Source organism: Enterococcus casseliflavus (genome assembly GCF_029215545.1).
GTDB lineage: Bacteria > Bacillota > Bacilli > Lactobacillales > Enterococcaceae > Enterococcus_D > Enterococcus_D casseliflavus.
In genome coordinates this window covers 3,240,858-3,471,543 of the sequence record NZ_CP119393.1, presented here as the reverse complement: position 1 = coordinate 3,471,543, position 230,686 = coordinate 3,240,858, and the positions used below count along the sequence as shown (strand labels likewise).

The 230,686-nt window shown below is 44.1% G+C and carries 224 protein-coding genes, 1 riboswitch and 1 other annotated feature (1 of these 226 running past the window's edge); of the genes, 190 read left to right on the top strand and 34 right to left on the bottom strand.

All coding sequences use genetic code 11. The features are described from left to right. From budA to P0G38_RS16315, 3 genes are all read left to right on the top strand, one after another. A protein-coding gene (gene budA / locus P0G38_RS16325; RefSeq protein WP_074536621.1) for an acetolactate decarboxylase crosses the window boundary here: on the top strand, positions 1-604 show its 3' portion. Its footprint begins 113 nt before the window's first position; 604 of the gene's 717 nt are visible here — the last part of the coding sequence; its start codon lies off the left edge, out of view; its stop codon occupies positions 602-604. A 302-nt stretch (positions 605-906) separates the two neighbouring features. Then, positions 907-2,337 (top strand): catalase, encoded by a 1,431-nt coding sequence (locus P0G38_RS16320; protein ID WP_074536622.1) that lies wholly within the window; start codon positions 907-909, stop codon positions 2,335-2,337. A gap of 16 nt (positions 2,338-2,353) precedes the next feature. Continuing rightward, the gene (locus tag P0G38_RS16315; RefSeq protein WP_194193598.1) at positions 2,354-2,617 is read left to right on the top strand and encodes a hypothetical protein; all 264 of its coding nucleotides are present in this window, start codon (positions 2,354-2,356) and stop codon (positions 2,615-2,617) included. 183 nt (positions 2,618-2,800) lie between these two features. Here the strand turns inward: P0G38_RS16315 and P0G38_RS16310 are convergent, their stop codons facing one another. Beyond that, a complete protein-coding gene (locus P0G38_RS16310; protein ID WP_275853255.1) occupies positions 2,801-4,294 on the bottom strand; it encodes an AcpB/EbpR/MafR family transcriptional regulator in 1,494 nt (497 codons plus the stop codon). 211 nt (positions 4,295-4,505) lie between these two features. On the opposite strand from P0G38_RS16310, the gene P0G38_RS16305 reads away from it, so the two are divergent. The 9 genes from P0G38_RS16305 to P0G38_RS16265 all read left to right on the top strand — a co-directional run bounded on the left by P0G38_RS16305 (position 4,506) and on the right by P0G38_RS16265 (position 16,926). Then, the gene (locus P0G38_RS16305; RefSeq protein WP_275853252.1) at positions 4,506-4,934 is read left to right on the top strand and encodes a hypothetical protein; all 429 of its coding nucleotides are present in this window, start codon (positions 4,506-4,508) and stop codon (positions 4,932-4,934) included. Next, positions 4,912-6,351 carry a helix-turn-helix domain-containing protein gene (locus P0G38_RS16300; protein ID WP_275853249.1) on the top strand — a complete coding sequence of 480 codons (1,440 nt, stop codon included), beginning with the start codon at positions 4,912-4,914 and terminating at the stop codon, positions 6,349-6,351. The genes P0G38_RS16305 and P0G38_RS16300 overlap by 23 nt, the downstream gene beginning before the upstream one ends. A 368-nt stretch (positions 6,352-6,719) precedes the next feature. Next, positions 6,720-8,231 (top strand): peptidoglycan DD-metalloendopeptidase family protein, encoded by a 1,512-nt coding sequence (locus tag P0G38_RS16295; RefSeq protein ID WP_275853245.1) that lies wholly within the window; start codon positions 6,720-6,722, stop codon positions 8,229-8,231. Between the two features lie 272 nt (positions 8,232-8,503). Continuing rightward, on the top strand, positions 8,504-13,144 hold the full coding sequence (locus P0G38_RS16290) for a hypothetical protein (protein WP_081343901.1): 4,641 nt from the start codon (positions 8,504-8,506) through the stop codon (positions 13,142-13,144). Between the two features lie 18 nt (positions 13,145-13,162). Then, the gene (locus P0G38_RS16285) at positions 13,163-13,669 is read left to right on the top strand and encodes a hypothetical protein (protein WP_275853242.1); all 507 of its coding nucleotides are present in this window, start codon (positions 13,163-13,165) and stop codon (positions 13,667-13,669) included. A 24-nt stretch (positions 13,670-13,693) separates the two neighbouring features. Continuing rightward, the gene (locus P0G38_RS16280; RefSeq protein WP_074536630.1) at positions 13,694-14,248 is read left to right on the top strand and encodes a hypothetical protein; all 555 of its coding nucleotides are present in this window, start codon (positions 13,694-13,696) and stop codon (positions 14,246-14,248) included. Positions 14,249-14,277: 29 nt separating this feature from the next. Continuing rightward, complete coding sequence (locus P0G38_RS16275; protein ID WP_074536631.1) at positions 14,278-14,625, top strand: LPXTG cell wall anchor domain-containing protein; 348 nt, start codon at positions 14,278-14,280, stop codon at positions 14,623-14,625. A gap of 124 nt (positions 14,626-14,749) precedes the next feature. Further along, positions 14,750-15,154 carry a hypothetical protein gene (locus P0G38_RS16270; RefSeq protein WP_074536632.1) on the top strand — a complete coding sequence of 135 codons (405 nt, stop codon included), beginning with the start codon at positions 14,750-14,752 and terminating at the stop codon, positions 15,152-15,154. A 278-nt stretch (positions 15,155-15,432) separates the two neighbouring features. Next, a complete protein-coding gene (locus P0G38_RS16265) occupies positions 15,433-16,926 on the top strand; it encodes an AcpB/EbpR/MafR family transcriptional regulator (protein ID WP_275853235.1) in 1,494 nt (497 codons plus the stop codon). A 232-nt stretch (positions 16,927-17,158) separates the two neighbouring features. Here P0G38_RS16265 and P0G38_RS16260 read toward each other — a convergent pair whose 3' ends face one another. Further along, a complete protein-coding gene (locus P0G38_RS16260; protein WP_034868894.1) occupies positions 17,159-17,536 on the bottom strand; it encodes a DUF7006 family protein in 378 nt (125 codons plus the stop codon). Between the two features lie 553 nt (positions 17,537-18,089). Here P0G38_RS16260 and P0G38_RS16255 point away from each other — a divergent pair. The 27 genes from P0G38_RS16255 (at position 18,090) to P0G38_RS16125 (ending at position 44,781) form a co-directional block, all read left to right on the top strand. Then, positions 18,090-19,577, top strand: coding sequence for a phytoene desaturase family protein (locus tag P0G38_RS16255; RefSeq protein ID WP_128432072.1), 1,488 nt, complete (start codon positions 18,090-18,092; stop codon positions 19,575-19,577). 11 nt (positions 19,578-19,588) lie between these two features. Then, positions 19,589-20,695, top strand: a complete 1,107-nt coding sequence (locus P0G38_RS16250) for a glycosyltransferase family 2 protein (RefSeq protein ID WP_338070809.1) — start codon at positions 19,589-19,591, stop codon at positions 20,693-20,695. A 12-nt stretch (positions 20,696-20,707) separates the two neighbouring features. After that, a complete protein-coding gene (locus P0G38_RS16245; RefSeq protein WP_275853227.1) occupies positions 20,708-21,220 on the top strand; it encodes a glycosyl-4,4'-diaponeurosporenoate acyltransferase CrtO family protein in 513 nt (170 codons plus the stop codon). 295 nt (positions 21,221-21,515) lie between these two features. After that, positions 21,516-22,580 carry a bifunctional transcriptional activator/DNA repair enzyme AdaA gene (locus tag P0G38_RS16240; RefSeq protein ID WP_121262270.1) on the top strand — a complete coding sequence of 355 codons (1,065 nt, stop codon included), beginning with the start codon at positions 21,516-21,518 and terminating at the stop codon, positions 22,578-22,580. Between the two features lie 301 nt (positions 22,581-22,881). Continuing rightward, positions 22,882-23,310 (top strand): MarR family winged helix-turn-helix transcriptional regulator, encoded by a 429-nt coding sequence (locus P0G38_RS16235; RefSeq protein ID WP_010748593.1) that lies wholly within the window; start codon positions 22,882-22,884, stop codon positions 23,308-23,310. 10 nt (positions 23,311-23,320) lie between these two features. Continuing rightward, the gene (locus P0G38_RS16230; RefSeq protein WP_270287872.1) at positions 23,321-24,283 is read left to right on the top strand and encodes a ring-cleaving dioxygenase; all 963 of its coding nucleotides are present in this window, start codon (positions 23,321-23,323) and stop codon (positions 24,281-24,283) included. 13 nt (positions 24,284-24,296) lie between these two features. Continuing rightward, a complete protein-coding gene (locus P0G38_RS16225) occupies positions 24,297-25,190 on the top strand; it encodes a VOC family protein (RefSeq protein ID WP_275853219.1) in 894 nt (297 codons plus the stop codon). 15 nt (positions 25,191-25,205) lie between these two features. Next, positions 25,206-25,814, top strand: coding sequence for a flavin reductase family protein (locus tag P0G38_RS16220; RefSeq protein WP_275853217.1), 609 nt, complete (start codon positions 25,206-25,208; stop codon positions 25,812-25,814). Positions 25,815-25,827: 13 nt separating this feature from the next. Further along, positions 25,828-26,424 carry an alpha/beta hydrolase gene (locus tag P0G38_RS16215; RefSeq protein ID WP_275853214.1) on the top strand — a complete coding sequence of 199 codons (597 nt, stop codon included), beginning with the start codon at positions 25,828-25,830 and terminating at the stop codon, positions 26,422-26,424. A 420-nt stretch (positions 26,425-26,844) separates the two neighbouring features. Then, a complete protein-coding gene (locus P0G38_RS16210; protein ID WP_275853211.1) occupies positions 26,845-27,789 on the top strand; it encodes a sugar phosphate isomerase/epimerase family protein in 945 nt (314 codons plus the stop codon). Between the two features lie 14 nt (positions 27,790-27,803). Further along, positions 27,804-29,177, top strand: a complete 1,374-nt coding sequence (locus P0G38_RS16205; protein WP_016609112.1) for a PTS transporter subunit EIIC — start codon at positions 27,804-27,806, stop codon at positions 29,175-29,177. 14 nt (positions 29,178-29,191) lie between these two features. Then, positions 29,192-29,656: a PTS sugar transporter subunit IIA gene (locus P0G38_RS16200; RefSeq protein ID WP_271771437.1), complete on the top strand. Its 465-nt coding sequence runs from the start codon at positions 29,192-29,194 to the stop codon at positions 29,654-29,656. Between the two features lie 54 nt (positions 29,657-29,710). Next, on the top strand, positions 29,711-30,346 hold the full coding sequence (locus P0G38_RS16195) for a ribulose-phosphate 3-epimerase (RefSeq protein WP_275855275.1): 636 nt from the start codon (positions 29,711-29,713) through the stop codon (positions 30,344-30,346). Continuing rightward, positions 30,343-30,783, top strand: coding sequence for a ribose 5-phosphate isomerase B (rpiB, locus tag P0G38_RS16190; RefSeq protein ID WP_128432057.1), 441 nt, complete (start codon positions 30,343-30,345; stop codon positions 30,781-30,783). The genes P0G38_RS16195 and rpiB overlap by 4 nt, the downstream gene beginning before the upstream one ends. Positions 30,784-30,942: 159 nt before the next feature. Then, a complete protein-coding gene (locus P0G38_RS16185) occupies positions 30,943-31,695 on the top strand; it encodes a DeoR/GlpR family DNA-binding transcription regulator (protein WP_005226765.1) in 753 nt (250 codons plus the stop codon). A 456-nt stretch (positions 31,696-32,151) separates the two neighbouring features. Further along, entirely contained in the window at positions 32,152-32,583 is a 432-nt protein-coding gene (locus tag P0G38_RS16180; protein WP_008376461.1) for a PTS sugar transporter subunit IIA, read from the top strand. Between the two features lie 2 nt (positions 32,584-32,585). After that, entirely contained in the window at positions 32,586-32,861 is a 276-nt protein-coding gene (yajC, locus tag P0G38_RS16175) for a preprotein translocase subunit YajC (RefSeq protein ID WP_244732883.1), read from the top strand. Positions 32,862-32,880: 19 nt separating this feature from the next. Further along, positions 32,881-33,363: a PTS N-acetylgalactosamine transporter subunit IIB gene (agaV, locus tag P0G38_RS16170; RefSeq protein ID WP_005232625.1), complete on the top strand. Its 483-nt coding sequence runs from the start codon at positions 32,881-32,883 to the stop codon at positions 33,361-33,363. A gap of 26 nt (positions 33,364-33,389) precedes the next feature. Beyond that, positions 33,390-34,196 (top strand): PTS mannose/fructose/sorbose/N-acetylgalactosamine transporter subunit IIC, encoded by an 807-nt coding sequence (locus P0G38_RS16165; RefSeq protein ID WP_005232623.1) that lies wholly within the window; start codon positions 33,390-33,392, stop codon positions 34,194-34,196. Continuing rightward, positions 34,186-35,214, top strand: coding sequence for a PTS system mannose/fructose/sorbose family transporter subunit IID (locus P0G38_RS16160; protein WP_008376454.1), 1,029 nt, complete (start codon positions 34,186-34,188; stop codon positions 35,212-35,214). The genes P0G38_RS16165 and P0G38_RS16160 overlap by 11 nt, the downstream gene beginning before the upstream one ends. A gap of 214 nt (positions 35,215-35,428) precedes the next feature. Then, a complete protein-coding gene (locus P0G38_RS16155; RefSeq protein ID WP_005232618.1) occupies positions 35,429-36,163 on the top strand; it encodes a GntR family transcriptional regulator in 735 nt (244 codons plus the stop codon). A 178-nt stretch (positions 36,164-36,341) separates the two neighbouring features. After that, complete coding sequence (locus P0G38_RS16150; RefSeq protein WP_275853189.1) at positions 36,342-37,511, top strand: SIS domain-containing protein; 1,170 nt, start codon at positions 36,342-36,344, stop codon at positions 37,509-37,511. A 185-nt stretch (positions 37,512-37,696) separates the two neighbouring features. Next, positions 37,697-38,692 (top strand): tagatose-bisphosphate aldolase, encoded by a 996-nt coding sequence (gene lacD, locus P0G38_RS16145; protein ID WP_338070808.1) that lies wholly within the window; start codon positions 37,697-37,699, stop codon positions 38,690-38,692. Between the two features lie 417 nt (positions 38,693-39,109). Continuing rightward, the gene (locus tag P0G38_RS16140) at positions 39,110-40,876 is read left to right on the top strand and encodes a DUF2264 domain-containing protein (RefSeq protein WP_275853185.1); all 1,767 of its coding nucleotides are present in this window, start codon (positions 39,110-39,112) and stop codon (positions 40,874-40,876) included. Beyond that, positions 40,851-41,678 carry a DUF7402 domain-containing protein gene (locus P0G38_RS16135; protein ID WP_008376442.1) on the top strand — a complete coding sequence of 276 codons (828 nt, stop codon included), beginning with the start codon at positions 40,851-40,853 and terminating at the stop codon, positions 41,676-41,678. Before P0G38_RS16140 ends, P0G38_RS16135 begins: the two co-directional genes overlap by 26 nt. A 150-nt stretch (positions 41,679-41,828) precedes the next feature. Continuing rightward, positions 41,829-42,992 carry a glycoside hydrolase family 88 protein gene (locus P0G38_RS16130; RefSeq protein ID WP_275853184.1) on the top strand — a complete coding sequence of 388 codons (1,164 nt, stop codon included), beginning with the start codon at positions 41,829-41,831 and terminating at the stop codon, positions 42,990-42,992. Positions 42,993-43,005: 13 nt separating this feature from the next. Then, complete coding sequence (locus P0G38_RS16125; protein ID WP_275853183.1) at positions 43,006-44,781, top strand: glycoside hydrolase family 35 protein; 1,776 nt, start codon at positions 43,006-43,008, stop codon at positions 44,779-44,781. A gap of 24 nt (positions 44,782-44,805) precedes the next feature. Here P0G38_RS16125 and P0G38_RS16120 read toward each other — a convergent pair whose 3' ends face one another. Continuing rightward, on the bottom strand, positions 44,806-45,513 hold the full coding sequence (locus tag P0G38_RS16120; protein ID WP_060791605.1) for a GntR family transcriptional regulator: 708 nt from the start codon (positions 45,511-45,513) through the stop codon (positions 44,806-44,808). 229 nt (positions 45,514-45,742) lie between these two features. Here P0G38_RS16120 and P0G38_RS16115 point away from each other — a divergent pair, with 229 nt between their 5' ends. The 4 genes from P0G38_RS16115 (at position 45,743) to P0G38_RS16100 (ending at position 51,610) form a co-directional block, all read left to right on the top strand. Then, entirely contained in the window at positions 45,743-46,666 is a 924-nt protein-coding gene (locus P0G38_RS16115) for a PTS sugar transporter subunit IIAB (protein ID WP_476728974.1), read from the top strand. Between the two features lie 140 nt (positions 46,667-46,806). After that, positions 46,807-47,595: a PTS mannose/fructose/sorbose/N-acetylgalactosamine transporter subunit IIC gene (locus P0G38_RS16110; protein WP_005226797.1), complete on the top strand. Its 789-nt coding sequence runs from the start codon at positions 46,807-46,809 to the stop codon at positions 47,593-47,595. Then, positions 47,579-48,388 carry a PTS system mannose/fructose/sorbose family transporter subunit IID gene (locus tag P0G38_RS16105; RefSeq protein ID WP_005226799.1) on the top strand — a complete coding sequence of 270 codons (810 nt, stop codon included), beginning with the start codon at positions 47,579-47,581 and terminating at the stop codon, positions 48,386-48,388. The genes P0G38_RS16110 and P0G38_RS16105 overlap by 17 nt, the downstream gene beginning before the upstream one ends. 204 nt (positions 48,389-48,592) lie before the next feature. Continuing rightward, positions 48,593-51,610: a hyaluronate lyase HylB gene (locus P0G38_RS16100; RefSeq protein WP_275853173.1), complete on the top strand. Its 3,018-nt coding sequence runs from the start codon at positions 48,593-48,595 to the stop codon at positions 51,608-51,610. A gap of 211 nt (positions 51,611-51,821) precedes the next feature. Here the strand turns inward: P0G38_RS16100 and P0G38_RS16095 are convergent, their stop codons facing one another. The 4 genes from P0G38_RS16095 to coaA all read right to left on the bottom strand — a co-directional run bounded on the left by P0G38_RS16095 (position 51,822) and on the right by coaA (position 57,788). After that, on the bottom strand, positions 51,822-53,129 hold the full coding sequence (locus P0G38_RS16095; RefSeq protein ID WP_275853170.1) for a TerB N-terminal domain-containing protein: 1,308 nt from the start codon (positions 53,127-53,129) through the stop codon (positions 51,822-51,824). Between the two features lie 134 nt (positions 53,130-53,263). Next, positions 53,264-54,115 carry an Rgg/GadR/MutR family transcriptional regulator gene (locus P0G38_RS16090; RefSeq protein WP_275853167.1) on the bottom strand — a complete coding sequence of 284 codons (852 nt, stop codon included), beginning with the start codon at positions 54,113-54,115 and terminating at the stop codon, positions 53,264-53,266. 1,103 nt (positions 54,116-55,218) lie between these two features. Beyond that, a complete protein-coding gene (gene guaA, locus P0G38_RS16085; protein ID WP_016611511.1) occupies positions 55,219-56,784 on the bottom strand; it encodes a glutamine-hydrolyzing GMP synthase in 1,566 nt (521 codons plus the stop codon). 80 nt (positions 56,785-56,864) lie between these two features. Further along, the gene (coaA, locus tag P0G38_RS16080) at positions 56,865-57,788 is read right to left on the bottom strand and encodes a type I pantothenate kinase (RefSeq protein WP_005226828.1); all 924 of its coding nucleotides are present in this window, start codon (positions 57,786-57,788) and stop codon (positions 56,865-56,867) included. Between the two features lie 336 nt (positions 57,789-58,124). Here coaA and P0G38_RS16075 point away from each other — a divergent pair, with 336 nt between their 5' ends. The 13 genes from P0G38_RS16075 (at position 58,125) to P0G38_RS16015 (ending at position 71,888) form a co-directional block, all read left to right on the top strand. After that, on the top strand, positions 58,125-58,730 hold the full coding sequence (locus P0G38_RS16075) for a class I SAM-dependent methyltransferase (protein WP_060791602.1): 606 nt from the start codon (positions 58,125-58,127) through the stop codon (positions 58,728-58,730). 251 nt (positions 58,731-58,981) lie between these two features. Continuing rightward, entirely contained in the window at positions 58,982-60,001 is a 1,020-nt protein-coding gene (locus tag P0G38_RS16070) for a LacI family DNA-binding transcriptional regulator (RefSeq protein WP_005226832.1), read from the top strand. Positions 60,002-60,124: 123 nt separating this feature from the next. After that, a complete protein-coding gene (locus P0G38_RS16065) occupies positions 60,125-61,426 on the top strand; it encodes a pyrimidine-nucleoside phosphorylase (RefSeq protein ID WP_121260287.1) in 1,302 nt (433 codons plus the stop codon). Between the two features lie 13 nt (positions 61,427-61,439). After that, positions 61,440-62,102 (top strand): deoxyribose-phosphate aldolase, encoded by a 663-nt coding sequence (deoC, locus tag P0G38_RS16060; RefSeq protein ID WP_008376411.1) that lies wholly within the window; start codon positions 61,440-61,442, stop codon positions 62,100-62,102. 54 nt (positions 62,103-62,156) lie between these two features. Then, a complete protein-coding gene (locus P0G38_RS16055) occupies positions 62,157-62,555 on the top strand; it encodes a cytidine deaminase (protein ID WP_008376409.1) in 399 nt (132 codons plus the stop codon). A 63-nt stretch (positions 62,556-62,618) separates the two neighbouring features. After that, entirely contained in the window at positions 62,619-63,737 is a 1,119-nt protein-coding gene (locus P0G38_RS16050) for a BMP family lipoprotein (protein WP_121260285.1), read from the top strand. A gap of 206 nt (positions 63,738-63,943) precedes the next feature. Continuing rightward, on the top strand, positions 63,944-65,485 hold the full coding sequence (locus tag P0G38_RS16045) for an ABC transporter ATP-binding protein (protein WP_369907731.1): 1,542 nt from the start codon (positions 63,944-63,946) through the stop codon (positions 65,483-65,485). Further along, complete coding sequence (locus tag P0G38_RS16040) at positions 65,478-66,629, top strand: ABC transporter permease (protein ID WP_005226844.1); 1,152 nt, start codon at positions 65,478-65,480, stop codon at positions 66,627-66,629. The genes P0G38_RS16045 and P0G38_RS16040 overlap by 8 nt, the downstream gene beginning before the upstream one ends. After that, positions 66,629-67,582 (top strand): ABC transporter permease, encoded by a 954-nt coding sequence (locus tag P0G38_RS16035; RefSeq protein WP_005232556.1) that lies wholly within the window; start codon positions 66,629-66,631, stop codon positions 67,580-67,582. The genes P0G38_RS16040 and P0G38_RS16035 overlap by 1 nt, the downstream gene beginning before the upstream one ends. A 194-nt stretch (positions 67,583-67,776) precedes the next feature. Further along, a complete protein-coding gene (gene deoB / locus P0G38_RS16030) occupies positions 67,777-68,943 on the top strand; it encodes a phosphopentomutase (protein ID WP_142967950.1) in 1,167 nt (388 codons plus the stop codon). A gap of 10 nt (positions 68,944-68,953) precedes the next feature. Beyond that, positions 68,954-69,772 carry a purine-nucleoside phosphorylase gene (locus P0G38_RS16025; protein WP_005226849.1) on the top strand — a complete coding sequence of 273 codons (819 nt, stop codon included), beginning with the start codon at positions 68,954-68,956 and terminating at the stop codon, positions 69,770-69,772. A 25-nt stretch (positions 69,773-69,797) separates the two neighbouring features. Beyond that, positions 69,798-70,502, top strand: a complete 705-nt coding sequence (deoD, locus tag P0G38_RS16020; protein ID WP_005226852.1) for a purine-nucleoside phosphorylase — start codon at positions 69,798-69,800, stop codon at positions 70,500-70,502. 198 nt (positions 70,503-70,700) lie between these two features. Then, positions 70,701-71,888 (top strand): iron-containing alcohol dehydrogenase, encoded by a 1,188-nt coding sequence (locus tag P0G38_RS16015; protein WP_010748609.1) that lies wholly within the window; start codon positions 70,701-70,703, stop codon positions 71,886-71,888. 52 nt (positions 71,889-71,940) lie between these two features. Here P0G38_RS16015 and P0G38_RS16010 read toward each other — a convergent pair whose 3' ends face one another. The 4 genes from P0G38_RS16010 to rpiA all read right to left on the bottom strand — a co-directional run bounded on the left by P0G38_RS16010 (position 71,941) and on the right by rpiA (position 74,977). Beyond that, on the bottom strand, positions 71,941-72,588 hold the full coding sequence (locus P0G38_RS16010) for an SGNH/GDSL hydrolase family protein (protein WP_167826624.1): 648 nt from the start codon (positions 72,586-72,588) through the stop codon (positions 71,941-71,943). A 101-nt stretch (positions 72,589-72,689) separates the two neighbouring features. After that, positions 72,690-73,376, bottom strand: coding sequence for a 2,3-diphosphoglycerate-dependent phosphoglycerate mutase (gpmA, locus tag P0G38_RS16005; RefSeq protein WP_005226871.1), 687 nt, complete (start codon positions 73,374-73,376; stop codon positions 72,690-72,692). Between the two features lie 194 nt (positions 73,377-73,570). Beyond that, on the bottom strand, positions 73,571-74,152 hold the full coding sequence (locus tag P0G38_RS16000; RefSeq protein WP_005226873.1) for a recombinase family protein: 582 nt from the start codon (positions 74,150-74,152) through the stop codon (positions 73,571-73,573). Positions 74,153-74,302: 150 nt separating this feature from the next. Further along, the gene (gene rpiA / locus P0G38_RS15995) at positions 74,303-74,977 is read right to left on the bottom strand and encodes a ribose-5-phosphate isomerase RpiA (RefSeq protein ID WP_275853135.1); all 675 of its coding nucleotides are present in this window, start codon (positions 74,975-74,977) and stop codon (positions 74,303-74,305) included. 304 nt (positions 74,978-75,281) lie between these two features. Between rpiA and rpsL the strand changes: the two genes are divergently transcribed. From rpsL to tuf, 4 genes are all read left to right on the top strand, one after another. Beyond that, complete coding sequence (rpsL, locus tag P0G38_RS15990; RefSeq protein WP_003127956.1) at positions 75,282-75,695, top strand: 30S ribosomal protein S12; 414 nt, start codon at positions 75,282-75,284, stop codon at positions 75,693-75,695. 70 nt (positions 75,696-75,765) lie between these two features. Next, on the top strand, positions 75,766-76,236 hold the full coding sequence (gene rpsG / locus P0G38_RS15985) for a 30S ribosomal protein S7 (protein WP_003127957.1): 471 nt from the start codon (positions 75,766-75,768) through the stop codon (positions 76,234-76,236). 80 nt (positions 76,237-76,316) lie between these two features. Continuing rightward, positions 76,317-78,401, top strand: a complete 2,085-nt coding sequence (gene fusA, locus P0G38_RS15980; RefSeq protein WP_005226900.1) for an elongation factor G — start codon at positions 76,317-76,319, stop codon at positions 78,399-78,401. A 148-nt stretch (positions 78,402-78,549) separates the two neighbouring features. Continuing rightward, positions 78,550-79,737: an elongation factor Tu gene (gene tuf, locus P0G38_RS15975; RefSeq protein WP_005226902.1), complete on the top strand. Its 1,188-nt coding sequence runs from the start codon at positions 78,550-78,552 to the stop codon at positions 79,735-79,737. Between the two features lie 128 nt (positions 79,738-79,865). Here tuf and P0G38_RS15970 read toward each other — a convergent pair whose 3' ends face one another. After that, on the bottom strand, positions 79,866-80,591 hold the full coding sequence (locus P0G38_RS15970) for a nitroreductase family protein (protein WP_275853126.1): 726 nt from the start codon (positions 80,589-80,591) through the stop codon (positions 79,866-79,868). After that, entirely contained in the window at positions 80,575-82,020 is a 1,446-nt protein-coding gene (locus tag P0G38_RS15965) for an aminotransferase-like domain-containing protein (RefSeq protein ID WP_275853123.1), read from the bottom strand. The genes P0G38_RS15970 and P0G38_RS15965 overlap by 17 nt, the downstream gene beginning before the upstream one ends. 107 nt (positions 82,021-82,127) lie before the next feature. Between P0G38_RS15965 and thiD the strand changes: the two genes are divergently transcribed. From thiD to truA, 34 genes are all read left to right on the top strand, one after another. Next, positions 82,128-82,958: a bifunctional hydroxymethylpyrimidine kinase/phosphomethylpyrimidine kinase gene (gene thiD / locus P0G38_RS15960; protein WP_275853120.1), complete on the top strand. Its 831-nt coding sequence runs from the start codon at positions 82,128-82,130 to the stop codon at positions 82,956-82,958. 340 nt (positions 82,959-83,298) lie between these two features. Continuing rightward, positions 83,299-83,607, top strand: a complete 309-nt coding sequence (gene rpsJ / locus P0G38_RS15955) for a 30S ribosomal protein S10 (protein ID WP_003127966.1) — start codon at positions 83,299-83,301, stop codon at positions 83,605-83,607. A gap of 22 nt (positions 83,608-83,629) precedes the next feature. After that, positions 83,630-84,259 carry a 50S ribosomal protein L3 gene (gene rplC / locus P0G38_RS15950; protein ID WP_003127967.1) on the top strand — a complete coding sequence of 210 codons (630 nt, stop codon included), beginning with the start codon at positions 83,630-83,632 and terminating at the stop codon, positions 84,257-84,259. Positions 84,260-84,288: 29 nt separating this feature from the next. Next, the gene (rplD, locus tag P0G38_RS15945; RefSeq protein WP_005226910.1) at positions 84,289-84,912 is read left to right on the top strand and encodes a 50S ribosomal protein L4; all 624 of its coding nucleotides are present in this window, start codon (positions 84,289-84,291) and stop codon (positions 84,910-84,912) included. Then, on the top strand, positions 84,912-85,205 hold the full coding sequence (locus P0G38_RS15940; protein WP_005226911.1) for a 50S ribosomal protein L23: 294 nt from the start codon (positions 84,912-84,914) through the stop codon (positions 85,203-85,205). Before rplD ends, P0G38_RS15940 begins: the two co-directional genes overlap by 1 nt. Positions 85,206-85,244: 39 nt before the next feature. Then, positions 85,245-86,078: a 50S ribosomal protein L2 gene (gene rplB, locus P0G38_RS15935; protein ID WP_005226912.1), complete on the top strand. Its 834-nt coding sequence runs from the start codon at positions 85,245-85,247 to the stop codon at positions 86,076-86,078. Between the two features lie 42 nt (positions 86,079-86,120). Beyond that, entirely contained in the window at positions 86,121-86,399 is a 279-nt protein-coding gene (rpsS, locus tag P0G38_RS15930; protein ID WP_005226914.1) for a 30S ribosomal protein S19, read from the top strand. Between the two features lie 23 nt (positions 86,400-86,422). After that, positions 86,423-86,770, top strand: a complete 348-nt coding sequence (gene rplV / locus P0G38_RS15925; protein WP_003127973.1) for a 50S ribosomal protein L22 — start codon at positions 86,423-86,425, stop codon at positions 86,768-86,770. Positions 86,771-86,783: 13 nt separating this feature from the next. Continuing rightward, positions 86,784-87,440 carry a 30S ribosomal protein S3 gene (gene rpsC / locus P0G38_RS15920; protein ID WP_005226916.1) on the top strand — a complete coding sequence of 219 codons (657 nt, stop codon included), beginning with the start codon at positions 86,784-86,786 and terminating at the stop codon, positions 87,438-87,440. Positions 87,441-87,442: 2 nt separating this feature from the next. After that, positions 87,443-87,877: a 50S ribosomal protein L16 gene (gene rplP / locus P0G38_RS15915; RefSeq protein WP_005226918.1), complete on the top strand. Its 435-nt coding sequence runs from the start codon at positions 87,443-87,445 to the stop codon at positions 87,875-87,877. Beyond that, entirely contained in the window at positions 87,867-88,055 is a 189-nt protein-coding gene (gene rpmC / locus P0G38_RS15910; RefSeq protein WP_005232529.1) for a 50S ribosomal protein L29, read from the top strand. The genes rplP and rpmC overlap by 11 nt, the downstream gene beginning before the upstream one ends. Positions 88,056-88,079: 24 nt before the next feature. After that, entirely contained in the window at positions 88,080-88,346 is a 267-nt protein-coding gene (rpsQ, locus tag P0G38_RS15905) for a 30S ribosomal protein S17 (RefSeq protein WP_005232528.1), read from the top strand. Between the two features lie 60 nt (positions 88,347-88,406). Then, the gene (rplN, locus tag P0G38_RS15900; protein WP_003128006.1) at positions 88,407-88,775 is read left to right on the top strand and encodes a 50S ribosomal protein L14; all 369 of its coding nucleotides are present in this window, start codon (positions 88,407-88,409) and stop codon (positions 88,773-88,775) included. A 35-nt stretch (positions 88,776-88,810) separates the two neighbouring features. Next, on the top strand, positions 88,811-89,122 hold the full coding sequence (rplX, locus tag P0G38_RS15895) for a 50S ribosomal protein L24 (RefSeq protein WP_005232526.1): 312 nt from the start codon (positions 88,811-88,813) through the stop codon (positions 89,120-89,122). A 27-nt stretch (positions 89,123-89,149) separates the two neighbouring features. Then, complete coding sequence (rplE, locus tag P0G38_RS15890) at positions 89,150-89,689, top strand: 50S ribosomal protein L5 (RefSeq protein WP_005227088.1); 540 nt, start codon at positions 89,150-89,152, stop codon at positions 89,687-89,689. Positions 89,690-89,707: 18 nt separating this feature from the next. Next, positions 89,708-89,893 (top strand): type Z 30S ribosomal protein S14, encoded by a 186-nt coding sequence (locus P0G38_RS15885; RefSeq protein ID WP_003128010.1) that lies wholly within the window; start codon positions 89,708-89,710, stop codon positions 89,891-89,893. Positions 89,894-89,925: 32 nt separating this feature from the next. After that, on the top strand, positions 89,926-90,324 hold the full coding sequence (gene rpsH / locus P0G38_RS15880; RefSeq protein WP_005227093.1) for a 30S ribosomal protein S8: 399 nt from the start codon (positions 89,926-89,928) through the stop codon (positions 90,322-90,324). Between the two features lie 31 nt (positions 90,325-90,355). Next, positions 90,356-90,892 (top strand): 50S ribosomal protein L6, encoded by a 537-nt coding sequence (gene rplF / locus P0G38_RS15875; RefSeq protein WP_005227095.1) that lies wholly within the window; start codon positions 90,356-90,358, stop codon positions 90,890-90,892. 57 nt (positions 90,893-90,949) lie between these two features. Further along, a complete protein-coding gene (gene rplR, locus P0G38_RS15870; RefSeq protein ID WP_005227097.1) occupies positions 90,950-91,306 on the top strand; it encodes a 50S ribosomal protein L18 in 357 nt (118 codons plus the stop codon). A 20-nt stretch (positions 91,307-91,326) separates the two neighbouring features. After that, positions 91,327-91,827 carry a 30S ribosomal protein S5 gene (rpsE, locus tag P0G38_RS15865; protein WP_003128014.1) on the top strand — a complete coding sequence of 167 codons (501 nt, stop codon included), beginning with the start codon at positions 91,327-91,329 and terminating at the stop codon, positions 91,825-91,827. A gap of 13 nt (positions 91,828-91,840) precedes the next feature. Next, positions 91,841-92,020 (top strand): 50S ribosomal protein L30, encoded by a 180-nt coding sequence (gene rpmD / locus P0G38_RS15860; protein WP_003128015.1) that lies wholly within the window; start codon positions 91,841-91,843, stop codon positions 92,018-92,020. Positions 92,021-92,060: 40 nt separating this feature from the next. Beyond that, a complete protein-coding gene (gene rplO, locus P0G38_RS15855; protein ID WP_003128016.1) occupies positions 92,061-92,501 on the top strand; it encodes a 50S ribosomal protein L15 in 441 nt (146 codons plus the stop codon). Beyond that, positions 92,501-93,796: a preprotein translocase subunit SecY gene (gene secY, locus P0G38_RS15850; RefSeq protein WP_005227099.1), complete on the top strand. Its 1,296-nt coding sequence runs from the start codon at positions 92,501-92,503 to the stop codon at positions 93,794-93,796. Before rplO ends, secY begins: the two co-directional genes overlap by 1 nt. 60 nt (positions 93,797-93,856) lie before the next feature. After that, the gene (locus P0G38_RS15845) at positions 93,857-94,501 is read left to right on the top strand and encodes an adenylate kinase (protein ID WP_005227100.1); all 645 of its coding nucleotides are present in this window, start codon (positions 93,857-93,859) and stop codon (positions 94,499-94,501) included. Between the two features lie 188 nt (positions 94,502-94,689). Beyond that, complete coding sequence (gene infA, locus P0G38_RS15840) at positions 94,690-94,908, top strand: translation initiation factor IF-1 (RefSeq protein WP_002288695.1); 219 nt, start codon at positions 94,690-94,692, stop codon at positions 94,906-94,908. A gap of 32 nt (positions 94,909-94,940) precedes the next feature. After that, complete coding sequence (gene rpmJ, locus P0G38_RS15835) at positions 94,941-95,057, top strand: 50S ribosomal protein L36 (RefSeq protein WP_002288710.1); 117 nt, start codon at positions 94,941-94,943, stop codon at positions 95,055-95,057. Between the two features lie 17 nt (positions 95,058-95,074). Further along, on the top strand, positions 95,075-95,440 hold the full coding sequence (rpsM, locus tag P0G38_RS15830; protein WP_005227102.1) for a 30S ribosomal protein S13: 366 nt from the start codon (positions 95,075-95,077) through the stop codon (positions 95,438-95,440). A 27-nt stretch (positions 95,441-95,467) separates the two neighbouring features. Continuing rightward, the gene (gene rpsK / locus P0G38_RS15825; RefSeq protein WP_005227104.1) at positions 95,468-95,857 is read left to right on the top strand and encodes a 30S ribosomal protein S11; all 390 of its coding nucleotides are present in this window, start codon (positions 95,468-95,470) and stop codon (positions 95,855-95,857) included. A gap of 79 nt (positions 95,858-95,936) precedes the next feature. Further along, entirely contained in the window at positions 95,937-96,875 is a 939-nt protein-coding gene (locus tag P0G38_RS15820) for a DNA-directed RNA polymerase subunit alpha (RefSeq protein WP_008376367.1), read from the top strand. Between the two features lie 70 nt (positions 96,876-96,945). Next, positions 96,946-97,326 (top strand): 50S ribosomal protein L17, encoded by a 381-nt coding sequence (gene rplQ, locus P0G38_RS15815; RefSeq protein ID WP_003128038.1) that lies wholly within the window; start codon positions 96,946-96,948, stop codon positions 97,324-97,326. A gap of 271 nt (positions 97,327-97,597) precedes the next feature. Next, positions 97,598-98,434 carry an energy-coupling factor ABC transporter ATP-binding protein gene (locus P0G38_RS15810; protein WP_196043657.1) on the top strand — a complete coding sequence of 279 codons (837 nt, stop codon included), beginning with the start codon at positions 97,598-97,600 and terminating at the stop codon, positions 98,432-98,434. Further along, positions 98,410-99,276 carry an energy-coupling factor ABC transporter ATP-binding protein gene (locus P0G38_RS15805; RefSeq protein ID WP_005232516.1) on the top strand — a complete coding sequence of 289 codons (867 nt, stop codon included), beginning with the start codon at positions 98,410-98,412 and terminating at the stop codon, positions 99,274-99,276. The genes P0G38_RS15810 and P0G38_RS15805 overlap by 25 nt, the downstream gene beginning before the upstream one ends. Further along, a complete protein-coding gene (locus P0G38_RS15800; protein ID WP_275853065.1) occupies positions 99,266-100,063 on the top strand; it encodes an energy-coupling factor transporter transmembrane component T family protein in 798 nt (265 codons plus the stop codon). The genes P0G38_RS15805 and P0G38_RS15800 overlap by 11 nt, the downstream gene beginning before the upstream one ends. A gap of 155 nt (positions 100,064-100,218) precedes the next feature. Continuing rightward, positions 100,219-100,965, top strand: a complete 747-nt coding sequence (truA, locus tag P0G38_RS15795; protein ID WP_008376361.1) for a tRNA pseudouridine(38-40) synthase TruA — start codon at positions 100,219-100,221, stop codon at positions 100,963-100,965. Between the two features lie 57 nt (positions 100,966-101,022). On the opposite strand, the gene P0G38_RS15790 is transcribed toward truA, so the two are convergent. Next, entirely contained in the window at positions 101,023-102,336 is a 1,314-nt protein-coding gene (locus tag P0G38_RS15790; protein ID WP_142437155.1) for an MFS transporter, read from the bottom strand. A 302-nt stretch (positions 102,337-102,638) separates the two neighbouring features. On the opposite strand from P0G38_RS15790, the gene P0G38_RS15785 reads away from it, so the two are divergent. Beyond that, entirely contained in the window at positions 102,639-103,625 is a 987-nt protein-coding gene (locus P0G38_RS15785; RefSeq protein ID WP_034878140.1) for an Rgg/GadR/MutR family transcriptional regulator, read from the top strand. A gap of 208 nt (positions 103,626-103,833) precedes the next feature. Here the strand turns inward: P0G38_RS15785 and P0G38_RS15780 are convergent, their stop codons facing one another. Further along, entirely contained in the window at positions 103,834-106,482 is a 2,649-nt protein-coding gene (locus tag P0G38_RS15780) for a YfhO family protein (RefSeq protein ID WP_275853058.1), read from the bottom strand. A gap of 162 nt (positions 106,483-106,644) precedes the next feature. Next, complete coding sequence (gene rpmB / locus P0G38_RS15775; protein WP_003128045.1) at positions 106,645-106,833, bottom strand: 50S ribosomal protein L28; 189 nt, start codon at positions 106,831-106,833, stop codon at positions 106,645-106,647. Between the two features lie 266 nt (positions 106,834-107,099). Between rpmB and P0G38_RS15770 the strand changes: the two genes are divergently transcribed. The 14 genes from P0G38_RS15770 to ftsY all read left to right on the top strand — a co-directional run bounded on the left by P0G38_RS15770 (position 107,100) and on the right by ftsY (position 125,345). Continuing rightward, a complete protein-coding gene (locus tag P0G38_RS15770; RefSeq protein WP_005227125.1) occupies positions 107,100-107,462 on the top strand; it encodes an Asp23/Gls24 family envelope stress response protein in 363 nt (120 codons plus the stop codon). Positions 107,463-107,508: 46 nt separating this feature from the next. Continuing rightward, positions 107,509-109,191, top strand: coding sequence for a DAK2 domain-containing protein (locus P0G38_RS15765; protein WP_005232500.1), 1,683 nt, complete (start codon positions 107,509-107,511; stop codon positions 109,189-109,191). Positions 109,192-109,304: 113 nt separating this feature from the next. Continuing rightward, a complete protein-coding gene (gene recG / locus P0G38_RS15760) occupies positions 109,305-111,335 on the top strand; it encodes an ATP-dependent DNA helicase RecG (protein WP_275853048.1) in 2,031 nt (676 codons plus the stop codon). Positions 111,336-111,380: 45 nt separating this feature from the next. Beyond that, positions 111,381-112,400 (top strand): phosphate acyltransferase PlsX, encoded by a 1,020-nt coding sequence (gene plsX, locus P0G38_RS15755; protein WP_086294429.1) that lies wholly within the window; start codon positions 111,381-111,383, stop codon positions 112,398-112,400. A gap of 110 nt (positions 112,401-112,510) precedes the next feature. Continuing rightward, the gene (acpP, locus tag P0G38_RS15750) at positions 112,511-112,753 is read left to right on the top strand and encodes an acyl carrier protein (RefSeq protein WP_005227129.1); all 243 of its coding nucleotides are present in this window, start codon (positions 112,511-112,513) and stop codon (positions 112,751-112,753) included. 324 nt (positions 112,754-113,077) lie between these two features. After that, complete coding sequence (locus P0G38_RS15745) at positions 113,078-114,085, top strand: ABC transporter ATP-binding protein (RefSeq protein ID WP_005227130.1); 1,008 nt, start codon at positions 113,078-113,080, stop codon at positions 114,083-114,085. Continuing rightward, positions 114,086-115,030 carry an ABC transporter ATP-binding protein gene (locus P0G38_RS15740; RefSeq protein WP_005227131.1) on the top strand — a complete coding sequence of 315 codons (945 nt, stop codon included), beginning with the start codon at positions 114,086-114,088 and terminating at the stop codon, positions 115,028-115,030. Continuing rightward, entirely contained in the window at positions 115,030-115,986 is a 957-nt protein-coding gene (opp4B, locus tag P0G38_RS15735; RefSeq protein ID WP_005227132.1) for an oligopeptide ABC transporter permease, read from the top strand. The genes P0G38_RS15740 and opp4B overlap by 1 nt, the downstream gene beginning before the upstream one ends. A gap of 63 nt (positions 115,987-116,049) precedes the next feature. Next, positions 116,050-116,919 carry an ABC transporter permease gene (locus P0G38_RS15730; protein WP_153883525.1) on the top strand — a complete coding sequence of 290 codons (870 nt, stop codon included), beginning with the start codon at positions 116,050-116,052 and terminating at the stop codon, positions 116,917-116,919. Between the two features lie 16 nt (positions 116,920-116,935). Further along, positions 116,936-118,720, top strand: a complete 1,785-nt coding sequence (locus P0G38_RS15725; protein ID WP_086294430.1) for an oligopeptide ABC transporter substrate-binding protein — start codon at positions 116,936-116,938, stop codon at positions 118,718-118,720. 213 nt (positions 118,721-118,933) lie between these two features. Next, positions 118,934-119,626, top strand: coding sequence for a ribonuclease III (gene rnc / locus P0G38_RS15720; RefSeq protein ID WP_005227136.1), 693 nt, complete (start codon positions 118,934-118,936; stop codon positions 119,624-119,626). 15 nt (positions 119,627-119,641) lie between these two features. After that, positions 119,642-123,220, top strand: coding sequence for a chromosome segregation protein SMC (gene smc, locus P0G38_RS15715; protein WP_275853035.1), 3,579 nt, complete (start codon positions 119,642-119,644; stop codon positions 123,218-123,220). 12 nt (positions 123,221-123,232) lie between these two features. Continuing rightward, complete coding sequence (locus P0G38_RS15710) at positions 123,233-124,051, top strand: Cof-type HAD-IIB family hydrolase (protein WP_074535386.1); 819 nt, start codon at positions 123,233-123,235, stop codon at positions 124,049-124,051. 1 nt (position 124,052) lies between these two features. Continuing rightward, positions 124,053-125,345 (top strand): signal recognition particle-docking protein FtsY, encoded by a 1,293-nt coding sequence (ftsY, locus tag P0G38_RS15705; RefSeq protein WP_275853032.1) that lies wholly within the window; start codon positions 124,053-124,055, stop codon positions 125,343-125,345. A gap of 282 nt (positions 125,346-125,627) precedes the next feature. On the opposite strand, the gene P0G38_RS15700 is transcribed toward ftsY, so the two are convergent. Further along, positions 125,628-125,996 carry a BlaI/MecI/CopY family transcriptional regulator gene (locus tag P0G38_RS15700; protein ID WP_005227140.1) on the bottom strand — a complete coding sequence of 123 codons (369 nt, stop codon included), beginning with the start codon at positions 125,994-125,996 and terminating at the stop codon, positions 125,628-125,630. 246 nt (positions 125,997-126,242) lie between these two features. On the opposite strand from P0G38_RS15700, the gene gshAB reads away from it, so the two are divergent. Next, positions 126,243-128,507: a bifunctional glutamate--cysteine ligase GshA/glutathione synthetase GshB gene (gene gshAB / locus P0G38_RS15695; protein WP_275853028.1), complete on the top strand. Its 2,265-nt coding sequence runs from the start codon at positions 126,243-126,245 to the stop codon at positions 128,505-128,507. A 71-nt stretch (positions 128,508-128,578) separates the two neighbouring features. On the opposite strand, the gene P0G38_RS15690 is transcribed toward gshAB, so the two are convergent. Together P0G38_RS15690 and P0G38_RS15685 are read right to left on the bottom strand one after the other, a co-directional pair. Further along, positions 128,579-128,998 carry a hypothetical protein gene (locus tag P0G38_RS15690; RefSeq protein WP_005227142.1) on the bottom strand — a complete coding sequence of 140 codons (420 nt, stop codon included), beginning with the start codon at positions 128,996-128,998 and terminating at the stop codon, positions 128,579-128,581. Between the two features lie 14 nt (positions 128,999-129,012). Beyond that, on the bottom strand, positions 129,013-129,465 hold the full coding sequence (locus P0G38_RS15685) for a YueI family protein (protein WP_010748630.1): 453 nt from the start codon (positions 129,463-129,465) through the stop codon (positions 129,013-129,015). Positions 129,466-129,572: 107 nt separating this feature from the next. Here P0G38_RS15685 and P0G38_RS15680 point away from each other — a divergent pair, with 107 nt between their 5' ends. The 6 genes from P0G38_RS15680 (at position 129,573) to P0G38_RS15655 (ending at position 133,080) form a co-directional block, all read left to right on the top strand. Continuing rightward, on the top strand, positions 129,573-130,142 hold the full coding sequence (locus tag P0G38_RS15680) for a GNAT family N-acetyltransferase (RefSeq protein ID WP_005227144.1): 570 nt from the start codon (positions 129,573-129,575) through the stop codon (positions 130,140-130,142). 15 nt (positions 130,143-130,157) lie between these two features. Next, positions 130,158-130,535: an iron-sulfur cluster biosynthesis family protein gene (locus P0G38_RS15675; RefSeq protein WP_275853022.1), complete on the top strand. Its 378-nt coding sequence runs from the start codon at positions 130,158-130,160 to the stop codon at positions 130,533-130,535. A gap of 1 nt (position 130,536) precedes the next feature. Beyond that, positions 130,537-131,430 (top strand): metallophosphoesterase, encoded by an 894-nt coding sequence (locus P0G38_RS15670; protein WP_275853019.1) that lies wholly within the window; start codon positions 130,537-130,539, stop codon positions 131,428-131,430. Positions 131,431-131,515: 85 nt separating this feature from the next. After that, the gene (locus P0G38_RS15665; RefSeq protein WP_005227147.1) at positions 131,516-131,737 is read left to right on the top strand and encodes a DUF2829 domain-containing protein; all 222 of its coding nucleotides are present in this window, start codon (positions 131,516-131,518) and stop codon (positions 131,735-131,737) included. After that, positions 131,734-132,483 (top strand): 3-oxoacyl-ACP reductase, encoded by a 750-nt coding sequence (locus P0G38_RS15660; RefSeq protein ID WP_060792416.1) that lies wholly within the window; start codon positions 131,734-131,736, stop codon positions 132,481-132,483. Before P0G38_RS15665 ends, P0G38_RS15660 begins: the two co-directional genes overlap by 4 nt. Before the next feature lie 30 nt (positions 132,484-132,513). After that, positions 132,514-133,080 carry a nucleotidyltransferase family protein gene (locus P0G38_RS15655; RefSeq protein ID WP_213334359.1) on the top strand — a complete coding sequence of 189 codons (567 nt, stop codon included), beginning with the start codon at positions 132,514-132,516 and terminating at the stop codon, positions 133,078-133,080. A 91-nt stretch (positions 133,081-133,171) separates the two neighbouring features. Here P0G38_RS15655 and P0G38_RS15650 read toward each other — a convergent pair whose 3' ends face one another. From P0G38_RS15650 to acnA, 4 genes are all read right to left on the bottom strand, one after another. Continuing rightward, entirely contained in the window at positions 133,172-133,711 is a 540-nt protein-coding gene (locus P0G38_RS15650) for a biotin transporter BioY (RefSeq protein WP_005227150.1), read from the bottom strand. A 105-nt stretch (positions 133,712-133,816) separates the two neighbouring features. Then, positions 133,817-134,671, bottom strand: a complete 855-nt coding sequence (locus P0G38_RS15645; protein ID WP_275853010.1) for a helix-turn-helix domain-containing protein — start codon at positions 134,669-134,671, stop codon at positions 133,817-133,819. Between the two features lie 104 nt (positions 134,672-134,775). Next, positions 134,776-136,026, bottom strand: coding sequence for an NADP-dependent isocitrate dehydrogenase (gene icd, locus P0G38_RS15640; RefSeq protein ID WP_074535379.1), 1,251 nt, complete (start codon positions 136,024-136,026; stop codon positions 134,776-134,778). Next, positions 136,019-138,715, bottom strand: coding sequence for an aconitate hydratase AcnA (acnA, locus tag P0G38_RS15635; RefSeq protein WP_275853006.1), 2,697 nt, complete (start codon positions 138,713-138,715; stop codon positions 136,019-136,021). The genes icd and acnA overlap by 8 nt, the downstream gene beginning before the upstream one ends. Positions 138,716-138,950: 235 nt before the next feature. Between acnA and P0G38_RS15630 the strand changes: the two genes are divergently transcribed. The 4 genes from P0G38_RS15630 to spx all read left to right on the top strand — a co-directional run bounded on the left by P0G38_RS15630 (position 138,951) and on the right by spx (position 143,178). Beyond that, on the top strand, positions 138,951-140,312 hold the full coding sequence (locus P0G38_RS15630; RefSeq protein ID WP_010748638.1) for a citrate/2-methylcitrate synthase: 1,362 nt from the start codon (positions 138,951-138,953) through the stop codon (positions 140,310-140,312). Between the two features lie 233 nt (positions 140,313-140,545). Beyond that, on the top strand, positions 140,546-141,991 hold the full coding sequence (locus P0G38_RS15625; RefSeq protein ID WP_275853003.1) for a peptidoglycan DD-metalloendopeptidase family protein: 1,446 nt from the start codon (positions 140,546-140,548) through the stop codon (positions 141,989-141,991). A gap of 285 nt (positions 141,992-142,276) precedes the next feature. After that, positions 142,277-142,678, top strand: coding sequence for an Asp23/Gls24 family envelope stress response protein (locus P0G38_RS15620; RefSeq protein ID WP_005227156.1), 402 nt, complete (start codon positions 142,277-142,279; stop codon positions 142,676-142,678). Positions 142,679-142,728: 50 nt separating this feature from the next. Next, positions 142,729-143,178, top strand: coding sequence for a transcriptional regulator Spx (spx, locus tag P0G38_RS15615; RefSeq protein ID WP_010748641.1), 450 nt, complete (start codon positions 142,729-142,731; stop codon positions 143,176-143,178). Between the two features lie 148 nt (positions 143,179-143,326). Here the strand turns inward: spx and rpsD are convergent, their stop codons facing one another. Next, positions 143,327-143,938 (bottom strand): 30S ribosomal protein S4, encoded by a 612-nt coding sequence (rpsD, locus tag P0G38_RS15610; protein ID WP_005227158.1) that lies wholly within the window; start codon positions 143,936-143,938, stop codon positions 143,327-143,329. 367 nt (positions 143,939-144,305) lie between these two features. Here rpsD and P0G38_RS15605 point away from each other — a divergent pair, with 367 nt between their 5' ends. The 35 genes from P0G38_RS15605 (at position 144,306) to P0G38_RS15435 (ending at position 183,855) form a co-directional block, all read left to right on the top strand. Further along, positions 144,306-145,103: a formate/nitrite transporter family protein gene (locus P0G38_RS15605; RefSeq protein ID WP_005227159.1), complete on the top strand. Its 798-nt coding sequence runs from the start codon at positions 144,306-144,308 to the stop codon at positions 145,101-145,103. Positions 145,104-145,320: 217 nt separating this feature from the next. After that, positions 145,321-146,097 carry a Cof-type HAD-IIB family hydrolase gene (locus P0G38_RS15600; protein ID WP_005227160.1) on the top strand — a complete coding sequence of 259 codons (777 nt, stop codon included), beginning with the start codon at positions 145,321-145,323 and terminating at the stop codon, positions 146,095-146,097. A gap of 118 nt (positions 146,098-146,215) precedes the next feature. Beyond that, a complete protein-coding gene (locus tag P0G38_RS15595; RefSeq protein ID WP_008376307.1) occupies positions 146,216-146,638 on the top strand; it encodes a methylglyoxal synthase in 423 nt (140 codons plus the stop codon). A gap of 37 nt (positions 146,639-146,675) precedes the next feature. Further along, positions 146,676-147,911 carry a peptidase T gene (pepT, locus tag P0G38_RS15590; RefSeq protein ID WP_121260249.1) on the top strand — a complete coding sequence of 412 codons (1,236 nt, stop codon included), beginning with the start codon at positions 146,676-146,678 and terminating at the stop codon, positions 147,909-147,911. Between the two features lie 150 nt (positions 147,912-148,061). Further along, entirely contained in the window at positions 148,062-148,859 is a 798-nt protein-coding gene (locus P0G38_RS15585; RefSeq protein WP_010748642.1) for a TIGR00282 family metallophosphoesterase, read from the top strand. Positions 148,860-148,866: 7 nt separating this feature from the next. Further along, the gene (locus P0G38_RS15580; RefSeq protein ID WP_008376299.1) at positions 148,867-149,256 is read left to right on the top strand and encodes a YlbF family regulator; all 390 of its coding nucleotides are present in this window, start codon (positions 148,867-148,869) and stop codon (positions 149,254-149,256) included. Then, on the top strand, positions 149,240-151,792 hold the full coding sequence (mutS, locus tag P0G38_RS15575) for a DNA mismatch repair protein MutS (RefSeq protein WP_275852987.1): 2,553 nt from the start codon (positions 149,240-149,242) through the stop codon (positions 151,790-151,792). Before P0G38_RS15580 ends, mutS begins: the two co-directional genes overlap by 17 nt. A gap of 15 nt (positions 151,793-151,807) precedes the next feature. Beyond that, positions 151,808-153,916 carry a DNA mismatch repair endonuclease MutL gene (gene mutL, locus P0G38_RS15570; RefSeq protein WP_275852984.1) on the top strand — a complete coding sequence of 703 codons (2,109 nt, stop codon included), beginning with the start codon at positions 151,808-151,810 and terminating at the stop codon, positions 153,914-153,916. Further along, the gene (locus P0G38_RS15565; protein ID WP_121260245.1) at positions 153,913-154,473 is read left to right on the top strand and encodes a Maf family protein; all 561 of its coding nucleotides are present in this window, start codon (positions 153,913-153,915) and stop codon (positions 154,471-154,473) included. Before mutL ends, P0G38_RS15565 begins: the two co-directional genes overlap by 4 nt. A 2-nt stretch (positions 154,474-154,475) precedes the next feature. Continuing rightward, positions 154,476-154,874 (top strand): GFA family protein, encoded by a 399-nt coding sequence (locus tag P0G38_RS15560; protein WP_275852979.1) that lies wholly within the window; start codon positions 154,476-154,478, stop codon positions 154,872-154,874. Positions 154,875-154,962: 88 nt separating this feature from the next. Beyond that, positions 154,963-155,394, top strand: a complete 432-nt coding sequence (gene msrB / locus P0G38_RS15555; protein ID WP_008376288.1) for a peptide-methionine (R)-S-oxide reductase MsrB — start codon at positions 154,963-154,965, stop codon at positions 155,392-155,394. 181 nt (positions 155,395-155,575) lie between these two features. After that, positions 155,576-156,166 carry a Holliday junction branch migration protein RuvA gene (ruvA, locus tag P0G38_RS15550; protein WP_005232405.1) on the top strand — a complete coding sequence of 197 codons (591 nt, stop codon included), beginning with the start codon at positions 155,576-155,578 and terminating at the stop codon, positions 156,164-156,166. 14 nt (positions 156,167-156,180) lie between these two features. Continuing rightward, positions 156,181-157,182, top strand: a complete 1,002-nt coding sequence (gene ruvB, locus P0G38_RS15545) for a Holliday junction branch migration DNA helicase RuvB (protein WP_005227171.1) — start codon at positions 156,181-156,183, stop codon at positions 157,180-157,182. Between the two features lie 352 nt (positions 157,183-157,534). Then, a complete protein-coding gene (locus tag P0G38_RS15540; protein WP_005232388.1) occupies positions 157,535-158,446 on the top strand; it encodes an ABC transporter permease in 912 nt (303 codons plus the stop codon). Positions 158,447-158,457: 11 nt separating this feature from the next. Then, positions 158,458-159,339 (top strand): carbohydrate ABC transporter permease, encoded by an 882-nt coding sequence (locus P0G38_RS15535; protein ID WP_005227173.1) that lies wholly within the window; start codon positions 158,458-158,460, stop codon positions 159,337-159,339. Between the two features lie 14 nt (positions 159,340-159,353). Then, positions 159,354-160,955: a type 2 periplasmic-binding domain-containing protein gene (locus P0G38_RS15530; protein ID WP_005227174.1), complete on the top strand. Its 1,602-nt coding sequence runs from the start codon at positions 159,354-159,356 to the stop codon at positions 160,953-160,955. A gap of 274 nt (positions 160,956-161,229) precedes the next feature. Then, positions 161,230-161,373, top strand: a complete 144-nt coding sequence (locus tag P0G38_RS15525) for a hypothetical protein (protein ID WP_194199319.1) — start codon at positions 161,230-161,232, stop codon at positions 161,371-161,373. 13 nt (positions 161,374-161,386) lie between these two features. Further along, positions 161,387-161,989, top strand: coding sequence for a DUF624 domain-containing protein (locus tag P0G38_RS15520; RefSeq protein ID WP_016611459.1), 603 nt, complete (start codon positions 161,387-161,389; stop codon positions 161,987-161,989). Beyond that, a complete protein-coding gene (locus P0G38_RS15515; RefSeq protein ID WP_275852963.1) occupies positions 161,982-162,896 on the top strand; it encodes an acetylxylan esterase in 915 nt (304 codons plus the stop codon). Before P0G38_RS15520 ends, P0G38_RS15515 begins: the two co-directional genes overlap by 8 nt. Then, positions 162,893-163,672 (top strand): endonuclease/exonuclease/phosphatase family protein, encoded by a 780-nt coding sequence (locus P0G38_RS15510; protein ID WP_005232373.1) that lies wholly within the window; start codon positions 162,893-162,895, stop codon positions 163,670-163,672. The genes P0G38_RS15515 and P0G38_RS15510 overlap by 4 nt, the downstream gene beginning before the upstream one ends. Positions 163,673-163,678: 6 nt before the next feature. Beyond that, positions 163,679-165,829, top strand: coding sequence for a glycoside hydrolase family 3 N-terminal domain-containing protein (locus P0G38_RS15505; RefSeq protein ID WP_275852958.1), 2,151 nt, complete (start codon positions 163,679-163,681; stop codon positions 165,827-165,829). Between the two features lie 15 nt (positions 165,830-165,844). After that, a complete protein-coding gene (locus tag P0G38_RS15500; protein WP_275852955.1) occupies positions 165,845-169,135 on the top strand; it encodes a GH36-type glycosyl hydrolase domain-containing protein in 3,291 nt (1,096 codons plus the stop codon). 13 nt (positions 169,136-169,148) lie between these two features. Further along, entirely contained in the window at positions 169,149-170,108 is a 960-nt protein-coding gene (locus P0G38_RS15495; protein ID WP_005227180.1) for a LacI family DNA-binding transcriptional regulator, read from the top strand. 636 nt (positions 170,109-170,744) lie between these two features. Further along, a complete protein-coding gene (locus P0G38_RS15490) occupies positions 170,745-175,613 on the top strand; it encodes a WxL domain-containing protein (RefSeq protein ID WP_258185701.1) in 4,869 nt (1,622 codons plus the stop codon). 14 nt (positions 175,614-175,627) lie between these two features. Beyond that, entirely contained in the window at positions 175,628-175,996 is a 369-nt protein-coding gene (locus tag P0G38_RS15485; protein ID WP_275852950.1) for an LPXTG cell wall anchor domain-containing protein, read from the top strand. Continuing rightward, positions 175,929-176,642 carry a WxL domain-containing protein gene (locus tag P0G38_RS15480; protein WP_016609549.1) on the top strand — a complete coding sequence of 238 codons (714 nt, stop codon included), beginning with the start codon at positions 175,929-175,931 and terminating at the stop codon, positions 176,640-176,642. Before P0G38_RS15485 ends, P0G38_RS15480 begins: the two co-directional genes overlap by 68 nt. A gap of 45 nt (positions 176,643-176,687) precedes the next feature. Beyond that, the gene (locus P0G38_RS15475) at positions 176,688-177,488 is read left to right on the top strand and encodes a WxL domain-containing protein (protein ID WP_139959850.1); all 801 of its coding nucleotides are present in this window, start codon (positions 176,688-176,690) and stop codon (positions 177,486-177,488) included. Positions 177,489-177,499: 11 nt separating this feature from the next. Further along, positions 177,500-178,240, top strand: coding sequence for a WxL domain-containing protein (locus tag P0G38_RS15470; protein WP_016619635.1), 741 nt, complete (start codon positions 177,500-177,502; stop codon positions 178,238-178,240). Between the two features lie 67 nt (positions 178,241-178,307). Continuing rightward, a complete protein-coding gene (locus P0G38_RS15465; RefSeq protein ID WP_061053665.1) occupies positions 178,308-179,390 on the top strand; it encodes a WxLIP family cell surface protein in 1,083 nt (360 codons plus the stop codon). Then, entirely contained in the window at positions 179,380-180,180 is an 801-nt protein-coding gene (locus P0G38_RS15460; protein WP_275855272.1) for a class A sortase, read from the top strand. Before P0G38_RS15465 ends, P0G38_RS15460 begins: the two co-directional genes overlap by 11 nt. A 44-nt stretch (positions 180,181-180,224) precedes the next feature. Continuing rightward, complete coding sequence (locus P0G38_RS15455; protein WP_008376250.1) at positions 180,225-180,716, top strand: energy transducer TonB; 492 nt, start codon at positions 180,225-180,227, stop codon at positions 180,714-180,716. Further along, the gene (locus P0G38_RS15450) at positions 180,694-182,154 is read left to right on the top strand and encodes a helix-turn-helix domain-containing protein (protein ID WP_275852937.1); all 1,461 of its coding nucleotides are present in this window, start codon (positions 180,694-180,696) and stop codon (positions 182,152-182,154) included. The genes P0G38_RS15455 and P0G38_RS15450 overlap by 23 nt, the downstream gene beginning before the upstream one ends. Positions 182,155-182,361: 207 nt before the next feature. Beyond that, the gene (locus tag P0G38_RS15445; protein ID WP_005227190.1) at positions 182,362-182,931 is read left to right on the top strand and encodes a TetR/AcrR family transcriptional regulator; all 570 of its coding nucleotides are present in this window, start codon (positions 182,362-182,364) and stop codon (positions 182,929-182,931) included. 3 nt (positions 182,932-182,934) lie between these two features. Next, on the top strand, positions 182,935-183,393 hold the full coding sequence (locus P0G38_RS15440) for a low molecular weight protein-tyrosine-phosphatase (RefSeq protein WP_015508845.1): 459 nt from the start codon (positions 182,935-182,937) through the stop codon (positions 183,391-183,393). Positions 183,394-183,501: 108 nt separating this feature from the next. Beyond that, positions 183,502-183,855 carry a hypothetical protein gene (locus tag P0G38_RS15435; RefSeq protein WP_005227192.1) on the top strand — a complete coding sequence of 118 codons (354 nt, stop codon included), beginning with the start codon at positions 183,502-183,504 and terminating at the stop codon, positions 183,853-183,855. A 63-nt stretch (positions 183,856-183,918) separates the two neighbouring features. Here P0G38_RS15435 and P0G38_RS15430 read toward each other — a convergent pair whose 3' ends face one another. From P0G38_RS15430 to P0G38_RS15405, 6 genes are all read right to left on the bottom strand, one after another. After that, complete coding sequence (locus P0G38_RS15430; RefSeq protein WP_275852930.1) at positions 183,919-184,278, bottom strand: iron chaperone; 360 nt, start codon at positions 184,276-184,278, stop codon at positions 183,919-183,921. Between the two features lie 360 nt (positions 184,279-184,638). Next, entirely contained in the window at positions 184,639-186,144 is a 1,506-nt protein-coding gene (locus P0G38_RS15425) for a helix-turn-helix domain-containing protein (protein WP_005227194.1), read from the bottom strand. 118 nt (positions 186,145-186,262) lie between these two features. Beyond that, positions 186,263-187,615 carry a branched-chain amino acid transport system II carrier protein gene (brnQ, locus tag P0G38_RS15420; protein WP_086338985.1) on the bottom strand — a complete coding sequence of 451 codons (1,353 nt, stop codon included), beginning with the start codon at positions 187,613-187,615 and terminating at the stop codon, positions 186,263-186,265. 204 nt (positions 187,616-187,819) lie between these two features. Then, positions 187,820-188,554: an amino acid ABC transporter ATP-binding protein gene (locus P0G38_RS15415; protein ID WP_005227196.1), complete on the bottom strand. Its 735-nt coding sequence runs from the start codon at positions 188,552-188,554 to the stop codon at positions 187,820-187,822. Between the two features lie 11 nt (positions 188,555-188,565). After that, on the bottom strand, positions 188,566-190,155 hold the full coding sequence (locus tag P0G38_RS15410) for an ABC transporter permease subunit (RefSeq protein WP_016609561.1): 1,590 nt from the start codon (positions 190,153-190,155) through the stop codon (positions 188,566-188,568). A gap of 115 nt (positions 190,156-190,270) precedes the next feature. Next, a riboswitch (Lysine riboswitch) is annotated at positions 190,271-190,444 on the bottom strand. 147 nt (positions 190,445-190,591) lie between these two features. After that, the gene (locus P0G38_RS15405) at positions 190,592-190,894 is read right to left on the bottom strand and encodes a hypothetical protein (RefSeq protein ID WP_005227198.1); all 303 of its coding nucleotides are present in this window, start codon (positions 190,892-190,894) and stop codon (positions 190,592-190,594) included. Positions 190,895-191,210: 316 nt separating this feature from the next. Here P0G38_RS15405 and P0G38_RS15400 point away from each other — a divergent pair, with 316 nt between their 5' ends. Both P0G38_RS15400 and P0G38_RS15395 read left to right on the top strand, forming a co-directional pair. Further along, the gene (locus tag P0G38_RS15400; protein ID WP_010748672.1) at positions 191,211-192,128 is read left to right on the top strand and encodes an ABC transporter ATP-binding protein; all 918 of its coding nucleotides are present in this window, start codon (positions 191,211-191,213) and stop codon (positions 192,126-192,128) included. Position 192,129: 1 nt separating this feature from the next. Beyond that, entirely contained in the window at positions 192,130-192,891 is a 762-nt protein-coding gene (locus P0G38_RS15395; RefSeq protein WP_010748673.1) for an ABC transporter permease, read from the top strand. Between the two features lie 75 nt (positions 192,892-192,966). Here the strand turns inward: P0G38_RS15395 and P0G38_RS15390 are convergent, their stop codons facing one another. Further along, complete coding sequence (locus P0G38_RS15390; protein ID WP_015508849.1) at positions 192,967-193,872, bottom strand: sensor histidine kinase; 906 nt, start codon at positions 193,870-193,872, stop codon at positions 192,967-192,969. Between the two features lie 14 nt (positions 193,873-193,886). Continuing rightward, on the bottom strand, positions 193,887-194,555 hold the full coding sequence (locus P0G38_RS15385; protein WP_015508850.1) for a response regulator transcription factor: 669 nt from the start codon (positions 194,553-194,555) through the stop codon (positions 193,887-193,889). A gap of 157 nt (positions 194,556-194,712) precedes the next feature. On the opposite strand from P0G38_RS15385, the gene P0G38_RS15380 reads away from it, so the two are divergent. The 8 genes from P0G38_RS15380 (at position 194,713) to P0G38_RS15345 (ending at position 201,886) form a co-directional block, all read left to right on the top strand. Next, positions 194,713-195,405: an NAD-dependent protein deacylase gene (locus P0G38_RS15380; protein ID WP_015508851.1), complete on the top strand. Its 693-nt coding sequence runs from the start codon at positions 194,713-194,715 to the stop codon at positions 195,403-195,405. 13 nt (positions 195,406-195,418) lie between these two features. Next, positions 195,419-196,267 carry a chorismate mutase gene (locus tag P0G38_RS15375; protein WP_005227205.1) on the top strand — a complete coding sequence of 283 codons (849 nt, stop codon included), beginning with the start codon at positions 195,419-195,421 and terminating at the stop codon, positions 196,265-196,267. Continuing rightward, complete coding sequence (locus P0G38_RS15370) at positions 196,264-196,788, top strand: transcription repressor NadR (RefSeq protein WP_005227206.1); 525 nt, start codon at positions 196,264-196,266, stop codon at positions 196,786-196,788. Before P0G38_RS15375 ends, P0G38_RS15370 begins: the two co-directional genes overlap by 4 nt. Before the next feature lie 11 nt (positions 196,789-196,799). After that, positions 196,800-197,318 (top strand): cysteine hydrolase family protein, encoded by a 519-nt coding sequence (locus tag P0G38_RS15365; RefSeq protein WP_086293862.1) that lies wholly within the window; start codon positions 196,800-196,802, stop codon positions 197,316-197,318. 53 nt (positions 197,319-197,371) lie between these two features. Continuing rightward, positions 197,372-197,610 (top strand) — a binding site (T-box leader). Positions 197,611-197,969: 359 nt separating this feature from the next. Then, positions 197,970-199,046: a methionine ABC transporter ATP-binding protein gene (locus P0G38_RS15360; protein WP_010748679.1), complete on the top strand. Its 1,077-nt coding sequence runs from the start codon at positions 197,970-197,972 to the stop codon at positions 199,044-199,046. After that, positions 199,047-199,727, top strand: a complete 681-nt coding sequence (locus P0G38_RS15355; RefSeq protein WP_275852907.1) for a methionine ABC transporter permease — start codon at positions 199,047-199,049, stop codon at positions 199,725-199,727. A 52-nt stretch (positions 199,728-199,779) separates the two neighbouring features. Further along, positions 199,780-200,619 (top strand): MetQ/NlpA family ABC transporter substrate-binding protein, encoded by an 840-nt coding sequence (locus P0G38_RS15350; RefSeq protein ID WP_005227209.1) that lies wholly within the window; start codon positions 199,780-199,782, stop codon positions 200,617-200,619. A 58-nt stretch (positions 200,620-200,677) separates the two neighbouring features. Further along, positions 200,678-201,886, top strand: a complete 1,209-nt coding sequence (locus tag P0G38_RS15345; RefSeq protein WP_275852875.1) for a M20 family metallopeptidase — start codon at positions 200,678-200,680, stop codon at positions 201,884-201,886. Positions 201,887-201,964: 78 nt separating this feature from the next. On the opposite strand, the gene def is transcribed toward P0G38_RS15345, so the two are convergent. Next, positions 201,965-202,528: a peptide deformylase gene (gene def / locus P0G38_RS15340; RefSeq protein WP_005227211.1), complete on the bottom strand. Its 564-nt coding sequence runs from the start codon at positions 202,526-202,528 to the stop codon at positions 201,965-201,967. Between the two features lie 246 nt (positions 202,529-202,774). On the opposite strand from def, the gene P0G38_RS15335 reads away from it, so the two are divergent. The 25 genes from P0G38_RS15335 (at position 202,775) to P0G38_RS15215 (ending at position 229,814) form a co-directional block, all read left to right on the top strand. Further along, entirely contained in the window at positions 202,775-203,839 is a 1,065-nt protein-coding gene (locus P0G38_RS15335; protein ID WP_153882984.1) for a DUF871 domain-containing protein, read from the top strand. Then, on the top strand, positions 203,832-204,740 hold the full coding sequence (murQ, locus tag P0G38_RS15330; protein WP_275852866.1) for an N-acetylmuramic acid 6-phosphate etherase: 909 nt from the start codon (positions 203,832-203,834) through the stop codon (positions 204,738-204,740). The genes P0G38_RS15335 and murQ overlap by 8 nt, the downstream gene beginning before the upstream one ends. Continuing rightward, complete coding sequence (locus tag P0G38_RS15325; protein WP_275852863.1) at positions 204,740-206,752, top strand: glucose PTS transporter subunit IIA; 2,013 nt, start codon at positions 204,740-204,742, stop codon at positions 206,750-206,752. The genes murQ and P0G38_RS15325 overlap by 1 nt, the downstream gene beginning before the upstream one ends. A 128-nt stretch (positions 206,753-206,880) precedes the next feature. After that, on the top strand, positions 206,881-207,912 hold the full coding sequence (locus P0G38_RS15320) for an LPXTG cell wall anchor domain-containing protein (protein ID WP_275852860.1): 1,032 nt from the start codon (positions 206,881-206,883) through the stop codon (positions 207,910-207,912). A gap of 266 nt (positions 207,913-208,178) precedes the next feature. Beyond that, positions 208,179-208,847, top strand: a complete 669-nt coding sequence (locus P0G38_RS15315; protein ID WP_005227217.1) for a TetR/AcrR family transcriptional regulator — start codon at positions 208,179-208,181, stop codon at positions 208,845-208,847. Further along, the gene (locus P0G38_RS15310; RefSeq protein ID WP_008376197.1) at positions 208,840-210,567 is read left to right on the top strand and encodes an ABC transporter ATP-binding protein; all 1,728 of its coding nucleotides are present in this window, start codon (positions 208,840-208,842) and stop codon (positions 210,565-210,567) included. Before P0G38_RS15315 ends, P0G38_RS15310 begins: the two co-directional genes overlap by 8 nt. Further along, positions 210,564-212,444 carry an ABC transporter ATP-binding protein gene (locus P0G38_RS15305; RefSeq protein WP_061053672.1) on the top strand — a complete coding sequence of 627 codons (1,881 nt, stop codon included), beginning with the start codon at positions 210,564-210,566 and terminating at the stop codon, positions 212,442-212,444. Before P0G38_RS15310 ends, P0G38_RS15305 begins: the two co-directional genes overlap by 4 nt. A gap of 204 nt (positions 212,445-212,648) precedes the next feature. Next, positions 212,649-213,794 (top strand): acetylornithine transaminase, encoded by a 1,146-nt coding sequence (locus tag P0G38_RS15300; RefSeq protein WP_275852854.1) that lies wholly within the window; start codon positions 212,649-212,651, stop codon positions 213,792-213,794. A 146-nt stretch (positions 213,795-213,940) separates the two neighbouring features. After that, positions 213,941-214,963, top strand: coding sequence for an N-acetyl-gamma-glutamyl-phosphate reductase (argC, locus tag P0G38_RS15295; protein ID WP_275852851.1), 1,023 nt, complete (start codon positions 213,941-213,943; stop codon positions 214,961-214,963). Positions 214,964-215,041: 78 nt separating this feature from the next. Beyond that, complete coding sequence (gene argJ / locus P0G38_RS15290; RefSeq protein WP_275852848.1) at positions 215,042-216,232, top strand: bifunctional glutamate N-acetyltransferase/amino-acid acetyltransferase ArgJ; 1,191 nt, start codon at positions 215,042-215,044, stop codon at positions 216,230-216,232. 35 nt (positions 216,233-216,267) lie between these two features. After that, the gene (gene argB / locus P0G38_RS15285; RefSeq protein ID WP_275852845.1) at positions 216,268-217,029 is read left to right on the top strand and encodes an acetylglutamate kinase; all 762 of its coding nucleotides are present in this window, start codon (positions 216,268-216,270) and stop codon (positions 217,027-217,029) included. 175 nt (positions 217,030-217,204) lie between these two features. Further along, a complete protein-coding gene (locus P0G38_RS15280; protein ID WP_015508862.1) occupies positions 217,205-218,026 on the top strand; it encodes a VOC family protein in 822 nt (273 codons plus the stop codon). A gap of 417 nt (positions 218,027-218,443) precedes the next feature. Continuing rightward, a complete protein-coding gene (locus tag P0G38_RS15275; protein ID WP_050759610.1) occupies positions 218,444-219,358 on the top strand; it encodes an ABC transporter permease in 915 nt (304 codons plus the stop codon). Positions 219,359-219,380: 22 nt separating this feature from the next. Continuing rightward, positions 219,381-220,274 (top strand): carbohydrate ABC transporter permease, encoded by an 894-nt coding sequence (locus P0G38_RS15270; RefSeq protein ID WP_275852839.1) that lies wholly within the window; start codon positions 219,381-219,383, stop codon positions 220,272-220,274. 65 nt (positions 220,275-220,339) lie between these two features. Further along, positions 220,340-221,971, top strand: coding sequence for an extracellular solute-binding protein (locus P0G38_RS15265; RefSeq protein WP_005227227.1), 1,632 nt, complete (start codon positions 220,340-220,342; stop codon positions 221,969-221,971). 37 nt (positions 221,972-222,008) lie between these two features. Beyond that, entirely contained in the window at positions 222,009-222,710 is a 702-nt protein-coding gene (locus tag P0G38_RS15260) for a DUF624 domain-containing protein (RefSeq protein WP_275852835.1), read from the top strand. A gap of 119 nt (positions 222,711-222,829) precedes the next feature. Further along, entirely contained in the window at positions 222,830-223,846 is a 1,017-nt protein-coding gene (locus P0G38_RS15255) for a serine hydrolase domain-containing protein (RefSeq protein WP_275852832.1), read from the top strand. A gap of 45 nt (positions 223,847-223,891) precedes the next feature. Then, the gene (gene manA / locus P0G38_RS15250; RefSeq protein ID WP_170920124.1) at positions 223,892-224,845 is read left to right on the top strand and encodes a mannose-6-phosphate isomerase, class I; all 954 of its coding nucleotides are present in this window, start codon (positions 223,892-223,894) and stop codon (positions 224,843-224,845) included. A gap of 199 nt (positions 224,846-225,044) precedes the next feature. Beyond that, positions 225,045-226,184, top strand: coding sequence for a cysteine desulfurase family protein (locus P0G38_RS15245; protein WP_159161068.1), 1,140 nt, complete (start codon positions 225,045-225,047; stop codon positions 226,182-226,184). 68 nt (positions 226,185-226,252) lie between these two features. Beyond that, positions 226,253-226,594, top strand: a complete 342-nt coding sequence (locus P0G38_RS15240; RefSeq protein ID WP_005232263.1) for a DUF1831 domain-containing protein — start codon at positions 226,253-226,255, stop codon at positions 226,592-226,594. A gap of 177 nt (positions 226,595-226,771) precedes the next feature. Beyond that, a complete protein-coding gene (locus P0G38_RS15235; RefSeq protein WP_275852824.1) occupies positions 226,772-227,617 on the top strand; it encodes an aldo/keto reductase in 846 nt (281 codons plus the stop codon). 41 nt (positions 227,618-227,658) lie between these two features. Further along, a complete protein-coding gene (locus P0G38_RS15230) occupies positions 227,659-228,264 on the top strand; it encodes a metallophosphoesterase (protein WP_005227234.1) in 606 nt (201 codons plus the stop codon). Between the two features lie 205 nt (positions 228,265-228,469). Next, positions 228,470-229,033, top strand: a complete 564-nt coding sequence (amaP, locus tag P0G38_RS15225) for an alkaline shock response membrane anchor protein AmaP (RefSeq protein WP_060792382.1) — start codon at positions 228,470-228,472, stop codon at positions 229,031-229,033. Between the two features lie 11 nt (positions 229,034-229,044). Then, positions 229,045-229,239 carry a DUF2273 domain-containing protein gene (locus tag P0G38_RS15220; RefSeq protein WP_005227236.1) on the top strand — a complete coding sequence of 65 codons (195 nt, stop codon included), beginning with the start codon at positions 229,045-229,047 and terminating at the stop codon, positions 229,237-229,239. Between the two features lie 56 nt (positions 229,240-229,295). Continuing rightward, positions 229,296-229,814 carry an Asp23/Gls24 family envelope stress response protein gene (locus P0G38_RS15215; protein WP_005227237.1) on the top strand — a complete coding sequence of 173 codons (519 nt, stop codon included), beginning with the start codon at positions 229,296-229,298 and terminating at the stop codon, positions 229,812-229,814. A gap of 86 nt (positions 229,815-229,900) precedes the next feature. Here P0G38_RS15215 and P0G38_RS15210 read toward each other — a convergent pair whose 3' ends face one another. Next, positions 229,901-230,614, bottom strand: a complete 714-nt coding sequence (locus P0G38_RS15210) for a C39 family peptidase (RefSeq protein ID WP_275852814.1) — start codon at positions 230,612-230,614, stop codon at positions 229,901-229,903. Positions 230,615-230,686 lie beyond the last annotated feature (72 nt).

Below are 230,686 nucleotides of genomic sequence, written 5' to 3'. Positions count from 1 at the left end.
TGGGATTGGTACTTTGGCTGGTTCCAATGGTGAAGTGATTATTTTAGATGGTGAAATCTACCATGTAGACGAGTCGGGCAAGGTACAAGTGCTCCAAGGAAATGAAGGAACCCCCTATGCGGCAGTCGTTGATTTTTCTGTGGCGAAGCACCTGCAGGTCAGCCAAGAAATGACCGATGAAGAAGTGAAAAACCACGTCCTGACAGAAGTCAGCCCGAATTTGTTTTCCGCTGTCAAAATCCATGGGGTATTTACCAAGATGCACGTCCGCGTTGCCCCAAAGCAAGAAAAACCGTACCCAAAATTCATTGAGATCATCCAGCATCAGCCGGAATTTCAAGCAGAAGATATCAGCGGAACGATCGTTGGGTTCTTTACCCCGTTGTTGTTCCACGGTGCTGCGGCCGCCGGTTTCCATTTGCATTTTATTAGTGATGATCGCACATTTGCTGGTCATGTCTTAGACTTTGAAGTGGCAGCTGGTGAAGTCGAATTGATGGAACTAGCCGAATTTCGTCAGCATTTTCCTATCGACAACCAAGACTACTTGCAGCGGGAGATCGATGTCGCAAAAATCGCCAAGGATATTGAAGCTGCCGAATAAGCAGCAGGCAGCAAAAAATAATTGATCGCCAGTAGAGTGGTCTCGGATCGAATTGAACGCAAAGCAGCAGTGAAGCCAACGCTTCACTGCTTTTTTGTGCTTCCTTCTATTCATGAGGCTTGCTGCAAAACCTGGATGCTTCGATAGAAAAGTTGGGAAATTGTCAAAAATCTGAATTAATTCTTATTTTCGAGCAAATAAATTGATATATTTTAAGAATAATGATAATTTTTGTACTAATTAGAAGTATTTTGTTGAGAGTAATTGCACTTGACTGATTTTATAGAGAAAAGAGGAAAGATATGAAAAAAAAGTTGACGACTGCGCAAGGAGCCAGTGTAGCGGATAACCAGAATTCTTTGACAGCGGGGCGCCGTGGCCCAGTGTTGATTCAAGATGTCCATTTGCTAGAAAAACTGGCACATTTTAATCGTGAGCGGATTCCCGAACGGGTCGTTCATGCGAAAGGTGCGGGGGCTCATGGGGTCTTCCGAGTAACAAACGACGTAACGATGTACACGAAAGCGGCGTTTCTTTCAGCCATCGAGAAAGAAACGGAGATGTTTATTCGCTTTTCAACGGTTGCCGGAGAACTAGGGTCTGCGGATACGTTGCGCGATCCACGAGGGTTTGCGGTTAAATTTTACACGGAAGCGGGGAATTATGACCTCGTGGGCAATAATACCCCGATTTTCTTTATTCGTGATCCGTTGAAGTTTCCTGATTTTATCCATACCCAAAAAAGAGACCCGCGAACACACTTGAAAAATCCAGAGGCGGTATGGGATTTTTGGTCCCATTCACCGGAATCCCTCCATCAAGTCAGCCTGTTGATGGGGGATCGGGGCTTACCGGCAACCTTTCGTCATATGCATGGGTATGGGAGCCATACATTCGCTTGGCTCAACGCAGAGGGAGAACGCTTTTGGGTGAAATATCATTTTCGGACGGATCAAGGCATTATGAACATGAGTGCGGTACTCGCAGCAGAACTTGCGGGAAGCAATCCTGATTATCATATTGAAGATCTATATAAAGCGATTGAGGCAAAGGAGTATCCTTCTTGGACACTCTATGTTCAAATCATTCCCTTTGAAGAAGGTTGGTCAGCTGCCGTCAATCTTTTTGATGTGACCAAAACAGTCTCACAAAAAGACTACCCGCTCATTGAAGTGGGACGAATGACTTTGAATCGCAATCCAGAGAACTATTTCAACGAAGTCGAGCAAGTCACTTTTTCACCGGGCAATATCGTTCCAGGGATTGATTTTTCTCCGGACAAACTATTGCAAGGTCGGCTGTTTGCTTACGGTGATGCGCATCGTTATCGAGTTGGACCCAACAGCAGCCAGTTGCCGATCAATGCGCCAAAAGCGCCTGTCCATAATCACCAACAGGACGGTTTCATGAATACCAAAACGAATTCTTCAGGGATCAATTATGAACCGAACAGTTTCGATGGCATCAAAGAAAACCCGCATGCCAAGGGCATCCACTATTCGTTAGAAGGAGAGATCGGTTCCTTTGATTACGATGAAGACTATTATAGCCAAGCAGGTGATTTTTATCGTTTGCTCTCAGAAGAAGAACGAACACGTTTAATTCAAACGATTGCGGGAAGTTTGGGACAGGTTCAAAATCAACAGATCAAAGAACGGCAAGTCATGCATTTTTACCGTGCGGACCCAGAATACGGCAGACGAATCGCTGAAGCAATCGATGTGAACATTTAAGAATGGAGGAAAAAGAATGTTACTTTTACATGTAGTTTTTGGCCTTTTATCTTTTGTCGGAGCAATGATGCTGGGGGTGGCCTTCAAAGGGCAGCTGCGAGAGCTTTCAAGGCTTCAGCAATGGGCAGTCGGTTTGAGTTATACGGGCACGCTGTTGACGGCGATTTTGGGGATCTTGTCTGCATCCTCTCATCCAATCATCGTGCTCGTGACTCTCGTAGGCGCATTGGCTTTTACGAAACGGACATTTTTGAGTGCAGATCAATCAAAAGAGCAATGATTGCTGATAGTAGCGGCGTAGAAGGAAAAAGCGTACTTGATTCATTGGAAAAGTCCCATATAAAGCTGCTTCCACTAAAAAAGAACAGCTTTATATGGGAGGATTAGTCAGGCGTTCGTTTAAAGGCGACAAGGAAATATCAATTCTCTTTCTTTGGAGAAGCGGCGTGAATGATTGGAATTACTACGTATTATCAAGAACGACCAACCGCAAAATTCTCGGATTGATTCGATTCAAAAGATAATTCCAATCGGCAGCGTCGGGTATTGATTTTAATAAGACACTTTCAACATCCAGTAAGTATTCAGTGGCGTATTCGGAGTAGTTAGTAATGAGAAAATTAATGTTTTTTTCTTTTAAATACTCGTGGGAGAGTTCGTTTGAATCAGGGTAGTACATTTCATGATAAACGCCAAGATATTTTCGGATAATACTTTCGGCGTACTCACAAACATACTCGTTACCTTCAAAAATAACAGCTATAGTTCTCCGTGTGCCCCAATTCTCTTCAATGATGGCTTCCATGTGGAAGGTGAGACTTGCACAAAAATCATCCAAATGGTCGAAAGAATAGAGTGTTTTCACAAGAGGATGTGAGAGCAAAAACTGGCGATTTTTTTTATATTCAGCCGCAAATTTTTCTTTGACGAAAGCATTCAAATCATCGATGTTGACGTTCATCGTTGGCGATAACAACTCACGAAGCTTGAAAATAGTGAAGAATGACTCTAACCAAAGCAAATCTTTTTGTTCATCAAAGCTGTTGCCGCGATTTTGGGCATAGAAATCAGCAGTGATTTGTTTGATCGCGGGCCAGTGGTTATAGTTAAGACAAAACGCTTTGCTTGTTTCTAGATCGGTGTTGAGTTTGCGACGACAAATGATGCAAGTCAAAAGATAGATTGCTTCTTCTTGAGGAAACTCAAAGGTAAAATAACGCTGGATAATCTTTTTAAGGTCCTCATAATTTGAAAGTAAACCATTTTTTTTAACTAACTCGCTTAGTTCTGGAGAGGGGGCAGCAAGTAAACCGCGTTTGCTGCGCTCCACGCTAATATAAAGGATATAAGCAAAATAAGAAAACGAAGAGCTCTGTAAGGCCTTCGTTTCCAAAAGGTCAGTGATTTCCATCACCGCATCTTGTACATGGATCGAGGGAAATAACGTGTGGACATTAATGTCAGACTCGTAGTAAAAAAGACAGAAAAATTTTCGTATATCGATCTCCGAACCTGCCAAAGAGACGGGATCCGTTTTGATTTTTAAACAGAAAGGGGATAAAAATGGCTGTATTTTCCGGAAGTAGCTGATCAGCGCTTGTTCAGAAATATTAAGCGTTAAGCTCCAATCAAAGAGGGTTTGCTGCTCATCATAAAAAATACTTTCTAAAATCTGGAAAATCGGTTCATCTTTTATCAATTCTTGCTTTTGCTTTCGATACCTATCATGATCGATTTCTTCAAAAAGATACCCGATTTTTGCTGTATGGATCGCCATAGCCCCTTTAAAATACTCTCGCAAGCTAGCAATGTCAGTAATCAACGTACGCGTACTGCTCTCGGTCACTTCAGCGAGTTCTCCCAATGTACGGGTGGGACTTTTCTCAAATTCATTTAACAATTGCAGCCCGCGAATCAACGTGCGGTTTCGCATGAATTTTAATTGAAATGTTTTCATGTCAGCCTCCAACAAAATAAGTTTCAATAATTATAGCATAATCATTTACACAGATAATGAAACGTTCAACTGTTCGGCGTTTTTAGTCATAGTCCCTTGAAGACTCTGACTGCCAGCAGAAAATTTCTAAGAATATCAATTCTTCAGAGTAAGTATAGCAAGGACCTGAGAAACCAATTGCCAAAAATCATACATAAAGGAGGAAAAAGAAATGAACCGTCGAATTATTTTTTTAGCAAGTACCTATGTTGTATTGGGGATGGTGAAGGTTCCACTGGCTTTTCCTCATACAGAACATTCTTTTGGTTCCCAAGTCAATATAGTAAAAAACATGTCCGATTTTGCTGATCGATCCGTCGATGCTGCTTCTTTGATTGATGAAAAACATCCCGAACACGAAAATGACTCCTCCGCAGAAAGAGCGAGACCATCTGTCGAGTCCTTCCAGGGAATCCTGCTAGAGGAGGTTTTTGAGAAGGGAAAGATGGCACCAGCTTCCCAAAAGATGACCGATCAGATGATGCGAAGCAACTACCCGATGACCTATCATGGTCAGCTCAGCATGGTGTTGTCCGGAATCACCCTTTATGGACAACGAGGCGAGGAGGCTTCCATTTGTGTTTACAACGTTTTTGAATAAAAAAGATCAGCGTAAGTTGAGTGTTTACAAAGAACTGGAGCATGCGCCCTTCATGACACGATCGAGGGAGCAAATGATGGATCGTTTAGGCATGTCTCCATTTTTAGTAGGCAAAACGGTAGAAGAATTAGCTGCTGATTTCGTTCAGTCTGGCTTACAAAAAGAAGTAGCACTCAGCTGGGATGGTGAGACAATAGAACTGCACACAAATGGGCGATTTACTTCTGAGCTCCTCTTTTCTTACTATGCTGAGAAATCTATCAAATTTTCACTGTTTACGGCCATTTTTTGTGAACGCCTCCATTCCATCAACAGCTTTGCTTTGGATCACTTTTTAAGTCATACAACCGTTTATAATGAATTTAAGGAGCTGAAAAAAGCGCTGCAGGCATTGGCGATTGACATCAATAAAGAGTTTAAGTTAGTAGGGGATGAATGGCGCATCCGAGAAGTTGCCTTGCTTTTTTTTAGTATGATGAAGCGCTTAGACCCATTACGGACCCTTCAGAGCGCGAAAGAAATCAATCATTTTGCGCAACTCTTTTTCGGGTCAGCTTTTTCCGATAACTATTCTTCGTCTCTGGCTTTACGATTGAAGATATATTTAGGGATTGTGACGGTTCGAATTCGAAATCAGCATTATTTAGCGAAACTTTCAAACACTTCTTTAGCAAATCAAGTGGTGAGCCAGGAACTTCCAACGATACAAACATGGTTGCGCAGTAGAAAGACCATGGAGGAAGATTTCATCAAACAAGAAAGTCTCGGATTGTTAAACTATTTGATTGTGGAAGGTTGGCTTGAGGAGGAACGGTTCATGCAAGACTCTTGCCCAGAGATTCTTCGCTTCAATCAGCTGTTTATGGATTTTTTGACGCCACGATTGAAAGAAAACAGTCGCCAATATGAGGTTCGCCTAAAAGATCAGCTAATGAAGATCCACTATGAGTTGGTTCATTTTCCTTTGTACGTGAAATACAAGTATACGATGACAGAGGTGACGTACTTTTTCGAAGCGTATCCTGAATATGTGGAATGGTGTCGGACATTTTTGGAAAAAAATAAAAAGGAGCAGGTTCTATGGGAAGCAAAGGAATTTTTATTTTATCGTTACTTGCTCTTACTAGTTACCACGATTCCGATGAATGAAATTATTGAACCATTGTATGTCTGCGTCGACTTTTCATTCGGGGAAGCCTACAATCACTTTATTAAAGAATCGATTTCCCGTATCGTCAATCTGAATATTTTATTCCAACGTAGCCCCACGTTGCAAACCGATTTGATACTTTCGGATATTGTTTTGGCAGAAAACAGCAGCATCGATCAAGTTTGCTGGTTAACACCACCGAGGCCGACAGATTGGGCGATTCTCACAGAAAAAATCCTCGATTTGCGAAAAATGAAGTACGAATAGGGAGGCACTCAGTACAAGATTGAAAGCAAAGGACAAAAAAAACGATTGAAACACTGTTGTTCAACTGGCAGCCACCCATTTGAAAAACAGTGTTTTTTTCTGATGACGCCAGAGGATCTTAGGCAACACAAAAAAACTGCTGAAGCCGAGGATCGACAATGCGTTGGATGCAAAACGTGGTCCTTTATCAGTAGACCCATTCTTCCAACAACTCGTTCTCTTTGACAAGCAAGGGAGTTATTTGCTTGAGTCGAAAAAACGAAGCGTAGTATAATAAAAGAGAATTGATATTTATTTACTAATTGGATGGCAAGATGTTTTTCAATAGAGGTTGTTAAGAGGAAAAAGGAAGAGAAAGGATTTCGCCTATGAAGCATTCGCAAAAAGGGGTAGCGCTTCTTTTGGTTTGCGGACAACTTTTAGCTGGTGTGCCAGTTTCAGCTGCGGTTGTTGCATCGGAAAGTACGATCGTTGCCCAAACATCAGAAACAGCTGCACAAGCAAGTGACAGTAGCAGCACAGAAGTGACTAGCGAAGAAACTGCTCCAGCAGTGGAAGGACAAGTGTCCGATTCTGAGCAAGGATCGGCACCTGTAGAAAGTGTTCCAGAAGGATCTGAGACAGCGCCGGAGGGAACAGAGCAAACCGAAGAACCGACCCCAGTCCCCCAACCGACCCCAGAGCCAGAGCCAGAACCAGAACCAGAGCTACCGAGTAAGCCAGAGCCTTCTCAGCCAGAAGAACCAACGCCAGCACCGAAACCAGAAAGACCAACACAGCCTGTAGCGCCCAAACCTGAAACGCAGCCAGAGAAGCCCAAACCGTCAAAACCTGTAGAAACGAAACCGACACCAGAAGCAAACAGTGAAGCAAGTCAAGCAACACCGGCGGCTGTGTCACCGATCATGCCACCAAGTACCCAAGCACCAAGCGCGCCAAGTCAATCCGATCCGACACCGCAGCAAGGCAGCGAAACGACCTTGACGGTCACACCAGTAAAAGAAGTGTGGGATTTTATCCAAGAAATTGGTGAAGATGCCCGAGAAATCGGCTTGAAAAATGACTTGTACGCTTCTGTCATGATTGCACAGGCTATTTTAGAGTCAGGTGGCGGGCAAAGCAGACTGAGTCAGGCGCCGTACTTCAATCTTTTTGGTATCAAAGGAACCTATCAAGGACAGGGTGTCGCTTTTCGGACACAAGAAGATGATGGTTCGGGAAATCATTATACAATCACAGCAACTTTCCGCCAATATACTGGCTACAAAGAGTCATTGATGGACTATGCTCGCTTGTTGAAAGAAGGGGTCGGGCAGCAGTCTGATTTTTATAAAGGCGTATGGAAATCAGAAGCGGCTTCTTATCAAGAGGCTGCCAGCTATTTGACTGGTCGGTATGCCACAGATACGACGTATGATCAAAAGCTGAAAGCATTGATCGAAGCCTATGCGTTGACCCGTTATGATCAGAAAAAACCTGATGTGACCGCAAGTGAGACGTATCTTTTTCCTGTTGAAAAAGCCGTTGTCACTTCTACTTTTGGTCCACGTTGGGGAAGCTTTCATCGAGGTGTTGACTTTGCCGCAGCGTTTGGGACCCCAATCCTGGCGAGTCAATCTGGAACGGTCATCCGTTCAGAGGTACATCCTTCTTGGGGGAATTATGTAGCGATTCTCCATGAGGACGGGATGACGACACTCTATGCCCACAATCAACAGAACCTTGTAAAGGTTGGCCAACAAGTGAAACAAGGAGAAACGATTGCCCTCATGGGCAGTACAGGCAATAGCACAGGAGCACATCTGCACTTTGAAGTCAGTGCATCGCCTAGCTTGAGCCAAGCGCAATTGGTCGATCCAATCGCTTTTTTAACAAAATAAGAATAGTCAAAAAAGAGAGTATCAGAGATGCTTTCTTTTTTTTTGCCTTTTTTTTGAAAGTATTGGAACAGCAAGTTTTTAAATTTTTTTCAAGAAAATAAAAAAAAAGTTTAAAAAAAGCGTAAGAGGATTTTATATAATTTTCACATAACAATAACAGTTGCTATTCCAAGCTAGTTTAGATGGAACGTGGTTGTGATTGTTATCAAAGAAGTGAGAGAGGAGGATGAGCTATTGCTTCAAAGAAATTAAAGAAGAGCATTGTTTTTAGTTTGTGCCTGTCTGCACTACTGCATCCCTTATTGACGACGTCAACTCTCCAAGCTTATGAAGGAGAAACGGAAGTTTTAAGTGAGCAGGTCGATCCGCAAGCAACAGGAACACCCGATTCGGAAAATTGGCTGCCTAGCAGTGAGACTGATGATACCGCCAGTGATGATCAGTCAGAGCAAGTGTTGCAGCCAGAGACACAGGAAAGCAACTCAAACAATGATAAAAGCAGTCAAGAAGCACCAGAAAATGAAACGGATGAGTTTTCTCAGCTGCCGTCAGAACCAGAAAATGATGACCTTGAAACGGTAGAATCAACCGATTCGTGGGAAGAACCAGAAGATTCGGAAGAACCAGAACTTTTTTCTGAAAATGAAGCTGTTCTGCATATTACGATTGAAAACCAGCAGCATCTCCGAGCAGTTTTATTAGGAGAAACTTACACGTTAGGGAGCGGCAGCAGTCAAAATTACAGCTCAATTGATGATGAGACCCATCTTGTACTGACGTTCCTCCAAAGTCTGCAATTGACCGAGCCGATTAGCGGAATCGCCAGAAAAGCCATCACATTTGCTGGCGGCAATGAAGGAGTCACCATTTCCCAAGCAGCTGCGCAAAACAATACTGAAAACACGATGGTCTTTCTTGGTGCACAACGACTAGAATTTGAGAATCTGACCTTCTCAAATATTACGAGCGCCGGCGGACTTGTTCAAACGCAAGGATCGGTAAACCTGTTGTTTACGAACGTGAATTTTGTGAGCAGCAATGCGACTGGTCGATTCAGTAGCAACAATCAAGCGACGATCACCTTCACGGGGAATAATCGCTTAACGACTAGTACAACAGCGATTCCCGTATTCTTTTCTGCCAATCGGATCATGGTCAATGATCATTTTCACGCAACGATCGCCGGCAGCGGATCGAATCCATTTTTCGAAGCGAATCAAATTGTTTTTGCAGAAGAAGCCGATTTTCGCTTGGAAAAGAACAACAATGCCAACAATGGCGCAGTCGTTCGGCTAACAGGCAGTGCGCCTGTGATGACGCTGGGACAAGACAGTCACGTCTACGTCCGACAAACAGGAATGTTTGTGACGGTAACGAACACAACACAAGACAGCATCGTTCATCTGGAAAACGGTGCGCACTTCGACGGTGGGTTAGGCCAAGGATTTTCGGGAAACACTACATCAACAATTGGCGAACTGCACTTAGCCAGTCGTAGTAAACTAACTTTTAGTGAGTTTGGCTCTGTGTCTGCTTTTCCAGCAATCAATATCGGACGAGTATTTAAAACTGAAGCAGCCTCATCAGAAGCTCAAGCAGTCACTCTTGAGGGGAATCGCTCCGGAGGAACAACTGGGGCATTTGTTCACTTGCGAAGTGCCAATTCAATTGCTGAATTAGGCAGTTACACGAAAACGACGATTCAACAACAAGGCCCCATGTTTACAGGGGTCGCCACCAGTACGATCACCATCGGCGACCATGCCGTGATCGATAATACCCATAGTTTTGGCTTCAACGGGAGTGTCAATGTCAATGCGATCGATATTGGGAATCACGTTTCATTGAACATTCAAGAACCGACAAATGCAACGACAGGTTCCGCCTACAATACCTTTTTTGCTAGAAGCCGTTTTACGGTCGGCGAGCACAGCAGCATTAGTGTTCCACGACGAAGAACGGTTAGTACCTTAACAACGAATGCTGTGATCCGCTTAAACCTTGCTGGCGGCAGGATCGTCTTTGGCAAATACAGTACACTGGAAGCAAACCATCGCGGCGCTTTGCTTCATGCGCAGCAAGCCGAAGTTGTTTTTGAGGAAAATAGTCGTGTCGAAGCGGCCCTGAGCAGAGGGGTCACCAACGGCACTGCAGTCAGAAACTTCACCTTGAAGCAAGGGGCGGAAATGGTGCTTTCAGAGCACACGGCCAATCAACAAGCTGTAGCAAGATTCAATGTGCAAAGTAGTTTTCTGATGGAGCGAGGAGCCAAACTGACATCCACCCGCAGTTCTACAGGAACTCAGGGCATGGTGCAGTTTTCCTCGGCTAATGCCCGTTTTGTGACAGAAGAAGAGGCGCAGATCCATCTAACGCAAAGAGGACCATTGGTCATTGGAAATACCTCCTCGGATGCCTTCATTGGGGCACGATCAGAAGTGACGCTCAATACAACAAGCGGGTTTACTGGAAATACAACGATGCGTCGTTTAGACGTAGGACCAGGTGCGAAGATCAACGTGACTGAACCGTCTACTAGTGCACTGAATCTGCAATATTTTACCTTTACCACAGAAATTTTGATTCGAGAAGAAGCGGAAGTGACTGTCACACGAACCAGCAATGTGAATGGTCCAGCCTTTCGCTTAACCGGATCAAGTTCACGCTTTACGACATTAGAGGGAAGTAAATTGACAGTCAGTCAATTAGGAATGGCGTTGCGTGGGGTAACAACGACCGATGTATCTCTTGGGAAGCGTTCCATCAATACGATCCAAACAGGTTGGGGGTTTACCGCCAATTATACAATTCGTTCGTTCGTCTTAGAAGATCAAGGAACGTATCGTTACACACAGCCAACGAGTGGTAGTACCGCGCCGGCTGTAGGAACCAATTACGCTTCTATTCGAGTCGCACAACGCTTTGTACTTGGAGAAGAGGCAGATTTTCAAGCAACGAGAGCGAGGACGACTGCGGATTCACGTTTTATTCTATTGAATTCAGCGAATTCTACGGTCTTCCTTGGCAAAAATTCTACATTCGACATTAGCCAATCGGGTGGCGTTTTCCAAGTACAGGCCACCTCAACCTTGACTTTAGACGAGGGCGCTAAGCTCAATGTATTGACGGAACGTGGGTTGAATACAGCGACTGGTGGTGCTGGTGGTTTCAATCTAACCAATGCTTTTGGGACGATCAACGTTGGGAAAAATGCGGAGTTTATTGTCAGAGATGGTTACCAAAACCAACGAACGACAGCAGAATTTACGAATCGGCCCTTAGTAAATGTTGGTCGTACCTTTAATGTTGGAGAAGATGCAACGGTGTTGATTGAAACGACGATCAATAAATCCCTGTCAAGTGCGGTGCTGTTTTTCCGACAAGCGAATGCCCAGTTGAATCTATCGAATGTAAAATCTTTCGAATTAGCGCATCCAAGTGCAGTATCGGGGGGAAGCAACGGCAATCTGCAACGGTTGATTCGTTCCCAAACAAACTTCTTAGCAAATGGGCTACGCATCAATGTGATGCATCAAAAACTCACGCTATGGCAAGGGGCGAATCAGACAGCCGCTTCGTCACCAGCTGAAGAGTTTATTAATCTGTCTGGTGTGTTCCGTATCAACAGAAATAATGGGACAAATGCGAATGGGTTGCCAGCAGGCGTCTGGTCAGGCGCAATGAATGCTGTTTCGCAGGCTTTTCTGATGACCGCTGAATCAGTAACGGGGTCAGTGACCTCCACTGGCAATAATACACCGATTGAAACGGCGATCGCCCGCAACAATTTTAGTCGGTTACGCTTTTCTGAACCGGAAGGCTTGATGGCTCGGATCGATCCCTTGAGTGACCAATCCACGGAAATCACCGGGTTCATGTATGAGGATGCTCAAGCACGAATCACTTATCAGAATACTGAGGGAGAAACGGTGATCATCACCAATGAGACGGTTTCTGAAAGTGGCGAACGCATGATCCAATGGGGAGATTATCGTGATGAAAATCAGTTTTATCGCTACTTTACGATCAAACTAGCAGAAAATGAACGGTTAGAAACGGGCAGCAAGCTGAATGTTTTTCTTACAAAACCGGACCACGATTTTTACATTGATATTGATGTAGAAGTAACCGTCATCCAAGGGGTAGAATACCAGGCATTTAACATCACCCTCGATCGGCAGACGATCAACCAATTGGGCACGGAAGAAGAATTGCATAAATTGATTGTCGAAGAAAGTGAAGCTTCGGCACGCGATGTACTAAGCGATGCAGATTTGTCTGAAGAGATTCGTCTGGCGAAAACCAATCTAACAACAGACGTGACGGAAGATGGTACGTATTTTGCCGTATTAGAAGTCGGTAGAAAAACCTATGAGTTTACGGTTGGGATCGATGTTACAAGTAGTTTAGAGCAACTGTCCGTGCGGATACCGACTCGCATGCTCTTTGAATCAATGTATGACAGTCAAGAAAGCAATCGTGTCTTCACGAGCCCTGAATACGAAATCCGCAACAACTCGTATGTAGGGGTAGATGTCAAAGTCAACCGACTAATTCTTGAAGATTCTGCTGGGATCGTACTGTTGAAAGAGGAAGAAGATCCATTGGATTATGCTGAGCCAGATCCAGACTCGGAAGAAGAACACCCAATCTTGACAGAACAAGATATTTCGCAACCGTTGTTGGCGTTGAATTTAATGACAGAGCAAGCGACGGTTCGCCTATACGATCAGATGCCTGAAGCGGACTTGCTTTCCATGCCTGCCCGCAATCAATCAGCGATGACCTTAGGCGGAACCTTTTACGGCAATTACCCGCTTTGGATCGTTGATTCAGAATACGAAGAAGGCGGGTACTACGAGGACAATCTACGCCCTCAATATCGCTTTGTTTTAAGATTCGTTCCTAAATAATACAAAGGAGTGGTTGTAATGACAATGGAAAATCCAAAGAGAAATAAGCTGTTTTTCCTTTTGTTACTGCTCTCCTTTCTGGGCGGTATCGGTTTTTATTACTTGAATCAGCAACAAGTGAATGTTCCTGTGATCAGCGCCGATCTTTTACCGGAAATCGGCGATGCTTCCGATCGTGAAGTAGCTGAAAGAGCGCAAGAGGTAGCAGATGCGAATTATTTTACGCTGACTATCAATCCTTCTGCGGTTTTTGAAGCAGGCGATCGCGAAGGATCCATTGAGATCATCAATCCGGCAACTAATGTCTATCCGATCGCAGTGGATATTCATTTAAATGAAACCGGAGAAATGATTTATTCTTCGGGTGCAATTTATCCAAATCAGCAGATTTTGACTGCTAAGCTTGCTCAACCCTTAGAAAAAGGCGAATATGCAGCCACAGCAACAGTCAACATTTATGACCCAGAAACACATGAAAAACAAGGAGTCACAGAAGCAGCAATGACGATAAAAATTCAGAATTAATTGAAATCAAAAGGAGAATGAAAAATGAAAAAAATCAACGCAATTGTATCAGGAAGCATCGCAGTATTGACTTTATTAGCTGGAGGTGTAACCGCGGCAGCGACGACACAATCCATCAATGCAGAAACCAGCGGGGATGTTCAAATCAACGGGATCATCGGCAGCTTTGACAACACAACCCCTGGACCAAACCCTGGTGACCTTAATGAGTGGATCAATGTAACGATTCCAACGACCGCTTTGTTCTATACGACGCAAGAATCAGGACATCAAGAAATCGTGTCTCCGACCTATACGATCACCAATAATTCTGCAAAAGGAGTGATCGCTACAGTGGCGGATGTCATTGACCCGGTAACAATCGAGCCAATCAAGCAATTAGCAGTCAATGAGATTGACTTGATTACCGATGGAGTCGTGGATGTGTTAGAAACCGACCTATTTGAATTAGGATCAAATCAAACATCTGGAAATGTAGGTGAGTTTACTTTTTCTGGAACGGCGACGCCTCAACAAGATGAAAAAGAGGTCAATCCAAGTTTTAAATTGGTTCTAAACTTTGCCCCAGTGGTTGAGTAAGACAAACGGAAACGCGAGGAGGGAACTGTGTGAAACATGGTCATTGGAAATATGTACTAATCGTCCTCCTGTTTGTTTTGTTTGTGATACCTAGCCAAAGCTTTGCACAGACTGCGAGTGGCAATGCAGGCACTCGTTCTGTGCAAGTCCAAGGGCGTATCGGAGAAACTGACGACAAGCTGGATGAAGAACAGCTAGATTCGGATGCCGTTGGAGACGATGGGAGAACCAAAATCGTCGCAGATGTTTCGGCTATTAACAAAGGCTCATTACCTAAAACGGGAAGTGAGCAAGCAAAAATAGCATCAATCGTGGGTTTATTTTTATTAATCATTTCTTTTTACTTGTTTAGTAGTAGGCAATTAAGAAGGAACTAAAAAGAGATGACTGTCCGAAATCAAAAAAGAAGCAGTAGCAACAACCAAACTGCTTCTTTTTTTTCGGTCAAAACGAATCCAAGATGACAAGTGTTGATGGAAAAATGAAAGAGGAGAACAACGGGTGAGAATAAATAAAACGGATTTTGAAACAGTGATGGCTAATAGTGAATTTTTAGACTATTACTGTCAATTATTTGAACGAAACGGTGAACGATCCGTCACGGATACGCAATTAGAAAAATTACACTATTTGATTCAAAAGCAGGTGGCACTAACGATTCAAAAGAATGCGAGTTATTCCTTTTTTACACAAACATATAAATTACCTGAAACACTCGTAAAGGATTACCAACTGTTAGCGGAGTGTACCGAGCGGCTTTCAAAAATAGAAATGGATCAGTTGATACCCAAACAATTTATTGAGCAAGACTTTAACGTACGGGTGAAAAAAGCAAGCCAAGAATCTCAATATGAGCAGCTTTTAAACATCATGTCAGACACATTTAGACAAATAAAGAAAACATAGGTGGTTTTTCACGCAGTAGCTTTTTCAAACATGAAGCAAGATGCGTATCCGCTCTAGGTGGTCTCTAATGAAAGCAAAAGCGAAATCCTTGCACTATTTTCAATAGCCGATAAAATAATTGTTATACAACAGTAGTCTGGAACCCACGCTTTTTTTCATCAGGCTATGAAAAAACCGATTTTTTATGTAGGATGAAAACCGATATAATGAGACTGCTTAGGCGCCTTTCATGCGTAATTTAGCCGCAAAAAAGAAACTTTTTAGTAAGGAGCTTATGTTTGAAAAATTTTCAATTGAGTTTTGTCACAAGCAAATCGACCGTCCGATGGCTGCAGATTCTAAGTGAATTTGAAAAAAATGAAATTTGTAGTGCCAGTCAATTGGCTGAAGTAACAACTAGTACCACGAGGACGATTGGCAAAGACATCAGTCAGATCAACGAGTATTTCTGTGGGCTGATCCTGATCACTTCCACCAATCAAGGCTATTCGTTTGAACTATTTGATTATTCACAGTATGAAAAGAAAAAAGCCTCGCTTTTAGCGAATGAACCGCTCTTTATTTTATTGGAAAATATTTTTATTGGAGAGTTAAAGACGATCGATGAGTGGGCGGACTGCTTGTTTTTATCCAAGAGTACCTTATCGAAGTACTTGCAGCGCATTCATGAACAACTGGCACGTTTTGATCTCCAGCTAGCATTAGATCCTGTGAATATCGTTGGGGAAGAAGCAGATATCCGCAATTTCTTCTGTACCTTTTTTTATGAAACGGACAGCACCCCCCACACTGTATTTCCGCCAGCTGCGGTTCAGCAGGCAGTAACGGAAATCGGCAGGATGTTTGACAAAAATAGTTACCACACCGTTTCGTTTTCACAATACACGTATCTGCTCTATATTTCGCTTGAGCGATTTATGCAAGGTAAGACTGTGCAAATCAACGCTGAATTGTACCACGCCTTGCGACACAGTATTCAGCTGATGCACTTTCAACGAATCAATGGCGTTATTGACAAGTACTTTCAATGTCGATTGACGAACGATGAACTTATCTTTTTATTTGTTAGTATTATCACAAAGAAAAAACTGCAAAATGTGATCGTCGAACAAAAGTTTTGTCTTTCTTATAATCATTGGACTGAGATTCGCACGTTGACCAACGATTTTTATCAGATGTTGAAGGTATCGTCGAAAAAGCCCAAAGAAGATCGGATTCTGATCGAATCTTTTTTTACCTCTGCCAAATTGAAGGAGTGCTTATCCACTTCTGCCAATCGCAATATCTATGATGTGAATGCGTTTATTAAGAGAACCTTTCCTAAGGAATTTGCTGCTTACCGAGAGTTTTTAGAAAATAGTCGCGAGTACCACAACCTTTATTCTGAGGAGTATCTGACGGATTTTTGTGCAAACTTAGTGATTTATATCGAATCTGTTCGAGAACGTCATTGGTTTCCCCGGAAAAATATCGCCTTTATCTTCGAAGGAAATAACAATATCGTTCAGTACATTGAAGGCTGGTCTAACCGCTATTTTAGCCGATCCCATCAAGTCTTTTATCCTGACTCAGGGGAAGTCAATGCTCAGTATTTAGAACAAAATACCATTGATCTGCTAGTGACGAACTATGCCGAGCATGCGACCGAATTTCGAGATATCGTTGAATGTATCGTCTTCAAAACGATCCCGTCTTCTTCTGACTGGAATCGGCTGCTTGAACGGATCAATCCTAACGTCACACGCCAATTTGCCCTAAAAGACCTCTTCTAGTTTCCCATTATGTTTTGACCTAAAGAGTTGCTAGAAAGGGCCTTTTACATGAAAAGAAAGCATTTTTCCTTCACTGCATAGACAGACGTAAGGAAAGATGCTTTCTTTTTTAATGGCTTGACTTTCCGCAGCTGTGCAGGAGTGTGGGGAGGGGAAGTGGGGAGTGCATCAGGTACGGATGCAAGCCTTTGGAACCAGCAGTTTTCAATTCAATCGATCGATTTGGGCGGAATCATTGGGCTTCACTTAAGTAAATCAAACTCCAAGGCGCCTTTTGGTTTAGCTGAAGACCGGTCAATTCCCGATAGAAACAGGTTTTGTCTTTGACCGTCAGCTGAATGATTTCTTCTTCCGTATACTCGTTTAGAGAAGAAATTTTTAAAACATAAAGTTCTTTTAGTATTTGCAGCTGTGCGTCGATATCTAGTAGCAACGACATTTTTTCGAAAAAAGTACCCTCTTCTTGTTCATAGATCGCTAAGAATCGTTGGCGCAAAGAGAGATAAAAATTAAAGATTTTCGGATGAGTATAAGAACAGGGCGAGTGGATAAATTCTTCGTCAAAAAAGTTTAAATATTCTTCGGCTGATTGGATCGTTTTTAAGTTCATATCAATACTCCTTATAAGTGTTAGGAAAAAGCGACAATACGTGTCATTATCAAAAACAGTCACTGTTAAGCAATGTCTTATTGAGAAGGCCCTTTTGTTTTTTTTATGATTGGGGGAAGGACTTTCGCTACATTCAATGTACAGGATATTCCAAATCGGCTCAAACGCGTTTTTTCGTAACCATACGAAGATTTGTTTTTCGCTGGTATTAACGTCAAAAATGTTCAACTATTCTGGTAATTATTGTTATAAAAAGAATATTTCTTAAATGGGCGAGATTGCTGGGTTTCCATTCTTTGCCAGCGGGTTGTTTTTTCATTTGCTGAAATCATGGTTGAGAAAAAAACAGCATCAGTTGACCGGTAGGCTCATCCCCGTCATTTTTTCAAAGGTGTGATACTATAGAATTATCTAGAAAAACGATCCTTTGATTCAAGTTACCAATGCCAAAACAGTGCCAAGAAACGCAGTTGCAGTGAGAAGCAACCGTCTGTTTTGACGAGAAGGTTTGGCTAAATAAGGACGTTCATTAAAGCAAACGAGGAGCAATTCAATGAAAGAGAAAAAAACAGTTGTAGTGATCGGCGGCGGACTTGGTGGTCTATCAGCGGCGGTCTCATTAGCCCAAAATGGCTTTGATGTATCATTATATGAAAAAAATCAACACTTAGGCGGCAAGTTGAACCGACTGGAAACAAACGGCTTCGGCTTTGACTTAGGTCCTTCGATTTTGACGATGCCACAGATTTTCGAAAAATTATTTACTGGCAGCAATCGCGATATGGCGGATTATGTTGCGATTCGCCGATTGCCATTGGAATGGCGCTCCTTTTTTCCTGACGGCACCAAGATCGATCTCTATGGCGATCTTGCACGTATGGCAAAGGAAAACCCGCACTTGTCGGAAAAAGACATGGCCGAGTACCAAGACTTTTTGGACTATGCGCAAAAGATTTATGCAATCACAGAAAAAGGCTATTTTGAGAAAGGCTTAGATACCACGAAAGAAATCTTGAAGTATCATGGTGTGATCAAAGCGCTGAAAGGCTTTGATTATTTCTCTTCGATGCATGATGCCATTCAAAAACGTGTCAGCAATCCGCAGCTGCAAGACATGCTGAGCTATTTTATCAAGTATGTCGGCTCATCTCCTTATGACGCCCCAGCCGTTTTGAACATGATGATCTATATGCAGCATGCCCAAGGTGTCTGGTACGTGCCAGGCGGGATGCACCGTTTAGCCGAAGGCATCGTTCGCTTAGCAAAAGAGATCGGTGTGACCTTCCACACGGGACACAAAGTGGAAAAATTGATCGTTGAACAGGAGCAGATCCGTGCCGCTCGTTTGGATGACGGCACGTTGATCGAAGCCGACTATTTTGTTTCCAACATGGAAGTGATCCCAGCTTATGAAGAGCTGCTAGAAGAAGCGCCGACCTTTACTCAAAAACTGGAAGAAAAATTTGAACCAGCAAGTTCGGGTTTTGTCTTGCACTTAGGGGTCAAAACCTCCTATCCACAATTGGCGCATCACAACTTTTTCTTTTCAAATGCCTCAAAAGAAAACTTTGATCAAAATTTCCATCAGCATCAGCTGCCAGAAGATCCAACGATCTATTTGGTCAATGCCAACAAAACCGATCCTTCGCAAACAGTGGCAGGGCATGAGAACATCAAAATCTTGCCTCATATCCCTTATTTGCAGGATAAACCTTTTACGGAAGCGGAATACGATGCCTTTCGTGAACGGATCTTGATCAAGCTGGAAAACATGGGCTTAACGGATCTACGCAAGCACATCGTGTATGAAGACCGCTGGACACCCGAAGATATCCAAAAGAATTATTTGTCACATCGCGGTGCCATCTACGGCACGGTCTCTAACCGCAAGAAAAATCATGGCTTTAAACACCCGAAACACAGCGAACGCTACGACAATCTATACTTCGTTGGCGGTACGGTCAATCCAGGGGCCGGCATGCCGATGGTGACCCTCAGTGGCCAGCAAGTCAGTGAGATGATCACTAAAAGAGAACACTAAGACAAGAAAGGATGATGACTGTGTACCTGTTGCTCGCTGGTATTTGCGCTGCTTGGCTGGCAGGCTGGCTGATTTTTTTCCGCCTGCCGACGATACCCACCCGCAAGGAGACAGCCGCATCCAAAGACTTGACGGAGAGGGGAGAACTGTCGATCATCATCCCCGCCCGCAATGAAGCAGAAAATTTGCCGCAATTGTTGGCGTCCTTGCAGCAGCAAACCCTTCATCCTGTGGAGATTTTGGTGGTTGATGACGGATCGGAAGACGAGACGATCGCCTGTGCCAAGGGCTTCGGTGCGACGGTCTTGCAAACCACTGCTGATTCTGCTGGGAAATCGGCGGCTTGCTGGTTAGGCGCCTCACAAGCGGTGGGCAAGTATCTATTATTTTTGGATGCCGATACCTTCTTTCTAGCAGAAGATGGCTTAGAGCGTCTTTTCGCTGCGTATGAGGAGCGATCGGGACAAGGACTGCTCTCGGTGCAGCCCTATCATCAAACGAAGCGCCTGTATGAACAACTGTCTGCCGTCTTTAATGTCGTCTTACCTGTCGGGTTGAACCGCTTTTCTATCGTAGGCGAAAAACTCTCAGCTGGCGGCGCCTTTGGTCCGTGTATTTTGTGCAGCAAAACTGCGTACCTTCAAGCCAATGGACATCAGGACATGCCACAAGGAATCTTAGATGATCTAGCATTAGCGAGACGCTTTAAGAAAAAACGCTTGCCGATCGCCTTGTATGGTGGAAAAGACTTGGTGGCCTTTCGGATGTATCCAGCGGGTGTTCGTCAACTTGTTCAAGGCTGGACGAAGGACTTTGCCACTGCTTCGCAATCCACTCACCTTTTGATTATGGCGGGCGTCATCTTGTGGATCAGCGGCGGCATTGGGGTACTGGCGGCACCATTTCTGATGGAACCGCTTTGGCTAGGACTGCTTTTTTATGCTGCTTATTTTGGACAAACTCTGTGCTTTGCCCGCCGTGTCGGCAACTTCAACCGAGTCTTGCTGCTTTTTTTTCCATGTTACTTTCTTTTTTTCCTAGGCTTATTTGGTTGGTCATGGATCCAAACCCATTTGTTGAAATCCGTGACCTGGAAAGGACGCAAAATCAATTTATAGGAGGCGATGCACATGCCGCTGATCACCTTATCTCCACTGCTCTTGCTCATTACAGACAGCTTGGCTTGGCTGCTGTTTCATCTAGGCATCTCCTTTGGCTTGCGCAAAGTCAGTGATGCTTTTTTTGAACGTCATGCCAACTGGTTCCGTTCTTTTGCCTTTGAAAAAGGCGGTAGGATCTGGGCGGAGGTATTTCGTATTCGTCAGTGGAAAGACAAATTGCCCGACGGCACTGTGATTGCCAAAAAAGGCTTTGACAAATCTCGCTTGGCTCAGCAACAAAAGGACTATCTGGAAAAATTCGTCATCGAGACACGCCGAGCAGAGCTGACCCATTGGCTGCTGATGGTTCCAGCACCGTTCTTTTTCCTCTGGAATCCTACGTGGGCGGGCTGGGTGATGATCGCCTATGCGTTATTGGCCAACTGCCCATTCATCATGATCCAACGCTACAATCGCCCCCGTTTGGAGCGAGTCTTGCGGAAAAAAAGTGCCCTGCAAGTCAAGCAGAAGGCGACGGTCTAGGTTCCTGTAGGTGCCGCTTTAAGATTCGCTGAAAAATAGGCAAACTGGAAATCAAAAGGATCGGAGGGCAACTGCCTTCGATCTTTTTTAAAAAATTGGTGTTAATTTTTATGGGATGTGCCAAGACCGTTTTTTGTACACTAAGGTCATTCAGAGGAAAGGGTGATCGTATGTCATCAGAAGGATGTGGGCAAATTTTCGAACTGCCAATGCAGGCTGTTGCAATGGTTGGTCATATGTTTGTACAAGCACGAAGTATTTTTGTAAGTGTAGAAAAGAGGGGGGGATGCGCAAGATGATTGAAGATAGCCGACAACGGGACCACTATTACGACATGCTGATTGAAAAAAATTCGCAATATGAAGGGATTTTTTACGTTGGGGTAAAAACCACCGGCGTCTTTTGCCGTCCCACCTGCCCAGCGAAAAAACCGCTCAAAAAAAATTGCGAGTTTTTTCAGACGGCACAAGAAGCGCTGCTGGCGGCGTATCGTCCCTGCAAACGATGTCGCCCACTCAGCTCGCCTAGCCACTTATCCCCTGACGTGAAAAGCCTGGTGGAAGCCGTGGAGAGTAACCCAGAGAAAAAGTGGACCGACAAAGATTTTGAAGAACTAGCGATCCATCCCAATACCGCACGCCGACAATTCAAAAAATATTTTGGCATGACCTTTATCGAATACTCCCGTGCACGCCGCTTAGGATTAGCGTTTAAGCAGATTCGTGAAGGAGAACCGCTGATCCAAGCGCAATTAGAAGCCGGTTTCGATTCTGGCAACGGCTTTCGAGATGCGTTTTCCCGGATTATGGGGGAATTGCCTTCCAACAGCCGTGAAAAAAAGATTCTTTCTTCTGCTTGGCTTGAGACTAAGCTGGGATCGATGCTGGCAATCAGCGACCAGCAGCAGCTTTACTTGTTAGAATTCGTGGATCGCAGAGGGCTAGAAACGGAGATTGCTGTTTTGAGAAGCCGCTTGAATGCAGTGATCATTCCCCAGCAAACAGCAATCATCCAGCAGCTTAAGCAAGAACTGACGGAATATTTTGAAGGAAATCGAACTGTTTTCACGATACCAATTGCATTGATCGGCTCCGATTTTCAGAAAGCCGTCTGGCAGCAGCTGTTGGCGATGAAGATCGGAGAAACATACTCTTACAAACAATTGGCACAGCGAATCGGCAATGAAAAAGCCACCCGAGCTGTTGCCAATGCCAACGGAAAAAATCAATTGGCGTTGATCGTTCCATGCCACCGTGTCATCAATAGCGATGGCAGTATCGGCGGCTATGGCGGCGGTGTCGAACGCAAAAAGTGGTTGCTGGCTTTGGAAAAGCAGGTGCAGCCGACTGTAAAGGTTTGAAAAAGAGATAACTATGCGTGGGAATCAGCGCTTCATCGATCAGTACATGGAATGGATCGAATCCTTTTCATTGAAATATATATTTAGCGGAACTTATGGAACCTTTCATGAGTTCCGCTTTTTTTCTTAGATTTGGCGGGTTCATAGAGAAAAGGCGGGACCGTCGTTAGTGTCTAAGTGTTCTTTATCTTTACAAAAATAAGCAATGAATTATTTTCTTAAATACCCAAAGCATATCCTTTTACAACTTACAAAAAGTAAGTTATGATTATCTCGAATTCGAAATAAAGAGGTGAGGAAAATGGCGCATCAAGAAGAAGCGCTCAAAGCGTACATCGGTTTGCTGCGTACGGCGAGTCGTTTGGAACAAGTGGCAAAAAAAGATGTTCGTTGTTATGGCTTAAATATTACAGAGTTTTCCGTACTGGAATTGCTTTACCATAAAGGCACCCATACGACGCAAGCCATCAAGGAAAAAATCTTGATCGCCAGCAGCTCCACAACCTACGTGGTCGATCAATTAGTCAAAAAAGGCTGCGTGCAACGGGAACCTAGCCAAGAAGATCAACGGGTAACATACGTCAGTATTACGGAAGCAGGCAGGGCGTTGATGGAGAAAATTTTTCCCAGTCATGCACAAAAGATTGCGGCGAGTTTTTCCGAACTTAGCAGTGAAGAATTGCAACAATTAAAAACAATTTTACGAAAAATAACTTACGATCAGAAATGAGGAAAAGAAAATGAGAAAACAAGACCAATTATTAGGGGTACACCATGTGACGGCTATGACAAGTGATGTGGAACGGAATTACCATTTCTTTACGGATGTGTTAGGGATGCGTTTAGTGAAAAAAACTGTCAATCAAGATGACATTTATACGTATCATACTTACTTTGCGGATGATTTAGGGACACCGGGAACGACCATGACGTTCTTTGATTTTCCCAATACCGCTCGCGGCAGCAAAGGAACCAATTCGATCACCCGCACCAGTTTTCGAGTACCCAGTGATGCAGCCCTTGATTATTATGCCGCACGCTTTGATGAATTTGAGGTAAAACACGAGGCAATCACCACCGAATTTGGGAAAAAAGTGTTGCGCTTTTGGGATTTTGATACGCAAGCCTATCAACTGATCTCTGATGAACACAATACTGGCGTGAAAGCTGGTACTCCTTGGAAAAAAGGACCCGTTCCTACTGAGTTTGCGATTTATGGCTTAGGTCCTGTTGAAATGTCTGTTTCTTATTTGGCAGATTTCAAAGGGCTGCTGGAATCCGTCTTTGATTTCAAAACCATTGATCAAGTAGACAATCGCTATTTGCTAGAAGTCGGTGAAGGCGGCAATGGCGCCCAAATCGTTTTAGTGGAAGATACCACGAGCCCACAAGCACAACAAGGGGACGGCGAAGTGCATCATGTCGCTTTTCGTTTAGCCCACCACGACTCGTTAGCAGTCTGGCAAGAAGTCTTTGATAACTTGGGATTGGCCAACTCTGGCTATGTCGATCGCTACTATTTTGAATCGTTGTATGTGCGCATCGGCCATATTCTTTTTGAACTAGCGACAGATGAACCAGGGTTTATGGGGGATGAGCCGTATGAAACATTGGGTGAATCCTTATCATTGGCACCATTTTTAGAAAATCGCCGTGAATACATCGAAGGAGTCATCAAACCCTTCAATACAAAACGCGCTTAAGGAGGCACATAGTATGCAACCCATTCAACAGATCCACCATATTTCAGCCATCGTAGGCGATCCGCAAACGAACGTTGCCTTTTACCGTGACGTGTTGGGGTTGCGCCTCGTCAAACAAACCGTCAATTTTGATGATCCCTACACGTATCATCTTTATTACAGCAATCAAGCGTTAGAAAATGGGACCATCATCACTTTCTTCCCTTGGGCAAATGCCCATCCTGGACGAGTAGGAAGCGGACAAGTCGGCACGATCGCCTTTCGTATTCCTAAAGGTAGCAGTGCCTATTGGCAAGAACATTTGGCGAAACATCAAGTAACTGCCCAAGAAAGTACATTGTTTGACCGGCCAACTTTAGAACTTCATGATCAGCATGACCTGTCTTTGGCGCTAGTCGAAGCCGAAGAATCGGCGGAAACACCAGCGATTGTAGGCTTTCATGGGGCCGTCTTGCTTTCGGCACAACCAGAAGCGACCATTCAAACGCTGGCAGATGATCTAGGACTGAACATTTTTAACAAAACAGAGAAAAGCACCCATCTTCATACCGCAGGCACCCTCGCTCATGAGATCGTCGTGTCCCATGAAGCACTGCCAGCAGGGCGCTGGGGTGTCGGCACCGTCCATCACATCGCGTGGTCTGTGCCAACGGAAGCAGTGCAAAAAGAGTGGCAAGAGTACTTGTACGATCAAAGATACGGAGTCACTGAAATCAAAGACCGCAATTATTTCAAAGCCGTCTATTTCCAAGAGCGGGGCAACATCGTCTTTGAGATCGCAACAGAAACCCCAGGCTTTTTAGTTGATGAACCATTAGAAACGCTGGGACAGCAGTTGATGCTGCCAGCCCAATTTGAAAGCCGCCGTGCAGAGATCGAGGATCGCTTGCCAGATTTATCGGTTTAGAAAAGGAGACGCTATATGCACTATTTAGATCCCAAGGATTTGACCCAACGAGAAAATTATAAACTACTGATTGGCTCCATCATTCCACGGCCAGTGGCAGTGGTCAGTACGCAATCAGCCGATGGTATCGTCAACATCGCCCCATTCAGTTTTTTTAACATCGTCAGCTCAGAACCTGTGATCCTCTCGTTGGCTATCCAGCGCAAAGAGGGGGAACTGAAAGACACCGCCCGCAATCTGTTGGCGACGAAAGAAGCCGTCGTGCATATTTTGGATCAAACAAATGTCCAAGAGGCCAATAAAACCGCGGCATTCTTGCCCGCAGACCAAAGCGAGTTGACGGTTTCTGGGTTTACTACAACGGCGTCGAAAACAATTGCCGTTCCTGGCTTGAACGAAGCCAGTGTCCGCTTAGAAACGATTCTGCATCAGCACGTACCCATCAAAAAAGACCAGCAGATCACTGCCGATCTCTTGTTGTTGGAAGTCGTCGGCTACCAGGTTGCAGAGGATGTCTATCAAGACGGCAAGATCGATCCCCGTGCCTTACAAGCAGTCAGCCGGCTAGCGGGAAATTCTTACGCAACGATTGGGGAGATTTTCGATATCAAACGACCAAGTTAAAGGAGGAACTTCGATGAAAGCAATCTATCAACAAGGAGCAGCCGACGCACCAGTTTTGGTGCTGCTCCACGGCACTGGTGGCGACGAACAGTCGTTGCTGGAAGTAGGCAAAACCCTTGATCCCCGAGCATCACTATTAGGTATTCGTGGGAACGTTTTAGAAAACGGCATGCCTCGTTACTTCAAACGTCTAGCTGAAGGGGTGTATGATGAAACCGACTTAGCACTTCGCGGCGACGAATTAGCCGATTTCATTCGGCAAGCCGCCAAAGAACACCACTTTTCGTTAGCGCAAGTGGTACTGGTGGGTTATTCCAATGGCGCCAACATTGCCATTCGCTTATTACTAAATGATAGCGACCACTTCAAAAAAGCGATCCTCTACCACGCCATGTATCCAGTCGAGAATTTACCGACGAATTCCTTGCCTGACACTCATGTGTTTCTGAGTTTTGGCAGAAACGACCCGATCGTTTCCCTAGCTGACAGTGCTTACGTCCAAGAGATCTTCACCTCACGGGGTGCAGTCCTTTCAACCGTTTGGACCCCAAGTCATCAGTTAACGTATGAAGAAGTCGAACACTCGCGCACGTGGTTGACCGAACAATAAAGCAGTGCCTCTTTCCTAATCAAACAGCGATCCTGCTGGTTGGTTAGGTTTTTTTGTTTCACGTGAAAACAATTCGAAAGAGTGAAAGGGGATACATTACTAGGGGCGCCTAGTTCAATAGCAGCCCACTAAGGATTTACCAAATGATCCTTTTTCTGAAACGAATAGAGTCAAATCAGCATAATCAGTGAATCAAGACAATGTGTTTTAAAATAATCCATAAAAAATCAATTTATTTCAAATGATTTCAAAAGTGAGTTTAACAAAATAGATGCTTAAAATCACTTTTTCGAAGTATTTCTTTCAACAAAAGCAATGCTTCTCAGTGAATTAATTTGAAATAATATGAAATAAAGTGGTTGTAAATGAAAAAAGTTTGTGCTATTCTGGGTCTATAATAAATGGCTAAGGAGAATGAAGATGAAGTTAGCAACGAGAATCAATTCATTTTTATCAATTTACGAAAATGATTTGGACAATGTATTTGGCGCATTCAAAGAATTGGGGCTTGATTATGTAGATTTAAATTATCCGGAGCACGTCGGTGGGACGGCTGCCTCTGAAATGAAAGAGAGATTGGAACAAGCTGATTTGAAATTGAATGGTGTTGCATTGCGATTTAGAGAAGAATTTATCAACGGTGAATTAGGCAATGCTAACTCACAGGTTGCGCAGCATGCCTTAACGTTATGCAAAGAAGCTGCTGATTATTGTCGTGCAGCAGGTGGAGAAGTCGTAACCATTTGGCTTGGTTTTGATGGCTTTGACTATAGTTTTCAAATCAATTACCAAAAGGTTTGGAATCAGATTCGAGATGCCTTTATTGAAATTGCTGACTACGCACCAGATTTGAAAATCAGTATCGAGTACAAACCATTTCAACCAAGAGCCTATGCGTTCATTGATAGTATGGGTGTCACTGGAATGATGCTTAATGAGATCAACCGCAAAAATGTAGGTGTGACCCTTGATTATTGCCATATGCTAATGAAACACGAAAACCCTGCTTTTGCTGCGGATCTGTTCGCGGGAAAAGGGTTATTATACGGGGTGCATCTGAATGATGGGTATGGGTTAAACGACGATGGATTGATGATCGGTTCAGCAACACCCTTCAAAACATTAGAATTCTTGTATTATGTCAAAAAGCATAACTATGACGGTGTGATTTATTTTGATACGTTCCCTGTAATTGAACATGCCTCAAAAGAGTGCGAACAAAACATGAAAATGATCAAGCAAATGGATCAAATGATCGATAACGTAGGCTTGGATACGATTCAAGCTGTGATCGATCAAAACGATGCAGTCGCAGCCAATCAGTTGCTGCTTGAATTTTTGTCACCAACAAATCAATCAAAATAAAAGGAGTGGGGAAGATGGATTACAAAGTGATGGCAAAAAATATTTTAGAAAAAATAGGCGGAGCGGAAAATGTTCGCAATATGACACATTGTGCCACCCGATTGCGCCTAACGTTACATGACACCGCAAAAGCGGATGATCAAGCCGTCGAGAATATCGACGGAGTGATCAATGTCATTAATAAGGCGGGCCAGTACCAGCTTTTGATTGGGACAGAAGTTGGAAAGCTCTATGATGAGTTTGAGCCGTTAGTTAAAGGTAACGAAAGTTCTGGTAGCCCTACCACGGAAGAACAAGCTTCTGGCAGTATTATCAGCAATATTTTTTCTGCCGTATCTGCTATTTTTGCGCCACTACTCCCAGTTTTGGCGGGCTCAGGGATTTTAAGAGGACTGCTGATTTTGTTTGTTCAGCTCGGGTTGATCAGTGAAGACAGCGGCACGTATTCGATTTTATTTGTTGCTTCTATGAGTGTATTTTATTTCTTGCCCGTATTGTTAGCGTTTACTTCGGCGCGGCGGTTTGGTGCCAGTCCGTATATCTCGGCATTGATCGGGGCTGCGTTAATCAATCCTGATTTTATTGCATTGATGGGAGGAGCAGGCAACGGTGCAACGACGGAGTTCTTTGGGATTCCAGTCGTTTTGATGAACTACAATTCGACTGTCGTACCAATCATCCTTTCGATTTGGGCTTTTTCATATCTCTACAAATTCTTAGACAAACACATACCGGAGACTTTAAAATTAGTGGTCGTTCCGTTAGTCTCACTAGCGATTATGGTTCCATTGACAGTGATCGTTATTGGACCAATCGGGGTCTATAGTGGCGAAGCAGTCGCTAATGTGGTGAATTGGTTGATCGAGCGTAGTAGTGTGCTAACTGGAATCTTAGTTGGTGGTGGTTGGAGTGTTCTCGTAAGTTTGGGCATTCACTGGGCAGTCAATCCAATCATGATTAATAACGTTTCGACCTATGGCTTTGATTACATCGTTCCTTTTACTTTTGCATGTAACTTCGCCGTGATAGGTACAACGATTGGCGTTTACTTTAAAGCGAAAGATAAAAAACTGCGAAGCTTTGCTTTAACTGGCTTAGTCACGATCGCATTATCAGCGATTATCGAAGCTACTTTGTTCGGCTTACTTGTAAAAAATAAAAAACTTTTCTTAGCGCAAATTATTGGTGGTGCTGTGGGTGGTGCCTATTTAGGGTTGATGCAAGTTGTAACGAATGCCTTTGTCTTTGGTAGTGTCACCACTTTTCCCGCCTTTGTAGGCTCAACGTCCTCGAATTTCATACAAGCGATGATCGGCTTACTGATTTCAATGGTGGTTTCAGCAGTCTTAGCATTTGTATTTACCAATCGAGACGAGACGTTGGCGTAGAAAGCAGGGGAAATATGGGTCTATTTAAGAAGAAAAACGTTATATATGCACCAGCTAATGGCGTGGTGAAAAGTATTGAACAAGTGAAGGACGAGATGTTTTCAACCAAACTATTAGGCGATGGGTTTGCTGTGGTACCAACAGATGATCTTGTTACAGCACCGATTGAAGGAACAGTGGTCTCTGTGTTTCCTACAAAACATGCGATTTCGTTAAAAACCAAAAATGGCTTAGAAGTTCTAGTCCATATTGGGATCGATACTGTGGAACTAAATGGCGCAGGATTCGATACCAAAGTTTCTGAAGGTGACAAAGTTACTGCCGAGAGTGTGCTGGCAAACGTTGATTTTCCGTTTCTGGCATCACAGGGCAAAGAAACGGATGTAATCGTTGTTTTCACTAATTCCGCACAGCGAACCTTAGTGATTACAGAGAAGCAAGGGCGTTGTGGACAAGCGATTGGCGTTATTAATGAGTGAGAGCATTTGCTGACAGGAGGTAGTGTTTTGAAGAAAAAAATCTTGTGTCCATCTATGATGTGTGCTGATTTTTCAATACTAAAGAACGAGGTTGCCGCTTTACAAGCGGCGAAAATCGATATTTTTCATCTTGATGTTATGGACGGACGATTTGTTCCAAATTTTGGTATGGGACTTCAAGATATCGAAGCTATTTGCAAATGGTCAGAAACCTTAGTTGATGTCCACTTGATGATTGAAGATCCGGGAGCGTATGTAGAGAAATTTGCGGATATGGGTGTAGATATCATTTATTTTCATCCGGAAGCAGATCGTCATCCTACAAGAACTATCAACAAAATCAAGCAAAAGGGAAAACAAGCCGGAATTGCCATCAATCCTGGAACAAGTGTAGCAATGATCGAAGAACTGCTGCCATTGATCGATTACGTGATGGTAATGACTGTTGATCCCGGTTTTTCAGGTCAAGCATATTTGACACATGTGGAAGGAAAAATAAAGCAGCTTGCTGCAGTTAAGGAACGTTATTTCTATCAATTGATGGCAGATGGAGCGATTTCGCCTGCCGTAATGACTCGCTTAAGCGCCTTAGGCGTTGATGGGTTTGTTTTAGGGACCTCTGCTCTTTTTGGAAAAGAAGAATCGTATCAAGAACTGATCTCAATATATAAAGAGGAGGATCAAGCATGAAACTAGCAATCGGTTGTGATCACGTTGGGTTTGAATTAAAAACTGATATCATCACTTATTTGGAGTCGTTGGGGCACACGGTACAAGATTTTGGGACACAAAGTGCTAAACGCGTTGACTATCCCAATTATGCGGCGGCTGTTGCAGAAGCGGTCGTAACCCAAAAGTGTGATTTGGGAATCTTGATTTGTGGCACAGGGGTTGGTATCTCAATTGCTGCCAACAAAATCAAGGGCATCCGAGCCGTGGTGTGCAGCGAACCCTATAGTGCTAAGCTCTCAAGAGAGCATAACAATACCAACGTACTGGCGTTTGGTTCGCGCGTCGTGGGCATCGAACTAGCGAAAATGATTACTAAGGAATGGCTGGCTGCTGAGTTTGAAGGTGGTCGTCACCAAAAACGGGTAGCAATGATTGGTCAGTTAGAGGTAGAATGATCAAAGGTTAGAGGATTCGCATTAGCGAATCCTCGTCTTTTTTTGTTAACGAGAAATTTATCCCATAATCGAGATCAAATTGACGAACAATGAAAGTCCTTGCTCATACCGAGAGAAAAAGTATGGTATAATTTGAAAAAAAGTGAAGTTGACCAATTAATGGAGGTTGCTATGATTCCATATGAAAGACAAGAAAAAATTTTAGAAGCTTTGGCTCAAGATGAACTGTTAAAAATAGAGCAATTGCAAAGCATTTTGCCTACTGTTTCTATCTCAACATTGAGGCGGGATTTAAAAGAATTAGAAAAATCAGGAAGAGTTGAATTGTTGGCTGGTGGCGCAGTGAAGATTTGTTCAACGGCTTCCGAAATGCCGATTGCAGCTAAGGCTGCTTTGTATTCCCAAGAGAAAGAAGCGATCGCTACTTTGGCTGCTGAGTTGGTTCACGATGGTGATGTGATCTACCTAGATTCTGGTTCGACTTGTACAGCGTTACTGCATAAAATCATTAATAAAAAAATCACGATTATTACTACCAATACGAGTGTCTTTACAATTCAACAAGAAACTCCTGCCGAGATTTTACTTCTTGGTGGCCGATACAATCCCGTTATTTCATCCTTGAATGGTCCATTGACGGATGCAAATTTACAAACGTTTAACTTTCAAACGGCTTTTTTAGGTGCTAATGGTATTGATGCTGAAAAAGGTGTAAGCACGCCCAACTTGGTAGAGGCGAACAAAAAGCGTGAAATTCTAAATAATGCCAAAACCGCCTATTTATTGTGTGACAGTTCGAAATATGGACAAGTCGCCGCGGTAAAAGCTTTTAGTACAGAAGACGTTGTCATTATTTCTGATGCTTATAACGATAAGATTGGAGAACTGACGCAAATCATCTATCCGAACTAAAAACAGGATGGCATCTGAGTGGTATTGGCAATGTTGGAGATACAATTTAATAAAACGCATAATGGAAAATGAGTTTGGTGATGATCAAAACCAGTTAGGGATTATACCTAGCTGGTTTTTTTAGTAAGGAAGCAAATTTGTTGATAGTTCCTTTATTTAACAACGTTGATTGTTGTATCGGTGAATAGTGAATGACTTGTGGTTCTTTAGATACCAAGACTCAAAAACCAGTGAACGTACTTGTTAAAAATAACATTAAGGTCGTTCCTTTGATGGATTTCAATACCTTTATCAATTGGGTTATCAATTGATAATCATTGTTTTGGCGCCATTTTTCGTATTTAAAGATAACAAAGACATTTTTATATAAAAACAAAAAATTGTTGACAGACAAAATGAAAGCGTTTATATTGGATATGTGGTTACTACCAGTTGAGAGTAAGGGGAGGACATAAGATGCTTGGTTTGGTTTTAACAGGTCATGGAGGATTTGCGCAAGGGATGGAAAATGCGCTTGCGATGATTGCAGGGCCGCAAGAACAGTTTCTAGCAGTGTCGTTTTTAGAGGAAAATCCGTTAGCTGACTTTGAAAAAGAGTTGCAAGGAGCAATCGATCAATTAAAGGAAACCTGTGATGGGGTCGTGATTTGTGCAGACCTTGTAGGCGGGACCCCTTTTAATGTTGCGATGACCGCTGCCAATGAGGACCCGCAAGTCGAGGTCATCGGCGGCATCAATCTACTGCTACTAGTGGAAGGTTCGTTGACTAGATATACGGCAACTGATCCAGAGCGTTTTTGTCAAGAACTGGCAGAGATTGGCAAGAGCGGTATTTTTCACGGAAAGATCAAAGGCCATGAGGAAACCAATGAGGAAGAAGGGATTTAACGATGTGGGAAATGATCTTAGCAGCCTCAATCGTGGTGCTTGTTTTTCTCTTTCTCTTTTTGGCGGTCTCATCTTTCTTGAATGGGAAACATCTGAAAAAGCAAAAAGGCTATTTCGCTGAATTGCAACAGTCCTTGAAAAAGGGGCAGAAAATCAAATTATACGGCGGCATTATTGGGGAGATTCAAACACTGGGGAAAGAGACGGTCGATCTAAGGGTGAAATCGGGAACGGTGATTGAAGTAGAACGTAGTGCGGTTACAGAAATCATGCAGTAAATAGAAGGAGGACATATTTATGGGAGAACCAAATATTTTGTTGACGCGAATCGACAATCGGTTGATTCATGGGCAAGTTGCCACCCAATGGAACGGTACGTTGGGGGCAAATCTAATTTTAGTGGCAAATGATAAGGTCGCCAAAGACAAAGTCAGACAAGGGTTGATGGATATGGCGGCGCCAGCTGGCGTCCAAACGAGGTATTTCTCGATTCAAAAAACCATCGAGATCATTCATAAAGCATCGCCAAAACAAAAGATTTTCATGGTGGTTGAAAATCCGCAAGATGCGTTGAAATTAGCTGAAGGTGGGGTGCCGATCAAGAAACTGAACATTGGGAATATGCATATGTCAGAAGGGAAAAGACAGGTTGCTACGACAGTTGCCGTCGATGAAGCAGATGTCGATGCCTTTAAAAAACTGAAGGAAATGGGGGTGCAATTAGTGATTCAGCGGGTTCCAACGACACCTGTTGAAGATGAAAAGAAATTATTTCAGTGATGCAGAGGTAAGGAAGGAGAAAGAAAATGGATTACACGATTTTTCAAATCATTTTAGTCTTCATAGTTACATTCATTGCCGCAATCGATCAATTTAGTTTTTTAGAATCATTGTACCAGCCCATTGTTACCGGGATGGTTATCGGACTTATTCTTGGAGATCTTCAAACCGGCTTGATCGTTGGCGGAACCTATCAGTTAATGACGATCGGCAATATGCCGGTGGGCGGCGCGCAACCGCCAAATGCGGTGATTGGCGGAATTATGGCAGCAATCTTAGCGATCACGCTGCAGCTGGAACCGACAGTGGCCGTCGCTACGGCGATTCCGTTTTCTTTGCTGGGGCAATATGGGGTGACGATTATCTTCTCACTAATGTCGCCAGTGATGTCAAAAGCTGACAGCTACGCCCATGATGCCAATACGAAGGGCATTGACCGGATCAATTATTTAGCGATGGTGGGTCTTGGAACGATCTTCGGCTTGATTGTGGTCTTATTCTTTATCGGCGGTGCTGCCTTCGGGAATCAGGCGGTCGCAGCGATCCCTCAATGGTTGATGGGTGGGCTCGGCGCAGCTGGGGGCATGATGCGGTATGTCGGTTTTGCGATTTTACTAAAAGTGATGGTTTCCAAAGAAATGTGGGGCTTCTTCTTTATGGGGTTTGGTTTAGCCACGATCGTAATGGCGGCACCTTCCTTGCAAGGACCAGCCTTGATCATTCTAGCCTTTATCGGTTTTGCATTAGCCTTTTGGGATTATCAAATCCAGTCCAAATTTAAAGTAGCAACAGCCAATACCTATGATTTCGGAGGCGATGAAGATGGCATATAATATTCCCGATTCTTATAGCGAACAAGCGCCCGCAGAACAACTGGATAAAAAGACCTTGAACAATATGGTCTGGCGTTCCTTATTTCTACAAGCCTCTTTCAACTATGAGCGAATGCAAGCAGGAGGCTGGTTATTCAGTATTTTACCGGGATTGAAAAAGATCCACAAAAATGAAAAGGACTTGGCTGCTTCAATGAGCCATAACCTAGAGTTTTTCAATACTCATCCATTCCTCGTGAACTTTGTGATGGGGATCATTCTATCGATGGAACAAAACAAAGCCGATATTCCCATGATTCGGGCAGTGCGAGTCGCCGCGATGGGACCGCTAGGCGGGATCGGTGACGCGTTATTCTGGTTCACTCTGGTACCGATAACAGCTGGTATCACAGCCAATATGGCGATCAACGGCAACATCGCTGCACCGTTTATTTTCTTACTGGTATTCAATGCGGCCCAATTTGGTTTACGGTTCTTCTTGATGCATTGGTCCTATCGTTTAGGGACAGATGCGATTGGGATCTTAACGGAAAATGCCAAAGAGTTCACCCGAGCAGCGAGTATTTTAGGGATTTTTGTTGTCGGTTCCTTGACCTGCGTGTATGGGGCGACTTCTTTGGATATTCAGATCCCTAACGGTACTACCAATGAAGTGACACAAGCGACGACGATCGTGGATGATCAAGCAGCCATTGCCGCTTACGAAGACATGCTGTATACCACGGATGAGAATGGACAATTGACCGACACACTGCAAGAAAATGCGGCGGTCAACGAATTGGCTAACGGCAAATATGAATTGACGTTTAACAAAGTCAACGAAGTGCCCGTGACGATCGATATTCAAAAAATCCTCGATGGGATCTTGCCGCAAGTGATTCCATTGACCATCACACTGATGCTGTATTTCTTCTTATCAAAACGCGGCTGGACGCCGTTGAAATGTATCGCTTTGCTGCTAGTGATCGGCTTGATCGGTTCTGGCTTTGGTCTGTATCCATCCATTTGGCCGCAATAAGCAAGCTAGCAGAAGAAACGGCGCAAACCGTAGGAGGAGTTTTGCTAAGCAAGCAAAAGCTGACTTTTCAGCTTAGCTCGTGCTGGCAATTGGTTCATTTTCCTGCGTGAAGAGATGCAAGTTCAGGAAACAGAGCCCCTGTAGACGATTGTTTGACACGCCTATCGGGAAATAGTACACTCGTTATGTGGTAGTAACCAGTTTGGAGGGGCTTATGAATATCAATAAAAATCGACAACCATTATACGATCAATTGTTAAATTTACTGATTGAAAAAATCGAAAATGAAATGGAAGCAGACACGATGCTTCCCTCAGAAAGAGAACTGTCAAAGCGCTACGGGTTAAGTCGGACCACCGTTCGCTTGGCACTACAGGAGTTAGAAAAATTAGGCTATATTTATCGCCAACATGGTAAAGGAACCTTTGTCTCGGAGATCCGCAAGCAGGCAACCAATTTATCGGGTTCCTATAGTTTTACCGAACAGATGAAAGCACTGGGGAAACAACCGGAAACTAGAGTATTGGCATTCAAAAAAATGGAAGCGACAAAATATTTTGCCACTCAGTTGCAAGTTTCCATTGGCGAGCCGATCTACAAGTTAAAACGATTGCGTCTTGCTGATGGCCAACCGATGATGATCGAGCGTTCTTATCTGCCCGTCAAGCGCTTCATGAATTTAACGAGTGAGATGATCGAGCAAAAACCATTGTACGATATCTTCCATGAAGATTTTCATCAAGTGATCCGCCTAGCGGACGAAGAATTTTTTGCCAGCATTGCCAGTGCGAAAGATGCGGCATTGCTAAAAATCCACGAAGGTGCGCCGGTGTTGAACCTGGTACGCAGCACGTTCAATATTGAAAATGAAGTGATCGAATACACCTTGAGTGTTGCTCGAGCAGACCAATTTAGATACAAAGTCCGCCACTTGCGTAACGACGAGTAGCGCATTTCCTAGACAGTCTGAAATGATCCGCTCGAGCAAAGAAAAGGTGTGTATTCAAAACCAGTGAGGTCGAGGAAGTTTGCCCTTTGGGTGATCGCTAAGTATTCATCCAAGACAACGCTCCTCGTACCGTCACTGGGAATACATACTGGAAAACCAGCAGCTAGGAGGAAGAAAGATGTTTCAACTGTCAACAAAGGAATTAGCAGAATTAGGTGCGGAGATTACAACAAGAGAAATCAAACAACAGCCAGAACTGTGGCAAGAAACCTTGACGATCTATCAAGAAAATCAAGAGGCGATCGCGGCTTTCTTACGTACTATCAAGCAAAAGACGGACAAACGCATTCGGGTGGTCTTCACGGGAGCGGGGACGTCGCAATATGTTGGAGATACGATCGTTCCTTACTTGAATAAGACGGGCGCAACTGCGGATTATCTTTTTGAAAGTATTGCTACGACGGATATTGTCGCAGCTCCAGAACAAGTTTTATTTGCGGATGAACCAACACTGCTCGTTTCTTTTGCTAGAAGCGGCAATTCACCAGAAAGTTTAGCAGCGGTCAAAATCGTCGATCAATTCGTTGCCGACAGTTATCATTTGACGATCACTTGTGCAGCCGACGGATCTTTGGCACAACAAGCTGCCGCTGATGAAACGAGCTATCTGTTATTGATGCCTGAGAGGTCAAATGATGCTGGCTTTGCGATGACGGGCAGCTTTTCTTGCATGGCCCTTTCGGCACTGCTGGTTTTTGACCAGACGCCTCTGGCAGAAAAGGGGCATTATGTTGAAACCCTTAGCCGGTTGGGGCAAGAAGTGATCGACAGAGAAACAGAACTCCAAGTACTGACGGACCGTTCCTTTAAGCGAATCGTTTACCTTGGTTCAGGCACGTTGTCGGGGTTGACCAGGGAAGCACAGCTAAAAGTATTGGAACTGACTGCGGGAAAAATCGCCACCGTGTTCGATTCTTCGATGGGCTTCCGTCATGGACCGAAATCATTCGTAGATGATCAAACCCTCGTCTTTGTCTTTGTCAGCAATACGCCATACACGCGGCAGTATGATCTTGATATGTTGGAAGAATTAAAGAGTGACGGCATCGCCGTCGCAGTGACCGCCATCGGACAGCCGGCAGCTGTGAATTTTTCAGGAACAAACTTTTTCTTTCCAGATGACACATCATTGCCAGACGGTTATCTTGCCTTAGCAGACATTGTTATTGCACAAACGATCGCACTGTTGGCATCGATCAAAGTCGGGAATACACCGGATACCCCTTCGCCAACGCGTACCGTCAATCGGGTGGTCAAAGGCGTGACGATTCATCCGTATAACAACTAACGATGACTGAGAAAGACCACCACGAGCACGTATCTTTTTTTGTACGAAGTCGATACGTGCGGTGGTCAATCAGTCGAACGGCTTCATCAATAGACATTTTTATACGTGCTGACAACCGTTTCGCCAACACTGAAAAAAGTGAAAGCGGTTGATTCTTTGGCATGGACAAAAAAGGAGGAATTTTAATGAAAGCAACCGTAACGAAAGCCAAAAAAGCAGCGATGGATCGCCTGTCAACGAAAGAAGGAGTGATCGCAGCTTTAGCAATCGACCAACGAGGTGCCTTGAAAAAAATGATGGCAGCACTTGGCGTGGAGGCTGATGCAGAAAAAATCAGCCAGTTTAAAACGCTAGTCTCACAAGAATTGACCCCTTACGCGTCTTCCATTTTACTAGATCCAGAATATGGGTTGGCAGCTGCGCAAAGCCGTGATCCAGAGGCGGGGCTTTTGCTGGCGTATGAAAAAACCGGCTATGATGCGACTACGCCGGGACGTTTGCCTGATTTATTAGGGGAATGGTCGGTTGAGCGATTAAAAGCAGCTGGCGCAGATGCCATCAAATTTTTGCTTTACTATGATGTAGATGAAGATGCCCAGATCAATCAGTTGAAACATGTCTTTGTGGAACGACTCGGCAGTGAATGCCAAGCGGCTGATCTGCCCTTCTTTTTAGAAGTCCTTTCCTATGATGCTAAGCTGCCTGAAGTCGACTCAAAAGCATATGCGCAACGCAAACCAGAAAAAGTCATTGGATTGATGAAGGAATTTTCAAAACCGCAGTACAAAGTCGATGTGTTAAAAGTGGAAGTACCAGTCAACATGAATTATGTGGCAGGTTTTGCCAAGGGAGAATCCGTGCATACCAAGGAAGAAGCTGCCGCGTATTTCAAAGCGCAAAGCGACGCGACACATCTGCCGTTTATTTTTCTCAGTGCAGGCGTATCAGCCAGCTTATTCCAAGAAACACTGGTTTTTGCCAAAGAAGCTGGCTCCACCTTCAATGGCGTCTTGTGCGGCCGAGCAACGTGGAAAGATGGTGTTGAACCCTTTGTAAAACAAGGAGCAGAAGCAGCCAAAGAATGGCTAGCAAGTACTGGAAAACAGCACATCGAAGACTTGAATGAAGTGATCCAAAAGACCGCTACTTCTTGGTGGGACAAAGTTACGGTCGAAGAATAGTTTTTTCGCTGTTTGACAAGAGAAATGGCCAATGATCAGACATCTTAAGGGCTTTTGAGAAGAAGTGCAGGCTTCTGACTTAAGGCTTTAAGGTGTCTTTTTCTAGTGAAAAAAGGTTGATAGTATAACGGATGCTGACCTCATTTAGACAAAAAAAGGTTAGCAAAAAAATTATGAAAAAAAGTCATGGCACTACGGATGATTTATCATAATTTTTTCATATAGACTAAGTTAACTTTGCTAGTTAAAAGAAAATGAAGGCAAGAAAATCAATCCCAAAGGATTTGTTAACAGGTTAAGTAAAAAATCCCCAAAAATCTTTTCTCATTTTTCAAGAGTATTGCCAGTAGAAAATCGCTTGATAAAAAAGTCGTGGCTTGCTATTCTGTTCTGTAAATTGACAGAAGGAGATGGCGTATGAAGCAAATGGCAATCAAAGAGAATCCGTTTTTGACGCGTCTGGATTATCAGCGGGCAGTGGAAGACATGATCGCTCCTTTGCGAGAAGCGATCTTGGCAGATGACTATCCAGGATTGAATCTAGGTAGCAGTGGGGCCGTGTATGACCGAACACGGGCTGAGATGGAAGCGCTTGTGCGTCCTTTGTGGGGGCTGGCGCCTTATTGGAGGATTTGCTCAGATGATCCGTTACGAGCAGCTTATGTGGAAAAAGTGATCGCGGGGACAGATCCTGAACACGCATTTTACTGGGGAAGCATCACGGATTATGATCAATACATCGTGGAAGCAGCCGCATTGTCATTGACTCTTTTATTGCAAAAGGACGCTTTTTGGACAGCGTTGCCGCAGAAGAACCAGCGAAAGCTAGTGGCTTGGCTATCCCAAGCACTTGAGTGCAAGATTCCTAAGAACAACTGGACATTCTTCAAAGTGTTGATTCGCGTTGCCCTGTTTCACTGTGGGGAACCGTTGGCAAAAGAAGCATTGTCCCAAGAGTTGGCATTGATCGATTCCATGTACATTGGCGATGGTTGGTACGTAGATGGGAAAACGACGCAGCGAGATTACTATATTCCTTTTGCGTTTCATTATTATGGCTTGATTTACGCTACATTTATGCAAGACGAAGACCCAGAATGGGCACAGCGTTTTAAAGAACGAGCCACGCTATTTGCCCAAGACTTCGTCTATTATTTTGATGAAGATGGCGAAGCCTTGCCCTATGGCCGCAGCCTGACTTATCGGTTTGCGCAAGGGGCGTTTTTCTCGGCACTGGTTTTCGCAGACGTCGAAGCGATCCCATGGGGACAGGTGCGAGGACTACTGGCGAAACACTTGCGCAATTGGATGGCGCAGGAGATTTTCACTTTCGATGGTCGCTTGTCCATCGGATACCACTATGAAAATCAAGTGATGGCAGAAGGGTACAATGCACCAGGCTCGCCTTACTGGGGGCTTAAGACCTTTTTGCTTTTAGCGGTCGCAGAAACGCATCCTTTTTGGCGGGCTGAACCTGAGCCAATCAAGAGAGAGCCGCAAAAACGGATTGAAAAAGGCAATATGTTGCTGGTGCACAATGAAAAAAACCATCATTTGTTGGGGTATCCTGCAGGTTTGATGCTTGAACAGCAAGCGCATGCTCAAGCAAAATACAGCAAATTCGTCTATTCGAGCAAATTTGGCTTCAGTGTGCCGAAAGCCGGCGTCACGTATGCCGAAGGCGCCTTCGATAGCACATTAGCTATTGCTCGAGATGGCAGCTATTTTCGCACGAAGGGCGCAGTCATGGATTATCGAGTGACGGAAAAAGGCGTCTTTTTCCAATGGGCTCCCTTTGAGGAGGCAGTTATTGAAACTGAGATTTATCCATTTGGTCAGTGGCATGTGCGCGTGCACGAGTTGACGACGACGATTTCGTTGGACCTTCGTGAGGGCGGATTTAGTGTACCGCTGACTGGACGGTTGCCTCAGTCCCAAACAGGACCGATCTGGAGTCGAGTCAGTGAAGGGGGCTTTTGTTCTCAAATCATCAACATCGAAGGCTATCAACAAGCCAGTATTGTTCAGCCAGAAGCCAATACCTCCGTCTTTTTTCCAAGAACCAGTTTTCCATACTTAGCACAACATATTCCGCCCGGGAAGCACCGTTTGATTTGTTTAGTCGGTGGTATCGTAGAAAAAGAAAGGATCGATCCAAATGATTACGCTAGCAATAAAAAATAAGCAGGACCAGGTGATCGTCGGTCGCATCGACCATGAAAAAGAACCCGCGCCATTTCAAGTTTCTGATGATGATTTGGCCGTATTAGCCATTAAAAACTATCCCTATGAGGAAGGAGATAAGATCGTTATTGAGGTGACGGGGGAAAATCCGTATTATGTCCTTCAGCTTGATGAAACCTTAGCACCATCACTGATCTATCTTTCCCAATCCACTTGGGAGTATCAGATTCCTTGGACGGAGTCCGCTCGAAAGTCCTCGGTGGAAACGGCCTTTACCTCGCAGCGCCATCACCTGATGGTGCGCAAAGCCCATGCGTTTGAGATCACGAATTATCAAAATTTATCCTTCAATGCCCATGATCAAAAGTCAGCGACAGGGGCGTATCCTCATGCTTCAGCGAATGTGGAAACGCGAGATGATTCCGTCTTTTTTGCCAAGAATGCGATTGATGGAAAATATGGCAACCGATCCCACGGGTCGTATCCGTTTGCTTCTTGGGGCATCAATCAGCAAGCCGATGCTGCATTGACCATTGAGTTTGGTCGTCCCGTCTTGATTGATCGGGTTCGCTTCCTATTGCGGGCAGATTATCCCCATGATAGCTATTGGACCAAAGGGACCTTGGTCTTTGCTGATGGAGAAGAGCTGGTGGTGGAAACGACAAATACGGCGTCTTTTCAAGAAGTTCGTTTTCCAAAAAAAGAAACGACTAAGCTGACCTATAAAGAGCTGCAAAAAGCAGAGGATGATTCCCCCTTCCCAGCTCTTACACAAATCGAAGTATTTGGTTGGAACTGTTAAAAAAAGAGGACGAGAGTATGACAGGTCTGCATTTGTGTGCAGTTGTCATGCTCTTTTTTTTAGGAATCAAGGAAGGAAGGTCGCTTTTTTTGTGCGTTTACGTTATAATGATTTCAGTTAATATGTTAACAAGTTAAGGGGAGGGTAAATATGCGTCTGCAAGAGAACAAACAACGCTTGATCCTGTTAGGAGAAAAAGTGACCGATGTGTGGTTAGCGGATAAAATCACCGCGTGCATCCAACAGATCGAAAAAAATAGTCAGCGCTTTGGCACACAATTTCCTTCAGCCTGTGCCACCAATGGCAAATATCGGCTGAAAGGCAACGATGATTGGACCAATGGCTTTTGGACCGGGATGTTGTGGCTCGCCTATGAGTGGACCAAGGAAAAGAACTTTCTTGATCGAGCTATGGCAAATATCGACAGTTTTCAAACGCGTTTAGACGACCATTTTGTATTAGATCATCATGATATTGGTTTTTTGTATAGCTTATCTGCCGGTGCGGGCTACAAGATCACCGGCGATGAACACTGCAAGCAAGAAGTCATTCAAGCAGCAGATGTTTTGTTGGCACGGTTTCAAGAAAAGGGGGAATTTATTCAAGCTTGGGGCGCTTATGGCGACCCACAGGAATACCGCTTGATTATTGATTCGCTACTGAACTTGCCGCTTTTATTTGCAGCAACTCAATTGTCGGGAGCGCCTCGCTACGCAGAGGCTGCGAGTAAGCATTATCAGACAGTCCGAAAGACCGTCATCAAGAATGACGCCACCACCTTTCATACGTATTATTTCGATCCTGAGACGGGGCAGCCAAGTCACGGTGCGACGCATCAAGGAAACAGCGACCAATCGATTTGGGCACGAGGGCAGAGCTGGGCGATTTTAGGGCTTCCTTTGAATGAAAGCTACCTGCATAGTCAGCCTTTTCCAGAAAATTATCCGCAGATCGTGGAGGTGTTTTTGGCTCATTTGCCAGCAGATTTGGTGCCGTATTGGGACTTTGATTTTAACGACCAACATCCTGTTGAAAAAGACAGCTCTGCTTTAGCGATTGCGGCTTGTGGCTTGTTGGAAGCAGAGAAAATGGGGGCATATCCCGATGCCCAAAAAATCGCTAAAGGAATGCTTTACCAATTAGGCGAGCAGTATGCAGCGAGCCAAGTGCCAGAAAATGAAGGATTATTGCTGCATGGTGTGTATGCTCATGCGGAAGGCAAAGGCATCGATGAGCCCAATCTTTGGGGTGATTATTTCTATTTAGAAGGATTGATCCGATTGGCATTGCCTGATTGGCAAAGATACTGGTAAAGGGGAAGACGACATGCGAACGTTTGAGATAAAAGAAGATTTTTTGTTAGATGGAAAACCAATCAAATTGATCAGCGGAGCGATCCATTATTTCCGCATGACACCGGCGCAATGGACAGATAGCCTCTACAATCTAAAAGCACTGGGAGCCAACACAGTTGAGACCTACATTCCTTGGAATCTCCACGAACCTCGTGAAGGAGTCTACGACTTTGAAGGAATGAAAGACATCTGTGCTTTTGTAAAGCAAGCCCAAACGCTTGGCTTGATGGTCATTTTACGACCTTCCGTCTACATCTGTGCTGAATGGGAATTTGGCGGGTTGCCAGCTTGGCTGTTAAATGAACCGATGCGGTTGCGCTCAACCGACCCACGCTTCATGGCAAAGGTGCGCAACTATTTCCAGGTCTTGTTGCCAAAGCTTGTGCCGTTGCAGATCACCCATGGGGGACCAGTGATCATGATGCAGGTGGAAAATGAGTACGGCTCTTATGGAATGGAAAAAGCGTATTTGCGCCAGACCAAGGAGTTGATGGAAGAATACGGCATCGATGTATCCTTGTTTACCTCAGATGGGGCATGGGAAGAAGTCTTGGACGCTGGAACATTGATTGAAGACGACGTCTTTGTCACAGGCAATTTCGGCAGTCGTTCCAAGGAAAATGCGGCTGTGATGAAAGAGTTTATGGCAAAACATGGCAAAAATTGGCCCATCATGTGCATGGAATACTGGGATGGCTGGTTCAACCGCTGGGGCGAGCCAATCATCAAGCGAGACGGTCAAGACTTAGCCAATGAAGTCAAAGAGATGTTAGCAGTCGGTTCCTTGAATCTTTACATGTTCCATGGAGGCACGAACTTTGGCTTTTCCAATGGTTGTTCCGCTCGGGGGGCGCTAGATCTACCACAAGTGTCCAGCTATGATTACGATGCTTTACTGACAGAAGCAGGAGAACCTACCGACAAATACTATCAGGTACAAAAAGCCATAAAAGAAGCCTGTCCCGAAGTGTGGCAAGCCAACCCACGGACCAAGCAATTAGCGGCATTAGGAACCTTTCCCATCGAAAACAGTGTCTCGTTACTGGCCATCAAAGATCAGCTGATGGCACCGCAAGAAAACATGTATCCACTAACAATGGAAGCTGCCAGCACAGGCTACGGCTATTTGCTCTATTCGGTTCAGTTAAAAAACTATCATCGAGAAAACAAATTAAAAGTGGTAGAAGCTAGCGATCGGTTGCATATTTTTACCGACGGCCAATTACAGGCGATCCAATACCAAGAAACGCTAGGCGAGGAGTTGATGATCCAAGGGGCACCAGATAAAGAAACCATCGAGCTAGATGTCTTAATAGAAAACTTAGGGCGCGTGAACTACGGGTTTAAATTGAATGGGCCTACACAAGCCAAAGGCATCCGTGGAGGTATCATGCAAGACATTCATTTTCATCAAGGCTATCGTCATTACCCATTGACGCTTTCCGCAGAGCAGCTGCAAGCCATCGATTATCAAGCAGGAAAAAATCCGACACACCCCTCCTTTTATCAAACGACCTTCACGCTGACAGAGGTAGGAGATACGTTCATCGATTGCCGTGGGTATGGCAAAGGCGTCGTTATCGTCAACGGCATCAATCTTGGTCGCTATTGGCAACGTGGCCCCGTGCATTCCTTATACTGTCCGAAAGAATTTTTGAAAAAAGGCAGCAACGAAGTCGTGGTATTTGAAACCGATGGCGTGGAGATCAAGGAGCTCGTTTTCTGTGATCAACCTGTCGTGGAATAAAAAAATAGAAGTAGAGACCCAAATTTATGCGGGCTCTACTTCTATTTTTGTTTTGAAATATTTCCAATGCTTGTAGCTGACGATGTATTCAGCGACACTTCCATCTGCTAAATAGGAGTGCTTGACTTGTTTGACCGCAGGCTCTCGGAAGCTCAGTTGCAATAAGTTCAACAATTCAGCATCATCAGGAAAGACGATTTCATTGGTTTCAACAGAAGCCAATGAGAAAAGGTCGATCGCAAAGTCTTTCCGGACCCGCTCATAAACACTGGCATACCGGTTGAGGTTTTTGGCGATCGGTTCTTTCATCAGTTTCTTCGGCAGATGAGTGATGTGAACCAAGAAAGGAACATCGCCAAAATAGCGGACTCGTTTGATTCGGTAGTAGGAAGCACTGGCAGCCAACCCTAATTCTTTCAAAATCTCGGGGTCATTTCCTTCTTCCACCGCAAGGACCTTGACCTTTTCTTGGTCCAGTGAATGCAGCTCGATGTCGGAAAACTTCACACTTTGAGATACTTTTGCTTTTGAAACAAAGGTCCCTTTGCCTTGGATGCGATACAGATAGCCAGCACTCGTCAATTCATTCAATGCTTTGACTGCCGTGATCGAACTAACAGAATACATTCGCTTGATATCCGCCTCTGAATAAAACTTATCGCCGGGAATGAATTTATGGTCTTTGATTTCTTGTAAAAGATCTTGCTTGATCTGCTCATACTTTGGCAACACAGTGGTTTCCCTCCATTCCATATGAATACATCAAGCATAACATGTTAAATCCTTTCCTGCCACTTAATTATTGTAGAAAATATGTTATTTTCCAGTCTGTACAGGCCTAAAAAATAAAATTCAATATGTTAAGATATTAGGTTTACGGATGGCTTGCCATGTGGTATAGTATGCTTACAAGGAACATAACATGTTAAGTAGGGCGACCTACGGAGTAGGAGGGAAATTAGTGGAAAACATTGTATTGATCAGTCATGGCGGCATGGCAGAAGGGGTCAAAAGCAGTCTGGAGATGATCGTAGGCCAACAAGCAAACGTTCACACCGTTTCATTACGACCAGATAGTGACAATCTGCAGTTTGAAAAAGAATTGAACGAGAAAATGAAAGCCCTTAACGGTTCAACATTGATTATTGCGGATCTATTAGGAGGAACCCCGTGCAACGTTGCAGTCAAGAATTATTTAGAGGATGACGAAGTGGCGATTTTCGCTGGAATGACATTGTCCGTAGTGATCGAGGCAGTCGTCAATCAACGAGCGACGATCAACGAGCTGCTTTGCTTAGCCAAAGAAAACATCGTTGATGTCAAAGCAGGGATGAACCAGGCAGAACAAGAAATTTTAGAAGAAAAGCAAGAGGAATTAGGGGATTACAGTGCGTATGCTGGGCAAGAAAATATCGTCAATAGTCGGATCGATGAGCGCTTGATCCATGGACAAGTTGCGGGTATCTGGTCCACGAGTTTAAACACGCACCGGATCATCGTGGCCAATGATGAAGCCGCCGCAGACCCATTACAAAAATCTTCTTTACGAATGGCAGCGCCAACTTCGATGCGACTTTCCGTCCTTCCAGTGGCAACGGCAGCCAAAAATATTCGTGCCGGTCGTTATGGAAAACAACGGTTGTTTTTGCTTTTCAAAAATCCCCAAGATGTTTTGCGTTATATTGAAGCAGATGGACCGATCAAAGCGATCAACGTCGGCAACATGAGCTACAAAGATGGTGCACGGGAAGTAACCAAAAGTATTCAAGTGATGCCAGAAGAAGAACCAATCTTTGAAGCGATCGCCGCAAAAGGCATCACCGTCACGGCACAGCTTGTTCCCAATGAACCATCGATCGACTTTATGAAGAAATTACGAGGATAAACCAGGCAGGGATTGAATCGAGGAGAATATGTAGCGGAAGATTTGTCAAAAAACGAGTGTTTTTCACGATTTATCTGAGGCGACATAACGATCGATAACTAGCCAGTTAAGACTCGTTCATACAATTAGGAGGAAAATTCATGCATTTAGCAGCGTATCAAATCATTCTTATTACTGTTTATGCTTTTATTGCTATTAATGATTCACTTATTTCCAATACGTTGACCCAACCAGCGATCGCCGGAATGATTTCTGGAATGATCATGGGGGACTTAAAGACCGGTTTGATGGTCGGTGGGACCTTACAGTTGATGCGTTTGGGGATCGCCGCATTTGGTGGTGCATCCGTCCCGGATTATTTTACCGGCGCAGTACTGGGAACCGCGTTTGCCGTGATCTCAGGAAACGGCGCGGAATATGGCATCGGCTTAGCAGTTCCAGTGTCCTTGCTGATGCTGCAACTGGATGTCGTGGCTCGTTTTTGTAACGTATTTCTACTACACCGGATCGATAGAGCCATCGACAACATGCAAGTCAAACGAATCCCACGGTTAGTTTTATCGGGTTCTTTCTTATGGGGATTGTCACGGGCGATTCCGATTTTATTGATGCTTTTAGCTGGAGATGCAGTCGTTACGACGATTACCGATAACACGCCAGAATGGCTGATGACCGGACTAAAAACCGCTGGTGGCGTCTTGCCAGTCGTCGGGGTAGCGATCTTATTGCGCTACTTGCCAACAAAGCACTACATTCCTTATTTGTTATTAGGCTTCTTTTTAGCTGCGTATCTGCAAGTACCAATGCTCGGCGTTTCCATCATTGGGCTCGTAGCAGCAATGTTAGTCTTTAAACGTGATAGCGAAAAAGGCACCGTTGCAACGGCAGCTGCCGGAGATTTTGAAGGAGGATATGATGGCGATGAGTGATCAAAAACTGACAAAAAAAGAGTTGAATACCATTAGCTGGCGTTATATTTTGGCAAGCCAATTAAACTGGAACTATGAGCGAATGATGAGTTCGGGCTACCTTTACGGCATCCTGCCCGTCTTGAAAAAATTCTATGGCCATGATGAAACCCAGCTGCAAGATATGCTGCGGACCCACAATCAATTTTTCAATACCAATGCGATCTTTGGGAACTTGATCATGGGGATCGATGTCGCGATTGAAGAACAAGACGGACACAAAGCCAAAGAAACGATCATCGCCTTGAAAACGGCCTTGATGGGTTCCTTAGCCGGTGTTGGTGACTCCTTGTTCCACGTGATTTGGGGAACGATCTTTGGCTCTGTTGCTGGCACATTGGCGCAAAACGGTTCCGTCGTTGGCTGTGTCATCTGGATCATCGCCAACATCGCGTTACTTTTCGGTCGGGCAGCGTTGCTACCTCTAGGTTACAAACAAGGGGTCAAATTAGTGACAACCTTGAAAGACAAATTATCGGCCTTCACCAATGCCGCAACCGTTTTAGGGGTTACAGTGATTGGTGCCTTGATTCCCTCTGTGGTCAAAGCAACTGTTCCTTTTGTCTATAAAAAAGATGGCGTCGAATTGGTGATCCAAGACACGTTGGATGCCATCTTGCCATCCCTTGTACCTATCTTGCTCGTCTTGCTGACCTACTGGATGTTAGGCCAAAAGAAACTAAATTCCACTCGAGTAATTTGGATCATCTTGATCTTATCGATCGTTTTGAGTGCGTTTGGTATTTTGGGTTAAGAAAGAATCATGGTGTAAAAGGAAATGGGCAGCTGCTGTGATTGTTTTGTAAATCGTATAAGCAGTTAGGGTAGTCAACCTGTTTTCTTTTTAAGAATAGTTGAAATCAATGGAAAAGAGTGCGGAAATGAATTTCTTCACTCTTTTCCCATTTCACAAAATGATAGCGCTATCTTTAACGTGTGGAAATAGGAGGAGTAAAGGATGGAAAAAATGAAAAAATATCTGCTGATCATGGGGTGTTTCTTGTTACTGTATTCGGTAGTTGGCGCCACTCGTCTTTCTGGAAATGCCGCAGAGCAAATACCCGAATTGTCGGAAGCGGAATCGATTTATCACTCGGATTTTTCTAAACAGAAAGGGTCTTGGCAAGATTTAGTCGGGAAAGCCGAAGTAGCACAAAATTCTACTGGTTTAATGATCAGTAATACGAAACAAGGCACCAATCTGGAATCAGTAACGCTCAATAAAGATGCTCCCAAGCGGTCTTCAGGGGATTTTGAAACTACTTTTTTATATGAAGACCAAGCGAACATTGGAGTGGTCTTTCGCGCAGATGAACAAAAGACAGATCAATGGCAATCGTTTGCTTATAATCGTGATGGGCAGTGGCAACTTGGTCAACCCGGTGGAAAATGGCTGACAGCTATTACTGGACCTACTTTGATTGCGGGACAAAAATATAAACTCTTGCTTCAGTATGAAGGATCGAGTTTTCGTGCCTTTTTAAATGATCAGCTATTTTATGAGAATCACGAAGTAAACTATCCCAATGGTACGGAAATTGATGGGAACTGGTCCGGCTATGTGGGTATCCGTTTGTTTGGTAATTTATCTAAGCTGAAGGTATTATCGATGCGTAGCGGTCCTATCGGCAGCTTGCCCGTGGAAGATCACACAGCAGAATTTATGCAACTGCAAGAAAAATGGCAAAATCAACTGGTTTCCGATCACTATGATCCAAATAATCCGACTATGGCTGATTACGTGCAGATGGTCACCTCAGAAGCTGAGGCGTTGTATCAAACCATAAATAAAGCATCTGATCGAACGAGCCTATGGCCCCTCGAACAAGGGAATACTGCTTCAGCGGATGTAACGACTCAATTTACAAAATTACAGAAAATGGCTTTAGCCTATGGCACGAAAGGTAGTTCTTTGTATCAAGATGATGCAGTGGCGGCGACGATTATTGATGGGATAGATTTCATGGTCACTCGAAAAGGGTACGATGGGAAAAAGTACCATGGAAACTGGTGGGATTGGCAAATCGGTGTCCCGCAAAAACTGATCAGTACTTTAATGATTTTAGGCGCTGAGTTACCGTCCGAGAAATTACAGCAATACACTGCCATTATCAGCAGTTATGTACCAGATCCCTTCAAGCAATTGTATACGAAGACACAAGGCAGTTTTACTGAGCTTGCTTTTATTCCAAATTTTGTGACTTCTGGTGCTAATCGTACAGATCTCGCGCTTACTGTATTAGGCTTGGGCATTTTGCAAAGGGACGCTGGGAAAATCACACAAGCTTCAGCAAGTATCGAAGAAGTATTTCAGTTAGTCACAAAAGGCGATGGTTTTTATAAAGATGGCTCCTTTATTCAGCATAATACGATCCCTTATACTGGTTCTTATGGAAATGTACTGATCAAGGGTGTGGGACAAATTCTAGCTATCACGCAAGGATCAAGTTTTGAGATGGATGCTGATCTCGTACAAACGTTTGTTAAAAATGTTGATCAAGCATTCTTGCCGTTGATCTATCAAGGAGAAATGCTGCCGTTGGTCAATGGTCGTTCGATCTCAAGAGCTCCAGCCAAAACCAAAGTCGGTTATGGCTCATCAACAGTTTATAATTTGTTGATCGTATCTCAATTCGCACCAACTCAATACCAGCAAAAATTCCGTGAAGCTGCCAAATATTGGCTCAAAGAAAATCCGGATTATTATTTGACGAATGCAAGAGACTTCAATGATTTACAAATGACGATGAATCTCTTGGCAGACCCATCGATTACAGGGGATGCATTACCTTTTACGGGAACAAAACTATACGCTTCAATGGACCGCTTTGTTCAACGAACAACTGATTATATGGTGGGGTTAGGGCTATATTCCAGTCGTATTTCTTCCTTTGAAGCCGGCAACAAGGAAAACAAGCGTGGGTGGCATACAGCAGACGGGATGCTCTACCTCTATAATGATGATCAAGTTCAATTCAATTCCAGCTATTGGCCGACTGTCGATCCATATCGTTTGCCAGGAACAACCGTGGATACCGTACAATTAGCGGATGAAAATTCAGCTTTTACAACGGTAACGTCTCCAGAAAAGTGGGTAGGCGGTGTTGCTTATGATGGTGCAGCTGCGGTGGGAATGGCATTAAACAAAACGGGTACAAAAAATAACGGGAACGTTTTACCTATGAACGTTAAAGCAAAAAAATCGTGGTTTATCATTGATGGGCAGATTGTCTCTTTAGGCGCGGGAATCACTGGCGATACGACAGCTTCTATTGAGACGGTCGTGGATAATCGCTTACTAAATGATGCGTATACTTATCAAATCCTTTCTGATAAAGGAATCATTGATCAGTCAAATGAAACAAGCAGCAAGCAGTGGTTGTTGTTAGACTCCGATCATTCCCAGGCCAATATCGGTTACTATTTTCCAGAAGAAACGACAGTAAACGTGGTAAGTGAAACACGAACAGGCAGCTATACAGAAATCAATGAGGCATTTCCAAGTAATGCGGTTTATACTGGAGAGTATAGGAAATTCTTGATCAATCATGGCAAAAATCCCGTGGAGGATCATTATGCGTATGTCATGTTGTCAGGTATCAATGAAACAGAACTGACTGCCTATGCCCAAGAAAAACCGCTGGAGATTTTAGCCAATACCTCGGAAGTTCAAGCCGTAAAACTTGATCAAACTGACTATTTAGGTATCAATTTTTGGCAGAATGATGGAGGTAGTGTCGCCGATATTACTACTAACAAACCTCTTTCGTTGATTAAAACAAGTAATGAAGGCAAAACCATCTATGCCTTTTCTGATCCAACTCGAACAACGACGACCATGACCTTAAAATTGCCAAAAGACTACCAAAAAATCGTCTCTCAAAGTGATGGAATCAGTTATGATGCTTCGACGGATCTATTTACGGTGAACTTTGCGGAGCAAGACGGTGGAAATAAAGTGATTGTGGTGGAGTAGCTTAAACGTATCTTTCCTTTATTAAATAGACACAGCTAGAGATCAGTGCCTAGCTGTGTTTTTATGGTTTTATGTTGACATTTTTATCAAGCTAATGTTTACGGATAAAAATTGTCAGTGAGAAAGAGGGTTTTTGTTTGAACATAATCGCGTTAACGAGGCGTTCCCAAGAACTACTTAGACTCAATATAAGTAAGAATTTTAGTTTAGATTACTTTTTTATCTTAGATTTTTCATTTAATTCAATGGCTTTAGATAATCGGGTAGTTAATTTATGGTTGTTGCCGACATTTTGAATACCGATCTTTAAGATTTCTACTTCATCAGAAAATCGTTTTTGTTTTCTATAGAGAATACCTAATCTTTCATACAATGCCGGGGCATCAAAATTTCCCTTCACAGATCGCAACAGCCACTCTTCAGCTTCTTTCAGTTTCCCATCTTTATAGAATGCTATTCCTTTTATTTCTTCTTCAAAACCATCACATAAGGGTTCTTTTGATAATAAAATACGCTCTTTGAGGGATAAGCCATCCGTGGGAACATAGATGACTTGTTGTTCCTTCTCTTTTTTTTGTGGGCTTTTTTGCCTGTTTACTAAACCATTTCTACGCATTTTTGCTAATTCGACTTTTGTTTCTTCATGAGCGCTTTTAAGTAAAAAATAAATATCGGATTGGATCTGAGACATCAACAGCAGGTTAGGGTATTTAACCTCTCTTTCTGGGATAGAAATATTAGCTAACGTTAAGCAAATTGTTTTTTTCGTATCTGATTTGAGCTGTTTGTTTAATTCATAGTATGGTGTTCCGTAGTCTATTTTTAAGTGGTGATTCAGTTTTTCCTTGAACAAGTCAGTGTTCGATTTTATATATCTTAGGTTTTCAAAACCGATAGGCTTTGAAAATCTAATTAAATCTTCTGCATCAAAGCTTCCTATAAATGCACCTTTGACTAAGAATAATAAATCTGGACGAAGCTCGTCTAGATTAAGTTTATATAATATATATGGATCTTTAGCTTTCATTGCTGCATATATTAGCGAATCATTGGAATAGTTTAAAAAAGATTTATTCTTATGGTGTTTCTGAAGAAAAGCAATCATCTCTAACGTTTTTTCGCTATGTCGATTTAAGTATATATTTCTTTCCAAACCATAGTAAAAGACAAACACATAGCCGATGTCGATAGGTTTAGAGATATCAGTTAAGAAGGATAAATATTTCCCTCTTTGCTCAGGGGACATCTCATAATAGGATGGATAATATCCCAAAGGTTCTGTATACCCAGATTTAACTGGCAAGGTGGTCACGATCTCAGAAGGCTCAAAATCGGTACTTGATTGGAGGGATAACGATATTCCGTTCTCATTGTATTTTTTTCTATTCCACACAGTTCTTTCTTTTGAAATAAATAAAAGTTCTTTCACATCAGAAGGGATAGAGCGCATATGTAGGGCGAGAACATCTTTTTTAGGGTCAGGTGAATTGTTTCCTTTAAATAAATTAAACAAACTCATATTTAAGCTCCTTAATTGAATAAATTTGTTGTATTGAGTCCTGTAAAAAAAGAAATTCAAAATGGAAGTGATGAGATTACAAAAAGTAGATCTAGTTATTCCACATCAATTTATTGATTTGAAAATATGTTTGATTAATTTGATCTCCACTCCGAATCGAAATGGAGCGCATAGTTTTCAGCCCCAATATTTACAAGAAAATTTTTTAACTCATTGAATTTCACTTCTGTTTCAAAGTTAGATGCTGTTTTTTTTTCGAGAATTAATTCTATCATATATAAATAAACCATTTGAAAAAAGTCTTGAGACCCATGTAACTTGATTTTTAATTTGTCTATCCATTTTTTTGCTTTGTCACATTCATTTTTTTCAATCAGTAAAGCAATCATACTATTTATCAAATTAAATTTATACGAGTGCAATTTATCTGTTAAAAAATCGTCCGGAATACTTTTCCATATTTCTTTTATAAAAACTGAAAGTGAGTTTGAAGGGATAATGAGTAGTGAATAGTTCAAAATGCTTAAATCATATTTTGTCCAAACATCTATGTGCCACAAATAATCAATAAGAAAATTTCTATCACTATCGCTGATAGAAATACTGTTATCAAATGTGGATTGTACAGTTTTACAAATAATTTCATTGCACTTATGAAATGAGAAATTTTCTTTTTTTGCACTATTATGTTCGTGATCAGCTAGATTTTCTAAACCTAGAGAATTCTTAGTATGCAAAAATTCCGCTGCTTTTTTTGAGAAGACTTCATAATCTGTTTCTATTTTCTCTGTCAAAGAAAGACAAAAAAACTCATCCAGAGAAAGTTGCAGCCTCTTCAACAACAAGCAGAGTGTTTCAAACGAGATCATACTTTCTTCTCGCTCGAATGTAGCCAGAAAAGAATAAGAAAGGTCATCTCCAGCTAACTCTTGCAAAGATATTTTCCTTTGTTTTCTAATTTTTCGAAAAGTTCTTCCAAAATTCATAGGCAACCCACCACGATTCGCTTTCTTTATTTTGCGATTTATCGCAAAAATCATTTCTTGCTTTTTTTTTATATTATTATAGCACCAATAAGAGGAGAGTTCTTATTAATTTATCAGTGATTTTCTCTATTGATAAATGATGGTTTCATTTAGTTTAAGGAACGACAGGAGGATAGAAGAATAAGAGTTCGTTTCTTTCGATTTTTATTATATCCATTTGATAGAAACATAAGGCAGGAATGGAAAAGTAACACATTAAAAGAAAAGATAATTATATTTTTATGGGGATTAGGTTTTGTTTCAACAATTGTTCTAGTTGAATATTTTATTTCAAATGGAATAAGGATTATTATTTAGTGAGGGAGGCAAAGGGGTTGAGAGTTATTACAGAGATAATCATTACCATTTATGGACTGCTCATGATATACACTTCTTTTTTCATACGAAAAAAAGTTCATCAATCGATATGGCTCGCTTTTTTTGTTTGCGGTGTCAGCTTAGTATTTGCAGTGTATTTGCCTAGTACTATTCTGTTAATAACTAGTTTTGTTAGTTTATCTTTTGTAAGTTGGATGAATGCAAGTGAAATTGCAGGAAAAAGAAATGTTACTCATCATTTGATTCGGCTCACTTTTCATTTTGTTATGATAAGTTTGTGGGTGATAAGTGATACAGGGATTTAAAGAACATTTAGATGTTTGGTAATTTTTATTTAGTACTGTCAAGGTAAAGTGAAAAGGAGAGGTAGTCTTTAGGTAAGGTAGGAACTACAGCAATATATCACCAATGAGGTACCTTAACGCTATCTGTGATACAAATAGAATACACTTTTTAGAGTAGATAATTATGCTGATCTTGGGTGATGAAGATGAAATATAAGAATATTCGTTCCATAAGAGAAGACAATGACGTCACGCAGCACCAAAAGGCGGAATTACTAAGTGTTTCTCACGCAATATGAAACTGAGGAAATTGAATGAACAGCTGGTACATTAATTAAAATAGCCGATTATTTTGATGTGTGTATTGATTATCTGTTGGAAAGAATCAAAATAAAAAAAGACAGAAACCCTTGATACAGAGGGTTTCTGTCTTTTTGAAGATTATTCCCACTCCACAGTAGCAGGTGGTTTGCTCGTAATATCGTACACGATCCGATTGACGTGTGCGACTTCGTTGACGATGCGGACGCTGATTTTTTGTAGGACTTCCCATGGGATGCGGGCAAAGTCAGCGGTCATGCCATCGATCGAAGTGACTGCACGGATGCCGACGGTATAATCGTAGGTCCGGCCATCACCCATGACACCGACGGAGCGGATGCCTGGTAAGACGGTGAAGTACTGCCAAATGTCGCGGTCTAAGCCGGCATTTGCGATTTCTTCCCGCAAGATTGCGTCCGAGTCGCGGACGATCGTTAGTTTTTCTTCTGTTAATTCGCCAAGGACACGAATGCCTAGACCTGGTCCAGGGAATGGTTGGCGCCATACGATGCTGTCTGGCATGCCAAGTTGAGTCCCTAATTCACGGACTTCGTCTTTGAACAAGGTGTTCAATGGTTCGATCAATTTGAATTGCATGTCTTCAGGTAACCCACCCACATTGTGGTGTGATTTGATGGTTTGAGCAGTTTCGGTTCCTGATTCGATGACGTCGGTATAAAGGGTTCCTTGGGCAAGGAAAGAAACGCCTTCATCGCCAGCTAGTTTGGTTGCTTCATCATCGAAGACATACACGAATTCATTCCCGATGATCTTGCGTTTTTCTTCAGGATCAGAAACCCCAGCAAGTTTTGATAGGAAACGTTCTTTGGCATCAACTTTGATGATGTTCAAGCCGAATTTGCCACCTAAGCTTTCCATTACTTGCTCGGCTTCGCCTTTACGCAAGAGGCCGTGGTCAACAAAAATACAAGTCAGTTGATCGCCAATCGCTTTTTGTAAAAGAACACCAACGACAGAAGAATCGACCCCGCCGGAAAGACCAAGCAAGACTTTTTTGTCGCCCACTTGTTCGCGGATTTTTGCGATTTCCATATCAATGAAGTTGTCCATTGTCCAATCACCTGTACATTGACAAACGTCAATGGCAAAGTGACGCAATAAGTCGTTGCCGTATTCTGAATGGCGAACTTCTGCGTGGAATTGGATACCGTACATTTTGCGCTCGGCATCTTGGATAGAAGCAATCGGGCAATCTTTGCTCGTCGCCACGACATCAAAGCCTGCAGGTGCTTGAGTGACCAAGTCCCCGTGGCTCATCCACACGGTTTGGGTTGCGGGCGTGTTTTGGAAAAGGGCCGCTGCATCAGAAGTGACTTCCAATTCTGCTTTGCCGTATTCACGGTTTTTGGCAGGTTCAACTTTTCCGCCTAATTTATAAGTAATCAACTGCATGCCGTAACAGATCCCTAAAACTGGGATGCCTAAATCAAAAATTTTCTCGTCGATGCCGAAAGAGTTCTCGTCGTAGACGCTGTTTGGTCCGCCAGATAAGATGATCCCTTTTGGATTCATCGCTTTTACTTCTTCAGCGGTAATGCGGTGGCTCAATAATTCTGAGAAAACACCGAACTCACGAATACGGCGTGTAATCAGCTGGTTGTACTGACTACCGTAATCAAGTACGATAATTTTTTCGACGTTTGGCAAAGTGTCAACGTTTGTCACAATAAATTACCTCAATTCTTTTAGTTTTTATTGAAAAAAGGCTGAGCCTTTTCAACAGCATAATTATAAAAATGAAGCGGTCAATACTTGCGCAAGAACACTTCATCGATCAAATGGTGCTTTGTTTTATGAAGAATTATATCGGCTCTGCTGCGTGTAGGCAAGATATACTCGTGTAAATTCTTTAAATTCACATTTTTCCATACTTCTTTTGCCATTTTAATCGCTTCCTTGCGATCCCCGATCGCATATTGGTAATAATAATTGCTAGGGTCTTGAAAGGCAGTGTCTAGTAATGATTCAAATCGTTCCAAATACCATTTTTCAATCAGTGCCGGTTGGGCATCCACGAAAATTGAAAAATCAAAAAAGTCACTGATATAGATTTGTTGGTTGGCAGGTAGTTGCAGGGTATTGATGCCTTCCACGATCAAGATATCTGGTTGACTGATCGTTTCATACGTATCAGGAATAATATTGTAGACTTCATGGGAGTAGACGGGGATCTGGATGTCTGGTTCTCCTGATTTGACCGCATTCAAAAAGTTGATCAAGGCTTCCATGTCATAACTTTCTGGAAATCCTTTGCGATTCAAGCTGCCGCGTTCTTCCAAGACTTCGTTCGGATACAAAAAGCCGTCAGTGGTGATCAGTTGGACGGTTCTGCGGGGAAACAAACGGGCCAATAAATTTTGGACGAGCCGTGCGGTGGTACTCTTGCCGACGGCGACACTTCCAGCGATGCCGATGATAAAAGGCGGCATTTTGACGTATCGGTGTAAAAAGAGTCCCTTGCTGAGGGTCAATGATTCAAACTCTTTCATATAAAGATGGATCAGATGGCACAAAGGCACGTAAACATCTTCCACATCTTGGACCGAGATCCGGTCGTTCAAACTTTTGATATTATCCAATTCTTCTTGAGTGAAAGGCATCATGCCGTTCGTATAAAACCCTTGCCATTGCTCACGAGGAATTTGATAAAAATTCATGGTTTCTTGCATAGTAGGCTCCTTTTTTGCGGCATCATCGGTTTCTATTAGAAGCGATAGGCCACTGTTCGAAAGTATTTTACCATAGAAACTTGCGGAACTTGGAAAAAAGACATGAATTCCTTTGCAGAAACAACAAAAAACTGTTTTTTCTTTGTTTTTTTTGCTGGGCGTTTACTTCTGGCTGTTTTTCGGTATGATTAGAAAGAAGCAGCAGGCAATTCTTGCAGGGCTTTTTTACTGGTGATTTCACTATGTTCACTTGTTCGAATAGAAAAAACAAGGAAAAACTAGTAGAAACCAGTAGAAAAAACAAGCGAAGAGGAAATAGAAGAAAGGAGCATAACCATGAGTAATCATTACTATACAGAAAATCCTGATACGGCCCATGATTTTGAGCAGTGGTCGTTTGAATTAAGAGGAAAGAAGTTTCATTTTGTGACAGATAGCGGGGTGTTTTCCCGAGACACGGTGGACTATGGCTCGCGGGTGCTGATCGATGCGTTTGAGTGGGGGGAGCTGCCAGAAGGAAGTCTGCTAGACGTTGGGTGCGGCTATGGTCCTGTTGGCTTAGCGTTAGCTCATGCGAGTCAACGACCTGTCGAGATGATCGATATCAATCAACGGGCAGTGGATTTGGCAAAAGGCAATGCCCAGCGTAACGGCATTGAACAGGTAGATATCCATCAATCCAATATCTATGCCCAATTAAATCAAACTGCTTATGCGGCGATCCTTAGCAATCCACCGATTCGGGCAGGAAAAGAAGTCGTTCATGAGATTTTGACGGGGGCGTTTCCTTTGCTTAAAGCAGGTGGGACTTTAACGATCGTGATCCAAAAGAAACAAGGGGCGCCGAGTGCTCAAAAGAAAATGCAAGAGACCTTTGGCAATGCCGAAATCATCAAAAAAGACAAAGGCTATTACATCATTCAAAGCGTAAAAGAAGCGTAGCTGCTCTTTGATTCTCAACAGATCAAAGGCATCGCCAAGACAAGCACTGGTTAGCGGCAACTGGACCAGTTGGTTTCTCAAAAAAGCCTTTTGTCATCAGCCTTTGGGGCAATCGCAGCTCCGCTAAAAGAGCTGTCTGTGTCATCGGGCCATTTTTGATCAACGAAAAAGAAAGTCGCACACTTGTTGAAAGTGTGCTATTTTTTTTGAGAAAAATTTGCTACACTTTAGGCAAGAGAGGAGAGAAGCAGATGAAATTGACGATTAAACAGATTGCTGAAATGGCTGGCGTCTCTGTCACGACCGTGTCGCAGATCCTAAACAATAAAGGCAGCCGTTTTAGTGAAGAAACCCGAAAGCGGGTCTTAGATATCGTAAATAAATATCACTATAAGCCGGATTTTTTTGCTTCGAATCTTATCAACCGCCATTCAAAAACGATCGGAATGATCGTGCCTGATGTGACGGATTTCTTTTTCTCTAAAGTCATTGAAGGGGCGGAAAGTTATTTCAATCCACTAGGTTACATGTTAGTGTTATGCAATTCGCGCCACAGCCAAGAAAAAGAGGTTCAATATTTGAATGAACTGTCTCATCGTTCGGTAGATGGCATCTTATTGGCGACGCCGCATTTGCTGCCAGAGGATTATTCCTTGAAGAGCGGGTTCTTTGATGACCGACCAATTATTTTAGTCGATCGTGGGATCAATCAGCGGGACAATGGTCGTTTGATCGTGAAAGAATACGAAGGTGCCTACCAAGCTGTTAGCTATTTGATCAAAAATGGTCACCGCAACATTGCGATGCTCAAAGAAATCACCGGCTACTATCAATTAGAGGAACGGTTCAATGGCTATCGCCATGCCTTAAAGGATCATCAGATCCCTTTTAAAGGCCGATATGTAGAGAATGCTGAATTAACGGTTACCGGCGGGTACGAAGCAACGAAGGAATTATTGAAGTATAAAGAGATCACAGCGTTCTTCTGTGGCAACGATGCCATGGCGATCGGCTGTTATCAAGCGATTTATGAGGCAGGCAAAAAAGTACCAGAAGACTACTCGGTGATCGGCTTTGATGCCTTGAAATTATCGGAATACATCACACCACCGCTTACCACGGTCATGCAGCCGACTTTTGAGATCGGGTTTACCGCAGCGAAGTTTTTAGTGGACGCCATTGAGTTTCCGACACGGCGAATTCCAAATAAGATTTTTGATACAAAATTAATTATTCGTGAGAGCGTGAAGACATTGACAAGCGAGAAATAATGCGGTATATTTCTTCTTGTAAGTGTTTTCATAGTTTTGCGATATTTAGTAAACTGTTTTACTAAAGTGGTTTACCCTACGAAAAATTATTGTATAATGTTAAAGGAAGCGAGGGTCATTTCGATGCGAATGGTGGATTTAATTGAAAAGAAACGTGACGGCAAGTCATTGACGAAGGAAGAAATTGACTACATTGTAACTGCGTATACTGAAGGAAGTATTCCAGATTATCAAATGAGTGCCTTGTTGATGGCTATTTTTTATGTAGATATGACAGATGAAGAGATCACGAACTTAACGCTAGCAATGGCAAATTCTGGTGAAGTGATCGACCTATCCTCAATTGAAGGAATCAAAGTCGATAAGCATTCGACTGGTGGTGTTGGTGATACGACCACATTGATCTTAGCGCCCTTAGTGGCTAGTGTTGGCGTACCAGTTGCGAAAATGTCTGGGCGCGGCTTAGGCTATACTGGTGGGACGTTAGACAAGCTTGAAGCGATCCCTGGATTTAAAATCGAGCTTTCTGAAGCCGACTTTATCCGATTAGTCAATGAAAGCAAAGTGGCCGTGATCGGTCAATCAGGAGATTTAGCTCCTGCGGACAAAAAACTGTATGCCTTACGAGATGTGACGGCAACGGTTAGTTCGATCCCATTGATCGCCAGCTCGATCATGAGTAAAAAAATCGCGGCAGGTGCCGATGCGATCGTGTTAGATGTAACCACAGGCGATGGCGCCTTTATGAAAAACTTGGAGGATGCCAAACGCTTAGCCCAAACGATGGTCCGCATAGGAAAATTGGCAAATCGCCAAACGATGGCAGTCATTTCTGATATGTCACAGCCTTTAGGGGAAGCGATCGGCAACAGTTTGGAAGTGGTGGAAGCCATTGAGACGCTGCAAGGAAAAGGACCGAAAGACTTGGAAGAAATGTGCTATGCACTGGGCAGCCAAATGGTCGTTTTAGCGAAAAAAGCTGATTCATTGGAAGAAGCACGCCAACTGTTGGAAGAAGCCCTGCATTCAGGCAAAGCGTTAGAAAAATTCAGACAGATGATCACAGACCAAGGCGGAGACGCTACAGTGATCGATGACCCGAGCAAGATTTTGACAGCGAAATATGAAGTGGAAGTCCCAGCGAAAACTAGCGGCGTGGTGACGAAATTAGTTGCCAATGAGCTAGGGATCGCGGCGATGATGTTAGGGGCAGGTCGTAAGACCAAAGACGAAGACATCGACCATGCCGTGGGCATCAAATTGCATAAGAAAGTTGGCGAATCCGTAACTGAAGGAGAATCGCTATTGACGATCTATAGCAATACCGAAGCAATCGAGGATGTCAAAGCATTGATCGACCAAAATATTGAAATTGGGGAAGATGGCGCAGAACCGCCATTGATCCATGACATTATTACAGAATAAGGAGCGAATAAAAATGGAATTGAATCGCATGATCGACCACACGATTTTGAAAGCAGACGCAACGGAGGAAGATGTTTTACGAATCATCGAAGAGGCAAAAACCTATCACTTCTATTCTGTCTGCATCAATCCAACGTGGGTTTCATTAGCAGCAGAAAAATTACAAGGCGAACCAACGGCTGTTTGTACCGTGATCGGGTTTCCTTTAGGGGCAAACACATCTGAAGTCAAAGCTTATGAAACAACAGATGCGATCAAAAATGGCGCAGATGAAGTCGATATGGTAATTAACGTAGGTGCCTTGAAATCAAAACAATACAAAAAAGTTCAAGCAGACATCGAAGCAGTCGTTGAAGCGGCCAAAGACAAAGCGCTTGTCAAAGTAATCATTGAAACAGCGTTACTAGACAACGAAGAAATCGTCAAAGCCTGTGAATTAGCCAAAGCAGCCGGTGCAGATTTCGTGAAAACCTCAACTGGCTTTTCAACTGGTGGGGCAGTCATTGAAGATGTTCGCTTGATGCGTGAAACAGTAGGACCAGAAATGGGTGTCAAAGCTTCCGGTGGTATCCACAATGAAGCAGAAGCTGCAGCTATGGTCGAAGCGGGCGCAAATCGCTTAGGAACAAGCGCAAGTGTTGCTATCGTGACTGGCTCAACAGGTGCTGGCTACTAAGCTTAGCATTATTAAGTAAAGTAGCAAAAAATAAAAACAAGAGCGGGGAAGACAATGACAACAGCGAAAAAAGAGTGGATCGACACCGCCGTTTCCGCCTTAGATAAAGCGTATGTGCCGTACTCTAAGTTTCCGGTCGGTGCTTGTCTCGTTGCCAAAAATGGTACGATATATCAAGGGATCAACATTGAAAATGCCTCATATGGCTTAACAAATTGCGCAGAACGAACCGCTTTTTTCAAAGCCGTTTCTGAAGGCGAAAAAGAGTTTCAACATTTGGTTGTGGCAGGTCATACGCCAGAACCGATCTCTCCTTGCGGTGCTTGCCGCCAGGTCATGGTGGAATTTTGTGCGCCAGATATGCCGGTGACCTTAGTCGGCGATGATGGTGTCATCAAAGAAACCACGGTAGAAGGCCTATTGCCTTATTACTTCACGAACAAAGATTTATAAACCATGTTCATTCAGTCGATGCGGCTGTTGAAAAAAACTATATTTTTAGGGGGCTTTACAGCAATGAAAAAAGCAAAATTATTTAGTTTAGGTATTGTTGCAGTAGCTGGGTTGACTTTACTTGGTGCTTGTGGCGGAGGAAATTCAGGTTCAACTGATTCAACTGGCGGCGGTTCTGCAGACGGTACGACTGATGCAGCGCATAGTGTCGCAATCGTTACCGATATCGGCGGGGTGGATGACCGTTCATTCAACCAATCCGCATGGGAAGGCTTAGAAGCATGGGGGAAAGAACACGGAATCGCTCGCGGTGCTGGTGGTTATGACTACGTGCAATCAAATGAAGCATCAGAATACACAACAAACGTAAATGGTGCCGTTCAAAATGGTTTCAAAACGATTTTCGGTGTGGGTTACTTATTGAAAGATTCAATCGAAGCAGCAGCTGACCAAAACCCTGATACACAATTCGGGATCATCGATGATGTGATCGAAGGCAAAGACAACGTTGTTTCAGCAACATTTAAAGATAATGAAGCAGCTTACTTAGCTGGTTATGCTGCAGCTTATACAACCAAAACAAACAAGGTCGGCTTCATCGGTGGTGAAGAAGGCGTCGTTATCGACCGTTTCGAAGCTGGTTTCACAAAGGGTGTTCAAGACGCAGCTGAAAAACTAGGCAAAGAAATTACAATTGATTCTCAATATGCAGCATCATTTGGTGATCCTGCCAAAGGAAAAGCATTGGCAGCTTCAATGTATCAAGGCGGCGCTGACGTAATTTTCCACGCATCTGGCGGTACTGGTGCAGGTGTCTTCCAAGAAGCAAAAGCAATCAACGAACAATTGAACGAAGCAGACCTAGAAGACAAAAAAGTTTGGGTCATCGGTGTGGATAGCGATCAACAAGACGAAGGAAAATTCACAACTGCTGACGGCAAAGAAGATAACTTCACATTGGCTTCAACATTGAAAGGTGTTGGCGCAGCGGTACAAGATATCTCAACTCGTGCGTTAGAAGACAACTTCCCTGGCGGCGAACACATTGTTTACGGCTTGAAAGATGGCGGTGTAGACATTACTGAAGGGTTCCTTTCAGATGATGCCAAAGCAGCGATCGAAACAGCGAAACAAGACGTGATCGACGGCAAAGTAGAAGTACCAGAAACACCTGAAAAATAAAGTTGTTCTTTTCGGTTATCTTGCCCTAGTTTAGGGCAAGATGATCGTCATTGGATTACTATGTTGATGAAAGCTACGGGTTTTCATGAGGATAGTAATCATCCTAAGCAATAGCAATTATTTTTTTGACATGACGAATGGTTTGTATAAGCGAATTAGAAAGTAAGGATGTGAGTAATTTGGCTGAGGAAAAATATGTTGTAGAAATGCGTCATATCACCAAAGAGTTTGGAACGTTCAAAGCCAATGACGATGTCAACTTGCAAGTAAGGCCAGGAGAAATCCACGCATTGCTTGGTGAAAATGGAGCGGGCAAGTCGACCTTGATGAATATGCTGTCAGGATTATTGGAACCAACATCTGGTGAAATCTGGATGAATGGTGAAAAAGTGAATATCACGAGTCCGACCGCAGCAAACAAATTGGGGATCGGTATGGTGCATCAGCATTTCATGCTGGTAGACGCCTTTACTGTAACAGAAAATATCATTTTGGGAAGCGAACCACATCATCTCGGTGTGTTAGATCGCAAGAAAGCCCGCAAAGAAATCAAAAAAGTTTCTGAACAATATGGTTTATCGGTTGATCCAGATGCCTATGTGCGTGACATCTCTGTCGGGATGGAACAACGGGTAGAGATCTTGAAGACTCTTTACCGCGGTGCAGATGTACTGATTTTTGATGAACCAACGGCAGTTTTGACACCGCAAGAAATCGAAGAGCTGATCGAAATCATGCGCGGATTGGTGCGTGAAGGGAAATCGATTATATTGATCACCCACAAACTGGATGAGATCAAAGCGGTGGCAGACCGCTGTACAGTTATCCGTCGGGGGCAAGGGATCGGCACTGTCAATGTCAAAGACGTCAGCTCCCAACAGTTGGCCGATATGATGGTTGGTCGTTCTGTGTCCTTCAAGACACCGAAGAAAGAGGCGTCACCAAAAGAAGTCGTGCTTTCTGTTGAAAACTTAGTCGTAAAAGAAAACCGTGGCTTAGAAGCAGTCAAAAACTTAAGCTTAGAAGTACGTGCAGGTGAAGTATTGGGGATTGCTGGGATCGATGGCAATGGGCAATCAGAGCTGTTACAAGCCATCACTGGTTTACGGAAAGTCGAAAGTGGCAAGGTCTTGCTGAATGGTGATGACATCACCAACTTCAAGCCTCGGAAAGTCACCGAAGCTGGCGTTGGTCATGTGCCAGAAGACCGCCATAAATACGGGCTTGTCTTGGATATGATGTTATCAGAAAACATCGCCTTGCAAACCTACTACAAAAAACCTTTGAGTAATGCAGGTGTCTTGGATTACGGAGAGATCAACGAGTTTGCTCGTGACTTGATTCAAGAATTTGACGTACGAACAGTCAACGAGATCGTACCAGCACGGGCATTGTCCGGCGGGAATCAACAAAAAGCGATCATCGCACGAGAAATCAGCCGCGATCCTGATCTATTGATCGTTGCTAATCCGACCCGTGGGTTGGATGTTGGAGCGATCGAATTTATCCACAAACGCTTGATTGAACAGCGGGATAAATTCAAAGCGGTGTTGTTAGTCAGCTTTGAATTAGATGAAATTTTGAATGTATCAGACCGCATTGCTGTTATTCATGCTGGTGAGATCGTTGGGGTCGTTGATCCGAAAGAAACATCAGAGAAAGAGCTTGGCTTGTTGATGGCAGGGTACTCCTTGGAGGAAGCAAGACGAGAGCTGCAAATGGAGGAAGTAGGTGGTTCGGTTGAATAACCGCAAAGAAAAGATCCGCAATATATTAGTGCCGATCATCGCTGTCTTGTTGGGATTCGTCCTTGGCGGGATCATCATGGCGGCCTTCGGCTATAGCCCGATCACAGGGTATACACAAATGTTTCGGACCGTTTTTATCAACGGACAAACAGGTGGGTTAAATGCCCGCAACATTGGTGAGATTTTTGTTACAGCAGGACCATTGATCTTTACCGCTCTGGGGTTTGCCGTTGCAAACTCAGCCGGATTCTTCAATATCGGTCTTTCTGGTCAAGCGTTAGCAGGTTGGGTTGCCAGTATCTGGGTCGCACTAGCGATGCCAGATGCGCCTCGGTTGGTGGTCTTGCCATTAGCCGTGATCGTAGGGGCTTTATGCGGGGCGATCGCAGCTGCGATTCCTGGTTTCCTACGGGCATTCTTTGGAACAAGTGAAGTCATCGTGACGATCATGATGAACTATATCTTGCTTTATACGGGGAACCATTTAGTCAATAATGTGATGAGCGAATCCATGATCACGACAAAAGGGGTCACAAAAATGGTGGGGGAAAATGCCTCCATGCAGACGCCGTTTCTAGCAAGCATCACGAGCAACTCTCGCTTGAACTTAGGGATCTTCTTAGCCTTGATCTTCTTAGTTTTGGTTTGGTTCTTGATGAAAAAAACCACTCTTGGTTATGAAATCCGCGCGGTGGGCTTGAACCCAAGCGCTTCTGAATATGCGGGGATGAGCAGCAAACGGACGATCATTATCTCCATGATCATCTCTGGAACGCTTGCTGGATTAGGTGGAGTCGTTCAAGGACTAGGGACGTTTGAAAACTTCTTCGTTCAAGGGTCATCATTGAGCATCGGGTTTGACGGTATGGCTGTATCCTTGTTAGGAAGCGGCTCATCGATCGGAATCTTGCTTTCAGCCCTCTTGTTCAGTATTTTGAAATTAGGTGGACAAGGCATGCAGTTTGCAGGTATTCCATCTGAATTAGTCGATGTCAATATCGCAATTATTATTTTCTTCGTAGCGATCAGCTTTGTGATTCGTTTCTTGTTGGCAAAAATCTTTGACGGCAAAAAAGAAGCGCTGGTCGTACAGGAGATTGAAGCCCAACCAAACGATCAAGATCAGGAAGGAGGAACCATCTAATGGATATTAGTTTAATTTCTTCGATCGTCACTCAAACATTGATTTATGCGTCTCCTCTGATTTTGACGGCGCTAGGTGGCGTGTTCTCAGAGCGCAGCGGGATCGTTAACGTGGGTCTTGAAGGAATCATGGTTATGGGTGCTTTTAGCTCGATTGTTTTCAATATTGAATTTGCGTCACAATTTGGTGCGTGGACACCATGGTTAGGGATGCTCGTCGGCGGACTTGTCGGTGTGGTTTTCTCCTTGCTGCATGCGGTGGCAACCATCAACTTCCGTGCCGACCACATCATCAGTGGTACGGTGATGAACTTGATGGCACCAGCTTTGGCTGTGTTCTTAGTCAAAGCGATCTACAACAAAGGGCAAACCGATAACATCCAACGGACATTGGGGTATTTCAATTTCCCGATTCTTAAAGATATTCCTATCATTGGCCCGATTTTCTTTAATCAAACATTCTTACCGGCGTACTTCGCTATTTTGATCTCAGTGATCGCGTGGTTCGTGATTTTCAAAACACGCTTTGGGTTGCGTCTTCGTTCTGTCGGTGAGCATCCTCAAGCAGCTGATACCTTAGGGATCAATGTTTACGTGATGCGCTACTCAGGCGTCTTGATCTCTGGATTCCTTGGTGGGATGGGCGGTGCCTTGTTTGCTCAATCGATCGCGGGTCGCTTTGCCGTGACAACGATCGCCGGTCAAGGGTTTATCTCGATGGCTGCGATGATCTTTGGTAAATGGAATCCACTTGGTGCGATGGGAGCAGCGATTTTCTTCGGTTTCGCGCAAAACATCAGTATCGTAGGTGGCCAGCTGCCAATCATCTCTTCCATTCCAGCGGTTTACTTACAAGCTGCACCTTATGCCTTGACGATCATCGTGCTCGTTCTTTTCCTTGGAAAAGCTGCTGGTCCGAAAGCTAACGGGAAGAACTACATTAAATCTAAATAATTTTTTCAGTATGAAAGGGTGGGGCTATGGGACATGAATGTGTTGCTGTGTCCTGCCCTTTTTCTATCCTCGGGGTGAAAGGAACGCGTCAGGAAATTTCCAAAGCAACCCAGCGCAATTTTTGCTTAAGTTTAGTATGATAGAGGTAGTAGATCCGCTTGTAAAAGCATAAAATAAAGAAAGTAGGGAATAGAATGTTTAAACGTGTACACTTGATCGTGATGGATTCAGTCGGAATTGGTGAAGCACCTGATGCGGCAGCTTTTGGTGATGTCGGTTCAGATACATTAGGCCATATTGCAAAAGAAGCAGGCTTAACGATCCCTCACTTGGAACAATTAGGCCTAGGTACGATTCGTCCTTTAGAAGGCGTAAAGGCTGTAGCTGACCATGATGGGTATGCAACCAAATTGGAAGAAGTTTCTGTTGGGAAAGATACGATGACGGGGCACTGGGAGATCATGGGCTTGAATATCCAAAAGCCTTTCCGCGTATTTCCAGATGGGTTTCCCGATGAATTATTGCAACAGATCGAAGAGTTCTCTGGACGCAAAATTGTCTGCAATGCGCCGTATTCTGGGACAGCAGTCATTGATGACTTTGGCGAACATCAAATGAAGACCGGCGATTTGATCGTTTACACCTCGGCTGACCCAGTGTTGCAGATCGCCGCGCATGAGGAAATCATTCCATTAGAAGAATTGTATCGTATTTGTCAGTACGTTCGGGACATCACGAAAGATGAGCCATACATGATCGGCCGCATCATCGCGCGTCCGTATGTCGGTGAGCCTGGAAACTTTACTCGTACGAGCAATCGTCATGACTACGCACTTGATCCATTTGGCCATACAGTGTTAGATTCCTTGAAAGAAGCTGGAAAAGACGTGATCGCCGTTGGAAAGATCAATGATATCTTCAACGGGCAAGGAATCACCGATTCTGTACGGACGAAGAGCAACATGGACGGTGTGGATCAGTTACTGAAGGTGATGAAACAAGACTTTACGGGTCTAAGCTTTACGAACTTGGTCGACTTCGATGCGCTTTATGGTCACCGTCGCGATGTTGTAGGGTATGCCCATGCCATTGAAGATTTTGATTTGCGTATTCCAGAACTTTTAGAAGCAATGGGAGACGAGGATCTGTTGTTGATCACAGCTGACCACGGCAATGACCCAACCTTTACGGGAACGGATCACACGAGAGAATATGTGCCATTATTAGCGTACAGCAAGAAATTCCAAGGCCAAGGCAAATTGCCACAAGGCTACTATGCGGATATTTCCGCAACGATCGCTGAAAACTTTGGTGTTTCAGCTACAGAAAACGGAACAAGCTTTTTACAACATTTAAACTAGAGGTGATGAAATGACAACGTTACATGAGAAATTACAAGAAACAACGGCATTTATCCAAGAAAGCGGCGTCGGTGAAGTGGAATTTGGGTTGATTTTAGGATCTGGCTTAGGTGAATTAGCCGATGAGATCGAAAACCCAATCGTATTGCCTTATAACGATATCCCGCATTTTCCTGTTTCGACAGTGGTCGGTCATGCAGGACAATTGGTCTATGGAACATTAGCTGGGAAAAAAGTCTTAGCGATGCAAGGACGATTCCATTATTATGAAGGCCATTCGATGCAGACGGTCACTTACCCCGTCCGTGTGATGGCGGCATTGAAAGCTCATTCTTTAGTCGTGACGAATGCCTGTGGCGGCGTAAACGAAAGCTTCCAGCCTGGAGACTTGATGTTGATCACCGATCAAATCAACTTTATGGGGGACAACCCACTGATTGGTGAAAACGAAGAAGAAATGGGGCCACGTTTCCCAGATATGAGCCAAGCCTACCATTTGCCTTATCGGGAAGCGGCACAAAAAGTTGGTGCATCAAAAGGATTGCACTTAAAAGAAGGCGTTTATATGGGCTTCTCAGGTCCTACGTATGAAACGCCAGCAGAGATCCGCTTTGCTCGGACGATCGGTGCCGATGCTGTCGGTATGTCGACTGTCCCAGAAGTGATCGTTGCTGTTCACAGTGGCTTGAAAGTCTTAGGTGTTTCTTGTATTACAAACTTGGCTGCTGGTATGCAAGCGAGCTTGAATCATGAAGAAGTCGTGGAAACGACGGAACGGGTCAAGGCAGAATTTAAAGCGTTGATCAAAGAAACGTTAGCAGTACTATAAAAAGCAGACCAAAGGAGAAAAACGAATGAGCGTTCATATCGAAGCAAAAGCAGGCGAGATCGCAGACAAAATCTTGTTACCAGGTGATCCACTGCGGGCAAAATATATTGCTGAAACATTTTTAGAAGACCCGATCTGTTACAACAACGTTCGGGGAATGTTGGGCTATACAGGCGTTTATAAGGGCGAGCGGGTCTCTGTCCAAGGAACCGGCATGGGCATGCCTTCAGCGAGTATCTATGCCCATGAATTGATCAACTCTTACGGCGTGAAGAAATTGATTCGGGTCGGTACGTGTGGTGCCATCTCAAAAGATGTCCACGTGCGTGATCTTGTGATTGCCCAAGCGGCAGCAACAAGTTCATCGATGGTAGCAAAAAACTTCCAAAGTTTCCATTTCCCACCAATCGCTGACTTTGCACTGTTGCGTAAAGCCTATGATACAGCGATTGAATCAGGATTTACGACTCACGTCGGTAACATCTTATCTGAAGATACCTTCTACAAAGATGACATGACGGAAACGTTACAGTTGGCAGACCTTGGGGTGATGGGTGTTGAGATGGAAGCCGCAGCCTTATACTATTTAGGGGCGAAATTCCACGTTCAAACTTTAGCGATCTGTACCGTCAGCGACCACATCATCACTGGAGAAGAAACAACGCCAGAAGAAAGACAAACGACATTTAACGACATGATCAAAGTTGGCTTAGAAACAGCGATCGCGTAAAAAAGATACCGCAGGATCGGTGCATGAACGATGCGAAGGCTGCTTGCTTTTGATAGAGCAAGCAGCCAAATCGTATTGGTTTGCATGCAACCGAGAATGTGTTATCTTTTTTTGTTGGCAAAAAGCCACGAAGAAGCGTTGCACTTTTGCCAGAAAATGGTTTAATCAAAAGAAAAGGTGTAAAAAGGAGACGAGACAATGAATAATTTTACGTTTCATGTAACGACGGACATTCGTTTTGGGAAAGACCGTCTGAACGAGCTGCCAGAAGTACTGAATACATTTGGAAAAAACGTCTTGCTAGTCTATGGTGGCGGCAGTATCAAGAAAAACGGTTTGTACGATGCAGTCATGGCGCAATTGACTGCCAACGGCAATCAAGTCACTGAATTGACTGGTGTCGATCCAAATCCACGAATCGAAACCGTTCGTCAAGGAGCCGCTCTTTGTCGTTCAGAAAAGATCGACGTCATTTTAGCTGTTGGCGGCGGTTCTGTAATTGATTGCAGCAAAGTGATCGCTGGGGCGGCTTGCAGTGAGCAAGAGCCTTGGGACTTAGTCCTTTCCAGAAGCTATCAAGGACCAGCGATTCCATTAGTAACGATCTTGACCCTTGCGGCTACTGGCAGTGAAATGAATCGCGGCGCGGTGATCTCTAATCTAGAAACGAAACAAAAACTTGGTGTTCACGGACCCGAATTTTTACCGAAAGTATCCTTTTTAGATCCAACAACGACCTTTAGTGTCAGTCGCTATCAAACGGCTGCCGGTTCAGCGGATATCATGAGCCATCTGATTGAAAATTATTTCAGTAAAACAGAAGGAACAGATGTCCAAGACGGTGTAGCAGAAGGATTGCTAAAAGCAGTCATTAAAAATCTGCCCATCGCATTAAATGACCCCACAGACTATGATGCACGGGCGAATTTGATGTGGGCGAGCACCTTAGCCTTAAATGGTTTGACTGGAAGCGGCAAGGGTGGTGCTTGGTCTTGTCATGCGATGGAGCATGAGTTGAGTGCGTTTTATGACATTACCCATGGCATCGGCTTAGCGATCCTGACCCCACGCTGGATGCTTCATGTACTGAATGAAGAAACGGCGCCGAAATTTGCGCGGTTTGCTAGAGAAGTCTTTGGTGTCCAAGAAGCAGTGCCAGAATTAGCTGCCCGAATGGGGATTCAAAAACTGTATGACTTTTTTGCTTCTTGCGATATTCCGATGACTTTGCCAGAAGTAGGGATCGCCGATGACACCCATTTTGCTGAAATGGCGGCTCAAGCAGTTCAATTCAGCTCTATTGCAACAAATGCGTATGTACCGCTGCAAGAAGAAGACGTGATCGCAATCTACCAAGATTCCTTGACTCCTTCAACCTATCTTTAATCATAAAAAAGACCGTTCCTGCGACTTGGTTGTCGCGGAGCGGTCTGTTTATTTATCCTTCAGAAGAAAAAGCCAAACGGGCCATTAGCTGATCTGCAATCAAGGCGTGTCCAGCAGGAGTGGGGTGCACCCCGTCATCGCCTGTCAGTGCCTGCGGGGAGCTAGCAACGGCTGCTTCGGCAAACAAGCCATCCAGCGGCAGCAGCTGACAATGAAAGGCGGCAGCTAAGCGACGAACGATTTGGATTTTTGGATCAAGATCGATCCGCCAAGTTTGGCGATCTTCAGGATATGGCAAAACAAAAGGTTCCAGCAAGAAAATGCGCGTGATCCCCTGTTGGGTCACTTGTTCCAGAATTTGACGGTAGGTTGCCTCAAAGGACGTTGCCGCAGCTTCTGAACCAAAATCGGGACCACCGGCATTGTGCCACGTGTCGTTGATCCCAATCATAAAGACCAAGACGTCAGGTGCTAATTGAAGGCAATCTTCTTGGAGACGGGCTAAGACGTCGGCAGCTTTATTGCCGCCGATCCCCCGATTATAAAAGGTAAATCCTGCAGTGGGGAATGTTTCTGCCAGCTGATCGGCAACGAGACGGGCAAACCCATGTCCTAAATCGTGGGGATCTTGGCGATCACGATCACAATCTGTGATGCTGTCACCTAAAAATAAAACGGTATCATTTTTGACTAGTTTCATAGTAAGCTCCTTTCGAGTACGCCCTCAATTATAAAAGAGGGGGGAGGAAATGCCAATAAAAAAACTGCCCTTTTTTAAAAAAGGGCAGCGATAAGCGAGGCTTATAAGTAGTATTTTTTCGCAACAGTCAAATCATCGTTCAATTCATAAACAAGTGGTTGACCAGTTGGGATCTCAAGATCCATGATATCTTCGTCAGAAATACCTTCGATATGTTTTGCTAATGCACGTAGAGAGTTTCCGTGAGCCGCAACTAAGACAGTTTTGTCGTCTTTTAATGCTGGGGCGATTTCATCTTGCCAGAAAGGCAATGCACGTTCTAAAGTAACTTTTAAGTTTTCTCCACCAGGTACGTCGCGAGGGTCAAGCATTGCATAACGACGGTCGTTTGCAGCAGAACCTTCATCTGAAGCTTCCATCAATGGAGGTAAAACATCGTAAGAACGACGCCAGATGTGTACTTGTTCGTCACCGTATTTTTCAGCAGTTTCTTTTTTATTTAAACCTTGTAATTTACCGTAATGACGTTCGTTTAAGCGCCATGATTTGATCGTTGGTACCCAAAGTTGATCAGAATATTCTAAAATGTAATTACAAGTTTTGATGGCACGAGTTAAAACAGATGTGTAAGCAACGTCAAATTCGATGCCTGCTTCTTTGATTTTACGTCCGCCTTCGATTGCTTCTTCGACACCTTCTGGCGCTAGATCAACATCAGCCCAACCGGTAAACTGGTTTAATTTGTTCCATTCGCTTAGTCCATGACGAGAAAATACTAATTTTGGCATGTAAAACTCTCCTTTAGATATTCGATATTTTTCTGAAATTTTCAATTCCGTATTTATTGTACACTCTTTCTCAAAGAATTTCCATGGTTTTGGAGGAAAAGCTGGGGGAAAACGCCATTCTTAAGGAAAAACAAAAGGGGAGCATTAAAAAGAGGACCGCTTTTGTTTCATGCTGTTCTAGGGGGAGTCGACAACTATGAACGTAACTTGTTCCATTCTTCTTCGGATAATTTTATGTATTTATAGCATGTACCTACAGAAACACCGCATTTTTCAGAAATATATTGAATCGTTTCTTTTTTCTCGTAGTACAATTGACGGATTTTTTTGATCGTTTTCGGATCGATTTTTGGACGACCGCCAATTTTGCCTTTTTTGCGGGCTTTATTTAAGCCGACCAGCGTGCGCTCTTTGATGAGTGAGCGTTCCATGATCGCAAGTCCTTCCATCAAATTGAAGTAAACCTGTCCCATCGGACCGCGGGTATCGATTTGTTCTGCCAGTGAAACCAGATGAAGCTCTCGCTGTTTTAATAGATCAGTGAGATCGGTCAGCTGTCTGGTGGTTTTCCCTAAACGATGCAGTTCCGTAACGACTAAGGTGTCGCCGGGCTGCATTTGTGCCACCACTGACTCCAATGAATGATTTTCTTCACTTTCTTCCACGCTAAATGTCTCATGGAAAAATTCATGACACCCAAATTCTTCGAGCTTGTTTAATTGTTCACTTGTTGAGTTGTCGGTGATCGTTGAACGAGCATAGCCTATGATTTTCATAAACCCTCCTACCTTTCCCTTTTTATTGAATGTATCATAATTATTTCTTAAATGATAGGGTAATTTGCACAAAAAATAATAAAAATTAAGTCGATTGAAGAAAAATAACGAAAAAAAGAGAAGCATTATTGCTCCTCTTTTTTGTTTCCTTTATCTAACGTGCTTGGTACTCGGGCCTTCAGGCAATCCGACAATGATCGTATGGACCATATCCAAAAACAGACCGTGTTCAACCACGCCCACTGTAGCATCTAATTCCTGTACCAACTCAGTAGGAGCGGTGATCGTTTCTAGATGAAGATCGATGATGTAATTGCTGCAATCGGTTTTTAACGGTTCGCCTTCTTCATTCAGACGCAGTTTTGGATGGTAGTTTTTCTTCTCGAACAGACGCAACAGCTGTTGGCTGCCATAAGGGATCACTTCCACTGGCAACGGGAAGGCACCAAGTGTTTCGACCATTTTCGATTCATCAACGATCCACAAGACTTTCTTGGAGTTAGACGCCACGATTTTTTCGAATAAAAGGGCTGCACCGCCGCCTTTGATGCCATGATAATCCTGGCTGATCTCATCTGCACCGTCGATCGTTAGATCCACAGCGTCCACTTCATCGATGGTGCGAATCGGGATACCTAATCCTTCTGCTTGTTTTTTCGATGCCCAAGAAGTTGGGACACCCGTGATCGATAGACCTTCTTCTTTTACACGTCGACCCAGTTCTTCAATCATGTAGTAGGCTGTTGAGCCAGTGCCCAAGCCAACGACCATGCCATCTTTTACATAACTAGCCGCTTCAATGCCGACCATTTCTTTTAGGTTCATTTTCTTCCCGCCTTTTTTAAATAAATGCTTTGTCTCTATTATATAGGAAGAAGCGCAAAATTTGCGGATTTTTTCGTAACAGATTTCTTTTGAAAAAAGCTTAGGAGGATACTTGACAGGTAAGAATAAGCATGATATTCTATCAAAGGTGCTTTATCTACAGGTCTCTCGTTGGAGACGTGCTGACTGTCTATCAAAGCATAGTTGATATGAATGCAGAGAATGCATTATTTTTTATCGCAAAAAAAGAACCACCTGGATGTGTGGGACTATAAAGCGAATCAAGGAAGGAGGACAACTAGGGATGCCTACAATTAATCAATTAGTACGTAAACCTCGTAAATCCAAGGTTGAAAAATCAAATTCACCAGCATTGAACAAAGGATATAACAGTTTCAAGAAAGCTCAAACGAATGTTAACTCACCTCAAAAGCGTGGGGTAGCTACTCGTGTGGGAACTATGACACCGAAAAAACCGAACTCAGCTCTACGTAAATATGCGCGTGTTCGTTTGTCAAACTTGATTGAAGTGACAGCTTATATTCCAGGTATCGGACACAACTTACAAGAACACAGCGTGGTCTTGTTACGTGGTGGACGTGTAAAAGACTTACCAGGGGTACGTTACCATATCGTTCGTGGTGCATTGGATACTGCCGGTGTTAACGATCGTAAACAATCTCGTTCTAAATATGGTACAAAACGTCCTAAAGCTTAATCTTTAAGACAAACAGATCAAATGAATCTTATTTAAATCAGAACTGATATCTCGGAAGGAGGAGTTACGGATGCCTCGTAAAGGTCCTGTTGCAAAACGTGATGTTTTACCAGATCCTATTTATAACTCAAAATTAGTAACTCGTTTGATCAACCGTGTAATGGTTGATGGTAAACGCGGTGTTGCTGCAAATATTATCTACAATGCTTTTGGCATTATCAAAGAATCTACAGGAAATGATCCATTGGAAGTTTTCGAACAAGCAATGAAAAACATTATGCCTGTATTGGAAGTTAAAGCTCGCCGTGTCGGTGGTTCTAACTACCAAGTACCAGTAGAAGTACGTCCTGAACGTCGTACAACTCTAGGTCTTCGTTGGGTGGTAAACTACGCTCGTTTGCGTGGCGAACACACAATGGAAGAACGTCTTGCAAAAGAAATCATGGATGCAGCAAACAACACTGGTGCTTCTGTGAAAAAACGCGAAGACACACACAAAATGGCGGAAGCCAACCGCGCATTTGCTCACTATCGTTGGTAAGATCCTCACTGCTTTTTATTGGAAGGTACTGAGACAACCTTAGCTTAAGTTAAGTAAGAATGAGAGGGGAACAACCTAGAATGGCAAGAGAATTTTCGCTAGAAAAAACTCGTAATATCGGGATCATGGCCCACGTTGACGCTGGTAAAACAACGACAACTGAACGTATCCTTTATTACACAGGTAAAATCCATAAAATTGGTGAAACACATGAAGGTGCTTCTCAAATGGACTGGATGGAACAAGAACAAGAACGTGGGATCACAATCACTTCTGCTGCGACAACTGCGCAATGGAAAGAAAACCGCGTAAATATCATCGACACACCAGGACACGTGGACTTCACAATCGAAGTGCAACGTTCATTGCGTGTACTTGATGGTGCTGTAACTGTGTTGGACTCACAATCAGGTGTAGAACCTCAAACAGAAACAGTTTGGCGTCAAGCGACAGATTACCGCGTACCGCGTGTTGTATTCTGTAACAAAATGGACAAAATTGGTGCAGACTTCTTATACTCTGTATCAACTTTACATGATCGTTTACAAGCAAATGCTCACCCAATCCAATTACCAATTGGTGCGGAAGATGACTTTACTGGTATTATCGACTTAGTAAAAATGAAAGCTGAAATCTACACAAATGACTTAGGAACTGAAATCCAAGAGACTGAAATTCCTGAAGAATACGTAGAATTAGCTGAAGAATGGCGCGAAAAATTAATTGAAGCTGTTGCTGATACTGATGAAGAACTAATGATGAAATTCTTGGAAGGTGAAGAAATCACTGAAGAAGAATTGAAAGCTGGTATTCGTCAAGCAACATTGACTGTTGACTTTTTCCCTGTTCTTTGCGGATCTGCCTTTAAAAACAAAGGGGTTCAATTGATGTTGGATGCAGTCATCGACTACTTGCCTTCACCACTTGATGTTCCTGCGATTAAAGGGATCAATCCTAAAACAGACGAAGAAACTGATCGTCCGGCTGACGATGAAGCACCATTTGCTTCATTAGCATTTAAAGTAATGACTGACCCATTCGTAGGTCGTTTGACATTCTTCCGTGTGTATTCAGGTATCTTGAACTCTGGATCATACGTATTGAATGCTTCAAAAGGCAAACGCGAACGTATCGGACGTATCCTACAAATGCACGCCAACACTCGTGCTGAAATCCAAACAGTATACTCAGGCGATATCGCCGCTGCTGTTGGTTTGAAAGACACAACAACTGGGGATACACTATGTGATGAAAAATCACCAGTAATCCTTGAATCAATCGAATTCCCAGAACCAGTTATCGAAGTCGCTGTTGAGCCTAAATCAAAAGCTGACCAAGATAAAATGGGGGTTGCTTTACAAAAACTTGCTGAAGAAGATCCATCATTCCGTGTGGAAACAAACGCTGAAACAGGCGAAACTGTTATCGCTGGTATGGGAGAACTTCACTTGGACGTCTTAGTTGACCGTATGCGTCGCGAATTTAAAGTTGAAGCAAACGTAGGTGCGCCTCAAGTTTCTTATCGTGAAACATTCCGTGCAGCAACACAAGCGGAAGGTAAATTTGTACGTCAGTCTGGTGGTAAAGGTCAATACGGTCACGTATGGGTCGAATTTACACCAAACGAAGAAGGTAAAGGCTTCGAATTCGAAAACGCGATTGTCGGTGGTGTGGTTCCTCGTGAATACATCCCAGCAGTTGAAAAAGGACTTGAAGACTCAATGGCGAACGGTGTCTTAGCCGGTTACCCATTAGTAGACATCAAAGCAAAACTTTATGATGGTTCATACCATGATGTCGATTCAAGTGAAACTGCCTTCCGTGTTGCAGCTTCTATGGCTTTACGTGCTGCAGCGAAGAAAGCAAACCCAGTAATTCTTGAACCAATGATGAAAGTAGTTATCACTGTACCAGAAGATTACTTAGGTGATGTTATGGGTCACGTAACTGCTCGTCGTGGACGCGTAGAAGGAATGGAAGCACACGGTAACTCACAAATCGTGAACGCAATCGTGCCATTAGCTGAAATGTTCGGTTACGCAACAACACTTCGTTCATCAACACAAGGTCGCGGTACGTTCATGATGACATTTGATCACTATGAAGATGTACCTAAATCTGTTCAAGAAGAAATCATCAAGAAAAACGGCGGCAAAGCTGAATAATTGATGGAAGTATAGGAAATTAAGTAAAAAGCTATATTTTTTTCTGAGTTTCGTGTACAATATTATCGATGATAAGGGATGGGGAGCTGCGGCTCCCTACCTATCAAATATAAAAAATAAACTGCATTTTTAGGAGGAACATTTTAAAATGGCAAAAGAAAAATTTGACCGTTCTAAACCCCACGTAAACATTGGTACGATCGGACACGTTGACCATGGTAAAACTACACTTACAGCTGCTATCACAACTGTATTATCTAAAAAAGGTTTGGCTCAAGCTTCAGCTTACGACCAAATCGATGGCGCTCCAGAAGAACGCGAACGCGGAATCACTATCTCAACTGCTCACGTTGAGTACGAAACTGAAGCACGTCACTATGCTCACGTTGACTGCCCAGGACACGCGGACTACGTTAAAAACATGATCACTGGTGCTGCTCAAATGGACGGCGCGATCTTAGTAGTATCTGCTGCTGATGGTCCTATGCCTCAAACACGTGAACACATCTTGTTATCACGTAACGTTGGTGTACCATACATCGTTGTTTTCTTAAACAAAATGGATATGGTTGATGACGAAGAATTACTAGAATTAGTTGAAATGGAAGTTCGTGACTTATTGTCAGAATATGACTTCCCAGGCGACGATGTTCCTGTAATCGCTGGTTCTGCTTTGAAAGCTCTTGAAGGCGATGCTTCATACGAAGAAAAAATCATGGAATTAATGGCTGCAGTTGACGAATACGTTCCAACTCCAGAACGTGACACTGACAAACCATTCATGATGCCAGTCGAAGACGTATTCTCAATCACTGGACGTGGTACTGTTGCTACAGGCCGTGTTGAACGTGGACAAGTTCGCGTTGGTGACGAAGTTGAAATCGTTGGTATTGCTGAAGAAACTGCTAAAACAACTGTAACTGGTGTTGAAATGTTCCGTAAATTGTTAGACTATGCTGAAGCAGGGGATAACATTGGTGCATTGCTACGTGGTGTTGCTCGTGAAGACATCCAACGTGGACAAGTATTGGCTAAAGCTGGTACAATCACACCTCATACAAAATTTAAAGCTGAAGTTTACGTTTTAACAAAAGAAGAAGGTGGACGTCACACTCCATTCTTCACTAACTACCGTCCTCAGTTCTACTTCCGTACAACTGACGTAACTGGTGTTGTTGAATTACCAGAAGGAACTGAAATGGTTATGCCTGGTGATAACGTAACAATCGACGTTGAATTGATCCACCCAATCGCTATCGAAGACGGAACTCGTTTCTCAATTCGTGAAGGCGGACGTACTGTTGGTTCAGGCGTTGTAACTTCAATCCAAGCTTAATTTGATTGATCGAAGAGCAAAAGCGTACGCGCTTTTGCTCTTTTTTTGACTTTTGTAGAAAAAAATCCGCTCTCTTTAGCGTTGATGAATCCGTTACGGTTCATCGCAGCTAAAGAGAGCGGTGCTTTTTATTTTATTAGATTTTGCTTCTTCAAGAAGGCGTCAAATCCTTGGTCAGGACGATTGCTGTAAAAGCCAGCGAATTTTTCTGACCATGGTTTGGTCTCGCGGGCTTCTCCAAAAGCAGTCATCGTTTGATCGTACGCTTCGATCGCCTCATAAGAATAGTCCTGATAATGGTTGTAATGAATGACCGCTTCTTCTGGCAAGCGAGGTTTGACCTTCATTTCTACGATTGGTTTACCGATGCTCAAGCCAGCCACAGGATAGACATATTCTGGTAAGTGCAACAATTCAGCGATTTTGGCGCTGTCTTTGCGGACACTGCCGGAAATGACGGTGCCTAAGCCCAGTGATTCAGCAGCGATCGCACCAGATTGCAAAGCGATGCTGGCATCAGTGGTAGCGATCAATAATGGCTGATAGCCCTCATCGATTGGATAGGGAGTCTGCTTTTCGTCAGCAACTTTTTTGGTTCGATTTAAATCAGCTAAAAATAGCAGAAAGAGTGAACTTGCTGCGATATGAGGATTGCCAGGATTCCATTCGACCATTTGTTGGCGGATCTGCGGGTCGTCGATCACTAAGATCGAATAGGCTTGCCCGTTCATCCAGCTAGGTGCTTGACGAGCCGCAGTCAAAATCGTGGTTACTTGCTCTTGGCTCAAGCGGTAGTCAGGGTCAAATTGTCGGTAAGTGCGGTGATTGTGCAAAAGCTCAATGGTTTTGTTCATAGGTTTGCTCCTTTAACTGTTGGGTGATTTTTGTGAATCGTTCTTGAAATAGCGGTAAATCATCTTTGGCTAAGCTGGTATAGTTCAAACGCAAGCCATTCGTATCGTTACTGAAAAGAAAAGCAGGTGCTACTAAGCAATCGTTCGCCAAAAAGAGTGACCAATCTTTGCGAGTCAATGTGCGGTGACGCCAAGTCAACCACAGGTAAAGACCACCTTTCGTCGGCTGCCATTGCCAATCCTCCTGAAATGCCTGCAAGAGTTGGAGTAAGTCTTGCTGACGCTGGGCCATTTCTGCAAGCAGTGTCCGCTGTTGCTGGTGGTAATCAAAGGAGCGTAAGGCGATGTTGGCAAGGACTTGCGGGAAGATCGTGGTATCGATCGCCATCCGTTTTTTCGCTTGGGCAAATTGGTCGGCTAACGCTTCTGGCACCAAAAGCCAGCCGATTTTGATGGATGATCCTAGTAATTTGGAAAGCGAGCCTAAATAAATGACGGTTTCGGGAGCCATGGATTTTAGCTTGGGCGGTACTTTATCAAAAGCCAACTCGCTAAAAACATCGTCTTCTATGATCGGTACTTGGTAGGTCTGGCAAAGGCGGATGATCGCTTGGCGCCGATGGTCACTCATAGTATGACCCGTTGGATTTTGGAAGGTGGGATTCAGATAAACAAATTTGATCTTCTTTTCCTTCAACACTTTTTCCAATGCCGCAGGCCGCATCCCTTCGCTATCTTGCTTGATCCCGATCAGCTGGACATTCATCGTGGAAAACATGGGGAGAGAGAACAAGAAAGAAGGGTCCTCTGTCGCGATACAATCCCCCGCATGCAATAAGACTTGCATTAGCAAGGTGATTCCTTGTGTCGATCCAGCAGTGATCACTAGTTTTTGTCCGTTGGTGGGCAAATTGAAGGAATCAGCAAGGTGCTGCAATAAGATTTCTTGCAAAGGTTCATAACCCGTCGGTAATACTTTGGTGCTTTCCTTGCGAATCTCTTCCCAGGTAAAGGCAGGAAACGTGAAATCGGGGATCAGATCGGCAGGTAGATCACCTGTGTACAGATCCAGCACATCCTTCTCGGTGCGCAAATGCTGAATCTGTTGAACGTAAGGGTCTTGCTGCAGATAAGGGCTGCTTAAAGACGAGCGCAAATAAGAAAGTGGCGTTTGGCGGTTCCCCCAACGACCTTCCAATACACGAGAGCCGCTGCCTTGTTTTCGTTCGATCCATCCTAAGCTTTTCAATTCATCTAACGCTTTGACGACGGTGGAACGATTGACGCCAAAAGTCTGGGCGAGGCTGCGCTCTGGTGGCAAACGATCCCCAGGTCCGTAGGTTCCCGCTTGGATCTCTTCAATAAAATGGGTCACGATCTGCTGGTAAATCGGTTGTTTCTTTTGTTTGTCGATACTTGATGAAGCCATCCTGCACCACCTTTTTCAATTGGATGGTTTAAAAATAAGCCAAATGGCTCTTTTCGTCAAGGGGAAGATTGACTATACTTAGCAAAAAGCACAAGGAGATGAGGAAGATGGAAAAAGTCCTATCAATTGCTGGGTCAGATTCAACCGGAGGTGCCGGTATCGAAGCAGATTTAAAAACATTTCAGGAATATGGTGTCTTTGGTTTTGCCACGATCGCTTCGATCGTCACGATGGACCCACAAGCAGGTTGGAGCCATGAAGTAACGGCGATGGAAACAGCGCTTGTCGAAAAACAAATGATCTCTGCTTTTGCAGGTGATCCGATGGATGCTCTAAAAACGGGCATGTTAGGCAATGAAGACAATATTGTCCAAGCTGCGCAGATGATCCAGCAGCAGCAAGTCAAAAATGTGGTGATCGATCCTGTCATTGCTTGCAAAGGGACTGCAGAAATCTTACAGCCAAAAAGCGTCGATGCCATCATCACGCATTTGTTGCCGTTAGCAGATGTTGTCACCCCTAATTTAGTTGAAGCGGGGATTCTTTCAGGTTTGGGTGATTTGACGAGTGTGGAGGCCATGAAGCAAGCTGCTGAAAAAATCCATGAATTAGGTGCTAAATACGTCGTGATCAAAGGGGGGCATCGCTTGCCAGGAACAAAAGCCATTGACCTTGTTTATGATGGGCGATCCTTCCTTTTATTAGAAAGAGAAAAAATCGCTACTGATTTCAATCACGGGGCAGGCTGCACCTTTTCAGCGGCGATCGCTGCTGGTCTTGCAAAAGGAAAACCCGTCGTGGAAAGTGTTCGCTTAGCGAAAGCCTTTGTCACAGCGGCAATCAAAGAAGGAGTGGTCATCAATCCTTATGTGGGCCATGTGTGGCATGGTGCCTATACCCACGCCCAAGACCGTATGCAGGAGGAAGCGCCGCAATAATAGATTTTCTTCTATATAAATAGGAAATGAAGAAGTGCTTAAAAGAAGCGGTCAACGCTTCTTTTTTTGTGTTTCGAAACCAAAAGAAAATTTTCTGAAAGAAATGCAAAAGAATCCCGGTTTTTCCATAAAAAAAGCTTGCAATCAATGTTTATCCGTAATATAATCATAAAGGTGCTGTTTACGTAAATACGTAAGTCACACTGGCAGCAAAGAAATTTTCTGCCGGCTACGAAACGAGAGGTTGCGACACGCCCGGACGCTTTGCCATGGACGAGCGTGACGGAAAATTTTCGTGGAGCTATGTCTACTTTTCAAAATAGGCGAAGGAGGGAAAACAATGGCAAAACAAAAAATTCGTATCCGTTTAAAAGCGTATGAACATCGTATTTTAGATCAATCAGCGGATAAAATCGTAGAAACTGCAAAGAGAACTGGAGCTGGCGTATCTGGTCCAATTCCATTACCAACTGAACGCAGCTTGTACACGATCATCCGTGCGACGCACAAATACAAAGATTCACGCGAACAATTCGAAATGCGTACACACAAACGTCTAATCGACATTGTGAATCCAACACCAAAAACTGTTGATGCTTTAATGAAGCTAGACTTGCCAAGCGGTGTTAATATCGAAATCAAACTATAATAATTAAGATGGAGGTGTAATCATGACCAAAGGAATCTTAGGGAAAAAAGTGGGAATGACTCAAATCTTCACTGAATCTGGCGAATTGATTCCAGTAACTGTAGTAGAAGCTACACCAAACGTAGTGCTACAAGTGAAAACAATCGAAAATGACGGCTACGAAGCAATTCAAGTCGGCTACCAAGATATGCGTGAAGTTTTGTCTAACAAACCTGCGAAAGGTCATGTTGCAAAAGCAAACACGGCTCCTAAGCGCTTCATTCGCGAATTCAAGAATGTAGAGCTAGAGGGCTTAGAAGTAGGATCAGAAATCAAAGTTGATATTTTTGAAGCAGGAGACATCATCGATGTAACCGGCACTTCGAAAGGTAAAGGATTCCAAGGCGTTATCAAACGTCACGGACAAAGCCGCGGACCAATGGCTCACGGTTCTCGTTACCACCGTCGTCCTGGATCAATGGGTCCAGTTGCACCTAACCGTGTATTCAAAAACAAACGTCTTGCTGGACGTATGGGCGGAAATCGCATCACGATCCAAAACTTGGAAATCGTACGCGTAGACGCAGAACGCAACGTTATCTTGATCAAAGGTAATGTACCTGGCGCGAAAAAATCATTGATTACAATCAAATCAGCTGTGAAAGCTAAATAAGTAGATAGGAAGAAAGGAGGAACTAAGGAATGCCGAATGTAGCATTATTCAAACAAGATGGAAGCCAAAATGGCGAAATTACATTGAACGAAGAAATCTTCGGAATCGAACCAAATGAATCAGTTGTCTATGATGCAATCATCATGCAACGCGCTTCATTAAGACAAGGAACACACGCTGTGAAAAACCGCAGTGCCGTTCGTGGCGGTGGCCGTAAACCATGGCGCCAAAAAGGAACTGGACGTGCCCGTCAAGGTTCAATCCGTTCACCACAATGGCGTGGAGGTGGCGTAGTCTTCGGACCAACACCACGTTCATACAGCTACAAACTTCCTAAAAAAGTTCGTCGCTTAGCAATGAAATCTGTATTGTCAGAAAAAGTTGCTTCAAATAACTTGGTAGCAGTAGAAGGATTAAGCTTTGATGCTCCAAAAACAAAAGAATTCAAACAAGTTTTAGCTAACTTGACAATTGACTCTAAAGTATTGGTAGTTTTAGAATCTGAAAACGACTTTGCCGCTTTATCTGCGCGCAACTTGCCAAAAGTTTCTGTAGTTACTGCTGATAACATTAGTGTTTTAGACATCGTTTCTAACGACAAAATGTTAGTGACACAAACTGCTCTTACTCAGATCGAGGAGGTGCTTGCATAATGAACTTACTAGACGTTATTAAACGCCCAGTGATCACTGAAAAATCAATGCTTGCCATGGATGACAAGAAATACACTTTTGAAGTGGACACAAAAGCTAACAAAACTTTAGTAAAACAAGCTGTAGAAGCTGCCTTTGACGGAGTGAAAGTGGCAAACGTGAACATCATCAACGTTCGTCCGAAATTCAAACGCATGGGTAAATATGCAGGATATACAAAAAAACGTCGCAAAGCTGTTGTGACTTTAACTGAAGATTCTAAAGAAATCCAAATTTTCGAAGCTGCTGAATAAGCAACTCACGCATAAACTTTACATGGGAGGGAAAAAGACGTGGCGATTAAAAAGTACAAACCTACCACGAACGGCCGTCGTAATATGACAAGTTCTGATTTCGCTGAAATCACAACTTCAACACCAGAAAAAACATTGTTAGCTCCTTTGAAAAACAATGCTGGTCGTAACAACAACGGACGTATCACGGTTCGTCATCAAGGTGGCGGTCACAAACGTCAATACCGTTTGATCGATTTCAAACGTAACAAAGACAACGTCGTTGCTACGGTTAAAACGATTGAATATGATCCAAACCGTTCTGCTAACATTGCGTTAGTACATTACGAGGATGGAGTAAAAGCATACATCTTAGCACCTAAAGGATTAGAAGTTGGCATGACTGTCGTTTCTGGTCCAGATGCAGATATCAAAGTAGGGAATGCATTACCACTAGAAAACATTCCAGTCGGTACTGTTATCCACAACATCGAAATGAAACCTGGTAAAGGTGGACAATTGATTCGTTCAGCTGGAACAAGTGCTCAAGTACTTGGTAAAGAAGGCAAATACGTATTGATCCGCTTGAACTCTGGTGAAGTACGGATGATCTTAGCATCATGTCGTGCAACAATCGGTTCTGTTGGTAATGAACAACACGAATTGATCAACATCGGTAAAGCCGGTCGTTCTCGTTGGATGCGCAAACGCCCAACTGTACGTGGTAGCGTAATGAACCCTAATGATCACCCACACGGTGGTGGTGAAGGTAAAGCACCAATCGGACGTAAAGCACCAGTTTCTCCTTGGGGACAACCTGCACTTGGTTACAAAACACGTAACAAAAAAGCAAAATCAGACAAACTTATCGTTCGTCGTCGTAAAACTAAGTAATATACTTGACCGTGTGTCGCACATTTTGAGAGGAGGTACACCATGGGTCGTAGTTTGAAAAAAGGACCTTTTGTCGATGACCATTTGATGAAAAAGGTCGAAGCACAAGAAGGCGCTGAAAAGAAAAAAGTGATCAAAACTTGGTCACGTCGTTCTACAATTTTCCCTAATTTTATCGGATTTACAATTGCTGTGTATGATGGACGGAAACATGTACCAGTTTACATCCAAGAAGACATGGTAGGACACAAATTAGGTGAATTTGCACCAACAAGAACTTATCGCGGACATGCTGCCGATGATAAGAAAACAAGACGCTAATTTTGAGGGGAGGATATCCAAAAATGGCAGAACAAATCACATCAGCGAAAGCAACTGCTAAAACAGTCCGCGTTTCTCCTCGTAAATCTCGTCTAGTTATTGACTTAATCAGAGGGAAAAGCGTTGCTGAAGCAATCGCGATCTTAAAGTTCACACCAAATAAAGCAGCTGGAATCATCGAGAAAGTCTTGATGTCAGCTATTGCCAATGCAGAAAATAATTTTGACTTAGATGTTGAAAACTTGATTGTTTCTGAAGCATTCGTAAACGAAGGACCAACGATGAAACGTTTCCGTCCACGTGCGAAAGGTTCAGCTTCACCGATCAACAAACGTACAAGTCATATTACTGTAGTCGTATCAGAAAAATAAGGAGGGACAATCAGTGGGTCAAAAAGTACATCCAATTGGAATGCGTGTAGGCATCATCCGTGACTGGGATGCTAAATGGTATGCTGAAAAAGAGTATGCTGAATTTCTACATGAAGATTTGAAAATCCGTAAATTTATCGCATCTAAACTTGCTGATGCCGCTGTGTCTACAGTTGAGATCGAGCGTGCAGCAAACCGCGTGAATATTTCAATCCACACAGCTAAACCAGGTATGGTTATCGGTAAAGGCGGATCTGAAGTCGAAAACCTAAGAAAAGAATTAAATAGCCTAACTGGCAAACGAGTTCACATCAATATCGTTGAAATCAAAAAACCAGATTTAGATGCTAAATTAGTAGGCGAAGGAATCGCACGTCAATTAGAAAACCGTGTTGCTTTCCGTCGTGCTCAAAAACAAGCGATCCAACGCACAATGCGTTCTGGCGCTAAAGGAATCAAAACACAAGTTTCTGGCCGTCTAAATGGTGCGGATATCGCTCGTTCAGAAGGTTACTCAGAAGGAACAGTTCCACTTCATACATTACGTGCGGACATTGATTACGCATGGGAAGAAGCAGATACAACATACGGAAAACTAGGAGTTAAAGTGTGGATTTATCGTGGAGAAGTTCTTCCAACTAAAAAGAACACTGAGAAAGGAGGGAAATAAACATGTTAGTACCTAAACGTGTAAAACACCGTCGTGAGTTCCGCGGAAAAATGCGTGGCGAAGCGAAAGGCGGAAAAGAAGTAGCATTCGGTGAATACGGCTTACAAGCTGTTGAATCACACTGGATCACAAACCGTCAAATCGAAGCTGCCCGTATCGCAATGACTCGTTATATGAAACGTGGCGGGAAAGTATGGATCAAAATTTTCCCTCACAAATCTTATACTGCCAAAGCTATCGGGGTACGTATGGGTTCTGGTAAAGGGGCTCCTGAAGGATGGGTATCACCAGTTAAACGTGGTAAAATCATGTTTGAAATTGCCGGTGTACCTGAAGAAGTTGCGCGCGAAGCGCTACGTCTTGCTTCTCACAAATTACCAGTGAAAACGAAGATCGTAAAACGTGAGGAAATGGGTGGTGAATCGAATGAAGGTTAAAGAAATCAGAGAATTAACCACTGCCGAAATGCTAGATCAAGAAAAACAATTGAAAGAAGAATTGTTCAATCTTAGATTCCAATTAGCAACAGGTCAATTAGAAAACACTGCACGTATCAAAGAAGTACGTAAATCGATTGCACGCATTAAAACAGTATTGCGTGAACAAGTTAAGTAATAGTGGAAGGAGGCCATTTAGCGTATGACTGAAGAAAGAAATCAACGCAAAGTTTACCAAGGTCGCGTGGTATCAGACAAAATGGATAAAACTATCTCTGTTGTCGTTGAAACAAAGAAAAACCACCCTATCTACGGCAAACGTCTGAACTATTCTAAGAAATACAAAGCACACGATGAAAACAACGAAGCAAAAGTTGGCGATATCGTGAAAATTATGGAAACTCGTCCATTATCAGCTACGAAACGTTTCCGTCTAGTAGAGATTGTTGAAAAGGCAGTGATTATCTAATCACACGAGATTTTCCTATATAGATTGTGAATTGCAAAATCTGAAAGGAGGATACACATCGTGATCCAAGCAGAAAGCCGATTAAGAGTGGCGGACAACTCAGGTGCCCGTGAAATTCTAACGATCAAAGTCCTTGGCGGATCTGGTCGTAAAACTGCCAATATTGGTGACGTGATTGTTGCTACGGTTAAACAAGCAACGCCAGGTGGGGTTGTCAAAAAAGGTGACGTCGTTAAAGCCGTTATCGTTCGTACTAAATCAGGAGCTCGTCGTACAGACGGTTCATACATCAAATTCGATGAAAATGCTGCGGTTATTATCCGTGACGATAAGAGCCCTCGTGGAACTCGTATCTTTGGCCCAGTTGCCCGCGAATTGCGTGAAGGCAACTTTATGAAGATCGTTTCCCTAGCACCAGAAGTATTGTAATAGTGATTCTTATCTAAAGGAGGTGCGAAACAAACATGTTTGTTAAAAAAGGCGATAAAGTTAAAGTTATCACTGGTAAAGACAAAAACAAAGAAGGCGTTGTGCTAGCAGCGTTTCCTAAAAATGACAAAGTCGTTGTTGAAGGTGTCAATGTTGTCAAAAAACACCAAAAACCTTCTCAAACTGCTCCTCAAGGCGGAATCGTTGAAATGGAAGCACCAATTCATGTTTCTAACGTGATGGTGGTTGATCCATCGAACGGTGAAGCTACGCGTGTCGGTTACAAAGAAGTTGACGGCAAAAAAGTCCGCGTTTCTAAGAAAACCGGAGAAGTTCTTGATAAATAATCTGATGAAGGAAGGAGGGGCTAACAGATGAACCGCCTTAAAGAAAAATATTCAAAAGAAGTTGTCCCATCATTAATGGACAAATTTAACTACAGCTCAATCATGGAAGCACCAAAAGTTGATAAAATCGTTATCAACATGGGTGTCGGTGACGCTGTTTCTAATGCTAAAAACTTAGACAAAGCTGTTGAAGAATTACAATTGATCTCAGGTCAAAAACCATTGATCACAAAAGCGAAAAAATCTATCGCAGGATTCCGTTTACGTGAAGGAATGCCAATCGGTGCGAAAGTAACTCTACGCGGCGAAAGAATGTATGAATTCTTAGATAAACTAGTAAGTGTGTCATTGCCACGTGTCCGTGACTTCCACGGTGTGAGCAAAAAAGCGTTCGACGGACGCGGAAACTACACTTTAGGTATCAAAGAACAATTGATTTTCCCTGAAGTAGATTATGATTTGATCGACAAAGTACGTGGTATGGATATCGTGATTGTAACAACAGCAAACACAGATGAAGAATCTCGTGAATTGTTGACACAATTAGGCATGCCATTCCAAAAATAAAAAAAGGAGGCGAACTACGTGGCTAAAAAATCAATGATTGCTAAAAACAAACGCCCTGCTAAATTCTCAACGCAAGAATATACTCGTTGTGAACGTTGCGGACGTCCACATTCAGTTTATCGTAAATTTCATCTTTGCCGTATTTGCTTCCGCGAACTTGCCTATAAAGGACAAATTCCCGGCGTGAAGAAAGCTAGCTGGTAAACTATACTCGCATAAAGGAGGTAAATTATCCCATGGTCATGACAGATCCAATTGCAGATTTTCTAACGCGCGTGCGTAACGCAAACATGGTTAAACACGAAAGCCTAGAAGTACCTGCTTCAAAAATCAAACGTGATATCGCTGAAATCTTGAAACGTGAAGGTTTCGTCCGCGATGTTGAATACATTGAAGATGACAAACAAGGCGTGATCCGCGTATTTCTTAAATACGGTAAAAACGGTGAACGTGTTATCACAAACTTAAAACGTATCTCTAAACCAGGCTTGCGTGCTTATGTCAAAGCTGACGAAGTACCAAAAGTATTGAATGGTCTAGGAATCGCGATTATCTCAACTTCTGACGGTGTAATCACTGACAAAGAAGCTAGAGCAAAAAATGTTGGCGGCGAAGTAGTCGCTTATGTATGGTAATTTAAAATATTCCACAAGGAGGTGCCTCTAAGTGAGTCGTATCGGTAATAAGATCGTCGTTCTTCCTGCTGGTGTTGAAATCAAGCAAAACGGAAACGACATTACAGTTAAAGGACCTAAAGGTGAATTAACACGTACTTTCTCTTCTGATATCACAATGAATATCGAAGGAAACGAAGTAACATTCACTCGTCCAAATGATAGTAAAGAAATGAAAACTATCCACGGAACTACCCGTGCAAACTTCAACAACATGGTTGTTGGTGTTTCTGAAGGTTTCCAAAAAGCGTTAGAATTAATCGGGGTTGGGTACCGTGCTCAATTACAAGGAAAAAAACTTGTATTGAACGTTGGTTACTCTCATCCAGTTGAAATCGAAGCGCCAGCTGGAATCGAAATCGAAGTTCCTTCAAACACTTCTGTGATCGTTAAAGGATCAGATAAAGAAGTCGTTGGCGAATTGGCTGCCAATATCCGTGGCGTTCGTCCTCCAGAACCTTACAAAGGCAAAGGAATTCGTTATGTTGGCGAATTTGTACGCCGTAAAGAAGGTAAAACTGGTAAATAGTCGTAATTCTTTACGACTAGCAGCTTAGGCTAGCAAAATTAAAAGAGGTGACAAATTGTGATTACAAAACCAGATAAAAACAAGACACGTCAGAAAAGACATCGTCGTGTACGTAACAAAATCTCTGGTACTGCTGAGTGCCCACGCTTAAACGTGTTCCGTTCGAACAAAAACATCTACGCACAAGTAATTGATGACGTAGCGGGTGTGACGCTAGCAAGTGCCTCTGCCTTAGACAAAGAAGTTTCAGGTGCAACAAAAACTGAACAAGCACAAGCTGTCGGTAAATTAGTCGCAGAACGTGCAGCAGCAAAAGGTATTAAAGTAGTAGTCTTTGACCGTGGTGGATACCTTTACCATGGCCGTGTAGCAGCTTTAGCTGAAGCAGCTCGCGAAAATGGACTGGAATTTTAAGAGAAGGAGGAACACCATTCATGGTTTATATTGATCCAAAACATTTGGAATTAGAAGACCGCGTTGTTGCGATCAACCGTGTAACTAAAGTTGTTAAAGGTGGACGTCGTCTACGTTTTGCTGCATTAGTTGTTGTCGGTGACAAAAACGGACACGTAGGTTTCGGTACTGGTAAAGCGCAAGAAGTACCAGAAGCAATCCGTAAAGCAATCGAAGACGCGAAGAAAAACTTGGTGGAAGTACCAATGGTTGGTTCTACAATCCCTCACGAAGTTATCGGTGTATTCGGCGGCGGACGCATCCTTATGAAACCTGCTGTAGAAGGTTCTGGGGTAGCTGCTGGTGGACCAGTTCGTGCCGTATTGGAATTAGCTGGGGTAGCTGATATCACATCTAAATCTTTAGGTTCTAACACACCAATCAACGTTGTTCGCGCAACAGTTGAAGGTTTAAAACAATTAAAACGCGCTGAAGAAGTGGCAGCACTTCGCGGCAAATCAGTAGAAGAATTAATCGGTTAAGGAGGACACTATAATGGCTGAATTGAAAATTACTTTAAAACGCAGTATTATCGGACGTCCCCAAAACCAACGTGATACTGTAAAAGCGTTAGGTCTTACAAAGTTGAATTCAACAGTTGTAAAACCTGCTAATGATGCAATCAAAGGCATGGTTAACACTGTTTCTCACTTAGTGGACGTTGAAGAGGTCTAAGGATCAGCAGATCTAGTTTGATTAAGGAGGTGCCAAACCTATGAAACTTCATGAATTAAAACCATCAGAAGGCTCACGCCAAGTACGTAACCGTGTCGGACGAGGAACTTCATCTGGTAACGGTAAAACAGCTGGACGTGGACAAAAAGGTCAAAAAGCTCGTTCAGGCGGCGGAGTACGTCTAGGATTCGAAGGTGGACAAACACCATTGTTCCGTCGTTTACCAAAACGTGGCTTTACAAATGTGAACCGCAAAGAATATGCAGTCATCAATCTTGATGTCTTGAACCGCTTTGAAGACGGTGCTGAAGTAACACCTGTTGCTTTACACGAAGCTGGAATCGTCAAAGACGAAAAAGCTGGAATCAAAGTATTAGCTAACGGAGAATTAACGAAGAAATTGACTGTGAAAGCAGCTAAATTCTCAAAAGCAGCTGAAGAAGCAATCGTTGCTGCTGGTGGATCAATCGAGGTGATCTAATGATCAGACTATTGAAGGATGCCTTTAAGGTTAAGGATATTAGATCCAGAATATTGTTCACCGTCTTAATCTTGTTTGTCTTTCGTCTGGGAACACATATTACTGTGCCAGGCGTAGACGCAAGTCGCCTAAATACCATCGCGGATCTACCATTTTTAAACATGTTAAACTTGGTAAGTGGTGGCGCCATGCAACAATTTTCGATTTTCTCGATGGGGGTTTCGCCTTACATCACTGCCTCAATTGTCATTCAGTTGTTGCAGATGGATATCGTCCCTAAATTTGTTGAATGGTCGAAACAAGGTGAAGTGGGTCGTAAGAAATTAAATCAGGCAACACGTTACTTGACGTTGGTATTAGGCTTTGTCCAATCCATGACATTAACGGCTGGATTTAACTATTACACTCAACTCGGGTTTGTAAACAATCCTAATATGGCAACCTATATCGTGATCGGACTGATTTTAACAGCCGGAACGATGTTAGTCACTTGGTTAGGAGAGCAGATCACCGAGCGTGGTATCGGAAACGGTGTGTCAATGATCATCTTTGCGGGGATCATTTCACGCTTACCAGCAAGCATCAAAGAATTGATTGAAGATTACTTCATTAACGTGGATCAATCGGATATCTGGCTAAATGCTATCTTTATGGCGCTGCTTGTGATTGCTGTGTTGATCGTCATTACTTTAGTAACGTATGTTCAACAGGCAGAACGCAAGATTCCGATCCAATATACAAAACGGGTAGCAGGAGCGCCTACCAGCAGTTACCTTCCTTTGAAAGTAAATGCTGCCGGGGTTATCCCAGTTATCTTTGCCAGTTCTTTTATTACAACACCAAATGCGATCATTCAAGCATTAGGTAGTTCATATAGAGGAGAAACTTGGTACGAAGTGGTGCAAACGATCTTTAGTTACAACACTGTACCGGGTGCGATCATCTACACTGTCTTGATTGTTGCGTTTACCTTCTTCTACGCATTTGTTCAAGTGAACCCTGAGAAATTAGCGGAAAACTTGCAAAAACAAGGAAGTTACATTCCGAGTGTGCGTCCTGGTAAAGGAACAGAAGAATATGTATCGCGTTTGTTGATGCGATTAAGCACGGTTGGATCGATCTTTTTAGGATTGGTTGCTTTACTTCCAATCATCGCTCAGATGGCTTGGAATTTACCGCAATCGATCGGACTAGGTGGAACGAGTCTATTGATCATTATCGGTGTGGCACTTGATACTGCCAAGCAGTTAGAAGGGCTTATGCTGAAACGGAAATATACTGGTTTCATCAATTAAAGTTATTGAAGTGTTGAGGATTTCCTCAACACTATTCAAAAACTTACAGGAGGAATTAGAATGAACTTCATTTTAATGGGATTACCTGGTGCTGGAAAAGGTACTCAGGCAGAACGTATCGTTGCTGAATACGGTCTTCCTCATATTTCAACAGGCGATATGTTTCGGGCTGCGATGGCGAACGAAACAGAACTAGGCCTTAAAGCAAAATCATACATGGATCAAGGCGCATTAGTTCCTGATGAGGTTACAAATGGGATCGTTAAAGAACGTTTAGCTGAACCTGATACCGAGAAAGGTTTCTTATTAGATGGTTTTCCTCGTACATTGGATCAAGCAAAAGCGTTAGATGAGATGCTTGCTGACCTTAACAAAAAACTTGATGCCGTTATTGATATTCATGTTCCTGAAGAAGTTCTTGTAGAACGTTTAGCCGGCCGCTTCATGTGCCGCAATTGTGGGGCAACTTATCATAAATTGTTCAATCCTCCCAAAGAGGAAGGAACATGTGATCGTTGTGGAAGTCATGACTTCTACCAGCGTGAAGATGATAAGCCTGAGACGGTCAAAAATCGTCTAGCTGTCAATATCAAAAGCAGTGAACCAATTTTGACTTATTACAAAGACAAAGGGTTATTGCAATCGATTGATGGGGATCGCGACATCGACGCTGTATTCGAAGATGTTCAAAAGATCATTGACTAATCATAGATTGCCCGAGTCCAACTTGCAGCTTAAAACTTTCTCTTGAAATCTTTGACAGGATATGATAGAATATGTCAGTCCGACTTCTACTTTTTATTAAGTAGGAGCATAGTTTGAGAATATCAGGTGGGAACCGAGTTTCCGCCATTTTATCGTGTGAAAATCACAAGTACAAGGAGGTACTGTGCGTGGCAAAAGAAGATATGATTGAAGTCGAAGGTACAGTCGTCGAAACTTTGCCGAATGCAATGTTTAAAGTAGAATTGGAAAACGGACACCAAGTTCTAGCGACCGTTTCTGGTAAGATCCGGATGCACTACATTCGTATTTTACCTGGAGACAAAGTGACGGTGGAATTATCCCCGTATGATCTGAACCGTGGCCGCATTACTTATCGCTTTAAATAATTGTACTCCGTAAAACCACAGGAGGTATTATCATGAAAGTAAGACCATCAGTAAAACCAATGTGCGAACATTGTAAAGTAATTCGTCGTAAAGGACGCGTTATGGTGATTTGCCCAGCAAATCCAAAACATAAACAACGTCAAGGATAATCGGAGGTGTAACAAATATGGCTCGTATTGCAGGAGTAGATATTCCTCGTGATAAACGTGTGGTCGTTTCACTTACTTATATCTATGGTATTGGTAACACGACTGCAAAACAAATTTTAGCTGACGCTGGCGTGTCTGAAGAAGTTCGCGTTCGTGATTTAACGAATGAACAAACAGATGCTATCCGTGCGGAAGTTGATAAATTAAAAGTTGAAGGTGACCTTCGTCGTGAAGTGAACTTAAACATCAAACGATTGATGGAAATCGGTTCTTACCGTGGAATCCGTCATCGCCGTGGATTGCCAGTTCGTGGACAAAACACGAAAAACAATGCACGTACTCGTAAAGGCCCGTCTAAAACAGTCGCAGGCAAGAAAAAATAATTCCTAAGTGAAGGAGGTTAAAACTTCATGGCAGCAAAAAAAGTGAGTCGTAAACGCCGTGTGAAAAAGAATATTGAAGCGGGTATTGCACATATTCACTCAACATTCAATAATACAATCGTAATGATCACTGATACTCATGGTAATGCATTAGCATGGTCATCAGCTGGTTCATTAGGTTTCAAAGGAAGCAAAAAATCTACTCCTTTTGCCGCTCAAATGGCAGCAGAAACAGCTACCAAAGCAGCAATGGAACACGGATTAAGAACTGTTGAAGTAACAGTTAAAGGACCTGGTTCTGGACGTGAAGCAGCAATTCGTTCATTACAAGCAGCAGGTTTGGAAGTGAGTGCGATCCGTGACGTGACTCCAGTCCCTCATAATGGATGCCGCCCTCCAAAACGCCGTCGTGTTTAATGAGTGCTGCTCATTTTGAGTGTAACAAATACGTCATTGAACAAGACACTTTTCGTTTTGAAAGGGGTAATAGATAAGAATGATTGAATTCGAAAAACCAAGAATCGCAAAGATTGATGAAGACAAAGATTATGGCAAGTTCATCGTGGAACCTCTTGAAAGAGGCTACGGAACTACACTAGGAAATTCCCTACGTCGTATTTTATTATCTTCTTTACCTGGTGCGGCAATCACCAATATTCAAATCGATGGAGTTTTACACGAATTCTCAACTGTTAAGGGTGTTCGGGAAGACGTTGCTCAAATCATCTTGAATATTAAAGGTCTTGCATTGAAAATGTACGGGGATGAAGAAAAGACCCTTGAAATTGATATTTCAGGACCTGCTACAGTAACTGCTGGCGATATCATCGTTGATAGTGATGTAGAAATCCTTAACAAAGATATGTATATCTGTACCGTTTCTGAAGGTGCTACGTTCCATGCTCGCTTAACAGTGAAACCTGGCCGCGGCTACGTTCAAGCGGACGAAAACAAAAAAGAAGACATGCCGATCGGCGTTCTTCCAGTCGATTCAATCTATACACCAGTACGTCGTGTCAACTACCAAGTAGAAAACACACGTGTCGGTCGTCGGGATGATTTCGACAAATTAACGATGGAAATATGGACTGATGGCTCAATCGAACCATTGGAAGCAATGAGTTTGTCTGCGAAGATCATGACTGAACATTTAGACATCTTTGTTAACCTAACGGATGAAGCGAAAAACGCTGAAATCATGGTTGAGAAAGAAGAAACACAAAAAGAAAAAATGTTGGAAATGACGATCGAAGAATTAGACTTATCTGTTCGTTCATACAACTGTCTAAAACGTGCAGGAATCAATACTGTACAAGAATTGACAAACAAATCTGAACCAGAAATGATCAAAGTAAGAAACTTAGGCCGCAAATCTCTTGAAGAGGTCAAAGTGAAATTACATGATTTAGGTTTAGGACTACGTAAAGACGATTAAACCGTTTTCGATTACGTTAGTTCGGTTCGTCTGACCGATACAACATTCGAAAGTGAAGGAGGGAAACCACGTGAGTTATCGTAAACTAGGACGCACATCTAGCCAACGTAAAGCGATGTTGCGTGATTTGACAACTGATTTATTCATTAACGAACGTATCGTTACGACTGAAGCTCGTGCGAAAGAAGTTCGTTCAACTGCAGAAAAAATGATCACTTTAGGTAAACGTGGTGATTTGCATGCACGTCGTCAAGCAGCAGCATTCGTTCGTAATGAAGTTGCAAGTGTACGTGAAGAAAACGAAGAAGTAGTTATTGAATCAGCATTACAAAAATTATTCAATGATATCGCTCCTCGTTACACAGATCGCCAAGGTGGATATACTCGTATCTTGAAAACAGAACCAAGACGCGGAGATGCTGCACCAATGGTTATCCTAGAACTTGTTTAAAATCACACTTATCATCACTTTATAGATGTTTACTAAGAGTGTTATGATGTTGGAAGAAACTTTCCGAGTCTAGCTCAGCGCCTACACCTCGATGTATTTCGAGGTGTACGCACTCATCATAAAGTGCTTTTTTTTTACTTTCGATTACCTGTCAAGACAGATAATGGCAAGTGAAAAAAAGATCTGGAGACAAATCGTGCGTGAATCATTGAAAAACGTGCGCTTTTTTGGTAGTGTTAGAAAGAATTAATCGCAAATGAAGGAGTCTATCATGAAGCCAATCATTGAATTGAATGCTATTACTGTGCGTTATAGCGAAGAAGAGCGTGCCGCGTTAAATAACGTATCCTTTTCCATCAACAAAGGGGAATGGGTGGCGTTGATCGGCCATAACGGCTCTGGTAAATCAACTTTAGCAAAAACCATCAATGGCTTGATCTTGCCGCAAGAAGGCAGTGTTTCTGTCGGCGAATTGCCTTTGAATGAAGAAAATATCTGGAATATTCGAAAAATGGTCGGTATGGTCTTTCAAAACCCTGACAATCAATTCGTTGGTTCGACGGTGGAAGATGATGTGGCTTTCGGTTTAGAAAATCAAGGAATCCCGCGAGAAGAAATGCTGGTTCGTGTCAAAGACGCTCTGGAACAAGTACGGATGAGCGAGTTTGCGACCCGGGAACCCGCGCGTCTTTCTGGTGGTCAAAAACAGCGGGTAGCCATTGCTGGCGTCGTTGCATTGCGCCCAAATATCATCATTCTTGATGAAGCCACTAGTATGCTAGATCCAGAAGGTCGTGAAGAAGTGATCGCAACGATCAAAAAAATCAAAGAAAAAAACAATTTGACCGTGTTATCGATCACCCATGATATCGATGAAGCAGCCAACGCCAATCGGGTGCTGGTGATGCGTCAAGGAGAGCTCGTCCGCGAGGGGACACCCGCAGAGATTTTTTCTGCAGGTCCAGAACTGATTGAGCTAGGCTTAGATCTGCCATTTCCTGAAAAATTAAAGGCGGCACTAAAACAGCGGGGCGTCACGGTACCGCAAGCGTACTTAACTGAAGAAGGGATGGTGGATTGGCTATGGACATCCGTTTTGAACAAGTAGGATTCACCTACCAACCGCATTCTCCGTTTGAACAGCGGGTTTTGTTCGATATCGATTTAGAGATCAAAGAAGGCTCTTATACCGCCTTAGTCGGTCATACAGGGAGCGGGAAATCTACGTTGTTGCAGCACTTGAATGCATTATTAAAACCAACGACTGGCACGGTCACGATCGGTGAGCGAGTCATCAAACCCGAGACAGATAACAAAAATCTAAAACCGTTACGTAAAAAAGTCGGGATCGTTTTTCAATTTCCTGAATCCCAATTATTTGAAGAAACCGTTGCGAGAGATATCGCTTTTGGACCGAAAAACTTTGGGGTCTCCGAAGAAGCAGCCAAAGGTTTAGCCCAAGAATACATTCAATTGGTAGGTTTAGATGAAAGTTTTCTGGAACGTTCACCATTTGACCTTTCAGGGGGCCAAATGCGCCGTGTAGCGATTGCTGGGGTCTTGGCTATGGAACCAGAAGTTTTGGTCTTAGACGAGCCGACAGCTGGCTTAGATCCACAAGGACGCAAAGAGATGATGGAAATGTTTGATCGCCTGCATCGGGAAAAGAACATGACGATCATTTTAGTGACCCACTTGATGGATGATGTGGCAAACTATGCTGATTATGTCTATGTGTTAGAAAAAGGCCGTCTCGTCAAAGCAGGCACGCCGTCTGTTGTGTTTCAAGACACTGCCTGGCTGCAAGAAAAGCAGTTGGGTGTACCGACAGCAACCGCATTTGCGGAGCAACTACAAGCCAGAGGATTGGCATTTGAGCAGTTGCCGCTAACAGCTGATGAGCTGGCAGATGTTTTAGTAGCAAAGGGGGCGACTGCCCATGATGAATAAACTGATTTTCGGTCGTTTTATTCCCGGGGACTCCTTGATCCACCGTTTAGATCCACGGGTCAAATTGATTGCTAGTTTTTATTTTATCGCGATTATCTTTTTGGCGAATAATTGGCAAAGCTATTTATTAGCGGGGGCTTTTACGCTTTTTTGTATCTCTTTTTCAAAAATTGATTTTGGCTTCTTTATTCGCGGCGTACGTCCTTTGATTTGGCTGATTTTGTTTACCGTGGCGTTACAGATTTTATTTACTACCGGCGGTGACGTCTATTGGTCTTGGTGGATCTTTAACATCACAGAATTTGGTGTCCAAAATGGGATCTTTATTTTTTGTCGTTTTGTTTTGATCATTTTCATGTCGACTCTGTTGACGTTAACGACGCCCCCATTAGAGCTTTCAGATGCGATCGAATACATTTTGCGTCCTTTAAAAGCGATCCGTTTCCCTGTCCATGAAATCTCACTGATGCTGTCGATTGCGTTGCGCTTTGTACCAACCTTGATGGATGAAACAGAAAAAATTATGAATGCTCAGCGTGCCCGCGGGGTCGATTTCGGCGAAGGGGGACTGTTGCAGAAGATGAAGGCGATCGTTCCTTTATTGATTCCTTTATTTGTCAGCAGCTTTAACCGTGCGGAAGATCTAGCTACCGCTATGGAAGCCAGAGGCTATCAAGGCGGCGAAGGGCGTACCAAGTATCGTATTTTGCACTGGCATCAACGGGACACATTGGTTGTCATCGTTTTTGCGCTCTTTACAATAGCATTAGTGTTCTTAAGAGGATAAACGAAGACCTATGATTGAAGTCAACCCACGAAAGGTTCTTAACGAAGCAACGAGACTGCTGGCAATCCCAGCGGCTGGTTCGAAAAGGCCTGTCGATCGATCAGACTTTTCTCATAGGCCTTTTTTTGAAAAAATAGAAAGAAACAGGTGATTCAATGGTCCGCTATAAAGCGACGATCGCTTATGATGGTACGAATTTTCAAGGATTTCAGCGTCAACCCAATGGACGAACGGTTCAAGAAGAGATTGAAAAGACATTAACGAAGATGAACAATGGGCAACCGATCCAGATTCATGGCTCTGGCCGCACCGATGCGGGGGTCCATGCGCAAGGGCAAGTGATCCACTTCGATTTCCCTCAAAAGCGTCCACTGGAAAAAATGCGCTTTGGATTAGATACCCAAACGCCAGAAGATGTTGCGGTAAAATCGGTGGAGATCGTTGACGATACCTTCCATGCCCGCTACTTAGTCATTGAAAAAACCTACCAGTTTCGGGTAGACATTGGGAAACCCCGCAGTCCTTTCCGCCGCCATTATGCCAGCTATTATCCGTATCCGCTAGATTTGGAAAAAATCCAACGAGCGTTGCCAGATTTTTTAGGCACCCATGACTTTACCAGTTTTTGTGCGACGGGCAGTTCCGTCGATGACAAGACGCGGACGATCCATGAGGCGTCCATGGCGGTCAATGACGCTGGAGATGAGTTGATTTTTACCTTTCGCGGCGATGGATTTTTGTACAAGATGATCCGGATCATGGTGGGCACATTGCTGAAAATCGGCAATGGACGGATCGCACCTGACAGCATTCCTGCAATCATTGCGCAAAAAGACCGAAATGCGGCAGGTCCCACGGCTCATCCAGAAGGATTGTATTTGGTTCATGTTGCTTATGAATAAGGAAAAACACAAGCTTCGCTGCTCTTACACAACAAGAGATAGCGAAAGCTTGTGTTTTTATTTTTTCTCAGGCAAAACAGAGGTGGTTTCTTGCCAATCTTCAGTCCTTGCCGTCGCGTTTTTAGGCGCAGCAGTGGTGGGTGTTTTTTCCAAGGTACCGGCAGCGACTAAGGCGGCGATGGCTACCAAAAATGCGAAAAGCAAGTAAAGCAGCCAGCTCCAAGCAACGTGATAGCGATTGCCGATGCCTAAAAAGACCATTTGTCCGACAGGTCCCCCTAGCATCACAATGGTGGAAAAGATCCCGCTGCTGATGGCGAGATGTTCTTCATCAATCTCACGAATCAGATGTGCCGAAAAGCGAGGATTGATTTTTCCAATCAGATAGCCTTCAGCAAAGAGCAGCGCAATCATGAGCCAACGGTTATGCAGGAAGAGAAAATTCAAGGTCAACAGACATAAAACGAAAGAGGTATACGCAATCAAGCGAACCAGACCGGTATTCTTGAACCAGTCGGCAGCAAACAAGGCGCCAGCGACCATACCGATCGAAGTAGCGATGCCTGCCATCGCAACGGTGTTGCCATAAGTGGCAAACCAAAGCGCAAGGTCATCCAACAGCTGGAGATTTAGTAGACCGCTCGTACTAGCAGCTAAGGTATTGATCAGTAAGGCAAAGAGGATCATCTTTTTAAGAAAAGCCGTACCAGTCAATAATTTAAAAGTATCCGAGAAATTCTGAAAGAGTGGTGTTGCTGCTTGATTGATTTTCCCTGGCACCGCATAGAAGAGCGAGCGGTTCAGGAAGATCACGATCGCGGCTAAGAAAAACGTCACGGCATTGATCAAACCAAAAGCCGCAAAATTATTATTCAGTAAAATGATCCCCCAAGCACCGATGCCTTGAAAGACGATTTGAACGGTGGTTTGACACGCCATTTGAAAGCCCATGGCACTGTCTAAGGTATCAGCAGGCACAAGACGGCGAACATAGGGCAGCTGTAACCCAGAACAATAAGCGCCCAAACAATCAGATACAATGTTGATGCCTAGCAAAAGGAAGAAAGACCATAAACTAGGCGGCAGTTGGATCAAAAAAGCGAGTGCCACAAAAAGGACTCCTTGTAATAGTCGACTGCTGATCATCCATTGCACTTTGTTTTTGGTACGATCGGCTAGATAGCCGGTCAGGATCCTTAAGAGATCAGGGACTAACAGTGCCATGGAGGCTAAGGAAACAGCAAGGGCATTAAAGGGTAATGTACTGGCATAAACTACAAAGACGATATTAAATAAACTCATGCCGATGCCGCTGAGTAAGGCGGCGTTGACTAAGGCACGATAGCCGTTGTTTTGTTGATATTCTTTCATCGAAATCATCCTTTCACGTTCTACGTTGTAAAATCAGTATAGGATGCTTTATACTAAGAAGAGAAAATAATCCACTATAGTGGAATTTAAATGTACCAGGAGCGTACCAGAGGTTACTGTCACGAGTGGTTAACAGCTAAAAGAGTGGCATGTAAATAAGGTGCCGCAGATTTTGTTCCTCAACATTTTATAGGTTTGAATCTAAATTTGAATCTAGAACAGGAAAATTTAATTGCGGAGCTTCATTCGTGAAGTGGGATTGGTTTGGTGTTTGTAGACCGATCGTTGTGAGGAGGATGGTTATGGAAGAAGGAAAACTGTACCGACAATTGCGCAAAGAGCGCGGCTATACGATCGCTCAAGTGGCGGATGAACAAAACAGTCGCTCGTTTATCAGTAAATTTGAGCAAGGTGCTTCAAGTATCAGTATTCATCGATTGGAACGCTTATTAGAAAATATCCATGTCACAGTGGAGGAGTTTTATTATTTGCGTACGCAGCAAAAGGGCGTAAAAGGTCACGACAACCTGATGAGCTTTCCCAGCTATATGACGAGCGAATTTATGGATTTACTGGATCGAATTTTAGGGATCAACAAAGAAGCTTATTTGAGTAACGCCCACGCCCAGAGAAGCAAAGAAGGGCTGGAGGAAATGCGTAGCGAGCTGATCGCCGCTTCCAAACAGCATTCTTTTGTTTTTCTGTACCTTGAGATCACAAAGGAGATACATGAAATCAATCTCTCAGGTCCTAAACCCGATCACTCTTCTGGCGACTATATGGAAAAGCTACGCACCAAAACCCGCCCCGTCATTTCCTACCTTACGAAAGTAGACAACTGGGGCGTTTATGAGATTTTGCTGTTTCGTTATTTTCAATTCTTGTTTCCTGTCGAAACCTCCTATCACTTACTGCAGATCGCTATCTCTCGCACAAAAAAAGAACAAGGTTTGTCCTTGATGCGAGAAATTCAAATGGATTTGATTTTTAGTTGTTTTACGACGTTTGTCAATTTTCGCCGCCTGGAGTGGGCAAAAGAGGTGTTGACCATTGCAGAGGAATTATTGGCAGATCGCGGAGACATGCTAAACAGTACGCATCTTCTTTGCTATCAAGGATGGTACTGGTATATTTATGGCGATCAAGAAAAAGGACTGTTGAAAATCGATCAAGGGCTTTCGATCTTTCGCGTCTTAAAACAAACCAAAATGGTTAAATTATGGGAGCGATCGTTGCACTCCATCAAGAAAAATGCGGAAGAACCCAACAGTTATCTTATGTTTCGCTAAACGCTCTAAGGGCTAACGGGCTAGGCATTGCTCCCCGAATCGAAGGGGATCTAGCGGGTAATGGATGCTAAGACCACTAGAGCGAACAACTGCGGAACCTGAGCACAAAAAAGAACCAAACTCACCGATCATTGAGGGACACCCATAAGTCAGCTGTTGCTCTAACTTAAGGAGATCGCCTCAAAAAGACGAGTTGGTTCTTTTTCGATTAGGTTTCTGGTGGTTGATCCATGAGTTGGCGTTGGTTGTCCAAGACTTGCTTTTTGGCTACTTGTTTCTGGTAAAGCCAAGCAAACAAGATAAACAATGCGATGCAGCCAAAGAACAAGCAAACACCGATAACAAAGCCTTGCGGTAAGAAGGAGAGTTCCAAGTGATGGGTGCCACTTGGGATCGTCACACTGATAAAGCCATCTTGAAAGGCCGTGATTGGGACTTCTTTGCCGTCAAGCGTAGCAGTCCAGCCCTTGTCATAAGGGATGGTTGTTACAAGCTGCTGCTCTTTTTCAGTCGTGATGTCGGCTTTGGCACTGCGTTTGCCGACAGTCATAGCGACCCCTCGTTCTTGGATCGCATCAATTGCTTGTTGGTAGGCGTTGGTATCCAAGGTCACGACTTGCGGGTTTTGGAAGGAGATTTCAGGCGTTCCGTAGAAGCTGACGGTGAATTGAACCGTCGTATCGGTCTCATAATGTCCTAAGTCGTAGTATTGACCGTTGATACTGATTTGCGTTTCTCGCTGCTGACCGTTGACTGTCACGGTGGCAGATGAGCTTTCCAATTCCCCAAAGTTGGCAGGGAAGAGACTCAAGTATGCTTGCGAGTTCGCTGGAACCTCCACTTGCCAAGTCACTTCTTTTGCGACATTGCTTTCTTGTTCGGTAAATTTCATATACATGCCGTCATTGGTGATATCTGTATTTTTACTATGGATCACCGTGATCGGCTGAAAGGCAAAATACTCTAAATTTAAATCGGCCAAGCCATTGAAAAGATTTTTCTGGCTCGTCAAGTTGTCGCTTTGCGGCTGTTCAATCGATTCGATGGTCGGTTCAGCCAAGAAACCTAGCGGTAACGCATTTTGATTTTCATAGAGCTTGTATTCACCAGATTCTCCGACTCGTTGAAAGCCGTATTTGGTGAGATTTGGCTTGGAGATATTGTATTTGATTCCTGTAAAAGCATCCATCAGCAAGGTATTATTCGGATAGCGGATATTTAAATTGGTGCCGCGAGACCGAAAGCCCAGCTTATCCAGGTAGCTTGAGGAATTGCGGTTACGAATTGAAGAAAACATGCTGACCCCGCTGTAGCCATAATTGATACTGTCGTTGGAAGAAACAGGATCAAGGTTTTCTAATCGGAAAAAGGTATCATTGTCTTCGTTGGCTTGAGTGACTAGTTTTTTGATGTCCGGATAAGGTTCTGTATACAAACTACGAGAAGCATAGTTCCAATCATTCAAAATTCCGCGAACCATGCCGCTGGTATTGACGGCCATTTCTCCGCAGACGAAGATCAGCATCAAGATCGTCACTCGTTTTTGTGTTAAAAGACCTAATTGCCCGAACCCAATACATAACAAGTAAAGAACAAAGAATATGATCGTTAGCGCAAAAGAAGTAGCGGAAACATATTCATAGGTTCCAGGCCCTTTCAATGCGTAGGAGAGGGCAAATACCACGATCGTAGAAAGACCAATAATGAGAAACAATCCGCGATCTTTTTGCTGCAGCTGCTCCCATCCGTATCCCGCCAGCATGATCACTAAGAAGGAGAACAAATAGGCATAACGGAAAAGGAACATATTTGGGGCATGCATCCCGTGCCAAAAAAGATTCATCGGCACGATATAAAAACTGGCGATCAAAACAGCAAACATGCCAGCGTATAAGAATTTATCTTTCCAGCGGATTTTCTTCGAAACAAAATATAAAATACACAACAGCAACGGCAATAAGCCGATATAGATGAAGGGAATGGAGCCGTATTTTGTCGTATCGTAAACACCGATCATGTTTTTCATCACGAGATCAAAGACATCGGTGGCTTCGGTTTTAAAGGAAGAAATCGTCGTCAATTCTTCCCCGTTCGACCGCAAATCTAATAAGGCAGGTAAGATGATCACCATTGAGGCGCCGCCAGCTAACAAAGAGGTGATGCCGTAAGGAATGATCGCCCCCCGAGCTTGCTTCCAGTTGCGACCCAATTGAACCAAGAAATACATCACGGAAAAGAGACCGATCATAAAGCCCATGTAAAAACTGGATAAAAATAACAGCAGATAACTGATAAATAACACGACTGGTTTTTTCTTTTTCACTAACCGGTCAATACCTAAAATCACTAGCGGTAGATAGATCATGGCATCAAGCCACATGATCAGTTCCGAATGGGCGGTGATGAAGGACATCAAGGCATAACAGACGGCTAAGGTCACATGCTGCCAACGTTGGATCTTAAAGGTTTGGCTGGCATAGAACCAAAACGCCAAGCCCGCACTGCCGATTTTGATCAAGGTTAAAAAGTACAGCGCATCTGGCATTAGCTGATTTGGGAAAAATAAGACGAGGGGAGTGAAGATTCCCCCTAAATAATAGGAGATCAATGCCAGATAATTTAAGCCTAAAGAGGCGTTCCATGTATAAAAGATACTTTGCTTGCCTAAGAGCATATTGCGAAAGCTGGCATGAAAGTTTGAGAATTGCGAAAAGGCATCACTGGCTAAGACACTGCGGCTGCTGCCAGGGTAGATGCCGATGGTCAAATAGATCACTGCCATGATAAGAAACGGCAAGAAGAAACTAGCAAGCATATAAGGCCAATGTTGTTTGGCAAATGTTTTTATTTTCGTCACAAGAAGTCACCTGTTCTTTATCAATTTTTTCTTAGTTTACCACAGGTGAATCGATTAAAAAAACAAAGACCTGTTTTCTTTAATGAAAACCTAAGTGAAAGCGCACCAAAGAAAAAAGGGTACAAAAAAAGCCGTTCAAAACGAACGGCCGAAAAGGTCTAATTATACGCGCTCAACTTTTCCAGATTTCAAAGCACGAGTTGACACCCAAACTTTTTTAGGTTTTCCGTCAATCATAACGCGAACTTTTTGCAAGTTAGGTTTCACAGTACGTTTTGTCGCATTCATTGCGTGAGAACGATTGTTTCCACTTGTAGTTTTACGTCCAGTAAAGTAACAAACTTTAGCCATGTGGTTATTTCCTCCTTTGCCTTGATGTTGGAGCGCTATTTCAGCTCATACCATCTGAGTTTATCACAGAAAGGTGAAAAAAGCAAGAGTAATTTTCAAGAAACATTGACTTTTCCCGGTAAACATTGTAAATTAAACAAGGTCGAAATGCAAGACGTTTGGTCAGAAAGCCCCTTTTCATATGTCTCATCCTTTTATTTGCGGTACAGCTATGATAAAATATGTAAGAAGAAAGATGGGTCATGCCCATTGAAGGAGGCTATAAAATGGCTGTAAAAATTCAAACCTCATCAGGTATTATTGAAATCAGCAATGAAGTCATTGCAACAGTGGTCGGAGGCGCAGCAACAGATGTGTTCGGCATTGTTGGTATGGCTAGCAAGAAACAAATCAAAGATAACATCAATGAAATTTTACGAAAAGAAAATTATTCTCGCGGTGTCGTTGTCCGCCAAGAAGAAAACGGCATTGCAGTGGATGTATACACGATCGTCAGCTATGGAACAAAAATTTCCGAAGTTTCCCGCAACGTGCAGGAAAAAGTGAAATACAACTTAGAAACGATGCTAGGTGTATCTGCGAACTCGGTGAATGTATTTGTTCAAGGCGTACGTGTACTGCCAGATTAGGCAAGGGATCCGTTCATGGCGGATGATTTTAAGGAGGACTATCTAAGTGAAGGTAACGAATATCAGCGCAAGTCAGTTTCAAGAAATGGTGCAGGCAGGCGCGGCTCGTCTACAAGTTAATGCAGAGTTTGTCAACTCATTGAATGTGTTTCCTGTTCCAGATGGAGACACCGGGACAAACATGAATCTATCCATGACCAGTGGAGCAAAAGCTGTCGCAGATGCGACTTCAGAAAACGTCGGCGATCTTGCCGCTACACTTTCAAAAGGACTATTGATGGGCGCACGTGGGAATTCCGGCGTCATTTTGTCTCAATTATTCCGCGGTTTTTCTAAAGCTATCCCGACCGCAGAAACACTCACTGCACCAGAATTGGCTCAAGCCTTTACTCATGGAGTAGAAACCGCCTATAAAGCAGTCATGAAACCTGTGGAAGGAACCATCTTGACTGTGGCACGCATCTCAGCTGAATATGGCGAGAAAAAAGCACAAACTACCGATGATTGTATAGAAGTGATGAAAGCCGTGGTTCACGGCGCAAAACGTTCATTGGCGAAAACCCCTGATCTATTGCCCGTCTTAAAAGAAGTCGGCGTGGTAGATAGCGGCGGTCAAGGATTGTTGTTCATTTATGAAGGCTTCTTAAATGCGTTGACGGGTGAATACCCGGCCGATGAAATCTTCGAACCTTCCCCAGCGGCTATGGACGAAATGGTCAATGCCGAACATCATCGCAGCGTTCAAGGGCACTTAGCGACAGAAGATATCACCTTTGGTTACTGTACAGAAATCATGGTGAAGATCGGTGAAGGTCCGACTGTAGATAGTGAATTTGATTATGAAACATTCCGTAATTACTTAAACGAGTTAGGGGATTCCTTATTAGTGGTCAATGACGATGAGATCATCAAAGTCCATGTCCATACGGAACATCCCGGCGAAGTTATGAATTATGGTCAAAAATTCGGTTCGTTGGTGAAAATCAAAGTCGATAACATGCGTCTTCAGCACGAAACGATCTTGGAACACGATCAGCAAGAAGCAAAAACTGCACCAGTAAAACGTCCGCGGACACCATTTGCGATCATCGCGATCGCGGCTGGCGAAGGCTTGAAAGAATTGTTTACTAGCCTAGGCGCTTCTTATGTCATCAGTGGTGGCCAAACGATGAACCCAAGTACAGAAGACATTTTGGTGGCAATCAATGAAGTCAATGCTGATCAAGTGATCGTATTACCGAACAACAAAAATATCTTTATGGCTGCGCAGCAAGCAGCGGAAGTTTCCGAGATTCCAGTAGCGGTTGTTGAAACACGGACGATCTCTCAAGGGATGACGGCGATGCTAGCCTTCCACGAGCAATCCACACTAGCTGAAAACCAGCAAGCGATGACTGATGTCTTAGCAAGTGTTGTCAGTGGCTCAGTGACCCATGCGATCCGTAATACATCAATTGATGGCATCGAAATCACAGAAGGCGACTTCTTAGGAATGGTGGACGGCAAAATCGTTGTTTCTGTTCCCGATCGTTTCTCTGCTTCTATGACTACCTTAGAAAAAATGATCACAGAAGATACTGAGATCGTCACCATCATTATCGGTGAAGAAGGCAAAGCCAAAGAAGCAGCGAAAATCGAAGAAGCGATCGTTGAACTGCATCCTGAGATCGAAGTAGAGATCCATCAAGGAGATCAGCCGGTTTATCCATATCTTTTCTCAGCAGAATAAACAAATTAGGCGGCGGGGGCAAAAATCGTAGATGATTTTTGGCTCCGTCTTTTTCTATGAATGCAGGAACCCCTACAATGAATCAAAATCACTTTTGGAAAAGGAGGGTACCTATGCTGAATCAGCCACTTACGGTATTAAAGGGTGTCGGAGAAAAACGCGCCCAAGACTTGGCGAGTTTAGGGATCGAAACCATTGAAGACCTGCTGAAGTATTATCCGTTTCGTTATGAAGACATTCAAGAACGGCAATTAGCGGAGATTCAAGACCAAGAAAAAGTAACGATCAAAGGGATCGTCGTTTCCCCGCCGGTCGTCAATCGCTTTGGCTATAAAAAAAGTCGGTTGCAATTTCGCATGATGCAAGACCACGATGTCTTTAATGTCTCCTTTTTCAATCAGCCTTATTTGAAGGACAAAGTAGAGGTTTCAGAAGAGATCGCCGTCTATGGCAAATGGGACGCCAAACGCAAAGGACTGACGGGGATGAAGATTCTTGGCAGCAAAAGCGGCGAAGACTTTGCCCCCATTTATCATGTCAATAAAGCCGTGCGTCAAAGTGTGTTGATCGAACTGATCAAACAGGCATTCCTTGATTTTGGTGATCAAATCACAGAGATCTTGCCTTTGTCATTGATTGAAAAATATCGCTTGTTGGATCGGAAATCCGCGATGTTTGCGATGCACTTTCCTAAAGATCCGCAAGAGAGTCATCAAGCGAAGCGTCGGGTGATTTTTGAAGAGTTCTTTTTGTTCCAAATGCAGATCCAAGGACTGAAGAAAAGCGAAAAAGCCGAGAAAAACGGCTTGGCGATCGATTATGATGTGCAACGCTTGAAAGAGTTTACTCGTAAACTGCCCTTTGAATTGACGAATGCGCAAAAGCGCGTGACCAATGAAATCTGCCATGACCTGAAAAGTCCGCAGCACATGCAGCGACTCTTGCAAGGAGATGTAGGAAGCGGGAAAACAGTCGTGGCGGCGATCGCCCTCTATGCCACGATGACGGCTGGCTTTCAGGGCGCACTGATGGTGCCGACTGAGATTTTGGCCCAGCAGCACCTAGAAAGCTTGAATCAGCTCTTTGACCCCTTAGAAGTGACCACCGCTCTTTTGACAGGCTCGACCAAACCAAAAGAACGGCGAGTCATCTTAGAACAATTAGCAGCCGGGGAGATCGACATCATCGTTGGGACCCATGCGCTGATTCAAGAAGGCGTGGACTTTGCACATCTTGGCTTAGTCATCACCGATGAACAACACCGTTTTGGAGTCAATCAGCGAAAAGTCTTACGGGAAAAAGGCTATCTGCCTGATGTGCTCTTTATGACCGCCACACCGATCCCACGTACGTTAGCGATCACGGCTTATGGCGAAATGGATGTTTCGGTGATCGATGAAATGCCAGCAGGACGGATTCCTGTAGAGACTCGCTGGGTCCGTCCGCCGCAGTTTGAATCGATCTTAGAGTGGGCGCAAAAAGAATTGGCACAAGGGCATCAGATGTATGTCATCTGTCCTTTGATCGAAGAATCCGAAATGCTGGATGTCAAGAATGCCACGGAGATTTATGAGCAGCTGCAAAGTTACTTTTCTCCTACTTATCAAGTGGGAATGCTGCATGGGAAAATGAAGAATCAAGAAAAAGACAGCATCATGGAAGCTTTCAAAGAAAATCAACTGCAGATCTTGGTTTCCACGACGGTCATCGAAGTAGGGGTCAATGTCCCCAATGCGACAGTGATGCTGATCATTGACGCCGATCGCTTCGGGTTAGCCCAGCTTCATCAATTGCGTGGACGGGTAGGGCGCGGTGCTGATGCTTCTTACTGTATATTGATCGCAAACCCGAAGAATGAGACAGGGGTCGAGCGAATGAAGATCATGACAGAAACCACCAACGGCTTTGTAGTCAGCGAAAAAGATTTGCAGTTGCGAGGACCAGGAGAAGTCTTCGGCAATCGACAATCGGGCTTGCCAGAGTTTGCGGCTGCCGATTTGGTCGCGGATGCCCATATTCTAGAAGTGGCACAAGTCGAAGCTGCCCAGCTTTGGCAAAAAAATGGCTGGCAGCTGTTGCCAGAATTTTCGGCATTGGCGAACTATTTGGCAGCAAAAAAAGCAGACAAACAATTTTTTGATTAAAGAATATGCTATACTGATTGGGAAAATGAAGGGAGTGGCAGCGAGATGCGGATTGCTGTTGATGCAATGGGCGGAGACAACGCCCCAAAAGCGATCGTAGAAGGAGTCATGCTGGCAAAAAAAGACTTTCCAGAGATTGAATTCCTCCTTTACGGAAAAGAAAATGAAATCAAAAAATACATGACGGATGATAAAAATGTCACCATTATCCACACGGATGAAAAAATCAATAGTGATGATGAGCCTGTCAAAGCGATCAGACGAAAAAAAACCGCCTCAATGGTCTTGGCAGCACAAGCGGTCAAAAATGGTGAGGCAGATGCGATTTTTTCAGCTGGAAATACTGGTGCCTTATTAGCCGCTGGTTTGTTTATCGTCGGTCGGATCAAAGGGATCGACCGTCCCGGATTGATGTCCACGATGCCAGTGATCGGCAAAGATGCTGGCTTTGACATGCTGGATCTAGGTGCCAATGCCGACAATAAACCAGAGCATTTGGCAAACTATGCCGTCTTAGGGTCCTTTTATGCCCAAAAAGTTCGCGGGATCAATCGACCACGGGTCGGCTTGTTAAATAACGGAACGGAAGAAACCAAAGGCAGTGAATTAACGAAAAAAGCCTTTGAACTGCTTTCGCAAGACCCGACGATCCACTTTATCGGCAATGTCGAGGCTCGGGAATTATTGGATGGTGCAGCTGACGTCGTCGTGACAGATGGCTTTACTGGAAATGCTGTTTTGAAATCGATCGAAGGAACCGCCTTGAATTTGATGGCGCTGTTGAAACAATCGATTCTCGATTCTGGTGCCAAAGGGAAATTAGGCGCATTATTATTAAAAGATGCGTTGCGGAAAGTGAAAAATGAAATGGATTATGCGAAACACGGCGGTGCCGTATTGTTTGGGTTGAAAGCCCCAGTCATCAAAACCCATGGTGCGACAGGACCAGAAGCGGTGGCGTACACCATCAAGCAGATCCATACGATGTTAGCGACAGATGTCGTGGCACAATTGGTCGACCATTTTGAAGAAATGCCGACTGACAAAGACGAAACGCAATCATAATGCAATGATTGTAATGAAATTGCAAAAATATCTAGACAAAAAGCATAGAAAGCAGTACAATGTTTGTTAGCCATTCTATGTTTTGTGCAAACGCGTGGAGGTGAAGCCAGTTGACACGAGATGAAGTATTCAAGAAAGTTGCGGTCGTGATCGCCAATCATTTTGAAATTGACGCAGAGAACGTAACGGATACGATGAGCATTAAAGACGACTTGAACGCTGATTCGATCAGTGTGATGGAATTCGTCCTTGAACTAGAAGATGAATTTGGTACCGAGATTTCTGATGAAGATGCCGAGCAGATCGAAACAGTCGGTGGAGCGGTTGATTATATTTCAAGCCATCTTGCTTAAGACAGACATAAGAGCTAAGTCCTAGATGACTTAGCTCTTTCTTTCTCATAATTGATCCGCAGTGATTTTGAGCGGCTTTTCTTTGGTAGTGAAATCTAAAAAACGGTCGTTAAACCTGACATGACGGCGTTGAAAGCATAATGTAAATTTTCTGAAAATTCAGTGTATTAACTTTTCTGGGACTTGCATTATTGGTGGCATTTCTATATAATTATTAAGAATATATTATACAATGTTAAGAAAGCTTTTGGAAATGAAATGCATGTTCCTTCTTTTTTTACATTAAATTGCAAGACATCTTAGAAAGTAGAGAGGGGTATTCGATTGTCCAGAGATAATCAATTACTAGATGTTCAAAACCTTCACACAGGTTTTCGTATTAAAGACGATTACTATGACGCAGTAGATGGTATTTCTTTTACACTGGATCGCAATGAGATCTTAGCGATCGTAGGAGAATCTGGTTGCGGCAAGAGTACGTTAGCTACAACGATCATGGGGCTGCATGACCCAAACAACACGAAAATCACCGGAGAAATCTTATATAAAGATTTAAACTTGTCAAACTTAAACGAAACGCTGTACAACAAAATTCGCGGAAATGATATTGGGATGATTTTCCAAGATCCATTGTCTGCACTGAATCCTTTGATGCGGATCGAAGATCAAATCAAAGAAGGGTTATCCTACCATACGGATATGACCGCCGAACAGCGTCAAGCACGAGCATTAGAATTATTAGAACAAGTGGGGATTCCCAATCCACCGCGAGTAGGACGTCAATACCCTCATGAATTGTCTGGTGGGATGCGTCAGCGGGTCATCATTGCGATCGCGATTGCTTGTAAACCACCAATCATTATTGCGGATGAACCAACGACCGCGTTGGACGTGACGATCCAAGCACAGATCCTTGATCTACTAAAAGATTTGCAAGAAGAAACACAGACGGGGATCATTTTGATCACCCACGATTTAGGTGTCGTAGCAGAGATGGCCGACCGAGTAGCCGTGATGTACGGGGGTCAGTTTGTGGAAGTCGCAACAGCCGAAGAGTTGTTTGCCAATCCGAAACATCCGTACACCCGCTCATTGCTTAACTCGATCCCTCAAGAAAATTCACAAGACAGTGAACTGCACGTGATCGAAGGCGTAGTTCCTTCATTGAAAAATATGCCACGGACGGGTTGTCGGTTTGCCGCACGGATTCCTTGGATTCCTGAAAGCGACCACGAAGCAAACCCAGTCTTGCATGAAGTAGCACCTGATCATTTGGTCCGTTGCACATGCTACAAGCATTTTCATTTTAGAGACGAAGAAGGAGAAGTGTAGATGACAGAATTAATTACAATTAAAGATCTGAAAGTCCACTATCCTATTCGCAGCGGATTTTTCAACCGCGTCACAGACCATGTGTATGCCGTTGACGGTGTGGACTTCATCATAGAAAAAGGAAAAACCTACGGATTGGTTGGTGAGTCTGGTTCTGGTAAATCCACGACGGGGAAAGCCATCGTTGGGTTAGAAAAAATCACCAGTGGCGAAATCATTTATGACGGGCAAGACGTGACCAAACGTTCCGTCCGCAAAAAAATGAACTACAACAAAGATGTCCAAATGATTTTCCAAGATTCAATGTCCAGCTTGAATCCTAAAAAACGCGTGGTAGACATTATCGCCGAACCATTACGCAACTTTGAACGCTTAAGCGATCAAGAAGAGAAAAAACGAGTGAAAAGCCTTCTGGATATCGTTGGGATGCCAGAAGATGCCCTATACAAATATCCTCACGAGTTCTCTGGTGGACAACGTCAGCGGTTAGGGGTTGCCCGCGCGGTAGCATCCAATCCAAAACTGATCGTCGCCGATGAGCCGGTTTCAGCCCTTGACTTATCCGTTCAAGCGCAGGTACTGAACTTTATGAAACGGATCCAGCAAGAATTTGGCTTAAGTTTCTTATTCATCTCTCATGACTTAGGGGTCGTAAAACACATGTGTGACAATATCGCCATCATGTATAAAGGCCGCTTCGTTGAGATCGGGACACGGGAAGACATCTATCAAGACCCGCGTCACATCTATACAAAACGTTTATTATCAGCGATTCCTCAAATCGACGTAAAAAATCGCGATGCTCACAAAGAAAACCGCCGCAAGGTCGAGTTGGAATATGTGACCCATCAAAAAGATTACTACGACGAAACTGGCAGAGTGTATGACTTGCGTAAAATCACCGAGTCGCACCAAGTCGCATTGAAAAACGGGGGTGCTGAATAATGTGGAAAACAATTCTACGTCGTTTGTTGTTGATGATCCCGCAAGTCATTATTTTGAGTATCTTGATTTTCTTGATCGCACAAGCAATGCCTGGGGATCCATTTACCGGTTTGATCAATCCAAACCAAGATCCAGCTGTTATTGAGCGGATGCGTGAAGCCGCTGGTTTGAATGACCCATGGTATACCCAATATTTCCGTTGGATCGGAAATGCCTTAAAAGGGGACTTTGGTCAAAGTTTCATCTTTAAATTACCTGTTTCAACGTTATTAGCAGGACGTATCAGCAATACATTGTGGTTATCTTTATTGACGGTCATTTTGACTTACGTGATTGCCATTCCTTTAGGGATGTGGGCAGGACGTTACCAAAATTCATTGCTTGATAAAGTCGTCGTTGTTTACAACTTCTTCAGTTTCGCCGTACCGTTGTTTATCTTTGCGTTGATCGCATTGTTCATCTTCGGTTACCGATTGGCTTGGTTCCCAACGGGTGGTTCCGTTGCACCGGGGGTCAGCGGCATGGCTGAGTTTTGGAGTCGCTTGTATCACCTACTATTACCGGCGATCACTTCTGCATTATTAGGAACAGCAGTGACGATCCAATACTTGCGAAGTGAAGTCATTGATTCGAAATCATTGGATTTCGTTCGTACCGCTCGTTCAAAAGGGGTACCAACGAATAAAGTCTTCTCACGTCACGTTTTCCGGAATGCATCGTTGCCGATCGCATCACAAATGGGCTACGAGATCACATCATTGATCGCAGGTTCTGTGGTTATTGAGAAAATCTTCGCTTACCCAGGTGTCGGAAAACTGTTTATCGATAGTATCGTCCAACGGGACTATGCCGTGATCACTTCACTGACATTGATCTTAGGACTAGCGACCTTGATCGGTACGCTGCTGTCAGATATCATCATGAGTATTGTCGATCCAAGAATCAGAATCCAGTAATAGGAGGGGATAAATGTGTCTGAAAAGAAAGAAAAAGTACTAAAACAAGAGAGCATCCCGCCTATGGGATTAAAAATGATTTTTCGCGAATTCTTAAAAGATAAAATGGCGATCTTTTCATTAGTGTTGTTAGTCGCAGTTTTATTGTTCGTGTTTATCGGCTCAGCAGTTATCGACCAATCACAAGTGATGCGTGTCAGCATCCTTGATAAATACGCTGTACCCGGCGCGATTTCGCCCAACGGCGGCACCTACCTTTTAGGGGCGGATGAAGGTGGCCGTGATGTTTGGGGACAATTGATCATCGGTGCGCGTAACTCAATCTTGATTGGTTTTTCAATCACGATCATTACGTCGATCGTTGGGGTCGGACTAGGGATCATCTCAGGTTACTATGGTGGCATCATTGATAACATTTTGATGCGTATTGTTGACTTCGTTATGATTTTGCCGATCATGTTGATCATTATCGTTATCGTATCGATCGTACCTCGTTACAACGTTTGGACCTTTATATGGGTCATGAGTGCCTTTTACTGGGTCGGAAAAGCAAGGCTCTTCCGAAGTAAGACCCTTTCAGAAGGCCGTCGCGACTATGTTAGTGCATCGAAAACCCTCGGAACCAATGACTTTGTCATCATGTTCCGCGAAATCATGCCGAACCTTAGCTCATTGATCATCACCAACTTAACAATGAACTTTGCAGCGAATATCGGTATTGAAACGACACTAACATTCTTAGGTTTTGGTCTGCCGACCAATGTTCCAAGTTTGGGAACACTGATCGGATATGCCAGCAGCGGTGATGTGCTGGTCAACAGACAGTGGATCTGGTTACCCGCATCAATTCTAATTTTAGTCTTGATGTTGAGTATCAATTACGTTGGTCAAGCATTTAAGCGTTCAGCGGATGCGCGTCAACGACTAGGATAAACAAGGAGGATACAGGATGAAGAAAAATATTTTTGGTATGGTCACTCTTTTGTCAGTGTTAGCATTGGCAGCTTGTGGCAGCAACGGCGGCGGAACCGATTCTTCTGGTGGCGGTAATGCAGCGACAGAGACAGAAGATATCAGCACAATGCCAGTCGAAGTCAGCAATGATGAAGAAGCAATCGAAGGCGGTACATTGGATGTTGCAGTAGTGATGGATACGCAGTTCCAAGGGTTATTCGTACCTGAGTTTTATCAAGACAGTTATGACAGTTATTTCATGGAACCAAGTAATGAAACATTGTTCTTATACGATTCTGACTTCAAAATCGTTGACGGCGGTGCAGCAAATCTTGAGTTAGATGAAGACAACAACACAGCAACGATCACATTACGTGACAACTTGAAATGGTCAGATGGCGAAGATGTTACCGCTGATGACGTGATCTTCTCTTATGAAGTAATCGGTCATAAAGATTACACAGGTATCCGCTATGATAACAACTTTACCAATATCGTTGGTATGGAAGATTACCATGATGGCAAAGCTGATACTATTTCTGGTATCACCAAAGAAAGTGACAAAGTCGTTAAAATCCAATACAAAGAAGTTCACCCAGGTATGTTGCAAGCTGGTGGCGGAGTGTATGAATCTGCTCTACCAAAACATGCATTTGAAGGTATCGAAGTCAAAGATATGGAATCAAGCGATCCAGTTCGTAAAAATCCAGTTGTCTTTGGTCCTTATGTAATGTCAAATATCGTTGCGGGAGAGTCTGTTGAATACGTACCGAATGAGTACTACTACGGCGGCGCACCTAAAATGGATAAATTATCATTTAAAGCTGTTCCTTCAGCATCAATCGTAGAAGGATTGAATGCAAAACAATATGACGTTGTTTATTCAATGCCAACAGATACGTATCCAACCTACAAAGATGTAGATGGCTACCAAATCTTAGGTCGTCCTGAACAAGCATACACTTACCTAGGCTTTAAATTAGGTACTTGGAATGAAGAAGAAAACAAAGTAAACTACAACCCTGAGTCTAAAATGGCGGATAAATCATTGCGTCAAGCAATGGGTTACGCAATCGATAACGATGCTGTCGGAAGCCGTTTCTACAATGGCTTGCGTTCAAATGCAACGACATTGATCCCACCAGTATTCGGCACACTGCACAACACCGAAGTAGAAGGCTACACATTGAACATCGACAAAGCAAATCAATTACTTGATGATGCTGGCTACAAAGATGTCGATGGCGATGGCATGCGTGAAGACAAAAATGGTGAGAAATTAACCATCAACTTTGCTTCAATGTCAGGTGGCGAAACGGCTCAACCATTGTCTGATTACTACATCCAACAATGGAATGAAATCGGACTTGATGTACAATACACAACTGGTCGCTTGATCGACTTCCAAGCTTTCTATGACAAGTTGAAAAACGATGATCCTGAGATCGATGTCTTCCAAGCAGCATGGGGAACTGGTTCAGATCCTTCTCCAAGCGGACTTTACGGCCCGAACGCAGCATTCAACTACACTCGTTTTGAATCTGAAGAAAATACAAAACTTCTAGATGCAATCGACTCAAAAGATTCATTTGATGATGCAAAACGTAAAGAAGCATTTGATGCTTGGCAAGAGTATGCAGCAGACGAAGCGTTTGTTATCCCTACTCTTTACAGAAACCAAGTAATGCCTGTTTCAAACCGTGTCAAAGACTTCTCATGGGCTTATGACATTGACCACAACAGATGGGCAACAGTTTCAGTTACAGCTGAATCTCGTTAATCAATGATCGATGAAAAGACGTCCTTTCCAGGACGTCTTTTTTTCCTGTTTTTTTGCGGGTATCTTAGGAAAACAGGCTTTTTTATACAGGAGAAGATTAAGTAAATAAAATTTTATTACAGTCTTTCCAAGAATTTGGAGGAAACATTTCATAATTCGGCAAAAACCAGTATAATAGGGAAGTGTCGATAAACTAATGAAGGAATGTGACAAATGAATACACAATTAACGAAAGAACTAAAAGAAAAGTTTGATATTGTGTTCCATGATGTAGATCTGCTTGAACAAGCGTTTACGCATTCATCTTATGTGAATGAGCACCGCAACTTGCACTTGTCAGATAACGAACGTTTAGAGTTTTTGGGCGATGCTGTCTTAGAGTTGATCGTTTCACGGTATTTGTATCGTGAATTGCCAGATCTGCCCGAAGGTAAGCTGACGAAGCTACGGGCGGCAATCGTTCGCGAAGACAGTTTATCCATGTTTGCCAAAGATTGCCGATTCGATGAATACATTCGTCTAGGCAAAGGGGAAGAAAACTCTGGCGGTCGTAAACGACCTTCTTTGCTTTGTGATCTATTTGAAGCCTTTTTAGGTGCGTTATACTTGGACCAAGGACTGGAAAGTGTCAGCGGCTTTTTGACGAAAGTTGTCTTTCCAAAAGTAAAAGCAGGTGCTTTTTCCCATGAGATGGATCACAAGACCCGCTTGCAAGAAGTCTTGCAGCGTGGCGGCGATGTTTCTATCAATTATCGTTTGATCAAAGAAGCAGGCCCCGCCCATGAACGGATTTTTTGGACGGAAGTCTATTGCGATGATACCTTGATCGGAAAAGGACAAGGAAAATCGAAGAAATTATCAGAACAGGACGCCGCTGCGAATGCCTTGGCGGATCTTGAACAGTAAGAGAGGACTGGCGGAGTGTATTTAAAACGAATAGAGATTGCCGGCTTTAAATCCTTTGCCGACCGCACAGTCATTGATTTCGAACATCGAGTGACTGCAGTCGTCGGACCAAATGGCAGCGGCAAGAGCAATATTACCGAAGCGATTCGTTGGGTTTTAGGAGAACAATCTGCCAAAAATCTACGTGGTGGCAAAATGCCTGATGTTATTTTTGCAGGTTCTGACACCCGCAGAGCGCTAAATATAGCGGAAGTGACGATCGTTTTAGACAATAGCGATCATTACTTGCCGATGGATTACAGTGAGATCAGCGTGACTCGCCGCTTGAGAAGAACCGGCGAAAGCGACTTTTTCTTAAATAAACAAGCTTGCCGCTTAAAGGATATCCAAGAGTTGTTTATGGACTCTGGGTTGGGGAAAGAATCATTTTCGATCATTTCCCAAGGCAAGGTAGAAGCAATTTTCAGCAGCAAACCAGAAGACCGTCGTGGAATTTTTGAAGAAGCGGCGGGGGTATTGAAATACAAACAGCGGAAAAAGAAAGCCGAGCAAAAATTGTTTGAAACGGAAGACAATTTAAGCCGTCTACAAGATATCATTTATGAACTAGAAGATCAGTTGGTGCCTCTGGCAGCCCAAAGTGAAGCAGCCAACCGCTTTTTAGCGTTAAAAGAAAAATTGACGACGGTCGATGTGGCCTATGCGGTCTTAGAGATCACGAAAGCAAAAGCAGCGTGGGAGACAGCCAAAGCTCAACTGAGTACCTTTAACCAAGAACTGGCGCAGATTTCCGAAAAGATCAACCAAGGGGAACTGTCGCTACATTCTTTACGGCAACAACGTACTGCTTTTGATGAAACGTTGGAGCGTTTGAATCAGCAGCTTTTAGAGGTCACCGAAGGACTGAAGCAAGCCGAAGGGCAAAAAGAAGTCTTGGATGAACGTTCAAAGCATACGCAAAAAAGCTCTGCCGAATACCAAGAAACTTTAGAGGAAGTCACAGAGCGGGTCACACTTTTAAATGAAGAAAAAACGGAACTGATCGGCTTGCTTTCACAAAAGAATCGTAGTGTGCAGGAAGTTGAAGCAGCGATGCTGGCGTGTCAGCAAGAGCAGGAAAAGTACCAACGTTCAGCAAAAGAAATCATTGAAGAATTGCGTAGCCAATATGTCGAAGCCATGCAAGAGCAGGCAACGATCGGAAACGAATTGAAATACTTGGAGCGTCAATACCAGCAAGAAGCCGCGAAAAATCAAACGGCGTTAAGCAAGCAGACGCAAATGAATACGTCGTTGAAAGAAAAGACGACGGAAGCGCAAATCGTGGAAGAACAGCTGACGCAGGCTAAGGCGATTTTAGAAGAACAACGCAAGCAATACATCCATCTTCAAGAAAAAGCTCAGACCAACAAAAAACGCTTTGATGAAGAACAAAAGAAAATGTATCAGTTAATGAGTCAAGTGCAGCAGGTACGAGCGAAACAGCGCAGTCTGCAAGACATTCAAGAAAATTATAGCGGCTTTTATCAAGGCGTTCGCTTGATTTTGAAAAACAAACAGCAGATCAGCGGTATCGTTGGCGCAGTAGCGGAGTTAATCGATGTGCCGCAAGACTATACCGTGGCGATCGAGACCGCATTAGGCGCCGCTGCACAGCATGTCGTCGTTGAAAATGAGCGGGATGCGCGAGCAGCCATCACGTATTTGAAAGAAAATCGAGGGGGGCGTGCAACCTTCCTACCGCTGACGACCATCAAAGCCCGTCATTTGCCAGATTATGCCCGCAATCAAGCCAAGCAAGTGTCTGGATTTATCGGCGTTGCCAGCGAATTGGTCCAGTCGCCCGAACACGTCCAAACTATTACGGATAACTTGTTAGGCAGTATCTTGATTGCCGAAGACTTGCAAAGTGCCAATGCGTTAGCACGGGCATTGAACTATAGCTATCGGGTCGTTTCCTTAGAAGGGGATGTCATGAATGCTGGCGGTTCCATGACGGGTGGCGCAACGAAGAAAAATGCCGGTAGTTTGTTTAGCCAAAGCAACGAGCTGCAACAATTGACGGCACAAGCGGCGCAACTGGATGAGCGGCTTTTAAAAACGGAAAAGCAAGTCCAGCATTTTGAAGCAGCGACCAAAGAAGCACAAGCAGCATTAGAAGAATTGCGGACGCAAGGAGAACAGGCTCGCATGACGGAGCATGAGCTGCAAAGCCGCTTACAAAATCTTGAGAATGACCTGAGCCGCTTGAAGCAAGAGCAGCAAGTGTTTGATTTTGAACATCGCGAAGTGCAAGCCTTCTTTGAGGAATATGATGAGAAGAAGACGAGCTTGGAAGAACAGCAAAAGAATATTGCAGCGCAATTGGCGAAAATCGACCAAGATATTCATCAAATGAATGCCGAAGAAGACTTGATCGAGGAAAAACGCCAAACCTTAGCACAAGAAAGTGCGCGCTTGCAGGCAGCTTTCGCAGTTCAAAAAGAACAAGTGGCGCATTTGCAGCAAAAAATTGCCGCTACGAATCAAGCATTAGAAGAAAACGAAGCGCGTCAACACTCCTTAGAACGGCAGTTAGCTGCCTTGACAAGCAACGTCAGCGATCATGAGTTTTCAGAAGAAAGCATTCTTCAGCGAATTGAAGCCTTCACAAAAACCAAGCATCAGGTAACAGCGGAATTGACGGTGATTCGTGAACAACGTCAAGTCGTTCAACAAGAAATCGGCGCATTAGACGAAGCCCTGAGTGCTGAAAACTTAACGCAAAAAGAAAAGCTGTCAGAAAAAACCGAAGTTGAGATCGAAAAAAATCGCGCAGAATTGGTGATGGATAATCGTTTGTTGTATTTACAAGAAGAATACAATCTCACCTTTGAAAAGGCAGCGCAAGATTTCCCTGAAATTGAGGATGCAGAACAAGCCAAAGTCGACATTCAGGAACTAAAACAAGCAATCGAGCAAATTGGTCCAGTCAATTTAAATGCGATCGAACAATATGAGCAAGTCAATCAACGGCATTTGTTCTTGACTAGTCAGCGAGACGATCTGCTGTCGGCTAAAGCACAGCTGTTTGATACGATGTCTGAAATGGATGAAGAAGTCAAAACCCGTTTCGGCGAAGTCTTCGATGCGATCCGTTTGCAATTCAAACAAGTATTTCCTAATATGTTTGGCGGCGGTCATGCGGAATTAGTCTTAACAGATCCGAAAGATTTATTGAACACGGGGATCGAGATCGAAGCCCAACCACCGGGCAAGAAATTGCAAAACCTCAGCTTGCTATCAGGGGGCGAACGGGCGCTGACTGCGATTGCGTTATTGTTTTCCATTATTCAAGTTCGTCCAGTACCGTTTTGTGTGCTTGACGAAGTGGAAGCAGCATTGGATGAAGCCAATGTCTCTCGTTTCGGGCATTACTTGAGTGCTTTCCAAAATGATACGCAGTTTATCGTCGTAACTCACCGCAAAGGAACAATGGAGGCAGCAGATGTGTTGTATGGTGTGACCATGCAAGAATCTGGAGTGTCGAAGACCGTGTCCGTGCGCTTAGAAGAAGTGCGTGAAGGCGGTAGTTTTGCAGCAGATCAAGCATAGAGGAGGAATGGTATGATTAAACTGATTGCGATCGATTTAGACGGAACGTTATTGAATGATAATAAAGAAGTGACTCCTCGCAACAAAGAGGTACTTGCTCGTGCTAAAGCACAAGGCGTGAAAATCGTTATTTGTACGGGACGTCCATTGCGGGCGATCCGTCCCTATTTAGAAGAATTATCGCTGAAAGAACCCGGCGACTACAGCATCACCTTTAACGGCGGTTTGGTTCAAAAAAATGAGACTGGCGAGATCATTGAAAAAGCAGCGATGCAGCTGGCAGATATCCATGAATTGGTTTCAGTGGCGGAAGACTTGAATTTGCCTCTAGACGTGGTATCAGAAGAGATCGTCTTGAGTTTACCCACTTCAGCAGCGCATCCATCGATTTATGGCTCGTTGAATCCTTTATTGGATTGTCGTCCTTTTGCCGTAGCTGATCTGGATGAATCGATGCTCTATAATAAAGCGGTGATCGCCTACCATCAGGAAGTCTTGGATCCTAAGATCCCTGAGATTTCCTCAGAGATCCGCGAGAAATATGAAATCATCAAAAGCCGGAATAACCTGTTGGAATTTATGCCTAAAGGAATCACCAAAGCTTATGGTATCAGCCTATTGGCGCAAGATTTAGGGATCAAGCAAGAAGAAGTGATGGCGATCGGTGATGAAGAAAATGACTTGCCGATGATTCGCTATGCAGGGATTGGCGTAGCGATGGCCAATGCCGTGCCAATCATTAAAGAGGCGGCTGACGTTGTCACCGTTTCAAACCAAGAAGACGGTGTGGCAGCAGTGATTGAAGAATATGTCTTAAAAGGAGGTGCGTAAGATGGGATTTTTTGACAAAATCAAAAAAGCGTTGATTGGAGAAACCAAAGAAGTAGAGCAAGAAGCCGACAAACCAGTCGTTGATGCTGATTCACCAGAGGATCAGCCTTCAGAAGAAAGACAGCCAGCACAAACTCCTGCTGAACATGAAGCTTCAGAACCAGTGGCACCTGCAGAAGCCGCCGACTCCAGTGATTTGGATGTAGAGCAAGAAACTGCGGAAACTTTTCCACAGCAAGAAGCAACGACAGCGAATAAAGGAGAAGAAGCACCAAGTATTCCAGAAGAAGTGGCTAAGGATACACCATCAGAGGAAGTACCAGCTTCTGAACCAATCCTTCAACCAGCGCCAGAAACGGAAAGTGTGCAGGATAAATACACCAAAGGATTGACGAAATCACGGAAAACCTTTGGGCAACGGATGAACGAATTGTTTGCCAACTTCCGTACGGTGGACGAAGACTTCTTCGAAGAAGTGGAAGAAACCCTGATCGGCGCAGACGTCGGCTTTGATGCGGCGATGAAGATCGCGGATGCATTGAGGCAAGAAGTCAAATTGCGTAATGTGAAGAAAACGGCAGATGTCCAAAATGTCATCATCGAAAAATTGGTTGACCTATATGGGGAAGCGGGTGTCGGTGAAGTCAACGAGTTGAATATGCAGTCAGGGTTGACCGTCATTTTATTTGTTGGCGTGAACGGTGTTGGAAAAACCACCAGCATCGGGAAATTAGCCCACCAATTCAAAGCCGAAGGCAAGAAAGTCTTATTGGCTGCAGCGGATACTTTCCGTGCCGGTGCCATCGATCAATTAGTGGTCTGGGGTGAACGGGCTGGTGTTGAAGTCGTTCGTGGCAATGCAGGAGGCGATCCAGCAGCAGTCGTGTTTGATGCGATGGAGCGCGCAAAACGAGAAAATGCTGACGTTTTATTAGTAGATACTGCTGGTCGTTTGCAAAACAAAGTCAATTTGATGAACGAACTAGAAAAAATCAAACGGATCATTCAACGAGTGGACCCAACGGCCCCTCATGAAGTCCTGCTCGTGTTGGATGCAACAACGGGTCAAAACGCGATGAATCAAGCAAAACAATTTAAAGAAACGACGGATGTTTCTGGTCTCGTCTTAACCAAACTTGATGGAACAGCCAAAGGAGGGATCGTCTTGGCGATCCGTAACGAGCTGCGGCTGCCTGTCAAATTAGTGGGACTCGGAGAAGGCATCAATGATTTAGAACCATTTGATCCAAATGAATTTGTCGTTGGCTTATTCAAAGGCTTGATCAAAGAATAAAAAAACAGAGCCCTGTGTTAGGTGATACACCTACACATGGCTCTCCTTTATTGTTGCTTTTGTGAGATCAAAGGGAAGAGAAAACGGGTCGTCGTCTCTTTCCACGAGCTTGACTTGTGACGGAAAGCTGAGAACACTTGGCGTGGCAAATGTGGGTACAGCGATGCACGACTTTGCCAAAAAATCAGGAAAAGCAGTTTGAAGGCTTCGTTTTCTTCTGCACTGTCTAAAAACTTTGGGAAGTATCAGGCAGAATACAACGAGTTCAACGGTAGGGAAAGTTTATTTCTTAAGTTCCCCTTGGCGCTCAGTGATCATTTTTTCCAAGTTGTTCAATGTATCGATATCTTTATTGGTTTCGATAAAGTTCGTAATCAAGTTCAATAAAGATTGATCAGACAATTCTGCTGCTAAGAAGTCTTCTTGGGTCACATTCGGAGAATACAACCGAGTCAAAACAGTACCGCTGTAGCCGATATCCGCTACTTTCAATAAGTCGTGGTTTTTTAGTTTACGTACGACTGCTTGAATGGTATTCTTGCTTAGATCTTGCTGTTGGACAGCAATGTCATTTGCAGAAAGAGGTTTGTCTGAATTCCAAAAGATATTCATAATTTGACGTTCGCGTTTGGTAAGATTAAGTGGCTTCATTCACTATTCTTCCTTTCAAAAAAGAGTAATATGGACATAATAATTTACTGTTCTATAAGCAGTATACTTTATTTTGAAGGTAAATATCAAATTTATTCAAGTATTTTATAAATTCTTGGTAATTTTAGTAAGAGATATTACAAGTGAGGAGCAAATTTCTGCATTTTTCACCAGTTTTCACTATAATAGATGGAAAGAAATAGCATTTGAGAAAAAATTTAGTAGAAGAACATAGAGGGCAGTCGAATGAAAATAAAAACATTGTTATCACATAAAGAGCTTTTTCCCTATTTATTGAAAGGACGCTACGGGATTGAGCGTGAAGCACAGCGGGTGAGGCTCGATGGGACGTTTGCAGGTACCGATCATCCTAAAACGTTAGGCAATCGACGCTTCCATCCGTATATCCAAACGGATTTTTCCGAAAACCAACTGGAACTGATTACGCCCGTTGCTGATTCCGTGGATGAATTGTTCCGTTTTTTAGGGGCTATTCATGATGTGGCGTATCGTTCGATGTCAGCAGAAGAAATGCTCTGGCCATTGAGTATGCCACCGGCTTTACCAGAAAAAGAAGAAGACATCGTCATTGCTAAATTAGACCAATTTGAAGATGTGCTCTACCGCCGCTATTTAGCCAAAACATATGGTCGCCGCAAGCAAATGGTCAGTGGGATTCATTTCAATTTCGAATTTGCGGAAGACTTTTTGCAGCAGCTGTATGCTTTGTCTGAAACGAAGGAAAGCTTCCAGACGTTTAAAACGGCACTTTATTTGAAAGTAACTCGCAATTATTTGCACTATCGCTGGTTTTTGACGTATTTCTTTGGGGCGACCCCTGCATCAGAAGCCAATTATTTTACGACAGAAAACGGACCGCAAGAACCAGTCCGCAGTATTCGCAATAGCCGTTATGGCTACACGAATCACGAAGACGTCAAGGTATCTTATGCTTCGTTAGAGACCTATCTTGCAGATATTGCCAAATTAGTGGAGACAGGAAAGCTTTCAGAAGAAAAAGAATTTTATGCGCCAGTGCGTTTACGTGGGGGAAAACGGGTCGCAGATCTAGCCTCAGCTGGTATCCGTTATATTGAGTTAAGAAATATCGATATCGATCCCTTTGCCCGCTATGGCATTTCCAAAGAGCAAGTCGCGTTCTTACATTTCTTCTTATTGTTTTTAAGTACAAAAGAAGAAGGTAACAATGCCGATGCGTGGATCGAAGAAGGCAATCAGAAAAATGATCAGGTCGCATTAGAGCATCCCTTAGCGCCATTGACTTATCAGCAAGAAGCGCAAGCACTGATTGCTGAAATGATGGACTTTGCCCAAGCCCTTGAGCTGCCGCATCCGCCATTTTTGGATCAGCTTTCTGAAATGCTGGCTGAACCAGAAAGAACCTTCGCGGGACGTCTTTTCTCAGCAAGTCAAGCAACCAGTCAAGCGCAGACAGCAACATTGCTGGGACAAAAGTATCATCAAGCTGCTTGGGAAAAACCGTATCAATTAGCTGGCTTTCGAGCAATGGAATTGTCGACCCAGATTCTCTTGTTCGATGCGATCCAAAAAGGAATCGAAGTGACGGTACTGGATGAAACGGATCAATTCTTGAAATTAGCCGTGAAAGACCACATCGAATATGTTAAAAATGCCAATATGACCAGTAAGGATCAGTACATCGTCCCATTGATCATGGCGAATAAAACGGTCACTAAAAAAATCTTAGCCGAAAATGGCTTTCATGTACCAAGTGGCGCTGAGTTCGCTTCGGCAGAAGAAGCGATCGCGTTTTATCCTCAGATTGCCCACAGCGGGTTTGTGGTAAAACCGAAAACCACCAACTATGGGATCGGTATCTCGATTTTCAAAGAAGGTGCCTCTTTAGCGGATTATCAAGCGGCGGTCGCCATTGCCTTTGCGGAAGATGATTCGATCCTCGTTGAGACTTTTTTGTCAGGGACGGAATATCGGTTCTTCGTGATCGATGGGCGAGTCGATGCGATTTTACTACGTATCCCTGCCAATGTCGTGGGTGACGGCAAGCGCACGATCACGGAACTCGTCGCAGAGAAAAATCTTGATCCATTGCGCGGCACCCATCATCGGACCCCATTAGAGCTGATCCAATTAGGGGAACTGGAACAACTGATGTTAAAAGAGCAAGGGTATCAAGTGGATTCAGTACCCGAAGAGGGGCAGATCGTTTATTTGCGAGAAAACTCGAATATCAGTACTGGCGGTGATTCTATCGATGTGACGGATGACTTCAACGATGATTACAAACAAGTAGCAGTCGATGCGGTAGCCGCATTACAAGCATCTATCAGCGGAATCGATCTGATTATTCCAGATAAAACCAAGCCAGCCAATGAACCGGGGGCTTATGGAATCATTGAAGCCAATTTCAACCCAGCGATGCATATGCACGTTTATCCATACAGCGGGAAAGGCCGACGCTTAACTATGTCTGTTTTACGCCTGTTGTTCCCTGAAGTTTTCGAGAGCTGATGGAAGTACAAAAAGCAAAGAACTGCACACTTTGGAAGGAGAGTTCCTTTCAAAGTGTGCAGTTTTTTTTATTAGGATTCAAAAGCAGCGATCTCAATCGTTTGTTTTGTTTCTTCCACCTTGAGACCCGTTCGGGCTTCCCACCATTGTTTCATTTCTTTTTCATACGTGGTAGGAAAACGTTGGATCAAGGTTAATAACGGTACGCCTTGAATCGAGGCGTAGGGAAAGTTTAAAACCAGATTGTACTTCAGTTCCGACAGGAGGCTATAATATTGAAACATCATAAAGTTCATTTCATTCTTATCCTCCAGCAGGAGTACTTTCGGAGCGCGATCCAGCATAAAACCCAAGCTGCGCATCATGAACAATACGCCATCTAGATGGCTGGATTCGATCGTGGGTGCCGTTTTTAACAAATCGATATGCAGATCCAAAGCATCAAGCAGTTCTTTCTTTAATGAAAGGTAGGGCGGTGTTGATTGTTCCATGATAGTTCCTCCTTTTAATGGAAAAGACGTTTCCAAAATGACGTTTTCTCTGGTTGTTCCTGCTCTTTATCCGATGGAGCGGCAGCTGCAGGGAATTTTTTTTCGATATCGATGACGTCTTCATTGACGGCTTCTTTCCCAGCAATCAGCAAGCCGATACTGTCTGGACCGGCATCTTGGGCATCGGAGACGATCCGAAATTCCATCTGTTGCTTGGTCAGTAAAGTGATGTAATCGGTCTGGATCGATTCTGGCAATTTTCCATTAAGCAGCACGAGCGCTCCTTGATAATCTGGTAAGGCGTTCAAGAGCGTTTTCTGGTTGTCCTTCTTCTTCATTTCTGTTACTGTCATACTAAGATAACACCGTTCACGAAACGTGCCTAAATACTTGCGCTGTTCATCTGGGTTGACGCGAGGCGTCCCATACATTCCTGTATCAAGGCGTTTTTCTAATTCGTCTGACATTGAAGTATCCTCCTCAAAGCGTTTACTTATGCTTATTATAGCATATCCAGCAAATAGCAAAAGAGGGGTGCGATCGTGAGAGAGTATTGACAGAAAGTAGGGATCCTATGACAACAAAAGAACGACATTTGCTATTGTTAGCAGAAAATCAACGGTTGGAGACACCGAGGCTGCTCTTGCGTCCTGTTTCCTTGGCGGATGCAGCGGACATGTTTGCCTATGCAAATGATGAAGAAACGACGACCTTCGTCTTTGCTAGACATGGGTCGGTTGAAGAAACAAAACTACGCATCGCCGAGTATTTTGTTGCTGCACCCTTAGGAAAATTTGCGATCGAAGAAAAAGACTCAGGAAAAATGATCGGGACCATCGATTTGCGGGTAGAATCAGAAAAAGAGATCGCTGAGCTCGGTTATACATTGAGTCGCGATTATTGGGGGCAAGGGATTATGCCAGAAGCGGCAATGGCACTGCTGCATTTCGGTTTTGAAACACTCGAATTGATTCGAATTTTTGCTCGACATGATGCCCGAAATCCCAAGTCTGGACGGGTCATGGAGAAAATTGGGATGAAATTGGAAGCAACGATCCCAGCTGCCCGCAAATCGGGTGAAGAAATCATCGATGAAGTCACGCGTGGCATCACCCTTGAGGAATGGAAAAAACGTATCATGTAAAGGAGGGCTCTCGTCATGGAACTGAACATTGAGCCAGCAGCAATTGAAAAAATAACCCCTTATGTGCAGCCAGATGATCGTCTCTACTTGGATTTTGAAGACGGCGTTGGTCCGTTTCCTGCAACGGAGATCACCTGCCGTTTGGACATCCATTTTCGCCTGATCATCGTGCCGCAAAGCTATCCAGAAGAAGGATTGGCGATCTACGACACCCCTTTAACGACACCCTTAGGCACGATTTGGTTGAAGCAAGGGGCTCAGGTGTATTTAGAAGAACAGACTCGGATGCAGGTGGAACCGACCTATCAACGGTTGCAATTGATTGGAAATAGCGGGATCTTAGCTAACGATGTCCAATTGTTACGGATCGAAAAGCAGACGGCAGGCCACTGAGATGGGCACGCTGGCGGTTATTAGTGACTTGCACGTCGATATCAACCAATTATGCGACCCCCATCTGCAGCTGATCGCTGATTATTTGCAGCAAAATCAGGTGACCCATCTGCATCTGGCAGGAGATGTGGCGAATAAAAAACAACGGCTATTAGACGTGGTCGCATTTTTTCAAAGTCGACAGGTGCCAACGACCTTTCATTGGGGCAATCATGAAATGGTGGACTTGACGGAACAAGAGATCGAGGCTTTCGATGATCCCGCCTTTCTTAATTTTCAGACGTATCGCTTATCAGAAAAAACACTGCTGTTGGGAATCAATGGCTGGTATGACTACCAATATTCTGATCTGACCAGTGAATCTGAGATCTTGCGGCTGAAAAATCTGTTTTGGTATGACCGCATGATTCAACGAAAGGGATCGGATAAGGAAATCAGCCAAGCCATCAATGAGCGTTTAGCGGAAACATTGGCCCATTTGCCGCAAGACCAAGAAATTCTTCTTTCTACGCATTTTGTGCCCCAAGAAGCGTTTATTGTGCGGCAGACCGGCAAGTACGCCCGCTGGAACCACTTAAATGCGTTTTTGGGGTCGCCTGATTTTGGCGCAGTGATCGATCAGTACGCCAATGTGCGGGCAGTCGTCTTTGGGCATACCCATCGACGCTTTGAGAAAAAAGAACTTGCGGGAACCAGCTACTATTGCCGTCCCTTCGGCTACTATTATGAATGGCAGTTGACCCGACGCTTCGTTTTGGAAAATCACTTAGCAGAAGCATATTCTCCAACGAAAGTTCGGACGCTGCTGCGAAACCATCATGAGGCATTTGAGGACTATAAAACGGCGCATCTTTTAGAGGAATTGGCGCAAGCGATCACGCTGCTGCCGTATTAGCGCAGCAAACGAGTTCTGCTTGTTTTCGTAATTGATTTTCCAAGCAATTTAAACCATTAGAAGAAACACACAAAGGAGAAAAATCATGACATTTGAAGAAATCTTACCAGAATTAAAAGCCGGCAAAAAAATCATTCGTGAAGGTTGGGGCGGCTTTGAACTTTATGTGACATTCGTTGAAGGCGAAGTGTACGACAATGCCCCAGTCACCCCTTACTTTTTGATCAAAACAGCGGATGAGGGATTCTCGAGTTTCGCACCGACTGTTTGCGACATTCTTGCGGAAGATTGGAAAATCGTGGAATGACGGCAGCGTGGATCGATGACAAAACGATTGTGTTTGTCACAGGGGCTGCTTCAGGCATCGGCAAAGCGCAAGCAGAGGCGTTTCTTGCAGAAGGCGCTCAAGTATTTGGTGTTGACTGCCAATCGTTTCCCGATTCGCTTTTAGCCCAGCCCCGCTTTTTCGGCACATGTTGTGACTTAGCGGTGAAAGAAAATTGTCTTGCAGCGGTCCAAGCTTGTGTGACGCACTTTGGCGGTATCACAGTCTTGTTAAATACAGCAGGAAAGCTTGACGGCTATCATACGATCGCTGAGACGACGTCAATGGAGTGGGAGGAGATATTTCAAACCAATGTCTCCAGCATGTTTTATTTAACGAAAGAAATTTTGCCGCTGATGCAAGCCAATGGCGGCGGAACGATCATCAATATGGCGTCGATCGCTGGAATGGTCGCAGGTGGGGGCGGGATCGCCTATACAACCGCAAAACACGCGATCGTCGGGTTTACCAAACAGTTGGCATTGGATGTTGCAGATCAAGGGATCTCGGTGAAGGGCATCGCGCCCGGTGCGATTCAAACGCCGATGAATGCGGCTGATTTTGCCGGTGACGGGAAAATGGCGCAATGGGTGGCAGAAGAGACGCCGGTCAAGCGTTGGGCGCAACCAGAAGAAGTTGCAGCACTGACCCTTTTTCTTGCCAGTCCGCAAGCTAGTTACTTGCAGGGGGCGATCGTGCCCATCGACGGTGGTTGGACCTTGAAATAACTAGCCTGAGCCCATTAGAGAAGGACGCCAATGAAGGAACAAGCGATCCAGAACTTGTTTGCAAAAAATCGTGAATGTCGACAACTGCTTACGATCATTGAAGCGTTGCAGCTGTCGGATTGCTGGCTGTGTGCTGGGTACCTGCGGAATTATTTATGGGGTTTTCTCAGTGGAAAAATAGCGGAGGTGCCAATAACCGATATTGATGTCGTGTTTTATGATCCGACTGTAAGCATAGAAGAAACAGCAGCGATCGAAGCGCAACTGCGCCGTTCGTTTCCCGAATTTCCTTGGGAGGTTCGAAACCAAGCGTTGATGCACCAGCACAATTTTGCCGAGGAGCCGCCTTATACAAGTACCTTCGATGCTTTAATGAAGTTTCCAGAGCGTTGTACAGCGGTAGCGGCACGAATGAATCAAGGCAAGCTTGAATTGATGGCGCCTTTTGGCTGGCAGGATATTTGCAGTTTTCGGGTGCGTCCAACACCGCATTTTGCCCAAAATGAACAGTATCTTGCAGTTTATCGACAACGCCAAGCGATGAAGCAGTGGCAGAAAATTTGGCCGCAGCTCTCGATTGAAGAGGGGAAGAAATAAAAAAGAACACTCGCGTGATGCGGCGATTTTCAAAAGTTAGACGAAAAAGCTAACTGATGGGAATCGCTGCATATGACGCGAGTGTTTTTTATTAACGTAAAGCCAATGGTTGCGCCAAGCGGTTTCTTAAAAAGATACCTAGATAAGCTGCGGCAACGGCTTTGATGATCCCAGGGATAATAAACAGAACAAAGCCACCGTTAAAGGCAGCCGGCCATGCCATGCCCGTGCTCCATTTCAGCCACAATGTACCAAACAACAAAGTTGCCAGCGCACCGACAATATTGCCGATCACTGCTCCTGTGTAGCGAAACGCTGTTTTTTCTACGATCAATCCAGTAAGCAATCCATTAAAGAGGAAGCCGACTAAATAGCCACCAGTTGGTCCTAACAAAACACCGACACCGCTGGAAAAACCAGCGAAAACGGGCAAACCAATCAATCCTAACAGCAAGTAGATGATGATCGCCATCGTTCCAGTTCGCGTGCCGAGGAAAGTCACCGCCAGCCCGATCGCAAAGGTTTGTCCTGTCAATGGGATCAAACCTAATGGAATCGTCAGTTGGGAAAGACCAGCAATAATGATCGCAAATAAAGCGGCATGGATTTGTTCACGTAATGATAATTTCATCGAATCCTTCTCTCTAATAATAAATTCGTTAACCTAAAAATAAATTATTTGGTTAACGAAATTATAAACGGTGGTTTACCAAAAGTAAAGAAGAATCTTGTTTTTTTAGTGTCCTTTTTTAAAAAGAACAATCAAGTTCTTTGAGGAGAGGAAAGGGGCGATCTCTTCCAGCTCATCTGTTGAGAAGGGCAGTGCTTGAACGAGCCGGCAGATCGTTACTTCTGTCAGAAACGGCAGCAGTTCTTCGATTTCATCATAAGCCAAGCGTTCTGCTGCGGCAACGTTTGGCTGTTCCAGGGCGGTCAGCAGGAGTTCATCCAGATACGGCGCAGGTAAAAAGGGCAGCAGTTCTTCAATCTCAGAAAAGCGGAAGTCAGGATTTTCAAGCCAGCCTTTGATTTCTCCCGCCAAAAAGTTGGGGGGTAAAAAGGGCGCCGCCTCTTCCCAAAAAGCCATGGAATAGTGCTTACCTTTCAGGAGCTCTTCTACTTGGGGCTTTTTCAAAAACGGCAGGAGTTCTTCCAGTACCTCTTCGGGGATATTCTCGGCACCATTTAGCAGGTGCTGCAAGTCTGCGCTGGTCAAATGAGGTGCTAGCCTAGGCAATAAGTCTAAATCTAAAGAAGTTTCTTGAAACGGTTCTTCTTGAATCAACGCTGACAATTCTTGCGGTTTGATCAGCGGAGCTAGTTCGGCGATTTCTTCTGGCTGTGCCGTTCCTGCTTGATAATGTTGCACCGCAGCTGCTGGCTTCCCTAACAGCTCATCGATGGATAGGTCTAAAATCGCTGCTAGCTGCGGCAATTTTTCAATGTCCGGCAGTGAGTTGCCCCGCTCCCAATTACTGACCGCCTGATAGCTGACAAGTAACTGGTCTGCCAAGTTGCTTTGGGTCAGGTTTTTTTCTTTGCGTTTGGCAGCGATCTGCTGACCGATTTTTCTCATGTTGAATTCACTCATAAATGAATTCCCCCTTTCATGCTCTAAGTATAGTTTCTCAAAAGGTGAAAACGCAATCAAGCTGTGATTGAGTAGGCAAATGCCGACTCAATCACAGCTTGAGTTTACGAATGGATCAACTGAAGGAGGTGTTCACCAAACGCTTGTGTCGTTAAACAGACCGCTTCTGGCATCAACTGCGCGAAGTCGGCAGTGACGTGTTGACTTTGCAAGGCTTGTTCAATGGCTTGTGTTAGGATTTGGGCTGCTTCTGGCCAGTTCAAATGTTCTAATAGCATGCACGCTGACAGCAGCAGCGAACAGGGATTGGCTTTGCCAAGTCCTGCGATATCCGGTGCTGTTCCGTGGGTAGCTTCAAAGATGGCTGCCCCAGTAGCGTAGTTGATATTGGCACCGGGGGCGATCCCGATGCCGCCGACTTGTGCAGCAAGTGCATCAGAAATGTAGTCGCCGTTCAAATTACAAGTGGCAATGACGTCGAATTTTTCTGGATACAAAAGGATCTGTTGTAAAAAGTTGTCTGCGATCACGTCGTTAACAACGATTTTCCCAGCCGCTTTTGCCGAGGCAAGGGCGGCTTCGGCTGCCTTTGAGCCGTTTTCTGCTTTGATTTTGTTGTATTGATTCATTGTAAAACACTGGTCGGCGTATGTGGTCTCTGCAAGCTGATAGCCCCAGTTTTTAAAGCCGCCTTCTGTAAATTTCATGATATTGCCTTTATGCACCAGTGTCACCGTGGGCCGCTTTTGAGCGATCGCATACTCAATGGCAGCAGCGATCAAGCGCTGACTGCCTTCTAAAGAGATCGGCTTGATGCCGATAGCGGCAGTTTTAGGAAAACGAATCGCCTTGACAGCAAAGTCTGCTTGCAATGTCTGGATCAGACGCTGCGTTGCGTCGTCGTCTTTGGCAAATTCGATGCCAGCATAAACATCTTCAGTATTTTCTCGAAAGATCACCATATCGGTTTTTTCTGGCTGCTTTAAAGGCGAAGGGACCCCTGTAAAATAGCGAACAGGTCTGACACAGGCATAAAGATCCAGCGTTTGCCGCAAGGTGACATTCAAGGAGCGAAAGCCCTCGCCAATTGGGGTAGTCAACGGTCCTTTTAAGGCGTATTGTTGAGCCTTGATCGTATCGATGGTTGCTTGCGGCAGCCATTCCCCCGTCTGTTCAAAGGCGGCTTCTCCAGCTAAAACTTCCAGCCATTCGATGTGGCGTTGATTGTCATAGGCTTTATTTACAGCGGCATCAATCACAGGTTGCGCAGCCTGCCAAATCTCGGCACCGATGCCGTCTCCTGCAATGTAAGGAATGGTGATCGTCGTTGCTTCATGGGTTGTTTGGTTAGGCATGGGCAGTTCCTCCTAATTCAGCTTTTTTTCGAATGACCATCGGTAAAATTCCTTGATGCTTCCAATAGCGAATATCTGCAGGGGCATCAAAGCGCAGGCGGGTCATAAAGGAGACAGTCCCTCCGTCGATCCGTTGCGCAGTGACTTCGATCAGCTGCTTGACCACTGGCTCTTCTGGCAAAGCGATCGAGAATGTTTCGCTGCCGTCCAAATCAAACGATGCGGCACTTTCACCAGCAAGATATTCAAGCGGAATGATCCCCATCATGACCAAGTTGCTGCGATGGATTCGTTCGAAGCTTTCTGCTAAGACGACTTTAACGCCTAACAATTGTGTTCCTTTGGCGGCCCAGTCGCGAGAAGAACCCATGCCATAATCTTTACCAGCTAAAATGATACAGCTTTGACCAGCTTTTTGGTAATTCATAGCTGCGTCAAATATCGACAGGGTTTCCCCTGTTGGAAAATAATGCGTGACACTGCCAGTACTGCCAGGCACTAGCTGGTTTTGCAGACGGATGTTGCCGAAAGTCCCCCGCATCATAATCTGATGATTGCCGCGTCGCGAACCAAAGGAGTTGAATTCACGATACGGAACTTCTTTTTCTTGTAAAAATTTTCCAGCTGCAGAATCCATACTGATGCTGCCAGCAGGAGAAATATGGTCAGTGGTGACGGAATCACCCAATTTTGCCAAGACTTTCAGATCAGCTAAGACATCTGGTTTAGGCAACTCTTTGGTCAATGTTTCAAAGTAGGGCGGATGAGCGATGTAAGTGGATTGCTCCTCCCATTCATAACATGCGCTCGTGGTGGTTTCGATCGCATTCCAGCGTTCATTGGCATCAAAAAGATGCTCATAGGCAGCGCGAAATGCTTCTGGTCCGACGTACTCTTGAACGTAAGCATTGACTTCTTCATTGCTAGGCCAAATATCAGACAAATACACCGGCTCGTCATTGACGATAGCTAACGGTTCTTTTGTGAGATCTTTGCGAATGCTGCCAGCGATGGCATAGGCAACAACTAATGGCGGTGAAGCCAAATAATTGGCTTTGATCTGTGGATGGATTCTTCCTTCAAAATTTCGATTGCCTGACAGAACCGATGCCACCAGTAGATTTTCTGCGTCAATTGCTTCAGCGACCTGCGCTTCTAAAGGACCTGAATTTCCAATACAGGTGGTACAACCGTAGCCCACTAAATAAAAGCCGAGTTGCTCTAAATACAGCAGCAAGCCACTGTTTTGCAAATAGGTGGTCACGATCTGGGAGCCAGGTGCAAGGGAGGTTTTGACCGTACGAGAGACGGTCAGACCTTTTTCAATGGCTTTTTTAGCCAATAAGCCTGCCGAGAGCATGACGAAGGGATTGCTCGTATTCGTACAGCTAGTGATCGCCGCCAATACGATATCGCCGGTCACTAATTTGTCAGGTGCAGCATCTGGCCAGGTAACGCTGGCTGCTTTTTGCCATTCGTCCTCTGAAAGACCAAAGCCCTTGGGACCGACGGCAGCCGTGACCGATTGTTCAAAATCCTGACGGACTGCTGGAAGCAAAATCCGATCTTGCGGGCGCTTAGGGCCCGCTAATGCTGGCTGAACTTCTGCTAGATCGATGGTGATCGCCTTAGTATAGGTCGGCACGATCGTTTCATCATAAAAGAAATGGTTGGCTTTGGCGTAAGCGGCAACGAGTTCGATCAGCTCGCTGGAGCGACCGGTCGTTGCTAAGTAGTTCAAGGTCTCTTGATCAATCGGACAAAAACCGCAAGTCGCACCATATTCGGGAGCCATGTTTGCTAACGTTGCTCGATCAGCTAAACTTAAATGACGATAGCCAGGACCGAAGTATTCGACAAATTTTCCGACCACTTTTTCGATCCGCAGCACTTCAGTTACTTTTAGTGCTAAATCGGTGGCGGTGGTACCGGCAGGCATCTCGTTGATAAATTTCACCCCGATGACTTCAGGCGTAGGGAAGAAAGAAGGTTCGCCAAGAATCGCAGCTTCCGCTTCAATACCGCCAACCCCCCAACCGAGAACCCCCAAGCCGTTGATCATCGTGGTGTGAGAATCGGTTCCTTGCAATGTATCAGGAAACAGCAGTCGTTGATCTTCGTGTGTTTTTTGCAAGATCACATCAGACAACGATTCGATGTTGACTTGATGAATGATCCCTGTTTCAGGCGGTACGACTTCGAAATTGTCGAAAGAACCTTGCGCCCATTTCAAGAATTGATAGCGTTCTGCATTGCGTTCAAATTCCCGCTCCGTATTAAAAGCGATCGCCCCAGGAGTACCGGCTTGATCGACTTGCACAGAGTGGTCGACGACGAGTGTGACGGGGATCTCAGGATTGATGTCTTCTGCGGCACCGCCTAAAGCGACCATCGCATCCCGCATGGCAGCCAAATCAACGACTGCGGGTACCCCAGTAAAGTCTTGCAAAACGACCCGCTCTGGTTTGAATGGCACGACACCAGTAGGGGTTTCTGCCTGCCAGTTCGCTAAAAATGGTAAATAATCCTCTGTAATTTCCTCGTCTTGATGACGAGCAACACTTTCCAATAAAACTCGAATGGAGTAGGGCATGCGAGATAAATCAGCCCCTAAGTCTTGGGTGATTTTCGCTAAGTCAATATACGTGTATTGCGTATTATTGACGGTGAGTTGAGATTGCCACTTCATAAGAATCCTCCTTTTTACGAAGATAAACGTACTTATTAGGAATAATTATACGTTGATAATTTAAAAAATCAATTAAATTTATGAAAAATATTTCATTTTCTCAACATCGTGCTATAATGTGTGAAAGTTTGTTAAAAAGCAACGATTTTATAGGATGGCTATTTTAACGATGTTTGTATACGGTTAAATAACATTGTAATCGATAGTTTGTAGAAAGATTGGAGGTAACATCACCGTGGAAAGATTAGAAAAGAAAGAGAAGATGTCCTATCTTGCATCACAATGTCAGAAATACAATTTGATAGATGTGAATCTTTATTCAGAATATGATGTGAAACGTGGACTGAGGGATTTAAATGGCACGGGGGTCTTAGCAGGGCTTACGACGATCTCAACCATTTATCCAGAAAAAATCATTGCTGGCAAGCCAATTGAAGCTTGTGGTGAGCTGCGTTATCGCGGAATTGACATCAACGAGTTAGTTGCAGGGTTCGTCAATGAAAAACGCTTTGGCTTTGAAGAAGTTGCATATTTATTACTTTTCGGCGAACTGCCAAACAAAACAGAACTTGCGGCCTTTCATTGCCTATTAGCAGAAAAACGTACATTGCCGACCAATTTTGTTCGTGACGTCATTATGAAAGCACCTTCTTCTGATATCATGAATAGCTTATCTCGCAGTATCTTGACACTGGCAAGTTACGATCCACAAGCAGATGACATCAGCATTGAAAATGTATTGGAACAAAGTCTGATGCTGATCAGTGTCTTTCCGCTCTTGGCAATCTACGGCTATCATGCCTACAATCATTACAATCAAGGGGAGAGTATGTATATCCACCGTCCGACCGAAGAGTTGAGTACAGCTGAAACGATTTTGACTATGCTACGTCCAACGAAAGAATATAGCTTCCAAGAAGCCCAAACATTGGATATGGCACTGGTTTTGCATATGGAACATGGCGGCGGGAATAATTCGACCTTTACGACACGAGTCGTTACCTCCAGTGGGACGGATACCTATTCAACGATTGCTGCAGCGCTAGGTTCTTTGAAAGGGCCTAAACATGGTGGTGCTAATATCAAAGTGACAGAAATGATGGGAGATTTGAAGCGCAACGTTGCTGATCTTACCGATGAACAGGCGATCCGCAGCTATTTGGAAGCAGTCTTAGATAAAGAAGCATTTGACCGTAAAGGATTGATTTATGGCATGGGCCACGCGGTATACAGCGACAATGACCCCCGTGCGGCGATCTTTAAAAATTATGTGGCAAAACTAGCGCAAGAAAAAGGATCAGAAGCTTGGCAAGAATATCAATTGTATACGATGGTCGAACGTATTGCTCCTCAAGTCATCAATGAAAAGCGCAAAATCTACAAAGGAGTCAGTGCCAATATCGACTTTTTCAGCGGGTTTGTTTATAACATGTTGGATCTGCCAGAAGAACTGTATACACCAATGTTTGCTATCGCGCGGATCGTCGGCTGGTCCGCCCATCGGATCGAAGAGCTGGTCAACGCACAAAAAATCATGCGTCCCGCCTACAAAGAAGTGTCAAACGATCGGGAATATATCGATATAGAGTCAAGATAGATCAAAACAGCAGGGAGGAAGCTCGCTGCTGTTTTTGTTTTGGACACTCGAAAAGAGGAGAATTGAGCCGTTTTTGCGTATTTTTACTAGAGAGCAAATGAATGGCTTGGTTCATTCGTTCATTAGAAAAATCAAGTTTTTCTCGTTTTTCATATAGGAATGCAAAAATTGATTACAAAGTTTCTTGCATTTTTTGTATGATAGAGGGAAGAATAAAGGAGGAAAGTTCACGAATGAAAATAAAAAAATGGATGGCGATTGCCATTATTACCAGTCAATTTTCAACAATGCTGCCAGTATCGGCTGCGGCATCTGTTTTGACGAACGAGTCTACTGCAGGTCAAAATACATCTGAGTCAACGGTTCCGGGAGTGAACGGGCCAACCATGGGCTTGGTCCCTGAAGATGCCGCAACGGTACCAGGAGAAAACGGCGAAGTAGTTCCAGGAGAGTCAACACCAGCTCCTGAACAGCCAACACCAGAACCTTTGCCAGAACCAGAACCAACCCCGACACCCGAACCAACACCAGAACCAGAAGAGCCGATACCAAATCCTGATCCTGAGCCGAATCCAGAACCAGAACCAACACCTGAGCCGGCGCCAGAACCAGAAGAACCAGAACCAAATCCAGAACCAAATCCAGAACCAGAACCAGAGACAACACCAAATCCAGAGCCAGAATCAACACCAAGCCAGCCTTCGCCTGACATCAAAGAAGTACCGAATGTACCAGAGTTGACGGTAACGCCGCCGCAAGAAGATGAGCCAGCAAAATTTGAAGTCACGCCAGTCAAAGAAACGTGGGACTTTATTATGGAGATTGGTGAAGATGCCCGTAAAGTTGGACAAGAAGAAGATCTTTACGCATCGGTCATGATTGCCCAAGCGATTTTAGAATCTGGCAGCGGAAGAAGCCGTCTGAGCCAAGAGCCTTTTTATAACTTATTTGGTATTAAGGGGCTTTATGAAGGGAATGGGATTTCCTTCCAAACGCAAGAAGACGATGGCTCTGGTAATTTATACACAGTTCATGCCACTTTTCGCCAATATGACAGCATCGAATCTTCTTTGAAAGATTATGCGAAATTGTTGAAAGAAGGATTGGACCACAATCCGAATTTTTATAAAGGTGTTTGGAAATCAGAAACGAAATCTTATGAAGACGCCACGGAATATCTGACCGGACGTTATGCATCAGATACACAATACAATGAGAAGCTGAATGCGCTGATCGAAGCGTATGCCCTGACGAGTTATGACAAAGAGAAACCAGAATTACCGACAGGCAGCGAAAAGATGATCTATCCTGTCAGCAATCCAGTTGTCTCCTCTGTCTTTGGTCCGCGAGGCAATGGGTTTCATCGTGGAGTGGACTTCGCCGCACCACAAGGAACGCCAATCATGGCTAGTCTTTCAGGAACGGTGATCCGCTCAGAATATCATTCTTCATGGGGAAATTATGTTGCCATCGAGCACAAAGATGGGCTGACGACATTGTATGCCCACAATCATCGCAATTTAGTGGAAGTCGGTCAAACGGTCGAACAAGGCGAGGTGATTGCTTCTATGGGAAGTACGGGGAACAGTACAGGCCCGCACTTGCATTTTGAAGTCAGTCTTTCACCAAGTTTAGCGCGACACCAACTGATTGATCCGTTGGAAGTTTTGTCAAAATAACACGAAAAAAAGAGAGCGTTGTAGATGCTTTCTTTTTTTTGTCAAGAAAAACGAATCATTTCAGGAAAATTATGCTTTGAGATTTTTTTAGCGCATTCATTTTATCTTGCACGATAAATTTATTCCGAAAACAAGTGTTTTTCTTTGTAAAAAAAACAAAAAGAATTTATGCTAGAAAGGTAGGGAAAAAAATTCCCAAGAGGAATGTCCACTTTAGACAAGGTCGTGTATGCGACTTTGCGATGTCTCTAGTATCCTTTCTTATTTAACCAAGGAGTGTGAAAAATGACTGACGATCAGCAAACAACGAATGTGTCTAATGAAGCAGCGCAAGCAAGTCCACTGTCCTTTGAAGAGAAAGTCATTGAAACAATTGTTGGTGTCGCTTTGCAGTCAATTGATGGCTTGATTAGTGTAAATGGCAGATTTCTTTCAGATATGACCGAAAACCTTGAAGAACAGCCGCAAGTCGCTTCTGGCATTGATGTGGAAGTTGGCAAAGAAGAGGTTGCAGTTGATTTGGAAGTAATCGTGGCTTACGGCAAAGATATCCCCAAACTCTTTGCGCAAGTCCAAGAAGTGGTCTTAGAAGAAATTAGCCGCTTGACTTCTTTGAAAGTCAAAGAGATCAATATTCGAATCGCCGATATCGTCAAACAGGAAACGATCGATCAAATCGAAGGTTGAGCACCAAACAAAAAATCGAAGTACATCAAAGAGAAAGGAAGAATGAACAAATGATATCACTATATACAACACCCAGCTGTACGTCATGTCGTAAAGCCCGTGCATGGTTGACCGAAAATGAACTGCCATTTAAAGAGAGAAACATTTTTAGCGATCCATTAAATAGTGATGAACTAATGGAGATTCTTTCTTTAACGAAAAATGGAACGGAAGACATTATATCTACTCGTTCAAAAGTGTACCAAAAGCTAGACATTGATTTAGAAGAGTTGAAGCTAGAAGAGTTGCTTTCATTGATCGAAAAATACCCGAACTTATTGAAACGACCAATTATCTTAGATGAGAACAAGCTCCAAGTGGGGTACAATGAAGAAGACATTCGTAAATTCGTGCCACGAAACTTACGAAAGATCATTTTCAAACGACGCCAAACAGAGCTGCTCATGTTTAATTATCGCCAAAAGCAAGAAGAAGGCGAATCTGTTGCGAACTTTATCTAAAATAGGAACAAAACCGGCAAATGAATACAGCGATGTATCATTGTCGGTTTTTTGGTGTTTTTTTAAGGGTCTTCTTAAAGGGATCCGTAAATCCGTTGAGTCCACAAAAAAAACACGATTCCCAAAAGGAATCGTGTCGGTTGGAATCTTAAAGTTTTTGGTTGTAGAATTCAACGACTAGTGCTTCGTCAACTTCTGCAGACAATTCATCACGCTCAGGTAAACGAGTTAATGAACCTTCTAATTTTTCGCTATCAAAGCTTACAAATGACGCGCGGCCAGCTGTTGCTTCAACTGCTTCTTTGATTGTTGAGATGTTTTGTGATTTTTCACGAACGCTGATGACTTGTCCAACTTCAACGTGGTATGAAGGGATATCAACGCGTTTGCCATCAACTAAAACGTGACCGTGGTTTACTAATTGACGTGCTTGACGACGAGTAGTTGCTAAACCTAGACGGTAAACAACGTTATCTAAGCGTTGTTCTAGCAAGATCATGAAGTTAACACCGTGTTTACCTTCTTTGATTTTGCTTGCTTTGATAAACAATGTACGGAATTGACGTTCGTTCATGCCATACATATGACGCAATTTTTGTTTTTCAGTTAATTGCATGCCGTATTCTGATTTTTTGCCACGGCTGTTTGGTCCGTGTTGACCTGGAGCGTATGGGCGACGTGCCAATTCTTTTCCAGTTTCTGATAAAGAAATTCCTAAACGACGAGAAATTTTCCATGATGGTCCTGTATAACGAGACATAATTTAGTTCCTCCAATAAAATAGTTTGGAGTAAAATAATCCGTTGAAAAACTCACATTCGTGCAGTTCGTTCTTCAATCTTCACCTTTGCAGCCGCGGTTACACAATTGCACCCGAGGGGCAACGAACTGGTGACGAGCTGTTATTTTCCTGCTGCATTATTTTACACAAGGAATAGTATACGACAAACTAGGGGCAAAAGTCAAGATGGAGCTGGCTTTGGATTTGATGAAAACAAAGCTTGAAATTTTTCATTAATTACTTATATTTTCAAATATCTCTTTACAAATCAGCATTTCGTCATTAGAATATGGAAGTATTGTGCAAATTATAACGAAGTAAAATTTTTCATAAAAGGAGTAGAAAAATGAATCCAGTATCCCCATTATTTGAGAAGATCGATTCATCCATAGAAAAGAAAATCGATTTGATCAAGAGTAGTTATTTGCGTTACGCTGTACGTGCGATGATGGCTTGTTTATTCTTGACCCTCGGAACAGCTATTGCTTTTGCGATCGCTATGAAAGGTGAATCAATGGTTCACGGGTTAGGGAAAATTTTGTATGCATTTATGTTTAGCTGGTCTTTAGTCATGATTCTTTATATGAACGCAGAATTAGGAACATCGAATATGTTGTATATGACTGTTGGGGTTTACCGTAAACGTCTAAGTATTCCTTTGGCATTGAAAATTTTGCTTACGTGTGTCTTGTTCAACTTGATCGGCGGGGTGATCTTCGGCTCGATCGTTGCGCTAACGGGACCTTTTCAAGGGCTGACCGCAGACAACTTTATGCTGACCTCGATCACTGCAAAATTAGAAAAATCCACTATCCAAATTTTAGTGGAAGCGATGTTCGCTAATATCGTGGTAAACACAGCCGTGTTGGTAAGCATGCGGATGAAAGACGATGCTGGAAAAGTCGCAGCAATCATTTTCATCATCTTTATCTTTGCTTTCTTAGGCTTCGAACACGTCATCGCTAACTTCCCAGCGTTTACCTTAGCTTTTTGGGCTTCAGGCGGACACTTGGCAGGCATGACTGTCGGCAGTGTGATCCATAATTTAGTTTTTGCCTTTATCGGTAACTATATCGGCGGTGGCTTGGTCATGGGACTTGGCTATGCATGGTTGAACAACTCAAAATCGACCTATGTCGACTAATCAGAACCTACAAAAAGAAGCAGCGATGCTTCTTTTTTTCTTTTCTCTAACATTTCTCCAGGAAGAAGCTATCATCCCTTAACGGAGCGTTGAAATCAGCGGTCATTTGTGTTAAGAATAAGTATGTACGGTTTTTCTTGCTGTTTTTTGTAAAAATGACCGCAACCAAGACCAAAATCTTAGTTACTTCTTAATAGAAAGCGAGCCTTAACCTTTTATGAATCGGAAATTCTTTGCCTTTGATATTGATGGAACCTTGCTTGACTCGAACAAACAGCCACTAGACAGTACGCTAAAAGCCCTTGACCTTCTGCGAGATGCTGGCCATTTCGTGACCGTTGCCACTGGGCGCAGTCGTTTTCACGCCCAAGACATTATTCGTTCGTTGTCCTTTGATAATTACATTTTATGTAATGGGGCAGCCGCCTTTCTTTCGCATCAGCAGGTGTATAAAAATTTGCTCGATGAAACGCAACTGGCTGCTTTCGTGGCAGAAGCCCAAGAGCTTGGGATCGATACGGCCTTTGTCGGGATGGATACAGCGAAACGAGCGTCTTCGTTGGATATTGCTAAAATGGAAGCAGCGATGCATTCCTTTGGTGCCCAACTTCCTGAGTTGGACATGGACTTTCCTGAAGAAAAAGAAGTCTATCAAGCATTGGCTTTTTACGGAAAAGAGTATGAGCATTTCTTTGACGAGAAATACAGCAAACTGCGTTTTGTACGTTGGCATGAAAACAGTGTGGATGTCGTTCCAAAAGAAGGCTCCAAAGCAGCAACGATCCTGTGTGTCGCAGAACAATTAGGGATAGCGCAAGAAGATGTGATCTGTTTTGGTGATGGCCAAAACGATCGTGAAATGCTGACTGCCGCAGGTGTCGGTGTGGCAATGGGCAATGCGGTCCCTGAGATCCAACAAGTCGCAGATATGGTGACCGCTAGCAATGATGAAGATGGTATCTGGTTAGCCTTGAAAGAATTACAACTGATTTAAAAAGGAATCCTTTAGACATAGCACAGTCGATTTGCGGCATCTGTGCTATGTTTTTTTGTTTTTTCTCGGTCGCAAAGAAAATAAATTGGTACAATAGAAAAAAGGGGGAATGCAGCAAATGAAAATCGCATTGATTGCTCATGATCGAAAAAAAGATGTAATGGTAAAATTAGTGACTGCCTATCGAGAAATTTTAGCGCAGCATGAACTTTTCGCAACAGGAACTACGGGGAAGAGGATCGAAGAAGCAACCCAATTGCCTGTCCACCGCTACAAATCAGGGCCGCTGGGAGGAGACCAGCAAATTGGCGCCATGATTTCGCAAGATGACTTGGACATGGTGATCTTTTTGCGCGATCCTTTAGCCGCACAACCCCATGAACCAGATGTAACGGCATTGATTCGCTTGTCAGACGTGTACGAGATTCCTTTAGCCACCAATATGGGAACGGCAGAGATCTTGCTGCGCGGGTTAGCAGCTGGCTTTGCTGATTTTCGACAAGTGATCCACGAAACGGACAATCGTCCCCTGTCGTTATAAAGATAGTAGAAGAATTGAAGAAAAAGGATGTGCAGAATTGAAAGCAATCTTAAAGGATTTTTTGACCTATGCAAAAATGAATACTCGCTCGGATGCCACGAGTCAGACCATCCCAACGACGCAGGGACAAGTTGAGTTGGCTCTTTTATTGAAAGATCAGTTGATCGAGATGGGATTAGCGGATGTTGCTTACTATGAAAAGAATAGTTTTGTGATCGGACGTCTACCTGGTAATCCTGAAAAAACGGCGATTGGCTTTATTGCCCATGTAGATACGGCAGATTTCGAAGCTGAAAATATTCAACCGCAGATCCATGAAAATTACGATGGCAAGGATGTTTGTTTAAATAAAGAAAAAGCCATTTATATGACAACTGCTGAATTTCCTAATCTCAAAGACTATGTCGGCGAAACGTTGATCACAACGGATGGAACGACCCTGCTGGGTGCAGATGATAAAGCTGGTATCGCAGAGATCATTGATGCGCTGCGGATCTTACAAACGATGGATGCGCATAAGCGTGGCGATGTCTGGGTCGCTTTTGGTCCTGATGAAGAGATCGGGACTGGCGCTGATCGCTTTGATGCGGCGGATTTTCCAGTAGCATTTGCTTACACGATGGACAGTGGTCGCGTGGGCCATATGGAGTATGAAACCTTTAATGCGGCTCGTATCGATATAACGATCGACGGTACGAGTGTGCATCCTGGGACTGCCTATGGTCGTTTGGTCAACGCCTTGAAAATCGCGCATCAAATCGATGATGCCTTACCAGCAGAGGAAGTTCCTGAACGCACCCGCGGGTATGAAGGCTTCTACCTGCTGCACAATTTGACGGGACATATTGGTCGAGCAGAAGTTTCTTATATCATTCGTGATCACGATCATACGCTTTTTGAACAGCGAAAAGCCAACATCGTGGGGATCATTGATGAACTGAACACAGCCTATGGGCAAGAACGTATCACCTATACGCTGTATGACCAATATTACAATATGGGGGATTTGATCAAGAAAGATCCCCGCAGTATCGAAGCTGCCCGAGCAGGGATGCAAGCGATTGGTGTGACGCCGATCGAAGCACCGTTTCGTGGCGGGACCGATGGCTCGAAAATCACCTATAAAGGGATCCCAACACCGAACTTATTTGTCGGCGGTGAAAACTTCCATGGCCAGTATGAATTTATTACCGTGGAAGCGATGGAAAAAGCCCGTGATTTGATCGTGGCGATCGTAGAACATGTAGGACAAGAGGGCACCACTGTTTCCTAAGAGAATTAAGCGACACGCTAGACTGATGCGAAAGAGTCTAGCGTGTTTTTTTGTTCTGCTGCAGGGAAGAACCGCAAGTGAAAGAACCTTTTTTTTCTGGACCAAAACCCTTATAATAGAAAAGAAGCTAAAAGAGAAGAGGAAAAATGTGTGCGGGTATTATTCATTGGAGATGTAGTTGGTTCATTGGGAAGAGAAACGATCACGGAGTACCTTCCAAAATTAAAAAAGGCGTATCGGCCACAGGTGACGATCGCAAACGGCGAGAATGCGGCGGCGGGTCGTGGGATCACTGGTAAAATCTATAAGAAATTTTTGCAAGATGGTGTCGATGTCGTGACACTAGGCAATCATACATGGGACAACCGTGACATTTTTGAATTTATTGGCGATGCGAAGAAAATGATTCGTCCAGCCAATTTTCCAGAGGGAACACCGGGCGTCGGCATGGTATTTGTGAAAGTCAACACCATTGAATTAGCGGTAATCAACATGCAAGCTCGCTCATTCATGGTAGACCTTGATGATCCGTTTCGCAAAATGGATGAACTGGTTGCGATTGCCCGCAAACGTACACCGTTTATCTTTGTGGATTTTCATGGGGAGACCACCAGCGAAAAACAAGCGATGGGCTGGTATTTGGATGGCCGTGTTTCGGCAGTCGTCGGCACGCATACCCACGTCCAGACCAATGATGCGCGGATTTTGCCCCAAGGAACGGCTTATTTGTCAGATGTCGGCATGACTGGTCCTTATGATGGGATCTTGGGGATGAAACGCGAACCAGTCATTGAAAAATTTTTGACGGCGTTGCCGCAACGGTTTGAAGTGATTGAAAAAGGCCGCAGTATTTTGTCGGCTTGCTTGCTTGAGATTGATGAAGCCACTGGTAAAGCAAAATCGATCCGTCCGATCCAAATCAGTGAAGATCGCCCGTTTACAGAATAGGAGAAGCATGGAAGAGCAATTAACCAAAGAATCAAACGTTGCCCAAGAGTTGGCTGCTTTGCAAAAGCTTTTGTCTAATCATCCGATCGTTCAAGAATTTCAAGAAATTCAAGTACGAGCCTTGCAAAACCAAGGGCTACTGGAGTTGGAAGAAGCGCTGAAGCAAGCGCAAAAAGAAATCGTTCAATTTGAGCATTATGAGAAACCCGAAGCAAAAAAAGCTGCGGAGCAGCGTTATGCGTCATTGACAAACGAATACGAGCAGCACCCCTTAGTGGTTGCTTATCGCCAAGCGTTACTGCAAGCAGATGAATTGCTGCAATATGTCACGACGGAGATCCAAAAGAAAATGAATAAAGCCATCGAGGAGGATGAAACCAATGCCTCAAAAAACTAAAAATACCCCGATGATGGAACAGTATTTAAGCATCAAGGCTCAGTACCAAGATGCTTTTTTATTCTATCGTTTAGGGGATTTCTATGAATTATTTAATGAGGATGCTGTCAAGGCAGCACAAATTTTAGAACTGACGTTAACCAGCCGCAACAAAAATGCGGAGGAACCGATCCCTATGTGTGGGGTGCCTTACCACGCCGCCAGCAATTACATCGACACCTTGATCGAGCAAGGCTACAAAGTAGCGATTTGTGAGCAAGTGGAAGACCCAAAAACCACCAAAGGAATGGTCAAACGCGAAGTCGTTCAACTGATCACGCCGGGAACGGTGATGGACAGTAAAGGCCTATCCGCCAAAGAAAACAACTTTTTAACAGCTGTTTTGCAGCAAGGGGAGCGTTTTGGCTTTGCCTATGTCGATCTAAGTACCGGTGAATTAAAAGCAGCGCAATTGGAAGATGAAGAAGCCGTCGTCAATGAGGCCGCCGCTCTGCAAACGAAAGAAGTCGTTTTGTGCAGCGAGATTCCTGAATCATTGCAAACGATGCTGACCAATCGCTTGAATGTCGTGTTTTCTAAGCAAGAAACGTTGGAAGAAAATGCCGAATTTCAATTTTTAACGGAACCTCTCTCCCAAGGGTTAGAAAAAGTAGTCACAGGGAAATTGCTAAGTTATTTGGCGATTACCCAAAAACGCAGTTTAGCCCACATTCAGCAAGCCGTGGAATATCAGCCCGATCATGCCTTGAAAATGGATCATTATTCCAAATTCAACTTAGAATTGACGCAGTCGATTCGAACTGGCAAAAAACAAGGGACTCTTTTGTGGTTGTTGGACGAGACAAAAACCGCAATGGGTGGCCGTTTGTTAAAGCAATGGTTAGACCGTCCCTTGATCCAGCCAAAGAAAATCACTGCCCGCCAAGAAATGGTCCAATCGTTACTGGACAGTTTCTTTGAGCGAGCAGATCTGCAAGAAGCGTTGACGAAAGTCTATGACATGGAACGCTTAGTCGGACGGGTCGCCTTCGGAAATGTCAATGGCCGCGATTTGCTGCAGTTGAAATCTTCTTTGGAGCAAGTGCCTTTGATCGCGCAATTGCTGCAAGGCATCAACCGTGGCGAGTGGAATGACTTGCTGCTGGAATTAACGCCCTTAGATGATTTGGTTGCACTGATCGAAGCTGCGATCGATGAAGATGCCCCGTTACAGATCACGGAAGGCAACATTATAAAAGACGGGTTCCATCAACAATTAGATGAATACCGTACAGCGATGCGTAACGGCAAGCAATGGCTGGCGGAATTAGAAGCCAACGAACGCCAAGCGACGGGAGTCAAAAACCTGAAAGTTGGGTTCAACCGCGTCTTTGGCTATTACATTGAGATCACGAAAGCCAATCTAGTGAATTTAGATACCTCTCGCTATGAGCGCAAGCAAACGTTAGCCAATGCGGAACGGTTTATTTCCCCCGAGTTGAAAAAACTGGAGACTTTGATTTTAGAAGCCGAAGAGAAATCGGTGGATTTGGAATATCGCCTGTTTCTTGACGTCCGTGAAGAAGTGAAAAAGAGTATCACCCGTCTACAAAAGTTAGCCAAAGCCGTCAGTGCGGTCGATGTCTTACAAAGTTTCGCCACAGTTTCGGAACGCTACCAATACGTGCGGCCGACAGTAGCGAAAAAACGAGCGGTATCGATCATCGACGGCCGTCATCCTGTAGTGGAAAAAGTCCTTGGTCACCAAGAGTACATTCCGAATAGTATCGTGATGGATGAAGAAACAGAGATCTTGTTGATCACAGGCCCAAATATGTCTGGGAAAAGTACGTACATGCGGCAGTTTGCCTTGCTAGTCATTATGGCGCAGATCGGCTGTTTCGTACCCGCACAATCTGCAGAGATGCCGATTTTTGATCGGATCTTTACTCGCATCGGTGCCAGCGATGACCTGATCGCCGGTCAAAGCACGTTTATGGTGGAGATGATGGAAGCCAACCAAGCGCTGCGTCATGCAACGCCTAACAGCTTGATTTTGTTTGATGAGTTAGGGCGTGGGACTGCGACCTATGATGGGATGGCATTGGCACAAGCCATCATTGAATATATCCACAAAGAAGTTCATGCCAAAACACTGTTCTCCACCCATTATCATGAGCTGACGGTTTTAGATGAGGAATTGGCGCACTTGCGCAATGTCCATGTCGGTGCTGTTGAAAAAGAAGGCGAAGTCGTCTTCTTGCATAAGATGATGGAAGGGCCCGCAGATAAAAGCTATGGGATCCATGTAGCCAAAATCGCTGGACTGCCAAGTGCACTCTTACAGCGCGCAGCCACGATCTTAAAAGCGCTGGAAGAACATGAACCGACGGTACAGCCAAAACTCGTCGTCGAAGAAAGTCAGCAGTTGTCGTTGTTTAGTGAAGTATCTACGGAAGAAATCGGCGTCATCGATCAGTTGAAGAAATTGAATCTGTTGGAAATGACCCCGATGGACGCTCTGAATACATTGTACGAGCTGCAAAAACGAATTTAGAAAGAAGGTCAGCAGATGGGAAAGATCCAAGAGTTATCCGAACGTCTGGCGAACCAAATCGCGGCAGGAGAAGTCGTTGAGCGACCGGCTTCTGTCGTCAAAGAATTAGTTGAAAACGCCGTGGATGCCGGCAGTACCCAAATCGATATTTTTATTGAAGAAGCGGGCTTGCGTAAAATCCAAGTCATCGATAATGGCGAAGGAATTGCAGAAGAGGATGTCTTGACTGCCTTTAAACGCCACGCCACCAGTAAAATCCACAATCGGGATGACTTGTTTCGAATACGTACCCTCGGGTTTCGCGGGGAAGCTTTGCCTAGTATCGCTTCGGTTTCGATCCTCTCGATTGAAACGGCAGTCAAAGGCGCCCAACAAGGCTCCTTTGTGCGCTTAAAAGGCGGCGCTGTTGAAGAGCATCTGCCTGCCAACTTGCGGCAAGGAACCAAGATCACTGTGGAAAACCTCTTTTACAATACACCGGCACGTTTGAAATATGTCAAGACGCTGCAAACGGAACTAGCGAACATCGGCGATATCGTCAATCGGATCGCCCTGAGCCATCCAGAAGTGGCTTTTCGTCTCGTTCATGAAGGCAATAAGATGTTGAGCACCACTGGAAGTGGGCAATTAAAACAAACCATCGCAGGGATCTACGGGGTGGAAACCGCCAAAAAAATGATCGCGATCGATACTGAAGACCTCGACTTTAAAGTCACTGGCTTTGTGTCGCTGCCAGAAGTCACCCGAGCCAGCCGCAACTATTTATCCACGATCATCAATGGTCGTTATATTCGCAACTTCGCTTTGAATAAAGCGATCGTTGCTGGTTACGGATCAAAATTGATGGTCGGTCGTTTTCCATTAGCTGTCCTTGAAATCAAAATGGATCCCTTATTAGTCGATGTCAACGTTCATCCGACTAAGCAAGAAGTTCGCTTGTCAAAAGAAGAAGAACTGACCAAACTAATCAGTAAAGCCATCAATGAGGCGCTGCGGGAAATCAATTTGATTCCTAACGCGGCTGACAATCTGCGTTTTAAGAAAAATGTTGCCGATCAGCCAAAAGCCCAGCAGCTTGGCTTGGAACTGGAGTCAGCAGGAAATTCGACTTCTGGGTTGTCTTATAATCGCGAAACAGGGAAATTTGAGGTGCAGAGCAACACTTATCAACAGACTGTGGATAACTCTGTGGAAAAACCTGTGGAGGAAGGTGGAAAACTTCCAGAAATGCCACAGGAATCTAGCGACAACCTGTTGGAAGAAACCGAGGAAACCTTTCGCAGTTTGGAAGAGACGCTGCCAAATAAGCCTGTCCGAAAACCATTTGTGGAAGGCCAGACGGAAACAAAAGCGTCGCTGCCAGAAGCGCCAGTCTTTCTCCCAGATGAGACGCCAGAACTTACGGCGCAGGATCTGCAAAGTCAAGCGACTCTGCATCCTGAAATGCATGGGGATGACCGCAACTACCTAAAAACGGTCGAACGGTTGCTGGAAGAAGAACCAGCGAAGGAGCGTTTTCCCCAATTGGATTATTTTGGGCAGATGCATGGGACCTATTTGTTTGCCCAAAGCGAGGCGGGGCTATATATCGTCGACCAGCATGCGGCGCAAGAACGAATCAAATACGAGTATTACCGCGAAAAAATCGGCGAAGTGACCAATGACCTGCAAGAATTGTTGGTGCCGATCGTTTTGGATTATCCCAACAGTGATGCACTGCAATTACAAGAACAAAGCGACAAGCTGGCAGAAGTCGGGATCCATCTGGAATCTTTTGGGACCAATAGTTTCATCGTCCGAGCGCACCCGACGTGGTACCCTAGCGGTGAAGAAGAAGCCATCATCCGCGAAATGATCGATATGTTATTGACGACAGGAAGTGTCAGTGTCAAAAAGTTTCGTGAAGCAACCGCGATCATGATGAGCTGCAAACGATCCATCAAAGCCAATCACTATTTGAATGAAGCACAAGCTAGGATCTTGTTGCAAGATTTAGCGAAATGCGAGAATCCCTTCAACTGTCCCCATGGTCGTCCGGTGCTGATCCATTTCACCAACAGCGACATGGAGCGGATGTTCAAACGGATTCAAGATCCTCATCGAGCAAGGAGTGGCATGGAATGATTATTTTGGCTTCACAGTCGCCGCGGCGCAAAGAATTATTAGCAGAGTTAGTCTCGGAATTTGCGGTCATACCAGCAGATATCGACGAGTCGGTCCGACCAAACGAAGCTGCGATCCCTTATGTCCAACGGATGGCAGCCGAAAAAGCGGCGGCTATTGCACAAACCAATCCTGAAGATCTGGTGATCGCGAGCGATACGACGGTCGTGGTGGGTGAAGAAATCTTAGGAAAGCCAGTCGACCGTAAAGATGCTCGGTCGATGTTGCGAAAAATGAGCGGACGTACCCATTGGGTGCATACCGCCGTCGTTTTGCAAAAAGGCAAACAGCAACGCCAAGCAGTGGTTTCGACGGAAGTTGTGTTTCGTCCCTTGACGGATCAAGAGATCGACAAGTATCTTGCCTTAGATGAGTACCAAGACAAAGCGGGCGCCTATGGGATCCAAGGGGCAGCCAAAATATTTGTCTCATCGATAAACGGCGATTTTTATACGATCGTAGGATTTCCTGTCGCTACGGTCTATCAGTTGTTGCAAGAGTTTACGGAGGAGGAATAAGGATGGATGTTTCTGGTAGTTGTCTTTGCGGCAAAGTCACGATCAACTTGACGGGAGTTGCGAAAGAAATCACGGTTTGTCATTGTAGTCTCTGCCAGAAATTTCACGGCGGACCGATGTTTGCTCTTGCGCCATGCGCTGAGGACCAGATGGCTCTTCAAGGAGTGAAGTGGCTGCGACGTTACGATTCTTCTGAGTGGGCACAGCGAGGATTTTGCAGTCAATGCGGCTCGAGCCTGTTCTTTTACCTCAATGAAACACACACCTATTTTTTTGCGGCTGGGTTGTTTGGCAACATGCCAGAAGCTGTCTTAACCGAAGAAATCTATACAAAAGACCAACCGCATTTTTACCATTTTGCGGAACCAACGACTCGTTGGCAAAAGCTGCAAAACCCTTAAACAATTTGAGCAAGTCATTTTACATTCGCTAAGAAAAAAGGCATGATAGAGCATACAGGATGAGTCTAGAGGAAAAGCAGGTGAAAAAATGACAGATAAAAAAGAATTAAAAGAAAAATTGTCGCCGATCGAATATGCGGTGACCCAAGAAAATGCAACCGAACGCCCCTTTACTGGCGAGTATGATGATTTTTATGAAAAAGGGATCTATGTTGATATCGTCAACGGAGAACCATTGTTTGCTTCTACTGATAAATATGACGCAGGTTGTGGCTGGCCGTCCTTTTCGAAACCGATCAGTCGCCAAGATATTCAAGAAAAAGCCGATTTTTCTCACGGCATGCATCGGGTAGAAGTCCGCAGCAAAGAAGCTGACTCTCATTTAGGACATGTTTTTTCAGACGGTCCTCAGGACAAAGGCGGTTTGCGCTATTGTATCAACTCGGCAGCATTGAAGTTCATCCCTTTAGCAGAAATGGATGAAAAAGGCTATGGCGAATTCAAATCACTCGTTGAGTAAGTATTAGGAACTGTGTGCGAAAAAAAGACGCAGCAGCATGTCTCGTTTGAAAAAATGCGACTGAAACAACGGTTTTTCCTCCGTTTGTTTCCTGCTAAGCCTTTTCCTTCGTTCACAGTCCTTTTTTTGCCCTCTCGTCTGTGCTACAATAAAGGGAACATATGTACAGAAAGGAAAGCACATGTACGAATATATCATAGGAAAAGTAACGGATATCTTTCCGGCGTATATCGTCGTTGAGACCCATGGCATCGGCTATCAGATCGCTTTTGGCAATCCGTATTCATTTAGCGGCAAGTTGAACCAAGAAGTAAAAATCTATCTGCACCAAGTGATTCGTGAAGATGCTCATAGTCTCTACGGCTTTGCCACGATCGAAGGCAAACAGTTGTTTTTAAAATTGATCAGTGTCTCAGGTATTGGACCAAAGAGTGCGTTAGCAATCATGGCCAATGAAGACCATACAGGGTTGATCACGGCAGTCGAAAATGGGGACGTCAATTATTTGACTAAGTTCCCAGGTGTCGGTAAAAAGACGGCGCAGCAAATGATCCTAGACTTGAAAGGCAAAGTGGCTGAACTGGTTGGAGAAGAAGCGATCGTTCCTCTAAGCGTAGCAACGACTGCTTTAGATGAAGCGATGGAAGCCTTGAAAGCATTGGGTTATAGCGAAAAAGAAGTCAAGAAAGCCGAAAAACAATTAGCGGCGAATACCACAAAATCGACGGATGAGTACTTGCGGGAAGCTCTCCGATTGATGATGAAAAAGTAAGGAGCAAGTAGACGATGGATGAACGAATTGTTTCGCCAGAAAGCACAGAACAAGAAGAGATCATCGAAAAATCCTTGCGTCCGCAAACCCTTGCCCAATATATCGGACAAGACAAAGTCAAGCAGGAGCTTTCGATTTATATCCAAGCGGCGAAAAATCGAGAAGAGGCGTTGGATCATGTCCTCTTATATGGTCCGCCAGGCTTAGGGAAAACAACGATGGCAATGGTGATCGCCAACGAGATGCAGGTCCAAATCAAGACGACCAGCGGTCCTGCTATCGAAAAACCAGGGGATTTGATTGCGATCTTGAATGAGCTGCAGCCGGGGGATGTTCTGTTTATCGATGAGATCCATCGCTTGCCTCGTGTCGCCGAAGAAATGCTTTATTCGGCAATGGAAGATTTTTATGTGGATATCATGGTGGGGCAAGGGACAACGGCTCACCCAGTTCATTTTCCGCTCCCGCCATTTACCTTAGTCGGCGCAACGACGCGGGCGGGGATGCTCTCGGCGCCACTACGGGATCGCTTCGGGATCATTTCTCATATGCAATATTATGAAGACCATGATTTAAAAGAGATCGTGCAGAGGACTGCGTCGATCTTTGAAACGGATATCGTGGAAGAAGGGGCGATCGAAATCGCCCGCAGATCCCGAGGCACTCCACGGATCGCCAACCGGTTGCTTAAACGAGTTCGCGATTATGCGCAAGTGCAAGCAGATGGATTGATCGATCGCACCGTTGCTGACCAGGCATTGGCGCTTTTGGCAGTCGATCACGCTGGCTTGGATTATATCGATCAGAAATTGATCCGCACGATGATCGAATTGTACCAAGGCGGCCCGGTGGGATTAAGTACGATCGCTGTCAATATCGGGGAAGAAACCGAAACAGTGGAAGATATGTACGAACCGTTTTTGATCCAAAAAGGATTTTTGAAACGCACCTCGCGTGGGCGGATCGCAACGCCGTTAGCCTATGACCATTTTGGCTATCCCCAAAGAAGTGAATAGAACGAAGCAGCAATCAGCGATGGTTGCTGCTTTTTTGTGCTTTTGGTGAAACGTTTCTTTTTATTTTTTAATGATTTCTGTGAATTAATCGATGTTGAAAAAATACAATATTTGTGAAATTTGATTAAAAGGAAATGTTTGTAAAAATGATTTCTTCTGAAAAAGCTGATATGAAAGCTTTTTTATTTGTGAGGAACCCAACGAAATTTGTGAAAAAAGAAAAGCTGAAAAAAATAATTGGAAAGGCTTGCATTTTCGATTGGCAGCGGATATAATCTTTTTGTAGAAACGTTTCACCAAAATGTGGAGATATACGTAGTGTTGCGAGGATAGAAAGAAGGAGATTTTGTGTATGAGTAAACTGCAAAAGTTTTATAGTCAACGGCAGCTTCACTGGATGGTTTTTCCCGGCGTGGCATTTATGATCGTATTTAATTATATTCCGATCTACGGAATTATAATCGCTTTCAAAAACTATACGGTGATTGACACGATTTCATCAGCACCATGGGTCGGGTTAGAGAATTTCCGTATCATTATGAATGACAGTTTTTTCTGGGAAGCGGTTAGAAATACGTTAGCCATCAGCTTATTGAAATTAGGTTTAGGTTTTGCGATCCCGATTGTGTTAGCCATTATGATTTTTGAAATGCAAGATGGCCGCTTGAAGAAATTTATTCAAACGGTTTCATACATTCCCCATTTTTTCTCATGGATCGTGCTAGGTGGGATGATGATTTCTTGGCTGTCAACGAACGGCTTTATCAACCAAGTGCTGATGTCCGTAGGATTGATGGACAAAGGGGTCAATCATCTATTGGATCCAAGCAAATATTGGTGGATCGCGGTCCTTTCTGATCTATGGAAAGAAGTCGGCTGGGGAACGATCCTTTACTTGGCAGGTATGTCGCGGATCGATCCAACGTTTTATGAAGCCGCACGAATCGATGGTGCCAGCAAGCTAAGACAGATTCGTTCGATCACATTGCCATTACTGACACCGATCATCTCCTTAAACTTGATTCTGAATGTGAGCGGTATCTTAGGGTCAAACCTAGATCAAACATTAGTTTTAATGAATTCACAGAACCAAAACCGTTCAGAAGTCATCAACTCCTTCGTTTATAAAATGGGGTTGACGCAAGGTGATTTCTCTTATGCAACTGCTGTCGGCTTGGGGATCGCGGTCATTTCTGTCATCTTATTGGTGATCACGGATCGAGTGACCCGCAAGTTGAACAACGGCAATTCAGTTATCTTATAGGAGGAAAAAACATGATCAAAAGAAAAGCAAAAGAAAACACGTGGTTTTACTTCTTCAATACCGTGATCTTGATTTTATTCTCATTGATGATCATCGTACCGATTTGGAATATCTTGGTTTCCTCCGTGTCTTCTAGTTCTGGATTAGCGGGCAACGGCCTCGTGTTATGGCCCAAAGGCTTTACCTGGGAAAACTATCGGAAAGTTTTTTCTGACGCAAGTATCCCCCGTGCCTTCTTGATCTCAGTGTTAAAAACGGTTCTTGGGGCTGCGACCCATACCTTGTTTTGTGCGATCGTGGCTTACGGATTGAGTAAATCACGCTTGGTCGGCCGCAACATCTATACAACGATGGGGGTCATCACCATGTACTTCAGTGGTGGGATGATTCCAACGTACTTGCTGATTCGCTCGCTAGGATTACTGGATTCTTTCTGGGTCTACATTATTCCAGCCTTGTTCAGCTACTATGATGTCGTGATTTTAATGAACTTTTTCCGTGAGATTCCGCCTTCACTCGAAGAATCTGCGAAGATCGACGGTGCAAGTGAATTCCAAATCTTCTATAAAATCTTCTTACCATTAACGAAACCGGCCTTGGCAACCATCATCTTGTTCAACGGGGTTGGCCAATGGAACGATTTTATGACGACAAAACTGTATATCACAAAAGAGTATCTCTATCCGCTGCAAATGAAGATTTATGAAATCATCGTCCAATCCAACTTGAGTACGATGACTGAAAGCGGTAGTACCGACTTTATCGTCCAAGCAACGACCCGTGGGGTTCAGTTGGCTACGATCGTCATCACGACAGTGCCAATTTTAATTATATATCCATTGCTTCAAAAACACTTTATCGGCGGTATGATGGCCGGTGCAGTAAAAGAATAGAAAGAGGGATAGACATGAAAAAAGTAGTAGGCGGTTTATTGGCAGCATCAGCATTACTCAGCTTAGCAGCATGTGGCGGCAGCTCAGACAATGCCAGCAGTTCGGATTTTTCTATCAAAGATCGGTATGAGTTAGATGAAAAGACACCAGCATGGAAACTCGATACCAAAGAAGAACCAACCAAGATCACATGGTACATCAATTCAGACTGGACAGCTTTGCCATTTGGTGAAGATGTGACGACAGCCCAAATCAAAAAAGATTTGAACATTGATATTGAATTTATTTCAGGGGATGATTCGAAATTAAACGCTTTGATTTCAAGTGGTGATATGCCTGATATCGTGACGTTGATGGATAAAACCAGCCAAGCAGCCACAAAAGCTGATAGCTGGGCATACTCATTGAACGATTTAGCGGAACAATACGATCCGTATTTGATGAATGTCGTGACCGAAGATACCTTCAAATGGTTTGCTTTAGATGATGGCAAAACTTATGGCTATCCAAACTATTCCAACACAGCAGCAGACTACGAAAGCGGCAATATTCCCGTCAACGACAACTTTGTGATCCGTGAAGATGTTTATGAAGCATTAGGCAAACCAGATGTTTCGACTCCAGAAAACTATGTGAAAGTCATGAAAGAAATCAGCGAGAAATTCCCTGATTTAACACCAATGGGCTTCACAACGATCGGCGAAACAGCAGGACCATTCTTAGATAAATTGCAAGATTTCTTAGGTGTTCCATTAGAAGATGAAGATGGTGCGTTCTACGACCGTAATTTAGATGAAGAATATATCTCATGGTTGAAAACCTTCAATCAAGTGTATCGTGACGGCAACATCAGTGATGACAGCTTTACCGATGACGGTCCAACCTATGATGAAAAAGTAAAACAAGGGGACTATGCAACGATCTTAGTCGCAGGAACGAGCGGACAAGGTGGGAACTTCACTGAATTCATGAAAAACTCTGACACACGCTACATCGCAATCGATGGCCCTGCCAGCACGTCTGGTCGTGAAGCAACCTTGAACCAAACAGGAATCTCTGGCTGGTTGATCAACTACATCACAAAAGATGCGGCGGATCCAGCAAAAGTAACCCAACTCTTCACGTACTTGATCGATGAACCAGGACAAATTTTGACAAAATTCGGTGTTGAAGGCGTGACGTATGAATACAACGATGAAGGCAAAATCGATTACTTGCCAGAAATCAAAGAAATGGAACAAACCGACAACGAAGGCTACAACAAAAAATATGGTATCAGCCGTTTCAACTACTTTAACAATGACCGTGTCAATGCACTGAAAGTCAAAACCGAAAATGCGTTGACTCAAATGCAAGAGTGGGGCGAAGGCAAATTGTATCCACACTTTGTGATCGAAAATACGGATCCAGATGCTGGAACTGCTGAAGCACGTTCAAACACAGCCATCAAAACCAAAATCAACAGCACGATCATCTCATTGATCCGTTCAAAAGATGAAGGAACATTTGACAGCACACTAACCGACTTTGAAAGCTTCTTAGATTCAAACAACTGGGATGCAATCAAAGACATTAAAACTGAAAAAATGGCCGAAAACCGCGAACGACTAAAATAACCCCCATAGGAGAGGAAAGGAAGCCAAAAAAAAGACCTTTCCTCTCCTTTGCTTTGAAACACTGCGATTGGCTCACGTAGTGAGACAGAGCAGATGATGAAAAGTACTAGGCGACCGCAGGGAGCGTAGTGTCCATACAAAGAAGCACTGCGATTGGCTCGCGTAGTGAGACATGCAAGCTGCACTTAGTGTGTTTTACTTAGTGCAACTGTAGGCGAAGCGAAAGCGGAGACGAGCAGATGATGAAAAGTACTAGGCGACTGCAGGGAGCGTAGTGTCCGTACAAAGAATCACTGCGACTGGCTCACGCAGTGAGACCTGCAACCCAGAAAACCGTACGTTGAGAAACGACCCAAAATCACAAGAAGGCAAGAAACAGGTTTACGCAGCACCCGCAGCACAAATCAGCAAGTTTTGATTGGAGGATCATAATGAATCGACTATTTTCTTATGAAGGATGGTACTATCGGGTCTTTGCTTTTCTAGCAGATATGATCATTGTTAGTTTTCTCTTTATGATTCCAGCAATGACGCTGATTCTCGCAGGGCCAGCATTGATCGCGCTGTATCGGACGATCGATCAATTGTACAAGGAACGAGATGTCCCGATTTGGCAACGATACAAGCAAGCATTCTTAAGCAACCTCAAACGTGGTCTCTTCTTAGAAGGTCTTGTTATTGCGTATGTCGCAGTCTTTGCCGGTTTGATCTATTCCTTGATGATGCTTACACCTTACTTTGGCGTTTTAGCCGTGATCCTCGTCAGCTTGGCTGCGCTGTATCTCGTCGTGTTCGTTCTCTTGTACAGTTTGTTTGCGCAATCATTGCAAGAAACAGCGAAAGAAACGGCCTATGCGGTTCTTAGCAGTACGGCGAATGCGATCATTTTACTGGTGATCCCAATCATTGTTTTTGTATTGTGCAGCAAAGTAAACCTATTCTTATTTGTTTGTTTAGGCATTTCAGGATCAGCCTTTGTACAAGTGTTGTTTTTCAATAAAGTATTAGCGAAGGGAGAAGAGACAAATGACTGAATCGACCGCAACTGATCAATCCTGTTTTTGGGCTTCGGTCCAACAAGAACTTGACGCCCTTCCGCTAGCCTTTGAAAGAACCAAACAAACGCCTTTGCTAAAAGGGATCGATTGTTTTACGATTTCTTTTCAAAGTCTTGGTAATGAAACGATCTATGGGCATCTGCTGCTGCCAGAACAAGCGGCAGATTGTCCAATCGTGATTGATTTTTTAGGCTATATGAATCATGTGCAAGAACCCTTCCAATTCGCTCATTGGTTACTGATCGGCTGCGGCTGTCTTGTCATCGACAATCGTGGACAAGGGGGACGCACGCAAGATCAAGTTCCTTATGAAACCACGCAGCATGAAGCACCTTTTGGACGCGGCATCTTGAAAAAAGAAGATTTTTATATGAAGCGATTGGTCGCAGATAGTTTGCGCACACTAGAAGTCCTTCAACAGATACCGGAAATCGATCCGCAGCGCATTATTTTAAGAGGCGGCTCACAAGGCGGCGGCATCGCCTTATTGGTCAACGCATTAACGAACGTCCCAATTTTTGCGACGTTTGCCGATGTGCCAAGCCACTCCAATCTTGTCCATCGGATCGAACAAAAAACAGGAAGTTACCATGTGATTCAAGAGTATATCGAACAATTTCCAGAAATGCGGGAAACGATCTATCAAGTCATGAGTTATTTTGATTTGAAGTATTTTGCTCATCAGATAACTGGTCCTGTTTATACATCGGTCGGCAGTGCTGATCCAATCTGTCCCATGGAAGATTTCTTCGTTTCCTATAAAAAGATTCCTGGACCGAAAGAATTGCGTATTTACTTAAATAAAGGGCATGGCGGCGGCGAAGCGAAACAAATCCGTCGTGAAATGCAGCAAATCAAAAAATTACTCAAAGGAAATGAATGAAGATGAAAGTAGCAACCTACAATCTACGAGTCGATACCGACTATGACCAAGAATGGCAATGGCACTATCGATCGGAGGCGGTTTGCTCCTTGATCGATTACTACGACTGGGATGTTCTGGCGATCCAAGAAGCTCGTCCCAGCCAATTTGCAGATTTAGCAAAGTTAGCGCAGTATGCTTCCGTCACTGCTGAACGAGATGGTGATGGCTTAGGCGAAGGCATTGGACTGTATTATCAAAAAGAGGCTTTCGAGTTATTAGCTTCAGGTTCGTTTTGGTTGTCATTGACACCGACTGAACCAAGTATTCATCCAGAAGCTGCGTATTCACGCTTATGTGTTTGGGCAGTCTTACAGGAAAAAAAGAATCCGCCGTTTCTTGTCATCACGACCCATTTAGATAATATTTCAGAAATGGCTCGTTTTGAAGGGATGAAAGTGATCTTTGAGCAGCTGGCAGATCAAATCGAACGCTATCCTGTATTGCTGATGGGCGACTTGAATGCGGAGCCAACCGAGCGGGTGCATCGGTACTTAGAGCAACATTTTCAAAATGCCAAAGAACATGGACAGAAGCCCCATCACGGGCCAAAAGGCTCCTATCAAAATTTTATTTATACGTTACCATGGCAAGAACTAGAAGAAATTGATTATATCTATACGAAAGGCTTCACGGTGGTCAAAACCGCCTGTCTAACGGATTCTTGTGATCGTCGTTTTCCCTCCGATCATTTTCCTTTAGAAGCAGAAGTCCAATTTGAAGAAAGCAAAGGATGAATAAAAATGGAACAGCAGAAATTAACCGAACTACTTTCAGAAATGACCTTAGATGAAAAAATCGATCAGTTGCTGCAACTGGCAGCGGCTTTTTATTCAGATAAAGCAGAAGAGAAAACCGGCCCAATGGGCGACTTAGGACTGACACAAGAGAACATCAACAATGCGGGAACAACGCTAGGTGTTTCTGGTGCAAAAGAAGCGATCCGCGTCCAAAAAGAGTATATCGAAAATAACCGCTTGAATATCCCAACGATATTGATGGCGGACATCATTCACGGCTTTCGGACGATTTTTCCGATTCCATTAGGATTAGGTAGTTCATGGGATTTGGCAGCAGCGGAGAAAATGGCGGAAGTATCTGCCAAAGAAGCAGCTGTTTCTGGCTTGCATGTGACCTTTTCACCGATGGTGGACTTAGTAAGAGACCCGCGCTGGGGCCGTGTCATGGAATCGACGGGGGAAGATCCTTACTTGAACAGTCGCTTTGCTGAAGCCTTTGTCAAAGGCTATCAAGGGGATGATTTGCGAACGGATTTCAACCGCGTGGCTGCGTGTGTCAAACATTTTGCGGCTTACGGTGCGGCTATCGGCGGTCGCGATTACAACACGGTCAATATGTCAGAACGCCAACTGCGAGAAAGTTATTTACCAGGCTATAAAGCAGCCCTTGATGCCGGTGCCAAGCTGGTGATGACCTCCTTTAATACGGTAGACGGCATTCCAGCAACGGCCAATCGCTGGCTTTTCCGTGATGTTTTGCGAGAAGAATTCGGGTTTGAAGGCGTTGTGATCTCTGACTGGGCTGCAATCAAAGAAGTGATCGCTCATGGCGCAGCGGAGGATGAAAAACATGCCGCTGAACTAGCCATCAAAGCTGGGGTCGATATCGAGATGATGACGACTTGCTACACCGATAACTTGAAAGAGTTGATCGCAGAAGGCACCGTTGAGGAAGCCTTAGTCGATGAAGCGGTGCTAAGAATCTTGACCTTGAAAAATGAACTAGGGCTATTTGAAAATCCATACCGCGGCGCTGATGAAGCCGCTGAAGCAGCCACTGTTTTGTCTCAAGAACACCGAGAAATCGCCAGCGATATCGCAAAGAAATCAATGGTATTGTTGAAAAATGAAGGTGTCTTGCCGTTGCAGAAAACCGAAAAAGTGGCGATCGTGGGTCCAGGTGCTCACTCCCGTGATCTATTAGGGGCTTGGTCTTGGCAAGGGAAACAAGAAGAAGTAGTGACCTTAGTGGCGGGTGCTCAAGCCTTGGGTGCGGATCTGTTGATTGGTCAAGAGCCCTTTGATTATTTTGCACCGTCTGAAGCGGCGATCCAAGAAGCGATCGAATTAGTGAAGGCAGCCGATAAAGTGGTCCTAGCACTAGGAGAGCAGGAATGGATGAGCGGCGAAGCTGCCAGCCGCAGCGACATTCGCTTGCCGCAAGCCCAATTGTCCTTGGTTGAAACCTTGAAAGAATACAACGAGCAATTGATCGTAACCCTTTATAACGGTCGTCCTCTTGATTTGCAAGGGGTTGATGCAGCCAAAGCGATCGTTGAGGCTTGGTTCCCTGGAACCGAAGGCGGAAACGCACTTGCTCAGATCCTGTGGGGAGAATACAATCCAAGCGGCCGCTTGAGTATGTCATTCCCAGAAACCGTTGGACAAGTTCCTGTGTATTACAACGTTGACAATACCGGTCGTCCTTATGAAAGTGCACCGGATGAAAAATATGTCTCAAAATATTTGGATGTCTCCAATTATGCCAAATATCCATTTGGCTTCGGCTTGAGCTATAGCCCAGTTGCGTATTCTGCGGTGACGTTGGATCAACCGACCATGACCAAAGATCAAACAGTCACGGCATCCATCACGGTTACGAACCAAGGAACAGCAGCGGTCTGGGAAACGGTCCAATGCTACATTCGCGATTTAGTCGGTGAAGTGGTTCGCCCAGTGAAAGAACTGAAAGGCTTTAAGAAAATTTGGCTAGAGGCTGGCGAATCAGCAACCGTTCAATTTGAGATCACGGAAGAACTGCTGCGCTATGTCCACAGCAACCAACAAGCAAGCAGTGATCCAGGGAAATTCCACATCATGATTGGTGGGAACAGCCGAGACACCCAACAAACAACCCTGCAATTAGTTAGGTAAGATAGGAAGGTTTCTATGACGAAAAAAATAGTGATGAATAACGCAAATACGACCGTGACATTTTTACCAAACGGTGATTTATATGAGATCCAAAGTCACGGTGTGATGATCAATCAGTTGAACGGAAATGCGCTAGATGGCAGTTTGAATCAAATCTATCTACGTCTGCGTGAGGCGGGGGAGTTGTCCTTTATTCCCTTGATCGGTTCAAATGCTAACAGTGCCTTTGCTTACTCAGACAAACAGCTGACTTGGACTGGAACGTACCAGTCTATCAGTTACCAAGTAGATTTCCAATTGGCACAAGATTGCTGGTTCTGGCGAGTTCAATTGAGTGGTTCTGGGGAAGCGGAATTGGTTTACGGACAAGATCTTGGTAACGCAGCCAAAGGTGCTGTTCAATCCAATGAAGCCTACGTTTCGCAATATATCGACCATCATGTTAGCCATGATAAGGATCAAATCGTGCTATCTTCTCGCCAAAATCAACCACAAAATGGTCAATTTCCATTGGTGGAACAGGGCAGCTTCCAAGCCTTAAAAGGCTTCTCGACGGATGGCTATCAATTTTTCGGTCGCAGCTACAAAGAAACGAATCAACCAACTGCACTCAGCCAAGAGACATTAGCCAATGAAGTGTATCAATACGAATTTGCCTATACGGCACTGCAAACGCAATGGTTGACAATAAGTGAGACACCTACGGAAATCGTTTTTTACGCAGCGGTCAAAGCCAATCAAGCGACGGCAGTCAATGAACCGCAGTTTGCACTTGAAACGTTGAAAGAAACGTATCAAGCCTTGTCCTTCGACTCGTTGCAAGCAACGGCGCAGCCACGAAAAAACTTTGATCAACCGCTCACAGGGCTGACATTTACCACAGAAGAAATCAACGAGCGATTTCCTCAGCAAGAAGCAGTGGAAATCGTTGACGAACAGCTGTATTCCTTTTTTACCCCTGACTATCACCATGTCGTGTTGAAGGAAAAGGAAGGACAGATGGAACGCTCCCATGGACATATTTTGATGAGCGGACAAGATCTGATCGTCGATCAACCCATTTTGAGCACGACCGTTTACATGACGGGGATGTTTAACTCCCAAATCGTATTAGGCAATACGAACATGAACAAATTGTTGAGCAATAGCCGCAACTCATTGAATCTTTTCAAACGTTCCGGTCAGCGGATCTATTTGAAAGACGGCGATCAATGGCGGATTTTAACGATGCCATCTGTCTTTGAAATGGGCTTGAATTCGGCGACGTGGTACTACAAAACAGCAGATGATGTCATTCAAGTAACGACTTTCACGAAAGCAAATGGACGCACGATTGCAACGACCATCACTAGTGAACAAGGTCGTGCCTACACCTGGGCCATCACTAATCAATTTGTGATGGGGATCGATGAAGCTGTACCGACTGCTACCATTTCGCAAGATCAACAATTGCTCACCATCAAAGGAACAGCGGATTCACCGATTGCGGAAACTTATCCAGAATTGACGTATTATCTCCATGCGGCTCAACCTTTTGAACTGACCGATGAAACGATTTTCAATGTGGCAGCCGACGATAGCACGACCGTATTGACCTTTGCAGAACAGGCGACGGTTTCCTTCGTGATCCAAGGCACACTGACTGGTGAACCCTTTGTTTCCGAAACATTAGATCGCCAGCAAGAAGACACTGCCTATACGACCTTTGTCGATGATTTGTTGAATCAGTTTGAATTGAAACATTCGCAGGCGGACGTCGCATCCTTCAATCACTTGGCACGTTGGTACACCCATAATATGCTTGTTCATTACTTGTCTCCTCATGGCCTTGAACAGTACGGTGGTGCTGCTTGGGGGACTCGAGACGTTTCCCAAGGACCGACTGAGTATTTCTTAGCACTTAATCGTCCTGAGATGGTGGCATCCATCATCGAGCATTTGTTTGAAAATCAATTTGCAGATGACGGCAACTGGCCACAATGGTTTATGTTTGATCGCTATGAGAAACAAAAAGCTGATGAGAGCCACGGAGATGTGATTGTCTGGCCAATGAAAGTCGTTAGTGACTATCTCGAAAAAACCAAAGATTTTGCGATTTTGGAAAAAGAACTGCCTTATACGGATCGCACAACCTTCTTGAAAACCAGAACCAATGCTTCTTTGTTTGATCATTTGAAAAAAGAAGTGGCGTATATCGAAGCGAACTTTTTGGAAGGAACGTACCTGTCTTGTTATGGTGATGGCGATTGGGATGACACCTTGCAGCCAAATAACAGTAAGTTGAAGAAACAAATGGCCAGCAGCTGGACCGTTGCCTTGACCTATGAAGTATTGAAAAAATTAGCCAACCAGTTGCAGTCAGTTGACCCAGAGTATGCCAAACATTTAACGGAACTGTCTGCGGGAATCAAACATGACTTTGAAAAATACATGTTAGCTGATGGGACTTTGCCAGGATTTGTCTATATGGAAGATAGCGAGCACGTGGAACTGATGGTCCATCCGACTGACAAGAAAACCGGTATCCAATACCGCTTGCTGCCGATGCAGCAAAGCATGATCGGCGAGCTGTTATCTCCCGAACAAGCCGATCATCATGTGGCGATCATCAAGGAGCATTTGCAATTTCCAGATGGGGTGCGCTTGATGAATCGTCCAGCGACTTATGCGGGTGGTGTCAGCACCAACTTCAAGCGGGCAGAACAAGCAGCCAATTTTGGACGAGAAATCGGTTTACAGTACGTTCACGCCCACATCCGCTTTACAGAGGCCATGGCGAAATTAGGTCGAGAAGAAGAGACTTGGCAAGCACTTGGGGTCATCAATCCGATCCAAATCGCTCAACGGGTCGAAAATGCGGAAATCCGTCAAGCAAATGCGTATTTCAGTAGTTCTGATGGCGATTTCAAAACAAGGGTTGAAGCCCAAGAAAATTTTGGTAAACTTAAGGAGGCAACAGTCGGCGTCAAAGGCGGCTGGCGCATCTATTCTAGTGGACCGGGGATCTATATGAATCAGTTGATCAGCAATGTGTTAGGCATTCGGACCTTTGTTGATCACGTTGAACTTGATCCCGTCTTGCCAGCGGAATTAGCAGGATTGACACTGACGTATCGACTCTATGATCGGCCGGTCGAAATCGTCTATCATTCGTCAAGTACGCCGAAAATATTGATCAACGGCGAAGAAATGTCCACTGAGTTTGCGGAAAATCGCTACCGCCAAGGTGCGTTTGTCCTGAAGAAAGCAGCGCTTTGCGCCAAATTAAGCGAAAACCAAACCAATACGATCGATATTTATCGTTAAGAAAGGAGAAGCCATGGTAGGAATCAAAGATATTGCCCAAAAAGCGGGTGTCTCCATATCCACCGTTTCGTATGCATTGAATGGCAGTCCAAAAGTGACCGAGGAAACCCGTGCGCGGATTCAAGCGATCGCAAACGAATTGAACTATGTTCCGAACATGGCTGCTCGCACACTGAAACGCAGACAAACCAACATCATCGGTGTTTATCTCGCCGATTATGCCGGAAGTTTTTATGGGGAATTGCTAGATGGCATCAAGAAAGGGTTGGAACTTTTCGGCTATGAAATGATCGTCTGCAGCGGCAAGAAATCACACTTGTTTATTCCTGAGCGGATGGTGGACGGTGCCATCATTTTGGATTGGACGTTTCCAGCAAAGGAAATCGAGCAATACGCCCAACGAGGACATCAAATCGTCGTGTTAGACCGTGTCTTGTCTCATGAAAATATCCATCAAGTCTTGTTAGACAATAAAGGAGGGGCGGCGCTGGCGATCGATCGCTTGATCGCTGGACAAAGCCAAAAAGTCTTCCTCTTAGCAGGGCCAGAAAAAGGCTACGACAGTCGGGAGCGCTTGGAAGCCAGTACGAAAGAATTGACGCGCTTTGGTATTCCTTATGAAGTCATTCCTGGTGACTTCACGGAACCTTCTGGTTATCGAGCGGCAAAACAGCTCTTAGCAAATGATCCCCAGTTTCCCATTGATATCTTTGCCTTCAATGATGAAATGGCGATCGGTGTCTACAAATATGTCCGCGAGACCGACTATCGCATCGGAAAAGAGATCCGCATCATCGGGTTTGATAACACGGAATTAGGCGCTTTTGTGCAGCCGCGCTTAGCGACGATCTCCTATTCGAAACATCGATGGGGCATGGTGGCAGCTGAGAAAATCGTACAATCGATCCAAGGGGAACCAGTGGCGGACGAGCATATTTATACCACTTTTGTGGATGGTGGATCATTTATTTAATTGATCAATTAAAGGAAAAATAGTTGAAAAAGCCTCGAACAAGGTACGCTGTTTGAGGCTTTTTTTGCGTTATTTCAAACGATAACACTCCTTTTTTTATCTAAATCAGTGATTTATAAAAAAAATAATATTTTTTATTTTGTTATTTTATGTGTGCTGGAATTTTTAAATAACGTTTTTTATTCATTTTTTGATTATAACATTATCATTAACTACGGAGAGAAGACGGGAAGCGTTCTTTTAACTTACTATTTTTGGCTTATATAAAAGACCTTTGGAACATTAGTTTTTGTCAAATATTTTAACTTTCTATTTATTTTTCTCATCTTAATTTAATTTATGGTGTTGATTTATCCCTCGTTTTTTGTATGATTTATGAAAGAGAAAAGCAGTTTTTTGAAAAGAATCGATGATTCATCCTGATAATTTGCGCTTTTTTTCAATCGATGAGTAACAGATAGCTATAAGATGTGGAAGTTACAAAAATCAGAATTATGAAAAATCAATTATAATCATAATTTTGAATGGAAGAAAAAAAGAATTATAATTCTCTTTCGCCAACTCGCTAAACTAAGAGTTGTAACACAGGGCGTGCACTGCGCGATACGTTTATTTTTTTAAGATAGGAGGGATAAAGTGAAACGGTTTTTAACAACTTTACTTGTTTTTCTACTAACATCAGGTCCGTGTTTTTCATATGCAATGGTAGTGGCACAAGCCGAAAGTGTTACAAAAACAAGTGAAGAACAAAGTATGTCTTCTTCTGACCCTGTCGTTTCATCGATCGACAGTCTGGAAGAGACGAACGAAACTGAAGTGCAAGCATCTAGCGAACCTGCTTCGACAGATTCGTCTACAGGAGCCACTGACACAGCTTCAGCTGAAACAGAAGCTTCATCGGAAGCTGCAGAAGAAGTACAGGTGACCTTTCTGACAGACACGGAGCATGTATTTGCTAACGGGGAAACCCGCACTCAGATCAGCAAAAACAAAGGGGAAGCACTAAAAGAAAGTGATTTACCAGTTTTTGAAGATGATACTGCTTTTGAAGGTTGGTCGTTAGATGGTACGGTCTATACAAGTCAAGCGCTGACCGAATTGATTCTCACGGAGAATCAAACCTTGACCGCTGTTTTTAAACCGACTGTTAAGGCAAGAGCGGCGGACATCTCGTTGGCAGAACAATCGATCAAAGAGATCATTGCAGAAGCCGATAAAACGAAAGTGATCGCTGTACCAAGTCCAGCTGGAGATGATTCAGCATATGCAGAATACACCAATAGTGCTGAAGGGATTCGTCAAGCGTTGTTCGATATGTATCAAAACGGCAATGGCCAAGAATTTGCTTTGTATGTTGGTTCGGGTGGATCGTTGTCACTGCCAACGAATCTGACTTCAAAGACGATTCCAGCCACAATTGATAATACCAACATGACTTTCTATGCACTACAAGGAAAAGTCAGCCGCTTGATCATCACAGGTCATGGCGATGATCCCATCACAGATGCGACAACGTTGACTTCTGGTAGTCGAACAGTTGCACTTGGCACGGACATCTACTTCGGTTCTGATGTAGTGATTCGAAACCTCAACTATACGGGGACGAGAATGTACATGAATGGGCATAGTCTTTCCTTGAACGGTGGTTCCACCGGCAATGGCCTAGCTATTTATGGAGGAAGCAACAATGGCGACCTTACTGGAAATCCGACGATCACTGTAAATGCGACAGGCTCTGGAACTTGGAACATCTATGGTGGGAATCAAAGCGGTGGTACATTGACTGGGAATACAGCGATTGTCGTAAATAATACGGTGGGCGGCATCAGTACGATTGCAGGAGGTGCCAATATTGGTACGATTGATGGGAACACGAATGTTGCAATCAATCGCTTGAATGGGACATTAGGCAGTTATTATGGCGGTGGTCTTGGAACAAATGCTTCCAATACAGCCAATGTGACAGGAAATGTTGAAACGACGATCCAGACGACCAATACAAGCTTTCGCTTAAGTGCTTTTACTGGTGGCGTTCAATATGGAAATATCGGTGGTACAATCCGCAGTACGATCTCTGGTGCAGGCGGTTGGTCAGGCACAGCCAATCGTTTCATAGGCGGTTCATTTTATGGCAACATCGGCTCTGATCGTTCTAAGGATGCCATCGTGACTAACCTAGATGCTAGCAGTTATTCCACTGGACGTAGTGAATTTGAAGGTGGCAATCGGAATACTGGTACCATCACAGGGAACATCGTCAACACCGTGAAAGCAGGACCGAGTGCCAGCGTCGGGGGGATTGGTGATTTTAACGGCGGCGGGGGAAACAACGTTAGTACCTTGACTCAAAGTTCAATGGGGGCTTCGAATACGACGACGTATGACAATTATACCCCGGAACAACGAGCAGCACTGGCAGAAGCAGCGGCAAGTTTTAAAGTTTATGGCGATATCACTTCTCATCTAGTCAGTGGTTCCTTTTCAAATGGTGCGATTTATTCGACGGCAGCTGGTCGAGGCGGCTATGTTGAAGGAAATACGACGATTGAAGTTGGCACGATCACTTCGGATGGTAGTCCTGGGGGAGATGGGATTGCTTACACAGGAACCAGACCAACGAATCTAGATTACTCAACAACCAACAAAACAAGAGGAAACGCCTCTGGTTGGGACATCGTTGGTGGCGGTGGTTATCCTGGTACGGCTTGGGATATCTATATTAAAGGAAATACCAAAACGATCTTAAATAACACGGTTGCTCGCTGGACCTACGGTGGCTCCTTCTCAGGTGTCATTGAGGGGAATTCTTCCAATACTTTGAATTCGGGGATCGTCGATACGCTAGAAGGAACAGGGTATACTGGACGCCGCGTTTACGGAGATGGACGAACGACAGTAAATAATGGGCAAGTAGACTGGTTTTTATCTGGTGGCGGCTGGGATGACTTATTAGTGACCGGCAATGTCGCAGTAACGGTTTATGATGGGGTGATCAATGCTTCACTCGGTGCCTCTTATGGTGTCGCTTCTTCCCACACTATTAACGGAAACTCAGATAATCGAGTGTTTGGCGGGAACTTCTCAGGCACCCCGCGTACAGGGTCTAATGGTTTTTCAGGCGGTGTTACGAACAATGGACGGTTATTAGGAAATGCTAGTTTGACATTGGATTTGAGAGATTACGATGGTGAGTTTGCCCTTCCTTCAGGAACGAATATCTCAGGAGGTAATCCGTTTAACAGTACGAATATCGTTGGGACCGACAGCTCCAATACGATTACATTGAACATATACACAAAGCCGGGCTCAGATGCACTGAATGGTGCAACGATCTATGGCGATGGTGGACGGACTGCTAGCAATACAAGAAGCGGCAAAATTTATATGAATATCCAGGCAGAAGGATCAAGTATCGGGAATTTATACACCACGTACTATTCCAATATTTCTTCCAGCCAAATTTTAAGAGATGTCGAAATGCGGGTTCAAGGAGCCAAAAGTATCAATGGGATTTCAGGCGGAAATGCGTCAGACAACTTTACGAACACGATCGTAGCCAACAGCAGCAATCAAGTGAAGATGAGCTTTGGTGAAAATGTCGATGGGACAGCTTCTTATCAAACTGATCCAATCGCTGTGACGGGTCTGGGAATCGTCAACTTTACCGAATTGAATGTGACAAACGGCATCAAGCTAATGGCCAATGGGGGAGACATCAAAAATGGCCGTTCAGCCACTGCTGCGAATCACGCAACGACCTATCATCAGTTCGGTGACATCCATCTTTCCAAGGATGCCGGTATCGGTATTTCTTCTGCAACGAATTTGATTTCAGGCGCGAAGTTAACGGTGGAAGACAAAGGGACGATTGAGTCACCGCCGGGAACGGGGCGAATCAATCTTTCAGATTTCGCAACACCAGATACGGACAAAGATCATTTAACGTGGCTGAAAACGACGACCAATGATGCAGGTTCTCGAGTCAACAGTCAAGGGACGTGGTTTGGAGCGGTTAGTGCCTATCAAGTACTGACTATAAATCCAACTGCTGCTAATGCTGCAGCGATCACGCCAATCAACTTCAGCGGGATCGAAAAAGCGACTGGGAAAACCTTCATCGGGGACAACGATGTGACCAATGCAGCCAACGGGTACGGTATTGCGATACCAGGTTCGATCATTAACTACGAAGTCGAAACACCGGGAGTCGCTAACGGGATTGGCGCCATTAGTCACAATGTAACGGCAGTCAAAGAGAACAATACGCCGCTGACCTTGCAAGCATGGGGAACTGAGCAGGCGGGGACACAGGTGCAAAAAGGGCGTTTATTGATTCCCTACACGGTAACGGAATTGCCAACATTGACGTTTACACCAGAAACCCAAACGTCCGGTTCATGGGTCTATGCGGGGCAAATCAAATCCAGCAAGCTGGATAGCACGGATCAGCAGTTGACGGAACAACCAGATTCAGAGCCAGTTGACTGGACGAGTCCTGATGGGGAGTATAGTTACGATATTAGTGTCCGCTACTCAAATAAGGCGGAAGTCCAAGCCCGCAATGTGATCCTTACAGAGCAAGAGGCACAATCGCTGACCAAAGAACAAGCCGTGACTTATCTCGAAGCCAGCGGGCGTCCTTTCTTTAAGGATACGCTGACAGATGAGGTCTTAGCTGCGATTCAAGAACCGTTAGAAACAGCGGTCTACCGCAAACAAGCGATCACTTTTTCAGTAGGGGAAAACGATCAGAATCAGGAAGAAACTACCGTGAATCTGGTGGTGGTCAAAAATGAAAGTGTCATTTCTGACGATCGGCAATTTGCCGTCTATGCAAAAGATGTCCGGTTGACCTTACCGGAAGCAATGGCGCTGACCGATGAAGCAGCACTGGCAGACTATACCCAAGCAACGACGATCTTTGCGGATAATCGGGCAAATATACCACCGACTGTCGATCCGCAAGCTTTTGCCGCGATCCAGCAAGCAACGGAAGATGAGCTGTTGAAAAATGTATCAACGGCTTACCATTATGAAGCAGGCAGTCAACGGGCAGAAAAAGTCGTCAATGTCGCAGTTGCCGGCGAGCTTATTTTAAGCAGTGTGCCAACAGACTTTGATTTTGGGCAGCAGAAAGTTGCCACAGAAACACAAGATTATTGGCCAACGATCACAGGTGAGCTAGCGGTGAAAGATACGAGAGGGTCCGAACGGAGTCCATGGCGCTTGACGGTCAAAGAGCAACAGCCATTAACGGATGGGACAGATCAATTAACCGATGTCTTCCGCTTTGTGACAAACGGTCAAGAACAGATGATAACCAGTGGGGAAATGATCATCGAGGAAACGGAATTGACAGAAAATGGCACATACGTCGTGAATCAGCACTGGGGCGAAAGTCAGAATGAAGGAATCAAGCTTACCGTTCCAGTCGAACAGCAAAAAGTTGGGGACTATCAAGGAACCTTGAGCTGGCAACTGGTTTCGGCACCTGGCAACCCATAAAGGCAGGAAAACAAATGAAAAAAATCATGATCGGTATTATTGCTGGCTGTCTATTAATATTTCCTCAGCTCGTTTCAGCAGCCGAAGCAGGTGCTTATGACAGCAATGGCATTACTTCCTTTTTCGGCGTCTATGAAGAACCAGTTGAGGAGCCAGAAGAGCCCGTAAAAGAACAGCTAGGGAATAAACAAGTTAATCAAAAAGGCAACAATATTCTGCCGGCAACAGGATCAGATCACTTCAATAGCTATCAAAGCAGTGGTCTTGTCGTTTTGTTGGCAGCAGGAATCATTTTAATCAAAAGGAGAACAAAAAATGAAAAAACTTTTCTTGACGGCAGGCATTCTATTGATGAGCACTGCTCTGTTACCAACAACCGTTAATGCCGCTGAATACACTTCAAATGGAGCAATCACTTTTGAAGCGGACCCGAATCCAACCAATCCAGTTGATCCGACCGATCCAGAAAAACCAGTGGATCCCGTCGATCCAACCGATCCAGATGGACCAAATCCTGGAACAGCTGGACCATTATCGATTGATTTTGCTTCAAGTTTTCAATTTGGCAACCAACTGATTACTTCTGAAACAAAAGATTATTACGCACAGCTGCAAGAGTTCACAGCTGGCGCTGCTGGACCAAATTATGTGCAAGTAACAGATAAACGAGGAACGCAAGAAGGTTGGTCATTGAGTGTTGTGCAAAACGGACAATTCAAAACGGCTGATGACGAAGAGCTAGTCGGCGCTTCATTATCGATCGCCTCAGGTGCAGCAACTTCAGTCACCGATATGCAGTATGCACCAACAGTTACTGCAAGTCATACCTTTGTACCCGATAGTGAAATCACCTTGGTCAATGCACCTGTCGGAAAAGGAATGGGAACTTGGATTTACAAGTTTGGGAACGATGCAACGGAAGGGTCAACGGCAGTAAAATTAAACGTACCAGGCAGTTCCGTAAAATTAGCCAAAGAGTATCGGACGACATTGACTTGGAATTTAAAGAATGTCCCTGAAAGCAATTAAAATCACTGATTTTCAGTAAAAAAGATAAAGGAGTGTCAAATAGAAATGAAAAAAACCGCATGGGTCTTTTTAAGTCTTGCCGTATTGGCAGCAGCGAGTGCAGCAACCGAGGTTTCAGCAGCCGAAGCGGCTTCTTACACATCAAATGGGGCGGTTGATTTTATTCCAAATACCGATCCGACGAACCCAGTCAATCCAGAAAACCCAGATCCAGAAAACCCGGTCAATCCTGTTGATCCAACCGATCCCGATGGACCAAATCCTGGAACAAATGGCCCGTTATCGATCGATTATGCCTCTAGCTTAGATTTTGGTGTCAATAAAATCTCCAATAAAAACGAAATTTATTATGCACGAGCACAAGGGTACTTGAATGACGATGGCACAGCTTCTGCATTAAAAACTGCCAATTATGTCCAAGTAACTGATAATCGCGGTAGTAATGCCGGTTGGCGGTTGTCTGTGAAGCAAAATGGACAATTTAAAAATGAATCGACGTTGAATCAAGAATTGACTGGTTCTGTCATCACTCTAACAAGCCCTGCCGTTAAATCAAATGCGATTGGCGTCACTGCTCCAGTGGCAGAAGCGACAATCACGTTGGATGCAGCAGGTGCTGAATCATTGGTGATGACCGCAGCAAATCAAACAGGTGCTGGGACATGGGTCAATGCTTGGGGAAGTGTTGAGTCGATCACTGAAATAGACAAAGATGATCAAGAAGTACAAGCCGATATTACCAAAGCAGTCGCACTTTCTGTACCAGGCAGCACCCCAAAAGATGCCGTTAGCTACACAACCACATTGACTTGGGTATTATCAGATACACCAGGAACGGAAGGATAAGGAGTATAGACATGAAAAAAACATTAGCATTTCTCTCAGTATTAGGCTTAAGCCTAGCAGCACCAGTGCTGGCACAAGCAGCGGACAGTGCAGATTACAACTCAAATGGACAAATCACCTTTGAACCAAATACAGATCCAACCAATCCAATCAGCCCAACAGATCCAGATCCAGAAAATCCGATCAAACCAGTGGATCCAACGGACCCAGATGGACCAAATCCAGGAACGAACGGACCGCTATCGATTGATTTTGCTTCAAGCCTTTACTTTGGCACACAAAAAATCACCTCAAAAACAGAGATCTACCATGCGGAAACTCAAAAATATGTGGATTCAGTTGGTGATAATCAAGAAGGACCGAATTTTGTCCAAGTGACAGACAATCGGGGAACAGAGAGCGGTTGGACATTGAATGTTCGCCAAAATGGTCAGTTCAAAACAGCGGAAGATCAAGAATTGACTGCTGCGCAAATTCGTTTGACGAAGGGAACTGTAGTAACTCCTTCATTGTCACCAAAACCATCAAATGTGAGCGCAACGATCACATTGAATCCAAACGGTGCCCAATCCTTAGTGATGAGTGCCCAAGATGGCGAAGGGGCAGGGACCTATTTAATGAGCTGGGGCGATAGTTTAGCTGCAGCCATGGATAGCATTGAGTTGGAAGTTCCAGGCTCAACGACGAAATATGCCAGCCAATACAACACCACGTTTACTTGGTTACTAACAGACACACCAACCAACCCATAAGTACCAGCTTTCTCCTTGAACCCTTTCGAGGTTCAAGGAGAATACATAGAAAGAAGGGACATCCATCATGAAAAAAATCAAACAGCTTTTGGCGCTCCTATTCGCAAGTATTTTCTTTTTTGTACCAACCATAGGAACCGCTTCTGAATTTAACTTTGCCGTCAATCCAGTGATTCCAGAGAATCAAATCGATAAAGAAAAGACTTATTTTGACTTGAAAATGGAGCCGGGAGCGGTTCAAACTGTAGAAGTCCAATTGCGCAATGACACCGATCAAGAGGTCGTCATCGCGCCAGTGATCGCTTCAGCTACCACGAATCTAAACGGGGTCGTGGAATATGGCGAAAACGACATTGAAGCGGACGAAACCTTGCCTTATGATATGGCTGATTTGATTGAAGTGGAGGAAGAGATCACGATCCCGAAACAATCCCAAATCACCTTGCCCTTAAAGATCACCATGCCTTCAGAACCGTTTGAAGGGGTTATTGCCGGTGGTTTGACCTTGAAAGAAACGACAGAGGAAACCGATACTGCTGACAGTGAAGAAGACCAAGGGTTAGCCATCAAGAATGAGTATGCCTATGTCGTTGCGATTTTACTCCGTCAAAATACAACAGAAGTCACGCCGGATCTAAAACTGCTGGATGTTGGACCGGGACAAGTCAACGCCCGCAATACCATCAATGTTACGTTGCAAAATCCTGAAGCAGCTTACTTAAATTCCTTGCGGTTGATCAATGAAGTGAGGAAGAAAGGTGATAGTGACGTCTTGTATGCTTCAGATACCTCACGAATGCAAATGGCACCTAATTCAAACTTCTCGTACCCAATCTCCTTGGAAGGACAACGTTTAGAAGCAGGGACCTATGTGTTGACTTCCGTGGCCTACGGTGGGAAAAGCGATGAAGGACAATACAAAGTGGAGAATGAAGAAGGCGAGGAAGAAAGCTATCTCTATAAATGGAGCTTCGAAAAAGAATTCACAGTGACGGGAGATGTCGCTCGTGATCTTAATAAGAAAGATGTGACGATCGAAACAGATTACACGTGGCTTTACTTCTTGATCGGCGGTCTGTTGCTGCTGCTCGCCTTACTGCTGCTTTTATGGTACCGACGAAAGAAAAAAAATGAAACGGATGAAGCGTGAGCACCTTGAGAAATACTTGATCGATGGCTTGATCATCGCAGGTATCCTCTTGTTGGCACTTCCTTTTTTAAAAGAAAGCATCGTCAGTTGGCAATTACGCACAAGCGAATTGACGATAGCGACCCAGCTGCCGACAACGATTCCAGAAGAAGAAACGATTCAAATGCCGGCTCTAGGGGATGTATTGGCTCCGCAGTCGGCAACGATCACCGGGTACGGCTTTGTTGCAATTGAAGCGATCGAGTTCCAGCAGCCGCTATTGGTGGGGATAACCAATCAGCAGCTGCTGAAAGGCGGTGTCGTGATGTTTCCGGAACGTTTGTTAAAAAATAACAATTTTGTCGTTTTAGGGCATCATCTCGGTAGACAAAGTTTGTTATTTGGTCAATTGCTAGAAGCACAGGTGGGGATGGAAGTGTCCGTAACCTACCTCGAGGAACGCCAGCAGTATATTATTATCGATAAAAAAGTCGTAGATGAATCCGACTTGTCGGTTCTAACAGATGACCAGACACCAAAGTTGACATTGATTACTTGTCCCACACCTACTCGAACAGAAGAACGCTACGTGCTGACAGCGATTCCTGTTGAGCAAGCAACTGCCGGACAGTCGCAAAACACAGCGACCATGGGCAGTACGTCACAAGACGCGAGAGTGATGGCTAAAAAACAAGAAATGCTATGGAGACAACAATCTAAAAAAAATTGGTTTCTTTTATTTGTTATTTTATTTATAATTAGTGGATGTCTGCTTGGCGTTCACAAACTGTTGAAACGTTCAGCGCCGTAGAAAGAGCATCAAAAAGAAGCTCTGTTGATAAGGAGGGTGAAGAAATGAAACGCAGATTTGGTTTTGTCATTGGTGCCTGCATGATTATTGGAATGATCGATCTTGTCACAGAACAAGTTGTTTTTGCGACTATCTATAATCCGCTAGACCCCTCAGAAGAAATCGTCCCAAAGGATCCGCCAGAAGAAATTACGGAGAAAGCAGATGAACCGCCTGCAGAAAAGGAAGAATCCAAAGAATCACCGGCTCCTGAACCGGAACCTGTTCCGAAAAAAGAACAGGAACAATCCGCATTTCCAGAAAGCAGTTTTTTGGAAAAACAGAAGCACTTAGCACAACGAGTCATGTTGGAAGATGTTTTTGCGTCGGATCGTTTGGCTGTCGATTTAGCACTGCCGGGAAATAATACGGATGGTGACGGGGATGACAAACCTTCGTATCTTGCCAGCTTATGCTATTTATTTTCAGGAAACGTTCTTTATGGCCAAAAAAATAACGGAGGCTTGAAAACGCATGTTTGTGACATTTTTGAATAAGGCGGACAAACGAAAATTGATGATGCTACAATATTTGGAAAACGCAGTCGCTCTTTCTGAAACGAAGGAAACATTGATGGACCAATTGACCATGTCGGAATTTCTGATCAACAAAACCGTTCAAGAATTGAATCTTGATTTTTATGAACTAGGATTGAATGAGGAATTTGAGATCGTGACCGATGGGACGGTCATTAAATTGAATGCCTCCGGGCTGGCAACTTCTGACACACTACTGACCTATTATCTAGATCAAGCGTTAAAATTTTCTATGTTGAAAGAATGCTTTTTTGAGCAATTGTCTTCTTTATACGAATTTGCTACCAATCACTATCTAAGTCATAATCCCGTCTATAAAGAATTTAAACAATTCAAACTGATCTTGAAAGAATACGACATTGAAGTGACGAAAGAGTTTCAGCTGGTTGGTGAAGAAAGTGAGATTCGGGAGTTTATTTTTCTCTTTTTTATGAAGGAATATTATTTGAACCATTCCCCTTTCCCAAAAGGTATCTTGGACAAAGAAAAGACGTTTGATCGATTCAATGAAAGTACTTGGCTGAATCCAGAACAGTCTGCCCGCATGCGGATTCGCAAGAAACATTATCTAGGCATTGTTTTGGCGCGGATGTCTAAAGGACATTACATGCAAAACAATGTGGAAAATGATTTAGTCTTACCCAAACATTTAGTGATTATTGAAGAATTGAAGCGCTGGTTACAAGAGATCTTGACGATCACCGATCAAGAAGTGCTAGAACGTGAAGCACGAGATATTTTGCGCTTTTTGATCGTTGAGGGCTGGCTGATCGACAACAATAGCTACATCGATCAAGAACAAACCTATATCCAACAATTAAACGAGCAATTTATTCAAGCCGTCCAACAGCAGTTTTCCTTAACCGCGGACACGTTGGCACTTCTTCATGCTGAAACGACAACGATCCATTATCAGCTCTTGTCGTTTTCCTTTAGTTCTCGCTATGAATACCAATATATGGATGTGACGTATTTTCTTGAAACCTATCCAGAATATGCTGCCTTTTGCCGTAACTATCTGGAAGAAAGCCGCAACCGGCCGATCTTATGGAACAATAAAGAGTTTTTGTTTTTCAGGTATCTGATTCTGTTGATTTCCACGATTCCGCTAAAAGAGATTTTGGTTCCCTTGTATGTCTGCGTGGACTTTTCATTTGGCGATTCCTACAATCAAATGATCCAAAAGAATATCGAAAAAATCCTCGATTTAAATGTCCAATTCCAAAGTTACCCAGATGATCATACGCATCTGATTCTTTCAAACTTACCCTTTTATGGTGCATTGGGGATCGACCATATCTTATGGCTGGCACCACCTAGACCCATCGACTGGGCCAATTTCACTGAAAAAGTCAGTGTGATTCGAAGAGAACAGTTTCAAACCAAAATGGCACAATGAGCAACCTGCCGTTTAACTATCGAAAGCAACGTCTGCCTCAAATGGAGGCAGGCGTTTTTTGTAGAAACCTGTCCTATTTAAAAAGCGCCTAGAATCTATTGCTCTGATGAAGGTTTCGGGGAAGGTCTGTGAAAAAGGACCATTTGATAGGATTTTTTTTTGCAGGAAAATTTGGTATGATAGAAAGAGAAGAAAAAGAGGTGCCCTATGATGGATGGGAAACAAACGAAGGCTGTGATTGGCCAGACATTGATCACCCTTTGTGAGACCAAAGAAGTGAATAAAATCAGCGTACAGGAGATCGCCGAAAAGGCGCAAGTCAATCGGCAGACGTTTTACTACCATTTTCCGGATAAAAAAGCTTTGATCCAATGGATCTATCGGCAAGATGCCCTGATTTTTTTGACGACAGAAGATGTCTCCCTTGATAACTGGGAAGAAGCCGCCTTGCGCATGCTGAAAGCAATGAAACAAGCGCCGGCCTTTTACCGCAAATCACTGGCTTATGACCGCGAAATCTTAATGAACGGATTTCTACAGATCACAGAACCGCTTTTTCAGCGCTTGTTCTTGGAGGTCGATCAAGAGCAGCAATTGACGAAACAAGACATTCTATTTTATAGCCGGTTCTTTTCCTACGGCTGCGGAGGCATTTTGGAAAACTGGATTCATAACGACTTTCCAGAGACCCCATTAGAAATTGCAACGCAATTGTTTCGTTTGGCGAAGGATGTGGAATTTTTTGGCCACCAAATCTATGAAAAAGAGGAGCAGTGAGCGATGACGAAAGTTTTATTTGTTTGTTTAGGTAATATTTGCCGTTCCCCCATGGCAGAAGCTATTTATAAAGCAGAAATAGCAAAACGCAATTTGGATTGGCAGATCGATTCGGCAGCGACCAGCTCATGGGAAGTCGGACATTCTGCTCATCCCGGAACCAAAAAAAGATTGCGTCAAGCAGACTTATCCAGCGAGGGACTCATTTCACGGCAGATCACGGAAGCAGACTTTGCCAAATTTGACTGGATCATCGGCATGGATCAAAGCAATGTTGAAACACTTCAAGCGCTGGCACCTGCCGATACCACCGCAAAGATTCGTTCGTATTTGAGTGTTGTTCCTGGCAAAGAAACCGCGGAAGTACCAGATCCTTATTATACAGGAGATTTCGAAGAGACCTATCAACTGCTACAAGAAGGAATTCCTTTTTGGCTAGAGGTTATTTCTTCTGAAAAATAAGGCGTGTTCGCTTGTATTTTACCAAAAATTTGCTAAAATAGAACCATGGAAATGCGAACGTATGTGTGGTTTTTATAAACTGCTGCAACGCGCAGAAAGGAATGTCCAATGGAAAAGAAACCATCGCCCATCAAACAATTGGGCAAACTCATTGTGATGACATCCACAACGTTGCTGGATACCTTTTTCAGTGATGATGCTGACAAGAAGAATCAGTCTGAAAAAGTCAAAGAAATCCAGCGAACGCTGCAAGAGGCAGCCGCTGCCAAGCACCTGGTCGTGCTGCAAGTAAAAACAGAGAAATTGGGTGGTTTTGAAACCGTTACCGGCTGGATCGTCGGCAAAACGGTAGCAAAAGAACAAGTTGTCTTGAAATTACAAAGCGACCGTCAGCAGCTGCGGATTATTCCCCTGCATCATGTGCTGAAAGTTAGCACCTTGAATACAAAACCTGGCTTGTAGACAAGCCTGTGCATAGCAAAAAAACCGCTGCGTCATTAGACACAGCGGTTTTTTTATTGCTGGTTAAGCGTGCTTGTTTTTGACTTCTGCGAGTCGCCAAGCGGTCATCACAGCGATCAGTTCGTAAGGGATCGGCTGTGCAAAAGGAAACTGAACCGCCCCTTTACTGGTTTTGTAGGGGTGTAGGTCTTCTTGGAAGGCCGTGATCGCAGAAGGCGTGGGATAAAAGCCAAGATGCTGTTTGGCGCAGGCAAAATGCACGATAGTTTCTCCCTGATGATAGGTAGGCATTTGATAACTGATTTTTTCAACCGCTTCAGGTAAAACGGCTTTGATGGTTTGACGGACCTTTTTTAAAGTCGCTTGTCGTTCTGCTGGAGCTGTTGCAATGTATTGGTCAACTGTCGTAATGGCTTTTGTCATAGGACACCTCCTGGCTTTAGTATACGGCAAACCCCGTAAGAAAAAAAGGAGCCTGTCAGTGGGTAGCTGACAGGCAAGGAGTAAAAATGAAAAGTGTTAGTTAGGGTTGTTTGTTGGGTTATGTATACTATACTGTCCAAATATGAATTTTTTGTGGAGAAAAGATTGGAAAGTGTTTAAGTTTGCTGGCTGCGAAAAGAAGCAAAAAAAGACCCGTCGGTGGGTGGCCGACGGGAAGGAGTTAAAAATGAAAAAGTGTTAGTTAGGGTTGTTTGTTGGTATACATAGAGTATACGAGATAAATATGAATATTTTGTGACAAATCTTTTCGGAAGTTCTTAAGAAACCGTAACGGTTTGATTACAGAGAAAGGTTCTTTTCATCAAAACGGTTTTTCAAGGTACGATACAAATCAATGTATTGCCGATCATCTGCCGCATAATCCCAAATATAACTCATTTTTTCTGGTTTGAGTTTTTTCATCAACTGATTGGAACTAACGATGACATCATAGTTTTCTTGCTGGTTTAGATCATAAGGTTCTGCTGCTACGAAGGTCAAGTCATGTAAGAATTGATTCAATCCTTGAACGACTAAGAAATTGTCTTCTAACGCAACCCCTACCCGTAAACGATTCGAATAACGGATTTGATCATAAAACGGCAGCAGGGCGTGGGTATACATCGTTGCCATCTGCTCTTGGTTTTCATCGTTGATATAGTCCACCGCGGATTCTTCGCGATAACTCGTTAAGAATTCATCGATTTTTTGCTGCAGCTGCTCTTCAGCAGACCCGCGATTGATCGATGGCGTCAGCAAGCGATAGATATTTGGAAACGGCTGACGGAAAACGTAGTTGCCGAAAGTCACATTGATTAAATTACCCACGACCAATGGCTCATCTAACAGGCCAGGTTGTGAAGCAAAGAAGGTTGCTTTCATCTCTGCTAACAAGTCTGCGACTAATGGATAAACTGGGTTTTGTTTGCTTGAAAAGAATTGCAAGGTTTGTTGCAACGCTTCTTCTTCAGGACTCAAATAGAATGGGAAGATTTGCGCCATCAAGTAAATAAACCCTGATTCGCCTTTTAATTGTTTGTCTGTCATTGAAACTTCAGGATCAACGACTTGTGTCAAACGCTCAAAATCGAAATATGGATTATTTTTCATTAGGAAATTGTACCGCTTGTCGTATTTGGCAAAATTTCCTTTTTTGATTCGTAAAAGAATCAAGGCGGCGAAATACTTCAACTCTAATCGGCCAAGATAAGAATGAGTCATTGGGAAGTACTCCGTGAATCGATCCACCATTTTTTCTGTCTCACTCTCAGCGATCGCAAATGGCCATTCTATTCCACGAGTACCTAACCAAATGATATTGAATAGGGAGAGCCGCACAAGACGCTCATCGCCCACCAAGTTTGATTCAGTGTACGTAAAGCGAAGCTGAAATTGCTTCAAATGTTTTTTTAGATGTTCAAATTTGCGAGACACCGTTGAACGACTGACATCGTATTTTGCACAAAAATCCGTGATCGTAGGATGGTCTTCATTCAGCATGTAAAGAACATATAAGAACGGAACGCTTTTATTCAATAAATAGAAGCGGTATTCATCGATCGTTACCGCGATATTCTGAGGCTGTAATTTACCGCCACGACCGAGTATCGACATATGATCCGGAGTTAACTCAGTTAGATCTTGGTCGATCTCAGTCAACTCTATAAAAGCTTGTTGGTAGCTTAACTCCATTTCCTTTGCCAATTGTGCGATTGGGTGGCTAGGGTTTTGCAGAGTCAGCATACGCCGGAATATTTTAAATTTAATTAATGTTTGCGGGTCCATCATAAGTTCTTCATAAAACATAGGTATCCTCCTTTGTGGCTCTATTGTATCTTTTTTTTACGAAACTGTCAGTCTTTTTAATCAAAAAAATAGCCTACCCTTTAAAAAAAGGTAGGTTATTTTCATCTTTTTAACTAATTTAGGCTGAAACAGGGTCTTTTTTGAACCACGACCATAGCAAACCGATCAAAAATCCGATCGCAGCCGGTACGACCCACCCCATCCCGATTTGGAAGAAGGGCAGATATTCTGACGCAAAAGACAAGATTCCTTGCACGAAAGCGTTGTTGGTAATCAGTGCAGGACTTGCATTTAAACCGTCGATGATTGCAGCGATCAATGTGAAGTATGTCGTCATTCGATAGACACTGGCACGATGATGAAACAAGGGACTGATGATCGCCAACAAAATCAACGTGATCGCCAGTGGATAGATAAACATCAAGACTGGAATAGAAAACTCGATGATATTGGTCAAGCCGACATTGGCGAAGATCGCTGGCAAGATACTTGTCAAAGCGATAAAGAACCCGTAGCTTTGCTTGGGAAACAATCCAGCAAAGGTTTCGGAAAAAGCCGTGATCAAACCAATGGCAGTTTTTAAACAAGCGGAGATAACGATCAAAGCCAACAGCAGACTGCCGACAGTGCCAAGGTAATGGTTGGCGATTTGTGCTAAAGCGATCCCCCCGTTTTCGCTGATAGGAAATTGCCCTAGACTTTTGGTTCCCATATAAGAAAGTAAGGTATAGATGATCCCCATCAACACGATGCTGACAGAACCAGAAAGGATCGTGTCTTTTGCGACCGTCGTAGGTTTTTCAACCCCCATATTGCGAATCGTCGAGACGATGATGATCCCGAAGGCTAAAGATGCCAGCGCATCAAGGGTATTGTAACCGTTGGTGAAACCAGTAAAGAAAGCATCGCTTTGATAGCTAGGATAGATCGGCGCATCGCTGATGGTTCCTAGAGGTTGCCAAAAAGCAAAAAACAGCAAAACGCCTAGTAAGACCAGAAATAATGGATTCAAAAATTTCCCTACATAATCTAAGATTTTGCTTGGTTTACGAGAAAACCACCAGGCAGCGCCAAAGAAGAGGGCAGAAAACAACGCCAATAACCAAGTTTGCATGTCAGATGAAACATGGGGAGCGATCCCGATCTCATAAGAAGTGGTAGCCAAACGGGGCAAAGCAAAGAACGGCCCGATCACTAAATAAAGCAAAATCGTAAAAATAAGTGCGTAGCGTCGATTGATTCGAGAAGCTAATTCAAAAACACCGCTGCTCTGGGAAACCCCAATGGCGATCACCCCTAAAAACGGTAAGCCGATCCCTGTTACTAAAAAGCCAAGATTGGCCAAGCCGACATTCGCACCGGCTTCTTGTCCCATGTGGACTGGGAAAATCAGATTTCCCGCACCAAAGAAAAGACCAAAAAGCATTGATCCAACATACATATAATCCTTAAACTGTAACTTTTTTTCCATAAATGAAAGCTCCTATAATTCCTTAGTTTTAAAAAAAATAACAAAGTTTCTAACAAATAGCAATGGTTTTTTGTGATTTTTTGATAAATTCTGACAATTGTCGTTTAGAGAATAAAAAAACACTTAGCATTAAATTCTTCCAAGCGTACTGAAAAAGGACGAAAAAGCTCGGAAGAAGATCGCTAAGTGTTTCAAGACAGAAAATTAATTCAACACACGGGAAAGGAATTCTTTGGTGCGCTGTTCTTTTGGATGAATAAAGATATCTTCAGGTGTCCCTTGTTCGGCAATGACACCTTGATCCATAAAGATGACCCGATCAGATACTTCTTTGGCAAAGCCCATTTCGTGGGTAACGATCACCATCGTCAAGCCAGTATGAGCTAACGTATTCATGGTCTTCAACACTTCACCGACCATTTCTGGATCCAGTGCAGAAGTCGGCTCATCAAACAACATGACATCTGGATTCATCGATAAGGCACGGGCAATGGCTACCCGTTGTTTTTGTCCGCCTGAAAGCTGGGAAGGCTTGGCGTTGGCATATTGAGCCATACCGACTTGCTCCAGATTTTCTTTGGCAGTCGCTTCTGCTTCTTTGCGATCACGTTTCAAAACAGTGACTTGTCCCGTCACGCAGTTTTCTAATACATTCATATTGTTGAATAGGTTAAAGGATTGGAAAACCATTCCTAGATGCGTACGGTATTTCGGCAAGTCATAGCCTTTTTCCAGCACATTTTCACCTAAGTAGATGATTTGCCCACTGGTTGGTTTTTCTAACAAGTTGATGCAGCGAAGAAGTGTGGATTTTCCTGAACCAGAAGAACCGATGATCGTGACAACTTCTCCTTTATTAACAGACAAACTGATGTCTTTTAAGACTTCGTTGTCGCCAAAACTCTTTTTTAAATGGTCAATTTCAATGATTGCTGACATGTTCTTCCTCCTTATTCGTTCGGGTTGATGTCTTCTAATTTGACATACGCACTGGGACCATCCATTTTGCGTTCAACAAAGCGCAAGATCTGGGTGGCACTGATGGTCAAGACTAAGTAGATCACACCGATGATCGCAAATGTTTGGAAGTATTGGAAGTTCGTTCCAGCGGCTGATGTACCTTGGAAGAAGAGGTCCGCAACACTGATGACACTTAAGACAGCAGTATCTTTGATATTGATAATGATCTCATTTCCGGTAGCTGGTAAAATATTGCGCATTACTTGCGGCAACACGACTTTGATCATGGTTTGCCAATGGGTCATTCCGATGGCTTGAGCTGCTTCAAATTGACCGTCATCTACAGCAAAAATCCCTCCACGAACGATTTCAGACATGTAGGCACCCGTATTGATAGAAACGATCAGCACAGCTGCCAGCGTGCGATTCATGGAAACACCAAAGGCTAGAGCCGTTCCGTAGAAAATAACCATTGCCTGAACCATCATTGGGGTACCGCGGAAAACTTCGATATAGATGGTCAGCAGGCCGTTGACGATTCGTTGGAAGAAACGTCCTACTGGATTTTCTGAAAGCGGCAATGTTCGGAAGATACCGACTAAAAGACCGATGATCAATCCGATGATCGTTGAAAGGATCGCGATGAATAAGGTCAAGCCAGCGCCTCGTAAAAAGAGCATGCCGTAATCATCAATGATTTTTTTGAAATCAGCGATCAGACCTTGATCCGCCGTTTCTCCGCTGGCATCTGCAGGCTGATCTAAGACTGCTTGATCCATCAGGGAAACCCGTTCTTCTTCAGAGATTCCTGCAAGGATCTCATTGACTTTTTCAACATCGGGATCGCCTTTGCGCATCCCGACTGCTACTTGGACGTCTTCTGGATTGGTTTCAAAACCGGCTCCTTCATCGAACTCGACCATCTTCAAATCAGGATTTGCCCCGACGGCAGTGACGCCTTCTGGTCGTTCGCTGACGTAGCCGTCAATGATGCCCGAAGCTAAAGCAACGCGCATGGAGGAGAAGTCCCGCATGGCTTGCTCTTTTTGAACCTCAGGGATTTGATCAATGACCGTATAATGGAAGGTATTCAGCTGAGCAGTGATTTTTGCCCCCGAAAGATCGGCGAGGCTTTTGGCATCGGCGAATGCTCCATCTTTCCGTACTACGACCACCAAGTCTGATTCATAGTAAGGATCGGTAAAATCAATTTGCTCACGGCGTTCGGCCGTTGGTGACATACCAGCGATGACGGCATCGATAGTCCCCGCCTGTAAAGCTGGTGGCAGACCGTCCCATTGGGTTTTAACGATCACTAATTCCTTGCCTAAACCTTCAGCGATTCGTTTGGCGATCTGGACATCGTAACCGCCGGCAAACGCCGAGCCTTCTTCCCCAGAAATCGGCACGGCACCATTGGCGTCCGTCGTTTGCGTCCAGTTGAAGGGGGCATAGCCTGCCTCCATACCGACACGGAATTGTTCCGCAGGCGTTTGGTCATCCGCTTGCACGGTTAGGGGCAGCTGAATGAGGGTTAGACAGAGGGCGAAGACCGCCCAGATCCAATTATTTTTTTTCATTTTATCTCTTTCCTTTCACGAGTTGGACAAGCAGGTAAGGATGAAAAAGCAAAAAAACAGCCGTACTCCATGATTGGAAAACGGCTGTTGACAGGTCATCGTCGACAAACCTTTCACAAAACATAGCGCAACTTAGACAAGCTAAGACAGTCCGCAAATTGTTCATTTGCGGCCCAACAAAATCGATGCAAGCAAAACCGATCTTGTTTCGGCGATGTTCCCTAGCTCTGCTGTAAACGTGTTGCTTCACTCAGCAGGATTAATGAACCTCGCGACCTCTACCTAAATGTTAAAGGGTACTCGTATTTAATTTGATTCTTCTCAGAGTTTAGAAGAAAAGCACCCAAATGTCAATTCTTTTTAACAAAAAAACGACCATTTCCCTATTTTTATCAAAGAGAAAGCGGATCGTTTTTACGAGTGTCTATTGGAACCCTTAAGCGACTTTCGCTTTTGGTTCACGGCCTAAAACAGCTTGGATGACTGTCAAGCCAAGCAATAAGCCAAGTGCTAGATAGATGAGGCTTGAGTATTGTGTAACGCCCCAATCTTGTCCTAAGGTACGGTAAACCACAAGGACGATGGCTTGAATGATTGCTGTGATGACATTTAAAAAGCCAAATGCCCATAAATTGCCATTTTCTTTACGTGCTAAATAGAAGATAGAGAAATATAAGCTGACTGCCAACCAACCGAAACTGATAATGATCATTGCCCAATAAATAATAGCTGCTACCAATGTATTTCACCTCACTTTGATTCGTGACTAGTTTACCACGTTTTTTGTTCCTTGTCATGAAGGAATCTCTTTCTTTGTGAGGCAAAAAACAAAGAGCAAAAGCAGTAATGAAAAGATCGTCTGCTACATTTGCTATTGGTGGGTTTGCTGGAAAAGGGACGATTTTTCTCACTGGGGTTATTTTCAGCTGTGTATAATAGAAATAAGTTGTTTTTTGCAAAAAAATACGAGTTAAGAATCAATTAATAATTAGTTAATAGCTGATTTAGATCTGCTTGCTAGAATGATCACAGAAGCAAGCAAGGAGGAAGTAGAAATGGAAAATGTTCTTAAAATCAAAGGATTAAACAAGCGTTACGGCAAACAGCTGGCGCTGCATGATGTCGATCTAACGATCGCCAAAGGAGATATTTATGGATTGGTAGGGAGAAATGGTGCTGGGAAGACGACCTTACTAAAAGCGATCGTGCAGCTGATCCAACCCACCAGTGGCAGTCTGCAGTTGTTTGGTGTTGAAGGCGGCAAAGCCTACATCCAGATGCTGAAACGGGTCGGTAATGTGATTGAGACTCCAGTCGCTTACGACCAATTGACCGCAGAACAAAATTTGAACTATTATTGCAAAATCAGCGGGGTGGTGGAACCTGATGCCGTTAGTAAGGCACTGGCATTTGTTGGTTTGACCAATGTCGGCAACAAGAAATACCGTGATTTTTCTTTAGGAATGAAACAAAAACTGGGCTTAGCGATTGCTTTGTTGAATCAGCCAGATTTTCTAATTTTAGATGAACCGATCAATGGCTTGGATCCTGTCGCGATCGTTGAATTTCGAGAGCTGCTTTTACGATTGAATCAAGAACGCGGCATGACGATTTTGATCTCCAGCCATATTTTAGAAGAGCTGTACTTAGTGGCTACACGCTTTGGGGTCATTAGTGAGGGGCGTCTGATCAAAGAGATGACCAAACACGAATTCGATCTGATGGCGAAACGGTTTATTCAATTAGAAGTCGATGATGTAGCCACAGCTAGCCGCTTACTGGACAGTCAACTGATTTCTGAATATAAAGTTGTCAGTGACCACAAGATCCACATCTACCAAGAAAATGTATTGATTCGTGATCTAATCCGTCAATTGGTTTATGAAGGGATCGCTATCGACCAGATTTCTTTTGAAGGGGAAAACCTAGAGTCGTATTTCAAAGAGTTAGTGACAAGTGAAGGGGGAAATTAAGATGTTGAATTTTATTCGGGCAGATTTGTATCGTTTATCTAAAAGTAAAAGTTTTTGGATCACAGAAGGAATTATTTTATTGTTGGTGATTTTAGCGGTTGTTTCAAATGGTGACGTGGGAGTCACCCTGGGAGATAGTACGCAAACCACAGGCAGCCTTGCCGAAATGACGGGCTTTCTTGCGATCCAGACCAGCCTGTCTTCCATGTTATTGTATTATTCACTGCCGTTAGTGATGCAAGTTTTAGGGAGTGAGTACACGAAAGGGACGATGAAGAATATCATTACCGTCGGTGTTTCTAAACCCGCCTATCTTTTTGGAAAATTCTTGGTGTATGCGTTGGTACTTGTCTTGCAAATTTTGGCTATTTGCTTAGTGAGCTTTGTTGCGGGAACGATCATTGGCGGTACCGGCTTTGAAGACATCTCTCAGCTAGAAAACTTAGTGTATTATTTCGCTGGCTTTGTATTGATCTTACTGGCTACCTCATCTTTTGCCTTGTTGGTGTTGTATTTGACCAAAAATACAGCAGTCAGCGTGTTGGCGACGATCTTTATTCCGATGGGCTTTGCGATTGCACGTTTTTCTTTGCCAACCTGGAAATTCTTAGAATACTTGGATTTCCAAGGCGGATTAGAGATGGTGACTATGACCACTTTCAAAACGTGGGAAATGGTTCAACCAATTTTTGTTGGGAGTCTGATTAGTTTGTTGCTTTGTCTTTTGGCTGCACATCTGGTGTTTAAGAGACAAGAATTATAAAGAAAAGAAAAACGTCCAACAGGACCGACCGCAAAAGGTCAGACTGTTGGGCGTTTTTGTCCGTGTAGCCAGTGTTTAATGGGACTTAGCAGACTGCTGCCAAGCCAAAGTCAAACGAAACGTCTCTTCGGTTGTATCCAGTTGAATCTTGCCCTCTAATGCATGAGTCAATGCCGCGATAATATACAGACCAAGTCCAGCTTGCTGTTTGTGCCGTGAAAGGTCTTCCGTATAAAAGCGGTGAGTCAATTTTTCTGGGTGCTGGATCGGTGTCCTCAGCTGATTTTCCTGTTGGAAAACGATGCGATCTCCTTGTTGTTTCAAGCGGATCGTTCCCGTTTCATTGCCATGTTCCAGCAGATTACCAAGGACATTTTGAAAAATACGCTGCCAACTTTTTTTATCTGAAATGATCATGATATTGGGTTGGATCGCAACCGTCAGTGATAAATGGTTTTCCTCAAAAGAAGGATAGAGCTGGAGCAGTTCCTCCTCCAGCAAACGAGAAAGATCGAATTCTTCTAAGGTCAAAGCCAGTTGATTGTCTTTGAGGCGCTGATAGGTCAATAACTGTTCCAGATGATTTTCGACTTTTTCTAGGTTACTGCTGACTTTTTCCAACAGCTGCAGCTGTTGGTTGTTGAGGGTCGTATCGGCTTGCAGCAGTTGTGTGTAGCCGCTGGCGACCGTTAAAGGTGTGCGCAAGTCGTGAGAGATATTTTGAATGGCTTGTTCCAATTGCTGGTTTTCTTGCAGCATTTGATAGTGTTGCTGCTTATTTTTTCTAAGTATCTGATTGTTTAACAAGGCGATCGCTTTTAAAGCGGGCACTCGGGTCTGCAAATGGATCTCTTGATTTGTTTCGATTTCGCTGATTCTTGCTAATTGTTGGTGGTACTTTTTCAGATCATACAGTAAAAATAGCCAGTAACCGATCAATAAAGCAACGATCAAGGCAGCGAAAAACTGAAGTATATGCATGGGGTTCCTCCTTTTTAAGCTAACTTGATGCCGATGCCCCAGACAGTATCGATATACGCTTCCTCTGGATCGAGTGTTTTGATTTTGCTGCGTAAATGGCTGATATGGACATTGATCGTGTTTTCTTCACCGTAATAGGGTTCTTGCCAAACAGCTTCATAGAGCATTTCTTTCGTATAAACTTTTTTGGGGTTGGCTAAGAGCAGGGAAAAAATCTCAAACTCCTTTTTCTTCAACTGAACCGTTGCTTCTCCTCGTTGCAGCTGAAACGAGTCAGGCAACAGTTGAATGTTTTTATACGAGAGGCTGCTGGCAACAGGAGGGGCTTGTTTATTTGTGCGCAACTGAACAATAATACGGGCTTTTAATTCTTCGACATTGAAGGGTTTGGTCAAGTAATCATTGGCACCCGCCAGCAAAAGGGTGGAAACATCGGCTGGTTCATCTAAGGCAGTCAAGATAATGACGGGGACCGTGGAGGTTTGGCGAATCTCTTGCAAGACTTGTGTCCCATCTTTACCAGGGAGCATTCGATCTAGCAAAATCAAGTCGAAAGCATCTTGCTGAAAAAGTAGCAGACCTTCCGTGCCTGAATAGGCTTGCTGGACAGTATAGTCAGCTGCTAAAATAGTAGCCAACATTTCGCTGATCTCATTGTTGTCTTCGATAATCAAAATTTTCATTTGGTTTTCCCATTCTCCTTGCATTTGTTGCATCTATTATAAGCAATTCCGCACGAAAAAGCATTAGTTGCTTTTAAAAAAGAAAATGGCTGATTTTTCGCAAAAACGGTTCTTTTTCGGTTAGAATAAGAGAAAAGCCATAAAGGAAGTTAGAACGATGAAGGTATCTATTGAGCAAGCAATCGCAGCGGTCACCGCCGCATCATCCGTGACCTTTTTGACGGGGGCTGGTGTTTCGACCCCATCTGGCATTCCTGATTACCGTTCCTTAAAAGGGGTCTATCAAGGAGTGGCACAGCCAGAGTATTTGTTAAGCCATGACTGTTTAGAAAACGAACCGGAAACATTTTATCAGTTCGTCAAGCACCTCTACCATCCTCAAGCACAGCCTAATATCATTCATCAAAAAATGGCTGAGCTGCAAGCGAAGAAAACCGTCTGGGTCGTTTCGCAAAACATCGATGGCTTGCATGAAAAAGCAGGCAGTCACCAAAGAATCGATTTTCACGGCTCTTTGTACAACTGTTATTGCCGAAAATGCGGCAATCAGGTACCTTGGCAAGCGTATTTGCAAGATTGGCACCATGCAGGGTGCGGCGGTCAGATTCGGCCAGCGATCGTGCTTTACGGGGAAGGATTTACTGATGAAACCATTGAAGGAGCCATTCAAGCCGTTGCTCAAGCCGACCTGACGGTGGTCGTGGGGACTTCGCTGCAAGTCTATCCTTTTGCAGGGCTAGTCGATTACAGCCAGCAGGTGTTGGTCATCAATAAGGAACCATTGGCGATCCCGAATGAATATGGCATGTTGACCGCAGCAGCCGAAACGTTTTTCCAGAAAATTGAATGAAGGAGTTTATGATATGACACAACGTACCGAAAAAGAGAAAATGATTGCTGGCGAATTGTACTTTTCCCCAGATCCAGAATTGGTGGCAGATCGAAAATATGCCCGTGAACAAATGAACCTGATCAACCAAGAAACTGATACAAAAATCAAAGAGCAGTTACTAAAAGAAACTTTCGGCTCTGTGACTGGTCGAATCTATATCGAACCGAATGTCCGCTTTGATTATGGCTACAATATTTCTGTCGGCAAAAACTTCTATGCTAACTACGACTGTGTGCTATTAGATGTTTGCCCGATTACCTTTGGCGACAATTGTATGCTGGCACCCAATGTTCGGTTGTTTACGGCGACTCATCCATTACATCCGGTCAAACGAAATAGCGGCTTAGAATTAGGGGCACCGATCGTGATTGGCGACAACGCATGGATCGGTGGTGCGGCCACGATTTTGCCAGGGGTCCGCTTAGGCAACAATGTCGTGGTAGGCGCTGGCAGTGTCGTTACCAAATCATTCCCCGACAATGTCGTGCTGGCGGGAAATCCAGCACGGGTCATCAAGACGATCGACTTAGAAGAAGAAAACAACCAGCAAGATCCCTTGGCTGTTCAGCGGGCAGCGATCGATGACATTGATTGGCAACTCACGCATCTTTTGGAAAAACGTATGAGCACGGTCAACGAAATCGTACAATTGAAGAAAAGCAGTCAATTGCCAGTATTAGATGAAAATCGTGAAGAGAAAGTGCTGGAAAACATTCGGCAGGCGATTTCTAATCAAGCCTATGAAGAAACGATTTTGGCTATGTTTCAATCAATTATGAACCACTCAAAAACCTATCAAGAGAATCAATTGGAGGAATGAGTATGGATGGAGGAACACGTCGAGAAAACATTTTAGCGGCATTGAAGCAAGCGGACAAAGCGATCAGTGCCAGCAAACTGGCAGAATCCCTCGGAGTCAGCCGTCAAATCATCGTTGGGGACATTGCCTTATTGCGAGCAGCTGGTGAAGCGATTGTGGCTACGGCTCGCGGCTATCGTCTCCAAGCGCTGTTGGATGAGGCAGGACATGTAAGTAAGCTAGCAGTGCAGCATCGACCTGAACAAACGGAAGAAGAATTGCGCATCTTTGTCGCTTGTGGTGTGGAAGTGGTCGATGTCATCGTTGAGCATGAGATCTATGGAGAGATCACTGGCAATTTGCAGATCCAAACAGACCAAGACGTGACTGATTTCATCAACAAAACCAAACATGCAGAAGCCCGCTTGCTCTCAGATTTAACCAATGGGGTACACTTGCATACGTTGCGCTACACCGATCCTGCGGCTCTGGAAAAAGCCAAACAACAGTTAGCAGAAAAAGGCATGCTCTACCAAAATTGAGGAGTGAAGTGATGCAAGATGTCTTATTGATCATTGACTTGCAAAATGGGGTCTGTCAAACAAATGACCAAACAATTGACCATTTGTCGGAATTATTGCTGTTCGTCAACCAACGAATCCAACGATATCGTAAAGAAGAAAAACCAGTTATTTTTGTTCAGCATGAAGAGGAGACGTTGCCCTACGGTAGCAAAGCATGGCAACTGCACCCAGCATTGGCCTATGAACCAACGGATCGTTTGATTCGAAAAAAACACGCCAATAGTTTTTTTCAAACAGATCTACAAGCGGTCTTACAGACAAACCAAGTGCGTAGTATCGAATTTGCTGGTGCTCAGACGGAATATTGCCTTGATGGCACGATCAAATTCGCGCATGGTCTGGGTTATCAAAACGTCGTGTATGCCCAAGCCACAACGACGTATCCAAGCCGAGGACGATCAGCAGCTGAAATCATTGATTGGTACGAAATGATCTGGCAAGGACGCTTTGCGGAAGTCTTGGCAAATCCTCAGATGAAAAAATTGTGATTTCTTGTTGACAAGGCGTTCATTTTCCAGTAAAGTACTCTTCAACAAGAATAATGAATCTGTTGAGAAGGAAAGTAACCGCGGATACTTCAAAGAGAGACTCTGGTTGGTGGAAAGAGTCAAGTCAGAAGCGATGAAAAATGGCCTTGGAGGATTGATTGTCGATAAGTAGGCAATCACGGATGCGCACTACCGTTACAAAGTGCACCAATCTCTAGCACGACTAGACGTTGGGTTGAGGGAAGGGAAACCTTCTAAACAAAAGGTGGTAACACGAGTATTCGTCCTTTTACTAGCAAACGCTGGTAAAAGGACTTTTTTTATACCTAAAATCAAATAGCACCACACACGAAGAATTGGTAAGTACAAAAGCACGTTTTTTCAACAGAGAGCTTCGGTAGCTGAAAAGAAGCATCAAACGACTTTTAGAAAATGGCCAAGGAGTGATTCGTTCCGAGCAGTAGTTTGCAAGGCGACGACGGTAGCGACCGTTATCTGGCTAGAGTATGATCGTACTCGAAAAGGAGCTGTATGTGAGTGCAGCTTAAACTGAGGTGGTAACACGCAAAAAGGCGTCCTCAAACAAGTCACAGGTGACTTGTTTGAGGACGCCTTTTTTTATTGAAAAAGACAAGAACTAGGGGGAAGACGATGATTTCATTAAAAGACATATCAGTAACATTCAATCAACCAAAGAAACCCGCGATCCAAGCGGTCAAAAACGTATCGATCGAGATCGACAAAGGGGACGTTTACGGCATCGTGGGCTACTCAGGCGCCGGGAAAAGTACACTCGTCCGTGTGATCAACTTATTGCAGCGCCCAAGTAGCGGCAGCGTCGTCGTCAATGGTACCGAGCTGACCACGCTTTCTGCGAAAGCCCTGCGAGAAAAACGGAAAACGATCGGAATGATCTTTCAGCACTTCAACTTGATGGACAGCCGCAATGTTTTTGATAACGTGGATTTCTCCTTAAAATACGGGGGACGGTCCAAACAGGAACGTCATCAAAAAGTAACCGAGCTGTTAGCATTGGTGGGATTGGAAGAAAAAGCCCAAGCGTTTCCTAGCCAACTATCTGGAGGACAAAAACAGCGGGTCGCGATTGCCAGAGCGTTAGCGAATGATCCAGAGATCTTGCTTTGTGATGAAGCAACCAGCGCCCTTGATCCGAAAACGACCTTACAGATATTGGCTTTGTTGAAAAAATTAAATCGAACCCTCGGCTTGACTATCGTGATCATTACTCATGAGATGCAAGTCGTCAAAGAAATCTGCAACAAAGTGGCAGTGATGGAAGACGGCGAAGTCATCGAGCAAGGTTCAAGCGTTCAGATTTTCAGTCAACCAGAAAAACCATTGACCAAAGATTTCATCCGAACGGCGACGCACATCGACCAAGCCTTAGAAACGATCCTTGGCAGTTCGAAGTTTTCTTCCTTGGCACCAAATGAATGGCTGGTGGAGCTGTCCTATGTTGGCGATCAAACCAATGAACCACTGATCGCCCAATTGTACAGCCGCTACAAAGTGACCACCAATATTCTTTACGGCAACGTGGAGATCTTGCAAGAAGTGCCGATCGGCAGCTTAGTCGTTAGCTTATCTGGCGAATACCATCAGCGTAAACATGCCTTAGAATACTTGAAGGCTCAAGGAGTTTACACCAATATTTTAAAAGAAAATCATGCAGAACCATTAAACAATGTGATTAAAGGAGGATTTTAGATGGCTGCCTTATTAGAAAGATATTTTCCCAATGTTGTTGCGATCCAAGATGAATTTGTGAGAGCAACGATCCAAACCTTGTATATGGTTTTTTGGACCTCTTTGATTGCGGGCATCTTAGGTATCTTGTTAGGGATCGTCTTGGTAGTAACTCGACCGAATGGGATTTTAGAAAATCGACCGCTCTTTGAATTTCTCGATAAAGTCATCAATGTGGTCCGCTCGATCCCCTTTATTATCTTATTGACGTTACTAGGAACCTTTACCCGATTCCTTGTTGGAACGACCATCGGCGAAACAGCAGCATTGGTTCCTCTGATTGCTGGGATCATCCCCTTCTTTGCTCGGCAGATCGAGATCGCCTTGCTAGAAGTTGACCCCGGTGTCGTAGAAGCAGCTGAAGCGATGGGCACCAGTCCTTTCGGTATCATTTTTCGGGTCTATTTACCAGAAGGCGTGGCGGGAATCATTCGGGTCTCTGCATTGACCGTGATCAATGTGATTGGATTGACCGCCATGGCAGGAGCTGTTGGCGCTGGTGGTTTAGGCAACTTAGCCATCACCCGCGGGTACAACCGATTCCAGACCGATGTCACGATCATGGCGACCTTGATCATCTTGGTATTCGTTTTTATCAGTCAATTTGTCAGCAACCTACTCATTAAACGAGTATCACACTGACCACCACTTACGTACAAATAAAAAATCAAGCAAGTCTATGGAGGAAGCAAAAATGAAAAAAATCGTACAATCAATCGTCTTAGGGGCAGCATTATTATTTATTACTGGATGCGGAAACAATGGCAGTGCCGCAGCCAATGACCAAGAAGAAGTGACGGTGAAATTAGGGGTGATCGGGGCGGACACCGACGTTTGGGATGATGTCAAGGATCGTTTGAAAGACGAAGGCATCAATTTAGAATATGTCCAATTCTCTGATTACAATCAACCCAATGCAGCTTTAGCTGATGGTTCCATCGACCTTAATTCATTCCAACACCAATTTTTCTTGGACAACTATAATGAAGAATTTGGTACTGATCTCGTATCGATCGGCAATACAGTCAATGCGCCATTAGGCATTTATTCCGACAAAGTGACGGATGTCAACGATTTGGCGGAAGGAGCTAAAGTTGCGATCCCTAATGATGTGACCAATGGTGGTCGGGCATTGCTTTTATTACAATCAGCTGGATTGATCAAAGTGGATGAAGCAGCCGGACAAACACCAACGGTCGCGGATATTACAGAAAACCGTTTGAACTTAGAAATTTCAGAACTTGATGCAGCGCAAACCGCACGGGCACTTTCGGATGTCGATGTTTCGGTCATCAATAGCGGCATGGCGGTGGATGCAGGATTTGTACCAACCGAAGATGCGATCTTTTTAGAGCCTGTTGATGAAACGGCCCGTCCTTACGTCAACATCATTGCCGCCCGTAAAGAAGAGGAAGACAATGAAGTTTACCAAAAAGTGGTCGCTGCTTACCAAACAGAGGATACGAAAAAAGTCATCGAGGAAACGTCAAAAGGATCAAGCGTTCCTGCTTGGGAAACCTTTGGGGCAAAATAAGCACCATGTAATTTGATAAAAAACTGAAAAAGCATGTATAAAAAGGAGAGATTTGATTATGACAACAGCAACTATTACGAAAGCAACCATCAAACCATTTATCCAAGAGCGTTTAGCCGCTTATCAAGCCTTGGCATTAGATATCCACAATCACCCAGAAGTCAGCAACTATGAGTTTTATTCAGCCGATGCCCTGATCGCCCAATTAGAAAAAGAAGGCTTTGCTGTTAAAAAGGATGTGGCAGGCCATCGCACCGGCTTTGATGCCCGCTATGTCAGTGGGAAACCGGGTCCGACGATTGCCTTTTTAGCCGAGTATGATGCGTTACCTGGCATCGGTCATGCCTGCGGACACAATCTCTTCGGGACTTATTCCGTCTTAGCTGCCAGTGCTCTGCAACCTTTCATCGATGAGCTAGGCGGGGAGATTCGAGTCTATGGGACGCCAGGAGAAGAAGGTGGAGAAAATGGTTCCGCTAAAGGCAGTTTTGTCCGTGAAGGGTTCTTCGATGATGTCGATGCCGCTCTTTGTGTCCATCCAGCCCATCGCTATGGCAAAACGACGGCTTCATTAGCCAATGATCCAGTGGATATCAAGTTCTATGGTCGGGCTTCCCATGCGGCAGCTGCACCAGAAAAAGGCATCAACGCGTTAGAAGCATTGCTGCAAGTCTTTAACGGGATCAATGGGTTGCGCCTGCATTTACCAAAAGATGTCAATATTCATGGTGTGATCACCGATGGCGGCGTGGCAGCCAATGTCGTGCCAGAATATGCAGCCGGTCGTTTTTATTTACGAGCTGCCAATCGAGCAACCTTGAATGATGTCTACGAGAAAGTCGAAAACATCGTAAAAGGAGCCGCTTTAGCTACGGGAGCGACCTATGAATTTGGTTTGTTCCAAAACTCCGTCGACGATGTGATCGTGACACCAAGTTTTGATGAGATCTTCTTCGCCCATGCCCAAGAAGCGGGCGTACCTGCCGATGAGATCGATACGGAAGCCAAAACAAGCCTTGGTTCGTCTGATGTCGGCAATGTCAGTCAAGTGATCCCGACGATCCAACCCACCGTTTCGATTTCAGATGACTACATTGCGGGTCATTCGGAAGAATTCAAAGCCGCTGCCAAGAGTGAAAAAGGCTTGCAATCGATCGCCATCGCGGCGGAACTTTTAGCGCTGACGGCATTAGACCTTTTTGAGCAGCCAGCGTTATTAGAAAAAATCAAAGCCGATCATCAAGAAAGCCTAGCGAAAGGCAATTAATGCCAAAACCGTGAAGGAAGATAGTCAATAGTATAGAAAAAAAGTCTCTGCCGCAAAATGTCGGTAGAGACTTTTTAGTTAGTCGATGACTAAAATGCCTTCTTTCAATGAAAAAGGATTTTGTTGATTGATATGATCGTAGAACATGACCCCGTTCAAATGATCGATCTCATGCTGAACGACGATCGCAGGATAGTTCTTCAAACGAACTTTTTTCTTTTTGCCGTTGATGTCGTAATAGCTGATCGTGATCCGGGCATGGCGTACCACGTAGCCAGGGACTTCACGGTCCACGGACAGACAGCCTTCGCCTTCACCCAAACAAGCTTCTTGCACGGAATGACTTAAAATTTTGGGGTTGTATAGAACATCTTTAAAATCAGGTTCAGTTTTTTCTGGGTCGCTGCTAGGGACGAGGACCGCTGTGATTCGTTTTGAAATATCTAATTGAGGAGCTGCTAGACCAACGCCGCCTCTTAATTCAAGTTCTTCTGCCTTGACTGGGTCTTGGCTGTTTTCTAAAAAGGTCATCATTTCTTTTCCCAGTGCGATATCTTCTTCGCTCAAAGGAAAAGGTACTTCTTTTGCTACTTCACGCAAGGTTGGATTGCCTTCGCGAATAATATCATCCATTGTAATCATTGATGATGTGATTCCTCCTACTATGTAAAAATGACGAAAGCAAGTTTCGTTCCTAATAAAGTGTACCATAAGTGTAGAAAGAAGGGCATAAGAAAGTTTAAACGGTAAAGCTTTCTTATTAAATGAAACGATATTTCTATATTAACGATTTAATTATGAAATATAGTTGCAAATGGGAAAAGAATCAGTTATAATGCTTTTATAGAAAACGGTATCACGAAAGTGACCCATCAAGGAGGCAAAGAGATGTTCGGCTTTTCTGTATTTATGAACGAAGACTTGACGGCAGCAGAACTTGAGCAGATGACTGCGATGGCATCAGGCTTTAAAGGGATTTTCACCTCCATGCACATACCAGAAGATGATCGCAGTACTTATCGGCAGCGTTTGACGGACTTGGGAGGTTTCGCAAAAGACCATCAGCTGTCTTTAATGGTAGATATTTCTGGAAACGCATTAGCAGAAGCGGGCTTTTCCATCGACAATCTGGCGGAACTAAGGGAGATCGGTGTCACTGGTTTACGAATGGATTATGCGATCGACAATCAGCAAATCGCAGCTTTTTCAAAAGAAATGACCATCAGTTTGAATGCCAGTACATTGACGGAAAAAGACATTCGAGAGCTGCAGGCGTATGGAGCCGATTTTACTCGTTTGGAAGCTTGGCACAATTATTACCCCCGACCAGAAACGGGACTGGATGTTGGCTGGTTTCAGGAGAAGAACCGCTGGTTGAAAGCACAAGGCTTTTTCGTCCAAGCCTTTGTTCCAGGGGATGCCAAGAAACGCGGACCGTTATTTCAAGGATTACCCACACTGGAAAGACACCGGAACTGGTCGCCTTTTGCCGCAGCGATCGACTTATTGGCAACTGGCTCAGTCGATGCTGTTTACATTGGCGATGGCATGGTTTCTGAAAAAAGTGCCCAGCAGTTTGCGACGTATCTGCAAGAAGCGCGGATCGTTTTGCGGGTCAAAGATCTTGGTTCCACTTACTTTGAACACGTCTTAGGGAATCACCAAAATCGTTACGATGAAGCTCGGGATGTCTTGCGCAGCGCCGATGCCCGTTTCAATGCCATTCCAGAAGTCAAACCTGAACTTAGTCAAGAGCGGCCAGTGGGGGCTGTGACGATCGATAACCAAGAGTACTTGCGCTATATGGGAGAGATCCAGGTGTGCAAACGACCTTTGCCGGCAGACCCAAAAGTCAACCTCGCCGCTCAGGTGATACCAGCCGATCTGCCGTTGATCCAACAAATCAAAGCAGGGATGCGATTTAAATTAGAAAGAGATGATTCCGATGAATAAAATCAATTTAGACAAATTAACGACCGAACGACGCAATAGTGAAACGAGCAATTTAGATGAAATGACGATTTTAGAAGCGTGTCAAAAAATGAACCAAGAAGATCAAAAAGTTGCCTATGCGGTGGAAAAAGAAATTCCTAGTATTGAAAAAGTGATTGAACAAACCATCGTCGCTTTTAAAAAGGGCGGACGCTTGATTTATCTTGGCGCTGGGACGAGTGGTCGATTAGGCGTCTTGGATGCGGCCGAATGTGTCCCAACCTTTGGAGTATCACCTGAGATGGTGGTCGGTTTGATCGCCGGTGGCGAAGAAGCGATGACGGTCGCTGTCGAAGGAGCAGAAGACTCCTTAACGCTAGGCAAACAAGACCTTATCGATTTGAAGTTGAACCAAAATGATATGGTGATCGGGATCGCTGCCAGTGGCAGAACCCCTTACGTGATCGGGGCGCTTAACTATGCCAATGAGCTCGGTGCCACAACGGCTACGATCGCTTGTAATAAAGATGCGGAGATCTCTCAGCATGCCAGCTTTCCAATCGAGGTCGATTGTGGACCAGAATTTCTTACAGGTTCGACTCGTTTGAAATCAGGAACTGCCCAAAAATTGATTTTGAATATGATTTCGACGTTATCGATGGTAGGGATCGGCAAAGTCTACAATAATTTGATGGTCGACGTGAAAGCGACCAACGAAAAATTGGTGGAACGCTCAAAACGGATCATCATGCAGGCGACTGAAGCTGATTATGAAACAGCCGCCGCGGCATTTGAAGAAGCAGATCAGAATGTCAAATTGGCGATCGTGATGCTGTTGACTGATAGCACGAAAGACGAAGCACAAGCAAAACTTGCCACGGCACAAGGGTTTGTCAAAACGGCGTTAGGAGGAGAAAAGTAATGGCAAAAGAAACACTGACGGTAGAAGAGTTAGCGGAGAAGATTTTTCAAGAAGCCGGCGGAATGGACAACGTAGAAACAGTCAATCACTGTATGACTCGCGTACGAATGACCGTCCGCGACCACGACAAGGTCGATCAACAAGGGTTAAAAGAGATTCCCGGTGTGATGGGTGTGGTCAATGATGAGCAGCTGCAAGTCATTATCGGACCAGGGAAAGTCAACAAAGTAGCCAATGCAATGGTGGCAAAAGCTGGTGTTGATTTAGGGCAAGAGATCCCACCGCAAAAATCAGGCAAAGAGGCGTTATCAGAAAAAACGGCAGAGATGAAAGCAGCCCAAAAAGCCAAACAAAAATCATCGCCATTAAAGTCGCTGCTGAAAGATATTTCTAATATCTTTGTTCCAATGATTCCAGCCTTCGTTGGTGCAGGACTCGTCGCAGGGATCGCTTCTGTCCTGACCAATATGATCACGGCTGGCCGATTAGATGGAGATACTTGGAATTATTATGTCATGATTTTAAACGTCCTCAGAAATGGGATGTTCACCTATTTAGCGATCTTTACTGGGGTCAATGCAGCGCAGGTCTTTAAAGCCAATCCAACCCTTGGTGGCGTGATCGGCTCGATCATCTTGCTGACAGGTATGAACCCAGAAGCCCCGATCCAAAACTTGTTCACTGGCGAAGCTTTAGCTGCCAACCAAGGAGGGATCATCGGTGTGATCTTCGCAGTATGGCTTTTGGCGAAATTAGAGGCAGTGCTGCATCGAGTGATTCCTGAAGCGATCGATATTATCGTGACCCCGACGTTGTGTTTGCTGATCATCGGTTTGACGGAGATTTTCTTGATCATGCCATTGGCAGGTCTGATCTCTGACAGCTTAGTCGGTTCGATCACTTGGGTCTTGAACGTGGGCGGTGCTTTCTCTGGGTTTGTCTTAGGGGCGGCCTTCCTACCAATGGTCATGTTTGGTTTGCATCAAATTTTGACCCCGATCCACATTCAAATGATCGAAGCAACAGGCAGCACGCAATTATTACCGATCTTAGCCATGGCTGGTGCTGGTCAAGTCGGTGCAGCTTTAGCCTTATGGGTACGACTACGTAAAGACAAAGAGCTTTCTGAAATGATCAAAGGCGCATTGCCAGTTGGGATCTTAGGCATCGGCGAACCATTGATCTACGGAGTGACGTTGCCATTAGGTCGACCATTTATCACTGCTTGTATTGGTGGTGGGATCGGTGGTGCGGTCATTGGCGCTTTGACAAATATCGGCGCAACGGCGATTGGACCGTCAGGGCTAGCTTTGATCCCCTTGATTGCCAACGGCCGTTGGATGGGCTATATTTTCGGCTTGTTAGCAGGCTATGCTGGCGGCTTCGTTGCCACCTACTTCTTTGGGATTCCGAAAGATCGCTTAGAAGCAGTCAAAGAAAGCGAGGCAGAAGAAGCAAAACCAGCTGCAACCGTTACTGTGCGACCGCAACCAAAACAAACGAGTGAAACGGCTGCAAAGGAAACGACAGCAACTCCATCAAAAGAACCGATCGATACCCCTTTATACGCAGTAGCCACAGGCACGACAAAAGCGATCAGTGCATCAAGTGATCCGGTATTTTCGCAAAAAATGATGGGCGACGGGTATTTCGTCTTGCCAGACAATGGTGCGATCTATGCACCAGCAGCAGGAACCGTCACGACGATTTTTCCCACGAAACATGCATTGGGGATCAAGACTGCCAGCGGGCTAGAGATTCTGCTGCACATGGGTGTTGACACCGCCGAATTGCAAGGAGCACCTTTTGAGATCCTGGTGGAGGAAGGCCAAGCCGTGACACCAGCTACCCAAGTTGCCCAAGTCGATTTGGCACAGTTGACGGCTAAAGGCAAAGCTTCTGAGATGCTCGTGATCATCACCAATATGGAGCAAGTAACCAATATCGAAGGGTTACCAGGAACAGAAACAAAAGCGGGTCAAGCCGTCATGCATGTGGCAACGATAAAATAATGTTAAAACCTCTATCGGATAAAGATAGAGGTTTTTTTTAAGAAGTTACTAAATAGATTGCGAAAAATTTTCCTTTATGTTACAGTTTCGTTACAAAGGGAGTGATCCCATTCGAGGAGGCAATGAGGATGAAAAAAATAATTTGGTTCGGACTAATGACGCTGGCTTTTTCACCACTGATGGTTCATGCAGATGAAACAGCTACGAGTGAAAGTGGCAATCAGGCTGCCGTTAGCGAGACGCTTTCATCAGAGGAGCAATCAGGAACGGATCAGACACAAGCTGCTGTCCAAGAAAGTACAGTAGAAAATCAAGAGACGGATCAATCCGCTGCTTCAGAAACTACGACTACCGAGAATCAAGAACCAGTCGATTCCGAAGCTGTTATTGCCTCGATCCAAGCAGAGACGGGGACGCAAGATGTCAGTGAGATCAACACGTTAGCCGATGAACCTAGTTCGCTGCGTAGCGCCTTAACCCAAGGGATCACTGAAGGAAGTGTGACCGCATTTACCCAAGAACAGTTGGACCAGTTGACAGATGAAGAATTGACCAATGGCAATCGCCTGGCGCTACGTTATTCCAGTGATGCGATGGGCTTTGATATTGCTTACTTAGCAAAAATCATCGGTGCCTTGTTTGTCGATCATACGTTATCCTGGGAAGCCATTGAGCCGCAATTGGCTTTTGATGCGAATAGCTACGCCAGTTTTGCTGACTTGATTCCTGTTGTGGATCAGCTGCAGGAATATTTACGGGTCGTCTATCCAGCAGACGGAGTCTTTTTACATTTGAATCAAGCCGTTTCCAACGAATGGATGATCTCAATTTTGACCAATTTAAATCAGATGGAACAAGAGATGCAAATCGATCCAGGTGCCTTTGTCCCAGGACGGATCTCGTATATCATTCAAGCGGCAAATGATTCCATGTATCTGCCTACAGGCACGCAAACGAGTACGACTGAAGAAGCGACCGCAACATCGACGAGTGCTCAAGAAACAGCGACAACGACTTCTTCGAAAGAGGCCAACGCTACTGCCGATGGTGAAAAAACATTACCTAAAACCAATGAAGCGCCAAGCTATACCTTACTGATCGCAGGTGTTATCCTGCTGCTGATTGTTTTCTTGATTCTATGGCGCCGCAAGAAAAAATGATTGTTATTTATAATCGTCAGAATGAAAAAATAGCAACCTTCGTTTTCCATCAGGGAAACGAAGGTTTTTTGTTTTCAGAAATTTCATTGGTTATTTCTTTTCAAATAACGCCCTTTATAAAAAGACCAGAATCGATTCCTTCATAAAAAAGTCAAATTTAAATTCTTGCATTCTCTGGTGAGGGGTGTATAATGACACAGTGTCATATGACAACGTGTCATATCGAGAGCTGTGATTTATTTTAAATTAGAAAGGAGTTGCTTGTGATGCCGACCGATACATTTTTTCACTTGCCGCCAGAAAAACAAAAGCGCATCTTAAATGCGGCGAAAAAAGAATTCTCAAGACTGCCGCTCAAAGACGCCTCGATCGCCAACATCATCAAAGATGCCGAGATTCCTCGCGGGAGTTTTTACCAATACTTCGAAAACAAAGAAGATCTTTATTACTATTATTTCCATACGTTGAAAAAAAATAGTCAGCGAGATCTGCTGAAATCGATCCAACATGAAAACGGGGATCTGTTTGCGGGGTTCGAATGGTACTTTTCACGGATGATCGCCGAGGTTTTCAAAGGCAAAAACGCAAACTTTTACCGCAATTTATTTATGAGTATGGATTATCGTTCCTTCCATAAAGTCGTGCCAGAGATGCAGCACAAGATGCATCAAGAAAACAAAGCCGATCGGCAGAAGCAGCAAGCCATCTTTTTGTCAGAGGTCGACAAAGATTTATTGAAAGTCAAAGACGACCATGAGTTGAAAATGCTGATCCAGCTGCTGATGCATACCGTCTTTTCGACGATTGCCGAAGCCTATCGCCAATCAGCGTTTGATCCAGACTATGATCCTGCCGAAGCGATCGCTGATTTCAACAGTAAAGTCCGCTGGTTAAGAGAGGGCGCAAAAAAAGAAAGAGGGGAAACCTATGATTAAGCTGATAAAACGCGTATCCGTCATTTCCATAATCATGGCAGTGGTGTTTATGGTGATCCAAGTCGTTTCTGATTTGTATCTACCGACATTGACTTCCAATATTATCAACAATGGGGTGGCGACAGGCGACATTGATTACATTTGGAAAACCGGCTTTTACATGATCGGCTTTTCATTGATCAGTATCATCGCCGCTTTAGGAAATACGTATTTCGCAACAAGAGAATCACAAAAATTAGGACAAAAACTACGTTCGGACATTTACCAAAAAGTTGAGAATTTTTCTTCTCGTTCTTTCGATAAATTTGGGACCGCATCATTAATCACGCGGACCACCAACGACGTCAACCAAATTCAAATGGTGACGCAAATGTTTTTACGTATGATGATCAATGCACCGATCACACTGATTGGGGCGAGCTTCTTGGCCTACCAAAAAGATGCCCAGTTAACACGGATCTTTTTAGTCGTTATTCCTATCATGCTAGTATTAGTCGGCGGTATTATGTATTTTGCCGTTCCTTTATTCAAAAGTATGCAAAAGAAAACCGACCGTTTGAACTTAGTCTTTCGTGAAGGCTTGACGGGGGTCCGGGTCATTCGGGCATTTGACAAAACGGATTATGAAGCAAACCGCTTTGATCAAGCCAACAAAGATTACACCCACACCGCGATTAAAGTAAATACCATCGTGGCCTTGATGATGCCTTTGATGACGTTGATCATGAGTGGAACGAACATTGCCATCACATGGTTTGGTGGTCATTATATTGCCGAAATGACCTTAGAAGTCGGGAACCTGATTGCGTTTATGACTTATGCGATGCAAATTTTGATCAGCTTTATGATGCTGTCCATGATCTTCGTGATGGTGCCAAGAGCCCAAGCATCAGCTGATCGGATCAACGAAGTCTTAAATGAAGAAGATGAAATTCTCGATCCAAAAACACCAGCGACATTGAGCTTACAAGGGGATCAAGCAACCTTGACTTTTGACCATGTGGCGTATCGCTACCAAGGCGCTGAGAAATTGGCGTTGGAAGATATCGACTTCCAAGCAAAATCTGGTGATTTTGTTGCCATCATCGGTGGGACGGGCTCAGGGAAAACGACATTAGTCAATCTCTTGCCTCGTTTGTACGATGTGGAGTCTGGTGCAATCAAAATCAATGGGGTCAATATTGCAGAAATCACCCAGCATAATCTACGAGAAGTCGTGGGCTTTGTTCCGCAAAAAGCGGTACTGTTTTCCGGTACCATTCGTGAAAATATGAAATATGGAAAACCTGATGCGACAGACGAAGAAATCTGGCAAGCATTAGAGATCGCCCAAGCCAAAGATTTTGTCTCCGAACTGGCAGATGGCTTAGATAGCCGTGTAGAACAAGGCGGCGGCAACTTCTCTGGTGGACAACGTCAACGTTTAGCGATTGCTCGTGCGTTAGTGAAACAAGCAGATGTCTATGTCTTTGATGATTCCTTCTCCGCATTGGACTTCAAAACCGATGCAAACTTACGAGCAGCGCTGAAACGCGACATGCAAGACAGCATCATGGTCGTGGTTGCCCAACGGGTCAGCACCGTCATGGATGCCGATACGATCTTAGTATTGGATGAAGGACAACTCGTAGGGAAAGGGACCCATGAATCATTAATGGCAGACAATGAAACCTATCAAGAAATCGTTTCTTCACAATTGAGAGAGGAGGATCTTGCATGAGTGAAAAGAAAACAACAACACAACACCGTGGCGGACCAATGGGTGGCGGCCCGGGCCGTAACATCGGTGCCAAAGGACCAAAACCAAAAAACTTTTGGGGGACGGTCAAACGGCTTTTCGGGTACATGTCGAAACGCTCCATCGCTATCATTGCCGTCTTCGTTTTAGCGATCGCAGCCGTGATCTTCCAAATCCAAACACCGAAAATTTTAGGGGAAGCGACCACTGAAATTTTTAAAGGGGTCATGATCGGTACGCAGCAGATGCAAGCCGGCCAACAGGTGACAGAATTTCCTATCGATTTTGAGAAAGTTGGTCAAATCATTTTGATCGCGATCGGCATGTATGTGATTTCAGCCGTCTTCAACTTTCTACAACAGTTTATTATGACCCGTGTCTCTCAACGAACGGTTTATGAGCTGCGTCGAGACTTAGATGAAAAAATGAACCGCTTGCCGATCTCTTACTATGATACTCACTCAAATGGGGATATCATGTCACGGGCAATCAATGATATGGATAATATCGCAAGTACCCTGCAACAAAACTTGACCCAATTTATTACGAGTGTCGTGACCTTTATCGGGGTTTTGTGGATGATGCTGACGATCAGTTGGCAACTGACTTTGATTGCTTTAGCAACGGTTCCTTTAAGCTTGATCGTCGTGATGATCGTCGCACCAAAATCGCAAAAATTCTTTGCGGCCCAACAAAAAAGTTTAGGATTGCTCAATGACCAAGTCGAAGAAACTTACGGCGGTCATACAGTAGTCAAAACCTTCAACCATGAAGCTGCCGATCAAGTCGTTTTTGAAGAAGAAAATGACCGTCTGTATTCTGCTGGTTGGAAAGCCCAATTTATTTCAGCGATTATTATGCCCTTGATGAACTTCATTAAAAACTTAGGCTATGTCTTCGTGGCTGTCCTTGGTGGAATCAAGGTAGCGAATGGGAACATGACGTTAGGGGATGTGCAAGCATTCTTGCAATACACCAATCAATTCTCTCAACCGATCACTCAAATCGCTAGTTTGCTAAACACCATCCAATCAACCGTTGCATCTGCCGAACGGGTCTTTGAAGTCTTGGATGAAGAAGAAATGAATGATGAGCCTTCTGGTTTACCAGTGGAAGACAGTGAATACAAAGTTCGTTTCGATCATGTTCAATTTGGTTATGCCCCAGACAAATTATTGATGACCGATTTTAATTTGGATGTCAAAGCTGGTGAGATGGTGGCTATCGTAGGACCAACCGGCGCTGGGAAAACCACGCTGATCAATCTCTTGGAACGTTTTTATGATGTTTCTGGCGGTAGCATTCGTTATGATGGCAGAGATACCCGAGACTTGACTCGTGATGAATTGCGTAGTAATATCTCGATGGTGCTGCAAGATACGTGGTTGTTTACCGGCTCCATCTATGACAACATTCATTATGGAAATGAAAAAGCGACCAAAGAACAAGTGATTGCTGCGGCGAAGGCTGCCCATGTGGATGATTTTGTTCGCAAATTGCCAGAAGGCTATGATACGGTCTTGAATGAAGAAGCCAGCAACATCTCCCAAGGTCAACGTCAGCTGATCACGATCGCCCGCGCCTTCTTAGCGGATCCGGACGTCTTGATTTTGGATGAAGCAACTTCTAGTGTCGATACGCGGACTGAGATCTTGATCCAGAAAGCAATGGGGCGTTTGTTAGAAAATCGGACCAGCTTTGTGGTTGCTCACCGTCTCTCTACGATTCGTGATGCTGACAATATCATCGTGATGAATCACGGATCTATTGTTGAGACTGGAAACCATGAGGAATTGATGGCGCAAAACGGTTTCTATGCAGACCTTTATAACAGTCAATTTTCAGAAGAAGTGGCGTGATCCACTGTTTGTAATGAAAGAAATTCTTCCCCAAATGATGATAAACAGACCGCCAAAGGTTGACTGAAAGAAAGCAGTGATTGTCACTGCTTTCTTTTTTTTATGAATTTATATGGCTTTATTTTAAATATTTATTGCAATTATCTAGATAAAAATGTATATTAATACATAATTTCGAATGATCCAAGACAAGGAGTGAAACCAATGAGTCATCTTTTTCCTAATTACAGCCGTTTGCCCATCGATATCCAGCAAGGCAGCGGGAGCTATGTCGTAGATTCGCAAGGGAACCAATATTTAGATTTAACGAGCGGTATCGGGGTTGTCAATCTCGGTTATGGACATCCCAAAGTGCAAGCCGCTTTGATGACACAAGCAGAGCAGATTTGGCATGTGCCGAATTTATATGACAGCCAACTACAAGAAGAAGTTGCCCAAAAGCTGACCCAAAACCAAAAGAACGTATCAGACGAGCCGTATCTGGCCTATTTTTGTAATAGCGGCGCTGAGGCGAACGAAGCAGCTTTAAAGCTGGCTCGCAAAGCGACTGGCCGTAGCAAAGTCATCAGTTTTGAACAATCTTTCCACGGTCGGACCTTTGGCGCGATGTCTTTGACTGGGCAAAGCAGTATTCACGATGGGTTTGGTCCGCTGGTACCAGAGATGGTGTATGTACCCTTTAATGACCTTGAGGCATTGCAAGCCGTTTTAGATGAGCAGACGGCAGCCGTGTTTTTAGAATTGATCCAAGGCGAAGGCGGCGTGATCCCTGCTGAGGTGGCATGGGTCCAAGCCGTGGCAGCCCTTTGTCAGGAGCAGGGAGCACTGCTAGTGGTGGATGAGATCCAAACCGGGATGGGACGGACAGGAACGCTGTTTGCGTTTGAAGGATACGGCATTGAACCTGATCTTTTTACCGTAGCCAAAGGGCTTGGTAACGGGATCCCTGTCGGAGCGATGCTAGGCAAAAGTCATTTGCAAACGGCTTTTGGACCAGGTAGTCACGGTTCGACCTTTGGTGGCAATAAATTAGCGATGGCCGCTGCTAGTGCCGTTTGCAGTGTGTTGCAAGAAGAGGACATTCAAGTCAATGTTCAATTGCGCCAGCAGCAGTTTTTCGACGGATTGCAAGGATTATCTAAAGTGCAGGCGATTCGTGGGAAAGGATTGATGATCGGTATCGAATTAGCAGATTCGGAAAGCTTGCAATCCGTGTTGACCCAACTGCGGAAGCAAGGCCTCCTCGCATTAAAGGCGGGAACCAAGGTTTTGCGCTTGCTGCCACCCTTAACGATCTCGCAAGAGGAAACGCAAGCAGCCTTGGCGATTTTACAAGCGATCTTAGCATAATTGTATAAAAATAGATTTTTTGGGCATTTTTTCTTATAAAAACCGAATAACAGCGAGTTTATTTTGAATAGTTTTATAAATAATCATTGACAGAGCGATGGGAGTTTCTTATAATCTTAAGTAAATTCTTTTGAGGAGTGACGTGTTTGAAGGCAGCAATCGTTGGTGTAACAGGGTATACCGGAATTGAATTGATTCGTTTGATCCAGCAGCATCCCCAATTGGAGGTGGGCACCTTGCATAGTCATTCTATGCATGAAAATTCATCAGTTTTGTATCCTCATTTAATTGGACTGACAGAGCGGTTGATCGAACCTTTTGATGCAGAAAAAATCCAAAAGGAAAATCAACTCGTGTTTTTTGCGACTCCTGCTGGAATCAGCAAAGAACTCGCAGCGACTTTTGTCGCAAATGACTTTCCAGTGATTGACCTTTCTGGTGATCTGCGATTGAAGGATCGGGATAGCTATCAAAAATGGTATCACCAAGAAGCTGCCCCTGCCGAGTTGTTGGCACACGCGACCTATTCGCTGCCTGAGTTTGCAACGACTCCTGGCAATTTGATCGCCAATCCAGGCTGTTATGCGACTGCTGCCATTTTAGTGGCTGCGCCGTTGGTTCAGCAAAAACTATTCAGCGGCACGTTGATTTTTGATGGCAAGTCGGGCTTATCGGGTGCTGGTAAGAAATTGACCGACAGCAGTCACTTTGCAACCGCTGCGGATAACATGACGATGTATAAGCCAAATCAGCATCAGCATATTCCCGAGATCATGCAACAGTTTCAACAATGGGATCAGGCAATGCCGCCGATCCAATTTTCTACCAGCTTACTGCCTGTCAAAAGAGGGATCTTTATGACGCTTTATGCGCCTCTCAAAGACGCGATTTCGCAAGAGGACATCTATGAGCAGTACGTAAAAACATATCAAGACCATCCGTTTGTCCGAGTGCAACCGTTAGGAAAGCTGCCCGAGCTGCGGCAAGTGACGGGAACGAATTTTTGTGACATTGGCCTATGTTTCAATCCGCTGACCCAAATGTTGACCGTTGTCGCAGTGATCGATAATTTAGGCAAAGGGGCTGCTGGCCAAGCGATCCAAAACTTCAATCGATGGGCAGGGATACCAGAAACGACCGGTCTTATGCAAGCTCCGTTATACCCATAAAATAGCCAACAGACACGTGAGAATACTCGTGTCAGCCAGTGGACAATCCGCAAAAAGGTGGCAGTAGGAGGAAAGAAAATGAAAGAAATCGAAGGAACGATCGCAACCCCAAAAGGTTTTTTTGCCGACGGTCTGCATTGCGGTCTGAAGAAAGAGAAAGTCGATCTTGGTTGGATCGTCTCTGAAGTGCCAGCCAGTGCTGCGGCAGTCTTTACCACCAATCAAGTACAAGCGGCACCCATTCTCGTTACAAAGGAAAAAATGCAAGCAGGCACCTTGCAAGGCGTGATCGTCAATGCGGGCAATGCCAATGCTTGTACCGGGGAGCAAGGTTTAAAAGATGCACAAGAGATGGCAGAATTGGCAGCAGACCAGCTGCATACGAGTCCCGAAGCCTTTGCGGTAGCCTCCACCGGAATCATTGGCAAGAGCTTACCGATGGAAAAAATCACTGCAGGGATTCAGCAACTAAACAGGCAAGGGGATGCCCACCAATTCCAAAGAGCGATTTTGACGACGGATCTGACTGAAAAAAGCAGTGTCATCCAATCAACAATCGCTGACAAAACGGTGACTGTTGCGGGCTGTGCCAAAGGGTCTGGTATGATCCATCCCAATATGGCTACGATGCTGGCCTTTGTTACGACGGATGCGGCGATCGCTCCAGCACTCTTGCAAGCACTGCTGAAAGAATTGACCGACGTTACCTTCAATCAAATCACGGTCGATGGCGATACATCCACCAATGATATGGTGTTAGTTTTAGCCAACGGGTTAGCCAAAAATCCAACGATCGAAGCTGACACGCCAGCTTATCAGGAGTTTAAAGGGATGCTCAAAGCAGTTCTGACCGCACTAGCCAAAGCAGTTGCGAAGGACGGAGAAGGCGCCAGCAAATTGATCGAAGCTCATACGAGTGGAGCTGTGACCGATGAAGCAGCCCGAATGATCAGCAAAACCATCGTCGGTTCGCCGCTGGTCAAAACAGCCCTCTTTGGCAAAGACCCAAACTGGGGGCGTATCTTATGTGCAGTGGGTTATAGTGGGCAACCCATCGATCCAGCAACGGTATCGATTGCATTAGCCGACATTCCCGTCTTTGTCCAAGGGACACCGGTAGCTTTTGACGAAACCATCATGCAAGAACAGTTGGCGGAAAATGAAGTCAAAGTCGCTGTCGAGCTGAAAGAAGGGGCAGGTGTTGGCACCGCTTGGGGCTGTGATCTGACGTATGACTATGTGAAAATCAACGCACTATATCATACCTGAAAGAAATCAGGTACTAGACAAAAAGGAGCGAGTAGATGGAAACGATCGTAGTAAAAATCGGCGGTGTCGCCTCAGACAATTTAACCCCGTCATTCTTTGAGACGATAGCAGATTGGCAAGCTGCGGGCAAAAAAGTAGTCATCGTCCATGGCGGTGGTCACTACATCTCAGAAATGATGGAGAAAATGGCGTTGACAGTCACGATCAAAGACGGCCTGCGGGTGACCGACCCCCAGACGCTTGAAGTAACTAGAATGGTCCTTTTGGGACAAGTTCAACCGCTGATCACGACCGCTTTCCAGCAAGCTGGGTTCCATGCCGTAGGACTGAATGCTGGCTGTGATCAACTGATTCAAGGAGAAGTCATTGATGAAGAAAAATTAGGACAGGTGGGGAAGGTTCAACAAATCAACGCTGCTTTCCTGCAGCTCTTGACAGAGAAAAAACATGTCCCGATCTTGGCACCGCTAGGAATTACCCCAGAGGGGCAATGGCTGAACATCAATGCCGATGAAGTAGCGTGTCAGGTTGCTGCCAGTTTACAAGCCGAAAAACTATATTTGTTGACGGATGTCCCTGGGATCAAGCAAGAAAGCAAGTGGTTATCGGCTGTTTCTTTTGAAGAGATCCCCCGTTTGATCACCGAAGAAGTAGTCACAGGCGGCATGCTGCCAAAACTAAAAAGTGCGCAGAAAGCCTTGAAAGCAGGGGTAGCTGCCGTTTGTATCACCGATCGAATCGATCGTTTAGGAACCCAGATCCTCGCGGCAAGTCCAGCCGCAGCTGTCTGTAGCTGAAGCCATTAGCAACACCCAAATGCCTCTTCTCTACTCATAAAAATGCAAAATTCTGACTTTTCTGTGCTTTTCTTCTTATTTTCTCTAAAAAAAGAATAAAATAGGTAGGGATTTCATTTGCTAGAATTTCGTTTTATCAGTACAATGAGTACATATGTAAGTAGGGGGAGAAACAATGACAGATTTCTTATTGGGGAGCAGTACGAAGTTGCTGACTGTTGCAATCCGGGTAAAAGACCGCGATCAAGCGATTGCCTTTTATCGGGATGTACTTGGTTTTGAGTTGAAAAGAGAAGAAAATGAATTGGCCATCTTTGGTCTAAAAGGATTAGATAGAGAAGTTTTATGGTTGGAAGAAAGCCCGCGTGCCAACGATCACTTCGGCGAGATCAAAAAAATGCAGCGCATCGTCTTAGCCGTATCCTCATTAGAAGAAGCGGCAACTATCGCGAGCAATGCCCAACAAAAAGCGATTGCTTTCGAAGAAGCTCGTTATGAAGCGAATCAATTAGGCTTTATTATAGCTGATCCAGAAGGGAACAAAATTGAAGTCTTATTTACAGCACCCGCAGGAACTGCGGTACCAAAAGACGAAGCAGAATTGATCAAAGCGGCACCTGCAAAAGCGGCTGGCTTATCAAAAGAAGCTCATTTTGGCAAGCTGTATTTAAACGTCAGTGATCTAGCCAAAGAGCAGCTTTTCTTAGAAGAAAGCTTAGGCTTGAAAACAAAAGAAGCCGAAACGAAGGAATTTATCCTCAATGATGGTGACTTCCAAGTCGGCTTGACTGAAGCACAAGGTGGTACGATCGATTTGCCGACCCATGAGGTGCTTGGCTTAGACTTCTTGAAAATCTCCATCAGTCAAGAAGATATCGATACATTGGAAAAACACTTGTCTGAGAAGAACCAAGAGTTCTTCATCGACAAAAAACGGAAGTTGTTGACGACCTACGATGCGATCGGTATCGAATGGTGGTTTATCGTTAAAAAATAATAGGTTATGAAAGAAAAAGCAGAGAGGCCGATTCTCTGCTTTTTCTTTTCTTTTGTCAAAAAAAGAAACTTTTGTTTTTATTTCGCACGAAAGAGTGCAAAAACCTGTTACATCGATTTGAAGACCAATCATTGAAAAAACGGTAGTTTATCTGTATTAGCAGAGCAGGTCCAATCTTTTTGGCTTTTCTTGTTTTGTTATTTAATAGTTTAGGCGCTAGTTTTAAAACTTAATATAATAGCCATTATGATTCAAAAAACCTAAACATTATATTGAATTGTGGTTATTCTTAATTTATAATAAAAAAGAATCGAGATTCGATGGCTCTGGACGCAGAGATTGTTCGTTGTTTATTTTGTATGCGGTTTCTATTGTGGGTGCGACAAGGTGGAATTGGGAAGACAAGGAGTAGATGTGATGGAAAAAAAGTGGATACAGCGATATTTTGCTCAGTGGGATCTGCAGATGATGGTACTGCCTGCGATCTTACTGGTAGGCATTTTTAGTTATATCCCAATGTACGGGATTTTGATGGCGTTTCAACAGTACAATATTTTTGAAGGTATGACAGGCAGTCCATGGATCGGCTTTGATAATTTTCGGCGCTTTTTTAGTGAACCACGTTTTTGGGAAATTTTACGGAATACCATTATGATCAGTGTGCTAAAGATTGCTATTTGTTTTCCAGCACCGATTTTGTTGGCATTGATGCTTAACGAGGTCAAGAACGTTGCCTTCAAGCGTGTGGTGCAGACGATTACTTATCTCCCACACTTTTTATCATGGGTGATCGTGGCGGGGTTTACGATGTCGATTTTATCGATGGATAACGGTAGCTTAAATATTGCTTTGGAGAGTTTAAACCTGATCGATGAACCAATCAACTTTTTATCGATCCCTCGCTATTTCTGGACGATCATCGTTACGACAAATCTTTGGAAATCGATTGGCTTTGGCTCGATCGTCTATATGGCAGCCATTGCTGGGATCGATCCGCAACTGTACGAAGCAGCATCACTAGATGGCGCAACGAAATTTCAGCAAGTCTTTTTGATCACTCTGCCTTCGATCGTTCCAATCATTACGATTTTTCTCATTTTGGAGATCGGCAACTTATTGAATGCGGGCTTTGAAGATTTGCTTTTACTGGGGAGCAATCCAGCTCTTAGAAATGTGGCGGATGTCATTGATACCTATGTGTATCGGGTAGGGATCAGCAACTCTCAATATTCATACGCAACAGCTGTTGGTTTGTTCAAAGCAGTCATTAGTGTCACTCTTTTGAGCGGAGCAAACTTTTTCGCACGCAAAGTGGGTCACAGCTTATGGTAATCAGCAGAGGAGGAAATGAACAATGAAGAAAAATTGGGGCGACCAAGCGATGATGATTTTTATTTACCTCTTCTTGATAACGCTTGCATTCTTGACGTTTTATCCCTTCTGGAATTCGCTGGTGATTTCCTTTAATTCTGGACGTGACACGGTGACTGGTGGGATCACGTTTTGGCCAAGAGAATTCACGTTGGAAAACTATCAGATCGTCTTTCAAGATCAGCGCTTGATGAATGCCTTTTTCATCAGTGTCTTACGGACAGTGATCGGGACGTTTGCATCGATCATGCTGACAGCGATGGCAGCATATGGAATGTCAAAAAGAGAACTGATGGGGCGAAAATTTATTACGATTTTTTTCATCCTCACGATGTTCTTCAGCGGCGGCTTGATTCCAACTTTTTTAGTGGTACGTTCACTTGGACTGATGGATTCTTTTTGGGTAATGATCATTCCTGGTCTGATCAGTGTTTGGAATATGATCATCTTCCGTACGTTCTTTCAGCAACTGCCGAAAGGATTGGAGGATTCAGCGAAAATTGATGGTTGTGGGTATTGGGGCACGTTTTTCCGAATCATTTTGCCGTTATCAGGTCCAGTCATTGCCACTTTGTCGCTATTTACCGCCGTTGGGCATTGGAATGATTGGTTTATGCCAAGCATCTACATTACTTCAGATCATCTCATTCCCTTGCAGACCTTTTTGCAACGAGTCTTGAATTCGAATACGGTGAGTTCGCAAATGAGTCAAATCGATTCTGGCTCAGCAGCACGTTTGGCGGAAATGACTGGTGTCACTGGCAAGTCCTTATCAATGGCAATTATGATGGTGGCGACTTTGCCGATCGTAATGGTTTATCCGTTTGTCCAAAAGTATTTTGTAAAAGGTGTATTGATTGGTTCGTTGAAAGATTAGCAGAGCAGGAGGAACTCTCTTGATTAGAGGGGAGAAGGAACGAAACGTTGAAAGGGGATAAAAGAATGAAAGCAAAGGTATTAAAAAGCGTGCTGTCAGTGACTGCGATGAGTCTCTTACTGGCTGCTTGCGGCAGTGAGTCAGGGACAAAAGAAAGTGATGGGGCGGCAGCGAATGACCGTGACAGTTCGGAGGTCTTTGAATTAGGTAGTGAACCGTTGGAGATCACGATGTTTGGTAATTATGATTGGTACACGATGGATCGTTGGGGAGATGATCCAGCAACTGCTGCTATCAAAGAACTGACCAAGGTAGACATTCGTGCAATCGATGGTGGCGGGAATGCAGCACAGCGGCTAAGCACAATGATCGCTGGCGATGATCTACCTGATTTTATTTGGCTTGATCGAGGGTCGGATGTGGAACGGCTGCGAGAAGCGGGTGCCTTAGTGCCATTTGATGATTACTTGGATAAGTATCCAAACTTGAAAGAATGGGCGGGAGAAGACATCCTGAACATGCTTCGTTCAGAAGACGGCAAACTTTATCAGTTTCCCAACTGGTATAGCTCGGAGCCTTTCGGGAATGCCGGTTATGTCGTCAATAAAGAGATCCATGATGCTTTAGGTGCGCCAGAATTGAAAACAACAGAGGATCTTTATGAGTATTTGAAAGAAGTTCAAACAGAGTTTCCTGATGTCATTCCATTTGAAACAGATGTCAGCGGACAAGGAATCAATGTCTTGTACTCCGCATTTGCAGAAGGGCGTTCACCAGCAGATATCCGCATTCGCGCTGTTCCTGAAGGCGACGTATTGACCTCGATCTTTGCCAATGAAAACTACGTAGAATCGATTGAATATGCGTCAAGACTGTACCGTGAGCGCTTGATGACCCAAGATACCTTGACCCAAGATGCAGATATGGTGGCAGAAAAAGTAACCAGTGGTCGTGTAGCTGTCTATGCGGCTGCCAGCCCGTCCAACTATGCTCGCGATGCCCATTACATCTTGCAAGAACAAAACCCAGATGCGGGGTATTTCTATATCGAGCCGATTGCAAAACCAGGACTAGATCCTGACAATATTTTCCCAGGTTCCTATGAAATGCTAGGGTGGAATGTCAGTGTCATTACTAGAAATGCAGAAGACCCAGAAAAAGTCTTTGCCTTCTTAGACTGGTTGACAGGACCGTTGGGCCAATCGATCTTGATGTTTGGTCCAGAAGGCCAGTATTGGGATGGCTTTGACGAAGAAGGCTATACGCAATTTACGGATGCCTATGCAGAAGACAGTGCAGGCGTTTCAGAGATTGAGCAAGCAACATCAAGTTTCCAATGGAACGGCAACTCCGCCTTTTTAGACAATACCAAAACAAAATTTGAGTTAAATCTTCCAGAAGATCAAATGAACTGGGCAACGAAATGGCAGCATGCCATCACTTGGGACACGCAAAAAGACGACACGGAATTTGCGGCGATCAACCCGATGCCAGACTCACCAGAAGGAATTATTCAGCAACGGATCAACGATATTTTTGAAGAAGCCAATGCTTCAGCGATCTTTGCTGACAGCGATGAAGAAGTGCGTGCCATCTTTGCTGAGGCGGAAGCCCAAGCACAAGCAGCGGGCTATCAAGAGTTGCTGGATTATCAAACAGAGAAATGGCAGCAAAATCTACAAAACTTAGCCCGCTAGAGGGTAAATCAGCTGATTAGAGAAAGGAGGCGGACTGATGGGAAATGAACGATGGTATCGTTGGTATGGTGCCAGTCAAGCGATAGCTAGTATGTTGCTTTTGAATGGCTACTGGTTACTGTTCAATCTGCCCGTTCTATTGCTAGCTTTGGGGCTGATTTTCCCCAGCTCTCCTCGTCAGTTTCTTTTCTCTTTGGTTGGTTTGATCATTAGTTTTCCTAGCATTCTTTTGCCAGCGACCTTTGCTTTATTTGGGGTCATGCGGCGCTGGTTGTACTATCAAGAACCACGACAGGCCATCGGAGGGACCTTTTGGCGGCTCTATCGGGAAAATTATCGGCGCAGTTTTGCCGCAGGCCTCTTTTTCGGTAGTCTCGCTTTGCTGCTGTTAAGCTCTTATCGCCAAATCGATTCCTTTCAGCTGCCCGTATTGGCTGTCGGTTATTTGTTTTTAAGTATCATTTTACTCGTGTGGTTGCTGTATTTTATCTGCGACAGTGTGCATTTGGCGGCACCCATGCGGCTCGCCTTGATCAAAAGCTTTTTCATCATCTTTTGGGCACCGTTGCAGACACTGATGTTGCTAGGGCTGTTGAGTGGCCTCGCTTTACTGCTCGTCTTGATCAATCCCTTACTCGCGGGATTGATCGTAGGGGGACTAGGTAGCCAATGTGCCTGTTACAGTTATTTGAGAATCATCCAAAAGGCGCAAGCAAAAGCTGCACCAGCTGACGAGTAATCTATGTAACACTGATTAGAAAAAAATCTGAAAACTATCCTTAATGGGTAGTTTTTTTCATTGGAGAAAAGTGCTAAAGTTAGAAGCAAGACAAGCCTGAAAGGAGCGAGTAGGGAGCGATGACAATGTACCCTAAAACAGTACAGCTCATTCAAGAAAAAATGCCGACCGTTTTCCCAGGAGCGGTGCTGCGTTTTATCGCTGGTGAAACCCAAGAGACCCATGTATTCGGACAGGCAGCGCTTCTTCCGAAAACCGAACCTATGACGAAAGATCATTTGTTTGATTTAGCCTCATTGACGAAAGTCGTTTGTACAACGAGTGTTCTGTTAAAATTGTGGGATCAAGGAAAAATCGAAATGGAGGCGCCGCTTACTCGTTGGCTGCCAGCGTTTAAAGACGATCGGGTAACGATCAAGCACTTGCTGACGCATACGGCAGCCATCAACACGTGGATTCCTCATCGAGACCAGTTGGATGCTGCTGCCTTGCGCAAGGCGTATTTGCAGCTTGAAAGCAGTGATACGATCGGTCAAACGGTCAGCTATACGGATACTGGGACGATTTTGCTGGGCTTTTTATTGGAGGAGCTGTATCAAAAACCAGTGACCGAGATTTTTCAAGAAGAAGTCTTGACGCCTTTAGGCATGAAGAACAGCGGCTTTCCGCCTTTTCCTCCTTCACAGCTGCCATTGATCGTGCCTACCCAGCAGCAGCCAGACGGCAGTATCCTTAGAGGAATCACCCATGACCCAAAAGCACGAGTGTTGGGAAACCATGCCGGCAACGCCGGGTTGTTTTCTACCGTGGATGATTTGACGCTGTTCGTTCAACTGTTATTGGCAAATGGTCAGCAGCAAGGTGCGCCGTTTTTCTCAGAAAAAGTGATGCAGGCGCTGGCTCAGAGGCAGACGCCTGAAAGCACAAAGCCCCGCACCTATGGCTGGGACTTATTGGGTGCGCCGTACCAATTATTTCATACAGGCTATACAGGCACGTTTCTCGCAGTAGATATTCCTAACAAAAAAGCGTTTATTTTCTTATCGAATCGGGTCCATCCAGTGGATCATCGAGAAAGCTACTTGGGTCATCGTGACGAAATCCTGCAATGTTACTTAAAAGAATCTGCCGAATAAGCGGATTCATGCTATAATATGCACGAACAACTAGAGAGGGGAACAATTATGGAACCATTGTTTATGAAACCTGTTTTTCAAGAAAAAATTTGGGGCGGCAGTCGCCTGCATTCTGTTTTTGGTTTTGATTTACCGAGTGACAAAATCGGTGAAGATTGGGCGATCAGTGCGCATCCTCATGGGGTGAGCGTCATTGAAAATGGTCCTTTTAAAGGCAAAACATTGGCGGATCTTTGGCAAGACCATCAAGAACTGTTTGGTCATTCAGACGAACCAGTCTTTCCATTATTAATTAAAATTTTAGACGCGGAAGATGATCTATCCGTTCAAGTCCATCCTGATGACACGTATGGGTTAGCCCATGAAGGGGAATTAGGGAAAACGGAATGCTGGTACATCATTGATGCCGAACCAGGTGCGGAAATCATTTATGGCCACCATGCACAAACCAAAGAAGAACTTGCGGAAATGATCGAAGCGGGTCGTTGGGATGATTTGTTAACAAAAGTCCCTGTGAAAAAAGGCGATTTCTTCTATGTGCCAAGTGGAACGATCCATGCCATTGGAAAAGGGATCATGATCTTGGAAACCCAGCAGAGTTCGGATACGACTTATCGGGTGTACGACTATGATCGTACCGATGATCAAGGACAAACTCGGGAGCTGCATATCCAACAATCGATCGATGTGACGACGATTCCTGCACGGACGCCAGAATTATCGATCCGTGAGGTCAAACAAGGACAATCAGCAGTCGTTACCTATCTTGAAACGCCATTTTTTAATGTGTATGAGTGGGAAGTACGTGGAAAATTATCGTTGGCACAAAAGGCCGATTATACCTTGATGACCGTGATCGATGGGTATGGGCATTTGATGATCGACGGTCATTCCTATGAACTAAAAATGGGCACGAGCTGCATTTTGCCAAACCCGATCAAGAAATGGGAATTGGTTGGTGAATTGACTGTCATTGCCTCTGAACCTGGAAAAAAATAAAACGATCAGTAAGTGACGTGAGCCGCACGAGCAAAACAGCACACGTTCCTGATTTTTCGTAAGGCTGAACTCGTTCAGCTGCCTGTCATCATTGGCGATTTTTCCGCTTTTGACTGACAGGTTTTTTCGTATGGACACTCACGATAGACGTCTGAGGAAGATTTGTTATAATGGCAGTAATGAAGGATAGGTGAAAAGAATGGTTTACTTAGATCATGCAGCAACGACACCGCTGCATCCAGAAGTGATCAAAGTGATGAGTGAAACGATGCAGACATTTTTTGGCAATCCATCAAGCATTCATCATTATGGTCGAGACGCCCACACCCAATTAGAATTGGCTCGTCAAGCGATCGCTCAGCAGCTAGGAGTCAAAGAACATGAGATCATTTTTAATAGTGGTGGTACCGAAAGTGATAATACAGCAATCATCGGTACAGCCTTTAGCAAACAAGCACAAGGCAAACATATCATTACGACCCAGATCGAACATCCGGCGGTCATTGAGAGTATGCGCTATTTAGAAGGCTTAGGCTTTGAGGTGACCTATTTGCCCGTAGATCAAAAGGGGCAATTGGCCGTCAGTGAAGTTGAGGCTGCCTTACGTCCCGATACGATTTTAGTATCCATAATGACGGCAAACAATGAAACGGGCAATTTGCTGCCGATTGCAGAAATTGGGGCCCTTTTACGGGAGCATCCCGCCGTGTTTCATACCGATGCCGTGCAAGCTTATGGCAAGATCCCGCTTGAAATCAATGAAAACAGTATTGATCTTCTAAGCATTTCTGCTCACAAAATCAACGGACCAAAAGGGATCGGCTTTTTGTATAAACGAGATGGCTTGTCGCTGCCTGCGCTACTCCATGGCGGCGAGCAAGAAGAAAAACGGCGAGCAGGGACGGAAAACTTAGCAGCCATCATGGGAATGGCCAAAGCAGCTTCTTTGCATACCCCCGAAGCGCAGCAAGCAGCGGCGGAACAATATCAAACGTTTGCCGATGTACTGATGGAGACCTTAGCAGCACAAGGCGTCGATGTTCAGTTGAATGGTGATCCAGCACACAAATTGCCGCATATTTTGAATCTGCGTTTCCCAGGTGTCAGCAGTGACTTGCTGCTGATGAAATTGGACTTAAAAGGAGCTGCGATCTCGACAGGCAGCGCTTGTACGGCGGGCAATGTGGAGCCCTCCCATGTGCTCGAAGCGATGGTGGGCAAAGAGCATCCAGCTATTCGGGAATCGGTCAGAGTCAGCTTTGGCTATGGCAACACATTGGCGGAAATCGAAGCATTTGCTCAGCTATTAGCAGAAACTGTCTTAGCCACGAAAAAGTAGGAGAACAGCTAGCAATCTCGCTGAAAACTATTTATAATGAAAGAAATGATGTTAAAGAGGTGAAGAACATGGCATTTGAAACAACAGCAACCGTTTTAGGCGCAGCAACCCAATACCGCATTGCTCCTGAAGCAAAAAAATATACGTTGCGGGACAATGGCTTTACAGAAACGAACGGCGGCAACTTCCAATTGATTCGCGGCCTTGAAGCAACACCCCAAAGCAAAGAAGGCTTTAAATTAAAAATCACTGTTGCAAAAGATCTGCAAACCTTCAAGATGTCCATCACGACAGCCAATGGGTTAAAAGCAGTCAACATTTTCAAAGATGAACAGCACAAAATGCTGCAAGAAAAATTTTACTTTTTAATGGATGGTTTTATCAGCCGCGGGTTGTTTGTCAAAGCGTAAGCTTTTGTCAAAAGCAGCTACATCATTCAAAGGGCAAGAAGTGTGTCACTCCGCCAAGCAGGCATGGGATTGATACACTTCTTTTGTATCTTTGGCGGTTTCTTTTTATACTATAGAAAACAAACCTAAGCCGTTCTCAGAAAGTGGATAAATTGAGACGAGAAAGAAGGAATCCAGATGAAACGAACCTTAAACAAGCAATCAGTGTTAGCCGTTGGCATGGGGACTTGGCATATGGGGGATGACCCAGCTAAGGAAAAAGCCGAGATCGACGCGTTGCAAGCGGGCATCAATGCTGGAGCGGCTGTCATCGATACCGCAGAAATGTACGGCGAGGGAAACGCAGAAACGCTAGTTGGCAAGGCGATCCAGCCCTTTACACGAGGGGATCTTTATTTGATTTCAAAAGTCTATCCCTGGAATGCCTCCGCAGATGAATTGCCGAAAGCTTTAGACCGTAGCTTAGCGCGTTTAGGCACCGACTATCTTGATCTGTATCTGCTCCACTGGCGAGGAGATGTGCCGTTAGCAGAAACAGTTGACGCACTAGAAGCTGCCAAAGCCTCTGGAAAGATTCGTGCATGGGGCGTCTCTAATTTTGACGTGGCAGATATGGAGGAGCTGTTGCGGTTAGAAAACGGCGATCAATGTGCCGCCAACCAAGTACTCTATAATTTAGGTGCCCGGGGGATCGAATACGATCTTTTGCCTTGGCAGGCAGAGGCTGAGATTCCTGTGATTGCCTACTCACCCATTGCTCAAGGCGATCGGCTAGGACACCACTTCAAAAATGATGAAGTGTTGAAAGAGCTGGCAGAAGCCAAAGGCTGCACGATCTTTCAGCTGCTTTTGGCATGGACCCTTCGACAACCCCACGTCTTAGCGATCCCCCAAACCAGTGACTCGCTGCATATGCTGCAGAACATTGAAGCTTGCAAAATCGTTTTTTCCCAAAGCGAATTGGCAGCAATCGATGCGCGGTTTCCTGCACCGACGAAAAAGCAGCCGCTAGCGATGATTTAAAGACGCTGATCACAGAAAAAGCACCAAGGTAAGGAGCGACTATGAAATTTTTTACGTCTGATACCCACTATTTTCATGCAGCCTTGCTCGGGGACAATGACTTTGCCCCACGCCCCTTTGAGACAGTGACGCAAATGCATGAAACGATGATCGCCAGCTGGAATGAGGTCGTTGCGGATAAAGATGTCGTCTATCATTTAGGGGATGTCGCGATGCACCCTGATTACGAAGCGGGCTTTCCAGAAATTGCTGCGCTGTTAGCACAGCTGCAGGGCAAAATCGTTTTTATCAAAGGCAATCATGATACCAGAGCTTTCTTTGCGTACTTGCGCAAGCATGATCCTGGTTGTTTGGGAGCCGAAAAGTATGCGTTTGAAGATGTCGGTGTCTTGCTGAAGTTTGCTCATCAGCAATTTATACTGACCCATTATCCTATGCTGCTGGGGATCACCAAAAACAGCCGCAATCTGCATGGGCACATTCATCATCACAGTGTACCGATCGCTGAGAATCTCAACGTAGGAGTCGATGCACCAGAATTGGCGTTTCTGCCACAGCCGCGTCCTTTTGGTCGGCCAGTTTCCGAAAATGAACTGGCGGTGTTGTATCATGCAAAACAACAAGAACTTACTAAGCTGGCTCGTTAACAGATAACAAAAAAAGCAAGCGTCCAAACAGATTTGGGCGGCTTGCTTTTTTTGTGATGACTTTGACAGCAAGCTTTGATTAAGGAAATTTTTTTGATAAAAATAAACTTTATATGTAAAAAATAATCGATTCCAAGAGTTATTATTTGATGGATATTTAAGAAATGTGTATGCTTTAAGTAGAAAGCAGTAAAGGAGGTTGCCAATGCGTAAGATTTCTAAAGTGATTTTTATCATCGGATTGCTTTTACTCTTACTTGTCTTTTATTTTGGGATCATCGCCAATCAGCAAGCGGCTTCATTGCCTGTTTACTTGATTCCTTTGGATGAATATCCTTGGGTCGGATCTTCCATGAGTATGCTGCTCTTTTGGTTATCTGTTGGCTTTGCCATTTTTACCGTGATCGCGCTCTTTGTCGTTTTGTTTTATCCAAAACGTTCGGACCGCTTGATCATTTCCCATAAGACAGGCGATTTAGTGATTCAGAAGAAGGCGTTAGAGCATTTTGTGCTTGAACGGGTGAAACAAGCAGATTTCATCCATCAGCCATCCGTAAAAATCAAAATCGTCAAGAATAAAGTATCCGTAAAAATCGATGGAGAAATGAAACAAACAGCAGCCATCCCGCAAAAACAAGAAGCATTGGTTGGTGAGATCAGCAGCAGTCTGCAGCAGCTTTTCGGTATCGAAAGCAATATCCAAACGGAAGTTGTCTTAAAAGATACGCAAGAAACGCCAGCAGCCCATGACCAGCCGCGTGTAGTTTAGGAGGAACAGGTATGAGTGAATGGTTCTACCACTATAAGATCCCGCTTATCTTTGCAGGTTTCGGTTTGATCCTAGCGATCCTGTTTCTAACGATCGGCTTTTTGAAAACCATACTGCTGGTGCTGTTTACGGCACTAGGTATGTATCTGGGATTTTATCTCAAAGAAGTCGGATTCTTTGAACAATTTCAAAGACCGCGCCGTTAACTTTGGTAACATTATTAGTTTAATTTATATCAAGATTATAGTAGGAGGAATGTACGATGGAAAACCAAACAAAACCAACAACAGGTGTTAAAGGAGAATTAACTTACGAAGATAAAGTGATTCAAAAAATCGTAGGCATTGCATTAGAATCTGTAGACGGACTCTTAACAGTCGATGGCGGTTTCTTCTCAAATATTGCAGGTAAATTAGTCAACACCGATGATGTGACTTCAGGGATCAACGTTGAAGTTGGGAAAAAACAAGTGGCAGTCGATCTTGATATCGTTGCAGAATACGGCAGCGACATGACCACGATCTACGACCAAATCAAAGAGGTTGTTTCAACACAAGTCAACAAAATGACGAATTTAGACGTCATCGAAGTAAACGTGAACGTAGCAGATGTCAAAACACGTGAACAATTCGAAAAAGACTCTGAAACAGTTCAAGACAAAGTAAGCAGTGCGGCAGAAACAACTGGCGACTTTGCGTCAAAACAAACACGTAAAGCCAAAGGTGCCTTCAACCGAACAACGACGCGTATTCAAGAAAACAACGAACCACGCGTTCAATAATAGTAAGATAAGCAAAAGACTAGCTTCGGCTAGTCTTTTTTTGTCGCAAAAATGGCGTGTTTTTGCAGCTTCAGCCGGTCAGAACATCAAAGCCAAAAGCTCCAATAATGGATTCCTTCTGCTTGAAAGACATCGTTAGGATAGCTTTTCTCATAATGGGCTTTTTCGGGGGAATCATTAGGATCGAATACTTGAATCGTTCCTTCTTTGTTCAAAGCCAATACCATGATATGTCCGGATGTCGTAAAGGTTCCTGCTTGAACCGAGACCACAACGGGGATGCCTTGTGTCATTTTCTCATAGGCAGCCGCAAAGGAACTTCCTAAATCGGCAAATTGGTAACCAAAAGCTTCGGCAAACTGAGGAAAGATTTGCCAACTCGTTCCTTGTTTGGGAAGATAAAATTGATCGCCAGCCCACTTTAATAGTTTGTCAGGATTCGACGGATGATCCGTCCAAAAAGAATCGATCATCGCTAAAGAAGCAATAGCGCACCCGTTTGCTGCAAACGTATTTTGCGCTTCTCCATATCCATACGTGTCGTTGCCCCAGCGTTGATCGGTTTGTACAATCAACGGCACTTGCTGCGTGTCTGCCATCGCTTGTTGAATCGCTTGATTGGCTTGGTGAGTGAACTCTTTTGAGACAAGCGCTGTCTGATCAAACGCAGCATCCCTGACCTGATCAATCACGTAATGAATGACAAAAATACCACCGATGAGAAAAAGTAGTAGCGCAAGGCTCTTTCTTTTCTTTCCGTCGTTTCTCCTAGTTTTCGATATCCCTGTGTGTGATCTCATGAAATGCCCCTCCTCGTAAAGTAGTATCTAAAAGAAGTATAGTCTTTTTCTGATAGCGGCATTTCTACATTT

Bases quoted from the DNA above. Each gene is read 5' to 3' on its own strand.
- P0G38_RS16320 (WP_074536622.1), top strand. From the start codon at position 907: ATGAAAAAAAAGTTGACGACTGCGCAAGGAGCCAGTGTAGCGGATAAC.
- P0G38_RS16315 (WP_194193598.1), top strand. From the start codon at position 2,354: ATGTTACTTTTACATGTAGTTTTTGGCCTTTTATCTTTTGTCGGAGCA.
- P0G38_RS16310 (WP_275853255.1), bottom strand. From the start codon at position 4,294: ATGAAAACATTTCAATTAAAATTCATGCGAAACCGCACGTTGATTCGC.
- P0G38_RS16305 (WP_275853252.1), top strand. From the start codon at position 4,506: ATGAACCGTCGAATTATTTTTTTAGCAAGTACCTATGTTGTATTGGGG.
- P0G38_RS16295 (WP_275853245.1), top strand. From the start codon at position 6,720: ATGAAGCATTCGCAAAAAGGGGTAGCGCTTCTTTTGGTTTGCGGACAA.
- P0G38_RS16285 (WP_275853242.1), top strand. From the start codon at position 13,163: ATGACAATGGAAAATCCAAAGAGAAATAAGCTGTTTTTCCTTTTGTTA.
- P0G38_RS16280 (WP_074536630.1), top strand. From the start codon at position 13,694: ATGAAAAAAATCAACGCAATTGTATCAGGAAGCATCGCAGTATTGACT.
- P0G38_RS16260 (WP_034868894.1), bottom strand. From the start codon at position 17,536: ATGAACTTAAAAACGATCCAATCAGCCGAAGAATATTTAAACTTTTTT.
- P0G38_RS16255 (WP_128432072.1), top strand. From the start codon at position 18,090: ATGAAAGAGAAAAAAACAGTTGTAGTGATCGGCGGCGGACTTGGTGGT.
- P0G38_RS16250 (WP_338070809.1), top strand. From the start codon at position 19,589: ATGATGACTGTGTACCTGTTGCTCGCTGGTATTTGCGCTGCTTGGCTG.
- P0G38_RS16245 (WP_275853227.1), top strand. From the start codon at position 20,708: ATGCCGCTGATCACCTTATCTCCACTGCTCTTGCTCATTACAGACAGC.
- P0G38_RS16240 (WP_121262270.1), top strand. From the start codon at position 21,516: ATGATTGAAGATAGCCGACAACGGGACCACTATTACGACATGCTGATT.
- P0G38_RS16235 (WP_010748593.1), top strand. From the start codon at position 22,882: ATGGCGCATCAAGAAGAAGCGCTCAAAGCGTACATCGGTTTGCTGCGT.
- P0G38_RS16230 (WP_270287872.1), top strand. From the start codon at position 23,321: ATGAGAAAACAAGACCAATTATTAGGGGTACACCATGTGACGGCTATG.
- P0G38_RS16225 (WP_275853219.1), top strand. From the start codon at position 24,297: ATGCAACCCATTCAACAGATCCACCATATTTCAGCCATCGTAGGCGAT.
- P0G38_RS16220 (WP_275853217.1), top strand. From the start codon at position 25,206: ATGCACTATTTAGATCCCAAGGATTTGACCCAACGAGAAAATTATAAA.
- P0G38_RS16215 (WP_275853214.1), top strand. From the start codon at position 25,828: ATGAAAGCAATCTATCAACAAGGAGCAGCCGACGCACCAGTTTTGGTG.
- P0G38_RS16210 (WP_275853211.1), top strand. From the start codon at position 26,845: ATGAAGTTAGCAACGAGAATCAATTCATTTTTATCAATTTACGAAAAT.
- P0G38_RS16205 (WP_016609112.1), top strand. From the start codon at position 27,804: ATGGATTACAAAGTGATGGCAAAAAATATTTTAGAAAAAATAGGCGGA.
- P0G38_RS16200 (WP_271771437.1), top strand. From the start codon at position 29,192: ATGGGTCTATTTAAGAAGAAAAACGTTATATATGCACCAGCTAATGGC.
- P0G38_RS16195 (WP_275855275.1), top strand. From the start codon at position 29,711: ATGATGTGTGCTGATTTTTCAATACTAAAGAACGAGGTTGCCGCTTTA.
- rpiB (WP_128432057.1), top strand. From the start codon at position 30,343: ATGAAACTAGCAATCGGTTGTGATCACGTTGGGTTTGAATTAAAAACT.
- P0G38_RS16185 (WP_005226765.1), top strand. From the start codon at position 30,943: ATGGAGGTTGCTATGATTCCATATGAAAGACAAGAAAAAATTTTAGAA.
- P0G38_RS16180 (WP_008376461.1), top strand. From the start codon at position 32,152: ATGCTTGGTTTGGTTTTAACAGGTCATGGAGGATTTGCGCAAGGGATG.
- yajC (WP_244732883.1), top strand. From the start codon at position 32,586: ATGTGGGAAATGATCTTAGCAGCCTCAATCGTGGTGCTTGTTTTTCTC.
- agaV (WP_005232625.1), top strand. From the start codon at position 32,881: ATGGGAGAACCAAATATTTTGTTGACGCGAATCGACAATCGGTTGATT.
- P0G38_RS16165 (WP_005232623.1), top strand. From the start codon at position 33,390: ATGGATTACACGATTTTTCAAATCATTTTAGTCTTCATAGTTACATTC.
- P0G38_RS16160 (WP_008376454.1), top strand. From the start codon at position 34,186: ATGGCATATAATATTCCCGATTCTTATAGCGAACAAGCGCCCGCAGAA.
- P0G38_RS16155 (WP_005232618.1), top strand. From the start codon at position 35,429: ATGAATATCAATAAAAATCGACAACCATTATACGATCAATTGTTAAAT.
- P0G38_RS16150 (WP_275853189.1), top strand. From the start codon at position 36,342: ATGTTTCAACTGTCAACAAAGGAATTAGCAGAATTAGGTGCGGAGATT.
- lacD (WP_338070808.1), top strand. From the start codon at position 37,697: ATGAAAGCAACCGTAACGAAAGCCAAAAAAGCAGCGATGGATCGCCTG.
- P0G38_RS16140 (WP_275853185.1), top strand. From the start codon at position 39,110: ATGAAGCAAATGGCAATCAAAGAGAATCCGTTTTTGACGCGTCTGGAT.
- P0G38_RS16135 (WP_008376442.1), top strand. From the start codon at position 40,851: ATGATTACGCTAGCAATAAAAAATAAGCAGGACCAGGTGATCGTCGGT.
- P0G38_RS16130 (WP_275853184.1), top strand. From the start codon at position 41,829: ATGCGTCTGCAAGAGAACAAACAACGCTTGATCCTGTTAGGAGAAAAA.
- P0G38_RS16125 (WP_275853183.1), top strand. From the start codon at position 43,006: ATGCGAACGTTTGAGATAAAAGAAGATTTTTTGTTAGATGGAAAACCA.
- P0G38_RS16110 (WP_005226797.1), top strand. From the start codon at position 46,807: ATGCATTTAGCAGCGTATCAAATCATTCTTATTACTGTTTATGCTTTT.
- P0G38_RS16105 (WP_005226799.1), top strand. From the start codon at position 47,579: ATGATGGCGATGAGTGATCAAAAACTGACAAAAAAAGAGTTGAATACC.
- P0G38_RS16100 (WP_275853173.1), top strand. From the start codon at position 48,593: ATGGAAAAAATGAAAAAATATCTGCTGATCATGGGGTGTTTCTTGTTA.
- P0G38_RS16095 (WP_275853170.1), bottom strand. From the start codon at position 53,129: ATGAGTTTGTTTAATTTATTTAAAGGAAACAATTCACCTGACCCTAAA.
- P0G38_RS16090 (WP_275853167.1), bottom strand. From the start codon at position 54,115: ATGAATTTTGGAAGAACTTTTCGAAAAATTAGAAAACAAAGGAAAATA.
- coaA (WP_005226828.1), bottom strand. From the start codon at position 57,788: ATGCAAGAAACCATGAATTTTTATCAAATTCCTCGTGAGCAATGGCAA.
- P0G38_RS16075 (WP_060791602.1), top strand. From the start codon at position 58,125: ATGAGTAATCATTACTATACAGAAAATCCTGATACGGCCCATGATTTT.
- P0G38_RS16070 (WP_005226832.1), top strand. From the start codon at position 58,982: ATGAAATTGACGATTAAACAGATTGCTGAAATGGCTGGCGTCTCTGTC.
- P0G38_RS16065 (WP_121260287.1), top strand. From the start codon at position 60,125: ATGCGAATGGTGGATTTAATTGAAAAGAAACGTGACGGCAAGTCATTG.
- deoC (WP_008376411.1), top strand. From the start codon at position 61,440: ATGGAATTGAATCGCATGATCGACCACACGATTTTGAAAGCAGACGCA.
- P0G38_RS16055 (WP_008376409.1), top strand. From the start codon at position 62,157: ATGACAACAGCGAAAAAAGAGTGGATCGACACCGCCGTTTCCGCCTTA.
- P0G38_RS16050 (WP_121260285.1), top strand. From the start codon at position 62,619: ATGAAAAAAGCAAAATTATTTAGTTTAGGTATTGTTGCAGTAGCTGGG.
- P0G38_RS16045 (WP_369907731.1), top strand. From the start codon at position 63,944: ATGCGTCATATCACCAAAGAGTTTGGAACGTTCAAAGCCAATGACGAT.
- P0G38_RS16035 (WP_005232556.1), top strand. From the start codon at position 66,629: ATGGATATTAGTTTAATTTCTTCGATCGTCACTCAAACATTGATTTAT.
- deoB (WP_142967950.1), top strand. From the start codon at position 67,777: ATGTTTAAACGTGTACACTTGATCGTGATGGATTCAGTCGGAATTGGT.
- P0G38_RS16025 (WP_005226849.1), top strand. From the start codon at position 68,954: ATGACAACGTTACATGAGAAATTACAAGAAACAACGGCATTTATCCAA.
- deoD (WP_005226852.1), top strand. From the start codon at position 69,798: ATGAGCGTTCATATCGAAGCAAAAGCAGGCGAGATCGCAGACAAAATC.
- P0G38_RS16015 (WP_010748609.1), top strand. From the start codon at position 70,701: ATGAATAATTTTACGTTTCATGTAACGACGGACATTCGTTTTGGGAAA.
- P0G38_RS16010 (WP_167826624.1), bottom strand. From the start codon at position 72,588: ATGAAACTAGTCAAAAATGATACCGTTTTATTTTTAGGTGACAGCATC.
- gpmA (WP_005226871.1), bottom strand. From the start codon at position 73,376: ATGCCAAAATTAGTATTTTCTCGTCATGGACTAAGCGAATGGAACAAA.
- P0G38_RS16000 (WP_005226873.1), bottom strand. From the start codon at position 74,152: ATGAAAATCATAGGCTATGCTCGTTCAACGATCACCGACAACTCAACA.
- rpiA (WP_275853135.1), bottom strand. From the start codon at position 74,977: ATGAACCTAAAAGAAATGGTCGGCATTGAAGCGGCTAGTTATGTAAAA.
- rpsL (WP_003127956.1), top strand. From the start codon at position 75,282: ATGCCTACAATTAATCAATTAGTACGTAAACCTCGTAAATCCAAGGTT.
- rpsG (WP_003127957.1), top strand. From the start codon at position 75,766: ATGCCTCGTAAAGGTCCTGTTGCAAAACGTGATGTTTTACCAGATCCT.
- fusA (WP_005226900.1), top strand. From the start codon at position 76,317: ATGGCAAGAGAATTTTCGCTAGAAAAAACTCGTAATATCGGGATCATG.
- tuf (WP_005226902.1), top strand. From the start codon at position 78,550: ATGGCAAAAGAAAAATTTGACCGTTCTAAACCCCACGTAAACATTGGT.
- P0G38_RS15970 (WP_275853126.1), bottom strand. From the start codon at position 80,591: ATGAACAAAACCATTGAGCTTTTGCACAATCACCGCACTTACCGACAA.
- P0G38_RS15965 (WP_275853123.1), bottom strand. From the start codon at position 82,020: ATGGCTTCATCAAGTATCGACAAACAAAAGAAACAACCGATTTACCAG.
- thiD (WP_275853120.1), top strand. From the start codon at position 82,128: ATGGAAAAAGTCCTATCAATTGCTGGGTCAGATTCAACCGGAGGTGCC.
- rpsJ (WP_003127966.1), top strand. From the start codon at position 83,299: ATGGCAAAACAAAAAATTCGTATCCGTTTAAAAGCGTATGAACATCGT.
- rplC (WP_003127967.1), top strand. From the start codon at position 83,630: ATGACCAAAGGAATCTTAGGGAAAAAAGTGGGAATGACTCAAATCTTC.
- rplD (WP_005226910.1), top strand. From the start codon at position 84,289: ATGCCGAATGTAGCATTATTCAAACAAGATGGAAGCCAAAATGGCGAA.
- P0G38_RS15940 (WP_005226911.1), top strand. From the start codon at position 84,912: ATGAACTTACTAGACGTTATTAAACGCCCAGTGATCACTGAAAAATCA.
- rpsS (WP_005226914.1), top strand. From the start codon at position 86,121: ATGGGTCGTAGTTTGAAAAAAGGACCTTTTGTCGATGACCATTTGATG.
- rplV (WP_003127973.1), top strand. From the start codon at position 86,423: ATGGCAGAACAAATCACATCAGCGAAAGCAACTGCTAAAACAGTCCGC.
- rplP (WP_005226918.1), top strand. From the start codon at position 87,443: ATGTTAGTACCTAAACGTGTAAAACACCGTCGTGAGTTCCGCGGAAAA.
- rpmC (WP_005232529.1), top strand. From the start codon at position 87,867: ATGAAGGTTAAAGAAATCAGAGAATTAACCACTGCCGAAATGCTAGAT.
- rpsQ (WP_005232528.1), top strand. From the start codon at position 88,080: ATGACTGAAGAAAGAAATCAACGCAAAGTTTACCAAGGTCGCGTGGTA.
- rplX (WP_005232526.1), top strand. From the start codon at position 88,811: ATGTTTGTTAAAAAAGGCGATAAAGTTAAAGTTATCACTGGTAAAGAC.
- rplE (WP_005227088.1), top strand. From the start codon at position 89,150: ATGAACCGCCTTAAAGAAAAATATTCAAAAGAAGTTGTCCCATCATTA.
- rpsH (WP_005227093.1), top strand. From the start codon at position 89,926: ATGGTCATGACAGATCCAATTGCAGATTTTCTAACGCGCGTGCGTAAC.
- rpsE (WP_003128014.1), top strand. From the start codon at position 91,327: ATGGTTTATATTGATCCAAAACATTTGGAATTAGAAGACCGCGTTGTT.
- rpmD (WP_003128015.1), top strand. From the start codon at position 91,841: ATGGCTGAATTGAAAATTACTTTAAAACGCAGTATTATCGGACGTCCC.
- rplO (WP_003128016.1), top strand. From the start codon at position 92,061: ATGAAACTTCATGAATTAAAACCATCAGAAGGCTCACGCCAAGTACGT.
- secY (WP_005227099.1), top strand. From the start codon at position 92,501: ATGATCAGACTATTGAAGGATGCCTTTAAGGTTAAGGATATTAGATCC.
- P0G38_RS15845 (WP_005227100.1), top strand. From the start codon at position 93,857: ATGAACTTCATTTTAATGGGATTACCTGGTGCTGGAAAAGGTACTCAG.
- rpmJ (WP_002288710.1), top strand. From the start codon at position 94,941: ATGAAAGTAAGACCATCAGTAAAACCAATGTGCGAACATTGTAAAGTA.
- rpsM (WP_005227102.1), top strand. From the start codon at position 95,075: ATGGCTCGTATTGCAGGAGTAGATATTCCTCGTGATAAACGTGTGGTC.
- rpsK (WP_005227104.1), top strand. From the start codon at position 95,468: ATGGCAGCAAAAAAAGTGAGTCGTAAACGCCGTGTGAAAAAGAATATT.
- P0G38_RS15820 (WP_008376367.1), top strand. From the start codon at position 95,937: ATGATTGAATTCGAAAAACCAAGAATCGCAAAGATTGATGAAGACAAA.
- P0G38_RS15810 (WP_196043657.1), top strand. From the start codon at position 97,598: ATGAAGCCAATCATTGAATTGAATGCTATTACTGTGCGTTATAGCGAA.
- P0G38_RS15805 (WP_005232516.1), top strand. From the start codon at position 98,410: ATGGACATCCGTTTTGAACAAGTAGGATTCACCTACCAACCGCATTCT.
- P0G38_RS15800 (WP_275853065.1), top strand. From the start codon at position 99,266: ATGATGAATAAACTGATTTTCGGTCGTTTTATTCCCGGGGACTCCTTG.
- truA (WP_008376361.1), top strand. From the start codon at position 100,219: ATGGTCCGCTATAAAGCGACGATCGCTTATGATGGTACGAATTTTCAA.
- P0G38_RS15790 (WP_142437155.1), bottom strand. From the start codon at position 102,336: ATGAAAGAATATCAACAAAACAACGGCTATCGTGCCTTAGTCAACGCC.
- P0G38_RS15785 (WP_034878140.1), top strand. From the start codon at position 102,639: ATGGAAGAAGGAAAACTGTACCGACAATTGCGCAAAGAGCGCGGCTAT.
- rpmB (WP_003128045.1), bottom strand. From the start codon at position 106,833: ATGGCTAAAGTTTGTTACTTTACTGGACGTAAAACTACAAGTGGAAAC.
- P0G38_RS15770 (WP_005227125.1), top strand. From the start codon at position 107,100: ATGGCTGTAAAAATTCAAACCTCATCAGGTATTATTGAAATCAGCAAT.
- recG (WP_275853048.1), top strand. From the start codon at position 109,305: ATGCTGAATCAGCCACTTACGGTATTAAAGGGTGTCGGAGAAAAACGC.
- plsX (WP_086294429.1), top strand. From the start codon at position 111,381: ATGCGGATTGCTGTTGATGCAATGGGCGGAGACAACGCCCCAAAAGCG.
- P0G38_RS15740 (WP_005227131.1), top strand. From the start codon at position 114,086: ATGACAGAATTAATTACAATTAAAGATCTGAAAGTCCACTATCCTATT.
- opp4B (WP_005227132.1), top strand. From the start codon at position 115,030: ATGTGGAAAACAATTCTACGTCGTTTGTTGTTGATGATCCCGCAAGTC.
- P0G38_RS15730 (WP_153883525.1), top strand. From the start codon at position 116,050: ATGGGATTAAAAATGATTTTTCGCGAATTCTTAAAAGATAAAATGGCG.
- P0G38_RS15725 (WP_086294430.1), top strand. From the start codon at position 116,936: ATGAAGAAAAATATTTTTGGTATGGTCACTCTTTTGTCAGTGTTAGCA.
- rnc (WP_005227136.1), top strand. From the start codon at position 118,934: ATGAATACACAATTAACGAAAGAACTAAAAGAAAAGTTTGATATTGTG.
- P0G38_RS15710 (WP_074535386.1), top strand. From the start codon at position 123,233: ATGATTAAACTGATTGCGATCGATTTAGACGGAACGTTATTGAATGAT.
- ftsY (WP_275853032.1), top strand. From the start codon at position 124,053: ATGGGATTTTTTGACAAAATCAAAAAAGCGTTGATTGGAGAAACCAAA.
- P0G38_RS15700 (WP_005227140.1), bottom strand. From the start codon at position 125,996: ATGAAGCCACTTAATCTTACCAAACGCGAACGTCAAATTATGAATATC.
- gshAB (WP_275853028.1), top strand. From the start codon at position 126,243: ATGAAAATAAAAACATTGTTATCACATAAAGAGCTTTTTCCCTATTTA.
- P0G38_RS15690 (WP_005227142.1), bottom strand. From the start codon at position 128,998: ATGGAACAATCAACACCGCCCTACCTTTCATTAAAGAAAGAACTGCTT.
- P0G38_RS15685 (WP_010748630.1), bottom strand. From the start codon at position 129,465: ATGTCAGACGAATTAGAAAAACGCCTTGATACAGGAATGTATGGGACG.
- P0G38_RS15680 (WP_005227144.1), top strand. From the start codon at position 129,573: ATGACAACAAAAGAACGACATTTGCTATTGTTAGCAGAAAATCAACGG.
- P0G38_RS15675 (WP_275853022.1), top strand. From the start codon at position 130,158: ATGGAACTGAACATTGAGCCAGCAGCAATTGAAAAAATAACCCCTTAT.
- P0G38_RS15670 (WP_275853019.1), top strand. From the start codon at position 130,537: ATGGGCACGCTGGCGGTTATTAGTGACTTGCACGTCGATATCAACCAA.
- P0G38_RS15665 (WP_005227147.1), top strand. From the start codon at position 131,516: ATGACATTTGAAGAAATCTTACCAGAATTAAAAGCCGGCAAAAAAATC.
- P0G38_RS15660 (WP_060792416.1), top strand. From the start codon at position 131,734: ATGACGGCAGCGTGGATCGATGACAAAACGATTGTGTTTGTCACAGGG.
- P0G38_RS15655 (WP_213334359.1), top strand. From the start codon at position 132,514: ATGAAGGAACAAGCGATCCAGAACTTGTTTGCAAAAAATCGTGAATGT.
- P0G38_RS15650 (WP_005227150.1), bottom strand. From the start codon at position 133,711: ATGAAATTATCATTACGTGAACAAATCCATGCCGCTTTATTTGCGATC.
- P0G38_RS15645 (WP_275853010.1), bottom strand. From the start codon at position 134,671: ATGAGTGAATTCAACATGAGAAAAATCGGTCAGCAGATCGCTGCCAAA.
- icd (WP_074535379.1), bottom strand. From the start codon at position 136,026: ATGCCTAACCAAACAACCCATGAAGCAACGACGATCACCATTCCTTAC.
- acnA (WP_275853006.1), bottom strand. From the start codon at position 138,715: ATGAAGTGGCAATCTCAACTCACCGTCAATAATACGCAATACACGTAT.
- P0G38_RS15625 (WP_275853003.1), top strand. From the start codon at position 140,546: ATGAAAATAAAAAAATGGATGGCGATTGCCATTATTACCAGTCAATTT.
- P0G38_RS15620 (WP_005227156.1), top strand. From the start codon at position 142,277: ATGACTGACGATCAGCAAACAACGAATGTGTCTAATGAAGCAGCGCAA.
- spx (WP_010748641.1), top strand. From the start codon at position 142,729: ATGATATCACTATATACAACACCCAGCTGTACGTCATGTCGTAAAGCC.
- rpsD (WP_005227158.1), bottom strand. From the start codon at position 143,938: ATGTCTCGTTATACAGGACCATCATGGAAAATTTCTCGTCGTTTAGGA.
- P0G38_RS15605 (WP_005227159.1), top strand. From the start codon at position 144,306: ATGAATCCAGTATCCCCATTATTTGAGAAGATCGATTCATCCATAGAA.
- P0G38_RS15600 (WP_005227160.1), top strand. From the start codon at position 145,321: ATGAATCGGAAATTCTTTGCCTTTGATATTGATGGAACCTTGCTTGAC.
- P0G38_RS15595 (WP_008376307.1), top strand. From the start codon at position 146,216: ATGAAAATCGCATTGATTGCTCATGATCGAAAAAAAGATGTAATGGTA.
- P0G38_RS15580 (WP_008376299.1), top strand. From the start codon at position 148,867: ATGGAAGAGCAATTAACCAAAGAATCAAACGTTGCCCAAGAGTTGGCT.
- mutS (WP_275852987.1), top strand. From the start codon at position 149,240: ATGCCTCAAAAAACTAAAAATACCCCGATGATGGAACAGTATTTAAGC.
- mutL (WP_275852984.1), top strand. From the start codon at position 151,808: ATGGGAAAGATCCAAGAGTTATCCGAACGTCTGGCGAACCAAATCGCG.
- P0G38_RS15565 (WP_121260245.1), top strand. From the start codon at position 153,913: ATGATTATTTTGGCTTCACAGTCGCCGCGGCGCAAAGAATTATTAGCA.
- P0G38_RS15560 (WP_275852979.1), top strand. From the start codon at position 154,476: ATGGATGTTTCTGGTAGTTGTCTTTGCGGCAAAGTCACGATCAACTTG.
- msrB (WP_008376288.1), top strand. From the start codon at position 154,963: ATGACAGATAAAAAAGAATTAAAAGAAAAATTGTCGCCGATCGAATAT.
- ruvA (WP_005232405.1), top strand. From the start codon at position 155,576: ATGTACGAATATATCATAGGAAAAGTAACGGATATCTTTCCGGCGTAT.
- ruvB (WP_005227171.1), top strand. From the start codon at position 156,181: ATGGATGAACGAATTGTTTCGCCAGAAAGCACAGAACAAGAAGAGATC.
- P0G38_RS15540 (WP_005232388.1), top strand. From the start codon at position 157,535: ATGAGTAAACTGCAAAAGTTTTATAGTCAACGGCAGCTTCACTGGATG.
- P0G38_RS15535 (WP_005227173.1), top strand. From the start codon at position 158,458: ATGATCAAAAGAAAAGCAAAAGAAAACACGTGGTTTTACTTCTTCAAT.
- P0G38_RS15530 (WP_005227174.1), top strand. From the start codon at position 159,354: ATGAAAAAAGTAGTAGGCGGTTTATTGGCAGCATCAGCATTACTCAGC.
- P0G38_RS15520 (WP_016611459.1), top strand. From the start codon at position 161,387: ATGAATCGACTATTTTCTTATGAAGGATGGTACTATCGGGTCTTTGCT.
- P0G38_RS15515 (WP_275852963.1), top strand. From the start codon at position 161,982: ATGACTGAATCGACCGCAACTGATCAATCCTGTTTTTGGGCTTCGGTC.
- P0G38_RS15510 (WP_005232373.1), top strand. From the start codon at position 162,893: ATGAAGATGAAAGTAGCAACCTACAATCTACGAGTCGATACCGACTAT.
- P0G38_RS15505 (WP_275852958.1), top strand. From the start codon at position 163,679: ATGGAACAGCAGAAATTAACCGAACTACTTTCAGAAATGACCTTAGAT.
- P0G38_RS15500 (WP_275852955.1), top strand. From the start codon at position 165,845: ATGACGAAAAAAATAGTGATGAATAACGCAAATACGACCGTGACATTT.
- P0G38_RS15495 (WP_005227180.1), top strand. From the start codon at position 169,149: ATGGTAGGAATCAAAGATATTGCCCAAAAAGCGGGTGTCTCCATATCC.
- P0G38_RS15485 (WP_275852950.1), top strand. From the start codon at position 175,628: ATGAAAAAAATCATGATCGGTATTATTGCTGGCTGTCTATTAATATTT.
- P0G38_RS15480 (WP_016609549.1), top strand. From the start codon at position 175,929: ATGAAAAAACTTTTCTTGACGGCAGGCATTCTATTGATGAGCACTGCT.
- P0G38_RS15475 (WP_139959850.1), top strand. From the start codon at position 176,688: ATGAAAAAAACCGCATGGGTCTTTTTAAGTCTTGCCGTATTGGCAGCA.
- P0G38_RS15470 (WP_016619635.1), top strand. From the start codon at position 177,500: ATGAAAAAAACATTAGCATTTCTCTCAGTATTAGGCTTAAGCCTAGCA.
- P0G38_RS15465 (WP_061053665.1), top strand. From the start codon at position 178,308: ATGAAAAAAATCAAACAGCTTTTGGCGCTCCTATTCGCAAGTATTTTC.
- P0G38_RS15460 (WP_275855272.1), top strand. From the start codon at position 179,380: ATGAAGCGTGAGCACCTTGAGAAATACTTGATCGATGGCTTGATCATC.
- P0G38_RS15455 (WP_008376250.1), top strand. From the start codon at position 180,225: ATGAAACGCAGATTTGGTTTTGTCATTGGTGCCTGCATGATTATTGGA.
- P0G38_RS15450 (WP_275852937.1), top strand. From the start codon at position 180,694: ATGTTTGTGACATTTTTGAATAAGGCGGACAAACGAAAATTGATGATG.
- P0G38_RS15445 (WP_005227190.1), top strand. From the start codon at position 182,362: ATGATGGATGGGAAACAAACGAAGGCTGTGATTGGCCAGACATTGATC.
- P0G38_RS15440 (WP_015508845.1), top strand. From the start codon at position 182,935: ATGACGAAAGTTTTATTTGTTTGTTTAGGTAATATTTGCCGTTCCCCC.
- P0G38_RS15435 (WP_005227192.1), top strand. From the start codon at position 183,502: ATGGAAAAGAAACCATCGCCCATCAAACAATTGGGCAAACTCATTGTG.
- P0G38_RS15430 (WP_275852930.1), bottom strand. From the start codon at position 184,278: ATGACAAAAGCCATTACGACAGTTGACCAATACATTGCAACAGCTCCA.
- P0G38_RS15425 (WP_005227194.1), bottom strand. From the start codon at position 186,144: ATGTTTTATGAAGAACTTATGATGGACCCGCAAACATTAATTAAATTT.
- brnQ (WP_086338985.1), bottom strand. From the start codon at position 187,615: ATGGAAAAAAAGTTACAGTTTAAGGATTATATGTATGTTGGATCAATG.
- P0G38_RS15415 (WP_005227196.1), bottom strand. From the start codon at position 188,554: ATGTCAGCAATCATTGAAATTGACCATTTAAAAAAGAGTTTTGGCGAC.
- P0G38_RS15410 (WP_016609561.1), bottom strand. From the start codon at position 190,155: ATGAAAAAAAATAATTGGATCTGGGCGGTCTTCGCCCTCTGTCTAACC.
- P0G38_RS15400 (WP_010748672.1), top strand. From the start codon at position 191,211: ATGGAAAATGTTCTTAAAATCAAAGGATTAAACAAGCGTTACGGCAAA.
- P0G38_RS15395 (WP_010748673.1), top strand. From the start codon at position 192,130: ATGTTGAATTTTATTCGGGCAGATTTGTATCGTTTATCTAAAAGTAAA.
- P0G38_RS15390 (WP_015508849.1), bottom strand. From the start codon at position 193,872: ATGCATATACTTCAGTTTTTCGCTGCCTTGATCGTTGCTTTATTGATC.
- P0G38_RS15385 (WP_015508850.1), bottom strand. From the start codon at position 194,555: ATGAAAATTTTGATTATCGAAGACAACAATGAGATCAGCGAAATGTTG.
- P0G38_RS15380 (WP_015508851.1), top strand. From the start codon at position 194,713: ATGAAGGTATCTATTGAGCAAGCAATCGCAGCGGTCACCGCCGCATCA.
- P0G38_RS15375 (WP_005227205.1), top strand. From the start codon at position 195,419: ATGACACAACGTACCGAAAAAGAGAAAATGATTGCTGGCGAATTGTAC.
- P0G38_RS15370 (WP_005227206.1), top strand. From the start codon at position 196,264: ATGAGTATGGATGGAGGAACACGTCGAGAAAACATTTTAGCGGCATTG.
- P0G38_RS15365 (WP_086293862.1), top strand. From the start codon at position 196,800: ATGCAAGATGTCTTATTGATCATTGACTTGCAAAATGGGGTCTGTCAA.
- P0G38_RS15360 (WP_010748679.1), top strand. From the start codon at position 197,970: ATGATTTCATTAAAAGACATATCAGTAACATTCAATCAACCAAAGAAA.
- P0G38_RS15355 (WP_275852907.1), top strand. From the start codon at position 199,047: ATGGCTGCCTTATTAGAAAGATATTTTCCCAATGTTGTTGCGATCCAA.
- P0G38_RS15350 (WP_005227209.1), top strand. From the start codon at position 199,780: ATGAAAAAAATCGTACAATCAATCGTCTTAGGGGCAGCATTATTATTT.
- P0G38_RS15345 (WP_275852875.1), top strand. From the start codon at position 200,678: ATGACAACAGCAACTATTACGAAAGCAACCATCAAACCATTTATCCAA.
- def (WP_005227211.1), bottom strand. From the start codon at position 202,528: ATGATTACAATGGATGATATTATTCGCGAAGGCAATCCAACCTTGCGT.
- P0G38_RS15335 (WP_153882984.1), top strand. From the start codon at position 202,775: ATGTTCGGCTTTTCTGTATTTATGAACGAAGACTTGACGGCAGCAGAA.
- murQ (WP_275852866.1), top strand. From the start codon at position 203,832: ATGAATAAAATCAATTTAGACAAATTAACGACCGAACGACGCAATAGT.
- P0G38_RS15325 (WP_275852863.1), top strand. From the start codon at position 204,740: ATGGCAAAAGAAACACTGACGGTAGAAGAGTTAGCGGAGAAGATTTTT.
- P0G38_RS15320 (WP_275852860.1), top strand. From the start codon at position 206,881: ATGAAAAAAATAATTTGGTTCGGACTAATGACGCTGGCTTTTTCACCA.
- P0G38_RS15315 (WP_005227217.1), top strand. From the start codon at position 208,179: ATGCCGACCGATACATTTTTTCACTTGCCGCCAGAAAAACAAAAGCGC.
- P0G38_RS15310 (WP_008376197.1), top strand. From the start codon at position 208,840: ATGATTAAGCTGATAAAACGCGTATCCGTCATTTCCATAATCATGGCA.
- P0G38_RS15305 (WP_061053672.1), top strand. From the start codon at position 210,564: ATGAGTGAAAAGAAAACAACAACACAACACCGTGGCGGACCAATGGGT.
- P0G38_RS15300 (WP_275852854.1), top strand. From the start codon at position 212,649: ATGAGTCATCTTTTTCCTAATTACAGCCGTTTGCCCATCGATATCCAG.
- argJ (WP_275852848.1), top strand. From the start codon at position 215,042: ATGAAAGAAATCGAAGGAACGATCGCAACCCCAAAAGGTTTTTTTGCC.
- argB (WP_275852845.1), top strand. From the start codon at position 216,268: ATGGAAACGATCGTAGTAAAAATCGGCGGTGTCGCCTCAGACAATTTA.
- P0G38_RS15280 (WP_015508862.1), top strand. From the start codon at position 217,205: ATGACAGATTTCTTATTGGGGAGCAGTACGAAGTTGCTGACTGTTGCA.
- P0G38_RS15275 (WP_050759610.1), top strand. From the start codon at position 218,444: ATGGAAAAAAAGTGGATACAGCGATATTTTGCTCAGTGGGATCTGCAG.
- P0G38_RS15270 (WP_275852839.1), top strand. From the start codon at position 219,381: ATGAAGAAAAATTGGGGCGACCAAGCGATGATGATTTTTATTTACCTC.
- P0G38_RS15265 (WP_005227227.1), top strand. From the start codon at position 220,340: ATGAAAGCAAAGGTATTAAAAAGCGTGCTGTCAGTGACTGCGATGAGT.
- P0G38_RS15260 (WP_275852835.1), top strand. From the start codon at position 222,009: ATGGGAAATGAACGATGGTATCGTTGGTATGGTGCCAGTCAAGCGATA.
- P0G38_RS15255 (WP_275852832.1), top strand. From the start codon at position 222,830: ATGACAATGTACCCTAAAACAGTACAGCTCATTCAAGAAAAAATGCCG.
- P0G38_RS15245 (WP_159161068.1), top strand. From the start codon at position 225,045: ATGGTTTACTTAGATCATGCAGCAACGACACCGCTGCATCCAGAAGTG.
- P0G38_RS15240 (WP_005232263.1), top strand. From the start codon at position 226,253: ATGGCATTTGAAACAACAGCAACCGTTTTAGGCGCAGCAACCCAATAC.
- P0G38_RS15235 (WP_275852824.1), top strand. From the start codon at position 226,772: ATGAAACGAACCTTAAACAAGCAATCAGTGTTAGCCGTTGGCATGGGG.
- P0G38_RS15230 (WP_005227234.1), top strand. From the start codon at position 227,659: ATGAAATTTTTTACGTCTGATACCCACTATTTTCATGCAGCCTTGCTC.
- amaP (WP_060792382.1), top strand. From the start codon at position 228,470: ATGCGTAAGATTTCTAAAGTGATTTTTATCATCGGATTGCTTTTACTC.
- P0G38_RS15220 (WP_005227236.1), top strand. From the start codon at position 229,045: ATGAGTGAATGGTTCTACCACTATAAGATCCCGCTTATCTTTGCAGGT.
- P0G38_RS15215 (WP_005227237.1), top strand. From the start codon at position 229,296: ATGGAAAACCAAACAAAACCAACAACAGGTGTTAAAGGAGAATTAACT.
- P0G38_RS15210 (WP_275852814.1), bottom strand. From the start codon at position 230,614: ATGAGATCACACACAGGGATATCGAAAACTAGGAGAAACGACGGAAAG.